228 protein-coding genes and 4 tRNA genes (2 of these 232 running past the window's edge) are annotated in these 218553 nt (G+C 66.9%); 131 read left to right on the top strand and 101 right to left on the bottom strand.

The window, feature by feature from the left end; all coding sequences use genetic code 11:
- Positions 1–1434, bottom strand: the 5' portion of a protein-coding gene (locus ACI2KI_RS04100) for a methyltransferase (RefSeq protein ID WP_404617952.1). The gene continues 117 nt to the left of window position 1, outside the view; the window shows 1434 of its 1551 coding nt (coding positions 1–1434); its start codon is at positions 1432–1434; its stop codon lies beyond the left edge, outside the window.
- Positions 1431–2345, bottom strand: a complete 915-nt coding sequence (locus ACI2KI_RS04095) for an iron-containing redox enzyme family protein (RefSeq protein WP_292083103.1) — start codon at positions 2343–2345, stop codon at positions 1431–1433. The genes ACI2KI_RS04100 and ACI2KI_RS04095 overlap by 4 nt, the downstream gene beginning before the upstream one ends.
- A 157-nt stretch (positions 2346–2502) precedes the next feature.
- Between ACI2KI_RS04095 and ACI2KI_RS04090 the strand changes: the two genes are divergently transcribed.
- The 5 genes from ACI2KI_RS04090 to ACI2KI_RS04070 all read left to right on the top strand — a co-directional run bounded on the left by ACI2KI_RS04090 (position 2503) and on the right by ACI2KI_RS04070 (position 7845).
- On the top strand, positions 2503–2694 hold the full coding sequence (locus ACI2KI_RS04090; protein WP_292083102.1) for a hypothetical protein: 192 nt from the start codon (positions 2503–2505) through the stop codon (positions 2692–2694).
- Positions 2691–5471 (top strand): cyanophycin synthetase, encoded by a 2781-nt coding sequence (gene cphA, locus ACI2KI_RS04085; protein WP_404617949.1) that lies wholly within the window; start codon positions 2691–2693, stop codon positions 5469–5471. Before ACI2KI_RS04090 ends, cphA begins: the two co-directional genes overlap by 4 nt.
- On the top strand, positions 5464–6288 hold the full coding sequence (locus ACI2KI_RS04080) for a cyanophycinase (RefSeq protein ID WP_404617947.1): 825 nt from the start codon (positions 5464–5466) through the stop codon (positions 6286–6288). The genes cphA and ACI2KI_RS04080 overlap by 8 nt, the downstream gene beginning before the upstream one ends.
- Positions 6289–6365: 77 nt before the next feature.
- On the top strand, positions 6366–6884 hold the full coding sequence (locus tag ACI2KI_RS04075; protein ID WP_404617945.1) for a ferritin-like domain-containing protein: 519 nt from the start codon (positions 6366–6368) through the stop codon (positions 6882–6884).
- Between the two features lie 55 nt (positions 6885–6939).
- Positions 6940–7845: a manganese catalase family protein gene (locus tag ACI2KI_RS04070; RefSeq protein ID WP_292083098.1), complete on the top strand. Its 906-nt coding sequence runs from the start codon at positions 6940–6942 to the stop codon at positions 7843–7845.
- Here ACI2KI_RS04070 and ACI2KI_RS04065 read toward each other — a convergent pair.
- Complete coding sequence (locus ACI2KI_RS04065) at positions 7778–8143, bottom strand: histidine phosphatase family protein (protein WP_404618926.1); 366 nt, start codon at positions 8141–8143, stop codon at positions 7778–7780. The genes ACI2KI_RS04070 and ACI2KI_RS04065 overlap by 68 nt on opposite strands.
- Before the next feature lie 133 nt (positions 8144–8276).
- Entirely contained in the window at positions 8277–8480 is a 204-nt protein-coding gene (locus ACI2KI_RS04060; RefSeq protein WP_292083097.1) for a hypothetical protein, read from the bottom strand.
- 505 nt (positions 8481–8985) lie between these two features.
- Here ACI2KI_RS04060 and ACI2KI_RS04055 point away from each other — a divergent pair.
- Positions 8986–9234, top strand: a complete 249-nt coding sequence (locus tag ACI2KI_RS04055) for a hypothetical protein (protein WP_292083095.1) — start codon at positions 8986–8988, stop codon at positions 9232–9234.
- A gap of 36 nt (positions 9235–9270) precedes the next feature.
- On the top strand, positions 9271–9999 hold the full coding sequence (locus ACI2KI_RS04050) for a DUF72 domain-containing protein (protein WP_404617942.1): 729 nt from the start codon (positions 9271–9273) through the stop codon (positions 9997–9999).
- On the opposite strand, the gene ACI2KI_RS04045 is transcribed toward ACI2KI_RS04050, so the two are convergent.
- Positions 9996–10652: a DUF6766 family protein gene (locus tag ACI2KI_RS04045; protein ID WP_404617940.1), complete on the bottom strand. Its 657-nt coding sequence runs from the start codon at positions 10650–10652 to the stop codon at positions 9996–9998. The genes ACI2KI_RS04050 and ACI2KI_RS04045 overlap by 4 nt on opposite strands.
- A gap of 153 nt (positions 10653–10805) precedes the next feature.
- On the opposite strand from ACI2KI_RS04045, the gene ACI2KI_RS04040 reads away from it, so the two are divergent.
- The 5 genes from ACI2KI_RS04040 (at position 10806) to ACI2KI_RS04020 (ending at position 14148) form a co-directional block, all read left to right on the top strand.
- A complete protein-coding gene (locus ACI2KI_RS04040; protein WP_404617938.1) occupies positions 10806–11021 on the top strand; it encodes a hypothetical protein in 216 nt (71 codons plus the stop codon).
- A gap of 293 nt (positions 11022–11314) precedes the next feature.
- Positions 11315–11902, top strand: a complete 588-nt coding sequence (locus ACI2KI_RS04035) for a DUF4142 domain-containing protein (RefSeq protein WP_404617936.1) — start codon at positions 11315–11317, stop codon at positions 11900–11902.
- A 5-nt stretch (positions 11903–11907) separates the two neighbouring features.
- The gene (locus ACI2KI_RS04030; protein WP_404617934.1) at positions 11908–12366 is read left to right on the top strand and encodes a hypothetical protein; all 459 of its coding nucleotides are present in this window, start codon (positions 11908–11910) and stop codon (positions 12364–12366) included.
- A 42-nt stretch (positions 12367–12408) separates the two neighbouring features.
- On the top strand, positions 12409–12957 hold the full coding sequence (locus ACI2KI_RS04025; RefSeq protein WP_404617932.1) for an SRPBCC family protein: 549 nt from the start codon (positions 12409–12411) through the stop codon (positions 12955–12957).
- Positions 12958–12975: 18 nt separating this feature from the next.
- Complete coding sequence (locus ACI2KI_RS04020; RefSeq protein ID WP_404617930.1) at positions 12976–14148, top strand: zinc-dependent alcohol dehydrogenase; 1173 nt, start codon at positions 12976–12978, stop codon at positions 14146–14148.
- Positions 14149–14336: 188 nt separating this feature from the next.
- Here ACI2KI_RS04020 and ACI2KI_RS04015 read toward each other — a convergent pair whose 3' ends face one another.
- Positions 14337–14579, bottom strand: coding sequence for a hypothetical protein (locus ACI2KI_RS04015; protein WP_404617928.1), 243 nt, complete (start codon positions 14577–14579; stop codon positions 14337–14339).
- A gap of 260 nt (positions 14580–14839) precedes the next feature.
- Here ACI2KI_RS04015 and dinB point away from each other — a divergent pair, with 260 nt between their 5' ends.
- Complete coding sequence (dinB, locus tag ACI2KI_RS04010; protein ID WP_404617926.1) at positions 14840–15916, top strand: DNA polymerase IV; 1077 nt, start codon at positions 14840–14842, stop codon at positions 15914–15916.
- Positions 15917–15921: 5 nt separating this feature from the next.
- Positions 15922–16491 (top strand): alpha-ketoglutarate-dependent dioxygenase AlkB, encoded by a 570-nt coding sequence (locus ACI2KI_RS04005; RefSeq protein WP_404617924.1) that lies wholly within the window; start codon positions 15922–15924, stop codon positions 16489–16491.
- A 9-nt stretch (positions 16492–16500) separates the two neighbouring features.
- On the opposite strand, the gene ACI2KI_RS04000 is transcribed toward ACI2KI_RS04005, so the two are convergent.
- Positions 16501–17697, bottom strand: a complete 1197-nt coding sequence (locus ACI2KI_RS04000; RefSeq protein WP_404617922.1) for a DUF6880 family protein — start codon at positions 17695–17697, stop codon at positions 16501–16503.
- 171 nt (positions 17698–17868) lie between these two features.
- Positions 17869–19659 carry a response regulator gene (locus tag ACI2KI_RS03995; RefSeq protein WP_404617920.1) on the bottom strand — a complete coding sequence of 597 codons (1791 nt, stop codon included), beginning with the start codon at positions 19657–19659 and terminating at the stop codon, positions 17869–17871.
- 308 nt (positions 19660–19967) lie between these two features.
- Here ACI2KI_RS03995 and ACI2KI_RS03990 point away from each other — a divergent pair, with 308 nt between their 5' ends.
- The 5 genes from ACI2KI_RS03990 (at position 19968) to ACI2KI_RS03970 (ending at position 22881) form a co-directional block, all read left to right on the top strand.
- Positions 19968–20180 (top strand): hypothetical protein, encoded by a 213-nt coding sequence (locus ACI2KI_RS03990; RefSeq protein WP_300195012.1) that lies wholly within the window; start codon positions 19968–19970, stop codon positions 20178–20180.
- Positions 20181–21256: 1076 nt separating this feature from the next.
- Positions 21257–21853 carry a JAB domain-containing protein gene (locus tag ACI2KI_RS03985; RefSeq protein ID WP_404617917.1) on the top strand — a complete coding sequence of 199 codons (597 nt, stop codon included), beginning with the start codon at positions 21257–21259 and terminating at the stop codon, positions 21851–21853.
- Positions 21850–22125 (top strand): hypothetical protein, encoded by a 276-nt coding sequence (locus tag ACI2KI_RS03980; RefSeq protein WP_404617915.1) that lies wholly within the window; start codon positions 21850–21852, stop codon positions 22123–22125. Before ACI2KI_RS03985 ends, ACI2KI_RS03980 begins: the two co-directional genes overlap by 4 nt.
- Complete coding sequence (locus ACI2KI_RS03975; RefSeq protein WP_404617913.1) at positions 22118–22510, top strand: helix-turn-helix transcriptional regulator; 393 nt, start codon at positions 22118–22120, stop codon at positions 22508–22510. Before ACI2KI_RS03980 ends, ACI2KI_RS03975 begins: the two co-directional genes overlap by 8 nt.
- A gap of 122 nt (positions 22511–22632) precedes the next feature.
- Positions 22633–22881, top strand: a complete 249-nt coding sequence (locus tag ACI2KI_RS03970; RefSeq protein WP_404617911.1) for a hypothetical protein — start codon at positions 22633–22635, stop codon at positions 22879–22881.
- On the opposite strand, the gene ACI2KI_RS03965 is transcribed toward ACI2KI_RS03970, so the two are convergent.
- Positions 22882–23151, bottom strand: a complete 270-nt coding sequence (locus tag ACI2KI_RS03965) for a hypothetical protein (protein WP_404617909.1) — start codon at positions 23149–23151, stop codon at positions 22882–22884.
- Between the two features lie 21 nt (positions 23152–23172).
- Positions 23173–23409: a DUF378 domain-containing protein gene (locus ACI2KI_RS03960; protein WP_404617907.1), complete on the bottom strand. Its 237-nt coding sequence runs from the start codon at positions 23407–23409 to the stop codon at positions 23173–23175.
- Positions 23410–23616: 207 nt separating this feature from the next.
- Here ACI2KI_RS03960 and ACI2KI_RS03955 point away from each other — a divergent pair, with 207 nt between their 5' ends.
- The 4 genes from ACI2KI_RS03955 to ACI2KI_RS03940 all read left to right on the top strand — a co-directional run bounded on the left by ACI2KI_RS03955 (position 23617) and on the right by ACI2KI_RS03940 (position 25140).
- Positions 23617–23868 (top strand): hypothetical protein, encoded by a 252-nt coding sequence (locus ACI2KI_RS03955; protein WP_292083069.1) that lies wholly within the window; start codon positions 23617–23619, stop codon positions 23866–23868.
- 32 nt (positions 23869–23900) lie between these two features.
- Positions 23901–24173 (top strand): hypothetical protein, encoded by a 273-nt coding sequence (locus ACI2KI_RS03950; protein WP_292083068.1) that lies wholly within the window; start codon positions 23901–23903, stop codon positions 24171–24173.
- Between the two features lie 75 nt (positions 24174–24248).
- Positions 24249–24602, top strand: a complete 354-nt coding sequence (locus tag ACI2KI_RS03945) for a hypothetical protein (RefSeq protein ID WP_404617905.1) — start codon at positions 24249–24251, stop codon at positions 24600–24602.
- Between the two features lie 7 nt (positions 24603–24609).
- On the top strand, positions 24610–25140 hold the full coding sequence (locus ACI2KI_RS03940; RefSeq protein WP_404617903.1) for a DUF6894 family protein: 531 nt from the start codon (positions 24610–24612) through the stop codon (positions 25138–25140).
- A 15-nt stretch (positions 25141–25155) separates the two neighbouring features.
- Here the strand turns inward: ACI2KI_RS03940 and xth are convergent, their stop codons facing one another.
- Together xth and ACI2KI_RS03930 are read right to left on the bottom strand one after the other, a co-directional pair.
- A complete protein-coding gene (gene xth, locus ACI2KI_RS03935) occupies positions 25156–25929 on the bottom strand; it encodes an exodeoxyribonuclease III (protein WP_404617901.1) in 774 nt (257 codons plus the stop codon).
- A 131-nt stretch (positions 25930–26060) separates the two neighbouring features.
- Entirely contained in the window at positions 26061–26300 is a 240-nt protein-coding gene (locus tag ACI2KI_RS03930) for a DUF6894 family protein (RefSeq protein ID WP_404617899.1), read from the bottom strand.
- Between ACI2KI_RS03930 and ACI2KI_RS03925 the strand changes: the two genes are divergently transcribed.
- Positions 26299–27072 carry a Crp/Fnr family transcriptional regulator gene (locus ACI2KI_RS03925; protein ID WP_404617897.1) on the top strand — a complete coding sequence of 258 codons (774 nt, stop codon included), beginning with the start codon at positions 26299–26301 and terminating at the stop codon, positions 27070–27072. The genes ACI2KI_RS03930 and ACI2KI_RS03925 overlap by 2 nt on opposite strands.
- 13 nt (positions 27073–27085) lie before the next feature.
- On the opposite strand, the gene ACI2KI_RS03920 is transcribed toward ACI2KI_RS03925, so the two are convergent.
- From ACI2KI_RS03920 to ACI2KI_RS03895, 6 genes are all read right to left on the bottom strand, one after another.
- The gene (locus ACI2KI_RS03920) at positions 27086–27844 is read right to left on the bottom strand and encodes a Crp/Fnr family transcriptional regulator (protein ID WP_404617895.1); all 759 of its coding nucleotides are present in this window, start codon (positions 27842–27844) and stop codon (positions 27086–27088) included.
- Positions 27845–28787: 943 nt separating this feature from the next.
- The gene (locus ACI2KI_RS03915) at positions 28788–28979 is read right to left on the bottom strand and encodes a hypothetical protein (RefSeq protein ID WP_292083058.1); all 192 of its coding nucleotides are present in this window, start codon (positions 28977–28979) and stop codon (positions 28788–28790) included.
- Positions 28980–29054: 75 nt separating this feature from the next.
- Complete coding sequence (locus ACI2KI_RS03910; RefSeq protein WP_404617893.1) at positions 29055–30671, bottom strand: hemerythrin domain-containing protein; 1617 nt, start codon at positions 30669–30671, stop codon at positions 29055–29057.
- A 529-nt stretch (positions 30672–31200) separates the two neighbouring features.
- Positions 31201–31488: a SemiSWEET family sugar transporter gene (locus ACI2KI_RS03905; RefSeq protein WP_404617891.1), complete on the bottom strand. Its 288-nt coding sequence runs from the start codon at positions 31486–31488 to the stop codon at positions 31201–31203.
- 19 nt (positions 31489–31507) lie between these two features.
- Complete coding sequence (locus ACI2KI_RS03900) at positions 31508–32503, bottom strand: NAD(P)/FAD-dependent oxidoreductase (RefSeq protein ID WP_404617889.1); 996 nt, start codon at positions 32501–32503, stop codon at positions 31508–31510.
- Positions 32504–32619: 116 nt separating this feature from the next.
- Positions 32620–34680: an AsmA family protein gene (locus tag ACI2KI_RS03895; RefSeq protein ID WP_404617887.1), complete on the bottom strand. Its 2061-nt coding sequence runs from the start codon at positions 34678–34680 to the stop codon at positions 32620–32622.
- A gap of 148 nt (positions 34681–34828) precedes the next feature.
- On the opposite strand from ACI2KI_RS03895, the gene ACI2KI_RS03890 reads away from it, so the two are divergent.
- The 5 genes from ACI2KI_RS03890 (at position 34829) to ACI2KI_RS03870 (ending at position 38662) form a co-directional block, all read left to right on the top strand.
- Complete coding sequence (locus ACI2KI_RS03890) at positions 34829–35722, top strand: SDR family oxidoreductase (RefSeq protein WP_404617885.1); 894 nt, start codon at positions 34829–34831, stop codon at positions 35720–35722.
- A gap of 132 nt (positions 35723–35854) precedes the next feature.
- Positions 35855–36673, top strand: a complete 819-nt coding sequence (locus tag ACI2KI_RS03885) for a TIGR02587 family membrane protein (RefSeq protein WP_313105927.1) — start codon at positions 35855–35857, stop codon at positions 36671–36673.
- Positions 36674–36738: 65 nt separating this feature from the next.
- Positions 36739–37056 (top strand): hypothetical protein, encoded by a 318-nt coding sequence (locus tag ACI2KI_RS03880; protein WP_404617882.1) that lies wholly within the window; start codon positions 36739–36741, stop codon positions 37054–37056.
- 409 nt (positions 37057–37465) lie between these two features.
- Positions 37466–37702, top strand: a complete 237-nt coding sequence (locus ACI2KI_RS03875) for a DUF5961 family protein (protein WP_404617880.1) — start codon at positions 37466–37468, stop codon at positions 37700–37702.
- A gap of 96 nt (positions 37703–37798) precedes the next feature.
- Entirely contained in the window at positions 37799–38662 is an 864-nt protein-coding gene (locus tag ACI2KI_RS03870; protein ID WP_313105922.1) for a Ku protein, read from the top strand.
- Positions 38663–39346: 684 nt separating this feature from the next.
- Here ACI2KI_RS03870 and ACI2KI_RS03865 read toward each other — a convergent pair.
- The 4 genes from ACI2KI_RS03865 to ACI2KI_RS03850 form a co-directional block, all read right to left on the bottom strand.
- Positions 39347–39421, bottom strand: a tRNA-Val gene (locus tag ACI2KI_RS03865).
- Positions 39422–39507: 86 nt separating this feature from the next.
- A complete protein-coding gene (locus ACI2KI_RS03860) occupies positions 39508–40797 on the bottom strand; it encodes a dicarboxylate/amino acid:cation symporter (protein WP_404617878.1) in 1290 nt (429 codons plus the stop codon).
- Between the two features lie 157 nt (positions 40798–40954).
- Positions 40955–41362, bottom strand: a complete 408-nt coding sequence (locus ACI2KI_RS03855; protein ID WP_404617876.1) for a hypothetical protein — start codon at positions 41360–41362, stop codon at positions 40955–40957.
- Positions 41363–41513: 151 nt separating this feature from the next.
- A complete protein-coding gene (locus ACI2KI_RS03850; protein WP_404617874.1) occupies positions 41514–42200 on the bottom strand; it encodes an HAD-IA family hydrolase in 687 nt (228 codons plus the stop codon).
- A 72-nt stretch (positions 42201–42272) separates the two neighbouring features.
- Here ACI2KI_RS03850 and glmU point away from each other — a divergent pair, with 72 nt between their 5' ends.
- Both glmU and rpiA read left to right on the top strand, forming a co-directional pair.
- Positions 42273–43640: a bifunctional UDP-N-acetylglucosamine diphosphorylase/glucosamine-1-phosphate N-acetyltransferase GlmU gene (gene glmU / locus ACI2KI_RS03845; protein WP_404617872.1), complete on the top strand. Its 1368-nt coding sequence runs from the start codon at positions 42273–42275 to the stop codon at positions 43638–43640.
- A complete protein-coding gene (rpiA, locus tag ACI2KI_RS03840; RefSeq protein WP_404617870.1) occupies positions 43637–44320 on the top strand; it encodes a ribose-5-phosphate isomerase RpiA in 684 nt (227 codons plus the stop codon). Before glmU ends, rpiA begins: the two co-directional genes overlap by 4 nt.
- Here rpiA and ACI2KI_RS03835 read toward each other — a convergent pair.
- A complete protein-coding gene (locus ACI2KI_RS03835; protein ID WP_404617868.1) occupies positions 44310–45260 on the bottom strand; it encodes a hypothetical protein in 951 nt (316 codons plus the stop codon). The genes rpiA and ACI2KI_RS03835 overlap by 11 nt on opposite strands.
- Before the next feature lie 159 nt (positions 45261–45419).
- On the opposite strand from ACI2KI_RS03835, the gene gor reads away from it, so the two are divergent.
- From gor to ACI2KI_RS03800, 7 genes are all read left to right on the top strand, one after another.
- Positions 45420–46802, top strand: a complete 1383-nt coding sequence (gor, locus tag ACI2KI_RS03830; protein WP_404617866.1) for a glutathione-disulfide reductase — start codon at positions 45420–45422, stop codon at positions 46800–46802.
- A 77-nt stretch (positions 46803–46879) separates the two neighbouring features.
- Positions 46880–47635, top strand: a complete 756-nt coding sequence (locus ACI2KI_RS03825; protein ID WP_404617864.1) for a class I SAM-dependent methyltransferase — start codon at positions 46880–46882, stop codon at positions 47633–47635.
- A 28-nt stretch (positions 47636–47663) separates the two neighbouring features.
- Entirely contained in the window at positions 47664–48419 is a 756-nt protein-coding gene (locus ACI2KI_RS03820) for a class I SAM-dependent methyltransferase (protein WP_404617862.1), read from the top strand.
- Complete coding sequence (gene mmsB, locus ACI2KI_RS03815; protein ID WP_404618924.1) at positions 48416–49402, top strand: 3-hydroxyisobutyrate dehydrogenase; 987 nt, start codon at positions 48416–48418, stop codon at positions 49400–49402. Before ACI2KI_RS03820 ends, mmsB begins: the two co-directional genes overlap by 4 nt.
- Before the next feature lie 23 nt (positions 49403–49425).
- Complete coding sequence (locus tag ACI2KI_RS03810) at positions 49426–50595, top strand: sialidase family protein (RefSeq protein ID WP_404617860.1); 1170 nt, start codon at positions 49426–49428, stop codon at positions 50593–50595.
- Between the two features lie 255 nt (positions 50596–50850).
- On the top strand, positions 50851–52077 hold the full coding sequence (gene hemA / locus ACI2KI_RS03805; protein WP_404617857.1) for a 5-aminolevulinate synthase: 1227 nt from the start codon (positions 50851–50853) through the stop codon (positions 52075–52077).
- Complete coding sequence (locus tag ACI2KI_RS03800; RefSeq protein ID WP_404617855.1) at positions 52074–52262, top strand: DUF6898 family protein; 189 nt, start codon at positions 52074–52076, stop codon at positions 52260–52262. Before hemA ends, ACI2KI_RS03800 begins: the two co-directional genes overlap by 4 nt.
- A 10-nt stretch (positions 52263–52272) precedes the next feature.
- On the opposite strand, the gene ACI2KI_RS03795 is transcribed toward ACI2KI_RS03800, so the two are convergent.
- Positions 52273–53004 carry an IPTL-CTERM sorting domain-containing protein gene (locus ACI2KI_RS03795; protein WP_404617853.1) on the bottom strand — a complete coding sequence of 244 codons (732 nt, stop codon included), beginning with the start codon at positions 53002–53004 and terminating at the stop codon, positions 52273–52275.
- A 178-nt stretch (positions 53005–53182) separates the two neighbouring features.
- On the opposite strand from ACI2KI_RS03795, the gene glyA reads away from it, so the two are divergent.
- The 10 genes from glyA (at position 53183) to ACI2KI_RS03745 (ending at position 62139) form a co-directional block, all read left to right on the top strand.
- Positions 53183–54466, top strand: a complete 1284-nt coding sequence (gene glyA, locus ACI2KI_RS03790; RefSeq protein WP_313104090.1) for a serine hydroxymethyltransferase — start codon at positions 53183–53185, stop codon at positions 54464–54466.
- 12 nt (positions 54467–54478) lie between these two features.
- Positions 54479–54955, top strand: coding sequence for a transcriptional regulator NrdR (gene nrdR, locus ACI2KI_RS03785; RefSeq protein WP_292083034.1), 477 nt, complete (start codon positions 54479–54481; stop codon positions 54953–54955).
- Positions 54955–55587, top strand: a complete 633-nt coding sequence (locus tag ACI2KI_RS03780; protein ID WP_404617850.1) for a RibD family protein — start codon at positions 54955–54957, stop codon at positions 55585–55587. The genes nrdR and ACI2KI_RS03780 overlap by 1 nt, the downstream gene beginning before the upstream one ends.
- Positions 55588–55647: 60 nt before the next feature.
- Positions 55648–56238 carry a riboflavin synthase gene (locus ACI2KI_RS03775; RefSeq protein ID WP_404617848.1) on the top strand — a complete coding sequence of 197 codons (591 nt, stop codon included), beginning with the start codon at positions 55648–55650 and terminating at the stop codon, positions 56236–56238.
- Positions 56235–57371 (top strand): 3,4-dihydroxy-2-butanone-4-phosphate synthase, encoded by a 1137-nt coding sequence (ribB, locus tag ACI2KI_RS03770; RefSeq protein ID WP_404617846.1) that lies wholly within the window; start codon positions 56235–56237, stop codon positions 57369–57371. Before ACI2KI_RS03775 ends, ribB begins: the two co-directional genes overlap by 4 nt.
- On the top strand, positions 57365–57829 hold the full coding sequence (gene ribH / locus ACI2KI_RS03765; protein ID WP_404618922.1) for a 6,7-dimethyl-8-ribityllumazine synthase: 465 nt from the start codon (positions 57365–57367) through the stop codon (positions 57827–57829). Before ribB ends, ribH begins: the two co-directional genes overlap by 7 nt.
- A 41-nt stretch (positions 57830–57870) precedes the next feature.
- Complete coding sequence (nusB, locus tag ACI2KI_RS03760) at positions 57871–58365, top strand: transcription antitermination factor NusB (RefSeq protein ID WP_404618920.1); 495 nt, start codon at positions 57871–57873, stop codon at positions 58363–58365.
- Positions 58352–59341: a thiamine-phosphate kinase gene (gene thiL, locus ACI2KI_RS03755; protein WP_404617844.1), complete on the top strand. Its 990-nt coding sequence runs from the start codon at positions 58352–58354 to the stop codon at positions 59339–59341. The genes nusB and thiL overlap by 14 nt, the downstream gene beginning before the upstream one ends.
- Before the next feature lie 42 nt (positions 59342–59383).
- Positions 59384–59809: a hypothetical protein gene (locus ACI2KI_RS03750; protein WP_404617842.1), complete on the top strand. Its 426-nt coding sequence runs from the start codon at positions 59384–59386 to the stop codon at positions 59807–59809.
- 179 nt (positions 59810–59988) lie between these two features.
- A complete protein-coding gene (locus ACI2KI_RS03745) occupies positions 59989–62139 on the top strand; it encodes a sodium-translocating pyrophosphatase (RefSeq protein WP_312062620.1) in 2151 nt (716 codons plus the stop codon).
- A 55-nt stretch (positions 62140–62194) separates the two neighbouring features.
- Here ACI2KI_RS03745 and bamE read toward each other — a convergent pair whose 3' ends face one another.
- Positions 62195–62674, bottom strand: coding sequence for an outer membrane protein assembly factor BamE (gene bamE / locus ACI2KI_RS03740; RefSeq protein ID WP_292083027.1), 480 nt, complete (start codon positions 62672–62674; stop codon positions 62195–62197).
- Between the two features lie 87 nt (positions 62675–62761).
- On the opposite strand from bamE, the gene ACI2KI_RS03735 reads away from it, so the two are divergent.
- From ACI2KI_RS03735 to ACI2KI_RS03705, 7 genes are all read left to right on the top strand, one after another.
- Positions 62762–63289 carry a ubiquinol-cytochrome C chaperone family protein gene (locus ACI2KI_RS03735; protein ID WP_312062617.1) on the top strand — a complete coding sequence of 176 codons (528 nt, stop codon included), beginning with the start codon at positions 62762–62764 and terminating at the stop codon, positions 63287–63289.
- The gene (locus ACI2KI_RS03730; protein WP_404617840.1) at positions 63286–63822 is read left to right on the top strand and encodes a YceD family protein; all 537 of its coding nucleotides are present in this window, start codon (positions 63286–63288) and stop codon (positions 63820–63822) included. Before ACI2KI_RS03735 ends, ACI2KI_RS03730 begins: the two co-directional genes overlap by 4 nt.
- 98 nt (positions 63823–63920) lie before the next feature.
- Positions 63921–64994 (top strand): phosphate acyltransferase PlsX, encoded by a 1074-nt coding sequence (gene plsX / locus ACI2KI_RS03725; protein ID WP_404617838.1) that lies wholly within the window; start codon positions 63921–63923, stop codon positions 64992–64994.
- Entirely contained in the window at positions 64991–65968 is a 978-nt protein-coding gene (locus ACI2KI_RS03720; RefSeq protein WP_404617836.1) for a beta-ketoacyl-ACP synthase III, read from the top strand. Before plsX ends, ACI2KI_RS03720 begins: the two co-directional genes overlap by 4 nt.
- 72 nt (positions 65969–66040) lie before the next feature.
- Complete coding sequence (locus ACI2KI_RS03715; RefSeq protein WP_207821967.1) at positions 66041–66349, top strand: integration host factor subunit alpha; 309 nt, start codon at positions 66041–66043, stop codon at positions 66347–66349.
- Positions 66350–66355: 6 nt separating this feature from the next.
- Positions 66356–66772, top strand: a complete 417-nt coding sequence (locus ACI2KI_RS03710; protein ID WP_312062608.1) for a MerR family transcriptional regulator — start codon at positions 66356–66358, stop codon at positions 66770–66772.
- Positions 66773–66843: 71 nt separating this feature from the next.
- Positions 66844–66920: transfer RNA gene (locus ACI2KI_RS03705), tRNA-Pro, on the top strand.
- 65 nt (positions 66921–66985) lie between these two features.
- On the opposite strand, the gene ACI2KI_RS03700 is transcribed toward ACI2KI_RS03705, so the two are convergent.
- Both ACI2KI_RS03700 and ACI2KI_RS03695 read right to left on the bottom strand, forming a co-directional pair.
- Positions 66986–67192, bottom strand: coding sequence for a DUF2842 domain-containing protein (locus ACI2KI_RS03700; RefSeq protein ID WP_292083021.1), 207 nt, complete (start codon positions 67190–67192; stop codon positions 66986–66988).
- Complete coding sequence (locus ACI2KI_RS03695) at positions 67192–67446, bottom strand: transglycosylase (RefSeq protein ID WP_292083020.1); 255 nt, start codon at positions 67444–67446, stop codon at positions 67192–67194. The genes ACI2KI_RS03700 and ACI2KI_RS03695 overlap by 1 nt, the downstream gene beginning before the upstream one ends.
- Before the next feature lie 131 nt (positions 67447–67577).
- Between ACI2KI_RS03695 and ACI2KI_RS03690 the strand changes: the two genes are divergently transcribed.
- The gene (locus tag ACI2KI_RS03690) at positions 67578–68645 is read left to right on the top strand and encodes a COX15/CtaA family protein (RefSeq protein ID WP_404617834.1); all 1068 of its coding nucleotides are present in this window, start codon (positions 67578–67580) and stop codon (positions 68643–68645) included.
- On the opposite strand, the gene ACI2KI_RS03685 is transcribed toward ACI2KI_RS03690, so the two are convergent.
- The 4 genes from ACI2KI_RS03685 to ACI2KI_RS03670 all read right to left on the bottom strand — a co-directional run bounded on the left by ACI2KI_RS03685 (position 68614) and on the right by ACI2KI_RS03670 (position 72700).
- Complete coding sequence (locus ACI2KI_RS03685; RefSeq protein WP_404617832.1) at positions 68614–70023, bottom strand: alkaline phosphatase PhoX; 1410 nt, start codon at positions 70021–70023, stop codon at positions 68614–68616. The genes ACI2KI_RS03690 and ACI2KI_RS03685 overlap by 32 nt on opposite strands.
- A gap of 113 nt (positions 70024–70136) precedes the next feature.
- Positions 70137–71141: a cobaltochelatase subunit CobS gene (cobS, locus tag ACI2KI_RS03680; protein WP_292083017.1), complete on the bottom strand. Its 1005-nt coding sequence runs from the start codon at positions 71139–71141 to the stop codon at positions 70137–70139.
- 10 nt (positions 71142–71151) lie between these two features.
- Positions 71152–72261, bottom strand: a complete 1110-nt coding sequence (locus tag ACI2KI_RS03675) for an FAD-dependent monooxygenase (RefSeq protein WP_404617830.1) — start codon at positions 72259–72261, stop codon at positions 71152–71154.
- A gap of 10 nt (positions 72262–72271) precedes the next feature.
- Positions 72272–72700, bottom strand: coding sequence for an organic hydroperoxide resistance protein (locus tag ACI2KI_RS03670; RefSeq protein WP_404617828.1), 429 nt, complete (start codon positions 72698–72700; stop codon positions 72272–72274).
- Positions 72701–72837: 137 nt separating this feature from the next.
- On the opposite strand from ACI2KI_RS03670, the gene ACI2KI_RS03665 reads away from it, so the two are divergent.
- Entirely contained in the window at positions 72838–73095 is a 258-nt protein-coding gene (locus ACI2KI_RS03665) for a hypothetical protein (protein ID WP_292083014.1), read from the top strand.
- Here the strand turns inward: ACI2KI_RS03665 and ACI2KI_RS03660 are convergent.
- Positions 73055–73726, bottom strand: a complete 672-nt coding sequence (locus ACI2KI_RS03660; RefSeq protein ID WP_292083013.1) for a J domain-containing protein — start codon at positions 73724–73726, stop codon at positions 73055–73057. The two genes, ACI2KI_RS03665 and ACI2KI_RS03660, sit on opposite strands and share 41 nt — an antisense overlap.
- Positions 73727–73771: 45 nt before the next feature.
- On the opposite strand from ACI2KI_RS03660, the gene ACI2KI_RS03655 reads away from it, so the two are divergent.
- From ACI2KI_RS03655 to ACI2KI_RS03635, 5 genes are all read left to right on the top strand, one after another.
- On the top strand, positions 73772–74068 hold the full coding sequence (locus ACI2KI_RS03655; RefSeq protein ID WP_312062594.1) for a BolA family protein: 297 nt from the start codon (positions 73772–73774) through the stop codon (positions 74066–74068).
- Positions 74069–74175: 107 nt separating this feature from the next.
- A complete protein-coding gene (locus ACI2KI_RS03650; RefSeq protein ID WP_404617825.1) occupies positions 74176–75990 on the top strand; it encodes an ATP-binding protein in 1815 nt (604 codons plus the stop codon).
- A 115-nt stretch (positions 75991–76105) separates the two neighbouring features.
- Complete coding sequence (locus ACI2KI_RS03645) at positions 76106–77032, top strand: mechanosensitive ion channel family protein (RefSeq protein WP_404617823.1); 927 nt, start codon at positions 76106–76108, stop codon at positions 77030–77032.
- Positions 77033–77035: 3 nt separating this feature from the next.
- A complete protein-coding gene (locus tag ACI2KI_RS03640; RefSeq protein WP_404617821.1) occupies positions 77036–78052 on the top strand; it encodes a threonine aldolase family protein in 1017 nt (338 codons plus the stop codon).
- A 49-nt stretch (positions 78053–78101) separates the two neighbouring features.
- Positions 78102–79991, top strand: a complete 1890-nt coding sequence (locus ACI2KI_RS03635) for an ABCB family ABC transporter ATP-binding protein/permease (RefSeq protein WP_404617819.1) — start codon at positions 78102–78104, stop codon at positions 79989–79991.
- Here ACI2KI_RS03635 and ACI2KI_RS03630 read toward each other — a convergent pair.
- From ACI2KI_RS03630 to ACI2KI_RS03615, 4 genes are all read right to left on the bottom strand, one after another.
- Positions 79976–80458, bottom strand: a complete 483-nt coding sequence (locus ACI2KI_RS03630) for a chemotaxis protein CheE (protein WP_404617817.1) — start codon at positions 80456–80458, stop codon at positions 79976–79978. The genes ACI2KI_RS03635 and ACI2KI_RS03630 overlap by 16 nt on opposite strands.
- Complete coding sequence (locus ACI2KI_RS03625) at positions 80455–81030, bottom strand: response regulator (protein WP_312062583.1); 576 nt, start codon at positions 81028–81030, stop codon at positions 80455–80457. Before ACI2KI_RS03625 ends, ACI2KI_RS03630 begins: the two co-directional genes overlap by 4 nt.
- A gap of 86 nt (positions 81031–81116) precedes the next feature.
- A complete protein-coding gene (locus ACI2KI_RS03620; protein WP_404617815.1) occupies positions 81117–82067 on the bottom strand; it encodes an acetyl-CoA carboxylase carboxyltransferase subunit alpha in 951 nt (316 codons plus the stop codon).
- An 83-nt stretch (positions 82068–82150) separates the two neighbouring features.
- A complete protein-coding gene (locus ACI2KI_RS03615) occupies positions 82151–83053 on the bottom strand; it encodes a site-specific tyrosine recombinase XerD (RefSeq protein ID WP_404617813.1) in 903 nt (300 codons plus the stop codon).
- 60 nt (positions 83054–83113) lie between these two features.
- Between ACI2KI_RS03615 and ACI2KI_RS03610 the strand changes: the two genes are divergently transcribed.
- Genes ACI2KI_RS03610 through ACI2KI_RS03595 form a run of 4 tightly spaced genes read left to right on the top strand, consistent with a single transcriptional unit; the run spans position 83114 to position 85341 of the window.
- Complete coding sequence (locus ACI2KI_RS03610) at positions 83114–83695, top strand: shikimate kinase (RefSeq protein ID WP_312062578.1); 582 nt, start codon at positions 83114–83116, stop codon at positions 83693–83695.
- Positions 83692–84801: a 3-dehydroquinate synthase gene (gene aroB, locus ACI2KI_RS03605; RefSeq protein ID WP_404617811.1), complete on the top strand. Its 1110-nt coding sequence runs from the start codon at positions 83692–83694 to the stop codon at positions 84799–84801. The genes ACI2KI_RS03610 and aroB overlap by 4 nt, the downstream gene beginning before the upstream one ends.
- Positions 84798–85010 (top strand): hypothetical protein, encoded by a 213-nt coding sequence (locus tag ACI2KI_RS03600; protein WP_404617809.1) that lies wholly within the window; start codon positions 84798–84800, stop codon positions 85008–85010. The genes aroB and ACI2KI_RS03600 overlap by 4 nt, the downstream gene beginning before the upstream one ends.
- A complete protein-coding gene (locus ACI2KI_RS03595) occupies positions 84931–85341 on the top strand; it encodes a GNAT family N-acetyltransferase (protein ID WP_404617807.1) in 411 nt (136 codons plus the stop codon). Before ACI2KI_RS03600 ends, ACI2KI_RS03595 begins: the two co-directional genes overlap by 80 nt.
- Here ACI2KI_RS03595 and ACI2KI_RS03590 read toward each other — a convergent pair.
- Positions 85338–85754: an MliC family protein gene (locus tag ACI2KI_RS03590; protein ID WP_312062572.1), complete on the bottom strand. Its 417-nt coding sequence runs from the start codon at positions 85752–85754 to the stop codon at positions 85338–85340. The two genes, ACI2KI_RS03595 and ACI2KI_RS03590, sit on opposite strands and share 4 nt — an antisense overlap.
- 30 nt (positions 85755–85784) lie before the next feature.
- Complete coding sequence (gene tadA / locus ACI2KI_RS03585; protein ID WP_312062570.1) at positions 85785–86267, bottom strand: tRNA adenosine(34) deaminase TadA; 483 nt, start codon at positions 86265–86267, stop codon at positions 85785–85787.
- Here tadA and ACI2KI_RS03580 point away from each other — a divergent pair.
- The 3 genes from ACI2KI_RS03580 to rsmD are packed head-to-tail and all read left to right on the top strand — an operon-like array spanning position 86256 to position 88999.
- Positions 86256–87971, top strand: a complete 1716-nt coding sequence (locus tag ACI2KI_RS03580) for a pseudouridine synthase (protein ID WP_404617805.1) — start codon at positions 86256–86258, stop codon at positions 87969–87971. The two genes, tadA and ACI2KI_RS03580, sit on opposite strands and share 12 nt — an antisense overlap.
- Positions 87972–87992: 21 nt before the next feature.
- Complete coding sequence (locus ACI2KI_RS03575) at positions 87993–88421, top strand: GFA family protein (RefSeq protein WP_404617803.1); 429 nt, start codon at positions 87993–87995, stop codon at positions 88419–88421.
- Positions 88422–88423: 2 nt separating this feature from the next.
- Positions 88424–88999 (top strand): 16S rRNA (guanine(966)-N(2))-methyltransferase RsmD, encoded by a 576-nt coding sequence (rsmD, locus tag ACI2KI_RS03570; protein WP_404617801.1) that lies wholly within the window; start codon positions 88424–88426, stop codon positions 88997–88999.
- Here rsmD and ACI2KI_RS03565 read toward each other — a convergent pair.
- From ACI2KI_RS03565 to mutL, 3 genes are all read right to left on the bottom strand, one after another.
- Positions 88982–89257, bottom strand: a complete 276-nt coding sequence (locus ACI2KI_RS03565; RefSeq protein WP_312062563.1) for a YjhX family toxin — start codon at positions 89255–89257, stop codon at positions 88982–88984. The genes rsmD and ACI2KI_RS03565 overlap by 18 nt on opposite strands.
- 176 nt (positions 89258–89433) lie before the next feature.
- Positions 89434–89901, bottom strand: coding sequence for a low molecular weight protein-tyrosine-phosphatase (locus ACI2KI_RS03560; protein ID WP_404617799.1), 468 nt, complete (start codon positions 89899–89901; stop codon positions 89434–89436).
- 152 nt (positions 89902–90053) lie between these two features.
- Positions 90054–91967, bottom strand: coding sequence for a DNA mismatch repair endonuclease MutL (mutL, locus tag ACI2KI_RS03555; RefSeq protein ID WP_404617797.1), 1914 nt, complete (start codon positions 91965–91967; stop codon positions 90054–90056).
- Between the two features lie 181 nt (positions 91968–92148).
- Between mutL and ACI2KI_RS03550 the strand changes: the two genes are divergently transcribed.
- The 11 genes from ACI2KI_RS03550 (at position 92149) to ACI2KI_RS03500 (ending at position 102934) form a co-directional block, all read left to right on the top strand.
- Positions 92149–92853 (top strand): YceI family protein, encoded by a 705-nt coding sequence (locus tag ACI2KI_RS03550; protein ID WP_404617795.1) that lies wholly within the window; start codon positions 92149–92151, stop codon positions 92851–92853.
- Between the two features lie 159 nt (positions 92854–93012).
- On the top strand, positions 93013–94302 hold the full coding sequence (locus ACI2KI_RS03545; protein WP_404617793.1) for a YceI family protein: 1290 nt from the start codon (positions 93013–93015) through the stop codon (positions 94300–94302).
- A 230-nt stretch (positions 94303–94532) separates the two neighbouring features.
- Positions 94533–95828: a serine--tRNA ligase gene (gene serS, locus ACI2KI_RS03540; RefSeq protein WP_404617791.1), complete on the top strand. Its 1296-nt coding sequence runs from the start codon at positions 94533–94535 to the stop codon at positions 95826–95828.
- Complete coding sequence (gene surE / locus ACI2KI_RS03535) at positions 95828–96619, top strand: 5'/3'-nucleotidase SurE (protein WP_404617789.1); 792 nt, start codon at positions 95828–95830, stop codon at positions 96617–96619. The genes serS and surE overlap by 1 nt, the downstream gene beginning before the upstream one ends.
- Complete coding sequence (locus tag ACI2KI_RS03530) at positions 96616–97260, top strand: protein-L-isoaspartate(D-aspartate) O-methyltransferase (protein ID WP_292082984.1); 645 nt, start codon at positions 96616–96618, stop codon at positions 97258–97260. The genes surE and ACI2KI_RS03530 overlap by 4 nt, the downstream gene beginning before the upstream one ends.
- Before the next feature lie 126 nt (positions 97261–97386).
- Positions 97387–98478, top strand: coding sequence for a peptidoglycan DD-metalloendopeptidase family protein (locus ACI2KI_RS03525; protein WP_404617786.1), 1092 nt, complete (start codon positions 97387–97389; stop codon positions 98476–98478).
- Positions 98479–98626: 148 nt separating this feature from the next.
- On the top strand, positions 98627–98941 hold the full coding sequence (gene yajC, locus ACI2KI_RS03520) for a preprotein translocase subunit YajC (protein WP_292082982.1): 315 nt from the start codon (positions 98627–98629) through the stop codon (positions 98939–98941).
- A gap of 43 nt (positions 98942–98984) precedes the next feature.
- Entirely contained in the window at positions 98985–100583 is a 1599-nt protein-coding gene (gene secD, locus ACI2KI_RS03515; RefSeq protein ID WP_404617784.1) for a protein translocase subunit SecD, read from the top strand.
- Positions 100583–101554, top strand: a complete 972-nt coding sequence (gene secF, locus ACI2KI_RS03510) for a protein translocase subunit SecF (protein ID WP_404617782.1) — start codon at positions 100583–100585, stop codon at positions 101552–101554. The genes secD and secF overlap by 1 nt, the downstream gene beginning before the upstream one ends.
- Before the next feature lie 92 nt (positions 101555–101646).
- Positions 101647–102267 (top strand): hypothetical protein, encoded by a 621-nt coding sequence (locus ACI2KI_RS03505; protein ID WP_404617780.1) that lies wholly within the window; start codon positions 101647–101649, stop codon positions 102265–102267.
- A gap of 40 nt (positions 102268–102307) precedes the next feature.
- Positions 102308–102934: a squalene/phytoene synthase family protein gene (locus tag ACI2KI_RS03500; RefSeq protein WP_404617778.1), complete on the top strand. Its 627-nt coding sequence runs from the start codon at positions 102308–102310 to the stop codon at positions 102932–102934.
- On the opposite strand, the gene ACI2KI_RS03495 is transcribed toward ACI2KI_RS03500, so the two are convergent.
- Entirely contained in the window at positions 102931–103422 is a 492-nt protein-coding gene (locus ACI2KI_RS03495; RefSeq protein WP_404617776.1) for a MarR family winged helix-turn-helix transcriptional regulator, read from the bottom strand. The genes ACI2KI_RS03500 and ACI2KI_RS03495 overlap by 4 nt on opposite strands.
- Positions 103423–103490: 68 nt before the next feature.
- On the opposite strand from ACI2KI_RS03495, the gene ACI2KI_RS03490 reads away from it, so the two are divergent.
- Positions 103491–104696 (top strand): MFS transporter, encoded by a 1206-nt coding sequence (locus tag ACI2KI_RS03490; RefSeq protein WP_404617774.1) that lies wholly within the window; start codon positions 103491–103493, stop codon positions 104694–104696.
- Positions 104697–104715: 19 nt separating this feature from the next.
- Here ACI2KI_RS03490 and trmFO read toward each other — a convergent pair whose 3' ends face one another.
- Positions 104716–106110, bottom strand: coding sequence for a methylenetetrahydrofolate--tRNA-(uracil(54)-C(5))-methyltransferase (FADH(2)-oxidizing) TrmFO (gene trmFO, locus ACI2KI_RS03485; RefSeq protein WP_404617772.1), 1395 nt, complete (start codon positions 106108–106110; stop codon positions 104716–104718).
- 104 nt (positions 106111–106214) lie between these two features.
- On the opposite strand from trmFO, the gene ACI2KI_RS03480 reads away from it, so the two are divergent.
- Positions 106215–107141, top strand: a complete 927-nt coding sequence (locus ACI2KI_RS03480; RefSeq protein WP_404617770.1) for a hypothetical protein — start codon at positions 106215–106217, stop codon at positions 107139–107141.
- 21 nt (positions 107142–107162) lie between these two features.
- Complete coding sequence (locus ACI2KI_RS03475) at positions 107163–108050, top strand: hypothetical protein (RefSeq protein ID WP_404617768.1); 888 nt, start codon at positions 107163–107165, stop codon at positions 108048–108050.
- 30 nt (positions 108051–108080) lie between these two features.
- On the opposite strand, the gene uvrA is transcribed toward ACI2KI_RS03475, so the two are convergent.
- Positions 108081–111020, bottom strand: coding sequence for an excinuclease ABC subunit UvrA (gene uvrA, locus ACI2KI_RS03470; protein ID WP_404617766.1), 2940 nt, complete (start codon positions 111018–111020; stop codon positions 108081–108083).
- Between the two features lie 162 nt (positions 111021–111182).
- On the opposite strand from uvrA, the gene ACI2KI_RS03465 reads away from it, so the two are divergent.
- Positions 111183–112079 carry a hypothetical protein gene (locus ACI2KI_RS03465; RefSeq protein WP_404617764.1) on the top strand — a complete coding sequence of 299 codons (897 nt, stop codon included), beginning with the start codon at positions 111183–111185 and terminating at the stop codon, positions 112077–112079.
- Here ACI2KI_RS03465 and ACI2KI_RS03460 read toward each other — a convergent pair.
- Positions 112040–112564 carry a group III truncated hemoglobin gene (locus ACI2KI_RS03460; RefSeq protein WP_404617762.1) on the bottom strand — a complete coding sequence of 175 codons (525 nt, stop codon included), beginning with the start codon at positions 112562–112564 and terminating at the stop codon, positions 112040–112042. The genes ACI2KI_RS03465 and ACI2KI_RS03460 overlap by 40 nt on opposite strands.
- Before the next feature lie 125 nt (positions 112565–112689).
- On the opposite strand from ACI2KI_RS03460, the gene ACI2KI_RS03455 reads away from it, so the two are divergent.
- Both ACI2KI_RS03455 and ACI2KI_RS03450 read left to right on the top strand, forming a co-directional pair.
- Positions 112690–112827, top strand: coding sequence for a hypothetical protein (locus ACI2KI_RS03455; protein WP_313104888.1), 138 nt, complete (start codon positions 112690–112692; stop codon positions 112825–112827).
- The gene (locus tag ACI2KI_RS03450) at positions 112793–114376 is read left to right on the top strand and encodes an ABC-F family ATP-binding cassette domain-containing protein (protein ID WP_404617760.1); all 1584 of its coding nucleotides are present in this window, start codon (positions 112793–112795) and stop codon (positions 114374–114376) included. The genes ACI2KI_RS03455 and ACI2KI_RS03450 overlap by 35 nt, the downstream gene beginning before the upstream one ends.
- A 119-nt stretch (positions 114377–114495) precedes the next feature.
- Here ACI2KI_RS03450 and ACI2KI_RS03445 read toward each other — a convergent pair whose 3' ends face one another.
- The 4 genes from ACI2KI_RS03445 to ACI2KI_RS03430 all read right to left on the bottom strand — a co-directional run bounded on the left by ACI2KI_RS03445 (position 114496) and on the right by ACI2KI_RS03430 (position 117997).
- Entirely contained in the window at positions 114496–116082 is a 1587-nt protein-coding gene (locus tag ACI2KI_RS03445) for an EAL domain-containing protein (RefSeq protein ID WP_404617758.1), read from the bottom strand.
- Between the two features lie 63 nt (positions 116083–116145).
- The gene (locus ACI2KI_RS03440) at positions 116146–116586 is read right to left on the bottom strand and encodes a flagellar basal-body protein FlbY (protein WP_404617756.1); all 441 of its coding nucleotides are present in this window, start codon (positions 116584–116586) and stop codon (positions 116146–116148) included.
- Positions 116583–116879, bottom strand: coding sequence for a rod-binding protein (locus ACI2KI_RS03435; RefSeq protein ID WP_404617754.1), 297 nt, complete (start codon positions 116877–116879; stop codon positions 116583–116585). Before ACI2KI_RS03435 ends, ACI2KI_RS03440 begins: the two co-directional genes overlap by 4 nt.
- Positions 116879–117997 (bottom strand): flagellar basal body P-ring protein FlgI, encoded by a 1119-nt coding sequence (locus ACI2KI_RS03430; RefSeq protein ID WP_404617752.1) that lies wholly within the window; start codon positions 117995–117997, stop codon positions 116879–116881. Before ACI2KI_RS03430 ends, ACI2KI_RS03435 begins: the two co-directional genes overlap by 1 nt.
- A gap of 180 nt (positions 117998–118177) precedes the next feature.
- Here ACI2KI_RS03430 and ACI2KI_RS03425 point away from each other — a divergent pair, with 180 nt between their 5' ends.
- From ACI2KI_RS03425 to gltX, 3 genes are all read left to right on the top strand, one after another.
- A complete protein-coding gene (locus ACI2KI_RS03425) occupies positions 118178–118603 on the top strand; it encodes a flagellar assembly protein FliX (RefSeq protein ID WP_404617750.1) in 426 nt (141 codons plus the stop codon).
- Positions 118604–118788: 185 nt separating this feature from the next.
- Complete coding sequence (gene dksA, locus ACI2KI_RS03420) at positions 118789–119223, top strand: RNA polymerase-binding protein DksA (protein ID WP_292082960.1); 435 nt, start codon at positions 118789–118791, stop codon at positions 119221–119223.
- Positions 119224–119317: 94 nt separating this feature from the next.
- On the top strand, positions 119318–120652 hold the full coding sequence (gene gltX / locus ACI2KI_RS03415) for a glutamate--tRNA ligase (RefSeq protein WP_404617748.1): 1335 nt from the start codon (positions 119318–119320) through the stop codon (positions 120650–120652).
- A gap of 78 nt (positions 120653–120730) precedes the next feature.
- Here gltX and ACI2KI_RS03410 read toward each other — a convergent pair whose 3' ends face one another.
- Both ACI2KI_RS03410 and ACI2KI_RS03405 read right to left on the bottom strand, forming a co-directional pair.
- The gene (locus tag ACI2KI_RS03410) at positions 120731–121027 is read right to left on the bottom strand and encodes a CC_3452 family protein (protein ID WP_292082958.1); all 297 of its coding nucleotides are present in this window, start codon (positions 121025–121027) and stop codon (positions 120731–120733) included.
- Positions 121028–121143: 116 nt separating this feature from the next.
- A complete protein-coding gene (locus tag ACI2KI_RS03405; protein ID WP_404617746.1) occupies positions 121144–121749 on the bottom strand; it encodes a TIGR00730 family Rossman fold protein in 606 nt (201 codons plus the stop codon).
- Between the two features lie 121 nt (positions 121750–121870).
- On the opposite strand from ACI2KI_RS03405, the gene ACI2KI_RS03400 reads away from it, so the two are divergent.
- A complete protein-coding gene (locus ACI2KI_RS03400; protein ID WP_404617744.1) occupies positions 121871–122584 on the top strand; it encodes a hypothetical protein in 714 nt (237 codons plus the stop codon).
- A gap of 290 nt (positions 122585–122874) precedes the next feature.
- On the opposite strand, the gene ACI2KI_RS03395 is transcribed toward ACI2KI_RS03400, so the two are convergent.
- Entirely contained in the window at positions 122875–123564 is a 690-nt protein-coding gene (locus ACI2KI_RS03395; RefSeq protein ID WP_404617742.1) for a VIT family protein, read from the bottom strand.
- 387 nt (positions 123565–123951) lie between these two features.
- On the opposite strand from ACI2KI_RS03395, the gene ACI2KI_RS03390 reads away from it, so the two are divergent.
- The 3 genes from ACI2KI_RS03390 to ACI2KI_RS03380 all read left to right on the top strand — a co-directional run bounded on the left by ACI2KI_RS03390 (position 123952) and on the right by ACI2KI_RS03380 (position 126713).
- Positions 123952–125547: an MBL fold metallo-hydrolase gene (locus ACI2KI_RS03390; protein WP_404617740.1), complete on the top strand. Its 1596-nt coding sequence runs from the start codon at positions 123952–123954 to the stop codon at positions 125545–125547.
- Positions 125548–125595: 48 nt separating this feature from the next.
- Positions 125596–126195, top strand: coding sequence for an NAD(P)H-dependent oxidoreductase (locus tag ACI2KI_RS03385; protein ID WP_404617738.1), 600 nt, complete (start codon positions 125596–125598; stop codon positions 126193–126195).
- 272 nt (positions 126196–126467) lie between these two features.
- A complete protein-coding gene (locus ACI2KI_RS03380) occupies positions 126468–126713 on the top strand; it encodes a hypothetical protein (protein WP_292082952.1) in 246 nt (81 codons plus the stop codon).
- Positions 126714–126748: 35 nt separating this feature from the next.
- Here the strand turns inward: ACI2KI_RS03380 and ACI2KI_RS03375 are convergent, their stop codons facing one another.
- A complete protein-coding gene (locus tag ACI2KI_RS03375) occupies positions 126749–127384 on the bottom strand; it encodes a helix-turn-helix domain-containing protein (RefSeq protein WP_404617735.1) in 636 nt (211 codons plus the stop codon).
- A gap of 572 nt (positions 127385–127956) precedes the next feature.
- Between ACI2KI_RS03375 and ACI2KI_RS03370 the strand changes: the two genes are divergently transcribed.
- The gene (locus ACI2KI_RS03370) at positions 127957–129396 is read left to right on the top strand and encodes an integrase arm-type DNA-binding domain-containing protein (protein ID WP_404617733.1); all 1440 of its coding nucleotides are present in this window, start codon (positions 127957–127959) and stop codon (positions 129394–129396) included.
- A 5-nt stretch (positions 129397–129401) separates the two neighbouring features.
- Here ACI2KI_RS03370 and ACI2KI_RS03365 read toward each other — a convergent pair whose 3' ends face one another.
- Entirely contained in the window at positions 129402–130664 is a 1263-nt protein-coding gene (locus ACI2KI_RS03365) for a hypothetical protein (protein ID WP_404617731.1), read from the bottom strand.
- A 320-nt stretch (positions 130665–130984) separates the two neighbouring features.
- Between ACI2KI_RS03365 and ACI2KI_RS03360 the strand changes: the two genes are divergently transcribed.
- Genes ACI2KI_RS03360 through ACI2KI_RS03350 form a run of 3 tightly spaced genes read left to right on the top strand, consistent with a single transcriptional unit; the run spans position 130985 to position 133462 of the window.
- Complete coding sequence (locus tag ACI2KI_RS03360) at positions 130985–132034, top strand: DNA cytosine methyltransferase (RefSeq protein WP_404617729.1); 1050 nt, start codon at positions 130985–130987, stop codon at positions 132032–132034.
- A 4-nt stretch (positions 132035–132038) separates the two neighbouring features.
- A complete protein-coding gene (locus ACI2KI_RS03355) occupies positions 132039–133025 on the top strand; it encodes an HNH endonuclease (RefSeq protein ID WP_404617727.1) in 987 nt (328 codons plus the stop codon).
- A gap of 5 nt (positions 133026–133030) precedes the next feature.
- The gene (locus ACI2KI_RS03350; RefSeq protein ID WP_404617725.1) at positions 133031–133462 is read left to right on the top strand and encodes a very short patch repair endonuclease; all 432 of its coding nucleotides are present in this window, start codon (positions 133031–133033) and stop codon (positions 133460–133462) included.
- Between the two features lie 83 nt (positions 133463–133545).
- Here ACI2KI_RS03350 and ACI2KI_RS03345 read toward each other — a convergent pair whose 3' ends face one another.
- Positions 133546–133926 carry a hypothetical protein gene (locus ACI2KI_RS03345; protein ID WP_404617723.1) on the bottom strand — a complete coding sequence of 127 codons (381 nt, stop codon included), beginning with the start codon at positions 133924–133926 and terminating at the stop codon, positions 133546–133548.
- A 78-nt stretch (positions 133927–134004) separates the two neighbouring features.
- Between ACI2KI_RS03345 and ACI2KI_RS03340 the strand changes: the two genes are divergently transcribed.
- Genes ACI2KI_RS03340 through ACI2KI_RS03330 form a run of 3 tightly spaced genes read left to right on the top strand, consistent with a single transcriptional unit; the run spans position 134005 to position 137451 of the window.
- Positions 134005–135573, top strand: coding sequence for a recombinase family protein (locus ACI2KI_RS03340; RefSeq protein ID WP_404617721.1), 1569 nt, complete (start codon positions 134005–134007; stop codon positions 135571–135573).
- Positions 135570–136448: a plasmid partitioning protein RepB C-terminal domain-containing protein gene (locus ACI2KI_RS03335; protein WP_404617719.1), complete on the top strand. Its 879-nt coding sequence runs from the start codon at positions 135570–135572 to the stop codon at positions 136446–136448. Before ACI2KI_RS03340 ends, ACI2KI_RS03335 begins: the two co-directional genes overlap by 4 nt.
- A gap of 1 nt (position 136449) precedes the next feature.
- Positions 136450–137451 carry a plasmid partitioning protein RepB C-terminal domain-containing protein gene (locus tag ACI2KI_RS03330; RefSeq protein ID WP_404617717.1) on the top strand — a complete coding sequence of 334 codons (1002 nt, stop codon included), beginning with the start codon at positions 136450–136452 and terminating at the stop codon, positions 137449–137451.
- A gap of 226 nt (positions 137452–137677) precedes the next feature.
- Here the strand turns inward: ACI2KI_RS03330 and ACI2KI_RS03325 are convergent, their stop codons facing one another.
- Complete coding sequence (locus ACI2KI_RS03325) at positions 137678–139906, bottom strand: hypothetical protein (RefSeq protein ID WP_404617715.1); 2229 nt, start codon at positions 139904–139906, stop codon at positions 137678–137680.
- A 225-nt stretch (positions 139907–140131) separates the two neighbouring features.
- Here ACI2KI_RS03325 and ACI2KI_RS03320 point away from each other — a divergent pair, with 225 nt between their 5' ends.
- Positions 140132–140620, top strand: coding sequence for a thermonuclease family protein (locus tag ACI2KI_RS03320; RefSeq protein WP_404617713.1), 489 nt, complete (start codon positions 140132–140134; stop codon positions 140618–140620).
- Between the two features lie 16 nt (positions 140621–140636).
- Here ACI2KI_RS03320 and ACI2KI_RS03315 read toward each other — a convergent pair whose 3' ends face one another.
- Positions 140637–141344, bottom strand: a complete 708-nt coding sequence (locus tag ACI2KI_RS03315) for a hypothetical protein (RefSeq protein WP_404617711.1) — start codon at positions 141342–141344, stop codon at positions 140637–140639.
- A gap of 117 nt (positions 141345–141461) precedes the next feature.
- Entirely contained in the window at positions 141462–142376 is a 915-nt protein-coding gene (locus ACI2KI_RS03310) for a HEPN domain-containing protein (protein WP_404617709.1), read from the bottom strand.
- Positions 142377–142679: 303 nt separating this feature from the next.
- On the opposite strand from ACI2KI_RS03310, the gene ACI2KI_RS03305 reads away from it, so the two are divergent.
- The 6 genes from ACI2KI_RS03305 to ACI2KI_RS03280 all read left to right on the top strand — a co-directional run bounded on the left by ACI2KI_RS03305 (position 142680) and on the right by ACI2KI_RS03280 (position 147382).
- The gene (locus ACI2KI_RS03305; protein ID WP_404617707.1) at positions 142680–143456 is read left to right on the top strand and encodes a hypothetical protein; all 777 of its coding nucleotides are present in this window, start codon (positions 142680–142682) and stop codon (positions 143454–143456) included.
- A gap of 510 nt (positions 143457–143966) precedes the next feature.
- A complete protein-coding gene (locus ACI2KI_RS03300) occupies positions 143967–144260 on the top strand; it encodes a DUF736 domain-containing protein (protein ID WP_404617705.1) in 294 nt (97 codons plus the stop codon).
- A gap of 69 nt (positions 144261–144329) precedes the next feature.
- Positions 144330–145205 (top strand): ArdC family protein, encoded by an 876-nt coding sequence (locus ACI2KI_RS03295; protein WP_404617703.1) that lies wholly within the window; start codon positions 144330–144332, stop codon positions 145203–145205.
- Between the two features lie 266 nt (positions 145206–145471).
- On the top strand, positions 145472–145993 hold the full coding sequence (gene mobC / locus ACI2KI_RS03290) for a plasmid mobilization relaxosome protein MobC (protein ID WP_404617701.1): 522 nt from the start codon (positions 145472–145474) through the stop codon (positions 145991–145993).
- A complete protein-coding gene (locus ACI2KI_RS03285; RefSeq protein WP_404617700.1) occupies positions 145990–146964 on the top strand; it encodes a relaxase/mobilization nuclease domain-containing protein in 975 nt (324 codons plus the stop codon). The genes mobC and ACI2KI_RS03285 overlap by 4 nt, the downstream gene beginning before the upstream one ends.
- 1 nt (position 146965) lies before the next feature.
- Positions 146966–147382, top strand: coding sequence for a hypothetical protein (locus tag ACI2KI_RS03280; protein ID WP_404617699.1), 417 nt, complete (start codon positions 146966–146968; stop codon positions 147380–147382).
- Between the two features lie 2 nt (positions 147383–147384).
- On the opposite strand, the gene ACI2KI_RS03275 is transcribed toward ACI2KI_RS03280, so the two are convergent.
- The 24 genes from ACI2KI_RS03275 to ACI2KI_RS03160 form a co-directional block, all read right to left on the bottom strand.
- Complete coding sequence (locus tag ACI2KI_RS03275) at positions 147385–148362, bottom strand: ComEC/Rec2 family competence protein (RefSeq protein ID WP_404617697.1); 978 nt, start codon at positions 148360–148362, stop codon at positions 147385–147387.
- Positions 148359–149030, bottom strand: coding sequence for a hypothetical protein (locus tag ACI2KI_RS03270; RefSeq protein WP_404617695.1), 672 nt, complete (start codon positions 149028–149030; stop codon positions 148359–148361). Before ACI2KI_RS03270 ends, ACI2KI_RS03275 begins: the two co-directional genes overlap by 4 nt.
- A gap of 4 nt (positions 149031–149034) precedes the next feature.
- Positions 149035–151092 (bottom strand): ATP-binding protein, encoded by a 2058-nt coding sequence (locus ACI2KI_RS03265; protein WP_404617693.1) that lies wholly within the window; start codon positions 151090–151092, stop codon positions 149035–149037.
- The gene (locus tag ACI2KI_RS03260) at positions 151089–152423 is read right to left on the bottom strand and encodes an N-6 DNA methylase (RefSeq protein ID WP_404617691.1); all 1335 of its coding nucleotides are present in this window, start codon (positions 152421–152423) and stop codon (positions 151089–151091) included. The genes ACI2KI_RS03265 and ACI2KI_RS03260 overlap by 4 nt, the downstream gene beginning before the upstream one ends.
- Positions 152420–152872, bottom strand: a complete 453-nt coding sequence (locus tag ACI2KI_RS03255; RefSeq protein ID WP_404617689.1) for a helix-turn-helix domain-containing protein — start codon at positions 152870–152872, stop codon at positions 152420–152422. Before ACI2KI_RS03255 ends, ACI2KI_RS03260 begins: the two co-directional genes overlap by 4 nt.
- A 154-nt stretch (positions 152873–153026) precedes the next feature.
- Complete coding sequence (locus ACI2KI_RS03250) at positions 153027–154082, bottom strand: hypothetical protein (RefSeq protein ID WP_404617687.1); 1056 nt, start codon at positions 154080–154082, stop codon at positions 153027–153029.
- Entirely contained in the window at positions 154079–156340 is a 2262-nt protein-coding gene (locus tag ACI2KI_RS03245) for an AAA family ATPase (RefSeq protein ID WP_404617685.1), read from the bottom strand. The genes ACI2KI_RS03250 and ACI2KI_RS03245 overlap by 4 nt, the downstream gene beginning before the upstream one ends.
- A 195-nt stretch (positions 156341–156535) precedes the next feature.
- Complete coding sequence (locus ACI2KI_RS03240) at positions 156536–158233, bottom strand: site-specific DNA-methyltransferase (protein WP_404617683.1); 1698 nt, start codon at positions 158231–158233, stop codon at positions 156536–156538.
- A 129-nt stretch (positions 158234–158362) separates the two neighbouring features.
- Positions 158363–158971: an LPD7 domain-containing protein gene (locus ACI2KI_RS03235; protein WP_404617681.1), complete on the bottom strand. Its 609-nt coding sequence runs from the start codon at positions 158969–158971 to the stop codon at positions 158363–158365.
- Complete coding sequence (locus ACI2KI_RS03230) at positions 158968–160818, bottom strand: type IV secretory system conjugative DNA transfer family protein (RefSeq protein WP_404617679.1); 1851 nt, start codon at positions 160816–160818, stop codon at positions 158968–158970. The genes ACI2KI_RS03235 and ACI2KI_RS03230 overlap by 4 nt, the downstream gene beginning before the upstream one ends.
- On the bottom strand, positions 160784–161791 hold the full coding sequence (gene virB11, locus ACI2KI_RS03225; RefSeq protein WP_404617677.1) for a P-type DNA transfer ATPase VirB11: 1008 nt from the start codon (positions 161789–161791) through the stop codon (positions 160784–160786). The genes ACI2KI_RS03230 and virB11 overlap by 35 nt, the downstream gene beginning before the upstream one ends.
- The gene (gene virB10 / locus ACI2KI_RS03220) at positions 161791–162924 is read right to left on the bottom strand and encodes a type IV secretion system protein VirB10 (protein WP_404617675.1); all 1134 of its coding nucleotides are present in this window, start codon (positions 162922–162924) and stop codon (positions 161791–161793) included. Before virB10 ends, virB11 begins: the two co-directional genes overlap by 1 nt.
- Complete coding sequence (locus ACI2KI_RS03215) at positions 162921–163727, bottom strand: TrbG/VirB9 family P-type conjugative transfer protein (RefSeq protein WP_404617673.1); 807 nt, start codon at positions 163725–163727, stop codon at positions 162921–162923. The genes virB10 and ACI2KI_RS03215 overlap by 4 nt, the downstream gene beginning before the upstream one ends.
- Positions 163724–164407 (bottom strand): virB8 family protein, encoded by a 684-nt coding sequence (locus ACI2KI_RS03210; RefSeq protein WP_404617671.1) that lies wholly within the window; start codon positions 164405–164407, stop codon positions 163724–163726. The genes ACI2KI_RS03215 and ACI2KI_RS03210 overlap by 4 nt, the downstream gene beginning before the upstream one ends.
- Positions 164404–164613 (bottom strand): hypothetical protein, encoded by a 210-nt coding sequence (locus ACI2KI_RS03205; protein WP_404617669.1) that lies wholly within the window; start codon positions 164611–164613, stop codon positions 164404–164406. The genes ACI2KI_RS03210 and ACI2KI_RS03205 overlap by 4 nt, the downstream gene beginning before the upstream one ends.
- A gap of 3 nt (positions 164614–164616) precedes the next feature.
- Positions 164617–165537, bottom strand: coding sequence for a type IV secretion system protein (locus ACI2KI_RS03200; RefSeq protein ID WP_404617667.1), 921 nt, complete (start codon positions 165535–165537; stop codon positions 164617–164619).
- A gap of 226 nt (positions 165538–165763) precedes the next feature.
- Positions 165764–166492 carry a type IV secretion system protein gene (locus tag ACI2KI_RS03195; RefSeq protein ID WP_404617665.1) on the bottom strand — a complete coding sequence of 243 codons (729 nt, stop codon included), beginning with the start codon at positions 166490–166492 and terminating at the stop codon, positions 165764–165766.
- The gene (locus ACI2KI_RS03190) at positions 166489–168864 is read right to left on the bottom strand and encodes a VirB4 family type IV secretion/conjugal transfer ATPase (RefSeq protein ID WP_404617663.1); all 2376 of its coding nucleotides are present in this window, start codon (positions 168862–168864) and stop codon (positions 166489–166491) included. Before ACI2KI_RS03190 ends, ACI2KI_RS03195 begins: the two co-directional genes overlap by 4 nt.
- Positions 168857–169192 (bottom strand): type IV secretion system protein VirB3, encoded by a 336-nt coding sequence (locus ACI2KI_RS03185; protein WP_404617661.1) that lies wholly within the window; start codon positions 169190–169192, stop codon positions 168857–168859. The genes ACI2KI_RS03190 and ACI2KI_RS03185 overlap by 8 nt, the downstream gene beginning before the upstream one ends.
- Positions 169185–169355: a hypothetical protein gene (locus tag ACI2KI_RS03180; RefSeq protein ID WP_404617659.1), complete on the bottom strand. Its 171-nt coding sequence runs from the start codon at positions 169353–169355 to the stop codon at positions 169185–169187. The genes ACI2KI_RS03185 and ACI2KI_RS03180 overlap by 8 nt, the downstream gene beginning before the upstream one ends.
- The gene (locus ACI2KI_RS03175; RefSeq protein WP_404617657.1) at positions 169355–169657 is read right to left on the bottom strand and encodes a TrbC/VirB2 family protein; all 303 of its coding nucleotides are present in this window, start codon (positions 169655–169657) and stop codon (positions 169355–169357) included. Before ACI2KI_RS03175 ends, ACI2KI_RS03180 begins: the two co-directional genes overlap by 1 nt.
- Positions 169654–170274, bottom strand: coding sequence for a lytic transglycosylase domain-containing protein (locus tag ACI2KI_RS03170; RefSeq protein ID WP_404617655.1), 621 nt, complete (start codon positions 170272–170274; stop codon positions 169654–169656). Before ACI2KI_RS03170 ends, ACI2KI_RS03175 begins: the two co-directional genes overlap by 4 nt.
- A gap of 79 nt (positions 170275–170353) precedes the next feature.
- The gene (locus ACI2KI_RS03165; RefSeq protein WP_404617653.1) at positions 170354–170611 is read right to left on the bottom strand and encodes a helix-turn-helix transcriptional regulator; all 258 of its coding nucleotides are present in this window, start codon (positions 170609–170611) and stop codon (positions 170354–170356) included.
- Between the two features lie 100 nt (positions 170612–170711).
- Positions 170712–171212, bottom strand: a complete 501-nt coding sequence (locus ACI2KI_RS03160) for an XRE family transcriptional regulator (RefSeq protein WP_404617651.1) — start codon at positions 171210–171212, stop codon at positions 170712–170714.
- 271 nt (positions 171213–171483) lie between these two features.
- On the opposite strand from ACI2KI_RS03160, the gene ACI2KI_RS03155 reads away from it, so the two are divergent.
- The 5 genes from ACI2KI_RS03155 (at position 171484) to ACI2KI_RS03135 (ending at position 174965) form a co-directional block, all read left to right on the top strand.
- Positions 171484–172050 (top strand): GntR family transcriptional regulator, encoded by a 567-nt coding sequence (locus ACI2KI_RS03155; RefSeq protein WP_404617649.1) that lies wholly within the window; start codon positions 171484–171486, stop codon positions 172048–172050.
- A gap of 70 nt (positions 172051–172120) precedes the next feature.
- Positions 172121–172249: a hypothetical protein gene (locus ACI2KI_RS03150; RefSeq protein ID WP_404617647.1), complete on the top strand. Its 129-nt coding sequence runs from the start codon at positions 172121–172123 to the stop codon at positions 172247–172249.
- A gap of 97 nt (positions 172250–172346) precedes the next feature.
- Positions 172347–172472 (top strand): hypothetical protein, encoded by a 126-nt coding sequence (locus tag ACI2KI_RS03145; protein ID WP_404617645.1) that lies wholly within the window; start codon positions 172347–172349, stop codon positions 172470–172472.
- A 109-nt stretch (positions 172473–172581) separates the two neighbouring features.
- Positions 172582–173247 (top strand): lasso peptide biosynthesis B2 protein, encoded by a 666-nt coding sequence (locus ACI2KI_RS03140; protein WP_404617643.1) that lies wholly within the window; start codon positions 172582–172584, stop codon positions 173245–173247.
- Positions 173248–173249: 2 nt separating this feature from the next.
- Complete coding sequence (locus ACI2KI_RS03135; protein ID WP_404617641.1) at positions 173250–174965, top strand: asparagine synthase-related protein; 1716 nt, start codon at positions 173250–173252, stop codon at positions 174963–174965.
- Here the strand turns inward: ACI2KI_RS03135 and ACI2KI_RS03130 are convergent.
- The 4 genes from ACI2KI_RS03130 to ACI2KI_RS03115 form a co-directional block, all read right to left on the bottom strand.
- The gene (locus ACI2KI_RS03130; RefSeq protein ID WP_404617639.1) at positions 174910–177285 is read right to left on the bottom strand and encodes a prolyl oligopeptidase family serine peptidase; all 2376 of its coding nucleotides are present in this window, start codon (positions 177283–177285) and stop codon (positions 174910–174912) included. The genes ACI2KI_RS03135 and ACI2KI_RS03130 overlap by 56 nt on opposite strands.
- Before the next feature lie 7 nt (positions 177286–177292).
- Entirely contained in the window at positions 177293–180238 is a 2946-nt protein-coding gene (locus ACI2KI_RS03125) for a TonB-dependent receptor domain-containing protein (RefSeq protein WP_404617637.1), read from the bottom strand.
- A 91-nt stretch (positions 180239–180329) separates the two neighbouring features.
- The gene (locus tag ACI2KI_RS03120; RefSeq protein ID WP_404617635.1) at positions 180330–181304 is read right to left on the bottom strand and encodes a FecR family protein; all 975 of its coding nucleotides are present in this window, start codon (positions 181302–181304) and stop codon (positions 180330–180332) included.
- Positions 181305–181314: 10 nt separating this feature from the next.
- The gene (locus ACI2KI_RS03115; protein WP_404617633.1) at positions 181315–181806 is read right to left on the bottom strand and encodes an RNA polymerase sigma factor; all 492 of its coding nucleotides are present in this window, start codon (positions 181804–181806) and stop codon (positions 181315–181317) included.
- A gap of 484 nt (positions 181807–182290) precedes the next feature.
- On the opposite strand from ACI2KI_RS03115, the gene ACI2KI_RS03110 reads away from it, so the two are divergent.
- The 3 genes from ACI2KI_RS03110 to ACI2KI_RS03100 all read left to right on the top strand — a co-directional run bounded on the left by ACI2KI_RS03110 (position 182291) and on the right by ACI2KI_RS03100 (position 185032).
- Positions 182291–182530, top strand: coding sequence for a helix-turn-helix transcriptional regulator (locus ACI2KI_RS03110; RefSeq protein WP_404617631.1), 240 nt, complete (start codon positions 182291–182293; stop codon positions 182528–182530).
- A gap of 62 nt (positions 182531–182592) precedes the next feature.
- Positions 182593–184191: an AAA family ATPase gene (locus ACI2KI_RS03105; protein WP_404617629.1), complete on the top strand. Its 1599-nt coding sequence runs from the start codon at positions 182593–182595 to the stop codon at positions 184189–184191.
- Positions 184178–185032 (top strand): hypothetical protein, encoded by an 855-nt coding sequence (locus ACI2KI_RS03100; RefSeq protein WP_404617627.1) that lies wholly within the window; start codon positions 184178–184180, stop codon positions 185030–185032. The genes ACI2KI_RS03105 and ACI2KI_RS03100 overlap by 14 nt, the downstream gene beginning before the upstream one ends.
- A 99-nt stretch (positions 185033–185131) precedes the next feature.
- Here the strand turns inward: ACI2KI_RS03100 and ACI2KI_RS03095 are convergent, their stop codons facing one another.
- Genes ACI2KI_RS03095 through ACI2KI_RS03075 form a run of 5 tightly spaced genes read right to left on the bottom strand, consistent with a single transcriptional unit; the run spans position 185132 to position 194640 of the window.
- Positions 185132–189238 carry a hypothetical protein gene (locus ACI2KI_RS03095; RefSeq protein ID WP_404617625.1) on the bottom strand — a complete coding sequence of 1369 codons (4107 nt, stop codon included), beginning with the start codon at positions 189236–189238 and terminating at the stop codon, positions 185132–185134.
- Between the two features lie 28 nt (positions 189239–189266).
- On the bottom strand, positions 189267–190739 hold the full coding sequence (locus tag ACI2KI_RS03090; RefSeq protein WP_404618919.1) for a Z1 domain-containing protein: 1473 nt from the start codon (positions 190737–190739) through the stop codon (positions 189267–189269).
- Complete coding sequence (locus ACI2KI_RS03085; RefSeq protein ID WP_404617623.1) at positions 190708–192156, bottom strand: hypothetical protein; 1449 nt, start codon at positions 192154–192156, stop codon at positions 190708–190710. The genes ACI2KI_RS03090 and ACI2KI_RS03085 overlap by 32 nt, the downstream gene beginning before the upstream one ends.
- A complete protein-coding gene (locus tag ACI2KI_RS03080; RefSeq protein ID WP_404617621.1) occupies positions 192153–193142 on the bottom strand; it encodes a PD-(D/E)XK motif protein in 990 nt (329 codons plus the stop codon). Before ACI2KI_RS03080 ends, ACI2KI_RS03085 begins: the two co-directional genes overlap by 4 nt.
- Positions 193143–193149: 7 nt before the next feature.
- Positions 193150–194640, bottom strand: coding sequence for an ATP-binding protein (locus tag ACI2KI_RS03075; RefSeq protein WP_404617619.1), 1491 nt, complete (start codon positions 194638–194640; stop codon positions 193150–193152).
- A 147-nt stretch (positions 194641–194787) separates the two neighbouring features.
- On the opposite strand from ACI2KI_RS03075, the gene ACI2KI_RS03070 reads away from it, so the two are divergent.
- The 4 genes from ACI2KI_RS03070 (at position 194788) to ACI2KI_RS03055 (ending at position 198467) form a co-directional block, all read left to right on the top strand.
- Positions 194788–195444: a hypothetical protein gene (locus ACI2KI_RS03070; protein WP_404617617.1), complete on the top strand. Its 657-nt coding sequence runs from the start codon at positions 194788–194790 to the stop codon at positions 195442–195444.
- A 288-nt stretch (positions 195445–195732) separates the two neighbouring features.
- Positions 195733–196644 (top strand): hypothetical protein, encoded by a 912-nt coding sequence (locus ACI2KI_RS03065; RefSeq protein ID WP_404617615.1) that lies wholly within the window; start codon positions 195733–195735, stop codon positions 196642–196644.
- Between the two features lie 630 nt (positions 196645–197274).
- On the top strand, positions 197275–197799 hold the full coding sequence (locus tag ACI2KI_RS03060) for an MbcA/ParS/Xre antitoxin family protein (protein WP_404617613.1): 525 nt from the start codon (positions 197275–197277) through the stop codon (positions 197797–197799).
- Positions 197799–198467 (top strand): RES family NAD+ phosphorylase, encoded by a 669-nt coding sequence (locus tag ACI2KI_RS03055; protein WP_404617611.1) that lies wholly within the window; start codon positions 197799–197801, stop codon positions 198465–198467. Before ACI2KI_RS03060 ends, ACI2KI_RS03055 begins: the two co-directional genes overlap by 1 nt.
- An 89-nt stretch (positions 198468–198556) precedes the next feature.
- On the opposite strand, the gene ACI2KI_RS03050 is transcribed toward ACI2KI_RS03055, so the two are convergent.
- From ACI2KI_RS03050 to ACI2KI_RS03030, 5 genes are all read right to left on the bottom strand, one after another.
- Positions 198557–199450, bottom strand: coding sequence for an FRG domain-containing protein (locus ACI2KI_RS03050; RefSeq protein WP_404617609.1), 894 nt, complete (start codon positions 199448–199450; stop codon positions 198557–198559).
- A 153-nt stretch (positions 199451–199603) separates the two neighbouring features.
- A complete protein-coding gene (locus ACI2KI_RS03045) occupies positions 199604–202579 on the bottom strand; it encodes a TrlF family AAA-like ATPase (RefSeq protein ID WP_404617607.1) in 2976 nt (991 codons plus the stop codon).
- 85 nt (positions 202580–202664) lie between these two features.
- Positions 202665–203312, bottom strand: coding sequence for a DUF6880 family protein (locus tag ACI2KI_RS03040; RefSeq protein WP_404617605.1), 648 nt, complete (start codon positions 203310–203312; stop codon positions 202665–202667).
- A 79-nt stretch (positions 203313–203391) separates the two neighbouring features.
- Complete coding sequence (locus tag ACI2KI_RS03035; RefSeq protein ID WP_404617603.1) at positions 203392–203667, bottom strand: helix-turn-helix transcriptional regulator; 276 nt, start codon at positions 203665–203667, stop codon at positions 203392–203394.
- A 234-nt stretch (positions 203668–203901) separates the two neighbouring features.
- Positions 203902–203976: transfer RNA gene (locus tag ACI2KI_RS03030), tRNA-Asn, on the bottom strand.
- Positions 203977–204087: 111 nt separating this feature from the next.
- Between ACI2KI_RS03030 and ACI2KI_RS03025 the strand changes: the two genes are divergently transcribed.
- Entirely contained in the window at positions 204088–204897 is an 810-nt protein-coding gene (locus tag ACI2KI_RS03025; protein ID WP_404617601.1) for a TrmH family RNA methyltransferase, read from the top strand.
- A gap of 63 nt (positions 204898–204960) precedes the next feature.
- On the top strand, positions 204961–205146 hold the full coding sequence (locus ACI2KI_RS03020) for a hypothetical protein (RefSeq protein WP_292082949.1): 186 nt from the start codon (positions 204961–204963) through the stop codon (positions 205144–205146).
- A 50-nt stretch (positions 205147–205196) separates the two neighbouring features.
- Here ACI2KI_RS03020 and ACI2KI_RS03015 read toward each other — a convergent pair.
- A tRNA-Cys gene (locus ACI2KI_RS03015) sits at positions 205197–205270 on the bottom strand.
- A gap of 133 nt (positions 205271–205403) precedes the next feature.
- Here ACI2KI_RS03015 and ACI2KI_RS03010 point away from each other — a divergent pair.
- The 5 genes from ACI2KI_RS03010 (at position 205404) to ACI2KI_RS02990 (ending at position 211931) form a co-directional block, all read left to right on the top strand.
- Positions 205404–206033, top strand: coding sequence for a protein-L-isoaspartate O-methyltransferase (locus tag ACI2KI_RS03010; RefSeq protein ID WP_404617599.1), 630 nt, complete (start codon positions 205404–205406; stop codon positions 206031–206033).
- A gap of 134 nt (positions 206034–206167) precedes the next feature.
- Complete coding sequence (locus tag ACI2KI_RS03005; protein ID WP_404617597.1) at positions 206168–207649, top strand: TolC family outer membrane protein; 1482 nt, start codon at positions 206168–206170, stop codon at positions 207647–207649.
- Between the two features lie 161 nt (positions 207650–207810).
- Positions 207811–208386: a DUF2497 domain-containing protein gene (locus ACI2KI_RS03000; protein ID WP_404617595.1), complete on the top strand. Its 576-nt coding sequence runs from the start codon at positions 207811–207813 to the stop codon at positions 208384–208386.
- An 81-nt stretch (positions 208387–208467) separates the two neighbouring features.
- Positions 208468–211200 (top strand): valine--tRNA ligase, encoded by a 2733-nt coding sequence (locus ACI2KI_RS02995; protein ID WP_404617592.1) that lies wholly within the window; start codon positions 208468–208470, stop codon positions 211198–211200.
- Positions 211197–211931: a TlyA family RNA methyltransferase gene (locus tag ACI2KI_RS02990; RefSeq protein ID WP_404617590.1), complete on the top strand. Its 735-nt coding sequence runs from the start codon at positions 211197–211199 to the stop codon at positions 211929–211931. The genes ACI2KI_RS02995 and ACI2KI_RS02990 overlap by 4 nt, the downstream gene beginning before the upstream one ends.
- A 74-nt stretch (positions 211932–212005) precedes the next feature.
- On the opposite strand, the gene ACI2KI_RS02985 is transcribed toward ACI2KI_RS02990, so the two are convergent.
- Positions 212006–212638, bottom strand: a complete 633-nt coding sequence (locus ACI2KI_RS02985; protein ID WP_312061849.1) for a glycine zipper 2TM domain-containing protein — start codon at positions 212636–212638, stop codon at positions 212006–212008.
- A 156-nt stretch (positions 212639–212794) separates the two neighbouring features.
- Between ACI2KI_RS02985 and ACI2KI_RS02980 the strand changes: the two genes are divergently transcribed.
- The gene (locus tag ACI2KI_RS02980) at positions 212795–214039 is read left to right on the top strand and encodes a class I SAM-dependent RNA methyltransferase (protein ID WP_404617588.1); all 1245 of its coding nucleotides are present in this window, start codon (positions 212795–212797) and stop codon (positions 214037–214039) included.
- A 3-nt stretch (positions 214040–214042) separates the two neighbouring features.
- On the opposite strand, the gene ACI2KI_RS02975 is transcribed toward ACI2KI_RS02980, so the two are convergent.
- Positions 214043–215119, bottom strand: coding sequence for a PA0069 family radical SAM protein (locus ACI2KI_RS02975; RefSeq protein ID WP_404617586.1), 1077 nt, complete (start codon positions 215117–215119; stop codon positions 214043–214045).
- Between the two features lie 53 nt (positions 215120–215172).
- Positions 215173–215553: a hypothetical protein gene (locus ACI2KI_RS02970; RefSeq protein WP_404617584.1), complete on the bottom strand. Its 381-nt coding sequence runs from the start codon at positions 215551–215553 to the stop codon at positions 215173–215175.
- Between the two features lie 319 nt (positions 215554–215872).
- On the opposite strand from ACI2KI_RS02970, the gene rplM reads away from it, so the two are divergent.
- From rplM to msrB, 4 genes are all read left to right on the top strand, one after another.
- Entirely contained in the window at positions 215873–216349 is a 477-nt protein-coding gene (gene rplM / locus ACI2KI_RS02965; protein WP_292082939.1) for a 50S ribosomal protein L13, read from the top strand.
- Between the two features lie 2 nt (positions 216350–216351).
- Entirely contained in the window at positions 216352–216840 is a 489-nt protein-coding gene (gene rpsI / locus ACI2KI_RS02960; RefSeq protein WP_292082938.1) for a 30S ribosomal protein S9, read from the top strand.
- An 86-nt stretch (positions 216841–216926) separates the two neighbouring features.
- A complete protein-coding gene (gene argC, locus ACI2KI_RS02955) occupies positions 216927–217862 on the top strand; it encodes an N-acetyl-gamma-glutamyl-phosphate reductase (RefSeq protein ID WP_404617582.1) in 936 nt (311 codons plus the stop codon).
- A 32-nt stretch (positions 217863–217894) separates the two neighbouring features.
- Positions 217895–218392, top strand: a complete 498-nt coding sequence (gene msrB, locus ACI2KI_RS02950; RefSeq protein ID WP_404617580.1) for a peptide-methionine (R)-S-oxide reductase MsrB — start codon at positions 217895–217897, stop codon at positions 218390–218392.
- 6 nt (positions 218393–218398) lie between these two features.
- On the opposite strand, the gene ACI2KI_RS02945 is transcribed toward msrB, so the two are convergent.
- On the bottom strand, positions 218399–218553 hold the 3' portion of the coding sequence (locus tag ACI2KI_RS02945) for a rhamnogalacturonan acetylesterase (RefSeq protein ID WP_404617578.1). Its footprint extends 655 nt past the window's final position; the window shows 155 of its 810 coding nt (coding positions 656–810); its start codon lies off the right edge, out of view — the gene reads right to left on this strand; its stop codon occupies positions 218399–218401.

Genomic DNA, 218553 nt, shown 5'->3' with positions numbered 1-218553 from the left:
CAGGACGGCGCCTTCGACATGCTCCCACTTGTCGAGCCAAGCTTGGGAGTCCGGCGGGATGGTCTCGAGTTCCGCCATCTGCAACTTGGCGGCGGTCTGCTCGCCATAGGCCAGACCGGCCTGGCCCTTTTGTCCGTGGCGGGCCATGGCCGGATAGAGCACCAGTTCCTCCGCCAGGCTGTGGCCGTTGAGGACGAGGGCGAGGGCGTCCCGCGCCGCCAGACGCTCCTCGCCCGGAGCCGCCTCTCGTCCGGACCGGAACGCCGCCCGGATCGCCTCATGATGATCCAGGGCCGCGGACAGCCAGTCTCCGGGTGCGGCGGCCTCCCGCGCGGCCGCCGTGGCCTCGGCCCGCTTTTCCGCCGAGGGCGCGGGCGTGACGGCGGCGAGCGCCTTGTCGATGACGGACATGCCTTTCTTCTCCCTGTGACGTCGGTCAGGTCCTAACGTTCCGCGGACAGGTCGGCCGGTTGAGACCGGAAGCCGACACAGAGGCCTGGCCGCGGATCCGACCGCGATCACCGCGCCGACGGCGGCGATGCGTTCGACCTCGGCGTAGGAGGGGCGGGCGAGGCTGGCGCCGAAGACGTCAGGATCAATCTCCTCATAAACCAGCCGGGCGCCGCGCCGGCGGGTCAGGTCGGCGAGGGCGGCGCGCACCAGGTCTTCGCCCGCCACGACCGGGGCCCCGGTGTAGAGCACGAAGCGTCCGCCGGGCGCGAGACGGGACAGAGCTTCGCGCGCCCAGTCCAGCGCGACCGCCGCCCCGTGCAGGCCGCCGCCGTCGCGGTACAGCCGCCCGCCGCGGCCTTCCATATAGGGCGGATTGGCCGTGATGAGGTCCCAGGCGCCGTCCGCGGGAAAGCCGCCGAGGCGAAGATCGATCGCGAGACCGGCGTGCCGGGCGTTGAGGCGGCTGAGGCGCAGGGCCCGAGGGTTGATGTCGGTGGCGACGACGGAGGATTGGGGATCGAGGGCGGCGATCGCGAGGGCTCCGGCTCCCGCGCCGACTCCGATCTCGAGCGCTCGTCGCCAGGCGGAGCCGGGCAAGGTCTGGCCAAGGAAGCGGACGTAGCGATAGCTGTCCGGTCCCAGGAAGACGGCCTGTTCCTCCGCCGAGGAGGCGGAATGCAGGTGCAGCCTGCCGTCCAGACGACTGACGCGGAGCCGGGAGCGGAGCCCGTTCCCGTCTTCCTCCAGAGCCCCGGCCTTTGTCAGGACGTCCAGAAGCCATGCCGGGGCGAGCGGCGGATCGAAGGCCCGGCCCCAGCCCAGGATGTCCCGGAGGAGGTCGGGCGCTTCCGCCCGGCGCCGTCGGGCGACCAGGCCATGCGTGGCCGGGGTGGGCGAGACGAAGTCGTATCCGGCGGCTTCCAGGCGGGAGAGCAGATCGAGGAGGGCGGCGTCGGCGGGCGAATGGACCTGCGACCTCACGCGGAGCGACGCAGGGGGGCTGCGCCCCAGAGATGGGCCCGGTAGGCGTCGAAGCAGCGGGCGCCGGCCATGAGCCGCATGATAGCGCCTTCAGCCAGAGCGCGGACGCACTCCGGGCGCTCCGCGACGAGGGGGCGAAGCACCTCCTCGTTCCAGGCCTCGGAATGGGCGATGTCCAGGGTGGCGTGAAGGGCGAAATACTTGCGCTCGACGCCGACCCCGAGCCGCTTCAGGCCCTCGGCCACGTGAGCGGCTCTCCATGGCGCGGTCAGCTCGACCGCCCCCAGGGCGCCGAGGGCGTGATAGGCGTAGCGCCTCTGGGTGGAGAAGGCGACCAGGGTGTTGCCAAGGGCGAGGGACGGCCACGCCGTCTCATCGATACGGGGATGCAGGTTGAGCGCCATGGCGAGACGGTCCAGCATGGGACCGTGCATGCCGGCTTCCGACCCGCGGCCCATTTCGTCCCAGTAGTTGCGCGCCAGTTCGAGCTTGGGACGGGCCGGCATCTTGACCTGGGCCATGGCCACGAGATCCTCGAACCCGGCCTCGCCCGCCACCTCCTGCAGCAGGAACCAGCGCATCTCCTCCATCGTCGCCGTCTCGGCGAGCCAGGGGAAGAGCGGGTCCGCCTCTCCGGGGCCGGAGCCCTTGAGCCCCTCGAACCAGGCGACAAAGGCGTCGGCCGTGGTCGGCAGGTCGGCCAGCCAGGGCGCGGCCTCGGTCCGGGCGCGTTCGACGAAGTCGCCCTCGACCAGCATCATCTCCGCATCATGGCGGAGATCGTCGCGCCAGGACGGTCGCGGCGTGGCCGGGGCGAGGCGGCGGTGGTTCCAGTGCGCCAACCGACGATGAAAGCCCGCCGGGTCCGAAGGTTCGGGGGCGGGGAGCGAGGCTGGACGCTCTGACGACATGAAAGGCTCCTGTGATCGGGACTGCCATACGTCCTGTCGCTACCCCGGGTTCCCGCGAGGTCCGGAGGCGGCGAAATCCCGGGCTCCGTGTCCGGTTTCGGACAGTGGAACTGCCTTCGGGACCGTCGGTTCATCCAGTCCTTCAGGGAGGCGTCGCATGGATGAGACTGGATTTAACTGGACGATCAGCCGGGTCGACGAGGCCTGGACCTGGGCCGTGACGGACCCGGCGGACGGGGCGGCTCTTGTCGCCGGCCAGGCCCCGTCACGCGCCGTCGCCGCCGCCATGGTGGTCCGCGCCCTCGTGCGCGGCATGACCGAGGAAGCGCCTCGCGAGTTGGCCGCATGAACGCGACGACGACGAGCGGAGCGCGGGCGATGCAGGTCCTGGAGCGGAGCCTCTATCGCGGTCCCCATCTTTACAGCGCCCGGCCCATGGCGCGCATCCGCCTCGACCTGGGTCGGATGGAGGACTGGCCGACGGATCGGCTCGGCGATTTCACGGCGCGCCTGCTGGAGGCGCTGCCGGGCCTTGAGCGGCACGGCTGCTGCTATGGCGAGCCGGGAGGGCTGGTGCGTCGCCTGCGTGACGGGACCTGGTTCGGCCACGTCGTGGAGCATGTCGCGCTCGAACTCCAGACCCGCGCCGGAACCCCCGTCACCCGCGGCAAGACGCGTTCGGTGCGCGGCCAGCCGGGCGTCTACGACATCCTCTACACCTATCGCGACGAGACCACGGCCCTGCTGGCGGGACGCCTGGCCCTTCAGGTCTGCAACGCCCTGCTGCCCGAAGCGCTCGCGGGGATCAGCGACTTGGACCGGGTCTGCGCGGACAGCCTTGATGCGCGCCTGCCGGGCGCCGTCAGCGCCGATGAAGCCGGGACCATTCTCCGCGAGGCGGTGCGCCGGACGGCCTTCGGACCCTCCACCCAGGCCCTCGTCGACGCGGCGAGACGCCGGGGGATTCCTGTCGAACGTCTCAATTCCGGCAGCCTCCTGCGTCTGGGCTGGGGTGCGCGGCAAAGACTCCTCCGCGCCAGCGTGACGGATCGCACGGGGCTGATCGCCGCCGAACTGGCGGGGGACAAGGCCCAGGCCAAGACCCTGCTCGAAGCGGTCGGTTGTCCGACGGCGCGGGGCGAGGTGGCGCGCACCGCGGACGAGGCGGTCGCCGCCGCCGCCCGCCTGGGCGGCAGGGTCGTGGTCAAGCCGCTTGACGGCAACCACGGACGGGGCGTGACCACAGGCCTGGACACGTCGGAAGCCGTCAGGAAGGCCTTCGCCCTGGCCGCGCCCCACGGACGGCGGGTCATCGTCGAACAGGAGCTTCCGGGGCGGGATTACCGGGTGCTCGTGGTGGACGGCAGGGTCGTCGCGGTCGCCGAGCGCCGGCCGCCCTGCGTCGAGGGCGACGGACGTCGTTCGGTCGCGGAACTGGTCGAGGAGGTCAACGCCGATCCCCGCCGGGGCGTGGGCCATGAAAACAGCCTGACCCGGATTCGCCTCGACGAGGAGGCGCTGGCGCTTCTGGCCCGCCAGGGCCTGTCGCCCGAAAGCGTTCCGGAGGCCGGCGTCAGGGTCCTGCTCCGGACCGCCGCCAACCTCTCGTCCGGAGGGACGGCGACCGACCGGACCGAAGAGATTCATCCGGCCAACGCCGCCATCGCGCGGCGGGCCGCCCTGGCCCTTGGGCTCGACGTGGCCGGGGTGGATCTTCTGGCCCCGGACATCCGCCGTTCGGTGCGCGACACCGGCGGCGGCGTGGTCGAGGTCAATGCGGCGCCGGGATTGCGCATGCATCTGTCGCCTTCCGAAGGCGAGGCGAGGGATGTCGCCCGGCCGATCGTCGAGATGATGTTCCCGCGGGGCGTCCGGTCCCGCATTCCCGTCATCGCGGTGACCGGCACCAACGGAAAGTCGACCGTGGGCCGGATGATCGCCCATGTGCTGCAGGCGGAAGGACGGACCGTGGGCCTGACCAACACCAGCGGCGTCTATGTCGACGGAGAACGAATCCGCGCCGGCGACGCCAGCGGTCCGCGCAGCGCCCGGATGGTGCTCAGTGATCCCGTCATCGACGTCGCGGTGCTCGAGTGCGCCCGGGGCGGCATCCTGCGCGAGGGCCTCGCCTTCGACCGCTGCGACGTCGGCTGCGTCCTCAATGTCCAGCCCGACCACCTGGGCCTCAAGGGCGTGGACACGCTGGAGGACCTGGCGAAGGTGAAGTCGGTCGTAGCCGAGGCGGTGTCGCGCAGGGGGCTCAGCGTCCTCAACGCCGATGATCCGCTCACCCTGCGCATGGCCCGCCATGCGGGGGGACGGGTCTGCTGGTTCTCCATGCGGGGCGGCGCCGAGACGCCGGGCTTCCTGCTCAAGCACTTGGCCGAAGGCGGCGCCGCAGTCCTCTATGACGCCGCAAGCGGAGCGATCGAGCTTCACGACAGGGGCGAGCGCCGCCGGCTGGCCCATGCGGCCGAACTGCCCTCGACCCTGGGCGGGGCGGCGGCCTTCAATGTGGCCAACAGCCTGGCGGCTGCGGCGGCCTGCTACGGCGTGGGCGTGCCTCCGGAGCGGATCGGCCGGGCTCTCGCCGGCTTCACGTCCAGCTACGAGCAGAATCCCGGTCGCCTCAACATCTGCGACCGGCACGGCTTCCGGGTCATCATGGACTACGCCCATAATCCGGACGGCCTCCGGGCGCTCGGCGGCCTCGTGGCCGCGATCCGTCCCGCCGGGGGACGGACCATCGCCATGATCAGCATCCCCGGCGACCGGCGGACGCAGGAGATCGTCGCCATGGGCGAGATCAGCGCCGGCTTCTTCGACGAGGTCGTCTTCCGGGAGACGCCCGACAACCGCGGCCGTCCCGCGGGAGAAGTGATCCGCCTGCTTGGCGAAGGCGCGCTGCGCAGCGGAGCGGACGCATCGCGTTTCCGCGGTGTGCAAAACGAGGAGGAGGCCGTGGCCGCATGTCTTGAGGCGGCGCGACCCGGGGACCTTGTCGTCCTGACGCCGACCCGCATCGAGGCGGTGTGGGCGCAGATCCAGGCCTTCCGCCCCGCCTTGCCGTCCTCGGCCCTGGGCCTGAATGCGCCAAGCGTCATCCTGGAGCCTCCTCATGGGTGAGGGCCCTCTGATCATCATCGGCGGACATGAGGACAAGACCGGCGAGCGGGTCATCCTCAACGAGGTCGCGCGGCGTCTCGACGGCGGCAAGCTGGTCATCGCGACCATCGCCTCCCATGAGCCCGAAGGCTATTTCGACAGCTACCGGGAAGGCTTCAGGGGCCTCGGCGTCGGGGAACTGATCGAACTCTACGTCGAGGACCGGGCGGAAAGCCACGAACAGGACCTTCTCGCCTTGCTCGACGGCGCCGCAGGCGTCTTCTTCAGCGGCGGCGACCAGCTGAGGCTGGCCAGCCAGATCGGCGACACGCCGATAGAGCGACGAATTCGTGATCTCCATGCGCGTGGCGGCGTGATCGCGGGGACGTCGGCGGGCGCGTCGGTGATGAGCGAGACCATGCTGGTCAAGGGACCCAGCGCGGAATCCTATCGGATCGGCGAGGTGCATATGGCCCCGGGCTTCGGTCTGCTCCCCAATGTCATCATCGACCAGCATTTCGCCGAAAGGGGAAGGTTCGGCCGCCTGCTGGGCGCGGTGGCCCACAACCCGCGGCTCATGGGGTTGGGCGTCGACGAAAACACGGCCGTGGTGGTCGAGCAGGGGCGGTTGAGGGTGATCGGAGACGGCGCCGTCTATGTCGTCGATGGAGAGGACGCGACCCACTCCAACATCTCGGAAGGCGGCGCCGAGGACGCCCTGTCCATGTTCGACGTGCGTCTCCACGTGCTTGCTCGGGACGACGGCTTCGACCTCGCCCGCCGTCGTCCGCAGCGCGCGACCCCCGAAGAGACGGGCGGGAGCGGCGATCCGCAGTGACCTGAACCCGACACGCCGGTCCCGGCGCTCGTCGCGGGGGTTAGCCTCCTGAACCGACTGCAAGGAGGGACGCCGACATGACCAATGCAGACGACGTCTGGCGCGACGTCTTCGTCACGGGCCTCAAGAACGCCCATGCCGTGGAAAACCAGGCCCTGGCCCTGATGGATCGCCAGATCGACCGCGCCCGAAACTTCACCGAGGTCGCCGACCGGTTGAAGGCCCACCGTCATGAGACCGAGGGACAGATCCTCCGTCTGGAGACCCTGCTGGACGGCTTCGACGAGAAGCCGTCCGGGCTAAAGGACGCTGCGCTCTCGCTCGGCGGCAATCTAGCGGCCATGAGCCACAGCTTCGCCGAGGACGAGATCCTGAAGAACGCTTTCGCCAACTACGCCTTCGAGAACTTCGAGGCGGCCTCCTACCGGGCCCTGATCCTTCTGGCTGAGAGCGGGGGCTATTCGGCGGCCTACGACCCCCTCGCCGCCACCCTGGAGGAGGAGGTGCGCATGGCGCGCTGGGTCGACTACAGCCTGCCCATGCTGGTCGAGAAACACCTCGAGCTCAGGCGCGCCGGCGAGAAAGCCAGCCGCTGAGCCATCAGGCGAATTCTGAACCTATTTTCCTTTTTATCAATCGGATGACGACATCATGTTCATGCATAACAAGAAGCTGATGTATACGGTTCGGGTCGCCGAACCCAACCCGGCCCTCGCCACGCTGATGCTCGAACAGTTCGGCGGACCCCAGGGGGAACTGGCGGCCGCCATGCGCTACTTCACTCAGGGGCTGGCCGACGAGGACGTCGGTCGTCGCGACATGCTGATGGACATCGCCACGGAGGAACTGAGCCACCTGGAGATCATCGGCTCGATCGTCGCCATGCTCAACCGCGGGGCTAAGGGAAGGCTCGCCGAGGCCGCCGAGGAGGAAGCGGACCTTTACGCCGGCATGACCTCAGGCGGCGAAAGCCACACCATGTCCATCCTCTATGGGGGCGGCACGGCTCTGATCAACTCCGCCGGCGTGCCCTGGACGGCGGCCTATATCGACTCCATCGGCGATCCGGCCTGCGATCTGCGCTCCAATATCGCGGCCGAGTCCCGGGCCAAGATCGTCTATGAGCGGTTGATCAACGTCACCGACGATCCGGGGATCAAGGACGCCCTGACCTTCCTGATGACGCGCGAAGTGGCCCACCAGAAGTCCTTCGAGAAGGCCCTCTACGCCATCCCCGCCAACTTCCCGCCCGGCAAGCTTCCGGGCCATCCGGACTTCGCCGACAAATACTACAACATGTCCCAGGGGGAGGGCGATGCGAGAGGGGCCTGGAACGAAGGCGAGCAGTGGGAGGTCGTCGATGATCGCGACGCCCAGGCGGCGGTGGACGGCGGCGCGGGGGACGCCTCGGTCAAGCTGTCGGCGGCCGACAAGAAGACGGTGCAGGCCTTTGCGGCCCGCACCCGGTCCGACCCTTCGGCCGATCCGATCACCGGAGCCGATCTCGGCGCCGGCCCGGGAGCCGGGCGAACCACGCCCCTGGAAGCCCAGTCCTGATTGCGGATCCAGGCGTGCTGCGGGGCGCCCTCGCCAGGGGCCTCGCGGAGGCCTCAGACCGGCCGCCCGCCGCGCGCAAGGTCTCGGCGGTCTCAAGGGAGCGACGACAGGGTGAAGCCAGCACGACTTCGGGGCGTTCGTGAGCGGGAAGGTTCGCGAACCAGGTTTCGGGGGCGCGGGCCTGCACAAGGCCTTGGGGACTCAGCGGTACGTCCGCGTCCCGCATTTCAAGCTGGATGCGATCATGGCCGGCGGCCTCAACCGCGACATCGCCGACGCCTTGCCCGTGGCGAACCAGCCAGAGGGCTGCGGATCAGCGGGACCGGTCAGCCCTCGTGGCCGGTGTCGCCTTGGGGGGAGATCGGCGAGCCTGAACCTCGGCCGCCGCATCTCGCCCGCTCGTGGAGGAGCGCCGGTGCGGCTCGACGGTCTCAGGCCGCCTCGGCCAGCGCAGGGACGGCCGGGGCGGACTGGACGACGTCCTGACCGCATTTGTTCGGAAGAGGGTCCGGCGCAACCGGTTCCGGGCGCTTAGCCGGAGCCGCCGCAGGGCAGGGCGGCGACGTGAAGACATAGAAGCCGCGGTCGGCCATGGCGGCGAAGAAGTCCTGATCGTAGACGCGATCCGCAAACATCGAAGCTGACAGTCTCCCTTCTGTTCATCGGGAGGGCGTAACGAGACCCATGCGGCGGCGTTCCATGGGTCCGGCTTCCGACTCTTTGAGCGCGAACCTCAATCGCCTGCAGCTCGCTCAAGGGGCGCCTCGGCGCCCGTCATTCGCGGGTCGGGTCGCTTTTCCTGATTTCTCAGAAACCCGGTCAATGCCGTGGCGAGGTAGACAAGAGCCAGGAGCAGAAGGAGGAGGCCTCCGAACTGCAGGAGCCGCCGGGGGTTACGCAGGACTGGCGGCTTGTCGGCGGATTTCATCGGAGCGCCTTCCTTCTGGCCGGGTGTTCGTGGGTTCAAGCGCCCGGAGCCCTCGCCTGTTCCCGGGGGAGCCGCTGTCTCGCCGATCCGCCGTTTCGAGGACGCCTCCGGAACGCGTGGGCCGCCGAAGCGCTACCCGGGAGCAGCGAGCCGCCGGACGCCCTCGTCCTTCGCGGTCGTACAGACAATCCCGAGCCAGGTGAGGAATGGACATGAAATTCTATGAGATCGTCGTCGCCGACGCCCATGGCGCCGAGCGCAAGCTGAGGGTGCCTTCTCCGACGGACGCCCAGGCGGCGGACGCCGCCGCCCCGCTGTTGAACAGCGGGGACTCCATTCTTTCGATCCGCGAGACGCCCGACGACGGCCTTCAAAGAACCGATGGTCCGCCCCCCAAGACCCAGGCGGAGGAGCTCGCGCCGACCACGCCCGGCATGGCGGCCCGTCGCGATGCTTCGTGATCCATGCAGGCCGTCCCGGCGGAGACCCCCGGTGAGATGAAGCTTCGCGTCGGCACGGCGGGCTGGGCCATACCGGCCGGGGTGAGAGACCGGTTTCCTGTCGAGGGGAGCGGGCTCGAACACTACGCCGGCCGACTCGGCGCCGTGGAGATCAACTCCACCTTCTACCGCCGCCACCGGGTCTCGACCTTTGAGCGCTGGGCCGCCGCCACGCCGCCGGATTTTCGTTTCGCCGTCAAGGCGCCGCGCGAGATGACGCACCGTCGCAAGCTGGAGAACTGCGGAGACCTGCTCGCGGACCTGGCCGCCGATCTCAGGGGGCTCGGCGACCGCCTTGGGCCGGTCCTGATCCAGACGCCGCCCGGCCTGGCCTTTGACGAGACCCGGACAGGTTCCTTCCTGCACGCCTGCCGCGCCCTACTCGAGACGCCTATCGTTCTGGAGCCGCGCCATCCTTCCTGGTTCACGGCCTCGGCGGATGACTGGCTCGCCTCGCGCCAGGTCGCGCGCGTCGCGGCCGATCCGGAGCCGGCGCCGGGCGCGGGCTGGCCTGGCGGCGCCGCAGGCATGGTCTATTTTCGTCTTCACGGCAGTCCGGACATGTGTCGCTCGGCCTACGGGGGCGAGCGGCTCAAGGCCATCCTGCAAAGGGTCATGGCGGCGGGCGCCGCCGGGGCCGAGCGCTGGGTCGTCTTCGACAACACCGCCTCGGGCGAGGCCGCCGCGGACGCGCTGGCGCTCGCTGCTCTGGCGGGCGCCGCCTAGTCGCCGGTGTGGTCGTGGGGGGCGGCGACCGGCTTGGATTCGGGCGACTCGCGCTGCCTCAGGAAGATCGACAGGACCACCAGCACCGCCGTGGACAGGAACTCGCTCTGCCAGTTCTGGAAGGACTCGAACCAGAGCTGCGGGTCGGCGAGATAGGCGAGGGCGCCCTTCGCGGCTTCTCCATGCTGCAGCGCCTCTTCGCCGGCCGCTCGCGCGCTCTGGGTCCAGTGGACGAGGAAGGAGAGGAGGAAAAGCAGGATCAGCGCCAGACCCAGGGAACGTGCGTAGACCGCGCGTGAGAAGGCGCCCCAGCGCAGCGGCGCGGGCGCGCCCGGCCTTCGGGCCTGGGCCGCCAGGTCGGCATCCCGCGGCGGAGCCTCGGGGTCCCGGGATTCGGACGAGCCCTTCTGGATCAGGAAGGCCGTGAGGACCACATAGGCCGCCATCTGCAGGAACTCGCTCTCCCAGTTTTCGAAGACCGTCGACAGGAAGGGGGCGCTTCCCAGGTATGCCATCAGCGTGCCGCCGTCCTGGCCGTGTCGCAGGGCCTCCGTCGTCTCCACGCGCCAGCCCGCCAGGGCGTGGCCCAGGATGCTGAGGGCGAAGAAGAGCGCCAGGACGAGGGTCAGGCTGTTGTCTCGCAAGAAGCGCATGGGGCCTCCGGTTCCTCCGTGAAAGACGTCGCTTGACGGCCAGGGCTCCTCTGACGCGCCAAGCGCCGCAAGGGCTCCCTGTGTCGGGTAGAGGGCGTGTGAAACGGACCTCTGCGACAGGGATTGCCCTGTCTCACCGCAAGGACGCCCCTCATGAACGCCCAGCAGTCCGGAGCGCTTTCGCTCGCCTCCATCGCCCTCAACCTGACCCTGCTCGACACCCTCGTGGAGAAGGGACTTCTCGACCAGGAGGAGGTTCGGCGCCTCTTGCTCCAGGCGGACGACAAGGTCGGGGAGAGCCCGTCCATGGAGGTCACCCGGGGCTTTCTCGCCGGTCTCCGTCGTGATCTGGGGCTAGACGAAGCCTAGGAGCCCCGCCGCCGCTCGAACGGGGCGACGGGGCGAGCGCAGGCTTCGCCTTGGCGCTCTCGGCGGACCGAGACCCCCAGCGCTCGGCCGGCAGGGTTCCAACGGAGACGCCCCTTCGCAGGTTCCGGCGGGGCGCAGGCGGCCCGGATGGGCCTTGTGTCGCCTTTCCGACAGTGTCGGGCAACCCCGCTGCGCGGGGCTCGCAGGGGCCTCGTCGTGACCGGTAGCGGTCGCTGGAAACCCCCCGGCCCGACGCGCGCTTCGTCTGTCACATCCACAAGGAGCTCATGACCATGCGACACGCCCCGACCCTCGCCGCCGCCGCCGCCGCCGCCGCGCTTCTGTCCGCATGCAGCCCGCAGGGCGGAAACGAAGCGGTCGACAAGGCCCAGGACGCGGTCTCCGCACCCGTCGGCCAGACCTCGGCCGCGACCATGGGGAGCAACCTCGTCAGCGCCTATGTGCCCGGCGCGGCCATGGGAGATATGTACGAGATCCAGGCGGCCGACATCGCCCTGGAGCGCGCCAAGCGGGCCGACGTCAAGGCCCTGGCCCAGATGATCAAGACCGATCACGCCGCCGCCGCCGCCGCCCTCAAGACGGCCGCCGCCTCCGCGGCTCCGGATGTCGAGCCGCCCGCCGAGCTGGACCAGCGTCGCAAGGGCCTGCTGGACAATCTGAGATCGGCGGGCGTGGCGGACTTCGACAAGGTCTATATCGACCAGCAGGTGGCGGCCCACCAGGAGGCCGTGACCCTCCATCGCGGATTCGCCGACAATACGGATGCGCCGGCCCTGGCCACCCACGCACGGACCGTCCTGCCGAAGATCGAGGCTCACCTGCAGAAGGCCCAGGAGATCCAGGCCGCGATTTCCGGCTAGGCGACATGGCGCCCAGGCTGAAGGTCTTTGAATGGTCGGACGGGTTTCACCGTTTCACGGTGGCGGCCCCGTCCCGGCCCAAGGCCCTGGCCGCCTGGGGCATTCAGCAGGACATCTTCGCTTCCGGGCTCGCCAGGGAGGCGCCCGAAGCCGAGGACGCCGAAGCGGCGCGGGCGCGCCCTGGTGAGGTCGTCGAGCGGGGGCTGGCGGTTGATGTCGGCCAGGCCGGTCCCCGGGCGGCGCGGCGGAAGGCGCGCAAGCGACCGACCGCGGCGGAGCAGCGTCGGGTTCGGAGCCTTGAGAACGAACTGGAGGCGCTTGATCGGGCTCACGCCGACAGCGCGGAGGCTGTTCGCGTCGAGATGAAAAACCTTGAAGCGCGGGCCGCCGATGAGAAGGCGCAGTTTGACCAGACACGGACCAGGCTTGTTCGCGAGCTGGCCAAGGCGCGCGAGAAACTATGATTGGCGGAGGCGGCCGCGCCTCCCCGGAACCGGAGAGAACCCATGCAGACGCAGCCGACAAGCACTGACGCGGACATGGCGTCGACAGGCTTCCTGAACCACGACGTCCATGACGGGGATCACGCTTCCTCGTCCATCCAGGCCGTCATGATCAACCGGCCCCGATCGGAGCTCTACGCCTTCTGGCGAGAGTTCCGGAACCTTCCTCTTTTCATGGCCAATGTCCGGTCCGTCAGCAGCGACGGACGCGACTGGGTCATAGCCGGGCCCGGCGGCATGGATGTCGAACTGGAAACCGAGATCGTCGAAGACCGGCCGGGCGAGAAGATCGCCTGGCGGTCCACGGAGGCGGCGGACGTCGATCACGAGGGCTGGGTCGAGTTTCGCGACAACGCCTTCGGGCGAGGGACCGAGGTCCGCGTCATGATCAGCTATGACCCGCCCGCCGGCGCCGTGGGGAAGCTGGTGGCCAAGGTGATGCAGCGCGAACCGCGCATCCAGGCCCGACGCGAGCTTCGCCGCTTCAAACAGCTGATGGAGACGGGGGAGGTTGCCACCTCCCAGGCTCCCGCCGCCGCGCCCCGCGGCTGAACCTCAAGGACGAATTCCATGCGCGCACTGACCTGGCACGGCAAACACGATGTCCGGGTGGACACGGTCCCCGATCCCGAGATCGTCAATCCCCGCGACGCCATCATCAGGATCACCGCCACCGCCATCTGCGGCTCGGACCTCCACCTCTATGACAGCGTCATCCCCGGCATGCACCGCGGCGACATCCTCGGCCACGAGTTCATGGGCGAGGTGGTCGAGGTGGGGCGCGGAAACACCAGCCTGCGGGTCGGACAGAAGGTGGTGGTCCCCTTCGTCATCGCCTGCGGCCAGTGCTTCTTCTGCGGAAAGGAGCAGTATTCCGCCTGCGACAACTCCAATCCGGCCGACAAGTCCGACGCCTCCGAGGTCGCCTACGGCTACCCGGCGGCGGGGCTGTTCGGCTATTCGCACCTGACCGGCGGCTATGCGGGCGGGCAGGCGGAGTACGCCCGCATTCCCTATTCGGACGTCGGACCTATCGTCGTGCCTGACGGCATCGAGGACGAGAGGGTGCTCTTCCTGTCTGACATCTTCCCGACCGGCTGGATGGCGGCGGAAAACGCCGGGATCGAGCCGGGCGACACGGTGGTGGTCTGGGGTTGCGGCCCGGTCGGCCTGTTCACCATCAAGAGCGCCATCCACATGGGCGCGGCGCGGGTGATCGCCATCGACCATCATCCGCGTCGCCTCGCCCTGGCGAAGCAGAACGGGGCCGAGGTGCTCAACTATCACGAGGTCAAGGTGCTGGAGGCGCTCAAGGAGATGACGGCGGGCATCGGACCCGACGCCTGCATCGACGCCGTGGGCATGGAGGCGCATGGTTTCGCGCCGGACAACATCATCGACGCCGTCAAGCAGGAGACGAAACTGGGCACGGACCGCCAGCACGTCCTGCGCGAGGCCATCATGGCCTGCCGCAAGGGCGGGCGCATCTCCATGCCGGGGGTCTACGGGGGGATCGGCGACAAGCTGCCGATCGGCGCCTTCATGCAGAAGGGACTGACCCTGAAGACCGGCCAGACCCATGTGCAGAAATACCTGCCGAAACTGCTGGAGCTGGTGATGGACGGCCAGATCGACACCACAGACCTGATCAGCCATCGCCTTCCGCTCGAGGAGGCGGCGACCGCCTACCGGAACTTCCACGACAATCCCAACGAATGGACCAAGGTCGTCCTGAAACCGTGAGCTTGCTTTCGGACACACGTCGCGTCCCCGACCATGCCCAGAGATCAGACGAAGGCCCGTCTCCGGGGAGACGGGCCTCGATGGCGGAACCTCGCGGCTCGACGCGGTGGGTTGAAGACGGACGGTCAGACTAGTCCGGACCCAGGCGACGGGCCCAGCGGGCTTCGTCGCTCGGGGGACCGACCGGTCTAGTGGCGATTGTCGCGTTCATGCCGCTTCTCCTCGCTGGACGCCTGCCGCGTCGATCGCGCCTCGGTCGAATGGCCCTTGTGCACATCGCCTTCGCCTCCGCCGCCCGAGACCTGGCTGCGAGGCGACAGATGATCCGGGTCTTCGGCGTCCTTCACCACGGGGTCGGGCTGCGGCGCCTGCCGGTTCTGGTGGCTTGATCCCGGGCCGCCCCAGCGGTCGGCGTCCTTGTCTCGGTCCATCGAAGCGTCTCCCATTGTTGATCCAGCCTGTCGAACAGCCGGCAGGAGGCTGCGTTCCTACTGTCCGGCAGCGGGCGCAATCAGCCTTTTTGGAACCCGTCCCGGACATGCGTGGGGGCTCCGGCGCGGGGCCGGCGAGGAATGCGGCGGCTGCGAACAGCGGGTGGGACCGTATCCTGGCATGGCGCCTGATGTTGATAACGCCATTGTCAGGCGGGGAGGCGGTTCCTGATTTGTTCTCTTTCTGCTAGGCGTGGCGCATGGACGTCGCCTCGCCTCGCAAGATCATCCATGTGGACATGGACGCCTTCTTCGCCTCGGTGGAGCAGAGGGACGATCCCGCCCTGCGCGGTCGTCCCGTCGCCGTAGGCCACGCCGCTTCGCGCGGCGTGGTCGCCGCAGCCAGCTATGAGGCGCGTCGCTTCGGGGTGCGCTCGGCCATGCCCTCGAGCACCGCCTTGCGGAAGTGCCCGGAACTGATCTTCACGCCGCCGCGGTTCGAGGTCTATCGGGCGGTATCGGCGCGGATCCACGCCATCTTCGCCGACTATACGCGCCTGATTGAACCCCTGTCCCTGGACGAGGCCTATCTCGACGTCACCGCCAATACCCGGGGACTGCCGACGGCGTCGGCGACGGCCGAGGAGATCCGCGCGCGCATCCTTGAGGAGACCGGCCTGACGGCGTCCGCCGGGATTTCCTACAACAAGTTCCTGGCCAAGCTGGCCTCTGACCAGCGCAAGCCCAATGGCCAGTTCGTGGTCCCGCCGGGGAGAGGGGAGGCCTTCGTCGAGGGCCTGCCGGTCAAGCGTTTCCATGGCGTCGGGCCGGTGACGGCGGAGAAGATGAACCGCCTGGGCATCGAGACGGGCGCGGACCTGAAGCGTCAGTCCCTGGCCTTCCTCCAGCATCACTTCGGCAAGTCCGGCGCCTGGTATCATGGCGTGGCGCGGGGAGAGGATCAGCGCCCGGTCAATCCGGATCGCGAGCGCAAGTCGAGCGGATCGGAAACCACCTTCGCCAGCGATCTCGTCGATCCGGCGGCGATCGAGGCCGGGCTGGACGAGATGGCTGACGATGTCTGGGCCTGGTGCGAAAAGGCCGGCTCGCTTGGCCGGACCGTGACGGTGAAGGTCAAGTGGGCGGACTTCCAGCAATCGACCCGGAGCCGCTCCTTCAATGAGCCGGTCGCCTCGAAGGCGCGGTTGCGCGAGATCGCCCGCCTGCTGGTGCGGTCCCTCTATCCTCCGGCCAGGGGCGTGCGCCTTGTCGGGGTGACCCTGTCCAATCTGGAGAAGGCCTCGCCGAAGCCTGCCTTGGGCGAACTGGCGCTGTGACGGCCATGCTTCAGGCCGATCTGTTCGGCCAAGTGTGCGCGCCTGTCGTTCCGCCGGGCTTTGACTACTGGCCGGAGGTCCTGACCGGGGCGGAGCAGGCGGCGGTGGTCGAGCAACTGCAGGGGCTGGACTTCAGCCCCTATGAGCACATGGGCTACCAGGGCTTCCGGCGGATCGCCGCCTTCGGACGTCGCTACGACCTGGAGCGGGGCCGGCTGGAAGCTGCGGATCCCTGGCCGGCGTTTCTGCAAGACCTGCTGCGACGTCTGACGGGACGGCTCGATCTGGACGAGGCGGCTTTCGTCCAGGCTCTGGTCAATGAATACGCCCCCGGCGCCGGCATCGGCTGGCACCGGGATCGGCCGATTTACGGGGAGATCCTCGGCGTTTCCTTTCTCGCGCCCTGCGTCATGCGCCTGCGCCGGAAAGACGGGCCAGGATGGCGTCGGTCAGCCGCGCCCCTGGCGCCTGGATCGGCCTATCGGCTGTCAGGCGAGTCGCGGAGGGACTGGGAGCATTCGATCTCGCCGATGACGGCCCTGCGCTATTCGATCACCTTCAGGACCCTGGCCTGACCGCAGAGCCTAGCTGGCCAGGATGTCGGCGGCTTCGGGATAACGCTGGGCCAGACGGGAGGCCCAGTCCGCAGACATCGGGCGAGCCTGGCGCGCCTCGCGGGGGCGCGCCAGGACGAGGGCGGCCGCCTCCCTGTGAGCGGGCCAGTCCATCAGAAGACGCATGGCGGCCTCGAAGTCAGGGTGGCTGGAGGCATGGGCGAAGGCGCGGTCCAGGGCCTCGACGTCGTCGAAGTCGGGCAGGCGGGCGAGGTAGTCGCGCAGAACCGGGGCCGCCAGGTCGCGCTCGAACAGGGTCCACCGCAGGTCCTGGGCCTCCTGGCGGTTTCCTTCGGCCTCGAGCACGTCGATGGAGGCGGCTTCCCAGGCCGGGGTCAGACGGGGCGCGCCCTCCTTCGGGTTATGGCCGAAGGTCCAGCGCCGGTTGAGCGGGGAGGGGCGCAAGGGGGCTTCCAGGGCGGCGCGGGCTTCGGCGACGCGGCCGGCGTTCAGGAGGCGGCGGGCGATGTCCGCGGCGATGTCGGGCGAACCGGCCTGTTCGGGGGTGACGAGGGACAGCCAGAGATCGAGGTCCCCGGCCCTGTCCGCGAGGCGGCGCAGCAGGTTCCGGCCTGCCGGGGTCTTCCTGGCCGAGGCGTCCAGGCCGTCCAGCAGCCGGCGCGCCGCGACGGGGCCCAGGGCGTCGCCTGCAGCGGAAATCCAGCGTCCATAGTCCTGCGGACGCCGTTCAAGGGCATCGACCAGATCCTGCAGGGCCTTGTCGCCGCCAGCCTCTGCGAGCGCAAAGAGATCAGGCGCGGCCGCTTCGAAGGCGGCGGGGAGTTCGCCCCGTGTGTCCTTCACGCGGGCGGCCAGGCCCGGATAGAGATCGAACCAGCGGACGAGGACGGCGAGCGCCTCGGCCGGCGCCTCCGGCGACAGACGCTCGACAATCATCCGGAAGTGGGCGTTAAGGTCCTCGATCAGCTCGGCGCGCTTGCGCCATGACACGCGGGTGCGGGCGGCGGCGAGAGCGGTGATGCGCTTGTCGATCTCCAGGGCCAGGACATCAGGCCCCGCCTCGGCCGCCAGTTCGAGACGAAGGCGGCGTTTCAGGTTCGGGTTTCCGGCGCCGGCCTCGATCAGCAGGTCGGCCAGGCGCGGCGCGCCGAGGTGGATGAGGCTGGCGGCTGACAGCCGCGTCGAGAGTCTTGATTGACGCGCCATGAGGTCCTTTGCAAGGAGGGCGAACCTGCCCGAACCCTTATAACATGCTCATCCAGACGCCTGCCGAACGGGAGAGGTCGGGTTCGGCGAGAGGTCTTTTAGCGAGATATCCGTTCCGACGGCTTCATGGCGCCGCCGGGCCCACTGAAGGCCCGCTCTGATGGTCGGCGCTCAGGCGTGGAAAGTCGACCGTTCCGCGGCTGAGTCGCCGGAAGCCTGGACCGCCCGCTCGATGGCCGCGTAGAGGGTTTCGGGTTGCACCGGCTTGCCGACGAAGTCATCCATTCCCGCCGCAGCATATTCTTCCTGCTGATGCTGCAGGGCGTTGGCCGTCAGGGCGAGGATCGGCGTGCGCCGTCGTCCAAGGAAGGTCTCTTCGGCGCGGATTGCGCGCGTGGCGGCGATGCCGTCCATGACGGGCATCTGTACGTCCATGAGGATCACGTCCCAGTGGCGCTGCCGCCAGGCCTCGAGGGCCTCCAGGCCGTTTTCGACAAAATGGCATTGCACATCGACTGGTTCGAGAAGAAGCTCGAGGACCTTGCGATTGATCGGGTGATCCTCCGCCGCCAGGATTTGCAGCGGAACGGGCCGGTCGCCCGGCGGGGTTTCGCAGACGGCGGCCGCAGGCGGGGCGGGTTCCGCCTCTTGCCGAGGCCGCGGCGGGTTGCGTTGTTCGGGCAGCGGGAGGACGACTTCAAACCTCATGCCCGCGTCCGGAAGACGTTCGGCGCGGATGTCGCCCTTCATCAGCGCGACGAGATCGGCGCAGAGTGAAAGGCCCAGACCGGCGCCGCCGTGACGGCGCGTCGGGGACTCGTCGAGCTGCACGAACTTCTGGAAAAGCAGCGCCATCTGATCGGCGGCCACCCCGGGACCAGTGTCGGACACCGCTAGCCGCAAGCCCTGCGGGGCGGGGCGAGCCTCGACCAGTATCCGGCCATGGTCAGTGAATTTGACGGCGTTCGAGATGAGATTGGCCATGATCTGGCGCACCCGCGTTTCATCGCCGACATAGACCTCCGCAAGGTCCGGCGAGGCGGCCAGACGCAGCTCCAAACCCTTGGCCGCCGCCGCGGGTTCGAAGAGGCGGACCAGACGGTCGAGCAGGTCGCGCAGGGCGAAGGGGCGGGAATCCAGAACGAAGTGACCGGCCTCGATCTTGGACAGGTCAAGCATGTCGTTGAGCAGGACCCTGAGCGCTTCGCCGGATTCCAGCAGCAGCAGACTCTGCTCGCGCTCGCGCGGCGGCAGGTCGGCGCCCGCGAGCGCTCGCGCCAGACCCAGGACGCCGTTGAGCGGCGTTCTGATTTCATGGCTCATATTGGCGATGAAGGCGCTCTTGGCCCGGCTGGCCGCTTCCGCCTGACGGCGCGCGGCGACCGCCGCCGCCTCGGCGGCGCGCTGGCGCGCCATGGTCCTGGACAATCCCCTGACGGCGGCCACGGTCGCGGCCGCCAGCAGCATGCCGGCCACCAGGAGCTGCACCGCCGCAAGCGGCGAGTCATAGCTGAGGTAGAGGAAGACCGGCAGGCTCAGGAGCAGTCCGATATGGGGCGCCAGCGCCGCCAGGGCGACAGCGCGCGAGCCGCCGGTCGTCATGGCCCCGTTGATGAGGGCTCCCGAAGCCAGGACCGCGGCGCAGACCAGGCCGAGCGTGTCCAGCGTCATGGCCTGACGCAGGGCGAAGCTGGCGAAGACCAGGTTGCCCGCCAGAACCAGAGCCAGCCCCGGAAACGTCAGACGTCGCCGGAGCCGGGGGGAGGCGCTCCACAGGGCGGTCAGGAAGCGCTCGCCCGCCTGGACGAGAAGATAGGTCCCGGTCCACGCCAGGGCGAAAAGGGAACCCGTCATGGGCCAGAAGACCAGGGCGATCAGCAGGCCGAACCCGATCCGCGTGCGCCACTGCTCCGCGCGCCGCCTCAGGGCCTCTCCAATCCACCGTCGCTCCATAGGGGTCATGCCGGTCTCTCCTGACGGCGAGGATGGTGGGACGGTCTTCGTCAACAAAACGTTCGACGTCTGCGTGAAGCGGAACAGAGCATGGCCCTTGATCATTGCCGCTACGGAGCTGTGATGCGCTCCATCCTTCGGCGGGCGGACGTCGTCGTCGCAAGGCGCGCGGCGTCCGCCATCCGCCGTTGGAAAGTCCCCCGGTTCCCGGTCGGGGGCGCCGCCAATATCGGGACTGGCCCTGTGTCGGGCATCCGACACAGGGAGACGGCGGCCGGCGAGAGCGCTTGACGAAGGAGGGGAGCCGGGAGCGATCCATGTCCTATCTGGTCACCTATGAAGCCGGCGAGAAAGACCTCGCCACCTGCGTGTCCGACGACCGCGCCGCCCTGCGCCTGGCGGCGTTGTTCGAGGCGCAGGGGCTGACAGGCGTGATCATTCAGGACGGGGGAACGGGCGAGGTGTTTTCGCCCGTGGCCTTCCGCCTTCGATGCGGCCAGGGATCACAAGCGACCAGGGGCGTCGACTAGAAGGGGTTTGAGTTGCGCTCATCCAGACCCCGTCTATCGCCAGGTCCCCGGACAGGCGATGGGGCGCTGCGGCGGCGGCCTCGATCCCGCACTCCGGGTGGGCGCCGGCCAGGCCGCTGACGAGAACATGCCGGCGAAGAGGGGATTCTCGCGAACCCTGACGCCGATAAGACCTTTGCCGAGATAGGCCGGCAGATCGCCGTTCCGCGGCCCGGAAGCGGTTCAGGGCTCAGGGGCGGCGCGGGACGGTCATCCATTCGGCGGACGCTCCGCCGACTATTTGGGGCCGGTCTCCTTCGACCGCCGTCGATCAGGCGGCCTCTTGAAGATGTCGCCGACCACCGTCGCGTCCGGGCCGTCCGGACCGGCGCGCCTGCGGGACTCGCGGCCAACGCGCTCTACGGCCTCGTCGGATTCGTCGGCCTCAGGCTTGCCGCCCGGCGTCGCGGCGTTGCGCGCCCGTCCTCGGGATTGATCGGATGTCATGGTCGTGCTCCTGCCCGCCTCCCATACAGACGACCTCCCGACAGGAATGGTTCCTTTCCATGCGCGAGACCCGGCTTGTGTCGGGCGCCGGTCTCAGTGGCCTGGCTCCCGGATATCGTCTGCTGCGACACCTGGTCTCGGAGGCGCTCGTCCGTCTTTCGCGCGATGCCCTGTCTCGCGGACGCGCCTTCTATCGACTTCAGGCGGAGCCGGGCGGGTCGGCCGCGGGCGTTTTCGTCGCCTGGATCGAGGCGCAGGTCCACACCTGCATGGCTAACGCGTTTTCTGCGAATGCGCCTTCGGGACGGTAGCGGCGGGGCGCATTCAAGCCGGGTGGTCCGGTCGATCTCCCCAACATCGGCCTGATCGACGCTGAGGGCGACCTGCATCCGAAGGATCGCAAGTCCGCCATGATCCTCTCCGGCGGCTGACGTCTGCTTGCGACGCTTGCGCCCAGCCCAGGGCGAACAGGTGAACGGGGCGTGCGCCGGGTCTGATCCAGCCCTGAGCCAGGTCAGGCGTCTTGGGACCGGAGGGAAGGAAAGGGCGCTCTGGGGCGCTCCGCTCGGGAGCGCAGGGAGGAATACGCCATGACTTCGCTCGTCGCTTTGGACTGCACCATTCCGGCTACGCCCTATGAGGAGGCGGCGGATCTGGACCTGTTGTCGGCCCTCCTGGAGCGGGACCTGCCGGGTGCGGGGCGGGACGCCGCCGCCGCCCTGATCACCGCCTTCGGGGGCCTGGCGGGGGCGGCAGCCGCGGACGCAGCCGCCCTGGCGCGAGCGGGTCTGCCGCCCGGGGCTGTGGCTAGTTTCGGCAACATCAGGGGCCTGGCCGTGGCCATGGGCCGGGCCGAGGCCTGCAGACGACCCGTCCTCTCGTCCTGGAGCGCGCTCCTGACCTACCTGCGCATCGCTTTGGCCCATGCGCCGCGCGAACAGTTTCGCGCCCTCTACCTCAACAAGCGCAACATCCTGATCCGGGAAGAGCTGCGAGCGGACGGTACTGTCGACCACGCCCCTGTCTTCAATGCGGGGCCCGCGCGGGTGGAGCGTCTGGGGCAGGTTCCGGAAATCCCGGAAACCGAGGCCTACGTAGACCTGGTCCTGTCCTGCTATCTGGCCCTGGCCGCAGGTCGGGATGTCCGGTCCGCCCGGGACTGCCGAAGCCGGCAGAGAAGCCCATGATCCCGGAGCTAGGTCGAGCGGCGCCGGTCGACGGGGCGGAGGATCTTCTGACGCGCAAGGAGGCCTCCGCCTTCCTCGCCGCCCTGGGCGTGCGCCTGAAACCGGCCACCCTGGCACGCCTCTGGTCCATGGGCGGGAACGGGCCGCCATGTCTTCACGTGAGATCGCGTCCCTTTTACCCCCGCGGCCTGTTGCGGGCCTGGGCCCTGGACCAGATTTCCGAAGTCCGCACGTCGGCGCCGGCGGCCGCCCGGGCGCGTCGCCATGGCTGAGGAAGGGATTTCGGGCGAGGAGGGCCCTGCGCCCGAGGGGCGTTTGCTGGTCTGGTCCGAGGTTCGGGCCCTGGTCGGCGTCAGCCGGACCACGGCCTGGCGTCTGCAGCAGACAGGCGGTTTTCCGGCCTCTGTCGCCCTTTCGCCCGGCCGGGTCGGCTGGTGGGAGAGCGAGCTGGAGGCGTGGCGGAAGAACCGCGACAGACGGCGTTGGCGCAGTCCTTCCAGCCCCCGTCTCAAGGGAATGGACCGACGCAGCCGAAAACCCTGTCAGGAGAGCCTGGCTTCGGAGTGTGAGGCGATGAAGCCCAGGGCGACTTCTCGACCCTCGCGAAAGACGCCGAGGTCCGCCGTCCATCCTGATCAGATCGACTTCGGCTTCTGATGCGGCCGCGGCAGGCTGGAACGGCCACAGCCTAGCGGTTATGCGCGGCGGGGCGCGCTCGGCTTCCTGACGGCCGGGCGGCGCCGGCTTGCGTCCGCGCCGGTTTCAAGGTCACTGGCGCCATGGGGAAATATGATCCGCTTCGCGACTACCTGAAAAGACAGAAGGTCGACGCTCTCGAGTTGAGCTTCGCCGAGATCGAGCTCAGGCTGCGCGCCATGCTTCCCAAGGGCGCGAGCCTTCCGCAGTGGTGGGCCGACGAGGCCGAACCGACGCCCCGTGATATTCAGAAGGACGCCTGGCGAGCAGCCGGATTCGACGCCTGTCTCATCCCCGGCAAGGAACGGGTGAGGTTTGTGCGCAGACGCTGATCACCAGGAAGGTTCGGCGCCTGCGGCCGGCAAGAGGGCCTTGCCGAAAGCTTCGCGATCGATGCCGCCGAAGAAGGGGTGTTCGGCCTCCGGCTCACGGGACGTCTCTACCGATCCGACCGAGCGATCGCCGTCGAAGACGTAGCCGGTGCGGCCGCCGAAGCGGAGGGCTCCAGCCTCCTGTATCGCCTGGTCGTCCTCGACGGCCTCCAAGACCTTCATTTCGACGTCATGCCGGTCGTCGCCCTCGATGAAACAGAAGTAGATCATGGTTTCTCCTGGGCGAGCGGTTCAGCGAGCGAAGCGACGGCCGGCTTCAGCGCGGGGTTCATCGATCCGCAGGGCTCGGGCGAAGAGGGCGACCTGCCAGAGACCCGAAAGCCCGACGAGGACGTAGACGCCGCGGGTGATCGCCGAACCGTCGCCGAAGAGGGCGGATACGAGGTTGAAATCGAAGGCGCCGACGAGGCCCCAGTTCACGGCTCCGATGATGATCAGGAGAAGGGTGATGAGATTGACGGCTTTCATGGTCTCTACTCCGTGTGACGTCGATTAATCGGGCCGGGCCCCGCCCTTGTTCCGGCAAGACCGGTATCGGTCACAGACGCAGGCGTTCGCGAAACGCCGAGCCGGCCGGCCGGCCGGGCGGCTCATGGTCCGATCCGCACATATCGAACTCCCGGGCGAGGTCAGGGATTGATGTCGTGGGACCGAACTGGATGGAGACGCAGACCCATGATCACGAACCATGAAACCGACGACACCCGGCACGGCGATCAGCGCGGCCCGCACGCTCCAAAGGCCGGTCATCAGGGCCCGGCCGAGGCGGTCGATAGTCTGGCCGACGACCAGGCGGAAGAACTCCTGATGGACGGTCAGGAGGAGGTGTTTTCCCGAACGGAGATCGAGAGCGGCCGTATCGAACATCATGTCGGCGAGGAGGGAGCCGCCCCCGTGTCGTCTTCCCGACCCAAGTCCGCCGCCTAGGAACCTCGGGCCGGGCCATGGTTTCAGATCCCATGCCCCATCCCCTTCAGGAAAAGGACGCCCAGTGGCGTCGACGCGGCCAGGGCGCCAGGCCGATCTTCGATCCCGGCACGGCGCCGGCGGGCGCCGACGAAGAGGCCGGAGGCGCCCGCTCGTTCGCCCCTTCCGAAGAGGGTCCTGAGACCCCCTTGCCCACGGAGCCTGTGTTCCAGCCGGGAGGCCCGCGTCTCACCCCGACCTTCTGGTACGGATGTGCGGCCGCCATCGGCGTGGTCATGGCCGTGCTCGGTCTCTTGAGCCTTTGAACAGGCGGACCTGAACGAAGTTTCGACTATCGGTCGAGCGGTCCGCGCCCCCTTGCCCATATGAAAAGGACCAACATGCTCCCGAATCCCCATGAAGCCTCGGCCAGGGCCGTGCGGAACAAACGGCCGGTCGAGGCCCAGTACGTGCGCCAGGGCCGAAAAGGGTCGCGGATCATGGCGGTTCTCCTGGGAGGCCTGGTGCTGACGGCTGTCGGCTTCGCCGTGGTCTGGGCCTTCTGGGCGGGGCCTTTCGCCTCCGCTCACGTGGATAACGGCTCCCAGGTCGAAGACGCCGCAGTCTTCCAGGATGAGGCCGGCAGGCGGCTGACGACGGATGCGCCTGTGACGGCCGCCGGCGACTCCGCGCCTTCCCGGACGAACGGGGCGTCGCGCGGCGCATCGGGCGCCGCCGCGACGGCGTCACGCTGACGCCGAGATGCAGAGCTTCCTCTTCGAGTCTGACGCAGGGCCTGACGGCAGGACGTTCAGGTGGCGATCGAGCCTCGCCTCGGTGGACGAGGCCCGGGTGGAGGCGGTGCGCACCCTGGGCGAGCTTCTTCGGGACGACGGCGCCGCCTTCTGGAGTTCGCGGGAGGCGCGGATGACGGTCTCATCCCATCGGGGCGAGATCCTGTTCCAGCTGGTGCTGAGCTCCGCCGGGGCGCCGGCCCTCACGGATGACCAGAGACGCGAGGATCCGGACGCCTGTCGAAGAGCGCTGTGGGAAATGCGCGAGATCGCCGCCGCCGCCGCGCTCCAGGACAGTCCCATGACTGATCAGGAAGCACTGCACACCCTCGCCGCCATAGCGGCCTGGGTGCAGACCGAGGCGCCGGCCGACGGCGCGGCCTGCGGGACTGTGATCGATCTCCTGGTCGATCTCACCGCCGGGATCGATATCGACGCCCTGGACGACGCCCAGGCCATGACGCTGTTTCGCCAGATCGAGAAGAGTCTGGTCGTCTGAGAGTCGTGGATACCGTCAGTCGGCGAGTTCGATCCAGGTCGGAGCGTGATCGCTCGATTTTTCCCAACCTCGGACCTCGCGATCGACGTTGGAGGCGCGGAGGCGATCGACGAGGGAGGGGCTGACCAGAAGATGGTCGATGCGCAGTCCCGCGTTGCGGGCGTAGGCGTTCCTGAAATAGTCCCAGAAGGTATAGATGGTCGCCTGCGGGTGGTGCAGGCGCAGGGCGTCGGTCCAGCCCTGGTCGAGCAGGCGGCTGAAGACGCGCCGCGCCTCGGGACGAAATAGGGCGTCGTCCGTCCAGCGCTCCGGCTTGTAGACGTCCGCGGGGGTCGGGATGATGTTGTAGTCGCCCGCCAGGACCACCGGCGCTCCGGTCTCGATCAGCCGGGCGGCATGGGCGATGAAGGCCTCCGCCCAGGCGAGCTTGTAATCAAAGCGGGGGCCGGGCGCCGGATTTCCATTGGGCAGATAGAGGCAGCCCACGAGAACGCCGTTTATCGCAGCTTCGATGTAACGGCTCTGGTTCGGGTCAGGGTCGTCGGGAAGGCCGCGTCGGGTTTCGTGGATGGCCATTCCCTTCGCCAGAACGGCGACCCCGTTCCAGCTTTTCTGACCCAGCCATATCGCCTCATAGCCGAGGTCGCCGAGGGCCTGGGCGGGGAAGTTCGCCTGCTGGGCCTTGAGCTCCTGCAAGCAGACGACGTCCGGGCGGGTCGCCTCCAGCCAGCGGAGCAGCACCGGCGCCCGACCGTTGATCCCGTTGACGTTGAAGGTGGCGATCCTCACCGCGGAAGCGTTCCGCGTCGAGAAGGGCGCCGGCGCCGATCATCTGAGGGGGCCTTGGGACGGAGGACCAGGAAGACCATGGTCTTTAAAGGCGACTGGCGCACAGCTGTTCCGCCATCGGCGGGGACGCCTCAGGAATGGGTGTCGGGCTTGGCGGGGGCCGTGACGGTCACGCGCCAGATCTCGCGGCCGTCGGCATTCTGGACGATAAGGTCGAAGCCGAAAGGCGCCGGGAGAGCCGTAGACTGTTCAGCCAACAGCTCGGCGGCGAAGCGAACCCCTTCGCGGTAGGCGAAGGCGTCCGAGGCGGCCTCGTTCTCGAGCACCAGTTCCTTGTCCGGTTGGGTGACGATATATCTGTAGAGCGCCATGACAGACATCTATACGCGGGAACGTGGACACCGGATGATATCGCGCCAGACGCCGATACAGGGGCTGATCGCCAGACTCGCGCGGCGGGACAGGATCAGTCCCGACGAGCGGATCGCACTGGAACAGGCGCTCGACGCCCCCCTCCTACATCGCGCCGGAGAAATGATCCTCCAGTCAGGCGCCCGTCCTTCGAGCTGCCGCCTGCTCGTTTCCGGGCTCGTCGCCCGCATCAAGGATTTCCAGAGCGGCGCGCGCTCCATCGCCCAGCTTAGCGTAGCTGGAGATTTTCTCGACCTGCACGGCTTGGTCATGAAACAGGTGGACCATGGCGTCCTGGCGCTGACCGACTGCATCACCGCGTCCCTGCCTCACCGCCTTATGGCGGATATGATTGAGACCTGGCCCCATCTCGGTCGGCTGTTCATGCTGGAGCTGGCCGTCGACGGGGCGATCCAGCGCGAGTGGTTTCACCGACTAGGCCGCCAGGATGCGCTCGGGCGGATGGCTCACCTTCTGTGCGAGCTCGACGCCCGGATCGCTATGGCGGGACTGGGGAACGAGGACGGATTCAGCCTGACCATGACCCAGGAAGATTTCGCCGACTGCCTCGGGCTTTCATCGGTGCACGTGAACCGGACGCTCGCCGAGTTGCGCTCTCGCGGCCTGGCGTGCTGGCGGGCCGGACGGGTCGAAATCCATGACCGCGCCGGGCTTGTCGCCCTGGCGGGCTTCGATCCGAACTATCTTCGTCCGGACGCCGCGCCGATCTAGGCGGCGCGGCGGATCAGTCGGTCTGGGCGATCCGCAGTCTGTGGCCAGGAACGACGCCGCGCTGCAGATAGGCCGGCTCGAAATCGGCCAGACCGACCAGTTGTTCCCAGTCCAGGACCTGGGCGGACCGGCTCGCGAGGGTCGCCACGGATCGGAGGGCCTTCAGAGTCCGATTGACGTGGACGGAGGTCATGCCCGTCGCGTCGGCGATCTGGTTCTGGGTCAGGGGAAACTCGAAAGAGTCCGCCCCGGTTTCGCGGACGCCCTGGCGCGTCGCGATTTCGCAGATGAGATGGGCGATACGCCCAACGGCGTCCCGCCGACCTATGTTCACGACCCACTGCGACAGGATGGCTGCGTCGACCATGCAGTCCCGCCAGAACGCCTCGGCCAGGGCGGGGTGCCGGGCGGCCGCCGATCGCAGGGCCTGGTGAGGGATTTTGAGGACCTTCGTCCGGCAAAGGGCCTGCAGGGCGGAGGTCGCGCGGGGGTCCACGACGGACTGCAGATTGGCCATGTCGCCGGGAACGTGAAGCGCGGTGATCTGCCGGTCTCCGCGGGCGTTCTGGCCGAAACGTCCCAGCGCCCCCGTGACGACCAGGCTGGCGAATTCCGTCATCTCGCCGAGGGCGACATGGTCGATGTTCGCCTCCAGCTCGGATGGAAAGGCGGGCAGGTCCAGTACGGCCTGCTGTTCGACGGGCGTGAGCTGGGAGCGAAGGTTGAGACGGTTCAGAAAAACCTGAAGCCCGGCGCGGTTCTGATGAGGCAAACGATCACTCCGCCATGCAGCGGGAGCGTGCGCCCACGGCTGTCGAGGCCTGCGGGCTCTTCTCGACAGTGAGTCACCATGATCTGCGGGAGAAGCGGCCGCACTAACCTATGATATAAAACGCCTGGCGTCGGAAAGCGGTGAGCGGCAAATCGCCCGAACGCAGATCTGTTCGTCAGAGGCAGGCTCAGGGTGAAAATCAGACCGTCCGGTTCGAAGCCCAGAAGGGTCCCGCCGGAGCGCGACGGCGCCTCCTCATTGCGGCCCGACTGCACGCCGGAGCGGGGAAGGATCAAAGGCCCGGCCAAGCTCGGGGTTAAGCAGGCAAGTAGAGGACAAGGCGCGGCGAAGTGTCCGGTACCGGACACCAAGAACCGTCAGCGGAAGAGGACATTTACAGTCGGCAATCACTTCGGGAGGTGAATTGTAATGCGGCTCGGCGACGTGTCAGCCCCTCTTCGGCACGTCCCGGGCCGCATTTTGCGGGCGAACGCGGGAGGTCGGGGGTGTTGAGGAAATCGGCTATCGAGAGGGCCTTCGAACTGGCGGATTCGGGTCGCTTCGCAATCCCCAGCGCAATACGAAGGGCCATGATCTCCGAAGGCTATACCCAGTCAGATGTCTTCACCCTCGAAGGTCGTGCGACCTGGACGCAGCTTCGCCGTCGGTGTCTGGCCGCCGGTAAACCTGTCGCGCGCTCCGGCAGCGCCTCCGCCGAGGATTCCAGCAATCCCGGTCGAGGAGCGGCGGCTTCACGGACGTGACGACGGCGCGCCTGCGGAGGCCGGCTTTTCGAAGTCGCCCGTCTTCTCAAATTCGGGCGTTCCCTCGGTCTTCCCGGAAGCTGCTCTGTAAGACGGCGGGGGCGCAAGATTGTCCGAGGACCTGACCTGGCGTGATCCCGACGACACGGCCGGATGTCGAGGAGGAGCGCCGGCGTGTTTCAGCAGGATCCGATCCGGTTCGTCATCATGGGCGCCGCATCGCCCTCCATCAGAAGTTCGCCCACAATCCTGCCCGTGCTTCTCAGGGCGTCCAGCCTCTCTTCGGCCTGATCCCATTCGCCTGCAGTCAATCGGCAGGAGAGGGTTTTGCCCAGCCATTCGTAGTCGATGAGGAAGGTCTTGTCGGCCATGATGGTTCTCCCCTGGGGGTGACGGCGGTGAAGCGGCGATGCGTCCGGACCGAAGGCCGGACGCATCCCTGCTTGTCAGCGGCGGTTTTCCCAGCCTCGACGGGAAGCCTCGGAATGGCCGCGGGAATCGCCGAACCAGCCGCCATGCCCGCGATCCGAACGTCCCGAGCGATCATCGTCGTCGCGATCTGAACGACCTCTGCTTTCCCAGCCGCGACGCGCCGCTTCGGCATGGCCGCGAGAGTCTCCGTACCAGCCGCGGCCGTCGCCATCATCGTCGTCGCGTCGGCGGTAGGACCGCTCATCGCGGTCGCGGTCCGAAGACGAACTGCGCCCGCGCCCGCCGCCGCCGGAGCGGTCGTCGTCGCTCATGAAGCGGCCCTGGTCGTCACGGTCCCGATCGAAGGAGGCGTTGCGGCCACGTCCGCCGCCGCCGCGACCTGACCGATCGTCGTCGCTCATAAAGCGGCCCTGGTCGTCACGGTCCCGGTCGGAGGAGGCGTTGCGGCCGCGTCCGCCGCCGCCGCGACCTGACCGATCGTCGTCGCTCATGAAGCGGCCCTGGTCGTCACGGTCCCGGTCGGAGGAGGAACTGCGCCCGCGTCCGCCGCCGCCGCGACCGGAGCGGTCGTCGTCGCTCATGAAGCGGCCCTGGTCGTCCCGTTCCCGATCGTAGGAGGAACTGCGCCCGCGTTCGCCGCCGCCGCGACCCGAACGATCGTCGTCGCTCATGAAACGGCCCCGATCGTCCCGGTCGCGGTCGTCATCGCCGCGCATGGACCGGCGTTCGTCCCAGCCGCGCCGAGCGGCCTGGGCATGACCGCGGGAATCCCCGTACCAGCCCCGACCGTCGCCATCGTCGTCGTCGTCCCGGAAGCTGCGACCCTCGCCACGGCTGCGCGCGGCCATGGAGTGGCCCTCGGAGTCTCCGAACCAGCCGCCGCGACCACGGCCTCGATCATTGTCGTCCCTGCGGTCGTCGTCGCGAGACCGCGAATAGGATCCGCCGCGGCGATCATCATCGTCATCGCTGACGAAACGGCCGCGTTCGTCTCGTTCCGGACCTTGATTTCTGGGCATGCCATACTCCTGGGTTGGGCGATTTTCGCCTTGAAGTTGATGAAAAGACACGAGGTGCGACGGGCGCAGCCGGTCGGCCTCCTTCAACAGCCGACGCTTCCGTTCCAGAAGTCGGCGGCCCAGCGCGGCTGTGTCGACGCCGGCTGACTTCGCCTTGGCGAAGACGCCTGTCCGGGGCGCCTCCTCCTCAGCGACATGGTGTTTGATCTGCTCGGCGAGGACCTTGAACCGAGCTGCCTGGAGCGGATCTTCCTGGCTGCTCGCCAGCAGTTCGATGATGAGGAGCTTGGCGCAATCGTGCTCGACCTGGGCTTCGTCCAGGGCGTCCTCGGTCTCCTGGCCGTCCGCTGCGCGACAGGCGGGGTAGAAGATCTCTTCTTCGAGCAGGGTGTGAAGCGTCAGTTCCGTGCAGGCCTCGCGGATGATCGCGGCCTTGCGCCGGTCGGGGGCGGACTCGAACTCCGCGAACAGGGCCTCTACCCGGCGATGATCAGCCTTGAGCAGGTCGACGGCGTCGGCCTCCGGATCGGATGGGAGCTCCGGGGTCTTGCCGGTCTTGGGCGTTTGACCGGGTTTCCCCTGGTTCTCGGCGGCCGACGACCCGGCTTCCACCCTGGTTTCGCCGGGAGGGGCCTTGGCGCCTGCAACGGACTTTCCCGACGTCGGGGAGGATGCAGCCGCGGCTGCGGGCGTCGGCGGTTTTGCGGTTGGAGAAGGGGCGTTTTCTTCCGGCGTCTGCATGACGGCTCCTGTCGAAAGGGGACAGGGGGCAAATCGGCCTTGTGGATGCGAGTTCCGGTCATGCCGTCCTGGTCCGAGCCGGGATCGCGAGCGCAGGTTTCAGTCGATCTGCCGGATTCTCTACTGCCCTGCATGCGCGGCTTTGCCGGTGGAATTCCGGTCTGGCGGGCTCAGGCGCCGCAGCTTGACGTTGTTGTCGGCGTTCGCGCTAAGGGGTTCTCGTCAGGGCCTCGCGCCCCGAGGCGGCTTCGAAATTATTCGTCGGTCGAGGCTCGCCGGAGACCTTAAGTCGCATAGGCGTCTCATCAGAACGGGACGTGAAAGCGGCCGCCGTCCCAGTGCGCCCCAGGTATTGGTCGCGTCCCCTCGAGGCCGGCCGACTCCGGTGCGACTGTGAGCGCTAGGATCGCGCTGCGCGGGGACCGGTGTCCCTGAAGCGCCATTTCATCAACAGCACCCCCGACGCCATGGCCAGGGCGCAGGCGTTTGCGATCGTCACGGGCCAGGCCTCGGTCATGACGCCGTAGACCACCCAGAGGACGAAGCAGGTGACGGTCAGCCCATAGGTCTTGAGGCTGACGGCCGAGGCGTCCCTCTCTTTCCAGATCTTGACGCCTTGGGGCGCGAAGCTGGTGATGGAGCAGACGGCGGCGGCAGAGCCGACGATATTGGCGACGAGTTCACTCATACGGCCGCAACGTCAGGCGTCATCTGCTGTTCCTTGAGGTTCGGGTGCGCATGCGGCGACGACTACGACCGGCTTTGCTCTCGAGCGTGGCTTGCTCCTGCTCGCGCAGCCAGTTGTGCGCCCTGGTGGCCGCCACGGCGCCGTGGCCCATGGCCACGCTGATCTGATCCAGGCCTTCCACAAGATCTCCTGCGGCGAAGACGCCCGCGACGCGGCTGTCGAAGACGGCGTCGGAGGTCCCGCAGCCGGCCTCGGTGAGAGCGAGCCCGAGCTGCTCAGCAAGGGTTGAACGCGGTCTGCATCCCAGGGCCGGGTAGATGACGTCGAACGTCAACGGCGCGCCGGTGTCGAGACGGACGGTGATGTCATCGGCGCCGGGCTCTAGAGCGAGAAGGGCGCCGGCTTCCAGCCGGATTCCCGCATCGGCCAGGGTCCGGGCCTCGGCGGAAGAGAGTTCAGGGCGGTTGAGCGGCATGAGAGTGACGTTCTGGGAATACCCCCGCAGGAAGAGGGCTTCAGCCGCGCCATTGGTGTCGCAGCCGATCACCCCTATCCGTTTGCCGATATGTTCATATCCGTCGCAGACCGGGCAGTAGCGCAGCACCCCCGCCCGGATCGCTGCCTCGTGGACGGCTTCGGGCAGATCGACCTGATTGAGATCCACGCCCGTCGCCAGGATGACGGCGCGGCTTGAGCGCGTGGAACCGTCCGCGAGATGAAGGCTGAATCCGCCGGCTACGGCCTCGACAGCCGCCACCTCGGCCTCCTGGATGGTCGCGCCGTATTGAACGGCGTGGCGGGTCATGCGTGCGATCAGATCCGGTCCCCGAACGCCCTCAGGAAATCCCGGAGCATTGTGCGTGAGGGGAATGCGCAGGGCCCGGCTCTTGCCGTCGTGCAGCACGAGAACACTCCGGCGGTATCGCGCCAGATAGAGGGCTGCGGTCAGGCCCGCGGGCCCGGCGCCGATGACGACGACATCGGGTTCAGAGGTCGGTTCTGTGTCTGCGGCCATGGTTTCGCTTCGAGGAGGTGCCCCGTCCGAACAGATGACAAGGTTCGGCGTTCCATCCCGGCCCTTCCAGGACCGGGGCGACGAAAGCCGTCGGCCGGAGTGCGGCCGCAGAGAGTTCAGCGAGCGGAAGCGATCAGGGAGCCGCAGTCTGCGTCCTCGGCCAGGCCGGGATCGATGAAGCCCAGGAGGGCCGCGACCGGACTGACGAGGGTGGCCAGGGCGCCGACCAGACCGCCCTGCGTCGCCACCGCCGAGGCGTCCACGCCGAGGCGCGGGGAGGCGAGGGGGCCTTTGATGGTGATCGGCGCCCAGACGCGCAGGAGGCGCGGCTTCTTGGTTTCGCCGTCGATCCGGAGGTTCATGGTCTCGGCGCCGAGGTCGATGGTTCCCGAACCTTGGGCCAGGACCACGTCCGTGTCGATCACAAGGGTGCGAGAGGTTGCGACGCCGCCGGCCACCTTGAAATCCGCAACCGCGCAGCGAATGCCGGACGTGGACTGGTCCCCGGAGAGCAGCTTGCCGAGCCCGGCGCCGACATTGATGCCCAGCAGTTCGGCGAAGGCCGATCGCATCTGACCCTGGGGCGCCACCAGGCTGATGGATCCCTTGGAGTTGGCCGCCAGGTCGTGAATGGATGCGCCTGGCCCCTCCAGCCTGGCCCGCCCCAGGGCGCGTCCCGTCACTGTCGGGGCGCCCCCGCGCGCTGGGATGATCGACTCCAGGGGATAGCCGCTCAGGCGGAAATCGACGACGCTGTAGGGAATGGACTTGCGGGCGTCGATGCGGGCCGTACCGTTGAGTTCTCCGCGATTGAAAGCGAAGGCGACGGGGTCGAGCTTCAGGATCCCGTCCTTCAGGTCGGCCCCGAGGCTGACCTGCCGGATGTCGAAGGCGTTGGTCTTGACCGTACCGGCGCGGTAGGAGAGCGACCCGTCCATGGCGCGGAGCCGTTCCGTCCGCAGCGGGGCGTCGGGCAGGAGCTTGCCGGGCGCGCCCGAGGTTGCGACCGTCCCCTCGCTGGTGACCTGTGGTCGGGCGCCCAGGACGGCGGCGAGGTCGTCGATGTCCAGGGTGCGGGAGGTCAGTTTCGCGTCGACGCGGCGGCGCTCGCCGACATTGTTCACCTCCAGGCTTCCGGACAGGTCGGAGGATCCGACCCGCCCGCTGAAATCGGCGAAGCGGAACAGGGCGCCGTCCCGGCTCAGATCGCCCTTCAGTCTGTAGGGCGGCGTGTTGGGCGTGGTGATCCCGGTCAGGAGATAGATGTCGGCCAGGTCCTGGCCCTCAAGCTCCAGCACCGCATTGAACCGCCCGAGGTCGAACGGCCGGGTGACTTCGCCCTCGGCCCTAAGTCTCGAGCCGGCGCCCGCCAGATCGGCGGTGAAGGCGTAGGGTCGGTCGCGGCGAATATTGACGAAGGGGCCGCCGGTTACGCGGAGAGTGAGCGGCGCGCCGTTCATCGTCCCCTTGCCGTCAAGCAGAAAGCCGCTTTCGCCGTCCTCGGGGGAGCGCGCCTCGCGCGCCGTGATCATGGCGTCGAGCTTCATGCCCCGTCGCTGTTCGTCCAGCGTCAGGCGGCCGTCCTTGATGACCAGGCGCTGGATGACCGGCAGTTTCGCTCCGCGACCGTCGTCGGGCCGCTCGGGGTGCAGGTCCCAGCTCCGGCGACCGTTCCCGTCCACGACAAGATGGACCGCCGGACGGGTCATCACCAGGGAGGACACCTCCACCTGACCCAGGAAAAGCCGTCGCAGCCGGACGGAGACGTCCAGTTGTTCGACTTCGGCCGTGTTGCGATCGTGCGCCCAGGCGGGGCCGCCTATGCTGAGGCGGCGCACCGTCGCCGAGGGCGTCCAGCTGAACAGCCTGACATCGAGGTCGCCGTTCAGCACGACCTCGCGACCCGTGGAGGCGGAGGCCGCCCGGCTGATCGGCCCGCGCAGCCAGTTCCAGTCGAACAACATCAGAAACATCAGAGAGCCCGCGATCAGCCCCAGAGTGATCGTGGCCGCGATGATCTCCGCCTTTCCCGGACGCCGGACGGCCGACCAGACAGGATCCTGATCGAGGACATAGGTCTTGAGCCGGGCTGCTCTCGCCCTCATCCCGCGCCGGAGGGAGGCCGCGGCGGAGCGCAGGGTCTGCAGAGCGGATTTGTGGCCTGGTTCGTCGATCAAGGTCGCCTCCGGTGAAGCTGGTCAACGCCTGAGACCGCAAAGGGCGCCATGGGGCTGAGCCTGGGCGGAACGAGCCCTGCGACACGGACATTAGGTCGGCATGCCCGAGCGCGCCTGATGCAGGCCGCGCGCCTTCAAAGGAAGACCCATGTCCGATCGCCTCGCCATGCAGGATCCGCGCAACCAGTATCCTCGACCGCCCTTTCCCCGTCAGCCTCAGCCCGAACCCGGTCTGGCGGGCCGGATGATCCCGCGGCCCGACCATGGTGAGGACAGCTATGTCGGACATGGCCGTCTGAAAGGGCGCCGGGCCCTGATCACGGGCGGAGATTCCGGGATCGGTCGGGCGACGGCGATCGCCTATGCCCGCGAAGGCGCCGATGTGGCCATCGCCTATCTGCCGTCCGAGGAGAAGGACGCGCAGGAGGTGGTCGCCCTGATCGAGAAGGCCGGGGTGAAGGCCCTGGCCCTGCCAGGCGACATTCGCGACGAGTCATGGAATGCGACCATGGTCGCCCGGGTGGCGGAGGCCTTCGACGGTCTGGACATCCTGGTCGTCAACGCCGGTCATCAGCAGTACCGGGAGAATGTGGCCGAGGTCTCGACCGCCGATTTCGACGCCACGATTAAGACCAACCTCTACGCCTTGCACTGGATTTGTCAGGCCGCAGCGCCTCATCTGCCGCCGGGCGCGGCCATCATCACCACCGCCTCGATCCAGGCCTATGAGCCTTCGGACATCCTGCTGGACTATGCGACCACCAAGGCCGGGATCGTCGCCTACACCAAGGCCCTGGCCAAGCAGATGATCGAGAAGGGCGTGCGGGTGAACGCCGTCGCGCCGGGACCCTTCTGGACGGTGTTGCAGCCCAGCGGCGGTCAGCCCCAGGAGAAGGTCGAGCAGTTCGGGGCCCACAGCGCCTTCGGCCGGCCGGGGCAGCCGGTGGAGATCGCGCCGGTCTACGTCCTGCTCGCCTCCCAGGAGGCCAGCTTCGTCACCGGAGAGGTCTGGGGCGTCACCGGCGGGGCCGGCGTCGGCTGAGCCGCGAACGCCGTCCGACCTGGAACGGCAAGGCTTGTTGGATTTTGGAACGAAATGCGCCCTGGCTCTGGGGCGGCGCTCGTTAATGACGTCGTCAGTTCGTGGCGGCGGACGATTAGGAGGATCTGAAGGATGACGTCCGCAGACCGCGGGTTGGGTTCGGAGATCGACTATCTGTCGGATCTGGGGCGCGCATTCGGCGGCGCCCTATTGTTCAGTCTCCCCTTGCTGATGACCATGGAGATGTGGGCCCTCGGCGTGTCGGCTGCGCCCGCGCGGCGCCTCGCCTTCGTGATCGCCGCCTTGCCCGTCCTCTACGGCTTGGCTCACTACGCGGGCTTTTCTGCGCGAAGGGGCTTGGTGAACAACAGCCTGGACACCCTTGTGGCGCTCGCCGTCGGGTTCACGACCTCGACGGCGCTTCTGGCCATGTTCAACGTCCTTGACGACTCCTCCCTGACTTCGGCGGCGGGGCAGGTTTCGCTTCAGGCGGTCCCGGCCGCCCTCGGCGCCCTTGTCGCCCGTCGGCAACTTTCAGGGGATGAGGAGGAGGGCGACGAGGACGAGGCGTCCTACCCTGGCGAGCTCTTCCTCATGTTCGCCGGAGCCTTGTATTTCGCCATGAACCTGGCGCCGACCGAGGAGATGCGGCTGATCGCCTACCTGACGACTCCGTCAGGCGCCTTGGGGCTGCTGGTGCTGTCGCTGGCGCTTCTGCATGTCATCGTCTTCGAGGCCGGTTTCGCGGGGCAGGAAGAAAAGGAAAGCCCTCTTCGCGCCTTCCTGGACTTCACCCTGCCGGGCTACGCCCTTTGTCTGGCTGCGAGCTTCGCCATGCTGTGGGTGTTCGGCGCTGTAGATGGGCATGGCGCGGGCGCCGTCATGGCCAATGTCGTCGTTCTCGCCTTCCCGGCCGCCCTGGGCGCGGCGGCCGCGCGGCTTCTGGTGTGAACATGGAGAACCGGGAGAAGCCCGCTCGCGAAACGCTGTCACGGCTGCAGTGCGTCTGCGCCTTGATGGGTCTCATCGTCACCGCCGCAGCGATCGCTGTGCTCGCGCGATCCGCCTTCGCCGATCACAGGCCGCCCGACCTGACCGTCCTGCCCCAAGCTCTTCGTCCTGTGGGAGCGGGCTGGGCGCTGGAGGTCAAGGTTGTGAACAACGGCGACATGACGGCCGCCGCCGTTGAGATAGAAGGGGAGGCGGACGGGGAGAAATCCGGGGCCACGCTCGACTACGTGCCGGGACACGGCGAAAAGCGGGCGACCCTGGTCTTTTCCTCTGATGGGAAGCCCCAGGCGCAAGTCCGCATCACGGGATGGAACGATCCATGACTCCCTATGAGCGCCTGCGAAGAGAGGGCGACGCCGCCGGGAACCTTCGGAGCTCGCCCGGCGCTGGTTTGATATGCAGATGCTTGGCGCCATACTTATTGTCATTCTAGGAGCTGTTCCGGTCGCCATGGGATTGTCCCTGATCAGCCGCGCTTTCAGACGCATAGGACGGGGATGGAGTCCGGGGAAGGGCGCATGAATTTCCTGCTTTTCGCTCTTGGTCTCGTCTTCGCCGCGGTTGCGGCGGCGGCGATCCGGTGGAGCCGCCGTCATCCGGGAGCGCCTGGGAAGAAGGCCGATGAAACGCCGCCAGACGCCTGACTTGCGAAGCGTTCGACACGGGCGGTCGTGTGGGCGCCAGCCGAGTTAGCAGTCGAATACGATCAGGCCCAAGGCTTAGGAGGTCTCAATGTCCGGAACCGGACACAACCGCTTTTATGTCTACGCCGAAGGCGCAGGCCGAGCCCATGGCCACGTGATCGAGGCCCCGAGCTTTGAGGCGGCGGCGGTCGGGTACGCCGAACTGTTCTTTCCCCCTGTGAACGCCGGGGATGAGGTTCGTCTCTTCGTGGCGGATATGGAGGGAGGTCGGGAGCACTGCTTTGTCATCGACCTGGAAGACGGGCAGGCCGAAACCTGCGGCTGAGCCGTCGGCTCGGGTGAGACGCAGGGCAGGGAGCGAAACCCGTTTCATGGTGTTGATTCGGCGCGACGGGCGCGGCGCCCGTCCCGGAGGCTCGAAATGGCGTATCGCCCCACCTGGCAGGGACACCTGCGTCTGTCCCTCGTGACTTGCCCCGTCGCCCTTTACACGGCGACCAGTTCAGGGGGCGAGGTTCATTTCAATCTCATCAATCCCGAGACCAACAATCGTATCCGGATGATCACCACCGACCCGGACACGGGCCCGGTCGAGCGGTCGTCCCTGGTCAAGGGCTACGCCGTCGCTAAGGACGAATACATCCTCCTCACCGATGAGGAGATAAAATCCGTCAAACTGGAGAGCACGAAAACGATCGATATCGAGCGCTTCGTGCCGGAGGAGGAGATCGACCGCCTCTACTGGGATAATCCCTACTACCTCGCGCCGGCCGGAGCGCTGGCGGAGGAGGCTTTCGGCGTTATCCGTGAGGCCATGCGCTCGGAAGGCAAGATCGCCCTGGGGCGCGTGGTCCTGTCGACGCGGGAGCGTCTGCTGGCGCTGGAGCCGCGGGACCAGGGAATCCTCGCCTATTCTCTCCGTACGCGAGGGGAGGTCCGCGCGATGCGCGATGTGTTCGGAGCCATATCGGACAAGGCGCCTGATCCGGCCATGGTCGATATTGCGCGGCGGATCATCGAGCAGAAGGCCGGGCCCTTCGACCCGGACCAGTTTGTCGATCGATACGAGGAGGCGCTCAAGGCTCTGATCGCCTCCAAACAGAAGGGTCATAAGCCTGTTCGCGCCGCCGAGCCGGAGGACACCAATGTCGTCGATCTGATGGCCGCGCTCCGCGCCAGCCTGAAAGGTTCGGGCGCCGAACCTCGCAGGGGCGCGCGGACGGCCAAGCGGCCGGCCGCTTCGGAGAAGGGGAAGAGGGCTACGCCCCGGAGACGGGCGAGTTGAGGTTCGCCGGGATCCTGTGATGCTCGGCGCTCACGACTGACCGAAAGGCGACAGTCGCAACAATCCTCGGCCTAGCTCTTTCCGTTTTGTCGAAAGGGAGCTCGACATGAAGACCTACATCAAGATCGCGGCCGGCCTGGCTGTCCTTGGTTTGCTGGCCGCCGCCTGCAGCAGGGACGCCGACCGGCGGGCGCGAGAAGCGTCCGGGGCGGAAGGGGAGCCTGTGGGGGAGGTGGGGACCTTGACTGATGTTCCTGCTGGACCGGGGACGTCAGGGTCATCCAGCGAGGCCGTCAACGGGGCGGTTGCGACCGAGGCGCCGGTCTCCCCTTCGCTTCAAGGGGCGGGGACAACCACGCCGTCCCGAAGCACGACCAATCCGAGTCCGCCCGCTGCGGCCAGTTCACCTCCGTCTGCTCCGGACTGAGTGAAGCGGCCTCGCTGGATGCCTGGTGCGTTGCGCCGGCCGGGCCTTCGTCGGTCCTTGCTGAAGCGTTCCGGGCAAGCGACGGCAATGCTGCTATGCTTGTTCGTGGCGTATTCGTGCTTGAAACAGCCTGAAACGCCGTTTTGAGCGAGGTTTCCGGCGCCCCCCTAGCGCCCCCCTAACGAGGCCAAACCTCAGACGCCCCAGGTTCACGGCCAGGCGATGGGTTCTATCTTGTTGTAAGGTAAGGGGGAAAATGGTGGACGCGACAGGGATTGAACCTGTGACCCCCTCGGTGTGAACGAGGTGCTCTCCCGCTGAGCTACGCGTCCAGCGCAGTAACGGCCAAATCAGAAAGGCTTGGGCCGCCGGGAGGCGCGATGTAGCCCGCGATTCCGACGACGGCAAGCCTCTTTGATCAAATACCCGCCGCGCGCACGCCTTCGGGCGTTTCCGTCTCGGGATCGCCGGGCAGCCAGGCGACGTGACCGTTGTAGATGTTCTCGTTCAGGATGCCTTCCTCCTTGGCGACCAGGACGGGGACCAGCATCTGGCCGGTGACGTTGGTGGCGGTGCGCATCATGTCGATGATCCGGTCGATGGCGACGATATAGCCGATGCCTTCCAGCGGCAGGCCCGCCGTCGACAGGGTCAGGGTCAGCATGACGATGGAGGTGCCGGGCACGCCGGCCGTCCCCAGCGATCCCAGAACCGCCGTCAGGCCGATCAGCACGTATTGCGTCAGCGTCAGGTCGATCTGGAAATACTGGGCGATGAAGATCGAGGCGATGGCCGGATAGATGGCCCCGCAGCCGTCCATCTTCACATTGGCCCCCAGAGGCACGGCGAAGGCGGCGTAGGCTTGCGGCACGCCCAGACGCTCGACCGTCTGGCGCAGGGTGATCGGCAGGGTGCCTAGCGACGAGGAGGTGGCGAAGGCCGTCTGCTGGGCGGCAAAGGCACCGCGGAAGAAGCTGCGGATCTTCAGGCCGTGCAGTTTCAGCAGGCCCGAATAGACGATCAGAATGTGGAAGAGGCAGGCCGCGTAGATGGCGAAGATGAACTTGCCCAGCGGCAGCAGCGCCTCCCAGCCATAGCCGCCGACGACCGAGCCGATCAGGCCGAACACCCCGAACGGCGTCAGTTGGATCACCCAGCGGGTGATGCGGAAGATCAGGGCCGCGCCTTCATCCACCAGTCGCCGCGCATTCTGCGCCCGGTCGCCCAACGCCACCAGGGCCGCGCCCAGCAGGGCGGAGAAGAAGATGATCTGCAACACCTTGCCCTCGGCCAGCGAGGCGAAGGGATTGGTCGGAACAACGCCCAGCAGCACCTGCAACGGCGTCGGGATCACGCGTTCCTTGACCTCGCCCAGCGGCAGGTCAGCCAGTCCGACGCCCGGATTGATGATGTGCCCGAAGGCGAAGCCGACCAGCACCGCCAGCAGCGAAGTGATCGCGAACCAGACGATGGTCCGCACCCCCAGCCGCACCGCGCCCACCCCTTCGCCCAGCTTGGCGATCGAACTGGCGATGGTGAACAGCACCAGTGGCGCCACCACCATGCGGATCAGGTTCAGATAGACGTCGCCGATCGGCTGCAGCCAGACCGTCGCCTGCTCGCGCAGGATCAGGCCGGCGATGATGCCCAGGGCAAAACCGGCGGCGGTGCGCTGCCAGAGCGGGATAGCGAAGAAGCGACGGAACATGACGACCTTTGGGGAGGAGCGGTCGTCCTATGTGTTTTGCGCAAGAGGTGACGGCAACCGCGACGGGAGCGATTGACGGTTAGAAGTTCTGATTGGTTGTTTAGCTTTTCTACCTAATCCCAACTCGCTCATCCCAGCGGGCGGGGCGGAGTTGCCGCTAAGACAGCCTGATTACGAAGCTGAGTAATTTCATCTGGAATTGCTGGGGCGTCTTTGGCTCATCGCCATCCGCCAAGAGAAAATCTGGAAAGCGCTGGTTCAGGTCTGGGCAGGTGATCGAAAGAAACTCAGCGAGCTTCATCGTATCTTGTTCGAGAAATTCCAGACGCCAATGGTAGAATGCTTCGCTCGTCTGCTCGAGCAAGATTTCGACAGCTTTGGCGGCGTCGGTATTCGAAGCTTCAGCCTTTGCCAGAAATGCGGCTACGGGCGCACTGCTCTTGTAATCCCCAGTCCAGCCCATCAAGGCACAGTCGTCACCGTAGAGCCTCAACTGGGCAATGCCTTGGGCATCGTTGTGCAACTCGATGATTGCGGGCGGCTCTTGAGGGTCGATCTCAATCATACGCGTAGGATATCGCCCTACGCAGAAAAGTCACTTGGACACGTCCGCTTCCCACCCTTAAGCGAACTTCAGAGCGTCCGCTTCCGGGCCGCGTTCGGTATCTGGATCCCGGCCTTCGCCGAGGTGAGCTATGGGGGACGGGCGAGGGGCCTTAGCCCATCACCTCAGCCAGCGCCGCCTCGAACCCGTCGTAGTGGTCGATCACGACATCTCCGCCCAGCTCCTCGCGCGGCACGTCATTGTAGCCGAAGCCGACGACGATGCAGGCCACGCCCGCGTCCCTGGCGGCCTTGGTGTCGGTGGTGCTGTCGCCGACCATGACGCAGCGCGCCGGATCGCCGCCCGCCTTCTGCACAGCCTCATGAATATGGGCCCCGCTGGGCTTGCGGGCCGAGACCGCGTCCGGTCCGGCGATGAAGGCGAAGTGGCGCCTCAGGTCCAGCGCCTCGATCAGGGCGACCGACAGGTCCGTGCGCTTGTTGGTGGCGACGCACAGGATGGCCCCACGCGCGGCCAGCCGCTCCAATGCCGGAACCACGCCGTCGAACGGGCGGCTCTCGTCGGCGATATGGGCCAGATAGTCCTCGATGAAGCGCTCGAACAGGCCGGGCGCATGGGCCTCGTCCCAGGCGGCGCCCGCCTCCATGAAGCCGTGACGCAGCAGGGCCATGGCGCCGTGGCCGACCAGATGCCGGGCCGAGGACATGGGCACGGGCGGCAACTCGTACTGGACCAGCATCCGGTTCAGCGTCCCGATCAGATCGGGCGCCGAATCCACCAGGGTCCCGTCCAGGTCGAAGGCGATGGTCCAGCCTTCCAGATCGCGTTCAGTGCTCATGTCGTCTCCCGGCTCGCGCAGACCCCGGCAATGGGCTAGATCGCGCAGGACGACAAGCCGCCGGATCGATTCATGACCGCACCTCACCCTCGCGCCGCCATCATCCTCGCCGCAGGCCAGGGCACGCGGATGAAGTCGCCGCTGCCCAAGGTGCTGCACCCGGTGGGCCAGCGCGCCATGCTGGATCACGCCATCGACGCCGCCGAGGCCCTGGGCTGCGAGCGCATCGTGGTCGTGGTCGGTTCGCATTCCCCTGAAGTCCGCGCTCACGTCGAAAAGCGTCTGGGCGAAGACTCCATCGCCGTTCAGGACCCGCCGCTGGGCACCGGCCACGCCGTCCGCGCCGCCGAGGCCGTGCTGGGTGACTTCATCGGCCATGTGGTCGTGACCTACGGCGACGTGCCCCTGCTGAAGGCCGCCGACATCGAGCCGGTCTTCGCTGACGCCGATCAAGGCGTGCACGAAGGCGTCACCGTCATCGGCTTCGAGGCCCGCGATCCCGGCGCCTATGGCCGCCTGATCCTTGAGGGCGACGACCTTCTGGCCATCACAGAGGCCAAGGAGGCCTCGGCTGAGGTTCTGGCGATCACCGCCTGCAACTCCGGCGTCATGGCCGCCCCCGTAGGCCTGCTGTTCGACCTGCTGGCCGAGGTGAAGAACGACAACGCCAAGGGCGAATACTATCTGACCGACGTGGTCGAGCTGGCCCGCAAGCGCGGCGCCCCGACCCGCGCCGTCTTCGCCGCCGAAGACTCGGTCATGGGCGTCAACGCCCAGTCCGAACTGGCCCAGGCCGAGGCCCTGTTCCAGCAAACCCAGCGCGATCACTTCCTGGCGGCGGGCGTGACCATGTCGGCCCCCGACACCGTCCACTTCGCCTGGGATACAGAAGTCGGCGCCGGCACGACCATCGAGCCCTTCGTCGTCTTCGGCCCCGGCGCGGTTGTGGCCGAGGGCGCGCGCATCCGCAGTTTCAGCCACATCGAGGGCGCCAGGGTCGCCAGCAAGGCCGAGGTCGGCCCCTACGCCCGCCTGCGCCCCGGCGCGGATCTGGGCGAAGGGGTCAAGATCGGCAACTTCGTTGAGGTCAAGAACGTCCGCATGGACGCGGGCGCCAAGGCCAACCATCTGGCCTATCTCGGCGACGGCCATGTGGGGGCGAAGGCCAACATCGGCGCGGGCACCATCTTCTGTAACTACGACGGCTTCTTCAAACACCGCACCACGGTGGGCGAGGGGGCCTTCGTCGGCTCCAACTCCTCGCTGGTCGCCCCCGTGACCATCGGCGCGGGCGCCATGGTCGGCTCCGGCTCGGTGGTGACGAAGGACGTCGCCCCCGGCGATCTGGCGCTCGGCCGCGCCGAACAGACAATGAAACCCGGTTGGGCGGCCCGGTTTATGGCTGCCATGCGCGCAAAGAAGGCGGCGAAATCCCAATGAGCGACCTGCAGAAGAAGAACGCCGGCGAAGCCGCCGCCGCCTATGTCGAGGCAGGGATGGTGGTCGGTCTGGGCACCGGCTCCACCGCCGCCTGGTTCGTCAAGGCCCTGGCGGCGCGCAACCTGCCGGACCTGCGCTGCGTGCCCACGTCTGAGCGCACCGCCGATCTGGCGCGCGAACTGGGCCTGACCCTGTCGACGCTGGAGGACACCCCGCGCCTCGACCTGACCGTCGACGGCGCCGACGAGATCGGTCCGGGCCTGGCCCTGATCAAGGGCGGCGGCGCGGCCCTGCTGCGCGAAAAGCTGGTGTGGGAGGCGTCCGCCCGCTGCATCTGCATTGCCGACGCGGCCAAGGTCGTGCCGGTGCTGGGGACCTTCCCCCTGCCGATCGAGGTCGTCGCCTTCGGTCACAAGACCACCGCCAACCGCATAGCCGACGTCCTGGCCGACCACGACATCCCCATGCCCGCCCGCGTCCGTCAGGCCGATCGCGGCCTGATCCGCACCGACGGCGGCAACCTGATCTACGACGCCGCCTGCAAGGTCATCGCCGACCCGGCTCGCCTCGCGGCTGACCTTAAGAGCCTGACCGGCGTGGTCGAACACGGCCTCTTCCTCGACCTGACCGACCTGGCCCTCATCGGCACGGACGCCGGGTTCGAGACGCTCAATCCGTAGAAGGGTCGGCCGCCTGGGTGTCGGCAAGGCGGTTGTGAGCGCGATGAATCGATTGCGCGATTTCGAGGTTTCCCGCCCGGGTGTTCTTGAGCGTCATCTGCGCCTTATACAGACCTTCCAGGTAGGCGTAGTCCCACTCGGTCATGCCTTCGCCCGAGGCTGCGGACTCGTCGAACGTGTTGAGAACCGAGACGTATCGGCTGGTGTCAGCCTGGGGATCGATCTGCGCCAGGGCGACGAAAGCGATGTAGTCCGCGAGTTGGCGGCTTTCGATGCCAGCCAGTTGTGATGAATCGACGACAATGATGACGCGCTGAAGATTGTCCACGATCTGGGTCGTGAGATTTGAAGCGGAGATTTTTACGGCAGGAGCGCAAGAAACGGGCGTGTCGCCGCATGGATCGCCGGGCAGGCGCACAGCTCGCAGGTTGGTGTCCCGATCGACAGGGAAGCTGACGTGCCACCACCGCACCGGGGCGGCGGATTCGCGGAACGCACGCAGAGCGGCGGCGCCCTGATCGGTTGTACTCGACCCTGGGCGGAAGCTCAGCGGCGACCTCTCAGTGATGGCATGGGCGACATTGGTGGCGTCGGCTGATGCGACAACGACGACATTGGGGCTGCAGTTGGGGCCGCCCGAACGCACGTTGACGCGGTCGGCTACCTCCGCCACGCGGTCGATGATGTACTGGGCCCCGTCCTGTTCGATGTTGACGGTGGAAACGCATATGGGGTTGCGCCAGCGAGCCAGGCTCCGGCCCTGATTGGGTGCAGCCACCTCGGTCACAAACGACTCGATCAGGCGCTGCAGCGGGCGACCAATGACCGTCAGGTCTTCCAGGCGTGTCGGCTCCTCGGCCTCATCTTGAGGCTGAGCCATCGCCCCGGAGGCGAACAGGAGGCTGCCGAGCGCCGCAGCGGCCAGGGTAAGTTTCAGCATACGTGCCTCCAAATGGAACTGGTACCGACACTGTCAGCCAAGGAAAGGCCTGTCCAGACTTCGCACAACGCCGAGATCCGGCTGGGGGCGTCGACGCCTAGCGTTTGACGGTTCCAACTCCTAGATTGCAGGTTCCAGTAGATTTTTCAGGAATTTGACGTGGCTTCTTACGACTACGACCTCTTCGTCATCGGCGCCGGTTCGGGCGGGGTGCGCGCCGCGCGCCTGACGGCTCTGGGCGGTAAGAAGGTGGCCGTGGCCGAGGAGTATCGCGTCGGCGGCACCTGCGTCATCCGCGGCTGTGTGCCCAAGAAATTCATGGTCATGGCCTCGGAAGTCAGCCACGCGCTGGAGATCGCCGAGGGCTACGGCTGGTCCTTCGACAATGCGAAATTCGACTGGCCGACCTTCCTTCAGGCCAAGGACGTCGAGATCGCCCGCCTGTCGGGCATCTACGCCGCCAACCTGGGCAAGGCGGGCGTTGATCTGGTCCACGGCCGCGCCGTGATGAAGGACGCCCACACGGTCGAAATCGTCGGCAAGAACCAGACCTTCACCGCCGAGAAGATCCTGATCGCCACCGGCGGGCGCCCGTGGAAGCCCGAGGACCTGCCGGGCGTCGAGCACGCCATCACGTCCGAAGAAGCCTTCCATCTGCCGGAACTGCCCAAGCGGATCCTGATCGCGGGCGGCGGCTATATCGCGGTCGAGTTCGCGGGCATCTTTGCGGGTCTGGGCGTCGAGACGACCCTGATCTATCGCGGCCCGAACATCCTGCGCGGCTTCGACGACGACGTGCGCGCCCATCTGGCGGGCGAGATCGAGAAGCGCGGCATCAAGGTCATCCTGGGCTGCCAGCACACCTCGATCGAGAAGACCGAAAGCGGTCTGGTCAGCCACCTCGGCAACGGCATGACGCTGGAAACCGACGTGATCATGTTCGCCACCGGCCGCGTCCCCTACGTCAAGGGACTGGGCCTCGAGAACGCGGGCGTCGAGCTGAACGACGAGGGGGCTGTCGCCGTCGATCCCTTCTCCAAGACCTCGGTCGACAACATCTGGGCCATCGGCGATGTGACCGACCGGATGAACCTGACCCCGGTCGCGATTCGCGAAGCCGTCGCCTTCCACGAGACGGTCTTCAAGAACAACCCGCAGCACTTCGACTATGAAGCCGTCGCCACCGCCGTCTTCAGCCAGCCGCCGGTCGGCGTCGTCGGTTTGACCGAGCATGAGGCGCGCCGCGCCTGCACGAAAGGCGTCGATGTCTATGTGACCCGCTTCCGCCCGATGAAGTACGCCTTCACCGGTTCGGACGAGCGGGTGCTGATGAAGCTGGTGGTCGACGCCGACAGCCAGCGCGTCGTCGGTTGCCACATCGTCGGCCCGGAAAGCCCGGAGATGATCCAGCTGGCGGCCATCGCCGTGAAGGCCGGCCTGACCAAGGCCCAGTGGGACGCCACCTGCGCCGTCCACCCGACCATGGCCGAGGAACTGGTCACGCTGAAAGAGAAGCAGTCGCCCACCTCGATGGCGGGCTGATCATGTCGGGACAGGGCGGCTTGCCAGTCGCCCTGTCTGAGCGCCTTATGCGGCCCAGCTTTCCCGGAGGTCGCCCCATGAAGTCCCGTCTGCTCGCCGCCGCCCTGTCCGCCCTGTCCGCCCTGCTGGTCGCCGCCGCTTCTCCGGTCCTGGCCCAGAACGCGCCGCCCGCCGCCTATCGGAACGCCGTCGCCGACACCCTGCGCCCCGCCGACGAGGTCGCCCGCGATCCTTTGCGTCATCCCGCCGAGATCCTGGCCTTCGCCCAGGTGCAGCCGGGTCAGAAGGTCGCCGACATCCGGCCCGGCGCCGGCTACTTCACGCGTCTGTTCGCCCGGGTCGTGGGCGAGGGCGGCCACGTCTACGCCTTCGTGCCTAACCGCACGGCCGAGCGCGAGAACCCGCGCGCCGACGCCCTGGTCGCCGCCTATCCCAACGTCAGCCGCGTCAACGGCGACCTGGACGCCATGGCCTTCGATGCCCCTCTGGACGTCGTCTTCATGAGCCAGGAATACCACGATTTCCACATCCCCCGTTTCGGCGTGGACGTGGCCAAGATGAACGCCGACATCTTCAAGGCGCTGAAACCCGGCGGCCTGTTCGTGGTCATTGATCATCAGGCCGCGCCCGGCGCCGGCAACACCGCCGTCGAGACCCTGCACCGCATCGAGGGCGCGCAACTGCGCCGCGAGGTCGAGGCCGCCGGCTTCGTCTTCGATGGTGAGACATCGGCCGTCGCCAACCCCGCCGACGACCATACCTTGAATGTCTTTGACGAGGCCATTCGCGGCAAGACCGACCAGTTCGTCTATCGCTTCAGAAAGCCGGGCTGAACCGGCTGAAATCACAGGAGGAGTAACCATGCGTCCCTTCCTCGCCTTCGTCGTCGCAGCCTCCCTGGCGGCGGCCGCGCCCCTGAGCGTCGCCTCGGCCCAGACGGCGCCCGCAGCCTATGAAGCCGCCCTGGCCAGCCCCATCCGTACGACCGAGGACCGGGCCCGCGACACGGCCCGCCACGCCGCCGACACCCTGGCTTTCGCCGAGGTGAAGCCGGGTCAGAAGATCGGCGACATGATCATCGGCGGGGGCTACTTCACCCGCCTGTTCGCGGCCGCCGTCGGTCCCGACGGCCACGTCACGGCCTGGCAACCGGCCGAGTTCATCGGCTTTCAGGCCAGCTATGGCGAGGCCCTGGCCGCCGCCGCCGCGCTCGACAACGCCGACGCCATCAGCTCGCCCATCGGCGCCCCGGAATGGCCCGAGGGCCTGGATCTGATCTTCACCGCCCAGAACTATCACGACCTGCACCTCAAGCCCTTCGCCACGGACACGGCGGCGAAGGTCAATGCGGCGGCGTATCGGGCGCTGAAGCCCGGCGGCCTCTATGTCGTCATCGACCATGACGCGGCGACGGGCGCAGGGCCGGATGCGCCGGACAGCCTGCATCGCATTGACGTGGATCAGGTCAAGCGCGAGGTCGAGGCGGCGGGCTTCGTGCTGGACGGCTCAAGCGACCTTCTGGCCCGGCCCGACGACCCGCGCACGGCCAACGTCTTCGACCCGTCCATTCGCGGCAAGACCAGCCAGTTCATGCTGCGGTTCAGAAAACCGGTCTGAGCCGAAACTGTCGAACAGGTGACTGGCGAAGCGGGCGGGGAGGGGCTAACCCTGCCCCAAAATCCATAAGGGAAACGCCTCAGATGACTCGCATCGCCTTCATCGGTCTCGGCAACATGGGCGGCGGCATGGCCGCCAATCAGGCCAAGGCCGGGCATGACGTCGCCGCCTTCGACCTGTCGCCCGCCGCGCTGGAACGCGCCGCCGAGGCCGGGTGCCGCACCGTCGCCTCGGTCGCCGAGGCCGTGAAGGACGCCGAGGTGGTCATCACCATGCTGCCCGCCGGGCCGCATGTGCTGAGCGTCTATTCCGAACAGATCATCGGCGTGGCCCCGTCCAACGCTCTGCTGCTGGACTGCTCGACCATCGACGTGGAGACGGCGCGCAAGGTCGCGGGTCTGGCCAGGGAGGCGGGTTACGCCTTCGCCGACGCCCCCGTCTCGGGCGGCACCGCCGCCGCTGACGCCGGCACCTTGGCCTTCATGGTCGGCTGCGACGAGGCCGACTTCGCCCGCGTCGAACCGGCGCTGGACCCTATGAGCCGCATTACCATCCGCGCGGGCGACCACGGCGCGGGTCAGGCGGCCAAGATCTGCAACAACATGCTGCTGGGCATCTCCATGGTCGGCACCTGCGAGGCCATCGCCCTGGCCGAGAAGCTGGGTCTGGAGCCGGAACGCTTCTTCGAGATCGCCTCCAAGTCCTCGGGCCAGTGCTGGAGCGTCAGCAACTACTACCCCTGGGCCGGGCCGGTCCCGACCGCCCCTTCGAACCGCGACTATGAAGGCGGCTTCGCCACCGCCATGATGCTGAAAGACCTGAAGCTGGCCCAGGACGCCGCCGCCAAGGCGGGCGCCACGACCCCGCTGGGCGCTCAGGCCGAGGCCCTCTACGCCCTGTTCAACGGCCTCGGCTACGGCGGCAAGGACTTCTCGGCCATGGTGCAGATGCTGCGCGGGCGGCTGGACACCCTGGCGCAGTGAGGGGCCGCGGGGGGCTGTCCTTATTGGTCGGTCTGGCGGCGCTCGGCCTGATCGCCGCCGCGCCGGCCGATCCGCCTTACAGCGCCGCACCTGGTCTGTTTCAGGCCGGGGCGCCTGATCTGGGACTGAAGCCCGCGCCGGGCACGCAGACCTTCACCGTCTTCGCGCCGGGCGAGGCCACGGACCGGTTCAGCAACGGCGTGGTGCTGATGCCCTTCAAGGGCCGGCTTTACGCCCAGTGGCAGAGTTCGGTCCGGGACGAGGATGCGCCCGACACCTGGGTCGCCTACAGCGTCAGCGACGACGGCGAGACCTGGCGCGCGCCGGTCGCCCTGGCCCATGCGGGCGAGGGCGGGGTGATGCGTTCCAGCGGCGGCTGGTGGACGGACGGTCAGACCCTAGTCGCCTACGTCAACGTCTGGCCGGACGGCTTCCAGTCGGGAGCGGGCGGCTATGCCGAGTACCGCCTCAGCCGCGACGGCGAGACCTGGAGCGAACCGCGCCGCGTCATGGGCGCCGACGGCCGCCCGGTCGAGGGCGTGATCGAGCAGGACCCGCATCTGATCGGCGGGCGGCTGATGACCGGCTTCCATCTGCGACCCGGCATGATCGCCAAGCCCTTCTTCACCGACGATCCTCTGGGCCTGTCGGGCTGGACGGAGGGGCGGATGCAGAACCTGCCGCGCGACGCCAGCGGCGCGGCGGCCGAGCACGAAAAGCGCCTCAGCCGCGAGATTGAACCCAGTCTGTTCCAGCGCGGCGACTGCGCCGTCATGGTCTTCCGCGACGAGGAGTTGAGCTTCCGCCAGATCGCTTCCGAGAGCTGCGATCGGGGCGTCACCTGGACCACGCCGGTCCTGACCGACATGCCCGACGCCCGCGCCAAGCAGAGCGCAGGCAACCTGCCCGACGGAACCGCCTATCTGGTCAATGCCCCCAACACCGACCGTCCCCGGATGCCGCTGGCCGTGACCCTGAGCGACGACGGGCGCGTCTTCGACCGCAGCTTCCTGTTGCGCGGGGCAGGCGACCTTCAGCCGCTTCGCTACGAGGGCCAGTACAAGCGCCCCGGCTATCACTATCCCAAGAGCGTCGTGTGGAATGGCGCGCTCTACGTCGGCTACGCGACAAACAAGGAGGACGTGGAGGTGACGCGGGTTCCTCTGGCGGCGCTGGCGCCGGCAGAGGACTGATCGTTCAAGGCTTGCTCGCAGGCGACCAAACAGCCCGCGTCGGGTCGGGAGGTCCCGTAGGGCCGACGACCGTGGGCGACGAAACGGCCCGCGTCGGGTCGGGAGGTCCCGTAGGGCCGACGACCGTGGGCGACTAAAGTGAGAACCGTTATCAATTAAGGGGTTGAGACGTTTTGTCCGGCTCTGCACATGGACAACACGGGGCGGTGAGCGCAATTAGGCGCACAAAGCTGTATAAGCGAAAGAACTACCGTCTTGTTCGACTATAAAGCCGCCTTTCAGAACTCGGTGGAGCAGGTCCGCAACGAAGGGCGCTACCGCGTCTTCGCCGACCTGAAGCGCGTGCGCGGCCAGTTCCCGCAGGCGGTGCGCCGCCGCGAGGACGGCTCCGAACAGGACGTCGTGGTCTGGTGCTCCAACGACTATCTGGGCATGGGCCAGCATCCGGTGGTGGTCGAGGCCATGACGGCCGAGATCGACCAGACCGGCGCCGGCGCCGGCGGCACGCGAAACATTTCCGGCACCACCCGCTCGGCGGTCGATCTGGAAGTCGAGCTGGCCAGCTGGCACCAGAAGGAAGCGGCCCTGCTGTTCACCTCGGGCTATGTGGCCAATGAGGCGACGCTGTCGACCCTGCAGAAGATCCTGCCGGGCCTGATCATCTTCTCTGACGCCCTGAACCACGCCTCGATGATCGAGGGCATCCGCCACGGCGGCGGTCCGCGCCACATCTTCCGCCACAACGACCTGGAGCACCTCGAGGAACTTCTGGCTGCAGCGCCCGTCGATGCGCCCAAGCTGGTCGCCTTCGAGAGCGTCTATTCGATGGACGGCGACATCGCCGACATCGCCGGCACCATCGCCCTGGCCAGGAAGTACGGCGCCATGACCTATCTGGACGAGGTCCACGCGGTCGGCCTCTACGGCGAAACCGGCGCGGGCGTGGCCGAGCGTGACGGCGTCCTGGACGGCATCGACATCGTCGAATGCACCCTGGGCAAGGCCATCGGCGTCATGGGCGGCTATATCGCCGCCGACGCGGTGATCGTGGACGCGGTCCGCAGCTGGGCCTCGGGCTTCATCTTCACCACCAGCTTGCCGCCCGCCCTGACCGCCGGCGCCCTGGCCTCGGTGCGTCACCTGAAGGCCCATCCGGAGCTGCGCATCGCGCACCAGGAGCGCGCCGAGACCCTGAAGCGGCGCCTGCTGGAAGCCGGCATCCCGGTCCTGCCCAGCGTCAGCCACATCGTCCCGGTCCACGTCGGCAATCCGGTGCACTGCAAGCTGATCTCGGACATGCTGCTGGAAGAGCACGGCATCTACGTCCAGCCGATCAACTATCCGACCGTGCCCAAGGGGACCGAGCGCCTGCGCTTCACCCCGTCGCCGAACCACGACGACGGCATGATCGACAAGCTGGTCGACGCGATGGACAAGCTGTTCTCGCACTGCAACGTGGCGCGTCGTCCGGTCGCTGCATGACGACCGATCCCGAACTCGGTGAAGTCATCGTCGAGTTCGTCCGCAACGGAACCTATGTAAAGTGCTCGGCCGTCCACGCGGCCACGGGCGTCGAGGTGTCTGCCATGGGCCCGGCGCTGGAGCCGCGCGCGGTCGAGCGGGTCGCCATCGCCAAGCTGAAACGCGCTTTGGCGACCCGTCGCTGACCGTTTGACGTCAGGCCGTCTGGCGACGCCGTTGCAGGTGCAGCGCCGCTCCACCCGCCAGTAGAACCCCCAGCAGGATCATCGCCCATTCCGACATGGTCGGCACCGCCGGCGGCGGGGGAGGGGTCAGCGAGATCGTCACCGCTGAGGACGCCGCCTGCGACGCGCCCTGGGGAGCGTTTGACGTCGCGTTAATGCACCCCAGCCCGAACGTGTTGCCGCCCGTATTGTCTCCGCGCGCCGTGCACAGGCTGTTGCTCTGCACGAAGGCATAGCTGCCGCTCGGCGTATTGGCGAGGTAGATGGACGTCACATAGGACTTCGGGTCGCCGGCGTTTCCGACGGCCACGGGCAGCCCGTGCATCTTGTCGAACTTGAACTCGAAGTAGGTCAGGTTGCCGCTGGCGTCGGTCGAGACCTGAGCGGTTTGTGCAACGATGCTCCAGTTCAGGAAGTCGGTCTGGAAGGTGTTCTGCCCGTCGCTGAGGTTCAGATCGCCCAGGCGAACGTCGATGACCTCATCGACCATGTTCGGCGTGAGGGCGCCGAAGATCGTGAAAGAGCCCGAGACGCGTTGCGAAGTGGTGAACGTGGCGGTGCAGCCGCCCAAAGGGCAGGCCGTGTAGTTGCTCACGCTGTCGTATGGCGCGCTCTGGACATAGTAGGTGACCGCCTGCGCGGCGACTTGAGGCGCCGACATCAGGCAGGCTGCCGCGGCCAGGCCGCCAAGCAAGGATTTCATGGGCGCTCCCCCGAAGATTTTACAAAGCTTGGCTTTGCACTAGCATCGTTACGGCAATATTCGAACCTTGTTGTGCGTGTGGGCGGATCGGTCGCGGGGCCACCAGATGTTGTGGTGTCCGGCGGCGCGGCCTAGATAGGGGCGCCGTTTCCGCCCTCAGCCCTCGGGATGCCCGCCAGTGACCGCCTTCACCCACGACTCGTACTTCTCCAAGAGCCTCGCCGACGCCGATCCGGCGATCTTCAAGGGCATCCAGGGCGAACTGGGCCGCCAGAAGGAGCAGATCGAGCTGATCGCTTCGGAAAACATCGTCTCGCAGGCGGTGCTGGACGCCCAGGGCTCGGTCCTGACCAACAAGTACGCCGAGGGCTATCCGGGCCGCCGCTACTACGGCGGCTGCGAGTTCGTGGACGTGACCGAGGACCTGGCCCGCGAGCGCGCCAAGGAGCTGTTCGGCGCCGCCTTCGCCAACGTCCAGCCCCACTCGGGCGCCCAGGCCAACCAGGCCGTCTTCTTCACCCTGCTGCAGCCCGGCGACACCTTCCTGGGCATGGATCTGGCCTGCGGCGGTCACCTGACCCACGGTTCGCCCGCCAACCAGTCGGGCAAGTGGTTCCGCCCCGTGACCTACAAGGTCCGCGAAGACACCCATCTGATCGACTATGACCACGTCGCCGAAATGGCTCAGAAGGAAAAGCCCAAGCTGATCCTGGCCGGCGCCTCGGCCTATAGCCGTCACATCGACTTCAAGCGCTTCCGCGAGATCGCTGACAGCGTCGGCGCCTATCTGATGGTCGACATGGCCCACTATGCGGGCCTGATCGCCGGCGGCGTCTATCCCGACCCGATCCCGCACGCCCACGTCGTCACCACCACGACGCACAAGACCCTGCGCGGCCCGCGCGGCGGCATGATCCTGTCCAACGACGCGGACCTGGGCAAGAAGATCAACTCGGCCGTCTTCCCCGGCCTGCAGGGCGGTCCGCTGGAGCACGTCATCGCCGCCAAGGCCGTGGCCTTCGGCGAGGCCCTGAAGCCCGAGTTCAAGGGCTATGCCCAGCAGGTGGTCAAGAACGCCCAGGCCCTGGCCGGCGTCCTGGTCGAGCGCGGCCTGGCCATCGTCTCGGGCGGCACCGACAGCCACCTGATGCTGGTCGATCTGCGGCCCAAGGGCGTGACCGGCAAGGCCACCGAGCATGAGCTCGAGAAGGCGCTGATGACCTGCAACAAGAACGGCGTGCCGTTCGACACCGCGCCCTTCACCGTCACCTCGGGCGTCCGTCTGGGCACCCCGGCGGGCACCACGCGCGGCTTCGGCGAGGAAGAGTTCAAGCAGATCGGCCACTGGATCGCCGACGTCGTCTCGTCGATGAACGGCGGCGACGAAGCCGATCCGGCCGTCGTCGCGGGCGTCGCCGCCCAGGTGCGCGAACTGACCGCCCGCTTCCCGATCTATCGCTAAGAGGTCGACTGGATGAAGTGCCCCTTCTGCGGAAACGCCGACACCCAGGTCAAGGACAGCCGCCCGTCTGACGACGGCGCGGCGATCCGCCGCCGTCGGTCCTGTCCGCAGTGCAACGGGCGCTTCACCACCTTCGAGCGGGTGCAGCTGCGCGAACTGGTCATCCTGAAACGGAACGGCCGCCGCACCCCCTTCGACCGCGACAAGCTGGAACGCTCGCTGGGCATCGCCCTGCGCAAGCGTCCGGTCCAGCCCGATCAGGTCGAGCTGCTGGTCAGCCGCATCGTGCGCCAGCTGGAAAGCCTGGGCGAGACCGAAATCCCCTCGCACATCGTCGGCGACTTCATCATGAAGGCGCTGAAGTCGGTCGATGAGGTCGCCTACGTCCGCTACGCCTCAGTCTACAAGGACTTCCGCCACACCGGCGACTTCGCCAAATTCCTCGGCGACGAGGGCTTCGACGAGACCAAGCCCGACGACCCGCGCTGATGCGCCCGCGCGTCACCCTTAAGCTGGCGACGTCGCTGGACGGCCGCATCGCCACGGCCTCCGGCGAAAGCCAATGGATCACCGGCCTTGAGGCTCGCCAGCAGGGCCACCGCCTGCGCGCGACCCATGACGCCATCCTGGTCGGCGTCGAGACGGTGCTGGGCGACGACCCGGAACTGACCGTGCGTCTTCCTGACTACGCCGGGACGCATCCGCTGCGCGTCGTCCTCGACAGCCGCCTGCGCACCCCCGCGACGGCCAAGGTGGCCAGCGGAAACACCCTGATCCTGACGACCGCCGCGCCCCACGCCGTCGGCCAGGCCGGGGTGGTCGCCGTCGCCGCCGACGACGCTCGACCCGCCATCGCCGCCGTTCTGGATGCCCTGACCGCGCGCGGCGTCGGCTCTCTGCTGGTCGAGGGCGGAGGCCGCGTCGCCGCCTCCTTCCTGCAGGCGGGCGTGGTGGACGCCATCGAATGGTTCCGCGCCCCGATCCTGCTGGGAGGGGAGGGGCGGCCCTGCGTGGCATCTCTGGCGCTTGCAAAGCTGGCCGACGCCCCCAAGTTCCGTCGTCTGGGCGTCGAGCCCGTCGGAGACGACTTGTGGGAACGCTACGCGCGCTTCGACGGCTGATTTCAGACGATTCAGACTATTCAGACTATGTTTTTGGGGTCCGAAGGGACCGGAGTTTCCATGTTCACCGGCATCGTCACCGAAATCGGCCGCGTCCGCAGCGTCCGCCAAACCGACCGCGACCGTCGCTATGAGATCGAGACCGTGTGGGACACGGCGACCATCGACCTCGGCGCCTCGATCAGCCACGCGGGCTGCTGCCTGACTGTGACGGAAAAGGGCGAGGGCTGGTTCGCGGTCGAGGTGTCGGGCGAGACCCTGTCCAAGACCAGGCTGGGCGACTGGGCCGAGGGCACGCGCGTTAATCTGGAACGCGCCGCCAGGCTGGGCGACGAACTGGGCGGCCATATCGTCTCGGGTCATGTCGACGGTCTGGGCGAGGTGATCTCCATCACGCCCGAGGGCGGGTCGCACCGGATCGTGGTCGAGGCGCCGGCGCCTCTGCACCGATTTATCGCGCCGAAGGGCTCAATCACCGTCGATGGGGTTTCCCTGACCGTGAATGGGGTGCAAGAGCGCCGCTTCGACTTGAACATCATTCCGCATACGTGGGATGCGACCACGCTCGGCGGCCTCAAGGTCGGCGACAAGGTCAACCTGGAGATCGACATGCTGGCGCGCTACCTCGCGCGCTGGCAGGAGACCGCATGATGAAACTGGCCGTCCACAATACCGACAGCCCGATCAGCTCGATCGAGGACATTCTCGAGGACGCCCGCAACGGTCGCCCCTACATCCTGGTGGACGCCGAGGATCGCGAGAATGAGGGCGACATCGTCATTCCGGCCCAGTTCGCCACGCCGGATCAGATCAACTTCATGATCCGTTATGCGCGCGGCCTGGTCTGTCTGGCCGTGACCGGTGATCGGGCTCGGCAGTTGCGGCTGCCGCCGATGGCCGCCGACAATCGCGAAAGCATGAAGACCGCCTTCACCGTCTCGATCGAGGCCAGGGAGGGCGTGACCACGGGCATCTCCGCCGCTGACCGTTCGCACACGATCCAGGTGGCGACCGATCCCACACGCGGCGTGGACGATATCGTCTCGCCCGGCCATATCTTCCCGCTGGTCGCGCGTGACGGCGGCGTTCTGGTCCGTGCGGGCCACACTGAAGCCGCTGTTGATATCAGCCGCATGGCTGGCCTGAACCCGTCGGGGGTGATCTGCGAGATCATCAAGGACGACGGCGAGATGGCGCGGATGCCTGATCTGATCGCCTTCGCCCAACTGCACGGCTTGAAGATCGGCACCATCGCCGACCTGATCGCCTACCGCCGCCGCACCGAGCGCTTCGTCGAGCGCGTGCTGGAGACTCCGTTCGAGAGCGTCCACGGTGGGCCATTCAAACTGATCCTGTACCGCAACACCATCGAGGGCGCCGAACACATCGCCCTGGTGCGCGGCGACATTGACCCGACCAAGCCGACCGTTGTGCGGATGCACCAGATCGACTTCGCCGCCGACCTGCTGGGCCATGTCGAGGCGCGTCAGAACTATATTCCCAAGGCGATGCAAGCCCTGGCCGCCAATGACGGTCCGGGCGTCGTCGTCTTCCTGCGAGACCCGGGCCTGCACGGCCTGGCCGAGCGTCTCGGTGGGGCGGACAAGCCGACCGCGGTGGATCGTTCGCTGAAAGCCTATGGCGTCGGCGCCCAGATTCTGCTCGACCTCGGCGTCAAAGACATGATCGTGATGAGCTCGACGCGACCCAATCCGACAGCGCTTGAAGGCTACGGCCTGCGCATCGTGGGCTGGCGCGATATGGACGGAGAAGACCAATCCTGAACGACCCCACCCGCGTCCTGATCGTCGAGGCGCGTTACTACGACGATCTGGCTGACGCCCTTCTGGAAGGGGCCAAGGACGCCCTGCGCGCGCAAGGCGTTCAGTTCGACGTCGTCACCGTGCCCGGCGCCCTGGAAGTTCCGACCGCCATCGCCATGGCCGAAGAGGCCGGCCGCTTCCCGACCGCACCCCGCTACGATGGTTACGTGGCCCTGGGCTGCGTGATCCGTGGCGAGACCTACCACTTCGAGATCGTCTCGGATCAGTCGGCCGCCGGCATCATGCATCTGGGCCTCAAGGGCCTGGCCATCGGCAACGGCATCCTGACGACCGAGGACGAAGACCAGACCTGGGCGCGCGCCCGGATGAGCGAAGGCGACAAGGGCGGCGGCGCCGCTCGCGCCTGTCTGGACCTGATTGCGCTGCGCAAGCGCCTGCGCGGAGGACTGGCCTCGTGACCGAGCCGACCAACACCACCCCGGCGACCGTCGCCGAAGTCATGGCCCAGCTGGCCGAGGCCGATAAGGCCCGCGCCGAGCCGCAACTGACGTCGCGTCAGCGCCGCGCCCGCACGGTCGCTCGTCTGGCCGCCGTTCAGGCCCTCTACCAGATGGAGCTGGCGGGCGAGGGCGTCGAAGTCGTCGTCAAGGAATTCCGCAATCATCGCTTCGACGCCGACATCGACGGCGCCCCCCTGGCCGAGGCCGACGAGGACTGGTTCTCGGACATCGTCCACGGCGTGGTCGAGGACCAGCGCGGCATCGACGAGGCGGTCAAGGCCCGTCTGGCCTCCAACTGGCGTCTGGAGCGGCTGGACGCCACGCTTCGCGCCCTGCTGCGCTGCGGCGCCTGGGAGCTGAAGTCCAAGCTCGACGTGCCGCGTGAAATCGTCATCGACGAATATGTCGAGCTGGCCAAGGCCTTCTTCGACGACGCCGAAGCCAAGTTCGTGAACGCGGCGCTCGACGGCGTGGCGCGCGATGCCCGCGATTGACGTCGCTGGCGAATTCGAGACCATCCAGCGGTTACTGAAGCCGCTGGCGCACCCGGAATGGGCGAGGGGGCTGGCCGACGACGTCGCCGTGCTGCCCTCGCGTCCGGGGCATGATCTGATCCTGACCAAGGACGCCATTGTCGAGGGCGTCCACTTCCTGCCCGACGACCCTCTGGACACGGTGGCGCAGAAGCTGCTGCGCGTGAACCTGTCTGATTTGGCGGCCAAGGGGGCCGAGCCCTTCGGCTATTTGCTGGCCTGCCACTGGTCCGAGCGCTGCGGCTGGCCCGAGCGCGAGGCCTTCGTCGCCGGGCTGCGGCGCGATCAGGCCATCTTCGACATCGCCCTGTTGGGCGGCGACACGGTCAAGACGCCGGGACCGGCCAGCTTCTCGGCCACCATGATGGGCTGGGCGCCGTCGTCCTCGACCGTCAGCCGGGGCGGGGCGCGACCGGGCGATCTGGTCTTCGTCACCGGCACGATCGGCGACGGTTGGCTGGGGCTGCAGGCGGCGCAAGGCGCCCTGTCGCTGGAGCCCGAGCGCATGGACGCGCTGGAGGCCGCCTACCGCACCCCCATGCCGCGTCTGGAGTTCGCCCCGGTCGTGCGCGGCCTCGCCACCGCCTGCGCCGACGTCTCTGACGGCCTGCTGGCTGACGCCGGCCACATCGCCGAGGTCAGCGAGGTCGGCATTGAGCTGGATCTCGAAGTCCTGCCCCTGTCGGCGGCGGCTCAGGCCTGGCTGGACAGCCGTGTCGATCCGCAGGCCGCGCTGGAACTGCTGGCCACCGGCGGCGACGACTATGAGATCATCCTGACCGTCCCCGCCGGCGCCGAGAACGCCCTGCGACGCGAAGCCGAGCGCCGCCACCTGCGCCTGACCCGCATGGGCCGCGTGGTCGAGGGCAAGGGCGTGGCCGTGCGCCATCTGGGTCAGAAGATCGTCCCGACCCGCACCGGTTGGACGCACGACTAGGGCCGCAACGGAATCCTAACCGGGGCAGGGCAAGGTAGCTTCATGCAACGTCGCGCCCTGATTCAGGCTGGAGCCCTTCTGACCGCCTCTGCGGTCGCCGGAGCCGTGCAGGCCAACGAGAAGGCCGAACCCGCCGCCGCTGTCCTGAATCTGCCGGGCATGGGCTTGCCGGTCATCACCGACGGGCGGGTGCGCAACTACGTCTTCATCGTGCTGAAGCTGCATCTGGGCGCGGGCCATACGGTCGAGGCGGTGCGCGCCAAGGAGGCCTATCTGCGCGACGCCCTGGTCCGCGCCGGGCACCGCACGCCCTTTGTCCTGCCCAACACCTGGGTGGCGCTGGACACGGCGGCCCTGAGCGCCAGCCTGATCCGCTCCGCCTCGACCCTGATCGGGCGCGGCGCCGTGACCCGCGTCGAGGTCGTCAGCCAGACGCCTCGCCGCCGCACGGGCATGCAGGGCGTCTGAAGCTGCCTCGGAAACCGCTGTTGCTTCACAGCGCTGCATTTGACACAGTTGAGCCGCAATTCCCGGGGGACGTGAGGTTGCGTCCGTAGGCGCACGGGGGGACCGGAAGGCGGTGAGAGGCGCAAAGCCCGCCCGCGCCAAGGATCCGTGTGCTCGTTGCACAAGGGCTTGGAAACGCCATGATGAACTATGTTTGGCTGGCCATCGCGGCCGGCGCGCTGGGGGTGCTCTACGGCGCCGTCCAGACCGCCGTCCTGATGAAGGCCGGCACCGGTAACGACAGGATGCGAGAGATCGCCGCGGCGATCCAGGAGGGGGCGTCGGCCTATCTGAAGCGTCAGTACACAACGATTGGTATGGTGGGGGTCGTGATCTTGGTCGCGGCCTTTTTGCTTATCGGGCCCTGGGCTGCGCTCGGGTTCCTGATCGGGGCGGTGCTGTCGGGCGCGGCCGGGTTCGCCGGGATGCTGATCTCCGTGCGGGCCAATGTGCGTACGGCGCAGGCGGCGTCCGAGAGCCTGTCGAAGGGGCTGGATCTGGCTTTCCGTTCGGGCGCCATCACCGGCATGTTCGTGGCGGGAGGCGCCCTTCTGGGCGTGTCGGGCTACTACGCCTTCATGACCCACGGCATGGGCTTTGACAGCACCAGCCGCGCGGTCGTCGACGGCCTGGTGGCCCTGGGCTTCGGCGCCTCGCTGATCTCCATTTTCGCGCGACTGGGCGGCGGCATCTTCACCAAGGGCGCCGACGTGGGCGGCGACATGGTGGGCAAGGTCGAGGCCGGAATCCCCGAGGATGATCCCCGCAACGCCGCCACCATCGCCGACAATGTGGGCGACAACGTCGGCGACTGCGCCGGCATGGCCGCCGACCTGTTCGAGACCTATGCCGTCACGACCGTGGCGACCATGGTCCTGGCGGCCATCTTCTTCCGCAACCAGCCCTATGTCGAAGTGATGATGATGCTGCCGTTGGCGATCTGCGGCATCTGCATCGTGACCTCGATCATCGGCTCCTTCTTCGTCCGCCTGGGCAAGAGCGGCAACATCATGGGGGCCCTGTATCAGGGACTGATCGTGACCGGCATTCTATCGGTCATCGCCGTCTGGTGGGTCATCAACTCTCTGGTGCCCGGCGCGGTCGAGACGTCTGGCGGGCTGCTGATCCAGCCGATGAACCTGTTCTGGTCCGGCGTCGTCGGCTTGCTGGTCACGGCGGCCATCGTGGTCGTCACCGAGTTCTACACCGGCACGGGCTTCCGTCCGGTCAAGTCGGTGGCCAACGCCTCGGTCTCGGGCCACGGCACCAACGTCATCCAGGGCCTGGCCGTCTCGCTGGAGTCCACCGCCCTGCCGGCCCTGACCATCATCGTCGGCATCGTCGCGGCCTTCCAGCTGGCGGGTCTGTTCGGCATCGCCATCGCCACCACGACCATGCTGGGCGTGGCGGGGATGATCGTGGCCCTGGACGCCTTTGGTCCGGTCACCGACAACGCGGGCGGCATCGCCGAGATGGCGGGCCTGCCGTCGGAGGTTCGTGTCTCGACCGACGCCCTGGACGCCGTGGGCAACACCACCAAGGCCGTGACCAAGGGTTACGCCATCGGTTCGGCGGGTCTGGGCGCTCTGGTGCTGTTCGCCGCCTATGTGGAGGACCTGAAGCACTTCTCGGCCGAAGCAGCGCCGGGCAGCTTCTTCCACGGCATGGGGGCGGTCGCTTTTGACCTGTCCAACCCCTACGTCGTCGTGGGTCTGCTGTTCGGCGGGCTGCTGCCCTTCCTGTTCGGCGGCATGTCGATGACGGCGGTGGGCCGCGCCGCTGAGGCGGTCGTGGCCGAGGTGCGTCGTCAGTTCCGGGAAAACCCGGGCATCATGACCTTCCAGACCAAGCCGGAATACGGCCGGGCGGTGGACATCCTGACCAGCGCGGCCATCCGCGAGATGATCGTGCCGAGCTTGCTGCCGGTGTTGTCGCCGATCATCCTGTTCGTCGTGGTGCTGTTCATCCAGCCGGACAAGGCCAACGCCTTCGCCGCCCTGGGGGCCATGCTGATGGGGGTGATCGTGACCGGCCTGTTCGTGGCCATCTCGATGACCTCAGGCGGCGGCGCCTGGGACAACGCCAAGAAGCTGATCGAGGAAGGCTTCACCGACAAGAACGGCGTGGTCCACGGCAAAGGCTCGGAAGCGCACAAGGCCGCCGTTACCGGCGACACCGTGGGTGACCCCTATAAGGACACCTCCGGTCCGGCCGTGAACCCGATGATCAAGATCACCAATATCGTGGCCCTGCTGCTGCTGGCGGTGCTGGCGAGCGGGAAGATCGTCTGATGAAAAAGGCCCCGGGGATCGCTCCTCGGGGCCCGATTTCTTTCGGCCGGAAAGTTCAGTCCGGGCGGCGCTGGCCGGGGACATTGTCCTCGGTGCGCGGCAGCTGGCCGCGGCCGACGTTGCCCAGCAGCTGTTCCAGGATCGTCAGCTGACGACCGCGTGTCGGCGTCTCGCGGCGCTCCATGGCGATCTGGCGACCGTCTTCAAGGCTGAGCGTGCGGACGGAGGCGACCTTGTCGTCGGCCTTGTTGAAGGTGATCTCGGTCACCGTGCGCTGTGACACCTGCGGCTTGTTGTAGGTGTAACGCTCGGTCATCTGGGTCATGTAGTACCAGACGGTGTCGGGCTCGAAGGTCGAGGTGGTCGAGGGCGAGCCGAGGCGCGCCAGGACCGTTTCCTTGGTGTCGGTGCCGGCCACGACATCCTGGGGCTTGGCGTCGATCGCCTGGAAGCCCTGGGTGGCGACGACGGGCGCGCAGGCGCCCGCGGCTGCGGCCAGCGCGACGGCGGCGAAGATCGGAGTAATTCGGGGCATCAGCGTCCGCCTCAGCATAACAAGGTCTTTGACCTAACCGGCGCTGCGTCCTAGTGCAACGGCGCGGCGAAAAAGGGGCTGTTGCTCATGCTTAGAAATCTCTTCCGACAACGGCCAGACGAGCGTCAGGGCGACGCCCTGTACGCCTTGGCGGTCGAACAGGCGCGCCAGCCGGCTTTTTATACGTCGCTGGGCGTCGCTGATCGGATCGACGCCCGATTCGAACTCTACACCCTGCACGTGCTGATTCTGTTCCTGCGCCTCAAGCAGGACGGCGAGCGCGGCGAGGTGGCTGCCCAGAAGCTGTTCGACACCTACATCTCGTCGCTGGACCATACGCTGCGCGAACTGGGGGTAGGCGACGTCTCCGTCGGCAAGAAGATGCGCAAGCTGGGCGAGTCCCTGTACGGTCGCATGGGCGCCTACGAAGGCCCGCTGCGCGCCGAGGATGTCGACGCCCTCGCGGCGTCGCTGGCCAAGAACGTTTATGAAAGCGCCGAGGCCGGGACCGGAAACGCCTTGGCGCGTTACGCCGTGACGTCGCGTCAGAACCTTACGACCCAGTCTTTCGAAGCCGTGTCCAAGGCTCCGGCCTGGGCGGAGATCACCGCATGAACGACCTTCCCCTTCTGCCCTACAGCGAGCCGCTGAGGCTGCACCAGATCGGGGCGGGCGTGCAGCGTCGCCTGACGCCGGACGCCGAGGCCATGAAGCGCATCGCCCGCGCTCTGGATCTTCAGGCGCTGGACGCCTTCGAGGCGGAGATCAACCTGGTCCCGACGGTGTCGGGCTGGCGTCTGGATGGGCGGGTGATCGCTGACGCCGTCCAGACCTGCGGCCTGACGCTGGAACCCTTGCCGGTGCACGTTGATCGCAAGTTCTCGGTGCAGATGGTCGAGGCGACCGAGCGCGATGACGCCGACGACGAGGGCGAAATCGATCTGGAACTGGACGACGATTCGCCTGATCAGATCGAAGGCGGCAGTCTGGATCTGGGGCAATATGTCGTTGAACAGTTGGCGCTGAGCCTTGATCCCTTCCCGCGCAAGCCCGGGGCCGTGTTCGAACAGCCCAGGGAACCCGGTGAAATCTCGCCCTTCGCAGTGCTGAAATCCCTGCAATCCAAGGACGATTCCGGCGAAGGTTGACCTTACGTCGGGCTGGTAGCATCCCAAGGGTGCGACATTTGCGTCCTGCATCCCTATATGAAGCGCCGCGACAAGACGGCGACGGAGTCCATTTCCACTTGGCATCCCCAACACTGATCTCGCTTGACGCCATGGGGGGAGACCACGGTCCCTCGGTCGTGGTCGGCGGCGTGAAGGACTATCTCTCGCGGCATAATGGCGAGGGCGTGCGTTTCCTGCTGCATGGCGACGAGGCGTTGATTCGCGCCGAGATGGCGCGGTGCGGCCTGACCGACTCCGTCTGCGACGTGCGCCATACCGACAAGGTCGTCGCCATGGACGAGAAGCCGGCCCAGGCCATGCGCCGCGGCAAGGGCTCCAGCCTGTGGAACGCCGTCGAGGCGGTGAAGACGGGCGAGGCTGGCGCTGCCGTCTCCGCCGGCAACACCGGCGCCCTGATGGCCATCTCCAAGCTGATTCTCCGCATGGCGGCGCCGGGGCTGGAACGTCCCGCCATCGTCGCCAGTTGGCCGACGACGCGCGGCTATACCGCCGTGCTGGACGTCGGCGCCAATATCGGCAGCGACGCCAAGCAACTGATCGAGTTCGCCATCATGGGAGAGGCCTTCCAGGCGGCGGTGCACGGCGTGGCCAAGCCCAGCGTCGGCCTGCTGAACGTGGGCTCCGAGGACATGAAGGGCCACGACGAGGTGCGCGAGGCCCACGCCATCCTGCGCGAGGGCGGCATTCCGCTGAACTATCACGGCTTCGTCGAGGGCGACGACATCGCCAAGGGCACGGTGGACGTGATCGTCACCGACGGCTTCACCGGCAACATCGCGCTCAAGACCGCCGAAGGCACTGCGCGCTTCATCTCTGGCCTGCTCAAAGAGGCGCTGACCTCGGGTCCGATCGCCAAGCTGGGCGCTTTGATCGCGATGCCGGCCTTGAAGCGCATGGCGGCCAAGATCGACCCCAACGCCATCAACGGCGGGCCTCTTCTGGGGCTGAATGGAATCGTCGTGAAAAGCCACGGCGGCGCCACGCCGCAGGGCTATGGCAACGCCATCCGCATCGCCGTCGATCTGGCGCGCAGCGACTATATGACCAAGGTCGGGGCCAACCTGGGACGGCTCGCCGCCCTGGGACAAGCCGCGTCGACCTCCGAAACCCTCGGGGAGACCCAACAGTGAGCGTCATCCGCAGCGCCGTGACCGGCGTAGGCTCCTTCCTGCCGGAGAAGGTCGTCACCAACGCCGACCTGGCCAAGTTCGTCGACACCTCCGATGATTGGATCGTCGAGCGCACCGGCATCCACCAACGTCATCAGGCCCGCGACGACGAGCCGACCAGCGATCTGGCGGTCGAGGCCGCGCGCCGCGCCCTGGCCGACGCGGGCAAGACGGCGTCTGACGTCGATCTGATCATCGTCGCCACCACGACGCCGGATCAGACCTTCCCCGCCACCGCCGCCATCGTGCAGGCCAAGCTGGGCGCGCCGGTCGGCATCGCCTTCGACGTTCAGGCCGTCTGCTCGGGCTTTGTCTACGCCATGAGCGTCGCTGACGGATTCGTCGCGCGCGGTATGGCCAAGTGCGCCCTGGTCATCGGCGCCGAGGAAATGACCAAGCTGATGGACTGGTCCGATCGGACCACCTGCGTCCTGTTCGGCGACGGCGCCGGCGCCTTCGTGCTGGAACCGCGCGAAGGGCAGGGGACCAAGGCGGATCAGGGCGTGCTGGGCTTTGCCCTGCGCTGCGACGGCTCCAAGTCGGACATGCTCTACGTCGACGGCGGTCCGGCCACGACCGGCACCGTCGGCCATCTGAAGATGCTGGGCAATCAGGTCTTCCGTCATGCCGTCGTCAATATCGCCGAAGCCATCGTCGGCGCGACCGAGGCGGCGGGTGTCGCAATTCCAGAGATCGACTGGTTCGTGCCGCACCAGGCCAACCAGCGCATCATTCGCGGCGTCGGCGAGCGCCTGGGTCTGGATGAGAACAAGGTCGTTTCCACCGTGGCCTTGCATGCCAACACCTCGGCGGCCTCCATCCCGCTGGCCATGGATGCGGCCATCAAGGACGGGCGCATCAAGCGTGGCGATCTGGTGGTGATCGAGGCCATGGGCGGCGGCCTGACCTGGGGGGCCTGCGCCTTCCGTCTCTAGAATTGCATTCAGGGCTTTGATTCGGGGCGACTTTGCCCTTCTATGCGTGCGGATTGACAGCGGAGAGACGCAGTGACGGGACAAGACACCCTGACCCGGGCGGATTTGTGCGAGGCGGTGCATGACGAGGTGGGGCTTTCCCGCCAGGAATGCTCCGGTCTGGTCGAGCGCACGCTCGAACTGGTGGTCGAATCGCTGGAACGCGGCGAGACGGTGAAGCTGTCAGGATTCGGCGTCTTTCAGGTGCGCGAGAAGCGCGCCCGAATGGGCCGCAACCCCAAGACCGGCGAACCGGCTGCGATCAACCCGCGTCGGGTTATCAGCTTCCGCGCCTCTCAGATCATGAAGAGCCGGGTCCACGACGCGGTCGTCGAGGACTAAGCGACTGTGGCCAAAAGCCCGAACGCCTTTCGCACCATTTCCGAGGCCGCTGACGAAGTCGGCGCGCCCCAGCACGTCCTGCGTTTCTGGGAGACGAAGTTCGACTTCATCGCCCCGGTCAAACGCGCGGGCGGACGGCGCTTCTATCGCCCCGAGGACGTCACGGTCCTGAAGGGCGTGCGTCGGCTGCTGCATGACGAGGGGCTGACCATTCGCGGCGTCCAGCGTCTGCACAAGGAGCAGGGTCTGGCGCGCCTGTCGGCCTACGGCGATCCGGCGACGGTGCTGGAGATCGACGCCGACGTGGAGCGTGAACCCGTCGCTTCCGCCGCAGCCGCGCCGTTCGAGGCCGCTCGCCTGGGTGCGGTTCTGGCAGACCTGGAGTCGGCGAAGGCACGTCTGGAGGCGGTTCTGCGCCGCTGAGGCGAACTTGTTGTTCAAAGAGCGTTTTAGCGTTTGCGGACTGCGGAATCGCCGTCTATACGGAGCGCCTTCGGAGCGTGGCGCAGCCTGGTAGCGCACTTGACTGGGGGTCAAGGGGTCGCAGGTTCGAATCCTGTCGCTCCGACCATTTCCTTAGGGAAATCGGTTGGTTAAAGGGGTCGCTCTCGAGCGGCCCCTTTTGCAATTCCGAGCCTATTTTGCGCCCGGTTCACGCTCGGCCCAGCGCAGCATCGGGATCAGGGGCACGCCCCAGCCGATGCCAGCGACCGTGAAGAAGATCAGGTCCAGCCACCAGATGTCGGGCAGCAGGTCGTTGATCGTCACCGCACCCCAGACCCAGAAGGCCAGGAACAGGACGACGCCGATCGTGGCCACGAATCGACGGGCGCGCGGCGGCATCAACGCTTGCTCCGGAACAGGAAGAAGGCGACCAGGCAGATCACGGCGGCGACCATCGACCAGACGACCCAGATCCAGTCGCCCAGCGTCGCCAAGGCAAAGACGCGCATGGCCAGGAAGGCGCCGCTGCCCGCGCCGACGGCGGCGACCAGAATGGTCCCGCCCAGGCCGCGACGACCAGTCAGCAGGTCGGCGATCCAGGCCAGAACCAAAGCGCCGACGACGGCGATGGCGATATCCGCATATGGCGCCACGGGCGCTCCTTCAGGTTGGTGCGACGCCTTGGCGTCGAAAGCGACTCGATCTTGCCGCGCTTGAGGGGCATACCGCCCCGGTCGCCCGGTGGGTTTGGCGACAGTGTATCGGGGCGAACGGCAGGCGTCGAATGAACCGTTTTGTAAATCAGGATCGCAGCCGCGCGGTGGCGCTGTGGCTGTTCTTCAGCGCGGCCATGGTTTTCGCCATGGTGGTTATCGGGGGCGTCACGCGCCTGACGGGCTCGGGCCTGTCGATCACCGAGTGGAAGCCCATCATGGGCGCCATACCGCCGCTGAACGACGCCCAATGGGCCGAGGCCTTCGACAAGTACAAGGCGATCCCGCAGTACGCCCAGGTCAACGCCGGGATGAGCCTGGGCGAGTTCCAGGGCATCTTCTGGTGGGAATGGCTGCACCGTCTGGTCGGCCGTCTGATCGGCGTGGTCTTCGCGGTTCCCTTCCTGATCTTCCTGTTGCTGCGGCGGATGCCGAAGCGGCTGATCGGGCGCTGCCTGGTCCTGCTGGGCCTGGGCGGACTGCAGGGCCTGATCGGCTGGTGGATGGTGTCCAGCGGCCTGTCGGAACGGGTCGATGTGGCCCCTGAACGGCTGGCGACCCACCTGGGTCTGGCCTTCCTGATCTTCGCGGGCCTGATCTGGACGGGACTGGAAGCCTGGAGCGGATCCGACCATTCGCGTTCGCCGCGCGGCTGGACCTGGGGCGCGGGACTGCTGCTGGCCGCCGTCTTCGTTCAGTGCCTGCTCGGCGGTCTGGTGGCCGGGGCCAAGGCCGGTTTCGTCTTCACCGACTGGCCGATGATGAACGGCGCGGTCTTCCCCCCGGTGGAGTGGGGCATGGGCGGTCTCGCCTTCCTGCACGATCACGGTCTGGTGCAGTTCAATCACCGCCTTGGGGCCTATATCCTGCTGGCGGCAGGCACGGCCTATGCCATCCACGCCTGGCGCTGGCGGCTGGCCGAGGGCCTGGGTCTGTCGGCCTTCGTGCTGGCGGGGGCCCTGTGGTTGCAGGCGGGGCTGGGCGTCGTCACCCTGATGCACGCCGTGCCGATCACGCTGGGCGCGCTGCACCAGGCGGTGGCGGCCCTGGTGCTGGGCGCGGCGACGGTCAACCTGTGGCTGGTCCGCCGCTCGCGCCCGCGTCTGTTCATGAGCGGACCGCGTTCCACGGGCCTCTGATCGCGATCGTCAGGCCGGGGTACATGATGTTCACGAACAGGACGCTGCCGTCCGGCGAGAACACGGCCCCGGCGAACTCGGAGTTCCCGGTGAAGACATTGCGGGCGATGGTGTAGAGGCGGCCGTCGGGGGTCACGCCCTTGATGTGGTTGCGCACCTCGTCGGAATAGTTGTCCTCGCACACGATCAGGTGGCCCCACGGGGCGATGCACAGGTTGTCGCCCATGTTCATGGTGCGCAGGTCCGTGCTTTCCACGAACAGCTGGATGCGGCCGGGGGTGCGGGCTTCGTCAGCGCCGCCTTCAGCGGGCGAGGGAATGTAGCGCATGATCTGGCCGCGGCGCAGCGGACCGCCGGAGGTGGCGGTCAGATAGAGCTCGTTCTCGCCCCAGAAGATCCCTTCGCCACGCGCCACCTTTGCGGCGCCCGCCGCATGGCCGCGCTTGCGCAGGTCGCCGGCGGGGTCCTCGACGTCGTCCATGTCGATCCACTCGACCTCGCGCCAGTCGTTGACGGACCAGACGCGGGCGTCGTGGTTGGAGCTGTCGGCGCCGGGGCGACCTTTGAAGGCCATGGCCTGAAGTCGCCCGCCGCGCGCCAGCTGACCCGGAACGGTCGGGATGAAGCGATAGAACAGGCCGTCCCCCTGATCCTCGGTCAGGTAGGCGATGCCGGTGCGGGGGTCGATGCAGACGGCCTCGTGATCGAAGCGACCCATGGCCTTGAGCGGCACGGGATCGACCAGACCGGTCGCATCAGCGGGAACCTCGAAGACCCAGCCGTGGGTCTTGGCCACGTCGGCGTCGGCGGGGGTCTCGACCGTTTCTTCGCAGGTCAGCCAGCTGCCCCATGGCGTATGGCCGCCGCAGCAGTTGGTCGAGGTGCCGGCCAGCGACAGGTGCTGACGCACCGTGCGACGGGTTTCGAGATCGTAGATCAGGGTCGTGGTGCCGCCGGGCAGGGGGCGACCGTCCTTGTAGGTGTCATAGGCCCTGGAAGCGTCCAGCAGGCCGAGGCGCTCGTGGTGGAAGCCGCCGGGCCCCATGTTGCGATGAAGCGCCTTGGACCCCTTCAGCTCGTGGTTGCGGACCAGGGCGACCGTGGTGGGGCTCAGGGGGAAGCAGCCCATGCCGTCGGGCTGGCCGGGGACCAGCAGGCCGTCGTCCATCGTCTCGCCGCTTTGCGAGATGACCTGATAGGAGAAGCCCTCGGGCAGATCGAGCAGGCCGTTGGGATCGGCTTTCAGCGGGCCATAGCCCTCGACCTGATTGAGGTAGGTCTCTTCGCCCGCTGATTGGGCGTGGACGTTGCGCGCGAAGCCGGCGAAGGCGAAGGCCGCAGCCCCGGTCGAGATCAGTTGACGGCGCTGCAGGCGCATAAGACGACTCCGTTAGGTTCGAAGTCGCTTAGAGCGGGCGCAGACGACAGCGCCGTCAAGCTAATGTGACGGTTACGCGGCTGTGGCGTTCCGTCGCCGGAGCAAAGGCCGGATCAGCCGATCTTCACCCGCGTGGCGGCTTCGGGCAGGTCCTCGCCGAAGGCGCGCTGGTAGAACTCGGCGATGGTGGGGCGTTCCAGCTCGTCGCACTTGTTCAGGAAGGTCAGGCGGAAGGACAGGGCCAGGTCGCCGCCGAAGATGATGGCGTTCTGGGCCCAGGTGATGACCGTGCGCGGCGACATGACGGTCGAGATGTCGCCGTTCATGAAGGCGTTGCGGGTCATGTCGGCGACGCGGACCATGGCGGCGATGCGGCGCTTGCCTTCGGCGTCGTTCCACTCGGGGATCTTGGCGGCGACGATCTCGGCTTCGACGTCGTGGTCCAGGTAGTTCAGGGTGGTGACGATGTTCCAGCGGTCCATCTGACCCTGGTTGATCTGCTGGGTGCCGTGATACAGGCCCGAGGTGTCGCCCAGGCCGATGGTGTTGGTGGTCGAGAACAGGCGGAACCAGCGGTTCGGGCGGATGACGCGGTTCTGGTCCAGCAGGGTCAGGCGGCCCTGGGCCTCAAGCACGCGCTGGATCACGAACATGACGTCGGGACGGCCCGCGTCGTATTCGTCGAAGACCAGGGCGACCGGGCGTTGCAGCGACCAGGGCAGGATGCCCTCGCGGAACTCGGTGATCTGCTTGCCGTCCTTCAGGACGATGGCGTCCTTGCCGACCAGATCGATGCGGCTGATGTGGCTGTCCAGGTTCACGCGGACCAGCGGCCAGTTCAGGCGGGCGGCGACCTGTTCGATGTGGGTCGACTTGCCGGTGCCGTGATAGCCCTGAACCATGACGCGGCGATCGAAGGCGAAGCCGGCGCAGATGGCGAGCGTCGTCTGCGGATCGAAGCGATAGGACTCGTCGATTTCGGGCACATGGCTGTCGCGCGTGTCGAAGGCGGGTACGACCATGTCGGAATCGACGCCGAACGCCTCCCTGACCGTCACCTTGCGGTGCGGCTCCAGCGTGACCAGGGGATCGGGCGAGGCGTCGAGGGGGGAGGTCATGACAGGTCGATTAGCGCAGCACGACCGGGTGGTCGAGACCCAGACCGATGCGCGCGACGCGTTCGATCAGGAAGGGCAGGCGGGTGACCAGGGGAATGGCTGCGCAGCGGGCCAGATCGGCCCCGGCGCCGGTGTTGCGCACGAAGCTGGTCAGGGCGCGGACGCGGCGCACGACGGCCTTGTCGACCGGGCGGCGCAGGCGATCATAGTCCTCGATTCGCTCCGGATCGCCGCTGAGGAAGTCGGCGGCGCAATCGGCGAAGACGAAGGCGTCCTCGATCCCCAGGTTCATGCCGCGCGCCCCGATGGGGGAGTGGATGTGACCGGCGTCTCCGCCCAGGGCGACGCGACCCACGCTCATGGCCGAGGCCATGCGGTGCGAGATGTGGAAGTCCGAGCGCCACAGCACGGCGCCCGCGCGCCAGCCCTCCGGCAGGTTGTCCAACAGCGGCGGGCCGAAACCGATCAGGCGGAATCGCGTGCCCGAATAGGGCAGGCAGACGAAGACGGCGTCGTCGCGAAAGTCGATCCAGGCCTCGTCCGGCGGCGGGCCCACCAGATCGACGTCGATCAACTGCCAGGGCTCGGCCCAGGCGGCGCCAGGGAAGCCGAGACCGAGTGCCTTGCGCACGGTGGAATGGGCGCCGTCGGCGGCGAACAGCAGGGGCGCGCGCACAGTCTCGCCCGACGATAGGACAGCGGTGACGGCCTCGACGTCTTGCGACAGACCGGTCAGGGCCAAGCTGCGTTTGACCGTGACGCCGCGCGCCGCCAGGACTTCGGTCAGCAGGGCTTCGGTGCGGGCCTGGGGCAGGATGGCGAGGGGGAAGCGTGCGCCGACGTCGAGTTCGTCCAAATGAACGACGGCTAGGGTCTTCCCATGCCGATGGATGTGTAGCCGCGCGGCGGTCCCGGCTTCGGCCAGGATGCGGGCGGTGACGCCGGTCGGTTCCAGCAGGTCGAGGGTGCGCGGATTGACGCCGAGCGCCTTGGAGGTGGCGGTCGGCGTCTCGGCCGCGTCGATGATCCGAACCGGCACGCCGCGCCGCGACAGGAAGAGGGCCGCCGCCAGTCCCGCGGGACCGGCGCCGACGATCAGGACCTGGGGCGCGGCGCTCATGGCCGCTGGCTCAGCCGGCGCTCAGGGCCACGCCGACGTTGCCGCGCGTGGCGTTAGAATAGGGGCAGACCTGATGCGCCTTGTGGATAAGGTCGTCGATCACCGCCTGATCCAGGCCGTGGTCGGTGACATGCAGGGTCACGTCCAGATTGAAGCCTTCGCCGCGGGTGTTCTTGCCGAAGCCGACGCCGGCGGCGACCTTCGTGTCCGGGCCGACCGGCGTTCCGGCCTTGCCCGCGACCAGACGCAGAGCACCGAGATAGCAGGCGGCGTAGCCGGTGGCGAAAAGCTGCTCGGGGTTAGTGCCGTCGCCGCCCTTGCCGCCCATCTCGGTGGGGACGGACAGGCGCACGTCGATCTTGCCGTCGTCGGTGGCGGAGCGGCCCTCGTCGCGGCCGCCTCCCGATGCAGTGGCGTGAGCGCGATACAAGACTTCCATGAGGCGACTCCTTTGGCGTTCCAAGGACTCGCATATGGGCGTCAGTCGTTCAGAAACAACGGTTCTGTGATTCGTGTAATCCACAAGGGGGTGTTAACAATTTGTCCATCACTTCCGTCGGGGAAGGGGCAAGGCAGATGCACGCGCAGTTCTTTTGCTACGTCTATGACGCGCCTGAAGGCACGCCACATATGTTCGCGCTGGATGCAGACAGTTGGCCGGAGGCGGTCAGCGAAACCCGGCGCATGATGCTGGACGAGGCCGGCGGCGCTTTCGCGGAAATCTGGGACGGGGCCGGGGAGAAGGTCACGCGGATCGACGGGCCGGCCCGGTCGGGCGGGCTGCTGAGAAGCCTCAGGCGTGACCGGCCTTCTTCAAGGTTTTCCAGGCCTTGATGACGTTCTGAAGCTTGGCCTCGGCCCCGCGATCGCCGCCGTTGGTGTCCGGATGGAAGCGTTTCAGCAGTTCATGATAGCGAGCCTTGATGGCCGCCTTGTCCGCGCCGGGCTTCAGGTCGAGAGCGGTCAGGGCCGCGAGCTCGATCTTGCCGATGCGATGGACCTCGGCCGCCGCCGGACCGGCCTGTTCATGGGTGCGGCGCCCGAAGAGGCCGAAGCTGTCGCGCCATGACCCGGCGCCTTCAGTATTGGCGGTGCCCATCTTGGCGGCGAAGGCGGCGGCTTCGCGCGTGTTCTTGCCGGCCTTCATCTCCCAGGTCGGGCGGCCGCCGGTCATGGCCTCGTTTTCCTGGGCGGCGCGAATCTCGCCCTCGCTCATGCCCGCGTAGAAGTTCCAGCCCTTGTTGTACTGGCCCGCATGGGCCTGACAGAAATCATAGAAGTCGGCCAGCTGGTCGCGCGACTTCGGCGCCTTGGCCGTCGCGGGGCGGCTGCAGTCCGGCCACTGGCACGCCTTTTCGCCCGGCTTCAGGTGCAGGACGTCGGCTTCGGCCTGCTCTTCCTCAGGCTTGGGCGGCTTCACGCGGATATCGGTGAAGCGAGGCTTGTATTCAAATGACGCGGACATCGACCCAAGTGTAAGCTGGAATTGGACAGCTTCAAGGAACGACCGATGTCAGACGGCCCCGTGGCGGCACTTATCCGCGAAAAACTGACAGCAGCCTTCGCTCCGCACAGGATCGAGCTGGAGGACGACAGCTGGAAGCACGCCGGCCATCATCATGAAGGCGGCATAGACGCCAGGGACGGCGGCGAGAGCCATTTTCAGCTGACCATTGTGTCTGACGTCTTTGAAGGACAGGGGCGCGTAGCGCGCCAACGTGCGATCAACGCCGTGCTGAAGGAGGAATTGGCGGGGCCGGTTCATGCCCTGGCTGTGCGCGCCCTTACGTTGAGCGAGGCCGGCTGACGGCGCGCCCGTATCAATTTGGTACGTAGGAAAACGTATTCATCTCGTCTTAGAATCTTCACCCTAGCGTCCGCTCCGTACTGATTTGCAAAGGCGGGGGCTAGCGAATGGTAGGTTCTGACGGGATCAAGGGGTTGGACGGGCAGGCACCCGGCGAAGCTGCACAAGCGCTGACCGCGATCCTGCAGACCCATTATCTGCGCTATCTGATCATCGTAAGCTGGGCGGTCGGCGTCATCGCCACCGTCGGCCTGGCCCCCGGACTGACCTGGTTCGCCGCGACGCTGGCCGCCGGCGCCTTGCGCGGCGAAGTGGAGAAGCGCGTCAGCCAAAGGGTCGGCGCGGGCTGGGGCATGGTCTTCCCCGCCGTGGCCACGGCGACGACGGCGGTGTGGGCCGTCGCTCCGCTGATGGCCTGGTTCTCCCAGTCGCCGTTCGGGCGTGAACTGGCGATCGCCCTGCTGGTGTCGGGCTATGTTCTGGTTTTCGCGCAGCTTCGGAGCTCGCCGCGACAGGCCATCATGATTTCCTCGCCTTATGGCGGGGCGGCGGCGATCATCGCCGTGAGCCTGTTTGGCGGGCCGCTGTTCTGGCCGTTCCTGGCCTTGGTCCCGTTCACGGCGGCCAGCCTGTTTGTTCTGGTCACCATGACCATGCTGCGTGAGGACCGTATTCGCGCCTTCCAGGAGCATCAGGCCCATCTGATCGAGGAATTGGAAGCGGCGAGAGACAAGGCGGACGCCGCGAACGAAGCCAAGTCCAGCTTCCTCGGTGTCATTTCGCACGAACTGCGCACCCCGATGAACGGGGTGCTCGGCGCCGCGCAGTTGCTGAGCGCGACCCGGCTGGAAGGCACGCAGCGCGAGTATCTGTCTATCATCCGCAACTCGGGCGACAATCTGCTGAGCCTGCTGAACGACATCCTGGACATGACCAAGATCGAGGCCGGCAAGATGAGCTTCGACGTGGTCGATGTTCAGATGGACGACCTGCATCGTCGCGTCATCGGGCCGTTCGAGGCCCAGGCCGAAGCCAAGGGGCTGGCGCTGGTCTCGGTCTTCGAGGGCGAGATTCCGTCGGTGGTTCGGGGGGACCCTCTGCGGGTCTGTCAGGTCGTGCAGAACCTGTTGTCGAACGCCGTCAAGTTCACAGACCAGGGCGAAATCCGTTACACGATCCGGGGGCGCCGCATCTCGGATCGCCGCGTCGGCTTTGAGTTCTCGGTCACCGACAGCGGATCGGGTATTTCGCGCGAGGACCTGGAGCGGCTGTTCCAGCCCTTCACCCAGGTCGACAACTCCTCCACCCGCAAATTTGGCGGCACCGGTCTGGGCCTGACCATCGCCCGGCGGATGGCTCAGATCATGGGCGGCGACATCACGGTGTCGTCTCGCCTTGGCGAGGGCTCGACCTTCACCCTGTCCATCGAGGGCGAGGTGGTCGAATGGAGCCGCGCCGAAGCGGTCGAGGTCATCGACGCCGACATCGACGGCGGTGATCATCTGGACGTGCTGGTGGTCGAGGATCACCCGGTCAACCGCATGATTCTGGAGGCCTGGATGGGCTCCGCCGGACACCGGACCAGCACCGCCGAGAACGGCCAACTGGCGGTGGATCTGGCCAAGAGCCAGCGCTTCGACCTGATCATCATGGACGTGAACATGCCGGTAATGGACGGGTTGAGCGCGACGCGGCTTATTCGCGAAGGGCGAGGCGTCAATGGCGATACGCCCATTGTCGTCCTGTCGGCTTCCGCTCGGATCGAGGATCACGAGGCGGGTCTGGCCGCGGGCGCGGACGCCTATCTGAACAAGCCGATTGATTTCCGCAGCCTGGCCGGGTTGATGGCCCAGGTGCCGGGCGGGCGGGCGGCGCTGCGTCAGGCCGGCGATGCGGCTGAGGGAACAGCGGTCGCCGCCTGAACCGTCGTCTCACGGGCCGCCATGGATGCGCCTGAGTTTTTTGCATCGCAATCTTTCGCGCAAAGCCTGACGTGCAGGGCTTCCATTCGCCGGGGCAGGCGCTAGACCCAAGGTCATGTCTTTCCTGCACGAAACCCTGACGCAGACGGTAGCCGCCGGCGAAAAGCGGCTGACGGTCGACGCCGCCATCGTGGCCAAGCTGGCCGACATGGCCGGCGATCTGGCGATCAACCTGACGATCGCCGCGCTGATCTTCGCCGTGACCCTGTTCGTCGCCCGTTGGGCGTCCGGGGTGACGCGGAGGGTGCTGGGGCGGATGCGGGCGTTCCGGCACGACCAGACGGTGCTGAGCTTTGCGGCTCAGGTCGTGCGTGTGGTGGTCATCATCATCGGTTTGATCGCCGTGCTGCAGCGTCTGGGCGTGCAGACGACCTCCATCATCGCGGTTCTGGGCGCGGCCTCTCTGGCGGTGGGTCTGGCCCTTCAGGGCACGCTGTCGAACGTCGCGGCGGGGGTCATGCTGCTGGTGCTGCGCCCCTATCGCGTGGGCGAGGTGATCGACGTGGGCGGCGCCTCGGGCACGGTGCAGAAGCTGGACCTGTTCACCACCCAGTTGTCGAACGCCAACAACCACAAGATCGTCATTCCCAACTCCAAGGTGCTGAGCGACGTCATCATCAATCTGACGGGTCAGCGCACGCGCCGGATCGAGATCAAGTTCACGGTCGGCTATGGCGAGAACCTGAAGGACGCCTGCGACGTGATCGCCGGCGTGGCCACAGCGCACGACAAGGTGTTGAAGGATCCGATGCCCTGGACGGGCGTGACGGCCCTGCTGGACAGCTCGGTCGAGGTCACCCTGCACGCCTGGGTCAATGTCGCCGACTGGTGGCAGAGCCAGGCCGACCTGATGCAGGGCGGCAAGGAGGCGCTCGACGCCGCCGGAATCGAGATACCCTTCCCGCATCAGGTGGAAGTGCCGGCCAAGGACGCCCAATTCGCCCGCATCGTCATGGCGCCGGCAGAACAACAGGAAGACTGACGCGTGCGTTACGACTTCGGATCGGACAACACTGCCGGGATGGCGCCCGCCGCGCTGGAAGCCCTGGCGGCGGCCAACGGCGGCTTCGCGCGGGCCTATGGCGCCGACGAGGTCACGGCGCGGGCGGCGGATCAGATTCGCCAGCGGCTGGACGCCGACGCCGAGGTGCGCTTCGTCTTCAGCGGCACGGCGGCCAACGCCATCGCCGTCTCCATGCTGACCCAGCCCTATGAGGCGGTGCTGACGCATCATGCGGCCCATATCTGCACAGACGAGACCGGGGCGCCCGGCTTCTTCGGGCATGGCGTCGGCCTGATCGGATTGCCAGGCTACTCGGGCAAGATCGACGGGCTGGCCCTGCGCGCGGCGCTGGAGGAGCCGGTGGTCGGCCATCGCCAGCCGGCGGCGGCGCTCAGCGTCACCCAGGCGACCGAATACGGCGCGGTCTATTCCGAAGAAGAACTGCGCCACCTGATCGAACCCGCCAAGCTGGCGGGACTGGGCGTCCATATGGACGGAGCGCGGCTGGCCAACGCCGTCGCGGCGGGCTTCGACCTGAAGGACATTCCGCGTCTGGGCGTCGATGTTCTGGTGTTCGGCGGGGCCAAGGCGGGGGCGAATTGCGCCGAGGCCCTGGTCATCTTCAACAAGAGCCTGACACGACGGATCGACAACCGGTTGAAGCAGGCCGGGCAGACGGCCTCCAAGGGACGGTTCCTGTCGGCGCCGATCCTGGGCCTGCTGGAATCGGGCGCCTGGGAGACCGGGGCGGCCCACGCCAATCTGATGGCCCAGCGGTTGGCCGAGGGGATCGAGGAGCGCTCGCCCTTCGTCCTGGCCCATCCGGTCGAATCCAACGCCGTCTTCGTGCGGATGCCCGAGGAGGCGCATCAGAGACTGAACGCCCTGGGTTGGGCCTGTTACCAGTTCGACGACGGGTCGGTGCGGTTCGTCTGTTCCTGGGCGACGACCGAAGGCGCGGTGGACGAACTGCTTGAAGCCATCGCGAGCCTGAACTGAATGTCGCTTTCGCTCCGGCAAGGCGCGGCCCATATGCTGGAGCATGGCAATGCGCGGTGAACGATCCGGCCGACGGGGCGATTCCACGGTCAAGGCGATGGCCGCCGGACAGGCCGAGGTGAAGCAGGAGGCGCCGCCGACCCTGCAGGCCCTCGGCGATCTGCTGCGCGTGGTCGGTCGTTCCGGCGCGCCGCAACTGTATCTGCGCATCACCGGCGCCATTGGCCTGACGCTTGCGGGCAAGGCGCTGGGCGTGGCGGCCCCTCTGATTCTGGGCGCGGCGGTCAACCATCTGGCGGCGGGGCAGGGCGCGGCGGCGGCCGTGGGCTGGGGTTTCGCCGCCTTCGCCGTGGGCTGGGCCCTTGTGCGCTTCCTGTCGGCCGCGACGCCGCAGCTGTCGGACGTGGTGTTCGCGCCGGTGCGGGCGGCGGCGCAGCGCCGGACGGCGGCCGAGACCTTTGCCCACGCTCTCAGCCTGTCGCTGGATTTCCACCAGACCAAGCGGTCGGGCGCCCTGTCGCGGACCATGGATCGAGGCTCGCGGGCCGTGGACTTCCTGCTGCGCATCCTGGTCTTCAACCTGGGCCCGACCGTGGTCGAGCTGGCGCTGGCGGCGGCGGTGCTGAGCGGCAAGTATGACTGGCGCTTCGGCGCGGTGGCGATCGGGGTGGTGGCCGTCTATGCGACCGCGACCTTCGCCATGGCCAACTGGCGGCTGGAGCATCGCCGCGCCATGAACGCCGCCGACAGCGAGGCGGCGGGCCTCAGCGTCGACGCCCTGCTCAACTATGAGACGGTGAAGTCTTTCGGGGCCGAAGGCCGCGCGGCCGAGGCCTATGACCAGTCGCTGTCGACCTATGTGGATGCGGCGCTGAAGGCCAACACCTCGCTGGCGACGCTGAACCTGGTCCAGGGTCTGATCATGAACGTCGGCCTGGGCATCATGGCCGTGATGGCCGGGTTCGAGGCGGCGGCGGGTCGGATGGGGCCAGGCGACGTGACGGCGGCGGTGCTGATCATGATTTCGCTGTATGCGCCGCTGAACATCCTGGGCTTCGCCTATCGGGAAATCCGCCAGTCCTTCATCGACATGGAGGAAATGCTGAAGGTGACCCGCCAGGCGCCGCAGGTGGCCGACGCGCCTGACGCCTTCGCCCTGCCGCGCCCCGCCAGCGGCTGCGGGGCTGAGGTCGTGTTCGACCATGTCGGCTTCCGTCACGATGCACGGGCGGCGGGACTGGACGATGTCAGCTTTGTCGTCCCGGCGGGAACGACCACGGCTCTGGTCGGGCCGTCGGGGGCGGGCAAGTCGACGATCGTCAAGCTGGCCCTGCGCCTGCTGGACCCGCAGGAAGGCCGCGTGCTGATCGACGGCCATGATGCGCGATCGGTGACGCAGGCCTCGCTGCGCGCGGCGGTGGCCCTGGTGCCTCAGGACGTGGCCCTGTTCAACGACAGCATCCGCGCCAACATCGCCTTCGCCCGGCCGAACGCCGACGAGGCGGCCATCTGGGCGGCGGCCGAGGCGGCGGAACTGGCCGACTTCATCCGCGACCTGCCCGAAGGCATGGAGACGCGCGTGGGAGAGCGGGGTCTGAAGCTGTCAGGCGGCGAACGTCAGCGCGTGGGCATCGCCCGCGCCCTGCTGGCCGATCCCTGCATTCTCATTCTGGACGAGGCGACCAGCGCCCTGGACAGCCGCACCGAGGCCGCCATCCAGAAGACGCTGCGAAAGGCGCGGGCGGGTCGGACGACCCTGGTGGTGGCGCACCGCCTGTCGACCGTAGCCGACGCCGAGCAGATTCTGGTGCTCAAGGCCGGGCGGATCGTCGAGCGCGGGGCCCATCACGAGCTGGTGGCGCGTCAGGGCGGGGAATACGCCAGCCTGTGGCGCAAGCAGACGCGCGGCGCGAAGAGCCAGATTCAGTCGGCGGACTGACCGCCCGGGACCTTGGCCTTCAGCACGTCCTTGAGGCTGGCCAGCACCTGGGTGCGGGCCTCTGCGGCCTCGGCCGGCAGGGTCAGCAGCAGGCGCAGGGCCTGGGCGTGGACGGTGACGATGCGCCAGTCGAAGGGCTTGTCCTCGGGCGCGGCGTCGATCAGGTCGCACAGGTTGGCGGCGGCGGCGCACAGGTCCTTGAGCTCGAAAGGACCGGCGGCGTCAATCACGGCGCTGGAATGGTCGTAGGCCTTATCAAGAAGGCGGTTGGACTCCTCGAGCGGGGCGGCGGGCTGAAGCGCGGCCAGCGCCGAGACCTGTTCTTCGATCACCGCGCGGCTGCGGTCCGCCATCTCGGCCAGGTTGGCCTTGGCCTGGGCCAAGGCGACGCCGGCGCTGACTCCGCCCGGCTGGTCGATCAGGGTCGAGAGGCGGGAACGACGGCGATTGTGCGTGATGACGGTCATAGTTCGATCGACGCTCTGCGTTGGGCTTCGAATTCGGCCTTGCGGATTTCCTCGGAACGGCGCTCGGGCCCCTCCCAAGGTACGGAGTGGAAGCGACGATCAGGCCCGAAATAGTCGCCGACTTCAAGGAAGGGGCGGGCGTCGCGGGCGACCCAGACGATGCGCTCCAACAGCACCCCGGCGCTGAACGGCTTGGTGATCAGGAAGTTGGCGCCGCAGTCGCGGGCCTCGCTGACCTTGGAGCGGCGCACGTGGGCGGCGGTCATGATGACCGGGGCGAAGGCGTTGGGCTCCAACCCCGAACGGCGCAGCCAGCGCACGAACTCATAGCCGCTCATGCCCGGCATCTCGCAGTCGACCAGGATCAGATCGACCGGGCGGTCGCGCAGGACGGCGATGGCCTGGGCGGCGCTGCTGCAGGCGTGACGCACCTTGATGCCGAAGCCGAGCAGGGCCTGGGCCGTAAGTTCCAGGGCGAAGGGCGAATCGTCGATGACCATGGTCACCGCGCCCGCGAAGTTGAACACCGCACTTTCGCGCAGGGATTCGCCGACCCCGTTCATGCCGCGCATGACAAGGCCCCGAGGTTCAGGAGGGGCGAGAAACCGATTCGCATGGCGTCAGCTTCGGCGGCGCGAAGCCGCCGTGCAATGAGCGATCAGCCCAGACGGCCGATGGCGTAGAAGCGGTCGGCGCGGGCCTTGCGGATTTGCTCCGCCGACAGCGACGACAGCGACTTCAGCTCGTCTTCCAGCACGTCGCCGACGGACTTGATGGCCTGGTCGCGAGCGGTGTGGGCGCCGCCCATGGGCTCGGGGATCACGCGGTCGACGATCTTCATCGCCATCAGGTCGGGGGCGGTGATCTTCATGGCCATGGCGGCGTCCTTGGCGCGCGAGCCGTCGCGCCACAGGATGCCGGCCGCGCCTTCCGGCGAGATGACCGAATAGATCGAATGCTCCAGCATCAGCACGCGGCTGGCAGCGGCGATGGCGATGGCGCCGCCCGAACCGCCCTCGCCCGTCACCGTGGCGATGGAGGGCACGCCCAGGGTCAGCCCGCGCTCGGTCGAGCGGGCGATGGCCTCGGCCTGACCGCGCTCTTCGGCGCCCAGACCCGGATAGGCGCCGGCGGTGTCGACGAAGGTCAGGACCGGCAGGCCGAACTGCTCGGCCATGTCCATCAGGCGGACGGCCTTGCGATAGCCCTCGGGGCGGGCCATGCCGAAGTTGTGGGTGATGCGCGTCTGGGTGTCGTGACCCTTTTCGTGGCCCATGACCACGACCGGGTGGCCGCGGAAGCGGGCCAGACCGCCGAGGATGGCCTGGTCGTCGCCGAATTGACGGTCGCCGTGCAACTCCACGAAATCGGTGAAGAGGCCGTCGATGTAGTCGATGAAGTGCGGGCGCTGCGGGTGGCGCGCGACCTGGGTGCGCATCCACGGGTCGAGGTTGGCGTAGGTCTTCACCCGCAGGGCGTCGGCCTTCTTGCGCAGGGCGGCGATCTCGGTCTCGAACGAGCCGCTGGTCGGGGCCAGATGCGACAGCTCCGCGATCTTGGCTTCCAGCTCGGCGATGGGCTTTTCGAATTCGAGATAGTGCGTGGCCATAAGGCGTCCGTGAGGAGAAGCGCCGTTGGCGCTACGGAAAGCGGCGGAAACTAGTGCGGGGAACGCCGTGGGGCAAGCCGGGTTCAGTCGTCCTTCGCCAAGGGGTGCCTGGAATGGACGACCTGGGCCAGTCGGTCGGTGGCGACGTGGGTGTAGATCTGGGTGGTCGAGATGTCGGCGTGACCCAGCAGGGTCTGGACCACACGCAGGTCGGCGCCGCCTTCCAGCAGATGGGTGGCGAAGGCGTGGCGCAGGACGTGGGGGCTGACGCGGGCAGGGTCGATATTGGCCGCCAGCGCCGCCTGATCCAGCAACTGGGCGAAGCGGCGGGGCGTCAGGTGGCCGGTCTTGCCGTGAGAGGGAAAGAGCCAGGCGCTGCCGGGCGTGTTCGGCTGGCGCGCGGCGTCGCGGGCGTCGAGCCAGGCCTTGATCGCCTCGCGCGCGGCGGCGTTGAGGGGAGCCAGCCGTTCCTTGCCGCCCTTGCCGCGGACGATCAGATAGGCGGGGTCGCGACGCACGGCCTCGACCTTGAGCGCCAGCAGTTCGGACACGCGCAGCCCTGAGGCATAGGCCATCTCGACGAGGGCCACGAGGCGCAGCCCCGCCGCGCTATCGGCGGCGCCGGAGGCGGCGAGAAGCGCTTCTATCTCATCGCGGCTGAGGGTCTTGGGCAGGCTGCGGCCCTGTTTGGGGGCGTCGATGCGGCGCGACGGGTCATCGCTTCGCCAGCCCTCGCCCAGGGCGAAACGGTAGAACTGACGCACGGAGGAGCGTCTGCGCGCCGCCGTGGCCGCCGACAGGCCGCGCCGCGACAGGTCGGCGAACCAGGCTTCGACCGCTTCCTGAGACGCGCCCATTAATCCGCCCGCGTCGCCCAGCCAGGTTTCGGCGTCGGCCAGGTCACGGCCATAGGCGGACAGGGTGTGGGGCGAGGCGTCGCGCTCGACCGCCATCATTTCCAGAAAGGCCTCGACCTGGGGCGTCATGCGGCGTGCTCAACAGAGGTGTGGAGCGAACGGCCGGGTCGTGTAGAGAATAGCGGAACCATGCCTGCCGACGCCTCGCCCGATTCCTCGCCTCTGTCGCCGTCCTTGACGCCCGACCGCACCATAACCCTGGTGGGGCTGATGGGCGTGGGCAAATCGACGGTGGGTCGCCGACTGGCGCAGCGGCTGGGCCTGCCCTTCCACGACGGCGATCATGAGATCGAGACCGCCGCCGGCATGAGCGTCAGCGAAATCTTCGCCAGCCGGGGCGAGGCCGAGTTCCGGTCTGGAGAGGCGCGAATCATGCGCCGTCTGCTGGAAGGCCCGCCGATCGTCCTGGCGACCGGCGGCGGGGCCATGATGAACCCCGAGACGCGGGCCCTGATGAAGAAGCACTCGGTCAGCGTCTGGATGCGCGCCGACCTGAAGGTGATCGCCGAACGGGTGCAGCGCCGCGACACTCGGCCCCTGCTGCGTGGACGCGATCCGCTGGAGGCCCTGAGCCAGTTGGCCGAGGCCCGCTATCCCATCTATGCGGAGGCCGATCTGACGGTGGACGTCGGCGGCGGCTCGCACGGCCAGGCGGTCGAGGCGATCATTCGAGAACTGCGGCGCCACGCCCGCGAGGAGAGGCAGAAATGACGACGACGATCCCGGTCGGGGGCGAGGGCTTCGCCGCCTATGAGGTCGTGGTCGGGCGGGGGCTGCTGAAAGAGGCGGGCGCGCGGGTTGGAGCCCTGAAGCCCACGCGGGCCTTCATCGTCAGCGACGAGACCGTCGCGGCCATTCACGGCGAGACGGTGCGCGCCTCGCTGGAGGCTGCGGGGCTGGCGACAGGCGTTGTGACGGTTCCGGCGGGCGAGGCGTCCAAGTCGTTCGAACAGCTTCAGGCGGTGCTGGACCGGCTGCTGGCCGAGGGGCTGGATCGCAAGAGTCTGGTCGTGGCTTTGGGCGGCGGCGTCGTGGGCGATCTGGCCGGGCTGACGGCGGCCCTGTTCATGCGCGGCATCGACTTCGTGCAGGTTCCGACGACCTTGCTGGCCCAGGTGGATTCCTCGGTCGGGGGCAAGACGGCCATCGACACGCCGCGCGGCAAGAACCTGATCGGCGCCTTCCATCAGCCGCGACTGGTGCTGGCCGACATCGAGGCCCTGGCCACCCTGCCGGTGAGACAGGTGCGTTCGGGCTGGGCCGAGGTGTTGAAGCACGGGCTGATCTGCGACGCCGCCTTCTTTGACTGGCTGGGCGGAGAAGGGAAGGCGGGCGCCGAGGGCGATCCCGACGCCTTGGAGCGAGCAGTCATCCGATCGGTCGAGATCAAGGCCCAGATCGTCGGCGAGGACGAGAAGGAGACGGGGAGGCGCGCCCTGCTGAATCTGGGTCACACCTTCGGACACGCGCTGGAGGCCGAACTGGGCTTTGGCGACGCCCTGACCCATGGCGAGGCGGTGGCCCTGGGCTGCGCCATGGCCTTCCGGTTCTCGGCCCGTCAGGGGCTATGTTCAGTCGCGGACACCGAAAAGGCCGAGGCGGGGATCAGGGCGGCGGGCCTGCCGACGCGGCTGGCCGACGTCGAACAGATCTTCAACGCCGACGCCCTGATCGGGCGGATGGCGGGGGACAAGAAGGCCGAAGGCGGGCGACTGACGCTGATCCTGGCGCGGGCTATCGGCGACGCCTTTACCGACAAGGACGTGGACGCCGACGCGGTGCGGGCCTTCCTGATCGAGGAAGGTGCGGCGGCGTGAAGCTGAACCCCGTCGTTCTTCAGGATCGCTTTGTCCGGCTGGAGCCGTTCACGGCGGCGCTGGAGGGCGAGGTGAGGGCGGCGCTGGACTGCGATCCCGAGGCCTGGAGCGGCATGGTCAGCGCGGCCTATGGCGAGCGGCTCGCGCATCGCCTTCGCCGTGCGGGGGATCAGCGACGGGGCGGTGGTCGGCACGACCAGCCTCTATGAGATCAAGCCCGAGCATCGGCGCTGCGAGGTCGGCTCCACCTTCTATCGGCCGGATGCGCGCGGCGGGCCGGTCAATCCGGCGTGCAAGCGGCTGTTGCTGTGCCATGCCTTCGACGCGGGGGCGGTGCGGGTCGAGATCATCACAGACGCCCTGAACACGGCCAGCGCGGCCGCCATCCGCAAGCTGGGCGCGCGCGAGGAGGGCGTGCTGAAGAAGCATAAGATCACCTGGACCGGACGCGTGCGCGACACGGCGCAGTTCGCGGTTCTGGACGAAGACTGGCCCGAGGTGCGGCGTCGGCTGGACGAGCGGCTGGCGACCTTCGCCTAGTCCACGGCGCGACATTCGGTCGGTTCGCGCCCATCGGCGGTCCAGGTCGCCTGAACGCCTTTGCCGCGCAGCTCGTAACCGCTGGCGCGATACCAGATGCCGTCGGCGGCGCGTTCCTGGAACAGGTCGACGGCCTCGCCGGACGAGTTGCGCACCGTCGCCATCCGGCGCGGGTTGTCGAAATCCACCGACAGGCGCTCGCTGTTGTTGCACAGATAGACGGTGCGGATGACGCGGTTCAGGGCGCGGTCCTGAAGCTCAGCCCCGGTGCGTTTGCGGGCGGTCTGGGCTTCGACTGCGCGTTCGCGCACGGCGTCGCCGTCGGTGGGGGCTTCGCGAGGCTCGGGCCCGCAGGCGGCGACCAGGGCGGTCAGGATGAAGGCCGGAGCGGCGCGAAGGAGCAGGTGCGACAAGCGGGGGCCTCCAAGGTCAAGCTTATCGCGTCAACGCCCCGCTGCGGCGCGTGTTCCGCGTCGCGCCCGGAAGAAGGAGCGCAGGGCGTTCGCAGCGGGCTCGGCCAGAACCCCGCCCTCGGTCGTCGGTCGCCAGTGACAGGTCGGCTGGTCGAAGAAGCGCCCGCCGTGGATCACCGCGCCGCCCTTGGGATCGTCCGCCCCCCAGACCACGCGACCGATGCGGGCGTGGCTGATAGCGCCGGCGCACATGGCGCAGGGTTCCAGCGTGACATAGAGGGTGAGGTCCGTAAGGCGATAATTCTGCAACTTCGCCGCCGCATCTCGCAGGGCGACGATTTCGGCATGAGCCGTCGGATCATGGGCGGTTATGGGGCCGTTTTGCCCACGGCCAAGCACTTCGCCGGTGATTTCGTCGACAATTATCGCGCCCACGGGCACTTCGCCCGCTTGCGCCGCCGCTTGCGCCAAGTCGAGCGCCATGCTCATGAACCGCTCATCATGGATCGCCATCCCAAAGACAACGACAAGAAGCCCCGCTCCCGTCAAGATGACGGCCCGCGCGGCCCCCGTAAATTCGCCGACGCGCGCCCGGACAAGGGCGGCTTCGGAGACCGCAAAGGCCCGCCGCGCGGCGACCGCAAGGACGATCGCGGCGACAAGCCCTTCGCCAAGGGCGCCGGCAAGGGCGGCCCGAAAACCGCGAAAGAACCGGCTGCTCCGCTGCGCAGCGAGCGAATCGCCAAGGCCATGGCCCGCGCCGGCATCGCCTCGCGCCGTGAGGTCGAGCGCCTGATCGGCCTGGGCAAGGTCGCGGTCAACGGCCGTATTCTGGACACGCCGGCGACCCTGGTGACACGCGACGACGTGATCACCGTCAACGGCAAGCCGATGGGCTCGGCCCAGGCGACGCGCGTCTGGCGCTATCACAAGCCGGCCGGCCTGATCACCAGCCACAACGACCCGGCGGGCCGCCCGACCGTGTTCGACGCCCTGCCCAGCGGCCTGCCGCGCGTGATCTCGGTCGGACGTCTCGACCTGAACACCGAGGGCCTGCTGCTTCTGACCAACGACGGCGAGCTTAGCCGGGCGCTGGAAATGCCGGATACGGCCCTGGTGCGTCATTATCGGGCGCGCGCCCGTGGCCGCATCACCCAGGAGCAATTGGACAAGCTGAAGACTGGCTGCACCATAGACGGCGTCCACTACGGCCCGATGGAAGCGACCATCGACAAGGCCAAGGAGAAGGGCGAGGGCGAGAAGTCGTCGGCCAACCTGTGGATCAGCGTCTCGATCACCGAAGGCAAGAACCGCGAGGTCCGCAAGGTTCTGGAGTCGGTTGGCCTGACCGTGAACCGTCTGATCCGTTTGGCCTATGGCCCGTTCCAGCTCGGTACCCTGCCGGTCGGGGCGGTCGAGGAAGTCGGTCCGCGGGTGATCCGCGAGATGCTGGCCGACCACATCCGACCCGAGAACCTGCCGACGGGCAACACCGTCTCGACCCCCGCGCCGATCCCCGGTCGCCGCACCTCGTCGCCGATCGTGACGGGCAAGTCGGGGTCGGCCATGTCGGATCCTTCGCGCAAGCCCAGCCGCGTCCGCGCCGCCACGGAGGCGCAGGCCGACGCGGTCGACCGCCGCGAACGGCCCGCCAAGAAGGAGGGCTGGGCCAAGGCGACGCCGAAGTTCGAGCACACCAAGACCTTCAAGCCGCGCGCGCGGCCTGAAGCCGCCCATGGCGGCGAGTGGTCGGATCGTCCGCGCCGGCCGTTCAGCCGCGAGCCTCGCAGCGACCAGTTCATCGACGACCGCCGCGCGCCGCGCGACGGCGCCAAGGGCGGGTTCAAGCCGCGTGAAGGTGGCTTTGGCGACCGTCCCAAGCGTGATTTCAAGCCTCGCGACGGCGCCACGCGTGCAGACGGCGACCGCCCGCAGCGTGACTTCAAGTCGCGTGAAGGCGGCTTCGGCGATCGTCCGAAGCGTGACTTCCAGCCCCGCGACGGTGCGCCGCGCTCGGGCGGCGACCGTCCGCAACGCGATTTCAAACCGCGTGAAGGCGGTTTCGGCGATCGGCCCCAGCGGGATTTCAAACCGCGCTCGGGCGGCAAGCCCGGCGGATTCGGCGGCAAGCCGGGCGGCGGCTCGCGTCCCGGCGGCGGCAAACCCTTTGGCGGCAAGCCTTCGGGCGGTCGCGGCGGTCCGCGCGACCGCGGCTAAGGGGTGGACGGAGGGCAGACCATGGTCGAGGCCAAGGAGGGCGCGCGTCTGGCGGGCCGTTGCCTGTGCGGGGCGGTGACCTTCACCGCCGCGCCGCAGGGCGGCATGCACGCCTGCCATTGCGAGAGCTGTCGCCGGATTTCGGGCGGGGTGTCGCTAAGCGTCAACTGCGGCGACAGCCTCGAGGTCGCCGGTCTCGTCGCCACCTACGACTCTTCGGAATGGGCGGAGCGTCAGTTCTGCGCGACCTGCGGGACGGGCCTGTTCTGGCGTCTGAAGGCGGGCGGGATGACCATGGTCTCGGTCCAGGCCTTCGACGATCCCTCGGCCTTCCCCTTCGAGGACGAGATCTACATCGACTCCAAGCCCGCAAACTATGACTTCGCCGGCGACCGCCCGCGTCTGACCGGCGCGGAGGTCGAGGCCATGTACGCGCCGGGAGAAGGCTGAATATGCGGATCGTCGCCGGCAGCCTGAAGGGGCGCGCCATCATCGCGCCCGAGGGCCAGAATACGCGCCCGACATCGGATCGGGCGCGTCAGGCCATCTTCAACGTGCTGGAACATGCGGCATGGGGCGAGAATCTGCACGACCTGCGGGTGATGGACATCTACGCCGGGTCGGGGGCTCTGGGTTTTGAGGCCCTGTCGCGCGGCGCGGCCTTCGCCCTGTTCGTCGAGATCGACGACGGCGCGCGTGGCGTGATCCGCGAGAACATGGACGCCTATGGCCTGTTCGGCCGAGCGCGCGTGCATCGCCGTAGCGCCATCGACCTGGGCGAGCGCCCAGGTTCGGTGGGCGAGGCCTTTGACATCGCCTTCCTCGATCCGCCCTACGCCAAGGGACTGGGCGAACAGACGCTGGAGCGGCTGCGCGAAGGCCAGTGGCTGAAGCCGGGCGCCATCGTGGTGTTCGAGCGCGGCTCCGACGAGCCCGACATCGACACGCCGGGCTATGAGCGTCTGGACGCGCGCGACTATGGCGCCGCACGCGTCCTCTTCCTCAGGGTTCTAGAAACCGCGCCCTGAGACGCGGTTGTCCAACTGGCTGCGCAGGCGGCTCAGCCCGTCGCGATTGACGACATAGGGGCCGCCGTTGCGCGACTTGATGACGCCCTTGCGTTTCAGGCTGCGCCATTGCTCGAGATCGCAGCCGTCCAGCACCCAGCCTTCGCGGGTGAAGCAGCGGGCGGCGATGATGCGGCCCTGATCGTCGCGTTCCAGCAGGATGCGACCGCCCTGGGCCAGGGCGTGGAGCGTGCGTTGTTCCGCACGGGAGATGTTCATTTCAGATTGTCCGGGACAGGCGTCAGCGTGCGCCCGGCGTCGATCATTCAGACGCGGGGCGTTACGAGCGGCCTCGGACGGGTTTCAGCGTCCGGGCCTCAGGCCGTGAACACATTCTCAGACATAAACAGTCCCAACAGGTGTGGGGCGACAGATAGCGAGGCCGTGGCCCGGTTTCAATCGCCCCGGCGCAGCTTCCGGGCCAGACCGCGCGCGCCGGCGGCGACATCCGCCCAGGTGACGTTGAAGCCGTCGTCGTCGCCGAAATAGGGATCGGCCACTGGCTGCCCCTCGCGGCCTTCGACGTGATCCAGCAGCAGGCTGAGGTCGGCAGTGGCGTCGGGCGGGGCGAGGCGGCGCAGGTTGGCGAGGTTGTCCTCGTCCAGCGCCACGATATGGGTGAAGCGGCGGAAGTCGGCGGGTTTCACCTGACGCCCGCGCAGGGCGGCGATGTCGGCGCCGTTCTTGCGAGCCACGGCCTGGGCGCGCGGATCGGGCGGTTCGCCGACGTGCCAGCCGCCGGTGCCGGCGGAATCGATAATGACGTCCAGCTTCAGGCGGCGGGCCTCTTCGCGGAAGGCGGCCTCGGCCAGCGGCGAGCGACAAATGTTGCCGAGGCAGACGAAGAGGACGGAGGGGGACATGGAACCTCTTTTCGCTCATCCCGGCGAAGGCCGGGATCCAGATGCAAACGTCGCGGTTGGTTGAAAGGCCTGCTGCGGCAAGATCTATCAGACCTGAGTCTTACAATCTGGGTCCGGCCTTCGCCGGGATGAGCGGGTTTGTGTGGGCCGGATCACCGCCGCCCGAACAGCTTTTCGAGATCGTTGAGTTTCAGCTCCACATAGGTCGGGCGGCCGTGGTTGCACTGGCCGGAGTGGGGCGTGGCCTCCATCTGGCGCAGCAGGGCGTTCATTTCGGGGGCGGAAAGGACGCGGCCGGCGCGGACGCTGCCGTGGCAGGCCATGGTGCCGCAGACCTCGGCCATGCGCTCTTTCAGCGACAGGGCGGCGCCGTGTTCCGACAGGTCGTCGGCGATGTCGCGGATCAGGCCCTGAACATCGGTGTCGCCGAGCAGGGCGGGGGTTTCGCGGACCAGAACGGCGCCGACGCCGAAGGCCTCGACGATCAGGCCCATCTCGGCCAGTTCCTCGGCCTTGGCGGCGACGCGCTCGGCCTCGGCGGGGTCCAGTTCGACCACCTCGGGCGTCAGCAGGGCCTGGCGGGTGACGGCGCCGTCGGCCATCTGGACCTTCATCCGTTCATATACGAGGCGTTCGTGGGCGGCGTGCTGGTCCACCACGACCAGACCATCGCGGGTCTGGGCGACGATATAGGTGCCGTGCAGCTGGGCGCGGGCGGCGCCGAGGGGATAGTCGATCAGGTCGGCGGGGGCCTGGGCGCCGGGCGCGATCTGGCCGGCGTGTTCCGCCTGGATCTCGCCCAAGGTGCGGAAGCTGGGGGCGGCGGCTTCACCGCTCCAGGTGTGCTCGACGCGGGCGGAGCGTTCGTTGAGGCCCGGCAGGTTCTGGGCGGCGGCGGCCGGCTGCGACCAGCCCTGCCAGCCGCTCCAGCCGGGGGCGGCGGCGCCAAACGACTGGGCCGAGGGGGAGGTGGGGCTGTAGAGGGCCTCGCCCGTATGCGGACGGAAACCGGACAGGGCGTCGGCGGCGACCGTGGTCGAGGCGCGGTGACCGGCCGCGTGTAGGGCGTGACGCAGGGCGCCGACGATCAGGCCGCGCACCAGGGCCGGATCGCGGAAGCGGACCTCGGCCTTGGCGGGGTGGACGTTCACATCGACGTAGAGCGGATCGATGTCGAGGAAGAGGGCCGCCGCCGGGTGGCGATCGCGGGCCAGGAAGTCGGCGTAGGCGCCGCGCAATGCGCCTTGCAGCAGGCGGTCGCGCACCGGGCGGCCGTTGACGAACAGGAACTGGTGCGCCGCATTGCCGCGCGAATAGGTCGGCAGGCCCGCATAGCCTGACAGGCGCACGCCGTCGCGCTCCTGATCGATCAGCAGGGCGTTGGCTTCGAAGTCGCGACCCAGCAGGGCGCCGAGGCGTTTCAGGCGGCCCTCGAAACCCGGATGCTCGGCGGGCAGGCGCAGCGTCACCTTGCCGTCCAGCGACAGGGTGAAGGCGACGGCCTCATGCGCCATGGCCTGACGCTTGATTTCTTCCGAGATGGCCATGGCCTCGGACCGCTCGGACTTCATGAACTTGAGGCGGGCGGGGGTGGCGTAGAAGAGGTCGCGGACTTCGACCCGGGCGCCGTGCGGGCCAGGGAAGCCGGCGGGGGCCACCGGGCGCTGATCGCCGCCATCGACGGTGACGGCCCAGGCGTCGGCCTCGTCGCGGGCGCGGGTGGTGATGGTCAGCCGCGCGACTGAGCCGATGGAGGGCAAGGCCTCGCCGCGGAAGCCGAGGGTGTGGATGCGCAAAAGGTCCACGTCGCCCGCGTCGTCGGGCTCCAGCTTGGAGGTGGCGTGACGTTCGACTGCCAGAGGCAGCTCGTCTTTCGGAATGCCCTTGCCGTCATCGGCGATCAGGATGCGGGCCAGGCCGCCGCCGTCCGCCTGGATTTCGACGCGCGAGGCCCCCGCGTCCAGCGCGTTCTCGACCAGTTCCTTGATGGCGCTGGCGGGGCGTTCGACCACCTCGCCGGCGGCGATGCGGTTGACGGTTTCGGGGGGGAGACGACGAATGGGCATGTGAGTCGCAAGATAGGCGGGCGACACGCAAGGCGCACCTCAATCCGCATTTTTGCACGAACGGGGCTTGAAGCTCCGTAATCGCAACTTATACTGTTGCAGTCCGAACGGCGCGCCGACGGACAGAGCAACCGTTTCTGGGCCTCGTGTCCAGTCCTGAACAATCAACGAGGTCCTCCCAATGAAGATTAAAGTCGCCATCCTGGCTGTCTCGGCCGCCGCCCTGCTGGCCGCCTGCAGCCCCGCCGCCGACAAGACGGGTGCGCCCGCCGCTGACGCCGCCTCGACCGCCCCGGTCGAACTGAAGGCCCCGGCCGGCGTCTATATCATGGACCCGACCCACGCCTCGCTGCAGTGGTCGCTGCCGCACAACACGATTTCGAACTACACCGCGCGCTTCAACAAGTTTGACGCCAAGATCACGCTGGACCCGGCCAACCTGGCCAACAGCTCGGTCGAGGTCAGCATCGATCCGGCCTCGGTCGACGCCAACTATCCGGGCGACTACACCGGCACCCACGCGGGTTCGGGCTTCAAGACCTGGAGCGAGGACATCGCCAAGAACAAGAACTTCCTGAATGCCGGCGCCTTCCCGCAGATCACCTTCAAGTCGACCAAGGTCGAGCTGACCGGTCCGCGCACGGCCAAGGTGACGGGCGACCTGACCTTCCTGGGCGTGACCAAGCCGGTGACCCTGGACGCCACCTTCAACGGCGAGATCGAGAAGCACCCCTTCATGCAGGTGCCGACCCTCGGCTTCGCGGCTGAAGGCAAGTTCAAGCGCACCGACTTCGGCATGGCGCTGGGCCCGGTGGGCGACGAGGTCACCATCCGCTTTGACGCCGAGTTCCTGCAGCAGGTGGCTCCGGCCGCACCGGCCGCCTGATTTCTGGCCCCTCTGCCGTCATCCCGGACAGCCGACAGGCTGATCCGGGACCCAGGCGTCGGATAGGAGCTCAGGGCTACAGCGCCTGGCTCTGGCGTCTGGGTCCCGGATCGCCTCTGCGGGGCGTCCGGGATGACGGGTGTATTTTGTGAGTTTGTGATGCCCGCCAGCCGCTACACCCCCGTCGCCATCGCCCTGCACTGGGCCATCGCGATCGCCATCATCGCCATGATCCCGATGGGCTGGTGGATGAGCGAGGCGATCAATGAGCCGGGCCGTCAGGCGCTGGCCTATCGTGTGTTTCAGATTCACAAGTCGGTGGGCTTCCTGATTTTGGCGCTGACGGCCCTGCGGCTGGTCTGGCGACTGACGCACCGGACGCCGGGGATGCCGGCCGAGATGAAGACCTGGGAGACGTTCGCGGCGCGGGCGACCCATGCGGCCTTCTATGGCCTGATGCTGGCCCTGCCGCTGACCGGCTGGCTCTATGTTTCGGCGGGCTGGGCCGTGGCGACGGATACGCCGCTGGCCGTGGCGACCAGCTGGTTCGGCCTCTTCACCGTGCCGCACCTGCCCTTTATCGGCGAGGCGGCGGCGGGTTTACGCCGGGCCGTGGCCTACCAAGCTATGGGGGCGCACAGCCTGATGGCCTGGGGCGCGGTCGTGCTGATCGTCCTGCACGTCGGGGCGGCGCTGAAGCATCAGTTCATCAATCGCGACGGGGTTCTGGCCCACATGATCCCGGTGCTGAAGCACGGCGAGGGGCGGACTGCGCCTGAGCCCAAGCCCCTGCTGCGCCGGACCGAGCGTCTGGCCGGCTTGGGCTTCATCGCGGCCCTGGCCGTCGCGGGCGGCATAGCGGCCAAGCCCGCGCCTCTGGCCGAAGGGGCAGGGGCCGAGGTCCACGCCGCGACGGCGCCCGCTCAGGTCGAGGCGGCGGTCACGCCGGGGTCTGCGACGGCCTGGACCATCGACCCGGCGGCCTCGAGCATCGAATTCACCGGAACCCACGCGGGCAAGGCCTTCAAGGGGCGATTCGAGCAATGGGAGGGTCAGGTCTGGTTCGATCCGGCCGATCTGGCGGGCTCCAGGGCCGTGGTTCTGGTCATGACCGGCACGGCGAAGACCGGCGACGCAACGCAGGAAGGCAGCCTCACAGGCTCCGAATGGTTCGACCCGAGCGCCTATCCGACCGCGCGTTTCGAGGCGACGACGTTCAAGGCGTTGGGCGGAAACCGCTTTGAGGCGACGGGGACGCTGCGGATCAAGACCGTCACCGTGTCGGTGGTCCTGCCCTTCACTTTCGACGAAGCGGACGGCGTGGCGACGGTGGCCGGTAAGCTGGAGCTGGACCGCACAGCGCTGGACCTCGGCATGATGTCAGACGCGGGCGGCGATTGGGTGTCCAAGGCGATTGGCGTCGAGATCAGGGTGACCGCGAAGCGCTGACGCCCACCTGCCGTCATCCCGGAAGCGGCGCAGCCGCTATCCGGGACCCAGGCGTCAAAGATATACGGGGCCTGTCGCGTTTGAAATCCGCCGCCTGGGTCCCGGATCGCCTCTGCGAGGCGTCCGGGATGACGGCATCAGGCGAAGGTGGGCGCGCTTAGGGGTTTGCCCGACTCCGCTCGGGGCGTTACAGCCTTCGGCTTCTTCTCGAACGTCCGAAGATTGACGCCATGCACGACATCAGAGCCATCCGCGACAACCCCGAAGCCTTCGTCGCCGGCTGGTCGTCGCGCGGGGTGGAGGACGCCGCAGACGTGGTGGCCCGCATTCTGGCGCTGGACGTCGACCTGCGCGCCGCCCAGACCACGGGTCAGGAAGCCCTGGCCAGGCGCAACGCCGCCTCCAAGGCCATCGGAGCCGCCATGGGCAAGAAGGACATGGCCGAGGCCGACCGGCTGAAGGCCGAGGTCGAAACCTTGAAGGCCGAGATCACCGAAGCGGGCGAGGCCGAAGCCGCCAAGGGCGCCGAACTGCGCGATCTTCTGGCGGGTCTGAAGAACCTGGCCGCCGCTGACGTGCCGGACGGCGCTGACGAGAACGACAACGTCGAGGTCCTGAAATGGGGCGAACCCCGCACGACCGGTCCGGCCAAGGATCACGCCGACCTGGGTGAGGCCTTGGGCCTGCTGGACTTTGAAGCCGCCGCCAAGATGTCCGGCTCGCGCTTCGCCGTGCTGAAGGGCCAGCTGGCGCGTCTGGAACGCGCCATCGGTCAGTTCATGCTGGACCTGCAGACCGGCACGCACGGCTATCTGGAAGTCGCGCCGCCCTACTTGGTCAAGGACGACGCCATGTTTGGCACGGGCCAGCTTCCGAAGTTCGAGGAAGACCTGTTCCGTTCGGGCGAGCATCTGTTGATCCCCACCGCCGAAGTCTCCCTGACCAACCTTGTGCGCGAGCAGATCCTGGGCGAAGACGAGGTGGCGGAGCCCATGCGTCTGACGGCCCTGACGCCCTGCTTCCGGGCCGAGGCCGGGTCGGCGGGGCGCGATACGCGTGGCCTGATCCGCCAGCACCAGTTTTCCAAGGTCGAGATGGTCTCCATCTGCCGTCCCGAGGACTCCGAAGCCGAGCATGAGCGCATGACTGCTTGCGCCGAGGCGGTGTTGCAGGCGCTGGAGCTGCCCTATCGCAAGGTGCTGCTGTGCAAGGGCGACATGGGCTTCTCCGCGCAGAAGACCTATGATCTCGAGGTTTGGCTGCCGTCGCAGAACACCTATCGCGAGATCAGCTCCTGCTCGAACTGCGGCGACTTCCAGGCCCGGCGCATGGACGCCCGGTTCAAGCGCGCGGGCGAGAAGAAGACCGAGTTCATGCACACCCTGAACGGCTCGGGCCTGGCGGTCGGCCGCACCCTGGTCGCGGTGATGGAGAACTATCAGCAGGAGGACGGCTCTATCGCCGTGCCGAGCGCGCTGCTGCCCTATATGGGCGGCCTGACCACGGTGGGTTCGGTTTCCAAGTAATGCGTATCCTTCTTACCAATGACGACGGCATCGAGGCGGAAGGCCTTGAATGCCTTGAAAAGATTGCTCGCACCTTGTCGGACGACGTCTGGATCGTCGCGCCCCAGACCGAGCAGTCGGCCAAGGGGCGGGGGATCACCCTGACCGAGCCGCTGCGCGTCAACCAGTTAGGCGACAAGCGCTTCGCCGTGACCGGCACGCCGACCGACTGCGTCATCCTGGCGGTCAACGACCTGATGCCCGAGCGGCCCGATCTGGTGCTGTCGGGCGTCAATCGCGGCCACAACGTCGGCGAGGACGTCAGCTATTCCGGCACGGTGGCCGGCGCGCTTCAGGGCATGGCCTTCGGCATCCGCTCCATCGCCCTGTCGCAGTCGCTGGAACGCTTCCACGACGACGTGACCGCGCACTGGGAGACGGCCGAGGCCTTCGCCCCCGGCATTATCGCCAGGCTGCTGGAGCAGAAGTGGGAGGACGGCGTGGTCATGAACGTCAACTTCCCCAAGCTGCCCCCGGAACTGGTCAAGGCGGTCGAGGTGACGAAGCAGGGCTTCCGCGATATCGGCGAGATGCACGCCATTCGCCGAACCGACCTACGCGGTCGCGACTACTACTGGATGGCCTTCCGCGGAGCCCCGCAGGAGCACGCCGAGGGCACGGACCTGCGGGCCATGGACGAGGGGCGCATCTCGGTCACGCCGCTGCATATCGACCTGACGCACATGCGCAGCGTCAACGACCTGAAGAAGGTGCTGGGCGGCGCGCCCCCCAAGGGACCGCTGGAAAAATGAGCCTGTCGGACGACCGCGCGGGCCGGTTGATCCTGTCGCTGCGGCGGCAGGGGGTGACCGACGCGCGGGTGCTGAAGGCGATGGAATCCATCGACCGGTCGCTGTTCGTCCACGAGAAGTTCCTCGATCAGGCCTGGGAAGACCAGGCCTTGCCGATCGACTGCGCCCAGACGATCAGCCAGCCCTATATCGTCGGGCTGATGACCCAGGCGCTGGACGTCCAGCCGCGTCACCGCGTGCTCGAGATCGGCACCGGCAGCGGCTATCAGTGCGCGGTGCTCAGCCGCCTGGCGCGCTTCGTCTATTCGGTGGAACGCTACAAGAGCCTGCTGACCGAGGCGGAGCACAAGCTGAAGCTGCTGGGCGTCGACAACGTCTTCACCCGCCACGGCGACGGCGGGCAGGGGTGGCTGGAACAGGCGCCTTTTGACCGGATCATGGTCACGGCGGCCTCGCCGCATGAACCAACGGAACTGCTGAAACAGCTGAAGCCGGGCGGGATTCTGGTGGCGCCGGTAGGCCGCAGTTCGGTGCAGATGCTGAACCGATATACCGGTCAGGAAGACGGCAGCTTCCGCCGCGAAAGCCTGTGCGAAGTGCGCTTCGTGCCCTTGGTCGAAGGTACGGCCAAGGAGGGGTAGGGGCGCGCGTTTCGGCGCGCGGTTAACCTTTCCGCCCCACTTTGGCGCTGTTTGGCGGGTTGGCTTGGCCGCGCATCCGGGGCACACCGGGGGCGAAGGCAATTCAAGGTTAAGAAGGAGGGGCGCATGGGCGGCTTCACGGGCTGGATCAGGGCGGCGGTCGTCGTCGGCGGGGCGCTGACGGTCACGGCGTGTTCGACCTATCCGAACGAGCCGCGCTATTCGACGCGTCCCATGCCGGTCGGCGGGCAGGGCGGCTATCCGGCCCAGCCGCAGCAGCCGGGGGCCTATCCGAACAACAATCCCTACTACGCCCAGCCGTCGCAGCCGCAGACCCCGCCGGCCACGCGTCCCTATGAGGAGCAGGGACCGCGGGCCCCGTCGGGCAGCATCGAGGGCGGCGGTCTGCCGCCCGCCGGCGGTCCGGCCTATCCCTCGACCGGGGCCCCCATCACTGTGACGCCGCCGGCTGCAGGCGCGACCAGCATGCCGGGGGCGACCTATGTCATCCAGCCGGGCGACACCATTTCGGGCGTGGGGCGTCGCTTCCAGACTCCGGTCCAGACCCTGATCGACCTGAACGGTCTGGGGCCGCGCGGCGCCATTACTTCGGGCCAGCGCATCGTCCTGCCGGACAGCGCCGTGGACACTGGCTCCGACCCCTATGCGACAGGCGCATCGCCCGTGGGCGTGCGGACCCCCAACAACGGCGTCGCGCCGCCGCCCCCGCCGCCGCCCAGCGGCAACGCGGCCCTGCCGCCGTCGCGGGCGCGGGCGGTTACGTCCTCGACGCCGGCATCGCCGGTGCAGGGCGCGGCCGTGGGGCAGGCCCTGGTGATGCAGTGGCCGGTGCGTGGCGACATCCTGCGTCGCTTCGGCCCGGTCGGCATGGGCGAGCGGAACAACGGCATCAATATCGGCGCCTCGGCCGGGACCGAGGTCAAGGCCGTCGCGGCGGGACGGGTGGCCTATGTGGGCGACGATCTGCCGGGGCAGGGGCTGACGATTCTGATCATTCACCGCGACGGGTGGCGCACGGTCTATGGCCATCTGGGCTCGGCGACGGTGCGTGACGGCGCCGAGGTTCGCGCGGGCCAGGCTATCGGCACGGTGGGCCTGACGGCGGGCGACGGACGGCCCTCGATCCACTTCGAGACGCGCCAGATGCGCGGCGATGATCCGGTCGCTGTCGATCCCTTGAGCGTTCTGCCGCGCTGAACATGATCCGCCCGGCGTGTCCGGGCGGCATCGCCTGTGACGCCTCGGCATTAGGCCGCGTTGCAAATCGGCACGGCTCACCCTAGGTTCCGCGCCTCAATTTCTTATGGGGCCCCCGTTCAAGGTCGGCCCGGTTCGGGGAGTTTCCATGCCTACTGGTTCCGAAGGCGGCCTGATGGCCATCGTGGTGCAGATCGCGCCGATCGTCGCGATCTTCATCCTGTTCTACTTCCTGATGATCCGCCCGCAGCAAAAGCGGATGAAGGCTCACCAGGCCCTGATCGCCGGCGTCAAGCGCGGCGACGAGGTCGTCCTGTCGAACGGCATGGTCGGCAAGGTGACCCGCGTCGAAGACGCCGAGGCCATGGTCGAGATCTCGCAGGGCGTGAACGTCCGCGTGGTCAAGGCGATGATCGCCGAAGTGCGCAACCGCACCGCCATCGCCGCCAACGACAAGGGCTGAGCGGCTTCTCGCCGCTGACGCCCGCCCGAAATAGAGCCCTGACATGATTCAGCTAGCGCGCTGGAAAGTCACCCTGGTCGTGCTGTCGCTCGTTGTCGGGCTGCTGCTGGCCTTCCCGAGCGTGCTCAGCCAGGCGCAGCGCGACGCGCTGCCCGGCTGGCTGCCCAAGAACGGCCTGAACCTGGGCCTTGATCTGCAAGGGGGCTCCTACCTCCTGCTGGAGGTCGACGTTCCGGAGATGCGCAACAAGCGCGTCACCAATCTGATGGAAGACGTGCGGGTCGCCCTGCGCGAACAGCAGATCAACGTCGGCGCCATGCAGCGCGAAGCGGGTGGCGTCGTGGTCACGATCACCGACCCCGGCCAGTTCGACACGGCTCTGACCGAACTGCGCAACCTGGCGCAGACGGGCGCGGCCGCAACCGGCCAGCCGGACCGCACGGCCACGCGTCTGAGCGGCAACCGCATTCGCTTCGCCTTCACCGACGCCACGCTGAACGGCATGGGCGCGACGGCGGTGGACCAGTCCATCGAGGTCGTGCGTCGTCGTCTGGACAGCTCGGGCACCAAGGAAATCTCCATCACCCGTCAGGGCGCCGACCGCATCGTGGTCCAGGCGCCGGGCCAGAGCGATCCGGCCGAGCTGGAGCGTCTGGTCGGCCGGACGGCCCAGCTGACCTTTCAGATGGTCGATACCTCGACCAATGGCCTGCAGGACGCCATGGCCGGCCGCGTGCCGCCGGACGCAGAACTGCTGACCGACGATCAGGGCACGCCCTATCTGGTCAAGAAACGCATCCTGGTTTCGGGTGAAAACCTGACCCGTGCCGGCGTCGGTTCGGATCAGAACGGACGCCCCGCCATCGATTTCCGCTTTGACGGGCAGGGCGCGCGTCGCTTCGGCGAAGCCACCGCGCAGAACATCGGCAAACCCTTCGCCATCATCCTGGACGGCAAGGTGATTTCGGCCCCGACGATTCAGGGCGCCATCACCGGCGGCACGGGCCAGATCACCGGAAGCTTCACGATCCAGTCGGCCGCCGAACTGGTGAACCTGCTGAATGGGGGCGCCCTGCCGGCGCCGCTGAAGGTCGAGGAACGTCGCGTCGTCACCGCCGAGCTGGGTGCTGACGCCGTGCAGGCCGGCATGGTCTCGACCATCATCGGCTTCGCCCTGATCTGCGTCTTCATGATCGGCGCCTACGGCTTCCTGTTCGGCGGCGTGTCGGTGCTGGGCCTGATCCTCAACGGCATCCTGATCATTGCCGCCATGTCGCTGTTCGGCGCGACCCTGACCCTGCCGGGCATCGCCGGTCTGGTGCTGACCTTCGCCGTGGCCGTCGACGCCAACGTGCTGATCTACGAACGGATGCGTGACGAAGCGCGGGCCGGCCGATCGGCCATCGCCTCGATGGACGCCGGCTTCAACAAGGCCATGGGCACGATCGTCGACGCCAACCTGACCACCCTGGTGGCGGCGCTGATCATGTTCATGTTCGGCGCGGGGCCCGTGCGCGGCTTCGCCTGGACGCTGACCATCGGCGTCTTCACCTCCATGTTCTCCTCGGTGATGGTCGCCCAGGTGCTGCTCGGGTATTGGCTCAAGATCGCCAAGCCCAAGAAACTGCCGATCGCGGAGTGATGGCGATGCGTGGATGGCCCCTCATCAAACTGCTTCCGCAGAAGACGAACTTCCGGTTCGTCAAATATGCGCCCATCGCGGGCGTGATCTCGGTGATCCTGTGCGTGGCCGCGATCGTCGGCTGCTTCTATCCGGGTCTGAACCTGGGCATCGACTTCCGGGGCGGCGCCTCGATGGAAGTGTCCAAGCCCGCCGGTCAGACGCTTGAACTGGACAAGGTTCGCGGCGCCGTCAGTGAACTTGGCCTTGGCGACGTCCAGGTCCAGGGCATCGACAGCGCCGCCAGCGCCATCGTCCGCTTCCAGATCCCCGAGGAAGAAGGCCAGAGCGCCGTCGTCGCCCGGGTCGAGAAGGCGATTGACGAGGCGGTAGGCGAGGTGAAGTACTCGGGCGTCAGCGTCGTGGGCTCCAAGGTCTCGGGCGAGTTGTTCACCAGCGGCCTGCTGGCGCTGGGCGCGGCCATCGTGCTGATGTTCATCTACATCTGGTTCCGGTTCGAGCCGCAGTTCGGCTTCGGCGCCGTGGCCGGTCTGGTGCACGACCTGATCCTGACCTTCGGCCTGATCGTCCTGTTCCGCTTCGAGTTCAGCCTGAACACCGTGGCGGCCATTCTGACCGTCATCGGCTATTCGATGAACGACACCGTCGTGGTGTTCGACCGTCTTCGCGAGAACCTGCGCAAGTACAAGACCATGCCTCTGCGCGAGGTGATCGACCTGTCGCTGAACGAGACCCTGTCGCGGACCATCATCACCGGCGTCACCGCCGTCGGCGTTCTGGCGGTCCTGGCTCTGTATGGCGGCGAGGCCCTGTTCGGCTTCTCCATCGTGCTGATGGTCGGCATCGTCATCGGCACCTATTCGTCGATCTATGTCGGCGCGCCGATCATCCTGCTGTGGGGCGTCAAGCGCGGCGGCTCCATCGACGAGGACGCCAAGCCGGTCAAGTTCGGCATGGCCAGCCGCCCCTAAGGGCTCGGCTCACCTGAAAAGGCTCCTCCTTCCCCCGAGCGGGGAGGGAGGAGTAAGGTCACGCTTCCTGATTCCGACCCGGGGAGGGGCGCATGGCCAAACTGCTTTCCAACTTCAGAACGACTTTCCTGCTCAGCATCCTGCTGGCGGGGGTCATGATCTTCGCCTTTGGCCGCATCGCGCCGGGCGGTTTCGCTCTCGGCTTCGCCCAGGCGGTCTTCCGCTGGGTTCACGTCGTGGCCGGCATCCTGTGGATCGGCCTGCTCTACTACTTCAACTTCGTGCAGATCCGGGTCATGCCCGCCATCCCGGCCGAGCTGAAGCCCGCCGTCAGCAAGCACATCGCGCCTGAGGCCCTGTTCTGGTTCCGCTGGTCGGCGCTGGTGACGGTGCTGGCGGGGATCGCCGTCCTGTTCACGCGTGGCCATGTCTATGCCCATGAAGTCCTGACCTTCGGCCTGGCCGGCGGCCTGAACGCGGGCGACCAGCAGTTCACCCTGATGGGGATCGGCGTCTGGCTGGCTATCGTCATGTTCCTGAACGTCTGGGGCGTGATCTGGCCGAACCAGAAGCGCGCGCTGGGCATCATCGCCGTCGACGACGACAGGAAGGCCAAGGCGGCGCGCATCGCCATGCTGGGCAGCCGCACCAACCTGTTGCTGTCGCTGCCGATGCTGACCTCGATGGCGATGTATCAGACCCTGTTCGGCTGAGGCTTGCACCGTCCGCCGCAATGGCCGATGGCCTTGCGGAATGACTGTTGATCTCGACTCCCAGGTCCGCGCCGCCGACCCCGACCGCTGGCTGTCCAGCCGGTTCGTGGCCGACGAACAGGCGCGCGCGGACCTGATCGCCCTCTACGCCTTTGAGGCGGAACTGCTGTCCATTCCCACCCGCGTCACCCAGCCCATGCTGGCAGAGATGCGCTACACATGGTGGGCCGAACAGATGGATGGCGTCTTCGCCAATACCCCGCGCGTCGGCCATCCGGTGCTGGAGGCCCTGACCGCCGCCGCCGTCCGTCACGGGCTGGAGCGCGCGCCCTTCGACGCCTTGATCGAGGCTCACATCGGCCGGGTGCATGGCGAGCCGCACGATCTGGACGCCTTCTACGTCGGCCCCATGCAGGTGGCGGCCCGGATGCTGGCGGGCGAGGGGCATGACGCCGTCGTCGTCGAGGCCGGGCGTCTGTGGGCGTTGTCGCAGACGGGACGAGCCGACGAGGCGAGGGCGCTGCGCTCCGCCGCCAACAGGGCGCTGAGACATCTGCCCGCGGCCGCCTTTCCCGCGACCGCCCACGCCACGCTGGCGGGATTCGATCACCCGGAACCGATGAAGCGGCTGCGCCTGTTGTGGGCGGTGCTGCGCGGCCGGGTCTAGTCGCAGAGGCCGCGGATCAGGCGCGCCAGCAAGCCGTTCAGGGTTTTCTGCTCATCGAGCGACAGCGGCGCGAGAATGTTTCGCGCCGCTTCTTCGTGTTCGGGCATGATGGTTTCGATCAGGTCGAAGCCCTTGTCGGTCAGGCGCACCAGGGTGGCGCGACGGTCGGTGGGGTGGGGGCGGCGCTCGACCAGTCCGGCCTTCTCCAGTCGGTCGATGCGGGCCGTCATGCCGCCGGACGACATCATCGCCGCCTCGAAAAGGGCGGTCGGGGTCAGGCCCTCGGGCGCGCCCGAGCGGCGCAGGGTGGCCAGGGCGTCGAACTCGCCCTGTTGCAAGCCGTAACGGGCGTAGAGCGGCGCCTGGCGTTCCCGTGCCACCAGGATGGACGCCTCATGCAGGCGACCCAGCGCCTCCATCGGCAGCATGTCCATATCGGGGCGCTGGACGGCCCATTGGGCGGCGGCGCGAGAGGCTCTGTCGGGCATGGGTTATCTTGACATCGAGATACTTGAGGTCGAGAGACTAGCGCGATTTTCAAGTGGAGTCCTGTCTGATGACCGCACGGTCCGAAGCCGAACCGGCGCGCGGCGCGTCCCTGCTGCTGTTGGCGGCCATCTTCGCCCTGGCGCTGAACCTGCGACCGGCGATGGCGGCCGTGGGGCCTCTGCTGGACCTGATCGAGGGCGCGACGGGGATGGATTCCACCGCCGCCAGTCTGCTGACGACCCTGCCGGTGGCGATGATTGGTCTCGGGGCCCTGTCGATCCGGCCGCTGCGTCGGCGGCTGGGCGAGCGGCGCGGCATCCTGCTGGGCGCGCTGCTGATCGGCGGGGCCTGTCTGGCGCGGGCGGCGCTGAGCGACACGGCGGGTCTGATCGCCAGCGCGGCGGTCGTCGGCGTCGGCGTGGCCCTGATCCAGGCCCTGGCGCCGGTCGTGATCAAGCGGGCCTTCCCGACACGGTTCGGCACGGTGATGGCCCTCTACACAACGGGCATCATGGGCGGGGCGGCCATTGCGGCGGCCACGGCGGCGGGTCTGGCCGAGGCGGTCGGCTGGGCCTGGACGCTGGCCCTGTGGTCCATTCCCTCCTTTGTCGCGGCGGTCGTCTGGCTGATCGCCGCGCGTGATCCGGCGGCGGAGGAACCCGACCGGGGGGCCGTGGCTGAGACCACGCACCCCGAAATCCCCTTCTGGAAGCAGGGCCGGGCATGGAGCCTTATCCTGATCATGGGGCTGGGGACATCGGCCTACACGCTCGTGCTGGCCTGGCTGCCGCCCTTCTATGTTGATCTGGGCCAGGCGAGGGCGACGGCGGGCTACCTGCTCAGCGGCATGACCGGGGCCGAGGTGGCGGCGGGGATCATCGTGTCTATGGTCATCGCGCGCTTTCCAGACCGTCGCGGGCCGATCCTGACGGCGCTGGTGCTGGCCCTGATCGGTCTGGCCGGCCTGGTCGTCGCGCCGGTCGCTCTGGCGGTTCCGGTCGTGGTGGTCATGGGGTTGGGCATCGGGGCCATCTTCCCCCTGACCTTGATCCTGGCCATGGATCAGATCGACGATCCGAGCCGGTCCGGCGACCTGCTCGCCTTCGTCCAGGGCGGAGGTTACATCATAGCCAGCCTGTCGCCGTTGGCCGCCGGCCTGCTGCGCGACCACATGGCCGACCTGACGGGGGCCTGGGTCCTGATGGGCGTCGGCGTGGTGGGGCTGGGTCTGATGACGTTGCAGTTCCGGCCGGGTCTGCCCAAGCTGCGCTGAGGCGACCCGGCCTGATCGCTTAGGCGTCCCGCCAGGCCTTCAGGGCCTCCATGGCGCGGATGCTCTGCAGGCGCTTCTTGGCGCGGCCGCGTTCCTTGGGATGGATGCGCTTGCCGTCTTGGTCGACCTTGGGGGCTTCCAGCGGCGGCAGCAGGCCGTAGTTGATGTTCATCGGCTGGAACTTGGAGCCTTCCAGATGGCCGCCGGTGATGTGCTCGACCAAGGCGCCCATGGCGGTTTCAGGCGGCGGGGCCGACAGGTCGCGGCCGAGAGCTTGCGCGGCGGCCAGACGGCCGGTCAACAGGCCCATGGCGGCGCTTTCGACATAGCCCTCGACCCCCGTCACCTGACCGGCGAAGCGCAGGCGCGGCATGGCCTTCATGCGCAGCTGCTTGTCCAGCAGTTGCGGGCTGTTGAGGTAGGTGTTGCGGTGCAGGCCGCCAAGACGCGCGAACTGGGCGTTCTGCAGACCCGGAATCATGCGGAAGGTCTCGGCCTGCGCCCCGTGCTTCAGCTTGGTCTGGAAGCCGACCATGTTGAAAAGGGTGCCCAGGGCGTTGTCCTGACGCAGCTGGACGATGGCGTGGGCCTTGACCGTCGGGTTGCGCGGATTGGTCAGGCCGACGGGCTTCATCGGGCCGTGACGCAGGGTTTCGCGGCCACGCTCAGCCATGACCTCGATCGGCAGGCAGCCGTCGAAGTAGGGGACGTTTTCCCAGTCCTTGAACTCGGCCTTGGGGCCGCCCAGCAGGGCGTCGATGAAGGCGTCGTACTGTGCCTTGTCCATCGGGCAGTTGACGTAGGCGGCGGCGTCGCCGCCGGGGCCTTCCTTGTCATAGCGCGACTGACGCCAGGCGATGTCGAAGTCGATGCTGTCGGCGTGGATGATCGGGGCGATGGCGTCGAAGAAGCTGAGGCTCTCTTCGCCGGTCATCTTCAGGATGGCGTCGGCCAGGGCGGGCGAGGTCAGCGGGCCGGTGGCGACGATGACATTGTCCCATTCCTCCGGCGGCAGACCGGCGATTTCCTCGCGCACGATGGTCACCAGCGGGTGGGCTTCCAGCTTGGCCGTCACAGCTTGCGAGAAACCGTCGCGGTCGACGGCCAGGGCGCCGCCCGCCGGGACCTGATGGGCGTCGCCGCATTCCATGATGATCGAGCCCAGCGCCCGCATCTCGGCGTGGAGCAGGCCCACGGCGTTGAACTCCCAGTCGTCCGAGCGGAAGGAGTTGGAGCAGACCAGCTCGGCCAGACCGTCCGTCTGGTGCGCATCGGTCTTGACGCCCGGCACGCCGCGCATTTCGTGCAGGATGACGGGCACGCCCGCCTGGGCGATCTGCCAGGCGGCTTCGGAGCCGGCGAGGCCGCCGCCGATAACGTGGACGAGTTTGGGGGTGGAAGCTGCGTTCGACATGGCGGCCTTCTAGCGGTCCCGGAGCCTTCCGTCAGCCTGTCATTGCGGCGGGGTGGCGAAGCGGCCGCTGTCTGGCGTATGACGAAGCTTAAGAGGAGCCCACCATGACCACGGCGTTTTCCATTGGCGAGGCCCTGGCCTCCGGTTTCAGGCTGACGCGACGCCGACCTTTGCGGGTCTGGATGTGGGGCGTGGCGTCGGTGGCGCCGTCGCTGCTGGTGGGCGCGCTGATGCTGCGCCTGTTCGGCGCCATGGCCCTGACGGACATGGGGTCGGAAGAGCCCTCCGCCGCTTTTGTCGAGCAGATGGTGCAGTTCCAGGCCCTGTCGGGGCTGGCGAATATTCTGCAGATGTTGATCTGGGTGGTGGTGACCGCCGCCATCTTCCGGACAGTGCTGTTCCCCGAGCGTGCAGATCGTTTCGCCGGGCTCAAGGTCGGCATGGACGAGGTGCGCGTCGCCGTGGTCGGCCTGGCCATGGTCATCGGCTTCTACGCCGCCGCCATCGTGATCGCCCTGATCGCCTTCGCCGTCGGGGCCGGGCTGTGGTTCGTGTCGGAGGCGGCGGCGGTCGCCGTGGGGCTGCTGGTTGCGGTTGTCGCCGGGCTGGCGGTCTGGGGCGTCATCCTGCGGGCCTGTCTGATCATGCCGGCCAGCGTGGCTCTGGGCGACTTCGCCTTTGTTCAGGGCTGGAAGCTGTCGAAGGGGCAGGTGCTGCGGTTGCTGGGGCTGAGCCTGGCTATCGTTGTCGTCGTGCTCGCCATCGAATTGGCCCTGCTTGTGATCGTCGCCGTGGTCCTGTTCCTGCTGGCCGGGCTTAATGTCTTCAGCCTGGCGGCCATGCTGGAACAGGGGGCTCCGCCGACGGTGGATTGGGGCGTGCTGATCCCCTGGGCCCTGGCGGCCTTCGTGCCGCTGTCGTGGCTGCATGGCTTCCTGAATACGGTGATCATGGCGCCCTACGCCGAGGCCTGCCGATCGCTGCTGGCGCAAGCGCCGCAGGACGAAGCGCGTCCGGTTGCGCTAGGCTGATCGGGAATCGAGGACGACCGCATGATCTTTTCCGCCACCGACTGCGCCTTTGAGGGCTTCCGCCTGACGCGGCGCGCGCCCGTCGCCGTCCTGCTGTGGGCCGTGGCCTACGCCGTGTTCTTCGGCCTGCTCTTCCTGCTGGTGGGGTCGCATTTCGTCACCATCATGTCTCTGATCTCCCAGTTGGAGGGACAGACCGAGCCGTCGATCGAGGACATGCAGCCGCTGATGCAGGCCTATGGCGTCATCGTCGCCTGGGCCGTGCCTCTGGGCCTGTTCTTCAGCGCCGTGATCAGCACGGCCATCGCCCGATCGGTCATCCGGCCCGAGGATCGCAAGTTCGGCTACATGCGCCTTGGCAAGGACGAGCTGCGGGTGCTGGGCGCCAGCCTGATCGTCACCCTGATCATGTTCGGCGCGACCTTCGTCGGCTTCATGATCATCAGCCTGGTCGCCGCCCTGGCGGTGGCCGCGCCGGCGCTGTGGCTGGCTGTGGTCCTGTTGTCGCTGGCTGTGCTGGCGGTCGTGATCTGGCTGTCGGTGCGGCTCAGCCTGGTCGTACCGGCGACCTTCGCTGAGGGGCGGATTGCTGTGAAGTCGGCCTTCGCCATGACGGACAAGAAAATTTTCTGGCCCCTGTTGGGCATGGCGGTCATCGCGTGGGTCATGGCCATGCTGGTCGGCCTGCTGGGATCGGCCGTGGCCGCGCCGCTCAGCCTGATGGTCGGCGGGGCCGAGCGCATGGTCGGCATGGAGGGCGCCAGCGTCCCCAGCCTGCTCAGCGCCCTGGGGCCGATGCTGGCCGTGTCGCTGGTGGTCAACGCCGTCATGACGGCGGCCCAGGTCGTCATCATGTATGCGCCGTTCTCGGCCGCCTATCTGCAGCTCAAGGGCGCGGCGTGCCCCTGAGCTGACGGCGAGGACGCCTGACCGGGCCTGTCAGGCGCTCTTGCGGGCGCGAGGTTTCTTTTCGGCCTTCTGAACCTCAGGCAGGGCCGCCACGCGCGCCTTGCGGCGCTCCTCGTGGCGGTCCAACACCTCCTTGAGGTACTTGCCGGTCCAGCTGGCGGGGTTGCTCGCGACCTGTTCGGGGGTGCCGAAGGCCACGATCTCGCCGCCGCCGTCGCCGCCCTCGGGACCGAAGTCCAGCAGGTAGTCGGCGACCTTGATGACATCCAGATTGTGCTCGATGACGACGATGGTGTTGCCGTTGTCGACCAGTTCCTGAAGCACCTCCAGCAGCTTGCGCGTGTCCTCGAAGTGCAGGCCGGTCGTCGGCTCGTCGAGGATGTAGAGGGTCTTGCCGGTGGCGCGGCGGGCCAATTCCTTGGACAGCTTGACCCGTTGGGCCTCGCCGCCCGACAGGGTGGTGGCGGGCTGACCGACCTTGACGTAACCCAGACCCACGCGCTCCAGCGTCAGCATCTTGTCGCGGATCGAAGGCACGGCGTTGAAGAAGCGCGCGGCCTCTTCAACCGTCATGTCCAGAACGTCGGATATGCTCTTGCCCTTGAAGACAATTTCAAGGGTTTCGCGGTTGTAGCGCTTGCCCTTGCAGACGTCGCAGGTGACGTAGACGTCGGGCAGGAAGTGCATCTCGATCTTGATGACGCCGTCGCCCTGACAGGCCTCGCAGCGGCCGCCCTTGACGTTGAAGCTGAAGCGGCCGGGGCCGTAGCCGCGCGCCTTGGACTCGGGCAGGCCCGCATACCAGTCGCGGATCGGATTGAAGGCGCCGGTATAGGTGGCCGGGTTCGAGCGCGGGGTGCGGCCGATGGGCGACTGGTCGATGTCGATGACCTTGTCGAACTGCTCCAGCCCCTCGATCCTGTCGAAGTTGGCCGGGGCGTCCGAGGCGTTGTGCAGGCGGCGGGCGGCGGCCTTGTACAGGGTCTCGATGGTGAAGGTGGACTTGCCGCCGCCGGACACGCCGGTGACGCAGGTGAACAGGCCGACGGGGATATCGCCGGTGACGTTCTTCAGATTGTTGCCGGTGGCGCCGCTGATCTTCAGCATCCGCTTGCGGTCGACCGGGCGGCGGCCCTCGGGCGGCAGTTCGATCTCGCGCGCGCCGGTCAGGTACTGGCCGGTCAGCGACTTGGGATTGGCCATGACCTCGGCGGGCGTGCCCTGGGCGCAGATCTCGCCGCCGTGGACGCCGGCGGCCGGGCCCATGTCGATGACGTAATCGGCGGTCAGGATCGCCTCCTCGTCATGCTCGACCACCAGAACCGAGTTGCCGAGGTCGCGCAGGCCCATCAGGCTTTCCAGCAGACGGGTGTTGTCGCGCTGGTGCAGGCCGATGGAGGGTTCGTCCAGCACATAGAGGACGCCGGTCAGGCCCGAGCCGATCTGCGAGGCCAGGCGGATGCGCTGGCTCTCGCCGCCCGACAGGGTGCCGGAACTGCGCGACAGGCTGAGGTAATCCAGGCCGACGTTATTCAGGAAGCGCAGCCGGTCGGTGATCTCCTTGAGGATGCGGCGGCCGATCTCGCGCTGCTTGTCCGTCAGGTGATCGTCCAGGGTGGTGAACCACAGATAGGCCTTGGAGATCGACAGCCAGCTGATCTCGGCGATGTCGGCGCCGCCCACCTTGACCGCCAGGGCCTCAGGCTTCAGGCGCTTGCCGCCGCAGACCTCGCACGGCGTCTCCGACTGATAGCGGCCCAGTTCCTCGCGGACCCAGGCGCTGTCCGTTTCGCGCCAGCGGCGCTCCAGATTGGGCAGGACGCCTTCGAAGGCCTTGGCGACCTCGTATTTGCGGGCGTTGTCGTCATAGACGAACTTGATCTTCTCGCCGCTCGAACCGTGCAGGATGACCTTCTGGGCCTGTTCCGGCAGGTCGCGCCAGGCCTTGTCCATCGAGAAGCCGTAGTGCTGGGCCAGCGACTGCAGGGTTTGGGTGTAGAGCGGCGAGGGGCCGCGCGCCCAGGGAGCCACGGCGCCCTTGTGCAGGGTCTTGTCGCGGTCCGGGATCACAAGATCGGCGTCAAAGGCCAGCTTGACCCCGAGACCGTCGCAGGTCGGGCAGGCGCCGAAGGGATTGTTGAACGAGAACAGCCGCGGCTCGATCTCGCTGATGGTGAAGCCCGAGACAGGGCAGGCGAACTTCTCGGAAAAGACGATGCGGCGCGGTTCTTCGCCCTCTGCGGCGTTGGCCCATTCGGCCGTGGCGATGCCGTCGGCCAGGTTCAATGCGGTCTGGATGCTGTCGGCGTAGCGCGGCTCGAGACCTGCTTTGGTTACAATGCGATCGACGACAATATCGATGTCGTGCTTGAACTTCTTGTCGAGCGCGGGGGCGTCCTCGATGGCGTAGAATTCGCCGTCAATCTTGAGCCGCTGGAAGCCCTGACGCTGCCACTCGGCCATTTCCTTCTTGTACTCGCCCTTGCGGCCGCGAACGACGGGGGCCAGCAGCAGGAGGCGCTCGCCGTCGGGCAGGGCGGTCAGCTTGTCGACCATCTGGCTGACGGTCTGGCTCTCGATCGGCAGGCCGGTGGCGGGCGAATAGGGGACGCCGACGCGCGCCCACAGCAGGCGCATGTAGTCGTGGATCTCGGTGACCGTGCCCACCGTCGAGCGCGGGTTCTTGGAGGTCGTCTTCTGTTCGATGGAGATGGCCGGCGACAGGCCCTCGATCAGGTCGACGTCCGGCTTGCCCATCAGTTCCAGGAACTGACGCGCATAGGCCGACAGGCTCTCGACGTAGCGGCGCTGGCCCTCGGCGTAGATGGTGTCGAAGGCCAGGGATGACTTGCCCGACCCCGACAGCCCGGTCATCACGACCAGCTTCTCACGCGGGATATCGACGTCCACGCCCTTGAGGTTGTGCTCGCGGGCGCCGCGAACGCGGATGAAGTTGTGCTTTTCGGTCATGGAATCCGGGAACGCGGAAGACCCCGGAACGGTCCAGGGCGACGACGCTATATGGGGATCAATTCGTGCTTTTCAGCAAGAACAATATGCGAACACCATCATGAAGAAGTCTGAGCTGTCACGGGATGTCGACCTGCGGCTAGGCTAGGTGCCGGAGGCTCCATGTTTTACGTTATTCTGATGCTGGCTGGTCTTGCCGGGGGCGATCCTGGGTTGGGTTCGTCAGAGGCCACGTATGAAGAACTCAAGGTTGGCGGCGCGGCGCGGCGGCTGGAAAGGTTGGACGCCGAGGCTGCTCTCTGGCTCGACGCGGCGCTGGACCGTAGAGGGCATAGCGGCGACCGGACCGTTCTGATGGGGTGTGATCTGACCGATCCAAAGGCCGATCAGGAGCGGCGGGCCTTGAAGCGCCTCATGCGATCCGGCGATGAAACGGATTTCGAGCAAGCCGAGGCGCAGGTAGAGCGGCTTCAGAGGGCTGTGTCGCCCTCGGGTGCGGATCCGGAACCGCAGGGCGATGAAGACTGGCTAGTATGGGCGGCGGCGCGCGATCAGCAAGCCCGTCGGGCTCTTGGCGATGCGGCGCCGGAAGGCTTCGAGGCGCTGGCGGACGAAGCGACGACGCTTAGGCTGGAGGCGATGTGCGCGGAGGATTTCGCGCGAAGCCCTCGCCTGGGTAGGATACTTGATCGCTGGGCCGAACTGACGCCTGTCGCGCGTCGAGCAGCGTTTGTTCTGCTGATGCATCAGGACCACGATCCGGGGCTTCAGGCCAAGGGAGCCGCCGCGTTTCGCAGCCTGGGCCTGGACACGGATGTCAACCGCCAAGCATTCTCGCGACTGGCGGATCGAGCCGCGCTGAATCGTGGCGAGCCGCAGCTGTATGGCCGGCTCTATCAGTGCGCCACCGAGCCCCCAGCTCCGGACGGCGCCGTCTTGTCCCTCGAACAACTGGAGCGAAACCGCAAGATAATCGGACTGGAGCCTTTTGAACTTGAGTTCAGTCGAGTGTGCGGTCGTCAGCCCTCGGGCGTCCAGGCGGGTTCGGGGCGGCGGTAGCGTTCGCCGGGGCCGACCAGGACGCCGTTGGCGTTGGCGACGCCGAGTTCCAGGCTTTCGGCGATGCGGCGGGCGCGGACGATGAAGTGGTCGGCGGCGACCGGCGGACAGAGGTCGCGGGCGGCGGCCTCGAAGATCTGCAGCCAGCGGTCGAAGTGGCGGGCGTCGATAGGCAGGGGCAGGTGCTTCGGCATGGGGCGGCCCTGATAGACGCCGGTGGACAGGGCGACCGAGGACCAGAACAACTTCATCTGTTCCAGGTGCGGGCCCCAGTCCTCGATCCGTTCGGCGAAGATCGGGCCGATGAAGTCGTCGTCGCGGACGCGGGCGTAGAAGCCTTCGACCAGGGCGTCGATGAGGGCCTCGTCGATGCCGGTCTCGTCTCGAATCCGCTGAACGGCTTGGGCGCGGCGGGCCGCGGCCTCGGCACGGTCAGGCAGGGGCTTGTCGATGCGGAAGGCGACGGTTCGGTCAGGCGCGGTCATGGGCTGAAGATAGGGGCTCGGCGCCGCATCGCAAAAGCGTCGCAGGAGAATTGGGGTTGCGCTGCGAAAGATCAGCACCCATCCTTCTATTCAGCCAACGTATTTGACGAGGAGGCACGACGATCATGATCAGCGCTCTGGAAATCGGTTTCGCCCTTTCCGCTCCGCTCTTCGTGCTCGCCTATGTCCTCGCTCAACCCAAGCCCAAGCCCGTCCGCATCCGCACTCGTGACGCTCAACAGCGTCGCGGCCCGCACGCCTGACGGTCACACCCTATTCGATAATCTGAGCCTCGCCTTCGGGCGCGAGCGCACGGCCGTCGTGGGCCGCAACGGCGTGGGCAAGACCACGCTGCTGCGCCTTGTCGCCGGTCTGGCCGAACCCGCTGAGGGAACGGTAACGCGCGCCGGGACGGTGGGCTGGCTGGCGCAGGCCTATGAGCCAGCGTCCGGCGAGACCGTGGCCGATACCCTGGGCGCGGCGGAATCTCTGGCCCTGCTGGCGCGGGTGCTGGCGGGCGAGGGTTCGGTCGAGGACATGGCTGAGGCCGACTGGACGCTGGAGGCTCGGCTGGACGAGGCGCTGGCCCAGGTGGGGTTGACCGGCCTAGCGCTGGATCGGGCCACGCGCAGCCTGAGCGGCGGCGAGCAGACTCGACTGCGGTTGGCCGGGCTGATGCTGGCGGCGCCGGATCTGATCGTGCTGGATGAGCCGACCAACCATCTGGACGCCGAGGCGCGGGCTCTGGTGGCCGAGGTCGTGGGACGTTGGCCGGGCGGGGTGCTGACGGTCAGTCACGACCGGGGTCTGCTGCGGCGGATGGATCGGATCGTCGAGCTGTCGAGCCTGGGCGCGCGCGTCTATGGCGGCGGTTGGGACCTCTATGTCGAGCGGCGTGAGGCTGAGCGGGCGGCGGCGGAGCGCGATCTGGAAAGCGCTGAACGCGAGGTCGGACGTGCGGCCCGCGAGGCGCAGACGGCGCTGGAGAAGAAGGCCAAACGCGATAAGGCCGGCCGGGCGCATCGGGCGGGGACGTCCGATCCCAAGATTCTGCTCGACGCCAGAGCACAGCGGGCCGAGGAATCCGGGGCGCGGGAAGGGCGGTTGGCGGAGCGTCGGCGCGCGGAGGTCGAGGCGCGCTTGACGGAGGCCCGCGAGCGGGTTGAGCGGGCGCGGCTGCTGTCCGTGCCCATGCCTTCAACGGGGCTGGCGGCGGGGAAGACCGTCCTGGCGCTGGACGGGGCGGAGTGGCGCAGTACCGAGGGGCGGCGGATTGTCGGGCCGGTATCGTTGCGGCTGATCGGGCCGGAGCGGGTGGCGATCACCGGGCCGAACGGGGCAGGCAAGACGACGCTGCTGAAGCTGATCGCGGGCGAACTGGAGCCGACGGCGGGGCGGATCGAACGGCCTGTGACGGCGGCGCTACTGGATCAGACGGCGGCGATCCTGAAGCCGGAGGAGACCCTGATCGAGGCCTGGCGGCGGCTGAACCCCGAGGGGACGCCGAACGACGCCCATGCGGCCCTGGCGCGCTTCCTGTTTCGCAACACGGCGGCGCACCGGACGGTGGGGACGTTGTCAGGCGGCGAGCGGCTGAGGGCGGCGCTGGCCTGCGTGATGACGGGGGCGACGCCGCCGCAGTTGTTGATTCTGGACGAGCCGACCAACCATCTGGACCTGGATTCGATCGCGGCGATCGAGGCGGCGCTGACAGCTTATGACGGGGCGCTGGTGATCGTCACTCATGATCGAGACTTTATGGACAATGTGGGCGTCGATCGGGAGGTGCGGCTGGAGCGGGCGACGGGCTGAGTTTTCAAAGACCGTCCCGCATTCTGGTCCGGTTCGCCGGCCGAGCGAGCAAGATCGCTTCAAGAGCTCTCAAGCCCTGAAAATTTCAGGGATTGCGGCTGCGACTTGTGATCTCCGGGTCAGCCCCAGGCTTCGATCACGCCCTGACGGCGGACGCGGGGAGAGACGGGGCCGGTCGTGACGGGCTCGGCCTCGGCGCGGCCGAAAAGCCAGCCCTGGCCATAGTTGACCCCGAGGTCCTGAAGCGCCTGGGCGACGTCCTCGGTCTCGATCATTTCGGCGATGGTCGTCATGCCCAGCGAGCCGCACAGTTCGACCAGATGGCCGATGAGGGTGCGGGTGCGGGCGTCGCCGTCGATGTCGCGCACGAAGGCGCCGTCGATCTTGACCGCATCGACCGACAGGCCGCGCAGATAGTCGAAGGCGGCCGAACCGGCGCCGAAGTCGTCGATGCAGACCTTGACCCCGGCGTCGCGCAGGGCGCCGAGGCGGCGGTTGGCGGCAGCGATGTCGGCCAGGGCGGCGGTTTCCGTCACCTCGACGATCAGGCGCTTGCGATTGTCGGGTTCGGAGGCCGTCATCTTCAGCACGGCCGCGACATAGGCGTCGTTGGCCAGCGAGGCGCCCGAGACATTGATGGCGATCTTCAGCAGGCCCGAGCCCGGCTGGCGCAGGCGGTGGACGATCTTTTCGGCGACGGCCAGGTCGAAGCTTTCGATCAGGGCCAGTTCCTCGGCCATGCGGATGGCAGGGGCAGGGCCGCCCGCCTGGCCGAAGCGGGCCAAGGCTTCGAAGTGATGCACGGCCCGCGTCTTCAGGTCGACGATGGGCTGATAGAAGAGGGCGAATTCCCGGTCGCGGACGATGCTGCGGAAGCGATCGGCGTCCTTCAGGGTGCGGGACAGGGAGTCGGCGAAGCTGAGCTCGGGCTGGGCGGCGTTGTCCTTGAGGCAGCCCTCGATGGCGAAACGCATGGCGCGCAGGGCGCACAGGGCGTCGGAGCCGACGGGGGTTTCGCTGGCGCGCGAGCTCAGGGTCAGACCCTCGGCGAGGCCGGCCTCGCGGACCTCGGCCTCCAGATCGCGGCCGTCATCGACCTCCTTGATCAGGGCGTACCGGTTGGGCGTGAGCCGGCCGGCGCTGACGCCGTCGTGCGAGGCCGCTTGCAGCCGGGCGCCGATGCGAGCGGCGACGCGTTCGTGGGCGGCGTCATTGTCGGCGCTGAGTCCCTGAACCTCGATGAAGGCCATGGCCAGACGCTGCAATGCTGCGCCGGACTTGCCGTTCAGTCCCTCGCGGGCGAGCGCCATGAAGCCTTCGGCATCCGTCAGGGGGCGAGCTTCGAGGTCTTCGAGCACGAATGGCTCGCCCTGCCAGGTCAAGGCGCAGGATACCGCAGGCGCCAGATCGGGCAGGATGAAGGCGCGGAACAGCGCGCGACGCACACGCCCGTCGCCGCAGTCGGCAAGAATTTCCAGCGGCTGGCTGCGCGCCCCGCCTGTCATGCCGCCGAGAGTCTCCTGAACCGCCTCACGGCTGGAGAACGACAACAGATCGGCGAAGGGGCGACCGATCCAGGCGGCCGTCGATTGTCCCGCCGTCGGCCCGGCCCCGAGGGCGAAGCTGACCACGCCCTTGTCGTTCACCTCGACGAGGGCGTCGGCGGCGGCGAAAGCGAGACCAAGCAGGCGGGATTTCAGGTTCATGAACCGACCTTGCGGTTCAGCCCGTTAAGAAAACGCGGATCGACACCGGTTTCTTTGGTTGAATCAGGCCTTGCGGTTGAGGGCCACGGCGCGGCCGTCGCCCTCAGTGGCGCGACCCGAAGCGCCGTAGCCGGCGCCCTGGGCGCGAGCGCCGGCGACCTCGGCCGCGATGGTACGGACCAGACCTTCGGAAACCTGACGGGCGGCGTCGACGGTCGAGGCGTGCTCCGCCAGAACGGCCTCAAAGTCCTGGGTGGCGACGATCAGGGCGTCGCGAAGCTCAGCCGGGATGACGGTCAGGAAGGCGGGGGCGGCCTTGGCCTGGGCCGACTCGCGGCGATAGAGGTTGGCCAGTTCCTGGGTCTCGGCCATGCCAGCGGCCACGTCCTGGGCGCGATGGGCGCGGAAGGCGTCGCGCTCGACGGCGAGGCGCTCGGTCAGGGCCTGGGTCAGGTTGATCAGCTGCCGGGCGCGCAGGGTGGAGGTTTCGACGTCGGCGGTCACGCGGTCTGTTCCTGCATCTTGAGCATTTCGGACATGACGGTGTCGGCCAGGCCGACGCCGCCCGCCTTGACCGTCTGCCTTGCCATGGCGTCCAGGAGGAAGCTGCGCCAGGTCTCCTCGGCGCTGCCGCCGCCGAAGGGGCCGTCGGTCTCCAGGCCCTCGAACATCGGCTTGAACATCTGCGACAGGAAGCTGGCCTCGAAGTCCTGGGCAGTCTTGCGCATCTGGTCGGCGGACTGGTCGCGGCGACCGAGGGCGTCGGCGGAGGGCAGAGAGGAGGCGGGGGAGATCATTACATCACCTCGATATCGGCTTGCAGGGCGCCGGCGGCCTTGATGGCCTGCAGGATGCTGATCATGTCGCGCGGGCTGACGCCGAGGGCGTTCAGGCCGTTGACCAGGGTCGACAGCGAGGCGCCGCCGTTGACGATCCGCATCTGGCGGCCGGTTTCTTCCTCGATCGAGACGTTGGACTGCGGCACGACGACGGTCTGGCCGCCGCGGCTGAAGGGCTCGGGCTGGCTGACCATGGGGTTTTCCTGAACCGAGACGGTCAGGTTGCCCTGGGCGATGGCGACGGTGGAGATACGCACTGCATCGCCCATGACGATGACGCCGTTCACCTCGTCGATGATGACCTTGGCCGGGGCGTCGACACGGACCGGCAGGTTCTCGACCTGGCTGATGAAGCCGGCCATGCCCATGGTCTGGGGCGAGCGGACGGCGACGACCGTGCCGTTCTCGGCGAAGGCGCTGTTGGGATAGGTCTGGTTGATCACGGCGGCGACGCGCTGGGCCGTGGTGAAGTCGGGGTTGCGCAAGGTCAGACGCACGATGGGCATGGCCGACAGGTCAAATCCGGTCTCGCGCTCGACCACGCCGCCCGAGGCGATGCGGCCGGCGGTCGGGACGCCGCGCGTGACCGAGGAGCCCGACCCGCCAGAGGCCGAGACGGCGCCGGTCTGAACCGAGCCTTGGGCCACGGCGTAGATCTCGCCGTCGGCGCCCTGCAGGGCCGTGACCAGAAGCGTGCCGCCCAGCAGGCTCTTGGCGTCGCCCATGGCCGAGACAGCGACGTCCAGACGCGAGCCCGGAGTGGCGAAGGGCGGCAGGTCGGCGGTGATCATGACCGCCGCGACGTTCTTGGTGTTCAGGTTGGCGCCGCGAATGTTGACGCCCTGGCGTTCCATCATCCCTTCCAGCGACTGGCGGGTGAAGGGCGAGTTTCGCAGGCTGTCGCCGGTGCCGTTGAGGCCGACCACCAGGCCGTAGCCGACCAGCTGGTTGGTGCGGACGCCCTCAACCGAGACGATGTCCTTGATCCGCGACTGGGCCTCGGCCGCGTTCGGCGCCGCAGCCAGAATCAGGGCGGCGGAAGCGGAGGCGATGAGGGCGGTGAGCAACTTCTGCATACGACAGACGTCCTGTTGAGGCGTTCGCGGTTAACCATGCGAAGTTCGTGCCGAGCGAAAAGTGCAGTAAAATCAGTAGTTGTCGTGCGAGGTGCCTGCGCCTTGCGGCAGAATCTGCCGGGGCGTTAACCAAGCGGTGACCCTCGTGGCCGATGGTGCAGGCTGATCGGGAGCATGATCATGAAGGTCACCGGACCCTCGGGCGCGACATCGACGCAAGGTTCACGGCCCGCCCGCGCTGCGGGTGGCTTCAGCTTGCCGGCCAGCGGGGCGGCGTCCGGCCCGGCCTCGGCCGCCGCGACCTCATCGGCGTCCAGCGTGGCGGGCGTTTCGGCCCTGATGGCGCTGCAAGGCGTCGAGGACGCCACCGAGCGGCGGCGGCGGGCGATCCGTCGCGGCGGGGGGCTTCTGGACCGGCTGGATGAGCTGAAGCTGGCGATGCTGAACGGTCAGGACGGGGCGCCTGCCCTGGAGCGGCTGGCTCGCTCGCTGCGCGAGGAGCGGCCTGAGGACGCCGACCCGGGTCTGAACAGCGTGCTGGACCAGATCGATTTGCGCGCCGCCGTGGAAATGGCGAAGGCGGAAGCCGCGCGGGCGCGGGCCTAGAAGTCCCCGTAAACACGGCGGAAACCTCGTGTCAGAGGCTGGGGTGAGGATATTTTGCCACAGTCTCGCCGTATTAATGAACCTGCGCCATATCACGGACACGCGAACGCCATTGCCGCGACTCTCTGCCTTGCCTATACGGCCAGTGCGCCGCAGGGGGGCGCAGATAAATGAGCGTGAGTGCGATGAACGCATTAGCGTCTGTGATCGAGGGGGACCCGGTCGTGTACCGTCCCACCGACGACGAGCCGTTTATGAACGAGCGGCAGCTGGCCTATTTCAAGGCCAAGCTTCTGGCGTGGAAGGATGATATCCTCCGCGAATCCAAGGGCACTGTCGTTAATCTGAAAGCCGAAACCGAGAATCACCCGGATCTGGTGGACCGGGCCTCGTCGGAATCCGACCGGGCGCTGGAGCTTCGGACCCGCGACCGCCAGCGCAAGCTGATCTCCAAGATCGAGGATGCGCTGCGCCGGATCGAGGACGGTTCCTACGGCTATTGCGAGGATACCGGCGAACCGATCGGCCTGGGCCGACTGGAAGCCCGCCCGACGGCGACCCTGTCGGTCGAGGCCCAGGAGCGACACGAACGTCGCGAACGGGTCCATCGCGACGACTGATCGCCAAGTTTGGCGACTGATTGGGCGGATCGACTTGACTTGACGGGGCGGTGGCGCGACCAAGCCGCCTTCCTATCGAGGTCGTTGATCCCCCATGTCCGTCAAGGTTCGTTTCGCTCCGTCTCCCACGGGTAAGCTGCACGTCGGCAATGTCCGCACCGCTCTGGTGAACTGGCTGTTCGCCAAGGGGCAGGGCGGCTCGTTCGTTCTGCGCATCGACGACACCGACCTGGCGCGCTCGACGCAGGAGTACGAGGACGGCATCGAGACCGACCTGACCTGGCTGGGTCTGGTCTGGGACGAGCGTTACAACCAGTCCAAGCGGTTCGACCGCTATGAGGAGGCCGCGGCGCGGCTGAAGGCCTCGGGCCGCCTCTACGCCTGCTACGAAACCTCGGAAGAACTGGATCGCCGCCGCAAGGTGCAGCTGTCGCGCGGCCTGCCGCCCATCTATGACCGCGCCGCACTGGAGCTGACCGAGGCTGAGAAGGCCGCCTATGAGGCCGAGGGCCGTCGTCCGCACTGGCGCTTCAAGCTGGAAGGCAAGCGCGTCGCCTGGGAAGATCTGGCGCGCGGTCACGCCGAGGTGGACACCGCCTCGATGTCGGACCCGGTCCTGATCCGCGAGGACGGCCTGTTCCTCTATACGCTGCCGTCGGTCGTCGACGACATCGACATGGACATCACCCACATCATCCGGGGCGAGGACCACGTCACCAACACCGGGGCGCAGATCGAGATCTTCGAAGCGCTGGACGCCAATGTTCCCGGTTTCGCTCACATGCCGCTGCTGGTCGGCGCCGACGGCGCGGCCCTTTCGAAGCGTCTGGGTTCGCTGTCGATCAGCGACATGCGCGACCAAGGCTATGAGCCGATCGCCATCACCAGCCACCTGGGCAAGATCGGCACCTCGGACAATCTGGAGATCGCCGCCTCGGTCGAGGCCCTGGGCCAGTCCTTCGCCTTCTCCAAGATGGGCCGTTCGCCCGCGCGCTACGACACCGCCGATCTGGACCGACTGAACGCCCAGGCCCTGCATGGCCTGACCTATGCCGAGGCGCAGCCGCGTCTGGCCGCTCTGGGCGTTGATCTGGGCGAAGGCTTCTGGGAAGCCGTGAAGCCGAACCTGAACAAGTTCGCCGATGTGGCGGACATGGCGAAGATCGTCACCGGCCCGGTCACGCCGGTGATCGAGGATGCCGCCTTCGCCGCCGCTGCTCTGGAAGTTCTGCCGGAAGTGATCGACGCGGGCGCCTGGTCGGCGTGGACGACGGCGGTGAAGGAGAAGACCGGCGCCAAGGGCAAGGGCCTGTTCATGCCCCTGCGTCTGGCCCTGACCGGACAGGCGCACGGCCCGGACATGGCGGCCATGGCGCCGCTGATCGGTCGAGAAGCCATCGTGCGTCGCCTGAAAGGCGAGGCGGGCTGAGCCTTCAGCCCCTGCTGGATACAAGAAAGGCCGCCTTCACGCGAAGGCGGCCTTTTTCGTTTGGTCGATACGGCTGGATCAGCCGGCGTTGCAAGCCGCCAGGGCCTGTGCGTCGAGGGCTTCGCCCTTGTAGCTGAAGGCCGTAACCGGGCCGAGCTTGGCGACCACGCGGCGGCAGGCGCGAGCGGCGGGCTGGCTGGCGCCGCCCGAAGCGGTGCAGGACGCGCCTTCGCAGCGCCAGGCGGCGCCGTCAACGATGACGCGGCCGGCCGGGGCCTTGGCGGCGTCGGCGAGCGTCAGGCTGGTGGCCGGAGCGTCGGCGGCGAAGGCAGGGGCAGCCGCGAACAGCGCGACGGCGGCGAGAAGAGCACGCATAGGCAAGTCTCCGAGATGGGCAGGGCGCACGCCCTTATGACGCCATAGTCCGTTTTCTTTCGAAACTGTCAATGAGTCTCGATGCGACGGATCGACGCTTTATGACCCACGTTTACTTACCGACGATCATGTTTCAAGTGCGGCGTCTCCTCGGCCTTTTTCATGGCGACGACGGCCTCTTCGACCGTATCGACGCTGATGTAGGCGTCCAGGAAGCTGGCGGGAGTCATGCCTTCGCGCACGCTGTGGCGGATCAAGGCGAAGTAGTTTTCCCAGAAACCGTTCAGGTTCAGGAAGATGACCGGCTTAGCGTGCAGGTCGAGGCGCTTCCACGACAGCAGCTCGATAGCTTCTTCCAGGGTGCCGATGCCGCCCGGCGCCACGACGAAGACGTCGGATTGATCGTACATGAGCTGTTTGCGCTCATGCATCGAGGTGACGACCACGGTCTCGACGTCGTCGAACAGGCGTTCGCGACTGCGCAGGAAGGCCGGCATGATGCCGACGACGCGACCGCCGGCCTCGTGCGCCGCGCGGGCCGAGGCCCCCATCAGGCCCACGCCGCCGCCGCCATAGACCAGGCGCCATCCGGCCTCGGCCGTCGCCTTGCCGAAGGCGCTGGCGGCCTGAACGTACTGCGGATCAGCCCCGTCGGACGAGCCGCAGAACAGGCAGACCGAGCGGCCGTCAAAGGGGGCGATGGTGGCGGGCGGCAAAGACATGAGGCCTCGATACAGGAAGGGAGACAGGGCGGCGTCGGCCGCGCTATCTGAGCAGCATAGGCATATCGCTACGCGGGTCAGGATGAAACGTCGGATTGTCGTCGCAGGGCTCTGCACCGCATTGGCGCTGGCGGGCTGCACCGCTCCGGTGGAGCGTTCGCAGCACGAGGAAGAGCGTGAGGAAGGCGGGTGGACGGCCTCGCCGCGCATCAGCGCTGTCGAACGACAAGGGGCCGGTCTGGTGGTCCGCGGCGAAGCGTCGCCGGGCGCGCGCGTGGTGCTGCGCGGGGATCAGGACATCGCCTTTGCGGCTGGGGCGGATCAGGCCGGGCGGTTCGAGCTTCATGTCGGCGCCCTGCCCAAGGCGGTCGTGCTGACGCCCGAGGTTCGGATCGGGCAGTTTCTGACGCCGGGGCCGGAGCGGCTGCTTCTGGCGGGTGACGGCGCGCCCGGCGGTGCGTTCCTTGCGGCCTTGCTGATCGAAGGGGGCGCCAGCCGACGCCTGTCCCCCGGTCCGACCCTTGATTCGGTTGACGGCGACGGGCAGGGGCTGGTCGTTTCCGGAAGGGCCGGTGCGGGAGCGCGCGTGACGGTTTCGGCCGATGGCGAAGCGCCGCTTGAGGTCGTCGCTGACGATGGGGGGCGCTGGACGGCCGCCTTGCCCAGCGTCGGCGATCGCGTTGTGAAAATCGTCGTGAACGGCGCCGCGTTCGCCTATCCCGGTCCGGCTGGGGGAGCGGGCGTCGGCAGCATCGAGCGAGCCGGAGACGGTTGGCGCCTGACTCGAGTGCTGTCGCCTTCGGCGCGGCAGACAAGCTGGTTCCCGGACGCGTGATGTGTCGGGCGAGTGAGATTTACGTTTGATTAACCAAACCGGTCGATCAACGAGATGTCTTCTTTTCGAGGACACCCACCATCACCGAACGACTTTTCAGCCCGGCGCGGAATGCGTCGGGCTTTCTTTTGTGAGCGCGAGCCCAGCGACGCAGGAGGCCGTCGCGTTCGCGCCATTCGTCGAGGCCGCAGCGCTTCGCCCTGGTCATCCCGCGGCGGCGGCCATGAAGCACCCGTGGCGTTGATGCGCTTCCAGTCGCGCGCGGGCGTTCTCGTGGGGAGGCGATTTGATCAGGCGGCGACGCCGAACAGGCGACCGACGCCCGCAGTTATGGCCATGGCCAGCGCGCCCCAGAAGACCACGCGCCCCGCGGATCGGCCGATCGGCGCGCCTCCGGCCCGGGCCCCCAGGGCGCCCAGGAGAGCCAGCCCGAGCAAGGCCGATCCGGCGACCCAAAGGGCCAGGCTGGAGACAGGCGCGAAAACCGCGACGATCAATGGGAGCGCGGCCCCGGCCGAAAAGGTTGCGGCGGAGGTGATCGCAGCCTGGATCGGCCGGGCGGCGGTGGTTTCGGAAATGCCGAGTTCGTCGCGGGCGTGGGCTCCGAGAGCGTCGTGCGCCATCATCTGCTTCGCCACTTCTGTCGCCAGGTCGGGAGCGACCCCGCGAGCGGCGTAGATCCCCGCCAATTCTCGCACCTCGGCCTCGTGGTCCCCGGCTAGCTCCGAGATCTCGCGCGCGAGATCGGCTTTTTCGGTGTCGGATTGAGAACTGACGGAGACATATTCGCCGGCGGCCATGGACATAGCGCCGGCGGCGAGGCCCGCGATCCCGGCGACCAGCACCGCGCCCTGGTCGGATGCGGCGGCGGCGACGCCTACCATGAGGCTCGCGGTCGAGACGAGGCCGTCATTGGCGCCGAGCACCGCCGCTCTGAGCCAGCCGATGCGCTCCACCCGATGGGATTCACTATGAGGCATGGTCTCGTCTCCCGATGGCCGTTTGGAGCAGACGCTGTATGCGGCCTTGAGGCAAGACCGCGAGCCACAGAACGCGGGCTGCGGAGAGCGATCACTCCGCTGGGCGCTGAGGCGGGCCGCAAGTTCGCTCCTGCGGAGGCGCAGATAGCGTGTTCGACGCCGGCCGGAATTGACGATGGTCAAGGTCCGGCCGGACGAAGCCGTTCAACATCAGGCTGCGCCCGGTTCCAGGACGCGTGTTTTCAGCTGCGAGGTCGGTAGCAAGGCCATGCCCATGCCGCGTCAAGCCTTACCGCTTCATGTTCGGGCTGACGGGGCCGATGTCAGATTGGTGCGCTGGGTTCAGGGCCCCCATGAGGCGCAGGCGTCTTCTTTCCGGAACCCTCGATGAGTCTGTCCCTTGCTTTCCACGGCGCGGCGGAATGCGTCACCGGATCCTGTGCGCTGGTCGAGACGGACGGCGCGCGGTTCCTGGTGGATTGCGGGCTGTTTCAGGGCTCGAAGTCGCTCAAGGGGTTGAACCATGGCGCCTTCCCGTTTGACGTCTCGTCCATCGACGCCGTCTTTCTGACCCACGCTCATATCGATCACTCCGGCCTTCTGCCCAAGCTGGTGCGCACCGGCTATCGCGGTCCGATCTACGCTACGCGAGCCACGCGCGATCTTTGCGAGGTCATGCTTACGGACGCCGCCGAGATTCAGGAGGGCGATGTCGCCCACCTGAACCGGCGCAACCAGAGGCGCGGGATCGACGTGGTGGAGCCCATCTATACGGTGGCGGACGTGGAGCCGACCCTGCGGCGCTTCCAGACGGTGAAGTTCGGCGAAATGATCGAACCCTTGCCAGGGGTCCAGGCCTGCTGGTGGCCGGCCGGGCATCTGCTGGGCGCCGCCTCGATCGAGGTGGTCGTCACGGAGGGCGGTGCGCCGGTGCGGCTCCTGTTCTCGGGCGATCTGGGGTCCGGCCGCCAGCCGCTGCTGCCGACGCCGGACGGACCGGTCGGGGTCGATCACGTCATTCTGGAATCCACCTATGGCGACCGGATCCGCCAGGACCTGACGCCGGAAGCCCGTCGAGAAGTGCTGGCGGAGGAGATGCGGCAGGCCATGGCGGCCGGCGGTCCCTTGCTGATGCCGACCTTCGCCGTGGGACGCGCCCAGGAACTGATCCTCGACCTGCTGGCGGTGATGCGCGAGGCGCCGGAACTGGCGACCGAGATCTTCCTGGACTCGCCTCTGGCGATCGAAGCGACTGACGTCTTCCTGAGGCGGGGATGGAACGCCGAGGCGGAAGAAAACCCCTACCTTGAACTCCGCCATGCGCCGCGCCTTCACTATCTGATGCGGCCGCAGGAGAGCGACGGGCTGGAGCGGCTGCGCGACTGGCATGTCATTCTGGCGGGCAGCGGCATGTGCGACGCCGGCCGCATCCGGCGACATCTGAAACGGCTGCTCTGGCGGCGCGAAACCACCGTCCTGATCACCGGCTTCCAGGCCGCGGGGACGCTGGGGCGGGTGCTTCTGGAGGGGCGGCGGTCGGTGCGCATCCAGGGCGACGACGTGCGGGTCAACGCGCGCATCCGCGAGATCGACGCCTATTCCGCCCACGCCGACGCGGTCTGTCTGGTCGCCTGGCTGAAGGCGCGGCAGCCGGTAGGCGGCAAGGTCTTTCTCGTCCACGGGGAGCCCGACGCACGCACCGGCCTGATGGCCCGGCTGGTCTCTGCAGGGATCGATCACGCAACGATCCTGGCGCCGCTTCTGGATGAAACCTTCGTCCTCACGGCGAGGGACGCGCTGACTTCCGAAGCCCCTCAACGACTCATGCCCGGGGCGGCCGCCAGACCCGACTGGCGCAATGGCCGCGCGGAATTCCTGAGCGATCTCAACGAGACCCTGCTGGCCGCTCCGGACGACGCGACGCGCGAGGCGCTGATCGCGCGGTTGCTCGCGGCGCTCAAACCGTCAGGTCCCGGCGGGTGAGGGCCATGTCCGTTCTTCAGGAAGGTTGATCTGACCGAGGAGGTTCGAATGAAACAGGCTCTGATCGTGGCTCACCCGAGAGTTCGAAGCTTCACCATGACCATGGCCGAGGCCTATGCCGAGGCGGCGCGCCACGAGGGCGTCGAGGTGGTCCTGCGCGATCTCTATCGTCTGGGCTTCGATCCTCTGCTGCATATGGAGGAATTGCCCGATCACGAGGCCTTCCAGCCGCGCGCGGATGTGCTGAGCGAGCGGTCCGCCATCGGCGACGCCGACGTCTTCGCCTTCTTCTATCCCCTCTGGTTCAACGCCCCACCGGCCATGCTGAAGGGCTATGTCGACAGGGTCTTCGGCATGGGGTTCGGCTATTCTCGGTACGGACTGGAGGGCAATCAGCCGCTATTGGCGGGTCGGAAGCTGGTCAGCTTCACCAGTTCGGGGGCGCCCCAGACCTGGGTGGAGAGCAGCGGCGCCTGGGACGCCATGCGCCGGCATTTCGACGACCATCTGGCGAACGTGACAGGCTTGGAGTTGATCGGCCACCACAACATCGGGGACGTGGTTCCCGGCCTGCGGGAGGATGTGGTGCAAGGGCACGCCCGCGACATCGCTGGGATCGCGAAGCGCATAGCCCATGGCGGACGCTGAACTCAGAGAGCCGGCGCCCGGTTCGGCCAGAAGGCCGCTGGGCCGCTTTTTTCGGCTCATGGATGGGCGAGCGCCTCTGACGGGGGGGGCAGGTCGGAGCTCCCCTCCGATCAGCTCCGGGAGAACATGAGAGCGAAGCGGCGTCCATAGGGAGTAGTCGAGGCGGGGCCGATGGCGCGCCGCCGACATTCTGATCGGCGCCCAAGTCATTGCCGGACACAATTCGCCCGAGAGATATGACAAGAAGGCGAGAACGGGAGCCATGCGGCGGCTTGGCCGTTCACTTCGGCGGTTTCATCCGCGAGGCGCCCATGACCCTGAACTTGAGACAGGTCGGCCTGACCCTGGACCCGGTGCGGTGGCGCGTCCAGGCGGTCATGACGGACGAGGACGTCGTCGTGACGGTCGAGTTCCCCTTCCATCCCGAGTACGACATGACCTTCGACCGGGTCAGGACGCTTGCGGAGCAACGTGCCTGGCAGCTTCTGAGCGAGGCGCGGCCGCCGTCATCCGGCTAGACCCCTAGGGCTAGGACGCGGAGCTTCGACTGGCCTCAGGTCGAGGCGAGAGACCTCAGCCGAGAGCGCTGGATGATCCGAAAATCCCGACAAGAGGAGAAGACGACGAGGTTTTCATCCTGGAAACGGCTCAGGACGCGCGAAACGGTTTCCAGCGCCAGACCGAGATAATCGGCCATGTCCTGACGGCTCATCTGCAGGGCGGCGTGATCGCGGGGACCTTGATGCGCCAGTTCGAGCAGGAAGCTGGCGACCTTCTCCTCAGCGGAACGTCGCCCGAGCATAGCCAGATGGTCGTGGGCGCGCGCCAGTTCGCGACGGGCTGCCTGGGCGATCGCGCGATCCTCTGCCGAGCCCAGCCGCACAGATCTGACCTGAGCGGGACACATGGCTTCGGCCGTGAAGGCGTGTCGCTCATCGACCTCCAGGCCGAAGAGATCACCGGGGTAGTAGAAGGCGCCGACCTGGCGCCGGCCGTCGCTGGAGTGTCGCACGGTCCGAACGGCTCCCGCGACGACGGCATAGAGGAAATGCGCCCGATCTCCCTCGGCATAGATCTGTTCGCTCTGGGCGTAGGACAGGACGACGCCCGGCAGGCTGCAGCAGTCTCCGACCGGGAGGAGGGGCGCATGGCCGACGTTCTGAACGGGCGCGTGGCGCAAAGGCGTCATGTCGAAGCTCGCGGGGACGGCTCGACTATAGTTAACGTCTGATCGTGATGTGTACACGTTTCAGCGAGCCCCTGGCCCGGCAGGCAGGTCTATCGCCAAGGAACGGAGCGGGTGACCCGCACAGCACCCATGCAAGGTCCGCTGCGCCGTCGCGGCGGCCCCGTGTTCTGGTGTTTGAACTTGCGTCAATCTGCTACCCGATCATGCCTGCAACGGCTTGAAACCGGGAAATGAGCCATGCAGCCCTGGCGGGGCATTCGGCGAGTAGCAAAGTGAGGGACTAAAAAAGCGCCCGAAAGCGGCGCTTTAATCCCCCGAGTGGCTCCGCGGGTAGGATTCGAACCTACGACCAGCCGATTAACAGCTGCCGTTCTCAGACCCTCCGATCACCGCCCTTTGTACGCTGGCGTTCGACACAAGCAATTGACTGTATTGACTAATTTCGAACCGTATCGCACCGTCGCGTAGGACGGAGCGGTCATCCCGAGTTGACGTTCAGGGAGGAGTCCACCGTTCTAAAACCGTTCTAAACGGGTCTGAAAACGCCGTTCTAACGCCCCTGGAGTCAGCAGATGAGCGACCCCAAACTCAACCTGACGGACCGGAATCTGCTCGGCCTAGCCTACGCCCGCGAAGGCCAGTACCGCGTCCGCGACACCGAAACGCCCGGGTTCTTCGTCCTCATCGGCAGCCGCACGAAGAGCTTCATGATCCAGTCGGATCTGAGGGTCGAAAAGCGGCGCGTCACCATCCGAATGAAGGTCGCCGAGGTCGGCGAGATCTCCGCTCGGGAGGCGCGATCTCGCGCCAAGGGACTGCTGGCCCGGATCGCCGCTGGAGAGGACCCGCGGCCTCCGCGCGTCGAGCCGGTCCCCGCCCTTCAGGACGCCGGCGTGCCGACGCTGCGGGAGGCTTGGTCGCGCTTCAAGGCGTCCCACCTTGAGCGCAAGGGCCGCGCCTACGGCACCTTCCGCAACTATACGGACCACATGGAGCGGCTCTTCGCCGACTGGCTCGATCAGCCCCTGTCGGTCATCGGAGAGATGCCCCGGCTGCTGGCCGACCGCCACGATCACATCACCAGACACCACGGTCCCGCCATCGCCAACGGCGCCGTGCGCAGCTTCCGGGCCGTCTACAATCACGCCCGCAAGACCTGCCGCCAACTCCCGGCTGAAAATCCGGCGATCGGCGTCGATTGGAATCCGGATCGACGCAAAAACACCGCCATGGGCGCGGCCGACCTCCCGACCTGGTTTGAACAGGCCGCCCTGATCCCCAATCCCATACGGCGGGAGTTTCAGCTGCTGACGCTGTTGTCCGGCTCACGACCGGAGGCGTTGAAGAACGTGAGGGTGGAGGATCTCGATCTACGCCGTCGCATCATGCACATCCGTCTTCCTAAGGGCGGGCCGGACAAGGCGTTCGATGTGCCGCTGTCCCGGGCAATGCTGGAATCCGTCTTCCGTCTGCGGCGGATCGGTCCGGTCATCTATCCGCAGAGCGGTCGGGAGTGGTTGTTCCCAAGCGACGCAGCGTGCGGGCACATGACCGAGCACAAGGAAAAGCGCGAGGCGCTCAGCCACTATGGGAACGACCTGCGCCAGACCTATCGGACGCTCGGGCAGGCGGCGGAAGTATCCGAAGTCGATATGCACCTGCTGATGAACCACTCGCTGCCGGGCGTGAACGCCGGCTACATCACGCGATCCAAGCTGATGCGGGATCACCTGCGGGCCCAGCAGGAGAGGCTGTCGCAGTTCATCGTCGGATCCGCCGTCGGGCGGGGGAGGCGGCCCAGCGCCGAGCTCAGCCGTTGGTTGAACAGCACGAGCCGGATGATGCTGCAGGAGTTGTTGGATGAGCATCCGGATACCGCGCGACTGAGGGCGGGTCCGAGATCCGCGCTCCGCAGGCTCGAAGTGCAGGCTGCGCGCATGGCGTTTCACGAACTGCCTGGAGCGTTGCTTGACGCTCCGTCACGAAGAAGCCGACGCTACGTCTCGAACTGATCCGCTCAGGTTGCGCGTTCCACATCCACAACGCGGAGGTCGAAGAGGGACAGTTCTCCTGCTTGCGCAATGCCTGCATCGTCCAGCCAAGGACGATCTGTCGCGGGCGCCTGTGGTTCAAGTGCGAGAGGGATTCCGACCACCATTCCCGGCTCTTCCAGGCTTTGCGCGCGCTCCTGTTCTCGTTTGAGGGTTTCGAATTCCCCGGCTGACCGGATAGGCCGCACGCCGAACCGTGTAATCACCGCTGCGATGTATGCACCCTCGTGTGCCTTCGCCTCACGCTCCTTAGGCGCGAGCACCGAGCTGTCCCGATAAACTTCGGATTCGTCCAAGTTACCGCTCAGCCTTTGCGACATAAGAGCGACGGTCCGCCGCGATGAGATTACTTTGTTGTCGGTTTCCCTCTCCTTGCCGGCTGTTGGAACGGAAAGCCGATCGTCATCGACGGGCCAACTCATACCTTCTGGGATAGGGCCCGGTTTTGCCGTTATAATTACGGCCTCCCGCCCTCGATCAGGAGACAGAAGCGCAGCTGCGTCCCGGTACCCCAGCGAGGGCGCTAAGCTCTCAAGCCAGGCGCGGGTCATGGCTTCCCGCCTCCTTGTGGCGAACTCCAGGCGGTTGGGGTCCGGTTCAACCGGCGGGTCCCACAAAACGGTCGCCGGATTGCCGCGCCGGTCATCAGTGGCCCAACGCGTTGCAGCGACCCATTGACCGGGTGTTACGATGACGCCGGATTCTGTGGCGGTCACCCTGGCGAACTGGTCCTTTCCCTCCCGAACGCACTTCGGCCCATTGGTGCTCAAGAAATCGGTGGCTGTGAGGCTCCCCTTCGCTTCACCGAGCACATAGGCGGAGTTACGGTCGTCCCAAGCCAGCCAGTCCGGAATATCTCCCTTCCCGTTCCTGACCACATCAATGGCTCCAGGAACGGATATCCCGTTGCGTTTCAATGACAAGAAGCGCGAGAGGCCTAAGTGTTCCTTCAGGAGCGCACGGGCAACGAAGCGGCCGTACAGACCTGAGTAGGCTCGACGCAGCTCAGCGCTCTCGGCGAGATCGCCGCGCCAACGAAGCCAGTAGGAATCTTCTTGGCTGAGCTGCGTCCGAAAGAGCTTCAACCAAGCAGCAGCAAGTGGCGATCCCTGCATGGTTTCTTCAGCCGCAGCTCGAGCAAGCCACCACATGCTGATTGCGGCTAGGCCGCTTTTGTCGTTGTGGGAGGCGTCATAAACGCGGTGTGTAGTCCATCGGTAGCTTGTCACTCAGACTTTCCTGAAACATCGGTATTCTTATAGAGGCGGCAGTGCCGTATGCCACGGCTGGGCCGATGTGGTGAGTGCCAACCGTCCTTCTGATCCGACCGCAGCATTGCCTGGCGGTTCCGAGTGTATGCCGCGACCGAAACTGACGTATCACTCAGGCAGATGACCCGGAGCGATTGAAGCGCGGCAGGGATCGTGCCTTCGTTAAATTGGATCGGAGGTGCTAGGAGACACCGGCCCGCTGATCATCATCCCGATGTCCGATTGCCGTTCGGGCGGCGGCCGTGCGTCGAATCGATTTCCCAGGCAGGATAGGGTTTATGTCTTACCGTTTGATCGATCTGTTTTCCGGTGCGGGCGGCATGTCGCTCGGTTTCGCTCGAGAAGGCATCGAGTCGATCCTGGCGCTCGATAACGATGCAGCGGCCATCGGCACACACAAGGCGAATTTCCCCGGAGAGGCCTATTGCGCCAACATCGAGGATTGGCTGGAGACCGCTGAGGTTCCTGAAGCCGATGTCGTCATCGGCGGTCCGCCGTGTCAGGGGTTCAGCCTCCTGAACAAGAAGCGGGACGGGGATAGCCGTCGCGCGCTTTGGGAGCCCTATCTCGAGATCGCAAATCGCTCGAATGCGCGTGTCTTCATCATGGAGAACGTCGCTGAACTGTTCCGGTCGCCGGAGCTGGACGCCATTCGAGCAAAAGCCCTGGAGTTCGGCTTTGAAACCAAGGCATCCATCGTCAACGCGGCGGACTACGGCGCACCGCAGACGCGCCGCCGGACCATTGTCGTCGGTTGGCGCCGGATCGCCGAGCCGGATTTCCCCCCGCGCCCGACCCATGCGGAGCCGAACAAGGGGCTCAATCTTCCTCCCTGGCGCAACGTCCGCCAGGCGATCGGCGACCTGCCCAAGCCGATCGGCACAGAGATCGGTGTCGGCGCGCCTATGGATCTTCATTTCGGGCGCAACCCGACCGCCCGCAGCATCGCCCGCTACAAGGTCGTGCCTCCCGGCGGGAACCGCTTCGACCTCCAGCGCAATGCGCCGGAACTGACGCCTGCCTGTTGGATCCGCAAAACATCGGGGGGAACGGATCTGTTCGGCCGTCTCTGGTGGGATCGCCCGTCCGTCACCATCCGCACTGAGTTCTTCAAGCCCGAGAAGGGGCGCTACCTTCATCCGGATCAGGACCGGCCGATCACGCATCGCGAAGCGGCGCGGCTGATGGGCTTCCCCGACGATTTCCGGTTTGTCGGCAACAAAACGCAGATCGCGCGCCAGATCGGCAATGCGGTGCCGCCCGACCTGGCAGCCGCACTCGGCCGGATGGTGATGCGCATGCTCAATCCCCTGGCGATGAGCGCCTGACCTCTTGAGCGATCCGCTTTCTCTCCTGCCGATCGACCGCTCGAACGAAGTCGCGCGGCTCAAGGACATGCTGGACGCCTTCGCGGCGCGTCTGGAGGGCGCAGACCTGCGCGATCAGGTGCGCAGCCTGGTCCCGGTCTTTCATGAACTGCGCGCTCTGGGCGTCAGCCTGCTGCCTGAGGCGAAGACCTCTGCGCGGGAGCGGATCATCGGCTATCTGCGGCGCTATCCGATGACGCTGATCGAAGGTGACGAACTTCTTGTCGTGTCAGGCATCGGGGAATGGGCCCGCCGTGTACGCGAGCTTCGTGTCCAATTCGGTTGGTGGATCTACACCGGCGTGACGCTGAGAGAGTTGGCCGAAGAGAACCCCGAGGCGGCTGAAGAACTGACGGCCGCGTTGGGGGTCGACCTGGATGCGATCCGGCCCGACCATTACTTCCTCGCGCGCGCCGAAGAGGATCGTGACGCCGCGCACCGCTGGAATCTACTCAACACCATCCGCAAGCAGAAGCTCGGTGTGAAGGCGAAGCTCCTGGCCTATCTGCGGGCCAACGTCGGCACGCCGGTGACGCTCGAGGAGCTTCGCTACCTAGCCGGCGATAAGAGCGAATGGGCCCGCCGCGTCCGTGAACTCCGCACCGAAGAAGGATGGCCGATCTTCACCCGGATGCAGGGACGTCCGGATCTGCCGGTGGGGAGCTATGTCCTGGACGAGGACAAGCAGGCCCCGGAGCATGATCGGCGCATTCCGGACGACGTGCGGGTCGCGGTTCTTGAACGCGACGGCTTCGCCTGCCGTCACTGCGGTTGGACGCGGGACCAGCTGCGGCCGGAGGACCCGCGCAAGTTCCTCGAATTGCACCATGTGACGCATCACAAGGACGGCGGAGCCAATACGGTCGAGAACCTGGTGACGCTCTGCAACGTCCACCACGATCAGGTGCACGCCGGAAAGCTCGTCGCGCCGGATCCTTCACGGACCGACTGACTGTGGTGGACAAACTCGACCCTGAGCGCCGCAGCGCCAACATGTCGAGGATACGCGGCAAGGATACCGGTCCTGAAATCCGTGTCCGGCGCATCGCACACCGCATGGGGCTGCGCTTCCGGCTTCATCGCAAGGACCTGCCCGGACGGCCGGATCTCGTCTTTCCGAAGCATCAGCTTGTGGTCTTCGTCCACGGCTGCTTCTGGCATCGACATCCCGGCTGTCCTCGGGCCAGCACGCCGTCCACGAGGGACGATTTCTGGCAGGCCAAGTTCGCGGCGAATGTGGAACGGGACGCAAGGCAGATCGCCGCTCTTGAGGCGGAGGGCTGGAGGGTGCTGGTGCTTTGGGAATGCGGGCTCAAGGACGAGGCGCTCATCGAAGCGGCTCTGAATGAAGCCGTCTCCGCGGTGCAGCGGGATTCCGGTAGGGCGTGATCGGCAGCAGGCAGGCCTGCAACGCGAGGTCGGACCCGCGGTACGCCGTCGCTGCGTCGGACCGGGTGCGGCGACAGCGGTCCTCATGACTGAAGATCCTCGATAAGCTCGAGCATCTCGCGCAGCTTGTCGCGCGCGCCGGACAGCCTGCGGGCCGTCACCAGCTCCTGACGACCGGCGAGTTGCAGGATGGTCTCCAGAACCTCATCCGACCGTCCCATCAGGATGACAAGGTTTTCGCCGCTGGGCGCGTTGCGCGCCTCGAACCAATTGCGGACGGCGCGCTCGTTCGCGCCGGTGATCCTGACCACCTGTTTGACTGCCCCGGGAATGGCTCCGAACTCCCGCCGCAGCGCGCCGGCGACGGCCTCGGCGAAACGGTCGACACGACCGGAGGCGGGGGTCGGAAGAAAACTTCTTCCGTTATCCGACCGAAGTTTTCGGTCGTTCTGCGTAGACGACATTCAGGGCTCCTCATCGCTAGCTTGACTGCGAAGCCAACTGACGAGGACCGAGACGCCCGAGAAGGCGTGTGACCCTGAATGACCAAAGCAACAATCAGTACCGCCGGGCCTGAACCCGCGCGCTCGATCCGCGCCGCCCAGTATGTGCGGATGTCCACCGAGCATCAGAAATACTCGACCGAGAATCAGGCGGAGATCATCGCCCGCTACGCCACCCAGCGCGGGTTCGAAATCGTCGAGACCTATGCCGACAACGGTAAGAGCGGCCTGCGTTTGGATGGCCGCGACGCGCTGAAACGTCTGATCGCCGACGTTCAGGCGGGACGGACCGACTTCAAGGTCGTGCTGGTCTACGACGTCAGCCGCTGGGGGCGGTTCCAGGACGCCGACGAGAGCGCCTATTACGAATTTCTCTGCCGTGAGGCGGGCATCAGCATCCACTACTGCGCCGAGCAGTTCGAGAACGACGGCAGCCTCAGCGCCACCATCATCAAGAGCATGAAGCGGGCGATGGCCGGCGAGTACAGCCGCGAGCTCTCGGTCAAGGTCTTCACCGGCCAGTGCCGTCTGATCGGCCTGGGATACCGCCAGGGCGGACCCGCGGGATATGGCCTGCGGCGACAGCTGGTGGATGAGCAACGGCGGCCCAAGGCGACGCTTACGCGGGGGGAGCATAAGAGCCTGCAGACCGACCGCGTGGTCCTGACGCCGGGACCTGCCGACGAAATCGACGTCGTCCAGCGCATCTATCGGATGTTCGTGCTGAATCGGCGCTCCGAACGCGAGATCGCGGCGTTGCTGAACGGCGAAGGCTTGGTGACGGACCTGGGACGCTCGTGGACGCGCGGCGTGGTCCACCAGATTCTGACCAATGAAAAATACATCGGCAACAACGTCTACAACCGCGTCTCCTTCAAGCTGAAGAACAAGCGGGTGGTGAATGCGCCGGACATGTGGGTGCGGGCGGACGGTGCGTTCGAGGGGGTTGTGGATCCCGATTTCTTCGCTGCGGCGCAGCGTATCATCGCCGAACGGTGCCGCCGTTATACCGACACGGAGATGCTGGAGCGGCTTACCGAACTGCTCGAGCGTCGGGGGTGTCTGTCGGGCCTCATCATCGACGAGCTGGAGGACATGCCGTCCAGCTCGACCTACCGACAGAGGTTCGGAAGCCTGATGCGGGCCTATGAACTGGTCGGCTGGTCGCCGTCGCGCGACTACCGATATCTGGAGACCAACCGCTTCCTGCGCACCCTCCATCCGGAGGTGGTCTCCGGAACGGTTGCGGAGATCGAGCGCCTGGGCGGCGCCGTCAGGGTCGATCCCGTCACCGACCTGCTCACCATCAACGAGGAGTTCACCGCCTCCCTGGCGATTGTGCGCTCCACCCGCACGGCCGCGGGCGACCTGCGCTGGAAGATCAGGCTCGACGCCGGCCTCAAGCCGGACATCACCATCGCGGCCCGGATGGACGGCGCCAACGCCGCCGTCAGGGACTACTACCTGCTGCCCTGGATCGATCTGGGAGCGCTCGACCGGGTGCGGTTGGCGGAGGCGAACGCGGTGTCGCTGGACGCCTATCGGTTCGACAATCTCGACCGCTTCTTCGAACTCACCGGCCGTACCGCCCTGAGGAGCGCCGCATGAATCCGGTGCTTCCCGAAATTCGTTCCGTGCCGGTCGCGGCCATCACCATCCTCAATCCGCGCGTGCGCAATCGGCGTATCTTCGAGGAGCTCGTCGACAGCATCGCCAACCTGGGGCTCAAGAAGCCGATCACGGTGAGCCCGCGCGAGGACGGCGGCTATGACCTCATCTGCGGCCAGGGGCGGCTGGAGGCCTTCATCGCCCTGGGCCAGGCCGAAATCCCGGCGGTGATCGCCGAGGCTTCGCCGGAGGACTGCTATGTGATGAGCCTGGTCGAGAACCTCGCCCGACGCCAGCATCGGCCCCTGGAGCTCGTGCGCGAGATCGGCGCCTTGAAGACCCGTGGCTATTCCACTCAGGAGATCGCCGCCAAGACCGACTCCAGTCCCGAATGGGTCTGGGCCATCTGCTTCCTCCTGGACAACGGCGAGGAGCGGCTGGTCGCCGCCGTCGAGCGTGGACTTATTCCGCCTTCGGTAGCCGTGGAGATCGCCAAGGCCGGAGACGGGGAGGTGCAGGCGGCTCTGGCCGACGCCTATGAGCAGAAGGCCCTGCCCGGAAACCAGGTGCTCGCCATCCGCCGGATCATCGAGCAGCGCCGCACCAGCGGCAAGGCAGGTCTGAGCGGAACACGAGGGCCGCGCCCCAGCCGGCCGGTGACGGCCGACGCATTGGTCCGGGCCTACCGTCGCGAAACCGACCGCCAGAAGCTTCTGGTGAAGAAGGCCGCCCTGGCCCAGAGCCGCCTGCTGTTCGTCGTCAACGGCCTGAGGCAGCTGCTGGACGACGAGCACTTCGTGACGCTGCTGCGCGCCGAAGCCATGCACACCCTCCCCAGACCGCTCGCCCAGCGGCTCGGACGTGCGGAGAACTGAGATGGAAAGACAAGTCAAAGCGGCCTTCGAGCAGAACCTCAAGGTCCTGCCGATGGAGGAGATCCTGCCCATGCGGCGGCTGGAGGAGAGCATCCTGCGCTCGGTCAAATACCGACGCATCGCCCGATCCGTCGCCGAGGTGGGGGTGATCGAGCCGCTGGTGGTCGCCCGGCCGCGCGGGCAGGGGCCCTGGATGCTGCTGGACGGCCATGTTCGTCTGTCGATCCTGAAGGAACTCGGGGAGAGGGACGTCCGCTGCCTCGTCTCCGACGACGACGAGGCCTTCACCTACAACCGCCGGGTCAACCGGCTGGCGACCATTCAGGAGCACTACATGATCGTGCGGGCGCTGGAGCGGGGCGTGCCGGAGGAGAAACTGGCCCGGGCGTTGGATGTGGACGTGAAGGCGATCCAGAGAAAGCGCGACATGCTGTGCGGCATCTGCCCGGAGGTGGTCGAAATGCTGAAGGACCGCTCGGTCAACCCGTCGACCTTCACCATGTTGCGCAAGATGCGGGCGGTCCGCCAGATCGAGGCGGCGGAGCTGATGATTTCCGCCGGCAACTTCACCGGCTCATACGCACGGGCGCTGCTCGCGGCGACTCGGCAGCCGGACCTTGTCCAATCCGATAGGCCCAAGAAGATCGGCGGCATGACGCCGGAGCAGATGGCGCGGATGGAGCGGGAGATGGCCTCGTTCACGGCGGACTTCAAAGCCCTGGAATCCTCCTACGGCGATGATGTCCTCCATCTGGTCATCGCCTCCGGCTATCTGTCACGGCTGACCGCCAATCCGGCGGTCGAGCAGTGGCTTGCCGCACGTCATCCGGAAATCCTGTCGGGCTTCCGGTCGATCATCAGCGTGGCCTCGCTGGATGAGGTGGTCGAAGACGGGGGCGACGTAGACGTGACGACGTCCGACGACAGTGAGGCCGCCGATAAGACGTCTCTATGGTCGCTCCCCTCTCCTAAGACGGGGTTCTCCGATCAGGCTCAAAGCTAAGGATAAGAGCTAGGGGACGCCGGTTGCGCGGGACAAGGTGAAGCGGCCAGTTGCCCGACCTTCCCCGCTGCGATCGGAAACATGAGCACCATGGCTGTCAGGCTTGTGCAGGTAGGACGATAGGCGGGGGACGCCGGATTGGATGGCGGCGTATCGGGCGTGGATGCGCCGCGCATTTCCGAACTTCGACGACCAATGGAGCGGGGTGATCGCCAACTCGCGATCGTTAGATTGGGGAGCCCGCAATGCTCGCGCGCGTAAGGTATCTGTAAAAGCTGCCAGCAATGAATGTTCTCACCCCTGGCTTGCGCACAAACAGGAACGTGGCGCACTCGACACCGCCGTCCTCCTCCAAAAGCTCCAAGGTAAGGTTGCGACCGAAGGATTGAAACTCTTCGGGGTCAGTCAGGCGGGGCTCAAGGTGTACCGCGACGGTGAACGTTTTTCGTCCCACCGGATATTTCACGACGAAGGTGTCTTCGCCCTTATGAGGCATCCCGCGCCGATAGCGTCGAACACGCTTCTCGATTTCGCGCAGCGCCGATGGGTTCTGGTTCAGGATTGTGTTGATGATGTCGAAGCGGTGCCGCTGACCGTGGTCACGATACACTTCTTCCACGATTTCCTGCCAAAGTGGCGAGAGCGGAACACCGTGGAGTTCAACAAAAGTCCGGTCGGCGCGAGAGTTTTTTTGTTTTCTGACTGCTGCGTCGGATTTGAAGAAGACGACCTTCTGACCTTCGAGCGCGTCCCCATCGATCCACAGCCCATTGGCGAGGTAGGCCGAGAGCAAGTCTTGTTCGTCGCCGTGGAAGTCGATCACCTGTTCCAGGGTCGATCTGCGCGTGAGGTAGTGGACAAGCGACACCTCGCTGTCGAGGAATTTCACGATCATGTAGAGCTCGCCCAGCGAGAGCACGGGCGACCACATCAGATCGTCGGTCACGAGGTCGAGATTTTTCAGGTAGGTCTTTGCGCTTGTCAGCGCGGCGAAATGTTCGATGCAGACGCTGAAGCTGAAGACGACCTTCGGCTTGTCCATGTTCAGATCGATCGGTTGTCCGGTCGATTTCAGTCTTAGGCGGCCCTCACTGCCTTTGGTGTTCAGGTAGCGCTGGAGACGTCCTGCCTGCCGACCCGGCTCAATGAAGAGCTCTTCAAAATTCGTGGTGAGGCTCTTGATGCCACCGCGACGGGCGACCGGATTGATGCGGCCCGACTTGGCCTCGAACACGAAGATAAAATTGCCCACGAGCGCTACAACGTCGTTCTCCCACTCTTTGCCATCCTCAGGGTCATTCCAGACCACGCTACGATGGACGGTGGCGGAGGGAAGGCCAGTGCGCACAAGCGCTTCAGTCGTGTCTTCGAGATAGCCTGCGCGCGCATCCTCGTAAGCGATCTTCAGCGCTGCATTTTCGCCGATCAGCCCTTCGACGATTGCAAACGGAAACGAGTAGATCAGTTGCGGCAGCGGGATGAAAAGGTCGTCGTCCGGGAGCCGAACATACGGTTTCCGCCAGATCGGGTTATCGAGATAGACGTGGTCAATCAGACGTCCGGCCAGCTCGCCTGGTCGGATGGAAAGCTTGTAAAAAACATCGACCATCTCAGACGGAAACTCCGCCTCGATTGTTTTCTTCGGTAGCGTGAAAGCCCATGGAAAACCAAGCTCCATGACCTGAAGTCCGGCGCTGCGAAGATCTTCCAGATCCGGAAAAAGATCGGCGCGATCACGCCAAGCTCTGGCGACAACGGGGCTGCGCTCACAAGCAAAACGGATGCAGGCGAGGATCTCATCCCGAGAATTCGTCGTCAGAAGCGCTCTGATTTGGCTGTGATAAGCATCAAAGCGCTCGATCGTCAGATCGGACAAACGCACCGCGGCCCGATAGAAATCCGAAAGCATGTAACCGAGCGCAGCATTCGACTGCTTATCGATGCGCGCCAACAGTTCGGCCATCGTACGTTCGCAATCATCCCTGTTGAAGAGGTTGCGGTAGTGGAGTGTCTGGAGCTGGGCTTGCCGGATGGCTGCACGCTGCGCGGCGCTCTCATCTGATCGGTCAATGCGGCGCTTGGTGAAACCACCGTAGTTGCGCGCGATGAGACGCCAGAGCCTTTCGAAGTTTCCGGGGGAGGTAGGTACTGCCCGCGTCGGCTGATCGTTAATCAACAGCAGCGCCTGAAGAAACTCGACAAATGGCTGTTCGAGAGGCGCAAGCTTTGGATGTAACTCTTCGGGCTTGCCCATCTCCGACAGCAAGCGCACGGCGCTACGCGCGATCATGATGTATGGATCGCGGATGACCATCATCCGGACCAGCTGATCTTGGGTACGTATGAATTCGGCCTGCCATTGCTCTGCGGTCCATCCTTCCGTTCCTTCATGCCCTTCGGCCTGCGGAAGTTCGATGGACTCGTATCCAGGCAACCCTCGTTCAAATTCATTCATGTGGTTGAGCTTATCCAGTCGCCATTCTCGCGCCTAGCGTGCTGTGCTGGCGGCATATCGATTGATGGGTGAGCCAGGATCAGAGCAATCATTGCCTGACGGTGTCGGACGTACGGTCGATCTTTCTAACGTTCGACCCACGAACGGTCCGAGGACGCTCGAGCGGCGGCCAGCGCCTTCGTGCGCCGGTGGCGGGTGAGCAGATCTCCTAGGATATAAAACAGCATGCTACGCTTGATTCCATTCCTCTTTCTGCTGGGCGCCTGCGCGCCAGTCGAGCCGGACCTAGTGGGGCGCGCCTCGGTGATCGACGGCGATACCCTGGAGATTGGGGGTCAGCGCGTTCGGCTTTGGGGCGTGGACGCGCCCGAGGGGCGGCAGACCTGCGGGACGCCGAGCGGTGGAACTTGGCGGTGCGGGGCGGCGGCGGCGAATGCGCTGGACGCGTGGTTGCGGGATCGTATGGTGCGCTGTTTTGAGCGCGATCAGGATCGCTATGGCCGCATGGTCGCTGACTGTCGCGTGGGGGACGAGGATGTCGGCGCGTGGCTGGTGCGGGAAGGCTGGGCGCTGCGTTACGCCGATTACGCCGGAACGGCCTATCTGATCGAAGAGACTGCCGCCCGTCGGGCGCGCCGCGGCGTCTGGTCAGGAACTGTGGATGCGCCTTGGGAATGGCGCCGTCAGAGACGGGCGACGGATGGTCGGCCTTAGTCTGCCGATAATCGGTCTAGGCGGACGCTGCCACGCAGGCATTCACCCCTGTCGTGGCCGCCGCCAATGCTGCGAGCATCGCGTCCCGCTGGGCAGCTGGAAAGTTGCCTCCGTTCCCCGTGAATGGAGCCTCGGCGCCCGTCGCCTCCTGCACGGTCAGGGTCTGTTGGCCGCTCGCCGCACGGTAGCGGAGATAGGCCGCTAGGAAGCCTGTGGCCGACGCGCGCATCAGCCCATCGTGAGCTGCCAGAAGTTCTCGATCACCCTCCCATGAATCCTTGTCAAAGGCCTCAAGGCGGTAGGCGGGCGCGAGGTGCTGCGTGACGCAGTTGGTTTTCAGTAGGGCGTCAAGCCAGGCCTGCTCGCCGCCGGAGTTGTTCACCCTATCCGCGCCGGACACGAAGTTGCCCAGTAGGGAGGAGACCAAGGCGTTGTCCGGATGGGCGTCGAGCCCCAGCGCGCCGAGAGTGTAGGTGTTGATGACGAGTAACGCCAGGTTGGTGTTGCGGCGGTAGCGCCGGGACCGATCGGCGCCCTCGAGATAGTGACGCGTCAATTCCTGGCCCACCGAAGTCGCCTCGTCGGCGTTGGTGACCCGCCGCGTCAGCGTCTGATACAGCTGCGTGACTTCTTCGGCGTTCTGTTGACTCGATTTCGGGATCGTCCCGCAAGCGCCCAGACCAGCGACAGTGAACGCTGCCAAAGCTGCGAACAGCAGTTTCATCTCGGTTCCTCCAGTCGATATTGGAGGATCAGTGTTTTTTAAAGTCTGTCAACCAGGGGGCAGCGTCGGCATCTCGATCGTGTCATGGCACCGTTGATAAGGCTGACGAGGAAGATGTCAGATTGGTTCAGCGGCTGCCTGAAGCGCTTTGAGCCGATCTTCCGTGGCGGCCCGCACGATTTCGCGCAGGACTTTAATCCGCTCCGTCAGATAGGCCAGTTCCTCATCGGTGATGCGGTAGTGGCGTGAGTAGCGGGCTTTGACGTAGGCGGCGCGGAGGAGTTCGAAGCAGCGCTTCTGGAACTTGGTGTCGTGGGGCCAGACGTCGCGGAGACGGGGCTCCAAGGGCTCCGTCATATTGCGGAGGCGGATGAGGTTGTGGCTCTTAGGCGAGTAGAAAGTCAGGACCTGTAGGAGGCCTTGGTAAATCGTTTCAGCAACCCGATGCAGTTCGAACGCGGCCTCGTTGTTGAAGCCTTTGGCGATCGCAAACTCCGCAAGCTCTTGCCGGCGCGAGGCGTCCTCCTGCCATTCTTCGAAATACTCCGTCGCTTCCTCCAGCGCCGTCGAAGGGGGCAGGGGCTGCGGCTCGGAGAAGGCGACGCCGGACGTGTCCTTCAGGACTACGCCGTCGCGAGCGATGTCGATGAAGAAGCCCCGCCCATGCTCCAGCTTCCAGTTCACGTCGTCCAGGCTGTGGACGATCAGACTGACGGGCGTGCGCATGGCCCCCGCCGACAGTTCGGCCAGCAGGCGCTTTTCCACGTCCTCCCAGAACTCGAAGTCGGTCAGGTCCTCGTGGTCCACGACGACCAGCAGGTCGAAGTCCGAGAAGTAGCGCCCGACCGGGTCGTGGACCCAGTCGCCGCGGGCGTAGCTGCCGAACAGGATGATCTTGAGGATGCTGCCGTTCTTAAGACGGTCGGCCCGGCGTGTGGAGATGGCCTTGGCGAAGCCGTCCTGAATGATCTCGACGGCGGCGTCGAGTTCACGCTGTTTCGCGAGCGGCAATTTCCTCAGCGGACGTTTCATGCCGGGAGTCTCCGAAATCCGAGGCTGACGCGCAAGAGTCGAAAGGCCTCGAACAGCGCGTACCTAGGCTATAGCCCACATTATCGCTACGCTAGCCGCTGCGGGCGCCGGTTCTATAGGGCGTCGTCTGTTCGCCGTAGGGCCGGTTCGCCGGAAAATCGTCGCGGCGCCACCTGAAAGTCCCGGGCCTCCACACAGAGGTTCCAACGCCCGCACCTTTTGCTCTCGACCTATTTAGTGAACGCTGACATCGGAGATCTAACGTCTCCCGATACAGACAACTCTTTTACCAACGAGCTACCCATGGCCCGAGACAACTTCCCCGAACCGGTCAAGCGCGAGCTTGCTATGCGTGCGGCGTACTTCTGCTCCAATCCGTTCTGTCTACGTTTGACGGCGGGGCCGCGCTCCGTCTCCAGCCGCGGCTTGAAGACCGGTCACGCCGCCCACATCTGCGCAGCCTCTCCGGGGTTCGCGCGCTATGATTCAAACCAGACCGAGGCTGAGCGGCGCTCCGCCGACAACGGCTTGTGGCTCTGCCGAGAGTGCGGCGACATAGTCGACAAGGACGAGGCTGGTTATCCGGTCCAAACCCTGAAGACCTGGAAACATACCCACGACACGATGATCGCCGAGATTCGCCAGAAGGGCTGGGCGGAGAGTTTGGAACTGCTGCGCGCTGGTCGTTTGGAGCCTGACGTCGCCGAGCAGGTCGTGGCATTGGTCGAAGACCGACGGGTCTTCTGGGCGAGGTTCGATGCGGAGTTTCCCGATCGCGTGCGCCAGTCGTTGGACAACTTGCGACATGACCTAACGGACCTGCGTCGCCAATGCCGGGCGGGCGGTCCGTTGGACGTGATGATTGTCGCCCTGGGTCAGACCATTCGCCACTTCTTTGACAGCGTGGAGCGGCTGGACTTGGTGATGCTGCGCTGCGATTCCGGGAATCCTGATTGGGTCGACTTCGAACAAGCGCTGAAGGCGCTGCGCAAGTCGATCGGAATTCAGGTTGTCGCTTTGGCGGATGCCTTCGCAATCCCGTTGCAGGGCGAGTTCGCCCAGTACGTCGCGCCGGATTGAGATTGCTCCTTGACGCAAGATTGATCAGCGGGCGCCCGAAGATTTCGGGTGTCGCCCGCGCACGAAGACGGCCTGGTGGCGCAAAGGCTCCATCAGGCTGAGCACCAGCGCCCGCTAAACTGGCTATGACTGTACGCGAACCATGCGCGCCGCCTTCAATCCGGCGATGCAGATCGATTGTGCGCGGCTCCCACGCAGGTTCACCCGGAACGCCAGTCGCTCTTCGTCGGGGATGTGCCGGGGCAGGCGTTGCGTTTCCGTCGCTTCGCGCCCGCGGTGCGGCCTCTCGAAAGGGATCTGACCGGAAGCCGGTCGGCTGGGCGCAACCGCGCGCTCGACTTTCTTCCCCGGCCTGACGGCCTCCTCGCGGGACAAGAAACTCTCGCTTCCGGTCCTCCGCTGCGCTGTGGGGGCTCGACTGCGCTCGCTCTGCGCGCCGACCGGCCCCCGGTCTCCCGATCGCCATCGAGGCCGCGACAGGCGTGGCCCGACAGCAAAGGAGAGACTGACATGGCCGCCATCGGAACCTTCACCGCCCAGGGCGACGGCTACACCGGGTCGATCAAGACACTGACCCTCAACGTCAAGAGCGCGACCCTGCACCCGAACGAGAAGTCGGACGGCAAGGCGCCGGACTACCGCATCTTCGCGGGCCAGACCGAGTTCGGCGCCGCCTGGAGGAAGATCTCCCGCGAGAACCGGGAATACCTCGCAGTCAAGCTGGACGACCCCAGCTTCCCGGCGCCGATCTACGCCTCGTTGGTCGAGGTCGAGGGCGGGCACAGCCTGATCTGGTCCCGCTGATCCGGAGCGGCGGCGCGTTGGTCGCGTCGCCGCCCCTTCATCCGAACAATCCAATCCGAGGAGGCCGCCATGACGCGCCCCGCCGATCCCGCTCGTCCGGACATCTACGCCCGGATCACGCATCAGATCATCGACCAACTGGAGGCAGGCGTCCGGCCGTGGATGCAGCCCTGGACCGGAGGCCATCCGGTCACCCGTCCGCTCCGCCATGACGGCACGCCCTATAGCGGCATCAACATCCTGCTGCTGTGGTCGGAGGCCTTCAGTCGGGGTTTCACCTCGCCGACCTGGATCACCTTCCGTCAGGCGCTGGCGCTGGGCGCCCATGTCCGCAAGGGTGAGAAGGGCTCCACGGTCGTCTACGCCAACCAGATCGTCCGCACCGAAACCGACGATGCCGGCGAGGAGGTCGAACAGCGTATTCCGTTCCTGAAGGCTTACACTGTCTTCAACGTCGAACAGATCGACGACATGCCGGACGCCTGGCGCCTGATATCGCCGGAGCCGGCCAATCCCGATGCACGGCTGGAAGCGGTCGAGCGCTTCTTCGCCGGAGTGGGCGCCGACATCCGCCACGGCGGATCGGCCGCTTACTACGTGCCGGCTTCAGACCATGTGCAGATGCCGGCCTTCGAGACCTTCCGCGACGCGGGCGCCTATTACGCCACGCTGGGTCATGAGTGCGTCCATTGGACCGGTCACGAATCCCGCTTGTTTCGCGACTTCAGCCGGTCGACCCGGGCCTACGCCCGCGAGGAGCTCGTCGCTGAACTGGGCGCCGCCTTCCTCTGCGCCGACCTCGGGCTCGAGTTGGAGCCGCGAGAGGACCACGCCGCCTATCTCGGCCACTGGCTCGAGGTGCTGAAAGCCGACAAGCGGTTTCTGTTCTCGGCGGCGGCGCAAGCGCAGAGGGCGGTCGCCTGGCTGCATGAGGCGCATCCCTAATGGGCTGACGACATCGCCGCCAAGTCTGAGCCGCGTCCTGATCGGGCGCGGCTTTTTCTTTGCTCGGGTGTCAGACGATGGGGAGAGGGATGAGGGTAGTCGTGCTGCCGCCCTCGGTTGGGGCGCCCTTCAGGGCGGCGGGCGAGCGGCCGGATCCGGCCGCCGAGGGGAGGGGGGGAACCTCCGTAGGCCTGCGGGGCGAGGCTGTTCGCGGTCTAGGGCAGGATAGGCTTTGCGCCGGCAATGTCTGACAGACCCGCTACCCGATGGACCGTATCACTCTTCGTCTTCCGTCCGACCTAGCCCGCCGCTTCGACGCGGCAGCGGCCGCGCGTGGCGGACGGTCACGTTACCTGCGGGCGGTCATGGAGGCGGCCGCGCAGGCGCCCCTGCCAGCGGATGGACCAGCCCCACCTGGAGCGAAATCGGCCAAACTGACCATTCGCCTGACGGACGCGGACATGGCCCTGCTGGAGGCCGAGGCGGGCCGAGCGGGGCTATTGCGAACCCAGTGGGTGGTCATGCTCATCCGGCGACGGCTGCAGGGGCGGTTGCAATTGACGCCTCCGGAAGCGATGGCCCTGATCAGCGTGCGGCGGGAGCTCCACCGCATCGGCGTCAACATCAATCAGATCGCCCGTGCGTTGAACGCGGCCGTTATGGAAGGCACCGTTCTGGACCTGGAGGTGGCCCAGTTGGCCGCCTTCGCCGCCGAAATCCGCGGCCATCTGGGCGGGCTGAATGAGATCTTCGTCGGCAACCTGGCGTACTGGTCGGTGGAGTCATGACTGACTTCCGTCGACCGCTCGGGTTCGAAGAGGCTTTGCGGCCGCCCGTCGACGTCCGCAGAGCGCGCATCACTCGGCCAGTGCTACGTCCGCCCGGGCGCGCGGGTGACGCGGCGGCATATGCGCAGCTCGCACGGATCATCCGGCGCGCGCCGGAAGTGATGGTCAAAGTCACCGGCAGTACCCGCGATGGCGGTCACCTGATGCGGCACCTCGATTACATCAGCCGCAACGGCAAGCTGACCCTGGAGGGGCCGGATGGGGAGCAACTTGAGGGGCGGGCGGCTGTGAAGGTGCTGGCGTCGGATTGGGCGACGGAGGCGTCGCTGGAGCCGGGCGGACGACGGGATCGTCCTCTGTCCCGCTCCATCGTGCTGAGCATGCCGAAAGGCACGGATGCGTTGCGGCTGCATGATGCAGCTCGAGCCTTCGCGGCGGAGGCGTTCGGTGATCGTTTCCCCTACGTGTTCGCCCTTCATGATGAAGGCGGTCATCCGCACGTGCATCTGACGGTGAGGGCGTTGGGGGCGGATGGCTGTCGGTTCAATCCGCGAAAGGCGGACCTGGAGGTTTGGCGCCAGCGTTTCGCTCAGGCTCTGCGCGACCGCGGTGTGGAGGCGGAGTCCAGTCCGCGCCGGGCGCGCGGCGTTTTCCACAAGGCCGAGCGCACGCCAGTGCGGAAGATGCGGGAGCGGGATTGGGAGAAGGGGGCGCCTGCGCCGCACGCCCTGATGGGCGCCGATCAGGTTGATGCTGCAAGAAGTGGAGAGGCGGCACCATGGGAGCACAGGCAGCGGAAGAGGCAGGGTTTGATTCGCCGAGCGCTCGCCGCCGAGGCCGTCGCCCTGTCGGGCTCTGACCGGCCGGAGGACCGGGGTCTGGGTTTCGCCTTGATGAAACACGTCCGAGGTCCAGCAAGAGATCGTCGGAACGAAGAGAGGTCGCGAGCAACTCGTGAACGGCGGCCCTAGAATGGCTGGCACGCCCTTCATCTTGGCAATCCAGGGCTTTCAAATACCAGCGGCCATGACCCGGATCGTGCCAGCCGCCACCGAACTGACCTTCGGCGTGCGCCATTATATTTGCGACGGACGCAGGCGCATCGAATGGATCGAGCGCCACGCCTATGGCGAAGTGGCGGAGCAGAGCGGATTCATCTTTCGCTGCTCCGGCGCAGAGAATGTCAGTGCCCTGTTGACCAACCTGCAGGGCACTCTCACGAAGTTCAATCCCTTCGTGCTGCCCGGCGCCAACCACGAGATTCTGCACCGGCCGGTCGGATCATGTCCCTGCTGCCGCCGAGGCCCCGCCGACATAATCGGCACGCACTTGGGTCAATCTGGAAGGCGACAGCGAACGGCGAGGCCAGGGAAGGCTGAGCTAGCCTGACCCTAGTGGCGTGAGCGTCGGCACATGGGCGAGCTAACTTTCGCCCCGACAAAGATCCGGAACTCGCCTTCGCGCTCGGCATCTCGGACCGCGCCGGTTGGCTCCAGCCTGAGGGAAATGGTGCCGGCGCAACTGTGTAGGTGCTCCCGGCCTGCGGCGGGCCACTTTTCGAGATGATCCGCCGAAGCGGGGTCGCCGCAGGACTTGGCGAGCTGAGTACAAGCCAGACCGCAGCCGTGATCCAGAATGGTGGAGACTACCTCCGGACGCGGGTTGCTGTGCTTGTTTCGTCCGTTGGAGACATAGACTTGGGCCGGACCAACCAATCGCAGAAGCGCCTGGCCGAAGGTGCTGGCCTTGGCGGATCCGGACAGGCCGCCGTGGTGAGGATAGACCAGCGCCGAGGCCCTAACGTTGGCGCCCGAGGCCTGCACGTCGACCAGGCCGACGCCGTCGAGGTCCCCCGCCAGGAGAACTCCCATGTCTGGAGTGCGCTCGACCTTGATGACCGCTGACAGGGTGTTGGAGGTGTTGACCCCGCCTTGCGGGGCGACTCCTTTGACCGCGGACAAGGCGAGCGCGGCCGAAGGCGAAGCGACAGTCAAGGTTATATCGCCGACCTGCAGGACACCGGGCGTGGCGGTGTTCAGAGCGGTGTAGGGTTTGAACGCGCCCGTGCGCTCGGCCACCGAGACGGCGTGAACGAGGTCCCGCCAGGCCGTGGTCGTCCGGTCCCTGTCGGGATTGAGATACAGCGCGCCCACGCTGAAGCGCCGGCTGGTCAGAAGCGCGAGAATGCCTTGGATGTGGTCGGCGTCGGCGTGGGAGATCAGGGCGTGCTCGACGTGGGTGACCCCGAGTTCGTCCAGGGTGTCGAGAAGGGCCGAGCCGATCGGCGCGTCGATCACCGCGACCGACCCGCTGCCCTGCACGATGGTGCAGTTCCCGTGCCCCACATCGAGCAGAAGGACGTCGCTCATTCCAACCCCTCGGCCGGGGGAACGATCTCGTTCAGGTTGGCGAAGTACAGCTCGTCCTCGTGGGCGGCGCCGATGTTGACGTCGCCGAGCAGATAATCGCCCTTCTTCACGACGTTTCGCACGGCCGGGCCCAACAGGGTCCGGGGCACCACAAGGGCGTGGTCCCGTCGCCAGGAGGGCACCACCACATCGACCTCTTGGGTGCGGACCGCCTCGACGCGCAACAGAACCTGATGCGGCCTGCGGCTGGCCACCGGCTTCTGGTCGATCTCCATCTGGACTAGGTCGCGCAGGCGCGCGATCTCCTCAATCCGGAACCCGTCGCGTCCGCGGATGACCGGCACGCGTGACCGCGCGGCCCTAAGGGTGATCCGCTCCGGGTCCTGGAAGGTCGTCAACAGCATAGCGGGGCGCTTGCGGGCGATCAGCGCCTCGACGACCTGCAGACCGTTGAACGAGGCGAACTGCTGGGCGGTCAGACGATGATCACAGATGACGAAGCCGGGGTCCTGGGCCTCGATCTCGCTCAACAGACGCTGGATGTCGCTGCCGTATCGACCGGTGATCGCGACGCCCTTGTAGTTGTGATCACCGAGTTCATCGATGATGGTGTCGCGACCATCCTCGTCGTCATCGATTACAGCTACTCGATCGTTGAAAGCCAGCACGGCGTCACCTGAACAGGTCGCGTGTCGAGGGCAGCTTGACGGTGAACAAGGCCCCGCCGAACGCGGTCAATGGATCGACGTCGATGCGTCCGCCCAAGTCAGAGACTGAGTCCTGAACAATGGTCAAGCCGAACCCGGTGCCGTCCGACGTCGAGGTGACCCCGGGCAGGAAGATCTCCTTAACATCGAGATCCTGAATTCCCCCGGCATTGTCCTCGACCATCAACAGGACGTCCCCGTCATAGGCTGTGGCGATCCGCAGGAGCCGCTCGCTATCATCATTGCGACGCCGCTGGAAAGCGTTCAGCGAGTTGGTGATCAGATTAAGCAGAATGCCCTCGAGCAGGGCTTCGCTGCCGTTGATGGCGATCCGGGTGTTCGTCGGCTCATAGCGCGCCGTGACATTGAAATGCTCCAGGATAGGGGCGAGCAGCTCGATGAGGTTGGCGACGCAATTGTTGACGTCGATGCGGCCTGACCGGCGTTTGCCCTTGGACAGAAGCTTGAGGGGGATGGAGACGAAGGAGTTTAGACGGGCGCGCGCGCGATCGATCCGCCCGACGCGCCTCTGGGCGTCCTCGCGTCGGTCTTCCGGGATCATATTGATCAGGGAGGTAAGATTGGTGTCGAGCAGCTCGAGCGGGCGGCCGATTTCATGGGCGAAGACGGCAGAGGTCATGCCAGCGGTGGCCAGGGAGCGATAGAGCTGCAGCTCTTCGCGCAGGACTTTGGTCTCGCGTTCCGACGCCTTCAACACCCGCGAAATCGCGACATCGACCTGCTTGCGCTGGGTGACCGGAACTGCCTTGGCAAGTACGGCGTCCAATGAGGCTGTCGCTCGCTCAGACGTCCGGCTGACATCGTCCCGCTCGGCGCGCCGCTTGTTCTCTCGATCGCTGACACGCATACGCGCAGCCCAGCTCAGACAGTCCTGACAAAACTGTCGGAGCTGCTGAAAGGCGGCGTTCTCAACGAAGCCGACGCGGTCAGTCTTTTGGATCAGGGCGCCGTCGAGGTTCGTGACGGTGACGCGCCCGATCGAGGTGTTGGTGCCGGGACGCAACTCCGGACTGCGCACGCGCGCCAGGTTCAGGTCGAGCCAGTCGTTCCCGGGTCCCCCGTAGGGCGGGACTCGAATGCCGTCCTGATAGATATGAACCCCGCCGATATGTTTGAGCCAGGCTCGCACCTCCGGAAGGGTCGATGTCTTGTTCGAGAAGCGAGCCTTTTCGAGAACGAACGACCACAGGTCGAACCGCAACGGCGGCACCGCATAGGTTTGTTTCTGTATGGCCTCATGGAGAATGTCTCCCTTCCAGTCGAGAAGGGCGAACCGCGCCTGTCCCTTGGCGTCCAGGTCTCCGACGATGCGGAAGTCCGCGTCACGGAAATAGGCGGTTTCGACCTTTGACTGGAGATCTTCGTACTCTGGTGCCAGCAGTTCGGCAGTGAAGCCCGGATCGCCCGAACCGCTATTGTCGTCCGCGTCCTTGAACGGGTCCGAAAGCAGCAGAAGATTGCGCGCCAGCTTGTCGGCTGTTCCCCGGGTGAACGGTGCTCGTAGGTCTTCGATCAGGATCTCGGTGCCCGGCGATCGATCCGTACGGTTGCGGGCCACGACGATCGGAACGTCCTCGACTGCTTCCGCAGCATCGAAGGCGTCCCAGTTGAGGTCAAGGATGAACTCCACGCCGGGCTCGGCGATCGGTCGGGTCGTCACGCGAACTCGACGTCCAAGCCTCAAGGCCGAAAGCCGGCCGAGGCCCTTGTCACCGACCGGCACTCTCTTGAAAACCTTCGTCAGGTCCCCCGAGACTTTTCGCGATCGCCCGAGGATCAGGAAGCCCTGCTTCAGGTCATGAGCCGTCATTCCGCCGCCGTCATCAGACACCTCGATCGCCCCCCCCGGGGCGCTCGTCGCGGTCAGGTGGACACGGCACCGCGTGGCGTCCGCATCATAGGCGTTCTTTACCAGCTCCATGACACCTTGGTCAGCGTCAGGCACCAACTCCTCTCCAAGCCGTGCGAGGATCGACGGGGAAAAGCGAAGGCGTTCGGTCATACGGCGTCGATCCACGGCAGCGTCTTAATTGCGCCGGTCGTCAGATGGCGACATCGCATCAGATCGTTCAGCCGCGCATTGGTTCGCTCGGCCCGCAGCGCGCGCATCAGGGCCTTGCAGGCTTTGAGCGTTCCGTCCCGGGGGAGAGCCACAAGCAGATGGTTCTCGACCGCGACCGGGTCCTTCCCAGTCACGACCGTTGCAACGGCCCTGAACCTGTCGCTCGGGCTCGACGTCCGCCGGATTGCAACGAACGGCGGCGCGAATACTCGCCCCGCGTAAGGACGACGGGTCTCGGGCTTAAAGTCAGCGTCCCAGGCGGGCGTCGTTTTGGCGCAGATATAGGCTCGTGATGGACCGGTTACTGGATCGCGATGCGGTACGACGGAGCCGACCCGGACCTCGTAGAAGTCATCGACCGTGCATCCGCTGTCGGCGATATCTGTGCGCCAGAGAGCTGCTGGGCTGTTTGTGCGGATCAGAAGAGTCGTGAAGACATCGACATCGGTCCAGGCGTCGAAGCGGCCCTCGACCTTGAAGGAGCCATCATAGCCGCGCGCTGTGAGGGTGGTGCGAAAGCGCTCGTATCGCGATCCGCAACGCAGGACCTCCGGAAGGACGGCGGCGATAGGCGTCTCGGGGCGGATCGCCGCCGTCAGGCGGTCCAGGAAGATCGCGGCCGCGTTGATCTCGCCAGCGGCCCAGCCGAGCTTCCGTGCCCAGGTCGTCTTGCCGAAAGGTGGATTGAACAGGATGGCGTCGGCACGGGCGAGAAGACTATCACTCTCCTGAGCCATCATGTCGCTCTCGATGATCAGAGGAAAGGCGGCAAGTGGGTCGATTTCGTCTGTGAAGCCGCCACGTGCTCGCGCCATAAGGCACAGGCGAGCCTTGCAGAGACGGATCAAGTCAGACCGCGTGTCGAAGCCCGCGAGCTGTTTTCCCCAAGCGGCGACCGTGCTCTCCAGCGTGTCCGCCACAGGCAGGTCGGCGGCGCGCGCTAACAGCAGATCGCCGATGCCGCATGTCGGGTCAAGCACCAGGCCGTCGTCCTTGATGCGGCCGGATATCATTTTCGCTAGGGCGGCAGCCATATCGCCGCTGGAGAAGAACGCGCCGATCTCCCGGCGGGTGTCGATGTCGATCTCTCGACGGAAGACGGAGTAGGGGACCCCGTTCAAAAGGGGATGGGACGGTGTGACAGCTGGTTGATCCGCCAGTCGGCCGCGCGCCGTCTGCAGCGCGCCTTCGACGAAGGCATCGAAAGCGATGATCAGGCCCTTGCCGGGGAGGGCTTCGGAGGTCTGCGGCGCGGTCGTCAAGCCGGTCATGGCTTCGCCGCCGCCCAGTCTCGCTTCACCTGCGAAAGGTCGCTCATGACTTGACCCCAAGCGCCGTCGCGGGGATCGGTGACATTGATCAGGCCGATCACACCCTGGGCGCGATGGATCAGCTGTCGGCCGGCGTCATCGCCGCCCACCGCGGTCCAATCCTCGAAGGCCTGTTTGAGCTTTTCGGTTCGCTCGATGGAGGGCGTCGCGCGGATCGCGGCGTCATCCAGAACGCGGGCAACCTCGTCGTGCACTGTGTTCAGCGAGCGTTCGCTCGGGAGGCCCTTTAGCGCGATGTAGCGCAGTGCGAGCTCAGTGCGGCGCTCGACCGCGTTATTGCTACGCTCCATCCGCCCGATGCTTTCTCTCGACATTCCGATCGCGGAAGCCAGAACGGCCTGAGATAGCCCTGTCCGCTGGCGCAGTGCCTTCATTTCTTCGCCGGTCATGGAATCCCCTTCGGTCACGAATATGGGGCGCCATGTCACATCTGGCAACCAAGGACAGTGGTGAAGGTGACGGAACGACGCCTCCTAAAACCCGCAACTGATAAGTCGTAAGGGCCATTGTCTCAGACGGCGGACGTTGAACTTGATCTGTGCGTTAGCGGTCGGAAGTTGCGGCGCTGGTCGGGTGCAGCACGTCGAGCATGTCCGCATGAACGGCGGGCCAGGGCTGTGAGAGATCGATGGTCGCCACCGTCACGTCATGGTCGTCGATTTGGTATCTCTGGATCGAACGTCCGCGAGGCGAGGCGTAGACGAGGGCGCCGGCGACGGGCTTGTCTGTCGCTCCCCGTCCGGCGTGCCGCAGGTAGGCGTACAACTGATACAGATGCCCCGAATTGATCTTCGGCCCGCCCAGCGAACGCACGAACGGTTCCGCATAGAACTTCGCGTCCATCACCAGAATCCGCTTTTCCGACCGCAGGGTCAGATCGGTGCGCATGATCGGGATGAGAGAACGATCGCCCGAACCGTCCTCACCCACGTTCCAACGCATGTTCTCGCGCCCGGCCGCGTATCCGACGGCGTGGAGACGGAAGAAGTTCAGGACGAACAGTTCGAAGATCGCGGACATCCTGGTCTCGTCACGGATGATGTCCCCGAAGCGGGATCCGGCGCCGCCCTCCTTCGGCATCGCCGAACGCCATACGAACTCGCAGAGGCGGAGGAGTTCTCCGTATTGGCCGGTGTGTCTCGAAAGCTGAACCCGGCTGAACAGGTCCGTGGTGACCCGGATGTCGCTGACCCAGTCCATACGCTTCTCGACGGCGCCCAGAGCGACGGAAAGGTCCGGTCGGACCAGGGCGTCGCGTCGCAGGAGACGGATCGTGGCCTTGAGCAGCTGGTTGTGCAGCACATCGACGCTGAGCTCGTCGAAACGGCAGACGACGGCGCCCCTGTCCAGGCTGCCGGATTTGAGGGTCTCGTCCAGCAGCAGTCGGCCGCGGGGGGCGCGCAACTCGTCTTCGGCCGAGAGATACTGGCGGTCGAGGCCTCGACGCAGGAGCCGGTTCAGGCCGTTCACGAGCACGCGCGCGAACAGATTGGGCAGATCGGGGCAGTCCTCGATGCCGACCTCGACCGCGCCGTTCTCGGGATAGCGCTCCCAGGCGTAGCAGAAGAGGTAATAGAGGTTCCGGATCGGAATGGTCACGGCGCCGGCGCGAGCAGTCTATGGCGGGCCTCGGCTTCCTTGTCGCTGTCGTCGAACCAGTACTCGCCCAGCAGAGGCGCGATCTCGGTCTTCACGATCCGCTCGTACCAGGCCTCCCCGAACACGTCCCCGCGGGCCGGCACGAAAAAGCTGTGGCCGATTTCGAAGCCCGGCCCCAGATTCCGGACGTCGGCGGCGATCTCGTCGTTCAGCGCGCACATCCGGGCGATGATGCGGTCTATGATCTCGTCCGGAACACCCTTGCCGCGCAGGTGCGCCGCGAAGCGGTCGGATCGGTACTGCGGTCTGAGGGGCACGAAGGCGAAGCGACGCCGCAGCGCGTAGTCGACCATCGAGAGCGACCGGTCGGCTGTGTTCATCATGCCGATGATGAAGAGGTTGTCGGGGATGTGGAAACGCTCAGCGGCCGTGTCCGCGTAGGCAAGCCGCGCGGCCCATTCGGCACCCCGCTTGTCGGGCTCTATCAGCAGCATGAGTTCGCCGAAGATCTTCGACAGATTGCCGCGGTTGATCTCGTCGATGATCAGGACGTGACGGCGGCTCCGATCTTTGCGGGCGGCGTCGCACACGCGCAGAAACACGCCGTCGCGCAGCGCGAAGCCTCGGTCCGGCGTCGGACGATAGCCCTGGACGAAATCCTCATAGGCATAGGACTGGTGGAACTGGACGGTCTCGACCCGATCCGGATCCGCTTCGCCGATGAGGGCGTAGGCCAGCCGCTTCGCCATGAACGACTTGCCGACACCCGGCGCGCCCTGAAGGATGATGTTGAGCTTCGCTTCCCAAAGCTCGAGAATCTCATCGATTTCCGACTTGGGGATGAAGGCTTCTTCAGCGGCGTCGGCGCTGGTGTAGGGTCGACGATCACCCGCATCGGCAGGCGCTGCATCGGCTTCAGGATCGTCGAACGGCGACGCCAGGGCGGATGCCAGGCGATGGGAGAGCTTCGAGAGGTAGATCCCCTGGCTGCCGCGGAAGTCTGCGCCGTACCTGGCGTAGGGATAGTGTTTCGGGCGCTCGTTTAGATCTTCCAGGATATCGTCCCGGTGGCGGGTTTCGATCTCGTCCATCGGGATCGGCGTGCTCAGGGGTTCACAGCCCTCCAGGGCGATCTTGTAGTACGCCTCAGCGTCGCCCCATGAGCCCGGCGCGCTCGGGCGCTCGCTGAAGGTTTCAACCGGCTTGGCGACGACCGAGCGGCCCCAGAGCCAGCGTTGTCGCGGCGGGCGGCCGGGAAGACCGGCGACCAGGTGATAGACGGTGTCGCCCGGAGCGGGCCCACGCATGACGGAATAACGGTCCGCGCCGTCCGTCGACGTCGTGGGACTCCACAGCCATGACCCCAGCTCCCAACCGGGGCCGCCGTGGCCATGTTCAAGCGACGTGACCTCCGCCCATACCGCTGCATTCCCGGGAGCGGGCGCTTGGGGCCCGGCCTTGCCAGCATCACGCCACCTGCTGCTGAACTCTTCATCGTAGAAATCGAAGTCGGGTCCGCGCTCCTCCGCGATCCGCCGACGCAGCGCCGACAGACTCCGATCCCGGTCCGCCCGGTCCATAGCCTTGATCTTCGCAGGCGGCTCGTCGGTCAGGCCGATCAGCACCCGCCCCTTGTCCGTACCGCTCGAGATGCGTTCGAACGTATCAGGAAACAGGAGGTGCTCGAGGATGTGGGCCAGCTGCTTTCCGGGAGCGTTCACCCGGGTAAGAAAACGGGAAAAGGCCCAGGGCTCCCTGAGGATCTCGCGACGTTCGTCCGGCGTTGTCGATTTGAGAGCCATCATCAAATCGAGGAAGTAGCCGAACTCGAAGGGCCGGTTCTGATTATAGCCCATCCCGGCCGAGCCGACGCCGCCGAGCACGCCGTCTTCGAGCAGGGCCGTGTTCAGGGCCGCGGGGCTCGACCGCCAGCTCAGGATGACGTCCAGATTCTCGCGCTTCTTCCTGGCTCCGATGTTCGAAGGGAACAGAAGCATGACATAGAGCATGTCGGCGGCGAGCTGCTTGGCCGCGTCGTCCAGAGCGGCGAGTTGTCTTTCCAGCTTCACTAGGAAGGTGTCGGAACCTGCGTCGGGATTGCCTTTGAAGGCTGCGGACACGCGTATGATGTTTGGTGATGACCAGACCTCCGTCTCATCCGTCAGAAGCGCTTGGTCGCCGATCAGCGAGCGGTCCCGCCAGGTCTCGACGATCGCGTAGATCGGCTCGACGTCGTGATGAGCATTGTATCGGGCCATGAGTGCGAAAGGTCCGTCTGATCTGAGAAGAGCCCGAAACGAATCGAACCCGGGGCAGGGTGGCGATCATAGGACGTTCCGGCCCGAACCTCACGGTTGAGCTACCGCCGGTTCGCCGCGATTTGACGCCTGACCTAGCATCGGAAGGCGCGGCTGATCAGGACGGTCTCCGTGTGACGCTCGAGACGCGGTCCTCTAACCGCCGGCCGCCGCGCGCCAAGGGTTAAGGACGACGACGTCGCCGTCCGAGGTCTTGGCCGCGCCGCCGCCTTCCAGAGCGAATGTAAAGGCCAATTGGCGGTCGTCCTTGGTTTTACGGCGGGGCGCCGCCGCCTTCAGTTGTTCGAAGGGCGCCCGTACGGGAAGACGCGGTCGCTTGCCCTCGAACAGGTCCTGGACGGCGACCAGCTGGAGGCGGGGGAATTCGCCGTGGGCGGTCTGAATGAAGCCGGCGCTTGAGGCTTCGGTCGTCATCGGGCGGGTGTGTCCGGTCAGGGTGACCAGAACGCCCAGTTCGGCCTTCTCACGCTCGACCACGGCGCGGAGGTCCCGGACGGCGTCGACTCCGACATGTTCGCCGCCCTTCACGGAGATGATGATCCGGCCCACGCCGCGGGGGCCGTTGAGGAAGAAGATTTCTCCATCGATCCCCCGATCGGCGCCCTTCTTCCGCTCACGATACTGATCGACCCCGAACAACCAGTTGGCCCACCATTGGAACTGATACTTGTTCCGGCGGGCCAGATCCCGCGCCGACGCCAAGTCGCGGGGACGCCCTTCGACCGACAGCTTCAGTTGCGGAAAGGCCGCCGCCATACGGTCTTCGATTACCGTGATCGCATGATGGGTGACATCCATGCCGATCCAGTTCCGGCCCAACTTTTCAGCGGCGTGCACAGTCGTGCCGCACCCGCAGAAGGGGTCGAGCACGGTCTGGCCTTCGTTCGAGGCGGCCAGGATGACACGCTCCAGAAGCGCCAGGGGTTTCTGTGTCGGATAGCCCAGTCGCTCTCCGGAGCCGTTGAGACCGCGGAGCATCGGGATGTCGTCCCAGAAGTCCTGAAGCGGCACGCCCTTGCTCTCATCAAGATACCGCTTCTGGTAGGCCATTCCCGAACCGCTGTAGACGAGCCGACCCTCGTCGTGCAGCCGCTGCATGTTCTCACGGCTGTATCGCCAGTGCCGCGAGATGCCGTTCCATTCGTAGAAGGGGTTGCCTTTCGCGGCGCCGCCGGGTCCCGTCACATCCCCCTTGTTGTACCGCCGACCCGTTTCCGGCTCGATGTGACGGTACCATTTTTCGACGGTGGTGGCGGGCAGGGGGCGATAGCCGACGTTGAAAGGCGCCCCCTCCGATTTCCGATAGAAGAGCAGGACGTCGTGGATGCGTCCGAAGTGCTTCGAGCCCTGCTTGGCGTCGTTGTGAGCGTCGCTGCGTTTCCAGACGATCTCGTTGGTGTAGCGGACCGGCCCGAAAACGGCGTCCAGGATGATCTTGAGATAGTGGCTGGCGGTCGGGTCGCAGTGCAGGAAGAGCGAGCCGGTCGGGCTGAGGACGCGGTGCAATTCGATAAGGCGGACCGTCATCATGGCGAGGTAGGCCATCATGTCGTTCTCGCCGAGGGAAACGCGCAGAGCGGAAAGAATTCGGGCGGCGGCGCCGCCGGATCGGACCACGTCCGCAAACGCTGCTTCCGCCGTCTCACCCCAGTGCCAGGAATCCTGAAACGCCTCGAGCTGAGCGTCGGCTGCAGCGCCGGCCGGGGTCTTGAAGAGGACGTTGTACTGCGCCTTCGAGTTGAAGGGCGGGTCGAGGTAGATCAGGTCCACGCTCTCATCGGCCGAATGGCTGCGGAGCATGTCCAGATTGTCGCCGAAGTATAACTGGCCCATCGCCGCCTCCTCAGGTTGAGGCACTTATCCACAGGCCGTCCGGACTGGGGGTTAATGGCGGAGTATTTATCTAGCAGTGTTGTACGAACGCTGCACTTCGGGTTTCCTGCGGGGTGAAGGTATGACGGCTCATTTCCTTGCGTGTCCGCGGTCTCGCTTCTCGAGCGTATGGTCGCGGTCGGAGGACAAGCCCGCCCGCATCACGGCATGGGCTATGAGGCGCCGTTGAGCCTCAACATCAGGGATCAGGGAGCGGACGACGGCAGCCGCCTTGCGAAGGCGCTCTCCCTGATGGTGCGGTGCATAGGGCAGGCCCGCAGCCTGACGGTCGCGATCCCGAGGGCGGTAGCCGTTGACGTCCAGGCCCTGAGCGCGCGCCTGGATCCAGACCTCGCGGCGGAATGTTTCGTCGCCCTCGACCTTCAGCCGCGTCCAGCCGCGATGTCGGGCGACCTTGAGCATGTCGGCGATCGTGTCGGGATAGGCCAGGTCGGTGGTCAGCCGTCGACCGGCATCGCGGAAGGCCGCGTCGGACGTGCGGTGATCGCGGTAGAAGCGCTCGGCGCGTCCGCGCAGGTCCCGTTCGACCAGATAGCGGTCCAGGATCGGCTGAGGCACGTCGCCTTTTAAGGTCGAACGGGCCGGGGCTTCCCCGGCGCGTGCGCGCTCAGGACCGATCCGGTTGGCGGACGCGTCGTCTTCGCGCCGACCGAACGGAGCCTGCTGCCGCTCGGTCATGGTTCATGCTCCATCCGTGGAGACTGGGGCGCGGCCATGACGCGGTCGAGCCAGTCTCGGACCTCCCGTTCCGAAGAGCCGTGAGCCGGCGGCGGCAGCCCCTCTTCGGCGAAGGCCCGGACGATCGCGTCCAGATCCGCGTCTGCATCTTCTTCGGACGTCGTGAGCGGCGGTATGGGTGAACCGGAAGGACATTGCGGGAGCTGAGGGATGTCCGGCGGCGGACGCAGGCGGCGACGGAAGACCGCCTCGCGGTAGTAGGCGATCTTCCGTCCCCGAACGGCGGGGAGACCCGCCTTGAGGACGAGGAGGGTCGAGGCGGGCAGGCGCATGAGCTCCTGAGGCAGCATCAGCGGTCGCCGCTGGTCCGAGACGGTGATCGTCCGGCGGCCGGCGCCGAGCCCCCGGGGGCGGCTGCGGCTGAGGGCGGCGTAGGTGTAGGCGCCCAGGCGTTCGCTGAGGTCCTGAGCCGTCTTCAGATCCTTGGGCGCGAAGACCACTTCAACGCCGCAGTTGGCGAAAATGTCTTCGGCCAGGTCGGCGCCGTAGATCGCTCTCAGCTGGGCCGGGCTCTGAATCACCGGCAGCATCCGAATGCCGTAACCCGCGACCCAGGAGAAGGCATGGGCCAGAACAGGGGCCGGACCGAGCCGGGCGAATTCATCGAGCAGCACGAGAACGGGCCTGTCGTCGGGACCCGGCAGAGCGCGGCTGTTGAGGTCGACCAGCTGCTGAAACAGCAGGCTGTAGAGGGGAGCGACGCGAAGCAGGTTGTCGGGCGTCGCGCCGAGATAGAGCGACATGCGTCCCTGTCCCAGGTCCCGGAGGTCGAAATCGCTTTCGGCCGTCGCCGCATCCACCCTCGGGTTCAGCCATAGCCCCATGCGGGTCGTGATGGTCTGGCGGATCGAGGCGAAGGTGTTCTCGCTCGATGCGCAGAAATCGTTGAGAGCGGAGGCGCAGGCGGGGGGCAGAGGCGCGCCGGAGCGGCGTCGCGCTTCCACGGCCTTGGGAAAGCGGGTGCGCGGATCGTCGGCGATCAGCTGACGGAAAATCCCGCCCAGGGTGAAGGGCAGGGGCGGGCTCGCCGCCACATAGGCGCCGACGCCGATGAAGCCTGTGCGGGCGGCCTCCGACCAGAAGGGATCGGCGTGATCATGGCCCGGAAACAGCATGACCGCCATCCGCTGGAGCTCGTCGAGTACGGCGGCGTCGTCCGAGCGGTCGATGTGTCCGAGGGGGTTGAACCGGACGGTGCGGCCGTCCGACGCCAGGGGGTCGAACATCAGGATGCGCTGACCGTGTCCGGCGCGGTAGCCGGCCGTGGCCGTGAAGTTCTCGCGCTTGATGTCCAGCACCACGACCGAATGGGGCCAGGCCAGGAGATTGGGGATCACGATCCCAACGCCCTTTCCCGTCCGGGTCGGTGCATGGAGCATCACGTGCTCCGGGCCGTCGGTGATCAGAAAACCGCCGCCGGGGGCGCGGCCGAGGATGATCCCCTCGCGGGCGCGCAGGCCCGCCGTGCGCTGTTCGGCCGCCGTGGCCCACCGGGCCGCGCCGTGCAGAGGACGCCGGCGGGAGAGGGCCGCCCCTGCGCCCGCCAGCAGGACCGACAGGCCGGTGGAGGCGGCCCCGATCATCAGCCAGCGGCGGACATCGGGGTCATGGCGGTAGTACAGGAACCAGGAGGGCGCCTTAAGGGGATCCAGGTCCGGCGTGAACCGGCCCAGACCGATCAGGGCGATGGTTCCGCCGCCGATGATGATGAGCAGGGAGGCGGCCAGGAGACCGACGACCCATCGTGCGGCGTCAGGACCCAACACGGCGCTTGCGGAGCGGGTCATGCCAGACCTCAGTCATGCGGAAACGGCCCCCCGACTTCTCCATCTGCACCACCACGTCGACCAGCAGATGGAGCAGAGCGCGGATGTCGTCGCGGGGCAGATCGCGTCCGCCTTCGGATTCCCGCACCAGCAGGGTCAGCTGCTCGAAGGCCAGAGCGGCGGAATCGGCATGGACCGTGGTGATCGAGCCCGGATGGCCGGAGTTGACGTTGCGCAGATAGAAAAAGGCCGTGCCGTCGCGGAGCTCCTGCAGCAGGATGCGGTCCGGCCGCATCCGCAGCGCGCTCTCCAGCAGCGCCTTCGGCCCGACATGAGCCGAGCCCGGTACGTCCTTGGAATAGGTCATGTGGACGATGTTGCGGTGGGGCGCGACGAGTTCGCGCGCATCCTCGATGGTCAGAAGCCGCTCTTCGGGCGGGATCAGCTCGATCAGCCCTTTGGCGAAGGTGGTCTTCCCGGAGCCGGTGGCGCCGGACACCAGGATGTTGCGGCGGGCTTCGACGGCTAGGCGGAAGAAGTCGGGCCAGTCGCCTCGGTCGCGCAGGCGGATCAGTTCGGCGTCCGTCTCATCGATCTCGCTTCCGCGCGCCGCAGCCGTCCGGTCGAACAGCCCTCCGGCCCGGAAATCCTCGAGCGTCAACCGACGCCGCGAGGGCTTACGGATGGTGAGCGACACCGTACCCTGCGGCGCCACCGGCGGTAGGACGATCTGGCAGCGTTCCTCGCCCGGCAGGACGGTGGAGCAGATCGGACGGTCGTCGCCGACGTCCTGACGGGTATAGGCGGCGGCCGCCACGGCCAGGGTCCGCAGCCAGGGCTCGGAAAGCGCCGGGGCCTCATGCCAGACCCAACGCCCCGCGCGCTCCACCCCGACCTCTCCGGGGCGGTTGACGACCAGCTCGGTGACGTCGTCCGGCGCGAGCAGCGGCCGGAGCGGCGCGAGGTAGTGGTCGAGGACGGCCGTGTCGCCCATCACCGCGCCTTCAGGCGGTAGACCGAGGCGAAGTCGAGATCCCGGGCCACAAAGATGGAGACCTCGCCGCCCTGATCCTTCCTCAGGGTGGGCGGAATGCCGACGGAGTCCTCAAGGGCTGTCGAGGCGGCGTCGGAGGGGACGCGGATGCCGGACCGATCGGCACCGAGGTCCAGGGCGGCGGACGTCGCGCCGTCGACGATGCTGAGCAGCAGGGCGCCGCCGAAACGCTCCCAAAAATGGGAGTCGATGCGGCCGTCGAAACCGGCGCGACCAAGCCCATCGGCGGCCGGCGAGGCCAGAGTCACGGTCACGCCGTCCGGGGTGACGGCGCGGGTCCAGAGCACGAACAGCCGGCCGCGTCCGCGCTGAAGCCCCGAGCGGTATTCCCCCAAAATGCGCGTGCCGCGCTCCATCAGCACCACGGACCCGTCGTCTGACCAGACGTCGCGCGGCACGATGCAGGCGGCGAATCCGGGCGTCGCGCTGTCCATCGCCGTCTGCAGCACGCAGGGAATGGTCGACCCGGCGGTGATGAGGAAGCGACGGTCTGACAGACGGTCTGCCCGGGCCCGCTCGATGGAACCGGCCTGACGCAACCGGTCCAGGGCGGTCGCTTCGCCGGGAACGGCATGCTCGATCGCAGGCGTGCGGCCGGTGGTCGGCCGCGGGCCGGAGCGGCTGTAGGCGAGCACCGGCGCCCGCTGGGCGCTTTCCGCCAGAACACGTCGCTGTTCTTCGGGCGACGGACCGTGAGCCTCAGGGGATGCCGAGGCGGCGCCGTCGATCGCAGGGACGACGGGTTCGCCCGTCAATGAGGGGGCGGAAGGGTCCGAGGTGCTCAGCAGCGGCGGCTCAGGCCGGCGCCGGGCGGGTTCGAACGGCACGAACCGACGGGCCGGCTCGTCGGCGCTTTCGGAGGGCGGGCGGTCGCCCCGGTCCCAGGTGGCGAAGAGGAGGGCGCCGCAACCCGCCGTCAGCGCGGCCAGGGTGATCCAGCGGCTTTTCGGACCGCTCAATCGACCCGCGACCGGCGAGATGACCCGGTCGCCAGCGGGCGGATTCCTGACGGGCGTCGGGGCCTCGGAGGCGTTTGCGTCGCCGAGGGGGCCGATCGGATCATCGGCGTTCATGACCCGCCTCCCGTCCGGACGCGCTCGACCCGTGACGAAGCCGTGCCCGTGCCCGTCGCGCCCGCCCGGTCGTCGAACGCCTCGTTATAGAGGCAGAGGACCGCCCGGCCCCGCCTCAGGCGCAGACCGCGCACGACGCCGTGGATGACCACGAACTCGCCGCGCACGTCATAGGGCACGAGCCGCTCGGTCCCGCCGTCCGTTTCGAAGATGGCCGGGACGGCCTGGCCGCCGGGAAAGCGCAGGACGGTGAAGCGGCCGTTGTCGCTGACTTCGCTGGGCTGGAGGGCGGCGTCGCCCTGGGCGGACCAGGCGAGGTTGCGGGGACCTTCGATCGCGCCTTGGGCCAGTTCCAGCCCTATCAGGCGGGTCTCGGCCACCTCGGCCGCCTCGGCCAGGGCGGCTTCGGCGGCGGCGTGTTCATCGGCCGGATAGCGGAAGCGGACCTGATGGACGGCCGCGGCCGTCGCCCGCGCGTCGAGTGCGAAGACGTAGTGGCGCAGATCGCCGCCCGTACGCTCAGTGACTACCAGCAGGTTCGTCGGGGCGTGACGTTCGCGAGGCTTCAGGAACAGCACCGAGCCCTCCGCCGCCACCTCCCAGGCGACGCTGTCGCCGACAGCGGCATGGCGGATGGTTTCGTCCGGCGCAAAGATGATCTGGGTCGCGGTGCGGAAGGCGCCGTCGATGCGGTGGACCACGTCGGGCGCATAGGTCAATTCGCGGATGCGGCCGTCCTGGGCGAGGGCGGGCGCGGCCAGGGCGAGAAGGAATGCGCCGAACAGCGCGGCGGGCGGTCTCATCGGATCACCTCCGGATCGGAACGATAGGAGCGCACCTGGAAGCCCAGGGGATTGCGCAGCCGGTCGGCCTCGGTCATCGGCGCACGCGTGTAGGAAAAGCCGATGGTGGCGATCCAGTCGCTCTCCTCGACCTGCTGGGCGCGGCGGACCGTCCGACGGTAGCGGACGTTGGCCACCTCGGGATTGATGAAGCCGACGGCCCGGATCGACACCGAGGCCTCAGCCTGGAGGCCGTACAGGTTCTGCGGGCTCGCAGGGTTGGTTCCTCGGAACAGATCGGCCCAGCGCCGCTGTTCGGTCGGCCCGGACAGGATGGAGACCAGGCGGAAATTCTCCTCCGCGGCGGCGTCGAGATAGCCTTCGCGGGCGCGGACGTACTGCGCCAGAAAGTATTTGCTGACCGCTTCCTCATAGCGCACCGGGCCGCTCTCCTCCGACAGACTCCGGGCCAGATCGACCGCGCCGGTCGCCTGATCGACGCGGATGACGAAGGGCTCGACCGTCTTCAGGGGCGTCAGACCCGCCACGGCGAGGACGGCGGCGCCGGCGAGGGCGGCGGATGCGGCGGCTGCGGCCCAGGCCAGGCGTCGTGAACGGACGGCCGAGGCCAGCCGATCCTGGTCCCAGCGTTTCGCCTCGGCGAAATAGCGCTTCAGCTCATCGGAGGGGACGCCGGTCATGCGCAGCCTCCCGGCGCGCCGCCGGCGGGCGTCGAAATATCCGTTGCCGTTTCGGGCGCCGTAGGAGAGGGCGGCGCGAGCACCGAGCCGTACGGGTTGGCCGGTCGGCGGGTCCGGCCGTCGCAGACCGGCAGGGGATCTGCCGTGATCGCGGCGCAGCCGCCGGCGGCAAGGAGCGAGGCGATGAGAAGAAGCGGGATGCGCATGGGTCAGCGTCCTTGAGGTCGGATGGAGCCGCCGCCACGCGGCGGCGCCCGGCCCGCCTCGACGGGACCGGAGGCGCGGCCGGAGCGGCTGGAGCCGAGGGCTGCGGCGTTGGCGAAGTCGGCGAGGCCGGCGCTGGCGCCGCCCGCCACGCCTGCGGCGATGGCCGGGGTCTGGAGAAAGAAGATCGCCCCGAGCAGGCACAGGGCGATGAAGATCAGCCCGCCCACCATCGGATCATGGCCTTCGATGGCGGCCCACTGATCGCGCACCAGGGCCAGCACCAACTGAAAGATGGTGATCATGAGGGCGAACAGGACAAGGTAGTTCACCGCCTGGCTGAGCCAGCCGAAGAAGTAGCGGCGGGTGGCGTCGAACAGGGCCGCGGCGATGAAGATCGGTCCGAGCGCCACGAGCAGCGCCAAGGCCAGCTTGGCGACCATGACGACGCCGAAACCCAGGGCGCAGGCGAGGGCTCCGATGACCAGCACGGCCGCCGCGACGATGTAGGGCGCGGGGTCGAAGGCCGAGCCTTCCCGGGCGATGGTCTCGCTGAGATACCCTGCATAGGCAAGGAACTGATCGAAGGCCGCCCCCACATTGGGCGCGCCCGAGCCGCTGATCGCCTGAGTCAGGGCGTTCGGCAGGTCCACGAACAGGGGCTGGGTGACAAAGCCGGAATAAGCCGCCGTGGTCGCCAGCGCATGGAGCAGCGCCAACTTGATGGAGCGGATCGCGAAATCCATGACCGGTTCGCTGATCGCCCCGCGCAGTATGGCGTAGCCGTAGAGCAGCACATAGAGAACCAGCGCGACGCGCAGCGGGCCTTCGACCACGGCGATCACGGACGACAGCCGATCGCCGAGGAAGGCGTTCAGCCGTTCGTCGATGAAGATATAGCTGGGCTCGAAGAGGCGAATGCTCATGGCGGGGCTCCTCAGCGGGTCTGCCGGTAGAGGGCTTGGCGGTCGCGGCGCTTGGCTTCGGACAGACCTTTGCGAGCGGCGTCGCAATTCCGTGTCCGGCGCTCCGTGTCGCATGCGGCCACCGCGGCCTCGGCCGCCGGTCGGTCGGCGGCGAAACGCCCGGCAGGACCACCCGTGCCCGAATATGCACCGAGCCCCAGGGCCGCGGTAAGGATCAGCACGGCCTTCACCGCATCGTCTCTCTGTAGGCGGCCAGCCGGGCGTCCCGGGCCACGGCGGCGCGTTCGCGGGCGCGCTGCTCCTCCAGCCGCGCCTCGGCGGCCTGGGTCAGAGCCAGCCCCTGAAGCCGGACCTGCTCGTTCTGGATCAGAGCCTGTTCGGCGGCGAGACGCGCCTCCAGATCCATCACCGCCCGGGCGTTGGGCGCCGTGTCGAGCGCCCGGCGCAGGGCTTCCAGCCCTTCAAGCCGTCGGTCGGCCGCCTGACCGACGGCCTCGCCGACGGCGAGATCGCGGGCGGTGCGCGCTCCGGCCCGCTCCAGGGCCTCATGATAATAGCGCTCGGTCTCGGGGACCTCCCCGGGCGGGGGTGCGTAGACCCGGGTTCCGGCGCGGATGGCGTCGGCCCGTTCGGCCAGGGCGCCGAGGGCCGACAGATCGCCTTCGGCCGCGCTCCGCAACGCTCGCAGGTCGGGAAGCGGATTGCGCACCTCGGGAAGCCCGAGCTCCGATGCCAACCGGTTGACGTCGGACAGGTCGTTCAGGCTCTCGAACAGCGCCCGGCCCTGACGGACCTGTTCGCGCAGCTGCTCGAGCTGGTCCAGGGCGGTCCGCGCCTCGCGCACCAGCTGGGCGTAGGACGTCGGATCGTGGACGATCTGCTGGGCCCGGACCCCGTCCGCGGCGGTCAGGAGGGCGGCGGCGGCCGAAGCCGCGCCGAGGATGCGGCGGATCATGGAAGTCTCCTCTGCTCGTGAAAGACATCGCGCCATTGCGCATAGGCGTCGCCGTGCTCGGCCCGGAGACGGTCGAGAAGGGCGACGGTCTCGGCCCGGCCGGACAGGACCGCCAGGGCGTCATCCATGCCGGTGAGGTCGAGTTCGACCACGACGCCGGCGTGCCCCTGCTTGACCAGAAAGCGATGGGATTCCGGCGTCAGTTCATCCCGGATCAGGCGGAACTCGGTCTCGCTTAGGCCGAAGCCGTCGACATAGTCGCGGGCCCGCCCGTGGGCGTTGGGCAGGAAGATCCGGGTCGCGCACTGCTCGAGGATGGCCGGGGCGATCGACGAGGCGAGCGCATCCGACGGCGACTGGGTGCCGAACATCATCAACGCGTTCTGCTTGCGCCAGGTCTTCAGGCCGTCCCGGATCATATCTGTGAAGGTCGGATCGCCCAGCGCCTTCCAGAACTCGTCGATGTCCAGCACCAGGCGGCGGCCGTCCGCCCGTGCGCCGATCCGGTGCAGCAGATAGAGCATCACCGGGGCGCGGACCTCAACGTCATCGAGAATGGTGGTGATGTCGAACCCGATCAGGCGGGCGTCCAGGGAGATGGCGTCCTCAGGATTGTCGAGTACCCACCCGAGCGGTCCGCCTCTCATCCAGCGTTCGAGCCGGGCCCCGATCCCGCCCGCATCGCCCTGGCCCAGCAGGCTCCTCAAGGCCGAGAGCGACCGCTGAGCTTCGGGCAGGGCTTCGAGCGCCCGGACGCCGTCGTCGATGGCGCGCGCCTGTGTCACGGTCAGCGGGTCGTCGGGACGCTCCACCAGGGCGCGAACCAGACGCGCGAGGAAGGCGCGGTTTGCGGGAGAGGGCTCCAACGCCTTGAACGGAGCGAAGCCGGTCGGCTCGCCGGCCTGCAGGGCAAGGTAGACGCCGCCGGAGGCACGCACGAATATCTCGGCGCCGCGATCCTTGTCGATGAAGATCTGCTGGGCGCCGAACCGTTCGAACTGAGCCAGAATGAAGTTCTGAACTACGGTCTTGCCCGAGCCGGAGGGACCGCAGATGAAGGTGTGCCCCAGGTCGCCGACGTGCAGGTTCAGGTGATAGGGCGAAGCAGCCGTGGTCTTCAGCACCGCCAGGGCGTCGCCCCAGTGATGGCCCGAGCGCCGTCCGACCGGATGGGCGTGGAAGGGCGCGAGCGCCGAGAAATTGCGCGAGGTCACGACGGCGGGGCGTGTGCGTCTGCTGAAATTACCCGGAAACTGGGCCCAGAAGGCGGCTTCCAGCCCGAGGTCCTCGCGGGCGACCACGAGGCCGCTGTCGGCCAGGACGCTGCGCGCCTTCGCCAGATGATCGGCCAGGGCGGTCTGATCCTCGCCGTGGACCAGCACCGAGGCGTGATGTTCGCCCATGACGAAGCGGTTGCTGATCAGATCGTCCAGGGCCGCGGTCAGTCCGTCGATCTGGGAGGCTGCCCGGTCCCGTGACGAGACCATCTGGTTCTGTTTCCGCTCCATGACGGCGCGGGCTGCGGGCTTGGACAGGAAGGCGAAGGACTGGGTGGCGACGAAGGGGAAGCGCGCGTCGAGCAGACCGTCCCACAGGCCGGGCCGGGTGACGGACGGATACTCTTTGACAGCCAGGACGCCGGCGAAGCGCGTATCGGCTGCATCGCGCAGCTCCAGCGTCTCTCGTCCGAAGATGATCCGCGACGTATAGGCGGCGTCGCCGAGCCGGCCGCAGGTTAGCGGGACCCGCTCGGTGCGGCCCGTCAGGATCAGCCGGATCATCTCAAGCGGTTCGGAGAACCACAACCCGCCATGCTCATAGAGGCCGAGGCGCCGCGGCCCGTAGGGGGCGAGGAACTGCATCAGGTCGCGGCCCGCGTCCTCCAGGCGTTTCAGCAGACCCGCATCGACTTCGGTTCCGCCGCGCCGTGCGGCGCGGAGGCGCCGCATCAGGACGCCCGCGCGTTCCCCCGCCTCACGTCCCGGATGAAGCACAAGGGTGACGTAGAGCTCGTTGACGAACAGAGGCTGCGTGGCGAGCCGGGCGTCATAGGCGGCCGACAGTTCGCGTGCGAAGTCCGAGACGTGCCCCGTCGCTGGTACGGTTCGGATCGGCCGACGGACGACGTGGTGCCAGACGGACAGCCGATCGTCGGCCAGGTTGCGCCAGGTCTGATTGAGCTTGATGTGCCGGTCGTTGAGGTCGCGGGCGTCGACCGTCTCGAAGGGCGCGCCGTCCAGCTTCAGGCAGAGCATCAGGGCGCCGCTGTCCAGGGCCACGATCCCGTCGGCGGCATGGCGGGCGTACGGCAGGGCCGCACGGACCTCCGGTTCGCGCCTCATCCGCTGCAGGGAGCCAGAGTCTTCAGCCATGACGCAGATCTCGGGCCGAGGCGCGGCGCACCAGCGGCAGAGGCGTCGGCGAAGAGCCGCCCCAGGTCGCTCCGTTGCGGGCCCGGCCCTTGGTGTCGACATAGGCGAAGAGCAGACGGAAGGCGTTGTGATCCGTCCTGCAGACGGCGCGGAACACCAGGTGCAGAGCCGGTGCGATGAGGAGGTGGAGAAGGCTGCCGCCGACCAGAAAGACGACGCCCGAAAGGATGACGTTGACGCCCATAGCCTCCATCGGCACGCCCATGACCATGGCCGGCCGCGTGCAGGCCAGGAAGAGCGGGTCTTCGATCAGTCGTTCTTCAGCCATGACCGCCTCCGAACGCGCCGTTCGCCGCGGCGATGAGGAGCGTGCCGAACCCGAGCCCGCCCGCGTACTGAGCGAAGCGACCCGGAGTGATCAACCGCCGCCACATCATGACGACCAGGCCGACGCATACGGTTGCGGGCAGGGCGATCCAGGCGGCCGACATCAGCCGCCCCCGGTGATGAGGTTGACGATCTCGGCCGCGCCGAAGACCACCACGATGCCCAGGACGACGATGGCGGCCCGGCGCAGATCGAACAGGCCGAACATCCACAGCACGCCCACGATCACCACCGCCAGTACAGCGAGGAGGCGGGCGGTGTTGCCGGTCAGCATGTCCACCACGTTCTGGAGGAGCCCTTCGACGTTGGCGGAGGCGAAAGCCGGTCCGGCGCCCGCAAGGCTCGCGGCGCCGGCGACCGTCGCGGCCGCCGCCCGGCGGCGCAGTCGTGAGAGAGGTCGGGTCATGACAGGGAACTCCGGAAGGGAGGGGCTTTGAAAGTGGCGACGCGCGCGCCGCGCGCGCGGGCGAAGATGTCCCAGGGCGGGGGCGGGCCTTCGGCGGTGATCGGAACGGGCTGCGTCCGGACCGTCGCGTCAGGCGCGGGGAGGGTGAGGGAGAGGCGGACGGCGGCGGCCTCCACGCGGCCGACGTAGCCGTTGCGGAAACCCCGCTCGGGATGGCCGGTGTTGTATCGGGACAGAGCGGCCCGCAGCGCCGCCTGCCTTTGATCCGGGCGGTGGCCTGAAGGGCGGTAGCCTGTCCGGAGGACCTTCGCCGAGGCGGCCAGGTTGCGGCACGGGTCGAAGACGTCCTCGACGCTGAGGCCCAACCAGGCGAGATTGCCGCTGTTGATCTGGCCGACGCCGAGATCAAGGTCGGCGCCGCGAGCCAGAAGTCCGCGGGCGATCCGCACGGCGTCGGGGCGGTCCCGCGGCCGCCGCGACGGACGCGGGCCGCGGTTCACCCCGATGGCCAAGGGATCGAAACGGCTTTCGACATAGGCGATCGCCGCAAGCGTCTCCGGGGCTGTGGTCGGGGCGCAGGTCTGAGCCAGACTGAGAATGATCGCGAGATCGAGCATGGAGATCGCTCCGCTGAAGACCCCACGAGCTCACCTCATCCGGGGTGTCCCCGCGACCCGCGGGCTCACCGGGGGAGATCTACGGTAGGAAGCTGCGCCTCTCCCGCGCCCGGCGCTCTCCGAGCGCAAGCAGAGCGACGGCCTGGATCCGTGTGCGCACGCCGAGCGCCCGGCAGGCGCCCGTGAGATGTTCGTCGATGGTGCGGGAGGACAGGCCCAGACGAGCGGCAATCGCCGTCGACGTCAGCCCCGTTGCGGCCAGGTCGAGGCATTCGGCCTGACGCGACGAGAGACGATCCAGGCCGCTCGGACTGTTTGTATACAGGGTCGATGTCATGCGCGGAATCGGGCCGGCCGGGATCTGAAGAGGCAATGCCGTATGGAGCCGACCGGAGGTCGACGACCGCAGACCTACGGCGGGGAGGGCTGAGCGGCGATCAGCGGCTCTCGTCGTCGGCGGACGGATCATCCGATCTGGGGGTCACGAGGCGGCGCCGCCGCTCTTCAAGCCAGGCTTCGGCGTGGGCGTCCCGGGCGACGGCAAGACCTGCCAGGTCCTTCAAAGCCCGGGTGAAGGTGTTGATGATCGTCCGCCCATCGAGCTCGGCCATGGCGTCGCCGATCTCCTCGTCGAACTCCTGCAGCACGACCATGAGGATGGTCGCCAGCTTGTTGTCGGCGGACCGCAGGGCGAAGGCGGGAGAACCGAGCGAGAGCGCGGAGATGATGGCGTGAGGGTCGCTGTCGGTGACGTCGGCGAAGCGGTGGATGCGCTCGAGATTGATGCGGCCCGCTCCGGCCTCGAAATGTTCGTACGACCGGAGCGCCATGTTCATGCCCTGAGCCACGTCGGCGGCGCGCAGGCGCCGGTGTGAGCGGATCAGTCGCAGGCTCGCGGAGAGGACCGCATTCGGCGACGGATGCTGCTCTGTCTCCATCTCCCGGTCATCCCCTCGATGATGGGCCTAAGAGTCGTCCGGCCCCTGACGCCCCTGCCGGTTGAAAAATGCCCCAGGCTTGCGCCAAATGAAAGTCCATAAAGAACAACGTCATAAAATCTGCGGTCATGGCGCAAATAACTTGCGGACGACAGTATAGCTCTCACGGCCCGAAACGGACCTGCCGTAAATCTGCAACCGCAGACCTGCGGGAGGCGCGCGGAATGTTGTCGCATGTCCGTTGGAGACCCCCTGATGGACGCGACGGGCCATGAGAACGCGCGACCCGTTCGGAACGGCTCTGGGAAGCCTTCGTGCGGCGCTCGACCAGGGGCTGGCGCCCGGTCGGCACCTGCCGGTCGCGGACATCGCGACCGCGCTCAAGCTGAGCGCTTCGCCGGTGCGCGAGGCGTTGTCGCGTCTGTGTGGAGAGGGTCTGATCGAGGATCGCCGCGGCTTCGGCTATTTCACGCGCAGCGCCCCCCAGGAGGACATCCTCGGTCTTCTCGACCTCGAGGAGGTCCATGTCCGCCTGGCGGCGAAAGCCTCTGCGGACCCCGTCCCCGCTCCCGGATCCGACATGGTGATCGAGGCTTGGATGCTCAGCCTCATGGAAGGCTGCGCCAACCTGCCGCTTGCGGAAAGCTACCAACGCGTCCGCCGGCAGCTCGATCCGATGAGGCGTCTGCATGGTCCGACGGACCTCTGTTCAGCGACTTCGGGAGACGACGGCGTTAAGGCCTATTACGATCGATGGCGTCTCGCATCCGTCGGTCTGGCCGCGCGCCTCAGGCGCATGGACCCGGCGCCGCCCGAATATACGACGAATAGAGTTTGAATCGATTTCGGTTCGGGCGCTGATGGTCCGTCGTCGATGTTCCTGTCGACCTTCGGAAATGGAGACGACCATGACTGCCCGACACACCCCCCGCCTTGTCCGCCTGGGCGCCGCACGCCGGCTCACCCGCGCCGTGAACGACGCCACCTACCTGGAGCTGAACTCCCCCCGGGAATACGACATCCCTCCGGGCGAATGACGCCGCGGCCGCCTTCCAGGCGGCGGGACGCCCGGTCAACGGCCTCGCCCGGGTGTTCATGATCAGAGGCCTTCGCCGACAGAACGGGAGACGGATCATGACGATCCCGACCGGAACCCGCCTGCTGCGCCTGGGCCGGGCGCGTCGACTGACGCGCGCGGCTACCGACGGGGAGTTCTTCGAGCTGAACTCCCACCGCAAGTGGGACATGCCGCCCGAATAAGGACGGAAGGGCCGCCGGCGACGGCGGCCCGATCCCCCGACGAAGTGTCGATGCGGTCCGGCCCCCGGCCGCCTCCTCGACGCCGCCGGAAGACCCTGGAGAACGGACGATGCGCACACGCTTACAGGATGACGGCGCGGCCGACCGGCAGGCGCAGCTCGCTCCGGGCATTCATGCGGTCCGGGCCGGACGGGACCTCATCCTTCTGGATCTGGCCGCCGACGACTACCTCTGCCTTCCCGAATGCGGTCCGTTGAAGATCTCCGGCGCTGTGGTCCGCGGTCCGATGGAGACGCTTCTTCGGCTTGCGGCGGAGGAACTCCTTCACTCCGAGAGGACGCCGGCCCCGCACCGTGAGGTTCCGCCCGCGCTTCCCCGGACGGCGTTGACCCTTCCCGATACAGTGCGTCCGACCTTCCGCGATCTGGCGACCTTCTCCGTGATTTGGCTCGACGCCGCGCGGGTGTGCCCGACGCTCTACGATCTCGCACGGCGGGTGCAGGGCCGCTGCGGGCGTCAGGACGACCTAGCGGCCATCGCGGCCAGGGTTGAGGTCTTCAACCGGCTTCTTCCGCTGGTGCCCTGGACGGGCGCCTGTCTCCTGCAGGCGGAGCTCCTTTTGCGGTTTCTGAACGCTGCCGGCCTCGACGCCGACTGGGTGTTCGGCGTCCGGACCTGGCCCTTTCTGGCGCATTGCTGGCTTCAGGTGGGAGACGTCTGCGTCAGTCAGGTCCCGGAGACCCTGACCATCTACCGTCCCATCATGGTGATCTGACCATGAGCGCGGACTCGGCCGTCATCCTTGTCGGCGACCATCCCGCAGCGCTTTCGGCCCTGACGGCGCCGGTGCGGGGGCACCTGTCGCGGGCGGGCTGGTCCTGCCGGGTCGATCATCCCTTCATCCGGGTCTACGCCCCCACACAGGGGCGGCTGGAGATCACCCCGGCTTTCGACGGCCACGGGGTCCTGATCGGAGAGGTGTTCGATGGGGACGGGCGGCCCCTGCCCACGGAGGACCGGCGCGCGCTGGGCTGCCGCTGCCTGGACGCCCCCAGGGCGCACACGCTCGTCCGCTCGGTGTGGGGACGGTATGTGCTGGTCCGCAGAACGGGCGACGGCGTCGCCGTCCTGCGCGATCCGTCCGGCGCCTTGGAGGTGATGACCTGGCGCAGGTCCGGCGTCACTCTGATCGCCGGCGGTGCAGACGCCGTCCTCGATTCCCTGTTTCCTGAAACTATGGACATTGACCCGGAGGGCGTCGCCGCCCTGGTCGAACGCCCAGGGGAGTTCCGCCATAGACCGGCGCTGCGCGGCCTGACCCCGATCGCCGCAGGTGAACTCCGCACGTGGACCGCGAACGGGACATGCTCGAAGCAGATCTGGACACCCGCCGCGGTCTATCGGGCGGGACGCAGAAGCGCGCCGCCGCCGCTGCGACAGACGGTGGAGCGGGCGGTGCGGGCGGCAGCCGGCGACCGCCTGTGGGTCGCGGAGCTCTCCGGCGGTCTGGATTCGGCCATCGTGGCTGCGGCTCTGCACGCCGATCAACGCCGTCGCGTCACCGCATGGGTCAATCATTACGTGGATCAGCCCGAGGGCGACGAGCGGGGCTACGCCCGAGCCGTCGGCGACCGGCTCGGCTTCAGCCTCACCGAAGTCCGGCGCGACGACCTTCTAATCGATGAGGCAAGGCTGGCCCGGACGGCGGAGGGGTTCCGGCCCGCCATCAACGACCTGGATCTCACCTACAACGACGACATCGCGGCGCGGATCGAGGCGACCGGCGCCTGGGGCTCCCTGACCGGCCAGGGCGGTGACGCCGTCTTCTTCCAGATGCCCACCCCGCTGATCGCCCTGGACGAGATGCGGGAACGCGGGCTGCGCGCCCGTGTGTCCGTCATCCACCGGACAGCGCGGTGGACGCGACGCTCGGTCTGGCCGCACGCCTGGTGGAGCGCCTGGCGTGATCACCGCAGAAACCGCGCGACCTGGGACCATCCCTGGCTGACCGATCTGCACGGCGTTCCGCCCGCCAAAGCGCTGCAGATATCGGCCCTGGCCTTTTGCCAGACCTTTCAGGGACCCGCCGGACGGAGCCGGCGCGGGCCCTGCCTCAATCCGCTGCTGAGCCAGCCGGTGATGGAGGCGGGACTGGCGTGGTCTGCCGCCGAGCTCACCCGCGGCGGCCGCGACAGGGCCGCCGTCCGCGCGGCCTTCGCCGATGTTCTGCCGGCGTCTCTGATCGCCCGCCGGTCGAAGGGCGAGCTGGGCGTCTTCTACGGCGAGGCCGTCTCGGCCCGTTTGGACTTCCTGCGCGACTACCTGCTCGGCGGCGCGCTCGCCGAAGCCGGACTGATAAGGCCCGGCCTCGACGAACTTCTCGTCCGAGAAACCCTTCTTTGGCGCGGCGGCTTCCAGAAGGTGCTCGGTCTGGCCCTCACGGAAGCCTGGCTGCGCCGTTGGAAGGAACGTCTGCGTCGCTGTCGGACCTGAGATGACGGTCGAACCAGTTCAACACCTGCTCATAGTAGACGCGGGCGTTTCCAGGGCCATGGATGCCGTGCGCTTCGCCGAACAGGAGGGTGAGGGCGGCGGGGCGATTGAGACGGCGAAGCGCCGCGTACATCGGTTCGGCCTGACCCGGGGCTATATCCTGCTCTCCGTGGACGAACAGAATGGGCGCGGTAACCCGGTCGGCCGCTTCGAACGGACTGTTGCGTCTGTAGCGTTCGGGATCGCTCCAATAGGCGCGCAGCATTCCCGCCTGGCCTGTCTCCAACCAGCGGGCGTTGCTCATATTGATGTCGTCGTTGGCGCCCGCCATCCGATCCGCCAACGGGGTCTCGCCGATGACGGAAGACAGCTGGTAGGCGCCGTTGTGAGCGACGACAGCGCCGAAGCGGGAGGACTGGGTCGCGCTCATCACGACGGTCCAGGCCCCGAAGCTGTGTCCCCACAAGCCGATGCGGCGCGGATCGACCTGGCCTTCGTCGGCTGCTGTATCGACGACTGCGAGGATCCGGTCCGCCAACCCGTCCGCCGGCTCCGGCGTCGCCGGAAGATCGGGATAGAGGACGGCGTAGCCGTCCGCGACGAGCAGCGCGCCGTTCTGAACCAGATTGGCGGTCTCAGGAGCCATGGCGGCCGGCGGCGAGGGAAAGGTCTTTCCGGGGTAGGGAATGACCACCACGGGTGGCGGGATCGCGGCGGGCCTTTGCGGCAGATAGAGCCAACCTCTTGCGCCCGAGGCCCCGCGGACCTCGCGGGGTTCGATCCGTTCGACGGCCTCAAGCTCAGGATTGAGGTGGCTCACGATCCGCGATCCGTTGGCAGTGCGCAGGGTCAGGGTGTCGAGGCCCCGCCCTTCAGTGCCCCGTTCCAGAACGGCGCCGCCCGCCCATCCAACGGCGGCCCCCGGGACGGCGTGCACGCAGGCCTCCGCCTGCGGATCATCCGCCCGGATCCGGCACAGCCGGTCTCCGTCGGGTGCGACGACCGCCTCTCCGCTCTTCATCGGATCAAACCGGCTGCGCTGGCCGAAAGGCCCGTCCGGGCGGACTGCGGTCGCCGCGGCGCCGGCGTCGCGGGCGAGGCGGTCGGGCCCGACACGGAGGATGCGGCCGCCGTCGGCGAACAGCAGCGATGAGCGGCCCTGCGCCGTGAAGCGCGCCTCGCGGCTCACGCCTTCGAGCGGAACGGCGCCGTCCGGGCCCTGCAGGAACCATCCTCGGGTTCCCTTGAGGCTGCCGAGGACGACCGGCGCGCCGCCAGACCAGCCGCCCTGAACCGTGGGGCTGCCGTAAACGTCCACCGACGTGTCGAGTGACACGCCTTCGGGCGTCACATCCTGCGTGGTCCCGTCGGGCGCGACCGCAAGCAGGGTAGGGCGGTCGCCCAGGGCAGCGACGAGCAGGGCTTCGGAGGCGGGCGCCCACGACAACAGGCTCGTCGAGATGTCGACAGCCTCGAGGGGATCGATCGTCGCGCCGGTCTCCAGGTTCACCAATCGCAACGTCCGTGCCCGGCGCAATTCGGTCGCCGTGTCGGCGTCCGGAGGCGGCAGGATCGGACCGTCCTGGATGAGCGCTGCATGTTTCCGGTCCGGCGAGACCTCGAAATCGAGGAACGGCCCCTCTGAAAGCGACTCGGCTGCGCCGGTATGGGCGTCGATCCGCCAGAGACGACGCGCGGGCGGCGGCGGAGGCGGAACATCGGAGCCGGACGTGATGTACGCCGCTTCTCCGGAGGCGGCCCGCGCCCAGAGAGCCGGAGCCTGCTGTTGCAGGGCGTTCATCTGTTCCAGACGCGGCGGAAGTCCGCCGTCGGGCATGCCGAGGACGAGGAGCGTATCCTCCGACAGCCATTCGACGGCGCGCCCCCAGACCCCGCTTTCCGGCGAGACGTCGGTCCAGATCACCGCGCCGGTATCAAGCTCAACCAGTCCGAGGCGCAGCGAAAGCCCCTGCAGCCGGTAGACGACGATACGGCTTCCTCCCGGAGAGAAGGGGCCCATCCGATACCCCGCGTCGTCCGCCTGCGGCAGGAGGGGGCGGCTCTCCCCGGACCACCCCAAGTCGATGCGGTGGAGCCTGGCGTACCAGAGCGTGCCTTCCGCCTGGAGGTCGAAGCGCGGAAGGTCGTTCCGAGCGCGCCGTTCTTCGAACACGCCGACGCTGCCGGTCGGATCCACGGCGATCCGACCGAAGGTCTCGAGGCCCAGAAGGGTGTCGAGGGTGAGGGGATCGGCCCACACGGGACCGGCTCCGGCCATGACGGAGAGGGCGCAGACTGCGCCGAGCAGCATCGATCGCATGTCGGCCCTACCAGCGCTTGATGAGCTGAAGGGAGATCCGGCGGCCGAAGATATCGGTATTGGCGGCGTCGTAACCGTAGCCCGAAGGGGAATCGTAGAAGGGCGGCTCGCTGTTCGCCAGATTGATGACGTCCAGGGTGACCGAGACCCCTTCGCCCCAGCCCTCGGCGAAGTCGTAGCGGGCCTGTCCGTCGAAAGTGGTCCAGTCGTCTATGACGCGCCCGCCGACAGGATCGCGACCGCCGCTCACATGGTTGGCGGTGAGGCCCAAGGTGACCGGACCACTTGTCCACCTGCCGCCGATCCGGCCCCGCCATCGCGCCGGGAAGTTCGGCGTTCCGACCAGAGCTTCCGTCGGCGAGGTTTCAGTCAGCTCCCGATCATATCGCAGCAGCCGTGTGATCGAGCCGTCGACGGAGGCCTCGCCCGGCCCCAGATCAAAGGCGTAGCGCGCTGAGATGTCGATGCCCTCGACCTCAAGGCGTGAGGCGTTGACGAAGCGATTGTCGATAACGGCGCCGTAGGACGTTGCAGGGAAGACGTTGGGGTTGAAGTTTCCGGGATGATCCAGAAGCGACTGGATCAGGGCCCTGTCCTCGGCGTTTGAAACCGGGTTCACGAACCGCACGAACGGCGCAAGGGTGGCGTCATTGAGGGCGTCGGCGACGTTCTCCGACACCGGGTTGCCGATGCGGTCGTCGAAGCGCGTCCGGAACCACCCGGCCTCCAACCTGAAGCCGTCGGCTGCGGCCGGCGTCCAGACGAAGCCCGCCGTCATCGATTCCGCCGTTTCCGGATCCAGATCGGGATTCCCGCCGTACCGGATCACCGTGAGCACATTGGCGCCGTCTCGGTTCAGAAACGCCGGACCGAGCTGATAGGTGGTGTAGAGTTCCCGCAGCGACGGCGCGCGGAAGGACGTGCCGTAGCTGGCGCGCAGCAGAAGGTCCGAGGACGGGCTGTAGAGAAGGCCGACCTTCGGGTTGGTGGTCCGGCCGACGCCTTGGTGATCTTCGATGCGGGCGGCCAGGGACAGTTCCAGCCGCTCGATGCCCGGACGGGCGTTGTCCGCGCCGACGATCGGCGCACGGAGCTCGACGAAGGCGGCCGAGACATCCCGCTCGTATTCGGTCGGCGCCGTCAGTCGAGGCGTCTGACCGGACGTGAAGTTTTCGCCTTCGGTCTCGAAGCGTTCGCGCCGGACGTCGACGCCAGCAGCCATCCGCAGCGGTCCGCCGGGCAGAACCAGGATCGTGCCGTCGATCTTGATGTTGAAGGATCCGACCGTGCTGACGTTCTCGACCCGGGTGTAGCCTGAACCGATGAAGGCCAGGACGGCAGCGCTGTTTGCGGCAGGATCGCCGTAAGGGTTGAAGAAGCCGTCCACGGCGGTGCTGAAGGGCGTCGTCGGATTGTCCGGCGTTCTTCCCAAGGCCTCGGCCAGATAGGTGGTTTGGACACGGTTGGACAGGGTCCGGCCGCCGACCTCGCGCGCCCCGCTCACATAGGCGGCGAGGTTCCACCCGAGAACCCGGCCCTCCAGGCCTGCGGCGCCGCCCAGGCTGCGGGTCCGGCCGTCCGACCGACCGGGGCCGAGATCCCTGATGTAGGAATAGGCGATCTCCTGCATCGTCTCTCCGGTCGGGGAGGCGAAATAGGGGTTGGCCGGCGTCACGACAATCGTGCCGATGTCGGCCGGGGTCGCCAGAACGTAGTCCCGCTCGGTGTAGCGCAGATCACCGTCCAGGCTGAACCCGCGGGGCAGGTTCTGGCGCGCCGCCGCGAACACGCTCTGACGACGCTGGTGCGGCAGCATCCACTGGCCTTCGTTCTGATTGGTGAGATTGACCTCTCCGGCGATGAAATCGCCCGGCGCCAGACCTACGCCGTTCTGGCCTCTAGGGATGGCGTAGACCGGGTCGAAGGACCCGGTGACGGGATCGAAGTACATGATGTTGCCGGGCGCGGCGTGGAACAAGCGTCGATCCGATCCGCCCAGGGGACGAAGGTCGGCGCTCCGGGTGGCGCGACGGTCCTCCGCCCGCAGTTCGCCGCGGTCGTGGACCTCGTAGGACGCCACCAGACTGCCGCTCGACCAGTTGAAACCGCCGGTATGGGAGAAGATTACCTCCTCGGCGCCGCCGTCGCTCGTGCCGCCCACCCGCAGTCGGCTCTCCGCGCCGTCGAAACGGGATTTCAGGATGATGTTGACCACGCCGCCTACGGCGTCGGCTCCGTAGAGGGCCGAGGCCCCGTCGAGCAGGACGTCCGCCCGCTGGACGACGCTGGACGGCAGGTTGGACACATCGGCGAAATCGCCCGCGCTGCCTGTCCCGGCGATCCGACGGCCGTTGACCAGGACCAGGGTGGCGTCGGCGCCCAGACCCCGCAGATTGACGCCGGTCGCATAGCCGAGATTGCGCCCCGAGCGGTCCGCACCGGTTCCGGCCGAACCCTCGAAGGCGCTTCCGGTGAAGTTCTGGGGCAGGGCGGCCAGGGCGTCCGCCACCGTGGCCCGGCCGCTCCGCGCGACGTCGTCCTGCGTCAGCATGATCACCGGCGACGGGCTGTCGGCGCCGCGCAGATAGCTGCCGGTGACGACGATCTCGTCCAGCACCGTCGCCTCTGCCTCGGCGTCCGCACGGGCGCTCGGATCGACGAGGACGTAGACGTTCGGTCGACTCCGCCTGTAGGTCAGGCCCGTGTCCCGCAGGAGCAGACCCAGCGCGGCTTCCGGCGTGAACTCGCCCGCCACGGCCGTGGAGCTCCGCCCGGCAACAAGGGCGCTGGGGTAGAGGATCTGCTGCCCGCTCAGCCTGGCGAACGCCGGAAGCGTCCGTTCGAGCGGACCCGACGCGATGTCGAAACGGCGCGTCGCTTCGACCTGAGCCGTTGCAGGCGTCGCCGCCATCATGAGCGCCGCCAGGGCGGCTGAAGTGAATTCCGGTCTCATCGAACTCCCCCGATGTCTTATCCGCCTGACTGCGGAGCGGGGAAGAGACGGTGCGTTGCGGAGGACACCCTAACCGGCGCGGAGATTTTTCCTACGGAGCGCCGGCGAGGACGATCCGGCCGTCCGGGCCGCGCCGGATTTCGAGGGGATAGAGATCCGTCAGCGCCGCGACGAAGCCGTCGACGTCTCCGGCGTCGAACGCGCCGCTGACGCGGTTGGCGGCGACGCCGCCGTCGCGGATCTCGATAGGGTTGCGCGTATAACGGTTGACCTCGGCCACGGCGACCGCGACGGGCGTGTCCTCGAAGATCAGCCGACCGGTCGTCCAACTGGTCGCTACGGGTATGCTGACGGTCGCCACGACCGGCTGCGGGGCCGAGGTGACCACCTGCTGGCCCGGGTTCAGCGACCACGTCCTTTCAGGCGTTGCGGCGTCCCGCACCGCCACACGGCCCTCGACAAGGACTACACGCGCGCCATCCGTCAGGCGGCGTACGTCGAAACGGGTGCCCAGGGCCGTGACCTCTGCGTCGCCGGCCGTCACGACGAACGGCCGCGCCGGATCGCCTTCAACGTCGAACAGAGCCTGGCCTTCGGTCAGAGAAACGGACCGGCGCTCTCCGGTGTAGCGGACGCGGATGCTCGACGCCGTGTCCAGGGTGACCCGGGAGCCATCGTCGAGAACCACGACCCGTTGCTCCCCGACCTCGGTGGCGTAGGTGAGGGGCTGCTGGAGAAACCAGACCCAGCCGAGCCCCGCCGCCACGACCAGGGCGGCGCAGGCCGCACCCAGTGGTTTGAGAACCCCAACGAGACGCTCGCGGCTCGGACGGCCGGCGGCGCGTGTCCGGGCGTCTTCGACCAGCGCGGCCATGGTCGGCGTGCCGGTCAGGTTTCCGGCGGTGTCCCACAGGGCTTCGATACCGGCATAGGCGGCCGCATTCTCGGGATCCCGACGCCAGGCGCTGAACGCCTTGACGTCGTCGGCTGTGACTCGGCGCTGATTGAGCCGCGCGAACCAGTCCGCGGCTTGCTTGCGCCTGCTTTCGGCAGCTTCGATCGTCATCAATCTTCGCCTAGAGGTCCAACCGGGAAGCGCAGTACTCGAGCGCCCTGGACATCCGCCATTCCACCGTCTTGACGCTGATGCCGAGGGTCCGGGCGATCTCCTGATAAGTCATACCGCTAAAGCGGCTCAAGACGAAGACATCGCGATGGAGTTGCGGCATGGCGGTAATGATTTCGCCGAGCATGATCTGGTCGATCTGCGGCGCGCTCTCGGTCTCGGCAGGGTGATGCAGTTCCAGCGCGCGGTTTCGTCGGACCTCCCGGCGATGCTCGTCGCGCACCAGATTCATGGCCACTGTGAGAAGGAAGGCCTTGGGGTGTCGGATGTCGTTCGCGGCGTGCGGCGCGATCCGAAGATAGGTCTCCTGCACCACGTCTTCGGCCGCATCGGAGCCGATGCGAGCCCGTAGGCGTCGATTGAGCCAAGCCGCATAACGCCGATAAAGACGGTTCAATCCGTCATCGGCCGCCTCTGCTCCCATATGCTCCGCTTCGGTCACGTGCCTCTCCGGCCTCAGAACGAGAGCCTTGGAATCCGGAACGTGGACGAGCAGCGTCGAGCACGCTCGCGCGCTCGACGCTGCAAAGGGCCGCAGAGCCCGCACGCAGGGCGGCGGGACGAAGTCGGATGTCGCACAGGGGATTCCAAGCCCCTACCGACGCAGGCGTCGGCGGCGGCAGCATGAATCAATCCGAATCCGGGCGCAAGCGGGAGGGGTCGGGCGTTGGAATCCTCGTGTTCGAGAGGCCCGCTGCTTTAGCCTGCGGCGCCGCCTCCGCCTTGAAGGCGGACCCCGGCTCCCGCTGCACGCCTATCTCACGGCGCCCGACATCAATGCGTCTACGATCGGCGTGAAGGCGCTGCAAGTCCTGCATGTGGGCAGTCTGATTACCGCAAAAACCTGGCGGACGGCCCGCAATTCACTGTCGTTGCTGTTCGTATGAGTCGCACGTTACGGGAATGACGTACTCGGGGAGGTGAAGATGAGCGTCCGTCCGAATGATGATTGTCTTGATGCACCGGGCCTGAGCCCGCGTGAATCCGAATGCCTGATATGGGTCAGCCGCGGGAAGAGCTCTTCCGACGTCGGCGCCATTGTCGGCCTCTCCCCGCGAACGGTAGACAGCTACCTTGAAAAGGTCTGCGCAAAGCTTAGAGTCAGGACGCGGATTGAAGCGGTTGCTGTCGCCGTCAGGACCGGGCTGATCGATCCGGATTCATAATGATATTGAGGTTTTTCGCTGCAGCGCTACCGCGCTCGCGATGCCGGAGTTTGTGAGCCGACATGCGTCTATTCGTGCAATCGGGGCGGAGCCCTCGCCGGGAGCCCTACGACGATGTCTGGGTCCTGCTCGAGAACACTTGGAACGACTACTCCTACCGAACTGTATACGGCCTCTATCGTCAGACGGCGGGGTCTCACATCCACATGGGATCTGTCAAAAGTCTTCGAATTGGTCAGCGCGAGGTCGAGACCACCTTGCCGCTCGGAGAATTGCCGGAGGGCCGACTGCCTGACGACTGCATCTCCCGCGGAAACAGTCTGGATCTTTATGTAGCTCTTGTGGAACTCGGGCAGCAGAACGCGCGCGAAGTCCTCCGGAACCTGCGCGACATCGCTCTGCATCCGGATCTGATGGCCCCCTTCATCGACGAGCCGGGACTTCGGGTTTCCCTGCATCGCGATGAAGCTGAACCCAATGCGTTCTACGAAGATGCGCGAGGCGTCATCGAAGCGGGCGGTCCGCCTCCGGATGCGAATGGTTTCACGTTCAGCTTCGCACCGGGACCTGATGCGGAGATGATCGAGTTCGCATTCCGGCCGGCTACCCGCGTGCCTCTGCACGGCGAAGTCGGGCCGTCTCGACGGATGATGGTCCTCGTCGGCGCCAATGGAGTAGGCAAGACCCAATTGCTCGCGGGCCTCGCTCGGGTTGCCTACACGCCGCCTAAGGAGCGGGACGCGGTCGCCGACAGCGGACACTTCGAAGGGCAGCCCGCATTTCCGAGCATTGTGGCGGTCTCCTACAGCGCCTTCGACACATTCGAACCCCCGGCCCTCCAGGGTGACAGTCCGAAGGCGGTCGCCGATCAACTACGGGATGGCTCCGGACGCTATGCCTACTGCGGGACCCGCGATCTGGCGTCGGTCTTTCTGGATCCTGACGAGCCCGCCAAACTTCTCAGCCCCGGCGCTCAGGCGCAGCTGTTTGCAGCGCGTATCGATCAGGTCAGGTCGTCGGACCGGCTGGAGCTGCTGGCGCAGGCGCTTGCGCCGGTGTTTCGGGAAGACTCTTTCGCCCGGTTGGCACCGCCGATCCCGAATGGGATCCTCCCGACACCACTCGCCCGTCTGAATGCCTTTCTCGGACAGGATCCTGTCGCCGCATTCATCAGCCTCTCGAGCGGGCATATGATTGTGCTGCATGTCCTCGTCAGCCTCGTCGCAACCCTGAAGCGCCGGGGCCTGGCGTTGATCGACGAACCGGAAACGCATCTGCATCCTCCTCTTCTCGCTGCGCTCATGACCGGGGTCCGTCGTATCGTCGACAGGCTCGGCGCCTACGGCGTCATCGCCACCCACTCGCCCGTGGTGGCTCAGGAGGTGCTCGCGAGCCAGGTGAGGGTTGTGGAGTACGGCGTCGTCGGCCCGTTGGTCCGACCGGTGGGCGTACAGACCTTCGGTGAGAACACGGGAACCCTAACGCGCGAGATTTTCGGCCTTCACACCGGCGCGACCGACTACCGCCAGATGCTGGACGACATGGCCAATGCACTCAACAGCGTCGAAGCGGTCGAGAACGCCTTGGGTGAACGTCTGTCGACCCAGGCGGTGGCGCATATCGTCTCATTCCTCGGGAGGCGCGACAATGCGGTCGGTTGATTTTCGCGAAGAGGATTTTCCAGACGGACTGTCGGCCACCAACAGCGGCCTGTCCGCCGACGCCGAGTTGACTGCCGACGAGATCGCGCGCCTCCAGACCCGTTTCGGCGCCTATACGGATGCGGGCGGCCGCGGAGATCTCGTCGCGCCTGATCCTCACTGGCGGTCTGAACGGGGTTCGGCCATCGCAGCTGGATACAAGCAGACATATAAGGGCGGGCGCCTTTTCGACCTCCGGGGGCAGCTCAAGCGGCTCATGGCGAACCGCTGTCCCAGCTGCGGCGGGGCGCGGCCCGGGGAGCTCGATCATCATCTGCCGAAGACGGCGTATAGGGAGTTCGCCGTGCTCCCGGCCAATCTTGTGGCCTGCTGCGGCGCCTGCAACAGAACCAAGGGTGCCGGAGTCGGAGGCACGGCGGAGGAGGCGCTTCTGCATCCCTACTTCGATCGCCTGCCCGAAACGCCGTTTATTCAGGTCGCGGTGGATGTTGGAGAGCGCTACGTACGGGCTGCATTGGCGTTCGACGAGGGTGCGGCTATCGGAGACGACCTGCTTAAGGCGCGCATGTTGAATCATTTCGCCCGGGTCGATGTGAACCTCCAGTTGGAGTCCGAGGTCGAAGAACTGATCGGAGAGACCAGCGCGGGCTTCTACAACGCCAATCCTCCACCTTCAGCCGAGACGGTCGCAACCGCGTTGCACAGCGCCGCTGATGCCAAGGCGAGCTATTTCGGGCAGGGATGTTGGCAGGCTGCCGTCCTCCGCGCGCTGGCTCAAAGCGAGGCATACTGCGCCGGCGGGTACTCGGCTACACGGCGGACGGTCGTGGCCGGCGCGTGAGATGGAGCTGTCCCTCGCGGTAGACAGCGCCTATTCGCCGGCGTGGCCGGCTGCAGTCGTGTGGAGACTACCCGCCATGACGACCAGGCGTGGTGCGCCTCAGTCTGCGCCGGCGGGTTTCCGGCATCGATCCCAGAGGGCCTGAAGGTCCGATCGCCCTCGGACGAAGCCTTCAAGGGACGTCTCTGTGACCCGGACGACGTGGTTGAACCGTGTTGGGGGTTTCTGGGGCATGCCGTAACCAGGCGCAGGTGACCACTTCATAGGAGGAAGCGGTGGCCCTTCATCCGTATCGGACCATACCCAATCCAGGCGACGCTCCAGTCCTCCCAACTGCACCAGCGGATCCCAGACCCAGTAGACGTGGTACCCGATCTCGTGAGTACCCACGAGGAGCGCCATAAAGTAGCGACCCGGCAATGACTCCGCTTTCGATCGCTCGAGCTCGGACCAGTACAGTCGCTCGGTGGTGAGGTTCTTCACCTCTACATGCCACTCAATCGTACCGTCGGAGACGATCAGATCGCTCTCCCGGGCGTCGGCGTCCCGCTCGTTGAAACGGGCGTCCCAACCGTCAGGAAGACTGCGTTCGACAGCGAGCGCGAACCAGGCTTCCGCGGTGAGCCCACGAACGGAGGCCCGTTCGGCAGCTTCTGCGGCCGCAGCCTTCGTCTTGCCTCGGCCGGAAGTCCCTTTGCCGGCCCCGCTTCCATAGAGTGAGCGTTTGGCGAGCTTCGCCGGGGTTTCCGGCTCTGGGGTGTTGCGGATCTCGTCGAGCGTAGGAGCGATGACTGGGCCTGTCGTCTCCGGCGTTATATCGGGCGGCGCATCGGGCTCGTCTTCAACAGGCGCCGTTGCGGACGTTTCCGGATCCTCAACGTCGTCCTCGTCGAGGATGAGGTCCGTGAGGCGATAGGCGGGGATGCCGTCTTCAATCAGAACCATCGCCACCGCGTCACGCGGAGCGGCCAGGATAGCCGCGACCCGCCGTCGTAGGTCAGCCGCCGTAACGGGGGGCAGGCCTGCAACGCAGGCTCTGGCGAGGGCGTCCCATCGTCCGAAATCGATGTTGACGCGCCAGATGTCGCCGTCCTGGTAGGCTGCGACCGACCGGGTGCTGATGGTGGTTTCCCCCAAGGCTATGCTTAGAGTCAGGCCGTGGACCGCTTCGACGTTGGGGGATTTCCATTTTTTGATCTTGCTCTCGAACGTCACAGCAAGCGCTCTGCGGCGCGCTCTTAGTCTCCGCCGCAGAGCCTCGGTGCCGCCCTTGCTGACCTCCAGGTATTTCGGGCGCAGCTTCAGAACCGCCGATGCCCTGCAGACCCCGAACACGGCCTCGCTGCGCTCGCCCCGAGAAAGCTGGGCGGGGAAGATAGCTTGGCCGGCGGAGCGGAGCGCCTCCTGAACGTCAGGAGCCGCTAGGTCCGGCTCATCGATCCAGATCGCCGACTTGCCAGGAACCACGACGAGTCCTGACGCAGACTCGCAGACGACCTGTGCCGCTTTCAGAGCGCCGGGCTCGAGCCGGCGATCCAGGGCCGTTTCGTAGAAGGCCCGGATATCGCGAAGAGAAAGCCGATCCGGGGCAGCCGACACTTCGCGGGCGATCGCCTGTGACCAGCTCAACCAAATCTCGTCGTCGGCGGGGAGTTCGTCCTTCAGCCTGAGCTTGCCGACCAGTAGAGCTTTCAGACTTTTCCGACGCGCGCCGTCGATCTGATGAAGTTCAACGATTGGAGTGACGCCTCGAAGGCCGTCGTCGGGCCAGTAGGCGGCCTCCGGCGCCACGCGGTCCGCGCCTGATTCAATCCCCGGTCTGCACCGGAGGTAGGGCTCGCAGCAGAGTTGCCAATGCGCATAGGAGCCGTAGCCGGGAACCCTGTGCACTTTGTCGACGCCTCCGATCTTGCCCCATCGGGCGGGAAGGCTCTCCGTAATGGGGGCGAGCGTCTCGAGCATTTTCAGGACCGTCACCGATCCCACGTCTTTCAGACAGTCGGGGAAATCCTCAAAGCACCAGTCGGGCAGGGGATAGCGAAAGCTCTGGTCGGTGGCGCGCTGGAATTGCGCCATGCCGGGCATCCAAGAGGTCATCCGACGTAGTTTCGGCTCCCAAGAGACGCCGAGGTAGCGCAGCAGACCCTTCCATGAGCCGACGGCGTTCGCCTGCTTCGGCTTGCCGATGATATAGCCGTCTGAACGGTTCCGAACATACTTCGCCATGCCCTCCGGCCCCTGTATTTCCTCAGAGGCATAGGCGTTCACCGTCGGCACCCAGCTGTTCTTGTAGGGGGCCCGCATTGCGTGGGCGAGTTTCTCGCGCACGCTTTCCGCTTGATCGGGCAGACCGGGCACGAACGGCTTGATCGTACGAAAGTCGAGCTCCCCCAACCATCCGCGCACAGTTCTTAAGGCTTCCCATCCGTGTTGAGACCATGTCTCATCACTCCATTGCGCTACCTGCGGGGCGAGCGCGTGCGCCAACCAATCCTCACGCGTGCGGAGCAGTCGCCCCTTCAGCAGTTTCGCCCAATTCGCGCGGCCGGTCGGGTTCAGGTCGGCGTCTCCCGCCGCGTCTCCGAAGTCGGGGTGCAGGACGTCGCTGCTGAGCCAGGACGGCCAGTCGTCGGCCGCAGCGTCAGCGAGAGGCAGGTCATCCGCGAGAGATCGGAAACGACCATCGACGGTCGGCCACATCTGGATCAGGGCGAGCTTCTCCAGCGTGCCCGCGGCAATACCGCCTGCGCCCACGCAGGCTGTCTTGGCGACGGCCACCGCCGATCGACAGTCCGCAACACTGGAGCAGGATACGTGCGCCAGAACCCCGGCATATTCATAACTGTGGAGCGACCTGGCCTTGAAAACACTGTGAAGGATAGGGAAGCCGGCCGCGATCGTCGGATCGACGAGGCGTTCCTTTGCGACGGTCCGGCTTTTAAGGGGGAGGAGGTCGCCCAGCCCATGTTGCCAAGTCCGTGTCTCACCGGGCGCCACGCGATCCCGAGTTCCGATGATCGGGACGAACCGCGACGCCGAAACGGCGTCCGCGATTGCCTTCTGCAGGCGTCTCGCCGGGAGCTTGGACGAAGAAGGCGCTCCGCGCACGACGTCGCCGAACAGTCGAAGCGCCTGAAGCGGAGGAATCGCCATAGCCACGTCGGCCGCGAGCGTCGCCGTGGCCTTGATCAGCGAGGTGTCGTTTTCGCCTCTGACGAGGCTGTTCCGGTTCTCAGTGAGCTTAAAGGCGGCATGGATCAGAAAGCGCGCGCCGATGGTCTCTCGGGTCGGGAAGAAGACGTGCAGAGGGAGCTCGGGCAGTTCGGCTTCAAAGGCGGGAACGGCGACGGCTGTACTCAGGCGTTTGCCTTCGGCATCGGAGGATCGCCACATACGCGACCACACCCGCCAATCCTGCGGGGCTGCGAGATCGCCCTCCCTCACGGTGAGGCGGATGCGGGCGTCGGTCAGATCACCGCTCGGCCGCTCCGAACGCGTCAGCGTTCGGCGGCGTCCGTCAGCAAACCGGATCTCCACCCCGGCCAGGTGCTGGCTGAGGAGGAGAAAGTACGGCGTGAGTTCCTGAAGACGATCCGTCGCCTCGGATCTCGCCTCGGCGTTGCGGAAGGGTAGGCGAACGATGGTGCCGAACCCCTCTTTGCGAAGCGCCGAGACGTACCGGTCGGGCTCGGCCGTATGTGGTAGATGAAAGATCAGCGGCGGCGGTTTGGGATCGCATCGCTCCAGGAGCGGCCGTGATCGCGCCGCGTCGAATTCAAAGCTGAACGGGCCGGAGAAAACCGCGGGACGGTCGGTGAACTCCAGGACCGATTTGAAACCGAGACCCTTGGCTCCGATCAGGTCTGCGGACGAGGCGTTCGGCGGAGCCATAGCGTCATCGGCGTTCTGGAGCAGTTCCCAGATACATCGGCCCTCATAACTGCGTTCGGTTTCGTGCTGCTGATTGTAATCCGCTCGGATCTGGTTTGGATCGGCGCGATAAACCTCGAGCCGACGTGCGCGCATCGCGTCGACGAGCGCGCCGTCGGCGCATGGGTAGGTCTCAACAGGCGGCCAGCGACCTTTCGTGCTGAGATGTGCACGAGTGACCGAAAGGAGACCCAGACGATCAAACGGCCTACCCGCGTTGGCGGCGTATAGGGCCTCGTCCGTGACCAGAAAGCGGATCCGCTTTGCAGCGGCCATCAGCTATGCGGCCCCGAGCCCGACCCGCTCACGAAGCTTCCTGCTCGACGACCTTCTTCACGTCTTCGACGTCGACCACGGCGTCGAGCTCGGGACCCTTGATGTAGGTGGTGAAGCCGACGGCGCTGCGGATGCCGTTCTTCGGGTAGAGCAGTGTGAACCCGACAGTCACGCCGGCGCGTTCGCCCTTACCCTTCTCCTCGACGATCGGGTACAGGATCATCACCCCGGTTCGGGGCTTGCGGAAAGCTTCCAGATCTTCGGACGGGTCGACCAGCAGATCAGGCCCTGCAAGATGGCGGGCGAAGGCGCGGTGCGTCGGATCGTTGTAGGTATTGAAGCGTGTCGGCGACTGACGCGTCCGCACCACGACGTTCAGATCGGCGCCGCCGAGTTTGAAGGCGCCCTGCGGTTTGGAGATCTCAGGGCTGATCACCAGCCACCGTTCGATCCCGGGATCTCCGGCCGAGCCTTTCAGGAACTCCAACTGAAGACGAAGCGGATTACCGTAGCGGGCATCCGGCGATTTGGCGTCATACCAGGTGTAGCGCTCCAGGAACTCGATCATCCGCTCCGGCGACGTTTCGAACGTTGTGCCATCGAACGACTTGACGACGCCTTTGTGCCTTCCGGTCGCGCTCAGGGGCTTGGCTTCGGCGCCTTCGACGAGAGCCTTAAGCGCCTCGATATTCTCCTTCTTGGCCTTCGCGTCCTTGGGGGCGAAGGTCGATTCCGACAGCTCTCCGCCGTAGTTGCGGAAGGTGATGCGTGCGTTGCGCATTTTGTTGGCCGCAGTGGGCCTGAGCATGTGCGCTGGCACAAGCGGCGGAACCGTCGCAGGGACCACATTCGGATCCTCCGCGTAGCGAACCAGATCGCCCCGGAACATCTCCTCATCCCGGCAGATGGCGCCGAACGCCTCATACAGGTTGATGCGCTTTTTGGAGCTTGGGCCGCCGTCGATCTCGTCCGTTCCGATAAAGAGCCGGACAAGGTCCTTGTATCCGCGCCGGAAGCCGAACCAGCGGCCCATCTGCATGAGGGTGTCGGACGCCCCGGCGCGACGCCGATAATAGGTGACCGTCAGCCCCTCCACAGTATAGCCGCGCGAAAGCTTGGCTCCGCCCACGAGGATTTTCCAGACCCGCTCGCGGTCGAAATCCGGGGTTTCCAGCTTATGTTCAGTGTTGACGATCCGCACCGCCTGGGAGGGCTCGCCTAGGCGCTGCAGGCACTCGGCGACGAAGGGCGTCAACGCCTCGAAATCGTCCGGGAAAGGAAAATCCTCGCCGCGATGGCCGTGGACGACCCTGAAGTCATCTTCGAACAGCTTTTCAAGGCGCGTCAGTCCCTTGCCCGCCTCGTAGCCCGCCTTGGCGTAGATCGCCTGAATCTCCTTGGCGAGGACCTTGTGATCCGCCTGCAGCTGCGTGACGTGGGCCAGCATGGTGTGATGTTTGAACTTAAGCTTAGGATCGACGTCGCTCCGGTAGAGCTTCAGCGCCCGCCAACACGTAGCTGTCGATCGCCTTGAGCAGGTTCTGCGGTTTGTCGTCCTCTCCGGTCACGGGCCGCACGAAGTCGCGCTGGTTCGGACCGATTTGGCCGTCAACGGGCAGGTCAAGGTCGTAGAAGTCGGCGACGCCCATGTAGCCGGTCGGTCGTGGAAGCGAGATCAGGAAGTCCTTGGGGAAGATGTCATCCGCTGCGGCGGGGTCGACCAGCGCATTGGCGGAGGGCGTGGCGGTGAATCCGACGTACTGAGCGCGCGGGAGCTGCTTCAACAGGCCCACGATGGCTTTGTTGGTTTCGGTGCGCTCGATCACTTCGCCGGACGCGGAAGGGGCGGCGGTGTTGACCGAGGCCTGGTCGCTCTCATCGTCGATGATCAGCACCGGCACCTGATCCAGCCGCGCTCCGATCTTGTCGCGTTCCAACGAGCGCAGATCGGCCGCAAGCTTCTGCAGGATGGCGGGGTTCTTTTTGACCACGGCGATGCGCGCCGTCGCCGGGTGCAGGTTCTCCGGATCGAAGAACTGCTTTGAGGTGTCCCTCCGCTCGAACTTCAGCGCCTCCTTGCCGTAGTCCAGGCTCTTGTAGTCGCGCTTGTCCGGACCGGTCAGGCGGTAGATGTCGAAGGCCGACAGTTCTGACGGGCGCCCGCCGTGCGACAGGAACTCGTCGTAGTCCGGGTCGGTCTTGTATTCGTCCTGCAGCAGCTCGCGACCGATCAGCTCCTTGTCGATCCGCCGTTGGGTTTGCGACCGCAGGACGTCCAACACCCCCGCCATGACGATGATGAGTCGGTAGCCGGCGTCGGCGGCCTTCGCGATCAGGCCGGTGAAGTTGGCGGTCTTGCCGCTCTGCACATAGCCGACGACGAGCCCCTTGGATTGGTACGCCGCCGACGCCAGCGGATCTGCCAGCTTCTCGACGATGCGGTTAGTGTTCTGATCCAGTTGCTTGATGCCGTCTTCATCCCAACCGTTAGCCTCCAGTTGGCCGACGTAGGCGTCCCAGTAAAAGGAGCGTACGGCGCGGATCTCTGGAGTGTACCAAGGCTCCCGTTTGACGGCGATGACGGTCGCCTCTTCCAACGGGTGGAAGGCAAGTCGGTCGTTGCAGAGGTCGATCCAGTCGGCGTCCAGCGCGAGCTTCGTATAGATCACGGCGCGGCGGGCCTCGGAGTTGCGCGCCGTGGTGTCGGTCCAATCCGCATCGACGTTGTCCCATTGCGCCAGCCGTTTGCGGAACAGACAGAGCGTCACATCCGTCGGCGCGCATGTCCGTAGATGCTCGAGCATCTGCTTCGCCTGGAAATCGGGCGCCTCGTCGGCTGCGAACTCCAGCGCCCGCTCCAGGGGTTTGGGCCGAGCCGCCATACTGCCCAAAGCGCCGTTGAGAATGTCGAACATCATGAAGAGGCGTCCTGGACGGGAGGAACGACCGCCAGAAATTCAGGCGATCCGTCAATGTGGCCGAGACCGGTGACGTCGATGTCGTAAACGACCTTGCCGATCCGCTCGGGCGCAAATCGTGCGGGTAGGGCGGCGAGGGCGCCGGGCACGAGCCGCGGCACGCCGTCTACGACCGGGATGAGGGTGATCTCGCTTCGCAGTCGGCGGCGGCGCCCGTAATGAGCGCGGTGGCGCTCTACGAACCCCGATGCATGGAGCCGAGCCTCAAAGCTCTGGCGATGCTCGCATCCGATCGCGGCGCGGAGGTCGTCGACCACGTCGGGCAGGGTGCGGCCCCCGCTGCCGGCGTCGCCGGTCTGCATGGAGACGAGGAACAGGCGGCAGCCGACGCTTGGGTTGAGCTGACCTTGACCGTTGATCCGATGAATCCGGAGCTGACCGCCGGTCGTTTTGACCTCGAACTCATCATCGCCACGGCGGAAGTCGTGCGCTTGGCGGTCCGGTCCTACCCAGGTTGCGACGGCGTCTGGGACGCTCGCGCCGATCAGCCGCTCCAGAAACAGCAACTCGCCGAACAGCCCGGCCTGACGTTCTTCGGACAGGACGGCCGTTCGTTCGAGCAGGCTTTCCCACAGAGCTACCGATTCGCTCAACGCGGCTTGGGGCGACCCGCCCTTCAAGACCGCCTCGGACACCTGTCCGATCAAACGGTAGAAACTTTCGAACAGAGCAGGCGAAGTCGTCGCCACTTCCAGATGGCGACGGCCATCGACCGAGACGTCGCTGAGCGTGATCTGTTCAAGTGCGGAGGGCAGGGCCTGCGCGGCTGAAGCCGGGATCTCGAAACGCGCGCCAAGTCGGGCGGCGCCGAGGTCGGTGAATGCGTGCACGCCCGGGACCGAGCGCAGCACCAATCGATGCGGCAGACCGGTGTCGATATAGTCGCGCTGGATGTCCTCCCAGGGCGGGAGTGTCGTCGTGTCCATGGGGCCGTCAGCGTCCGATCGCGTCCAGAAGCAGCGCGTTGCACGTCTGCAGATAGGCCGTCCGCTTCCCGGAAAAGCGCAGCCGTTCGAAATCATCTTTGAACAACAGGAAGAGAAGCATCTTCACGAGCGGCGCATCTGCTCCGGACGCCGGGGCTTCGCCCAGAATATCGCGGCGATAGTCCTTGTTCAGGATCAGCCGCGTCTCGGACAGGTCCAGGCGGAAGACCTCGTCCTCCTCCAGCGACTCCCAGGAGAAATCGAGGACCTCGTGCGGGCCTTCGCCGGCCAGCAGTTTGGTCGCATATTTGCGGACCGGCATGGGCATGCCCTGGCCCGGGACCAGAGTTGCGGATTTGGAGGAGCGGGCGACGCGCCGCGCCGCCGCGCAGGCTTCGCGCGCGGCGTCGAGGAAGGCTTCAAAATCGGTGTCCTCTCCTTCCGCACGCAACAGCGCCTGCGACTGGGCGGCTGTGACCTGGAGACCCGACTTCTGCACGTTGACGCCAAACCCGGCAGTCGGCAGCTCCACGGCGACGCGGGCCAGAACCAGATCCGGATCCTGGTCGTTGCGGACCACGCCGTTCCACCCGCCGGCCTGGATGATCCGGTTGTTCCGATAGAAGAAGAAACCCTGATACGGCGCTGCGGTGCGGCCGCCGAGAAGGAAGCCGTCGGCCAGCGACCCCGACGGCCAGATGTGCGCCTGCATGGACAGCGTGCCCACCCCCGGCAACTCGGAGCTGAGATCCTTGGGCCAGCCCTCGGCGCCCGTTAGGGGATAATCAAACGGATCGCGGGGTTTGATCGTGCGGGGAAGCGCCAGGCTGCGGCGCTCGTGCTTGACGGTGATGGCAATGGTCAGCGCGCCTTCAGCCAGAAAACGGTGGAAGACCAGACCCAGGTGTCCTTCGATCCGCGACACCGCGGTCGCCAGGAAGGTGTCGAGATCTTCATCGCCCCCGCCCACCGCCAGGCGGGTCAGCCGATCCCAGACCACCAGCGTCCCCGTCGCAGGCCGCTTGGCGGGAATGCAGAGCTTTCTGAATTCCTCTGCGCTGGCCTCGCCGTCGAGGAACTCACAGGACCAGTCCTTGTCGATCTGCTCCACCGACCAGCGCGCCGCCGAAGTGGCGCCGCCTTGGCGTGAGATCACTGTCAGCGTCTCGCACTGGCTGAAGGACGCGGATTTCAGGCCCATGCCGAACACGCCGAGATCGTCCGGATCATGGTTCGTCCGTCCGGCGAACTGCATTCCGACTCTCAACGTCGCCGCGTCCATGCCGCGTCCGTCGTCGGCGATGGTGACCGAAGTTACCTCCTCGTCGTTGCGGTAGACGGTGATCTCGACCCGGCCGGCGCCTGCGTCGATCGAGTTGTCGATCAGATCGGCCAGAGCGTCCGGCAGTTCATAGCCGATGCGTGACCAAGCCTTGATCGTGCCGCCGCCCTGCGGCGGCAGCTTTGCGCTGTCGACAGCCCTCAGTCCTTCCAGCATCCGCACGATCCTCCCCCAGTCGGGGGTAATGATCCGAACGATTCCGTGCAACCGACAAGCGAGGTGGCCAATCCAGTCTACGTCCGCTATCGGCGTGTCATGGCACGTCGTTCTCAGACCGCAGACCCCGAATACCTTCGCGCCCGGTTGATCGAGATCCTGCAGGATCTGCCGGAACGTCTGGCGCACGGCACGGTCGGTGAACAGGTGGGCGAGCTCGTTCAGGTTCATCACCATCTGCGCGATCTCGGCGCCTCCATCGGGGCGGCCCTCGCGCCGGAAGACTCGGGTTCAGGTCGCGCCCGACTGATTGCCTATCTGCGCGCCCAGGTCGGAAGGATCGTGCATACAGACGAGCTGATGATCGTCGCCGGAATCGGCGACTATCCCCGGCGGATCCGCGAGCTGCGTACGCAGCACGGTTGGCCGATCATCTCCGGTCTGGCTGTACGCGATCTGCGCTCCCTGCATGCCTCCCGCGAGGCGCTGCGGGCTGTGCCGACGGGGATTGCGCCGGACGAGTATCTGCTCCTGGAGGACCGTCAGGACCGTGATGCCCCGGAACGTTGGATGATCGCTGGTCGTATGCGCACCGTCGATCGGCCGCCGGCGGCCCTTGTGCAGGAATATCTTGAGCAGTTCCCAGGCAAGCGGGTCACGGCCGAAGAATTGCGGTATCTCGTCGGCAACCGCACCGACTGGACCGTAGGCGTTATCGAAATGGCCGCTGCAGGCTGCAGGATCGAGGGCGCGGATCTCAAGGCGGACGATGCGCCTGCAGGCATATTCATTTTGCGGAGTTGAAGTGAGATTCTTGCCCGCCCTTTTTCGGGTGGGTTAGTCGGCTTTTTGGGTTCGTTGTGGCCAAGGCCTGTCGCAGCCTCCCATCATCGACGCTGCGCAGGAGATCCAGGGGGCACCGATTGAAGGGACTGTATCGCGACCACAAGTTGTGCCCTGATCTCGCAGCGGTGAGATTTGAATGCGGGGATGCGCGTGCCGATACCAGACAAATTGTATCAAAGCTTGGCCGCGGAGGCGCGATGGGTCGTGCTCCGCTCTTGGCTGAACGCGCCACGCCGTCCAGCACACGTGCCCGACGAAATCGATTTTCTGTTCGCCTTGGTCCGCTACGGCGTCGCCGACTTGGGAACCGCTTGGGGCCCTGTGCTGGCGTCGGAGGGTGTTTCCGTGCGTGTGACCGGGGTTGTCGTCCATCAGACGCCCCAAGCCTGCTACGACCATCCGACTGCTGGCGCCGTGCGGCCTGAGCTCGCCGATCTGCTCCTGGTGCATGAGCATACCGAGACGACCTCGACCGGGCCGACGACGCGACGGCGCGCGGTGATCGTCCAAGCCAAGATGGCGACCTCCGGCGTCGCGAGCGGCTCCGGCCACCAGGAGTATCTCTACGAAAACTGGCCTGACTTTAAGCTCAGAGGGGTCGGGGCCAATGGCGACCGTTTCCTCCCCGGCCTGCGACGCTTCGATCTGGGCGACGCCCTGTGCCGTAACGGCCTGGTCGAAGATTGGAGGGGTTTCGCGAGGAGTTCGGTTCCCTGGGAGTACCCTATGCCCTGGACCTTCGCTGCGCCGGTGCGGCCGATGCGCGCCGCCGGCGGTGAGGATCTCGGCGGCTACTTGGCCCAGATGCTTTACGTCACCCAACCGATGCGGGGCCAGGACACCGGAATACCCGCCCGACCCTTCTGGCTTTCACAGGGGACGCCGAACAATCATTTCGAAGTGACCGTCGAGGAACTGCTCACCCTCACCGCCGCCAAGACTCTCAAGGCCCGAAACAAGTCGTATCTGACCGGCCTGCGCGGCGAGCCGGTCGTTTGCTTCCAGACGACGGGAGGATCGACGCAGGGTCTGGGTGACACCGGCGCGATGTTCCGTCCCTCCGACGGTGGTGACGACATCGAGCCGCCTGACGGGGAGGGGGCTGAAGGCCGCGGCGGGGCGATCATCGTTGTGGAAACCGCGTCCGGCCCCCGCTGACCTCGGCGCGTTCGGGCCCGGATTCTATCGACACCCGGCGCTGAGAATTAGGGGCTGGGCCCTGCGCGCTCGTCTCTCCACCGTCGCCTGAAAGGCGATGTTTCCAGTGGAGTTTTTGTGCGCAGTCCGAAGCTTGTAGTCTCTTCTACAAAGTTGCTGAGGCGTAGGAGGGCAGCCGCGCTCCAGGGGGCGAGCCTTCGGGCGCGATCGAGAGGAGGGGGACCTCGCCGGACGGCAGCATGCCAACTCGAGCTCGCACGGCAAGGTCGTGCCCGCGCCCGCGCCCTGAGGACATGGCCGAGCGCCACTTCAAGTTCGGAGCGGCGTTGCGCCAGGCTGGATCGATCCCGAGCGATCGCGGCGAGTGCTTCCGCCACGCTTGCAGGAATGGCGGCCATCTGACCCTGAAGATCAGCCGCGGCGCGCGATGTCGGCCACGGCCAAGCGGTCCGCCAGAACTGTGCGGCGGCGGGCGTCGACCTGGGCGCGGGGCGCAGAGCGGCGCTGTCCCCCTGCGTGACGAGCGCGTCGGCCTTGGCGGCTCGTTGTCGTGAACCGCGCGTGAGCCGAGGCTCGGCGGTTGATATTCGACCGAATATGGACTATGTCCAGATTTGTTAGGAGATGGTCATGGCAATAGGCATCGTTTCCGGTCGCGATCCGCAAGTGGAACTGCCGCGCCTCGATGTGGCGCGCTTCGCCCCGGCGAACCGGCGCCGTCTGAGCGCGCCCGCGCTTCGCACATTCACCGCCATCGCCGATCTCTGGGGTCTGAACGAGGAGCAGCGCCGCCTGATCCTCGGTTACCCGTCGCGCTCGACCTATCAGAGCTGGTGCAAGCAGGCCCGCGAGCATGGCGAGATCACGCTCGACGTCGATGTGCTGACGCGCATTTCGGTGCTGCTGGGTATCCATCAGGCCCTAGGCGTCCTGTTCGCCGATGAGCATGAAGGCGTCCACTGGCTGCTCCGACCGCACGATGCGGCGGTGTTCGGCGGGCATCCGCCCATCAACCTCGTGACCAACGGGACCCAGGATGGATTGATGACGGTGCGTCGCTTCCTCGACGCCGCGCGGGGCGGGGCCTACATGGCCCCCAACGCCCTCGATGCGGCGTTCGATGCCTATGACGACAGCGAGATCGTCTTCAGCTGATGGAGAAGCTCGTCGCTGCGCCCCGTCCGGCCCACCGGCTGGTGCCGTCGCGCTTTCCGCCGATCGGCCTGTTCGACACCGTCGCCACGGCGGCCGATGCCGCGGCGGTGATGGAGCTGGCCGGATGGACGAACGACCGTCTGGTCGCCGAACGGATCGACCGCCTGCCGCGCGATCAGTGGGTCTATGGCCGTGCCAACGCCAGCATCGTCATGGCGTCCTTCCTCCATGTCGCGCCGGGCGGCATGCGGTTCAATGGTCCGGATCTCGGCGCCTGGTATGCGGCGGCGTCGGTCGTCACCGCAGCCGCCGAAGTCGGCCATCATCTGCGCCGCGAAGCCGTGGCGCGATCAGTGAAGGGAATGCGGCGGACCTATCGCAACTATACCGCCGCCTTGATCGGCGACTATCGCGACATCCGCGGCCGACAGGCCGCCTTGCCCGACGCCTACGCCTCCGACAGTTACGGGGCCGCGCAGGCGTTCGGCGAAGGCGTACGGGCGTCCCAGGCGTCTGGGCTTCTTTACGACAGCCTGCGCCATCGCGGCGGATGCAACATCGTCGCATATCGGCCTGTCGGCGTCGCCGAGGTCGTGCAGGCGGAGCATTTCGAAATCAGCGTCGAGGCGGCATCTCGCCGAATCGAGGTTCGCAAGCTGAGCGCATAAGAATCGGTAACGCCGCCTTCGGCCGGAGCCGAACGCCGTCGCGCATGGCGGCGCTGCGAATGCTCGGTGAGGGCGACTGGCCAAGCGACCTAGGATGCCTTCGCCGAGCGCTTGGCGACCAGCCGAGGGCGCGGCGCCGACTCCTCGCCGTCGCCGTTCTCGAGAGGAACCAGCTTGCTCATGATGTACTTGGCTGCCGACTCGACTTCGGGAAACAAAGCAGCCCGGTTGATGTTCACCCGATCAAGATCGCGCAGTATCCCGGCTTTTGCGTCTTTCGGGACGGGAATCTCCGAAACTCGGATGTCGAGATCGTTGTCGCGTTTGAGCTCCGACGTCAGCCCGAACAAGAGGAACGCGCCCTGCTGCGCGATGATGCGAGGGTTGGCCTGCTTCGGGCGCACGACTTGGATGCTCTTCAGATCGTCGATGCGAATCTCCGGCAGAAAATACGGTTTCTCCGCGCGAATGAATTGAAGCAGCCGCTTCCCGGCCTGGACCCGCTTCAGCGTCGTGTCTGTTTCGGCCTTTCGCAGCGCATCGCGTTCACGCCCCGTGAGAAAGGAGAGGTTCGAAAGGCAACTGACGGTGTCGCTGTCGAAATAGCGCACCGCGGTCGCGGGCGCGGACAGCGTGACCAGCGCACCGTCGGCATCCGGATCGGTTTCGCACGCGAAAAAGAGCGCGACGAGCGGATTATAGGTGAGATCCAGCAAGCGGGTCGGCAGCGAGAAGTGCTGCATCCGGACCAACTGCTCAAAGACGTTTCGATCCGCCTGGAAGGCGGCGGGATGCACCGAGATCAACTCGCGGAAGATGTTCTTCTCGTCCTTGCGCTGCGCCCGAACCCGGAACAGCGATGGTTGCAGCTTGTAGGTCTTCCTCGGATGGCCCCGGAACAGTTCGACTCGCCCTTTTGGCGGCGCGCCCTCGCTCAGTATTTCGAAGAACCCGGCCAGGCTCGTGATCATTTTGGTCGTCATTCGTTTTCCCCCACCGGTGCCCTTTGCAGGCGCCCCGTCGATTACAGGCCGATAGTCGAGTGAGACTTCCTTGTCCGTCCCAGCGCTCGGACCGGCGTGCGGCTGGCTGCGCCCTCACAGGTAGTCCAACCGGTCACGCGTGAAGCTCCGCCGTCAGCGCCTGAGGCGAACCCGCATGCGGCGGGCCCGCTCGCGGAAGGCTTCCTCGCCGCCCTCCAGGATATCGCAGACCGCCTTTCGGATCGGCTCGTCCTCAAGTCCGCCGCTGATGTAGCGGATCGTCGGGAGGCCGCCGCTCTTATCGGGACGGCTCTCGGCGATGATGGTCTGGTCGGCGTCCGTGTTGATGACGAGGTTGGCGTTGTGCGTCACCATGATGACCTGGCGTTTCGCCTTCGCCTCGATGAACAAGGACACAAGTTCGTCGAAGACAGACTTCGGGTCGAGATTCTCCTCTGGCTGGTCGATGATCAGCGGACGATCGTCGCCGTCGTCGAGTGCGAGATAAAGCAGCAGCAGCACGATGCCCCGGGTGCCCGGCGAGAGCTTCCGGATGTCGACGCCGTCATAGGCGATCTCGTAGCGCACGGAGATATGGTCGGTCCCGAACAGCCATTGCGCGAACTGTCTCGACCAGGCCCGGAACTCCACCTGCTGCGTCGGCGCATAGGGGGCATGGGCCAGTATATCGCGCGTGTAGGTGCCGATGAACGCCGTCATCGCCGCCTGCACGTCCGAAGACGCGCCCGTCTGCCAGGCCGGCTTCAGATCGGCTTCGGCCACCTTGATCAGCGAGCCGCGTCCATAAAACGGCCCGGCCTTGCGGCAATCAATCAGATGTTCCTCGGCGATATGACCCCAGCTGGCGGTGTCCACCACGCGCGTCACGGAGAAACCCAGCTTCTTGAGGGTTCCGGTCTCCTCAGACAGGCGTTTCATCAGCGGGGCGTAGAGTTCGGCCAGCGTCGCCTGCTCGCTGACGACGGCGTCGAAGACGCGACCATAGGCGGCGTCTCTTTCCGCCTGCAGCAGTCTGCGGCGCTCGATCGCCCCCTGGGCGTCGATCAGCTGCGTCCCGATTGCCAGTAGTTGGCTGTTTTCCTGGGCGATGCGCGCCGAAAGGGCCGTATACTGATTGCGGACGAGCGTGTCGGCGCTGATGAGCTGCTCGAGCCTCGCCATCTCCGCCTTGATTAGCGCGAGCGGGAGCGCGGCGAGATCGGCGCCGTCGGCGATCAGCGGAACCTTCGGATCGCCGGGGGGAAGGGGAGTTCCAGTGAGGGCGGCTATCCGCTCGTCGGCCCATTGGATATATCCGGTCAGGGCGGCGTCGACGTCGCCCTTGTAGACCAGCAGGAAATCCTCCCATTGCAGGCCATCGAGTCCGCTCCCCGGATAGCGGGTCTGCGCCTCGCGCAACATCTCCGGCGCCTTTGTCGCGCGCATGCTGCGGACCTCGTCCTGCATCGCCACAAATGTGCGGCGCTGGTTCGCGAAATTCTGGATGGTCGCGTTGATCGCCTGGGCGGCCTGGTTCAACGCCGTATGCCTTGCCGCCTGCTCTTCGGTTCCCTTAATGACGAGCTTGGAGAGGTCCAGCGTATAGCCCTCGATCATGGCGCGCTTCTGCGCGGCCTGATTCTCCAGCACCGGAACGAGCGCCTCCTTTTCGAACTCGTCGGCGATGCGCTCTGAAATGTCGGCGATCGCTTCGGCTTCCCGCCGCCGCGCTTGCTGGTAGCGGAAAGTCCGTTGTTCGCGGAGTTGCGCGAAATTCACCGCACCCTCGCGCTCGTCCTGCGGATGGGCCTCGAAGATGACGCGTTCGATTTCGCGGATCAGGCCTTCGGAAGCGCCTTTCGACGAGCAAAGCTCCTCGACGAACTGCTGCGACAGATAGCGTGCCCGTTTGAAGGAAAGCGGTCCGTTTGCATCCCGTCCATCGAGAAAGCGGCTCGTTTGGCTTCCGCCGCCCCAGCTCAGTGTCGCCTTCGCCTCGCCGATCAGCGGTCGGGCACGGACGAGGAATGAAGGGCTGATCGATTCATCGGCGTTCCAGGTTGCGGACGGAATCGCGTCGCACGCGGCCGCAACGATGTCGGCCAGCGCCGTCTTGCCCGACCCGCGGGCGCCGATGATCGCCACCAATCCCGGGTTGAGCGGGATCACCGGGGTCGCGGCCCACGCCGCGCCGGCAATTGCGACCTCGGCGATGACCTGCGACGGCATGGCCGTGCGCGGCGGTTCAGCGCCGACGAAGGCGCGCCCGCCCGGATCGATGCAGGCCTGTCGAAGCGCGTCGAACGTCAGCGCCCCCTTGATCCAGGAGTAGCGGTCGTTGGCGGGTTGCCCGACGGCCGAATGATCATGCGCGTCGCTGCCGTGCAGGCAGGGCTTGCGCCCGGCGTAGTTCTCGCGGAGCTGCTCTGCCGATACGACGCCCTCGCCGAGCCAGAACGACCGATCCTTCGGGCTGCTCGAGAAGATGACATGGGCGAATTTCTCGATCTCCTGGCGAACTGTCGCATCGGCGGCCTGGCGCACGCCGGACGTGCCGTCGTTCGAACCACCCGCCACCGCGACGAGAATGTTCCGCCGGGCCCAGTCATTGCCGCCGAGCACTTCGCGGAGCTGCGCAAAGCTCACCTTGAATTGCGTGGCGCCGTGCGCAAGCGCTGCGCGGTCATCGACCAGCGCGCTGTTGGCGCGTCGGCCCAACCTGATCAGTTCCGAGCGGGTGCAGCCGAAATGATCCTCGAAGGCCTGGAAATGCAATCGCGCGAGGAGGCGCTGAACTTCGGCCAGATGTTCGGGATCTTCCGGACTGATCAGAAGATGAAGATTGACGAAGCCGTTCTTCGCCGCGACGTCGAGGCGAACCTCTATGTTGGGGAAGATGAGTTGGACATCGCCGAGGCGTCCGCCTGCCTTATAGTTGAGCAGTTCCTCGTAAGTGTCTGTGACATAATAGTCCGTCGCCGCGATCGCTTCGATTTTCGGGGTCTGGCTTTCGAGAGCCGAGATGTAGTCGCCCCACGGGTCGGGCCCGCCGAACTGGTTGTTCAACACGGTGCCGGGCGCATGAATATGCGGCTCCCAGCGACGCCATTCCGAACCCCTCGCGATCATTCTCACCCGTCCCCGCGCGTCCTCGTTCCACCTCCATAGACCAGGGTTCCGGGAAGGGGAATTTCATCTCGATCCAAACCCGGGGTCATTCGAGCGATCGAAAAGCTGTGGAGGGGAAGGCCTTTCCCTGAGCGGGAGCCCGCGCGCGGTCTCCCGCTACTTCTTCGAGCAAGGGGGGCGCCCCCCGCAACGCCCCCTTTGACGGTGGCCGCGCGTTCGCGCGGCGGCTTTGTTTTGGCCTCTCCCTGAAGCGGGAGGCGGCCGATGCGCCCTTCTGGACGCGCCCCTGCGCGCGCCAAGCGGCCCCTGGCCGCTCCTCCGCTTCGCTCCTGCCCTTCGGATGACGCCCGACTTGTAGGGCGCGTCCGGCAGGACGCCTTCGCCGTCCACCCCCGCTTAGGGGAGAGGCTGTGGGGTTGGGGCAGGGAAGGAGGACCTCGGACGCCAGTCGCTCCACAATCATTTCGCGGTGCGTCCTCAGGTCTTCAATCAGTTCGCCGCGCTTGCGCCAGGATACACGTGTGCGGGCGACGGAGACGGCGGTGATGCGCTGGTTGATCTCAAGGGCGAGGAGGTCTGGGCTGGCTTCAGCCGCCAGTTCAAGACGAATCTGGCGCTTGAGATTGGCGATCCCGGCGCCGGCCTCGATCAGCAGGTCCGCTAGGCGAGGCGCGCCAACATGGACGAGGCCGGCTGCTGAAAACCTGGTCGAGATCCTGGGTTGTCGCGCCATGAGGTCCTTTTGGGAGGAGAGGGTTCGTCCCGAGGGCGGTCTATTGCACGGGTGCGGAAGGCGATTTCGCCACCCCCCGCTATCCCTGAGTCGCTCGGTGTCGGACAGGAGGCGCGCCTTCTGCTCTCGGAGCTGCGGGGTGAGGTCCGAGGTGAGATTCACCGGTCGATCGATGAAGGCCGCGATCGGCCCACTCGGCGAGGTCTTCCATATCGTAGACGACCCTGCCGCCAAGCTTCCGATAGATGGGGCCGGTGCCATAGGTTCGATGCTTTTCGAGCGTGCGGCCGGACAGTCCGAGATACCGACCTGCCTCAGGCGTGCGCAGAAATCGCTTCACCGGAAACTGCCCCATGATGCCTCCCTGAAAGGAGGACGATCATGCCTTGGAAGCGCCGGGTGGTCCGCCCCGCTACTTCATCACCGTAACGATGCGGTCGGGATTCGCGCTCAAGACAATGTGAAGCGAACGAGAAAGTAGGGCGATTTCGTCCAAAAATACCGTTCTAAACGCCGTTCTAAACGGCCAAGCTAGAACGGAGTGCTCCGGTCTCGTCGTCAGATTGTTTAGGGATTTCAATCCCCCGAGTGGCTCCGCGGGTAGGATTCGAACCTACGACCAGCCGATTAACAGTCGGCTGCTCTACCACTGAGCTACCGCGGAACGTCCCCTCGGGGGAGGCCGCTGTATAGCAAGGCCTTTTTGATTCACGCAACGGGCAAAGTGCAGAAAAACGCCGAAATATTTCAGGAGGGGTGCGATAGAAGCTGCAGCATGAATTTGATCCCTGTTTTCGATGTCGATGATCCTCGCATTTCCGCCTTTCGCGACGTCAAGGAGCGCGACCTGACGGGGCGTCAGGGTCTGTTCGTGGCCGAGGGGGAGGTGGTGCTGCGTGTGCTGACGTCGCCGTCGTCACGTTGCGTGCCGGTGGCGGTGCTGATCGCCGAGAAGCGGCTGGAGGCGCTGCGCGAGATTCTGGAGCGGCTGCCCGGCGACGTGCCCGTCCATACGGCGCCGCAGGAAGTGCTGGACGGTATCGCCGGCTTCCATCTGCATCGCGGAATCCTGGCGTTGGGGCGCAAGCCCGAGCCGTTTGCTCTGGAGGCCTTTCTGAACAGCTTGCCTGAGCGCGCCGTGGTGGTGGGCGCCTGCGGCATCGGCAATCACGACAACATGGGCGGCCTGTTCCGCAATGCGGCGGCGTTCGGCGCGGCGGGCCTGCTTCTGGACGCGACCTGCTGCGACCCCTTCTACAGGAAGGCGATCCGGGTCTCGGTCGGGGCAGTGCTGCGGACGCCCTTCGTCGAGGGCGTGACGGCGGCGGCCATGGTCGAGGCGCTGGAGGCGCGGGGATTCGAGGTTCTGGCCCTGACGCCGTCGGCGGTTGAAACCCTGTCGGAGCTCAAGCCCGCGCGTCGGACGGCGATTCTGCTGGGCTCGGAAGGGCCGGGCCTGCCTGCGGAGGTCATAGCGCGGTGCCGGCCCCTGGGCATTCGCATGTCGGGCGGCTTTGATTCCCTGAACGTGGCGGCGACCAGCGCGGTGGCGCTGCATCATCTGACGACCGCAGGCGCGGTCTGAGGTCGTCGGCGCGGAGCGGAAGTCGGTCGAAGGCGTTGGATCCAAGAAGCCAAGGAGGGCGACATGGACCAGTTGTCGACTTTGATTCTGATCGGCGCGCTGGCCTTCGTGGTCGCGGGCGCGGGTTTCGCCTTCGTGCAGCCTCGTCGATTTACGGATCGGGACGCGGACGGCGAGCCGGACGCCACCTCTGTTGAGCGCGATAGGGCGAACAAGGACGACGGCTGGAATCGCAGGGCAGGAAAGTAGGCCCAGAAACAAGAAAGCCGCCCCGAAGGGCGGCTGACTGTTTGTCGCGATGGAGGCCTGACCGGGAATCGAACCCGGGTGCAAGGATTTGCAGTCCTCTGCGTCACCACTCCGCCATCAGGCCATTTGGGTCTCGAAACCGAGCCCCGAACCATCGCGAGGGGCGTCAGCTATCAGATCGGATTGTCGGCTGCAACGCGCGGACCTATAAGCGCCGCAGATTTTTCGCTTACGCCGACCTGAAGGACCTCGGAACCATGGATTTCGCCGCTGCACGCAAGGTCATGCTGGACTCGCAGGTCCGTGTGAACGACGTCACGGACCGCGACCTGCAGGCCGCCCTCGGCGCCGTTGAGCGTGAGCGCTTCTGCGCCGCCGACCGCGCCTTCTCCGCCTATGCCGACATCGAGCCGGAAATCGCGGGCGATCGGCGCCTGATGCTGCCGCGCGATCTGGGCAAGCTGATGCAGGCCCTGGATGCTCGCGCGGGTGAAAAGGCTCTGGTTCTGGCCGGCCCTTACGCCGCCGCCGTTCTGGCGCGCATGGGTCTGACGGTCACGGCCCAGGAATCGGACGCCGCCGTGTTCGAGGTGACGGGCGCCGCCTTGGCTGATGAAGGCGTCTCGACCGTGGTTGCGCCTCTGGGCCAGCCGCAAGGCGAAGGCTATGACCTGATCGTCAGCGAGGCCGCCGTGCCGGCTCGCCCCGAATCGTGGATCGCGGCCCTGCGTCCCGGCGGCCGTCTGGCCGTGGTCGAGCGGGCCGGTCCGATCGGCAAGGCCGTCCTCTATGTCCGCGGTCGCGAAGGCGTGTCGCGTCGTGAACTGTTCGACTGTGCGCCGCCGGTTCTGTCGGAACTGATTCCGACGCCGGCCTTCGCGCTCTAGGCCAAAGGGCGCGACGGAGACGCGCGTCGGCTGCGTGAAAAAAACTTAACTGGCGCAGGACGGGCATAATCTCCAACTACGCCATTCAGGCATTACGGGGCGCGCCGTCGGGGGCGTCAGGCAGGAACAGGTTCATGTTGAAACGCTCGCGCGCGCTGGCTTCGGTCGCTCTCATCACTCTGGCCATGGGAGCCGGTGCGGCTCCGGCCGGGGCCGAGACGCTGAAGGACGCGATTGGTCTGGCCTATCGCACCAATCCGACGCTTTTGGCGCAACGCGCCAACCAGCGGGCGCTGGACGAGACCATCGTCCAGGCGCGTTCGGGCCTGCGCCCGACCATCAGCGCCTCGGCCGGCGTCGATTACAGCCGCGTGGACACCGACGGCGTCGGCGTGGTCGAGAGCGACGGCGCAACCGCCAGCGTCAGCCTGGCGCAGAACATCTGGACCGCCGGTCGCACCGCGCGCGGCATTGACGCCGCCGAGGCCAATGTCCGCGCTGGCCGTGAAAATCTGCGCGAAGTCGAGCAACAGGTGATGACCTCGGTCATTCAGGCCTATGCCGATGTCGTTCGCGACATGGAGATCCTGCGCATCCGTCAGGAAAACCTCACGGTCCTGCGCCGTCAGCTGGACGAATCCAACGCCCGCTTCGAAGTCGGCGAAATCACCCGCACCGACGTGGCGCAGTCGGAAGCCCGCCTGGCCCAGTCGGACGCTGATCTGGCCAACGCCCAGGCCCAGCTGTCGGTGTCGCGCGCCGCCTACGCCGCTGTGGTCGGCCAGGCGCCGACCAATATGGAAACCCTGCCGGTTCTGCCGGGCCTGCCCGCCGACTTCGACGCCGCCTTGGACGTGGCCTTGATCGAGAACCCCGGGGTTCGCGCCGCGACCTATGCCTTGCAAGCCGCCGAGGCCAATGTGGCGGCGGCCCGCGCCGAGTATCGTCCGTCGGCGCGCCTGAACGCCTCCTACGGCGGAACGGCGAATGATCTGTCTGGCTTTGACCTGACGGATCGCACGAGCTTCACCGCCGGCGCGACGGTGTCGGTGCCGCTGTTCACCGGCGGTCTGAACCGTTCGCGCGTGGCCCAGGCGCTGGAACGCGCCAACGCGGCCCAGATCGGCGTCGAGGGCGAGCGTCGCGGCGTGCTGCAGAGCGTCAGCTCGGCCTACGCCCAGACCGTCGCCGCCAAGTCGACCCTGCAGGCCGGCGAGCAGGCTGTCCGCGCCGCCTCGGTCGCCGCCGAGGGCGTGCGTCAGGAGGCCCAGGTCGGCCTGCGCACCACGCTTGACGTGCTGAACCAGGAGCTGGAGCTGCGCTCGGCTCAGGTCACCCTGGCCAGCGCCCATCGCAATCAGTACGTGGCCCAGGCTCAACTGCTGGCCGCCATGGGCCGTCTGGGCGGACCGAACCTCGACCCGGCGATCGAAGTCTATGACGCCGAGGCCAATTACGATGCTGTGCGCAACCGTGGCGGCCTGCCGTGGGACGGCGCTGTCGAGGCCCTGGATCGCGTCGCTTCGCCGGTGATCACCCCGGCGGCCGACGCCGAGGACGCGCCGATCGACACCCAGCTGAAGAGCGAAATCGTCCGCACCGCTCCCGGCAATTGACGCGGGGATTAGCCTGACAGGCGAAAACGTCCGTTGATTCCGGCGGGCGTTGGTGCGACGACAGAGGCAAGGGGAGGGCGAGTCTGTTTGTCCGGCCCTGATCGTCGCGCCGCTTTGCGCCCGTCGGCGGTCCCTCCAGGTTCAGCCTTCAAGGTTCTGACATGACCGACCAGACCGCCCAGGAACCGACGATGGAAGAGATTCTGGCGTCGATTCGCCGGATCATCTCTGAAGACGACGCTCCGGCTGAAACCGCTGCCGCGGCGCCGGAACCGGTCGTGGAGGTCGTGCCCGAGCCCGTGCTGGAGGCTGCGCCTCTGGCCGAAGAACCTGCGGTCGTTGAAGACGAGGTTCTGGAACTGACCGAGCGCTATGAAGCCCCGGCGGCCCAGTCGATCGGCGATCTGGACGTGGCCGACGTAGCGCCGTTCCCCGCCGTCGAACCTGAGCCCACCCCCGCGCCGGCTGCGGCGCCTGATTATGATTCCCTGGTCGGTGAAAGCGCCGCCGCCAGCGCCGCCTCGGCTTTCGCCGGTCTGGCCGCCACCTTCCAGAAGCCCGAACCCGTCGCCGCAGCCCCGCAGGACCTGCCCTTCGTCAGCGGCAATACGGTCGAGGCCATGGTCCAGGCCATGCTGCGCCCGATGCTGAAGGACTGGCTGGACGCCAACCTGCCGGGCATCGTCGAGGCCCAGGTACGCAAGGAAGTAGAACGCATCGCCCGCAACGCCGGCTAGCCCTTCGCTTCACCAGACACTAAGTCACTGAGGGCGGCTCCGGCGGGGCCGCCCTTTCGCATTTCAAGAAACGACATTCCTATGCTCGAGAAGACTTTCGAACCCCAGGCCGCCGAGCCGCGTCTCTATGCCCAGTGGGAAGAGAGCGGGCTGTTCGCGCCGCGCGCCGCCAAGCCCACTGACGGCGCCGCCGACGCCTATTCGATCGTCATCCCGCCGCCGAACGTGACGGGCTCGCTGCACATCGGCCACGCGCTGAACAATACGCTGCAGGACATTCTGACCCGCTATCACCGGATGAAGGGCAAGGCCGTGCTGTGGCTGCCCGGCACCGACCACGCGGGCATCGCCACCCAGATGGTGGTCGAGCGTCAGCTGGCCGCCGCGGGTGCGCCGGGACGCCGCGACATGGGCCGCGACGCCTTTATCGAGAAGGTCTGGGAGTGGAAGGCGGAATCGGGCGGCACCATCGTGCGCCAGCTGCGCCGTCTGGGCGCGTCGTGTGACTGGTCGCGCGAACGCTTCACTCTGGACGAGGGGCTGAACGCCGCTGTCCGCAAGGTCTTCGTCAAGCTGCATCAGGACGGCCTGATCTATCGCGACAAGCGTCTGGTGAACTGGGACCCGCATTTCCAGACCGCCATTTCCGATCTGGAAGTCGAACAGCGCGAGCAGGACGGCCACTACTGGCACTTCGCCTATCCGCTGGCCGACGGCGTGACCTATGAGCACCCGGTCGCCTTCGACGAGGACGGCAAGGCCACCGAGTTCGAGACGCGCGGCTTCATCGTCGTGGCCACGACGCGCCCCGAAACCATGCTGGGCGACACTGGCGTGGCGGTTCACCCTGAGGACGAGCGCTACAAGGGTCTGGTCGGCAAGGAAGTCATCCTGCCGATCACCGGCCGTCGCATCCCCATCGTCGCCGACGACTACGCCGATCCGACCAAGGGCTCGGGCGCGGTGAAAATCACCCCGGCGCACGATTTCAACGACTTCGGCGTCGGCAAGCGGGCCGGTCTGGCCGCGCTGAACGTGATGGACGCCTTCGCGCGCATCACCAATGAGGACGTGCCGGAAATCCCGGCTGAACTGGTCGGTCAGGACCGCTTCGCCGCGCGCAAGGCCATCGTCGCCCGCGCCGAGGAAGAAAACTGGCTGCGCGAGATCGAAAAGACCAAGCACGTCGTCCCGCACGGCGACCGCTCGGGCGTGGTCATCGAGCCGTGGCTGACGGACCAGTGGTACGTTGACGCCCACACCCTGGCCCAGCCGGCGCTGAAGGCGGTTGAGGATGGTGAGACCGTCTTCGAGCCCAAGAGCTATGAGAAGATTTACTTCGAGTGGCTGCGCAACATCGAGCCCTGGTGCATTTCGCGCCAGCTCTGGTGGGGTCATCGCATCCCGGCCTGGTACGACGCCGACGGCAAGATCTACGTCGCCGAAACTGAGGAAGAGGCGATCGCCCAGGCGGGCGGCAAGGCCCTGACGCAGGACGAGGACGTTCTGGACACCTGGTTCAGTTCGGCCCTGTGGCCCTTCTCGACCATGGGCTGGCCCGAGAAGACCGAGGATCTGGAGCGCTTCTATCCGACCAGCGATCTTGTCACGGCGGCGGACATCATCTTCTTCTGGGTCGCCCGGATGATGATGATGGGCCAGCACTTCATGGGCGAGGTCCCGTTCAAGCGCGTCATCATCAATGGCCTGGTCCGCGACGAGAAGGGCCAGAAGATGTCGAAATCCAAGGGCAACGTCATCGACCCCCTGGGCATCATCGACGAACTGGGCGCCGACCCGCTGCGCTTCACCATGGCCATCCTGTCGGGCACGCGCGACATCAAGTTGTCGAAGCAGCGCATTGAAGGTTATCGCAATTTCGGCACCAAGCTGTGGAATGCCGCACGCTTCAGCCAGATGAACGAGGCCAAGCGCGTCGAGGGCTTTGATCCCGCGACGGTCGAACAGACCATCAACCGCTGGATCCGCGGCGAGCTGACCAAGGCCGAGCGCGCCGTGTCGGACGCCATCGAAGGCGGCCGTTTCGACGACGCGGCGGGGGCTCTGTACCGCTTCGTCTGGAACGTTTTCTGCGACTGGTATCTGGAACTGGCCAAGCCGGTGTTCAACGGCGCCGATGAGGCCGCCAAGGCCGAGACGCGGGCCATGACCGCCTGGACCATCGACCAGACGCTGAAGCTGCTGCATCCGGTCATGCCCTACATCACCGAGGAACTGTGGGCCGAGCTGGGCAAGGAAGGCCCGGCCCGCGACGGCCTGCTGATCGGCGCCGAATGGCCGGTGCTGCCGGACGCCTTCATCGACGCCTCGGCTGAGGCCGAGATCGGCTGGCTGGTCGACATCGTCGGTGAAATCCGCGCCCTGCGCGCCGAGATGAACGTGCCGCCGTCGGCCAAGCCGCCGCTGGCCTTCGTCACGCCGGACGCCGTGACCGCCGAGCGCATCGCGCGCCACCGCGATCTGCTGCTGACCCTGGCGCGCGTGTCCGAGATCACTGTGGCCGAGGCCGCGCCTGCCGGGGCCGTGACCTTTGTCTCAAGCGGAACCACGGCGGCATTGTCGCTGGCCGGGATCATCGACCTGACCGCCGAACGCGCGCGTCTGGAGAAGGAGATCGCCGTCTTCGAGAGCGACATCGGCCACGTGAACAAGAAGCTGGGCAACCCCAACTTCGTGTCGCGCGCCGCGCCTGAAGTCGTCGACGAGCAGCGCGCCAAGCTGGCCGAGGCCGAAGAGGGCAAGGTCAAGCTGCAGGCCGCACTGGCGCGTCTGGACGCGATGGCCGGCGCGTGAGGACGGTCCGTCTGGACCAACTTCTGGTCATGCGAGGCTTGGCTGAGAGCCGGGCCAAGGCCAAGGCGGCCATCGAGGCGGGCGGCGTCACAGTGAACGGGGCCCCCGCCAAGGCGGCCTCGCAGGCGGTCAATGAGGACGCCGAGATCGGCTATGCCGCCGCCCACCGATGGGTCGGGCGCGGGGCGTTGAAGCTGGAACGGGCGCTGGACCTGTGGCCGGTGGCGGTCGAGGGCAGGGTGGTTCTGGACGTGGGGGCTTCCACGGGCGGCTTCACCGAGGTCTGTCTGGATCGTGGCGCGGCCCAGGTATTCGCCGTGGATGTCGGCTTCGGCCAGATGCACCCGAAAGTCGCCGCCGATCCGCGCGTGATCAATCTGGAGCGGACGGACGCGCGCGAGCTGGCGCCCGAGACCATCCCCGAGGCGCCGTCGCTGGTCGTCTGCGACGCCAGCTTCATCGGCCTGTCGAAGGTGTTGCCGGCGGCGCTGGGATTGGCGGCGCCGGACGCGGACCTGATCACCCTGGTCAAGCCTCAGTTCGAAGGGGCCGGACCCAAGGACGCGGGCAAGAAGGGCGTGGTCAAGGACCCCGAGGCCCATGCGGCGGCGGTCGAGGGCGTGCGAGCCTGGCTGGAAAGCGTCGGCTGGTCCGTGCGTGAAGTCGCCGAAAGCCCGATCACGGGCGGCGACGGCAACGTCGAGTTCCTGATGTGGGCGCGTCGGGCATAGCGCCAAAAGTAATAGAGGGCCGCCGGTGATCCGGCGGCCCTCTTCACGTCGTCGATCGACAGGGGGGCTGAAACTTAATCGACGACGCGATAGCGGCCGTTCTGGTCGGGGCAGGTGCGCACGTAGCGCGTCTCGCTGCGACCGTCGGGCAGACGAATGACGCTCTCGGCGAGGCGGCATTCGTCGGTGTTCTGATAGCGATAGTCCGGCGCGGGCTGGGTGTAGCCGCGGTCGTAGCCGTCGCTGTACTCGCGATAGTCCCGGCCGTAGCCGTCGTCGTAGCGACGGTCGTAGCCGCGATTGTCGTAGCCATAGGCCGGCGGGACATAGGTTCCACCATAGGGCTGGTTGTAGCCCGACGAGCGGTAGCGGCTGTCGCAGTTGGCAGAACTGTTGCCGACGCCGGCGCCGATGGCGGCGCCGAGCACGCCGCCCAGGACGCTGCCTTCGGTACGACGACCGCGCGCCGCCAGCTGAGAGCCGGCCACGGCGCCGATGGTGGCGCCGAGCACGCCGCCGGTCGTGGCGCGGTTCCGCTGATCGCCGACGCAGGGATCATAGTAACGGCCCTGCGCGCCGTAGCTGTTGTAGGCCGGGGGATAGCCGTAGCCATAGGTCTGGGCGCTGACGACGCCCGGGACCATCAACGAGCCGGCGACCGCGAGGGCGGCGACAGCGGAAACCTTCTTGGAAAGATGATCAAACATCGTTCTTGTCCCTGTGACAGATGCCCAAGCTGAACGGCTCCGGTCCCCTGTCTGTTGCATCCAGAAATAGGGCGGCGAAGCTGAACGGCTTTTGATCGGCCCGTTCATCTTCGTTCAGGTTTCAGATTCGGCGCGGGAGCGGGTAGAAGCCGCGCCATGACGCAAACGCTGACCATCGCCCGCATGGGCCACCAGGGCGACGGGATCGCCGAAACGCCGAACGGCTTCGTCTTCGTGCCGGGAGCCCTGCCGGGCGAAGTGATTTCCGCCGAGGTGAAGGACGGGCGGGTCGAAGCCTTCGACCTGATCGAGGCCAGCCTGGATCGCCGCCCGATCCATTCCGAGACCTATGCCGAATGCGGCGTGGCGCCGCTGCAGCACTGGGCGGACGAGCCCTATCTGGCGTGGAAGCGCGAGGTGGTGATCCAGACCCTGGCGCGCGAGGGCATCGAGACCGAGGTCGAGGCGACGGTCGCCGTGCCGCAGGCCAGTCGTCGTCGGCTGGCGCTGCACGCGCGTAGCGGGCCCGGCGGGCGCGTCCTGCTGGGCTTCAAGGCGCGGCGCTCGTGGCGGCTGGTCGAGTTGACCGACTGTCCGGTGTCCGATCCGGCCCTGATCGCGGCCCTGCCGGGGCTGGCCAAGGTGGCGGCGCCCTTCCTGGGGCACCCCAAGTCGGCGCCGACGCTGCACGTCACCCTGACCGACACCGGGCTGGATGTGGACGTCACCGGCGTCGAGAAGAAGTCGGGCGGGCTGACGGCGGACGTGACGGCGCGGGCCATCGCGGCGGCGGCCGAGGCCGGTCTGGCGCGGCTGAGCCTGGACGGCGACACCCTGGTCATGGCGCGCCAGCCGCGCATCACCTTTGGCCGGGCGACCGTGCCTCTGCCGCCTGCCGCCTTCCTGCAGGCGGCCCCCGCGGCCGAGGCCGCCATGGTCAGCCGCGCGGTGGAAGCGATGAGGGGGGCCAAGAAGGTCGCCGACCTGTTCTGCGGCGCCGGCACCTTCACCTTCCCCCTGGCCGAGGTGGCCAGCGTCATCGCGGCGGATTCGTCGGCGGCGTCGATCGCGGCGCTGAAGGCGGGCGTGTCCACGGCCCAGGGCCTGAAGACCATCGAGGCCCAGGCGCGCGACCTGTTCCGCCGCCCGCTGTCGCCCTACGACCTGAAGGGCTGTGAGGCGATCGTCATCGACCCGCCGCGCGCCGGAGCGCTGGAACAGACCCAGCAACTGCCGGGCACCAAGGCCGGCGTCATCGTCGGGGTGTCCTGCAATCCTCAGACCTTCGCCCGCGACGCCCGCATCCTGATTGAGGGCGGTTTCCGGCTGGAGAAGGTCACGCCCATCGACCAGTTCCTGTGGTCGACCCATGTCGAACTGGTCGGGATCTTCCGGCGCTAGGCGTCAGGAGGCCAGGTCGAACAGGTCCATCTGGGGTCGCATGTCGGACGGGACGCGGAACTGGGTCACGTCCAGCGGGCTGCGGGACGCGTCCAGTCCGTAGCGCTTGATCGCCGCCTTGAATCGGGCGGCGATCAGGTCGGCGACGGGGCCGGTTCCCTTCATGCGCTGGGCCCAGTCGGGGTCGTAATCCTTGCCCCCGCGCGTCTGGCGGATCAGGGACATGACGCGAGCCGCGCGTTCGGGGCGGGCGTCGGCCAGCCATTCGCGAAACAGGTCCTTGATCTCCAGCGGCAGGCGCAGGGTCACATACATGGCCGAGGTGGCGCCCGCCTTCTGCGCCGCCTCAAGGATGGCTTCCATTTCGTGGTCGTTCAGGCCGGGTATGACAGGAGCGAAGCCGACGCCGACCGGGCAGCCAGCGTCGGCCAGACGACTGATGGCCTCCAGCCGCTTGGCGGGGGTCGAGGCGCGCGGCTCCATCGCCCGCGCCAGACCGCGATCCAGGGTGGTGATGGAGACGAAGGCCGAAGCCAGGCCGTCGCGCCCCATCGGCCCAAGGATGTCGGTATCGCGGGCGATCAGCACCGACTTGGTGATGATGCTGAACGGCTGGCGGAAGCGCTGCATGACCTGCAGGATCGAGCGCGTGGATTGGGTCTCGCGCTCGACCGGCTGATAGGGGTCGGTGTTGCCCCCTATGTGGATGCGCTTGCAGACGTATCGGGGCCTGGCGAGTTCCTGTTCCAGCAGACTCGCCGCGTGGGGCTTGAAGAAGATCCGGCTCTCGAAATCCAGACCCGGGGATAGGCCCATCCAGGCATGGGACGGACGGGCGTAGCAGTAGATGCAGCCATGTTCGCAGCCCTTGTAAGGGTTGATGGAGCGATCGAAGCCGACGTCGGGACTCGTATTCTTTGCGATGATGGTGCGGGCGCGTTCCGGCGAGAGGGTGGTGCGCAGCGGCGCGGCCGCTTCGTCCTGATCCGTCCAGCCGTCGTCGAATTCCTCGCGCCGGTCGGCTTCATACCGGCCCGAGTCGTTGGAGCGTGCGCCGCGTCCTTTCATCGCCGTCTTCATAGCGAGAGCATGGCACAGGGGCGGAACAAAGCAAGAACAAAATGTGCGTACGGCTAGCGGTCAGGGTCGGCGAGGACTTCCAGCATCGGACGCGCCTGGTCGTCGGTCTCGCCCAGTTCGAAGACCGGCTGCGGAATACCGAAGGCGCGCAGGGCCAGCACAACAGACTCTGCGCGTCGACCTTGCAGGCTGGCGGCGGACGGCTCGGGCAGACCGACCACCTTGAAGGCGGCGCCGGGACATTCTTCCATCGCGCGCGCCGGCCACTCCATGGAAACCGGCGGCCGCAAGGCAGCCGCGCCTTCTTTGAAGTAGAGGGCGAGAATGCCGTTCGTGCAGGGGTTCCTTTGCGCAGTTGCGGTCGCCGCGACGGGCGGTTTCGTCGCGCACCCGAAGAGAGTCAGGGTCGACAGGAGCAGGGCGAGGTGGCGCATTCCGTGATCCTTGCGCGGCGGCGGGAAGGCGGCGAGCTTGGCATGGTTTGGGATCCAGGTGGAACCGCGTTCGGTGACAGCATCATCCGCCCCGTTTGCGGGCCGCCTTCTCACGCAAGGGAAGAAGGGGGTGGGGGTTGCGGTGTCGAAGATCAGGTATTTTAATACCGCTTATGATAAATTCTTTTAATTCAATATGTTAACCTAATGCTGCGTCGTGAACCGGTGTTGACCTGCTGTGGATGACCCTCTATCAGCACGCCTTCCGCTCGTCCCTGTCTGGGGGTGGGCCGCACCGTTCGTCTTTAGGACCCTCAATATGCTGAAGAGCACTACGGCTTCGATGAAGCCGGCAGAGGTCGAAAAGAAGTGGATCCACATCGACGCCGAAGGCGTCGTGGTGGGCCGCCTCGCGACCTTCATCGCCAACCGTCTGCGCGGCAAGCACCTGCCGACCTACACCCCGCACGTTGACATGGGCGACTACGTCGTCGTCACCAACGTCGACAAGGTGGTGTTCACCGGCAAGAAGTCGACCGACAAGGTCTACTATCGCCACACCGGTCACCCGGGCGGCATCAAGCAGACGACCCCGGAGAAGGTTCTGGGCGGTCGCTTCCCCGAGCGCGTGCTCGAGAAGGCCGTCGAGCGCATGCTGCCGAAGGAAAGCCCGCTGGCCCGCAAGCAGATGACGCACCTGCGCCTGTTCGCCGGCGCCGCGCACGACCACGAAGCCCAACAGCCGCAGACCATCGACTTCAAGTCGGCCTCGGCCAAGAACACCCGGAGCGTCTGAGCATGACCGACGTGACTGCTGAAGCCACCGGCTTCGACGCCCTGAAGGGCCTGACCGCCTCGGCCGAGTCCGAAGCCCCGGTCTACACGCAAAAGCTGGACGCCCAGGGCCGCGCCTACTCGACCGGCAAGCGCAAGAACGCGATCGCTCGCGTCTGGGTCAAGCCGGGCACCGGCAAGATCACCATCAACGGCAAGGACCAGGAAGTTTACTTCGCCCGTCCCGTGCTGCGCATGATGATCGCTCAGCCGCTGACCGTTTCGGACCGCGCCACGCAATACGACGTCGTCTGCACCGTCGAAGGTTCGGGCCTGTCGGGCCAGGCCGGCGCCATCCGCCACGGCCTGTCGCACGCGCTGACGCACTACGAGCCGGAACTGCGCAAGGTCCTGAAGCCGCACGGCTTCCTGACCCGCGACAGCCGCGTCGTCGAGCGTAAGAAGTACGGCCGCGCCAAGGCACGCCGCAGCTTCCAGTTCTCGAAGCGCTAATCGCCTTCAAGCGATTTGGATTTGGGGCGCTTCGGGGAAACCCGGAGCGCCCTTTTTCTGTCCGAAAACAGGACCAGACCGACAACATGACCCACACCATCTTCATCGACGGCGAGGCCGGGACTACGGGGCTGGAGATCCGCGAGCGTCTGGAGGCGCGTAAGGATCTGGAGCTGATCCTGCTGGGCGAGCGTCGGCGCGAGGTGGGGGCGCGGCGCGAGGCGCTGAACAGCGCCGATGCGGTGATCCTGTGCCTGCCCGACGATGCGGCGAAAGAGGCCGTGTCTATGATCGAGAACCCGAGCGTGCGGGTCATCGACGCCTCGACGGCGTTCCGGGTCGATCCGGCCTGGACCTATGGTTTTGCTGAAATGGATGCGGGTCAGCGCGCGGCCATCGCCGCCTCGACGCGGGTGTCGAACCCCGGCTGTTATCCGACCGGCTTCATCGGCCTGATGCGGCCGCTGGTGCGGGCAGGGCTGGTGCCGGTCGGGCATCCGGTCACGGTCAATGCGGTGTCGGGCTATTCCGGCGGCGGCAAGGCCATGATCGCCGAGTTCGAGGCTGAGGGCGCCGCGACGGCCTTCCGCGCCTATGGCCTGACGCTGAAGCACAAGCATGTGCCGGAAATGACCCTGCACACGGGCCTGTCGCGCGACGTTCTGTTCGCGCCCGCCGTGGGGAACTATCGCCAGGGCATGCTGGTCGAGGTTCCGCTGCACCTGTCGGCCCTGCCGGAGACGCCCTCGGTCGAGCGGCTGCACGGCGCTCTGCTGGAGGCCTATGACGGTCAGCGGTTTGTCGAGGTCGCTGATCTGGACGAGACCGAGGCCATGGGCGGCATCGAGCCGGAGGCCCTGAACGGCACCAACCGGATGCGTCTGCACGTCTTTGGCGATCGCGGCGGCGAGCAGGCGCGTCTGGTCGCCATGCTCGACAACCTGGGCAAGGGCGCCTCGGGCGCGGCGGTGCAGAACCTCAACATCATGCTGGGTCTGGACGAGGCGACCGGCCTGACCTGAAACCAAAGGCGCCCGGCCGCCGTATAGGGGGCATGGACGCCGTATTTGATCGAAGGTCCGTGCTGCTGGGCGGCGTCGCCGTCGCCCTGTCCGGCTGTGCGCCCGACGCGGCCGACGCGTCGGAAGGGCAGTGGGCGAACTCGCCCTTTCGGCGGATCAGCGATGCGGAATGGAAGCGGCGGCTGGGCGAGGCCTCATGGCGCGTGCTGCGGCATGAGGGGACCGAGCGGCCGTTCACGAGCCCCCTGAACGACGAGCATCGGCGCGGGGTCTTTGTCTGCAAGGGTTGCGCCCTGCCGCTGTTCCAGTCGGGGTGGAAGTACGACAGCGGCACCGGCTGGCCCAGTTTCACGCGGGTCATGCAGGACAATATCGGCACGAAGACCGACCGCCGGATCGGCATCGCCCGCACCGAGTACCACTGCGCCCGGTGTCTGGGGCATCAGGGACATCTGTTCATGGACGGGCCGCCGCCGACCGGGCGGCGCTATTGCAACAACGGCGTGGCGCTGAGCTTTCAGCCCGCCTGAGGCGGCTCAGGGGACGAGGCGCGGGGCCAGGTCCGGCGCGACGGCGATCAGGTCGCGCGCGACCAGGGCGGCGATGACGGCGGCGCCTTCGGGGCCCAGGTGAGTGTAGTCGAAGTCATCGACATGACGGCCGTGCGCGGTCGAAGGCGGCGTCGCCGCCG

Origin of the sequence: Brevundimonas sp. NPDC046655 (genome assembly GCF_044901625.1) — a bacterium.
In the GTDB taxonomy this organism is placed as follows: Bacteria; Pseudomonadota; Alphaproteobacteria; order Caulobacterales; family Caulobacteraceae; genus Brevundimonas.
The sequence above is the reverse complement of the archived record's forward strand: the minus strand, read 5'-3'. Positions and strand labels throughout refer to the sequence as shown.

Bases quoted from the DNA above. Each gene is read 5' to 3' on its own strand.
- ACI2KI_RS04095 (WP_292083103.1), bottom strand. From the start codon at position 2,345: ATGTCGTCAGAGCGTCCAGCCTCGCTCCCCGCCCCCGAACCTTCGGAC.
- ACI2KI_RS04090 (WP_292083102.1), top strand. From the start codon at position 2,503: ATGGATGAGACTGGATTTAACTGGACGATCAGCCGGGTCGACGAGGCC.
- cphA (WP_404617949.1), top strand. From the start codon at position 2,691: ATGAACGCGACGACGACGAGCGGAGCGCGGGCGATGCAGGTCCTGGAG.
- ACI2KI_RS04080 (WP_404617947.1), top strand. From the start codon at position 5,464: ATGGGTGAGGGCCCTCTGATCATCATCGGCGGACATGAGGACAAGACC.
- ACI2KI_RS04075 (WP_404617945.1), top strand. From the start codon at position 6,366: ATGACCAATGCAGACGACGTCTGGCGCGACGTCTTCGTCACGGGCCTC.
- ACI2KI_RS04070 (WP_292083098.1), top strand. From the start codon at position 6,940: ATGTTCATGCATAACAAGAAGCTGATGTATACGGTTCGGGTCGCCGAA.
- ACI2KI_RS04060 (WP_292083097.1), bottom strand. From the start codon at position 8,480: ATGTTTGCGGATCGCGTCTACGATCAGGACTTCTTCGCCGCCATGGCC.
- ACI2KI_RS04055 (WP_292083095.1), top strand. From the start codon at position 8,986: ATGAAATTCTATGAGATCGTCGTCGCCGACGCCCATGGCGCCGAGCGC.
- ACI2KI_RS04050 (WP_404617942.1), top strand. From the start codon at position 9,271: ATGAAGCTTCGCGTCGGCACGGCGGGCTGGGCCATACCGGCCGGGGTG.
- ACI2KI_RS04045 (WP_404617940.1), bottom strand. From the start codon at position 10,652: ATGCGCTTCTTGCGAGACAACAGCCTGACCCTCGTCCTGGCGCTCTTC.
- ACI2KI_RS04040 (WP_404617938.1), top strand. From the start codon at position 10,806: ATGAACGCCCAGCAGTCCGGAGCGCTTTCGCTCGCCTCCATCGCCCTC.
- ACI2KI_RS04035 (WP_404617936.1), top strand. From the start codon at position 11,315: ATGCGACACGCCCCGACCCTCGCCGCCGCCGCCGCCGCCGCCGCGCTT.
- ACI2KI_RS04030 (WP_404617934.1), top strand. From the start codon at position 11,908: ATGGCGCCCAGGCTGAAGGTCTTTGAATGGTCGGACGGGTTTCACCGT.
- ACI2KI_RS04025 (WP_404617932.1), top strand. From the start codon at position 12,409: ATGCAGACGCAGCCGACAAGCACTGACGCGGACATGGCGTCGACAGGC.
- ACI2KI_RS04020 (WP_404617930.1), top strand. From the start codon at position 12,976: ATGCGCGCACTGACCTGGCACGGCAAACACGATGTCCGGGTGGACACG.
- ACI2KI_RS04015 (WP_404617928.1), bottom strand. From the start codon at position 14,579: ATGGACCGAGACAAGGACGCCGACCGCTGGGGCGGCCCGGGATCAAGC.
- dinB (WP_404617926.1), top strand. From the start codon at position 14,840: ATGGACGTCGCCTCGCCTCGCAAGATCATCCATGTGGACATGGACGCC.
- ACI2KI_RS04005 (WP_404617924.1), top strand. From the start codon at position 15,922: ATGCTTCAGGCCGATCTGTTCGGCCAAGTGTGCGCGCCTGTCGTTCCG.
- ACI2KI_RS04000 (WP_404617922.1), bottom strand. From the start codon at position 17,697: ATGGCGCGTCAATCAAGACTCTCGACGCGGCTGTCAGCCGCCAGCCTC.
- ACI2KI_RS03995 (WP_404617920.1), bottom strand. From the start codon at position 19,659: ATGACCCCTATGGAGCGACGGTGGATTGGAGAGGCCCTGAGGCGGCGC.
- ACI2KI_RS03990 (WP_300195012.1), top strand. From the start codon at position 19,968: ATGTCCTATCTGGTCACCTATGAAGCCGGCGAGAAAGACCTCGCCACC.
- ACI2KI_RS03985 (WP_404617917.1), top strand. From the start codon at position 21,257: ATGACTTCGCTCGTCGCTTTGGACTGCACCATTCCGGCTACGCCCTAT.
- ACI2KI_RS03980 (WP_404617915.1), top strand. From the start codon at position 21,850: ATGATCCCGGAGCTAGGTCGAGCGGCGCCGGTCGACGGGGCGGAGGAT.
- ACI2KI_RS03975 (WP_404617913.1), top strand. From the start codon at position 22,118: ATGGCTGAGGAAGGGATTTCGGGCGAGGAGGGCCCTGCGCCCGAGGGG.
- ACI2KI_RS03970 (WP_404617911.1), top strand. From the start codon at position 22,633: ATGGGGAAATATGATCCGCTTCGCGACTACCTGAAAAGACAGAAGGTC.
- ACI2KI_RS03965 (WP_404617909.1), bottom strand. From the start codon at position 23,151: ATGATCTACTTCTGTTTCATCGAGGGCGACGACCGGCATGACGTCGAA.
- ACI2KI_RS03960 (WP_404617907.1), bottom strand. From the start codon at position 23,409: ATGAAAGCCGTCAATCTCATCACCCTTCTCCTGATCATCATCGGAGCC.
- ACI2KI_RS03955 (WP_292083069.1), top strand. From the start codon at position 23,617: ATGATCACGAACCATGAAACCGACGACACCCGGCACGGCGATCAGCGC.
- ACI2KI_RS03950 (WP_292083068.1), top strand. From the start codon at position 23,901: ATGCCCCATCCCCTTCAGGAAAAGGACGCCCAGTGGCGTCGACGCGGC.
- ACI2KI_RS03945 (WP_404617905.1), top strand. From the start codon at position 24,249: ATGCTCCCGAATCCCCATGAAGCCTCGGCCAGGGCCGTGCGGAACAAA.
- ACI2KI_RS03940 (WP_404617903.1), top strand. From the start codon at position 24,610: ATGCAGAGCTTCCTCTTCGAGTCTGACGCAGGGCCTGACGGCAGGACG.
- ACI2KI_RS03925 (WP_404617897.1), top strand. From the start codon at position 26,299: ATGACAGACATCTATACGCGGGAACGTGGACACCGGATGATATCGCGC.
- ACI2KI_RS03930 (WP_404617899.1), bottom strand. From the start codon at position 26,300: ATGGCGCTCTACAGATATATCGTCACCCAACCGGACAAGGAACTGGTG.
- ACI2KI_RS03915 (WP_292083058.1), bottom strand. From the start codon at position 28,979: ATGGCCGACAAGACCTTCCTCATCGACTACGAATGGCTGGGCAAAACC.
- ACI2KI_RS03905 (WP_404617891.1), bottom strand. From the start codon at position 31,488: ATGAGTGAACTCGTCGCCAATATCGTCGGCTCTGCCGCCGCCGTCTGC.
- ACI2KI_RS03900 (WP_404617889.1), bottom strand. From the start codon at position 32,503: ATGGCCGCAGACACAGAACCGACCTCTGAACCCGATGTCGTCGTCATC.
- ACI2KI_RS03890 (WP_404617885.1), top strand. From the start codon at position 34,829: ATGTCCGATCGCCTCGCCATGCAGGATCCGCGCAACCAGTATCCTCGA.
- ACI2KI_RS03885 (WP_313105927.1), top strand. From the start codon at position 35,855: ATGACGTCCGCAGACCGCGGGTTGGGTTCGGAGATCGACTATCTGTCG.
- ACI2KI_RS03880 (WP_404617882.1), top strand. From the start codon at position 36,739: ATGGGTCTCATCGTCACCGCCGCAGCGATCGCTGTGCTCGCGCGATCC.
- ACI2KI_RS03875 (WP_404617880.1), top strand. From the start codon at position 37,466: ATGTCCGGAACCGGACACAACCGCTTTTATGTCTACGCCGAAGGCGCA.
- ACI2KI_RS03870 (WP_313105922.1), top strand. From the start codon at position 37,799: ATGGCGTATCGCCCCACCTGGCAGGGACACCTGCGTCTGTCCCTCGTG.
- ACI2KI_RS03860 (WP_404617878.1), bottom strand. From the start codon at position 40,797: ATGTTCCGTCGCTTCTTCGCTATCCCGCTCTGGCAGCGCACCGCCGCC.
- ACI2KI_RS03855 (WP_404617876.1), bottom strand. From the start codon at position 41,362: ATGATTGAGATCGACCCTCAAGAGCCGCCCGCAATCATCGAGTTGCAC.
- ACI2KI_RS03850 (WP_404617874.1), bottom strand. From the start codon at position 42,200: ATGAGCACTGAACGCGATCTGGAAGGCTGGACCATCGCCTTCGACCTG.
- glmU (WP_404617872.1), top strand. From the start codon at position 42,273: ATGACCGCACCTCACCCTCGCGCCGCCATCATCCTCGCCGCAGGCCAG.
- rpiA (WP_404617870.1), top strand. From the start codon at position 43,637: ATGAGCGACCTGCAGAAGAAGAACGCCGGCGAAGCCGCCGCCGCCTAT.
- ACI2KI_RS03835 (WP_404617868.1), bottom strand. From the start codon at position 45,260: ATGCTGAAACTTACCCTGGCCGCTGCGGCGCTCGGCAGCCTCCTGTTC.
- ACI2KI_RS03825 (WP_404617864.1), top strand. From the start codon at position 46,880: ATGAAGTCCCGTCTGCTCGCCGCCGCCCTGTCCGCCCTGTCCGCCCTG.
- ACI2KI_RS03820 (WP_404617862.1), top strand. From the start codon at position 47,664: ATGCGTCCCTTCCTCGCCTTCGTCGTCGCAGCCTCCCTGGCGGCGGCC.
- ACI2KI_RS03800 (WP_404617855.1), top strand. From the start codon at position 52,074: ATGACGACCGATCCCGAACTCGGTGAAGTCATCGTCGAGTTCGTCCGC.
- ACI2KI_RS03795 (WP_404617853.1), bottom strand. From the start codon at position 53,004: ATGAAATCCTTGCTTGGCGGCCTGGCCGCGGCAGCCTGCCTGATGTCG.
- nrdR (WP_292083034.1), top strand. From the start codon at position 54,479: ATGAAGTGCCCCTTCTGCGGAAACGCCGACACCCAGGTCAAGGACAGC.
- ACI2KI_RS03780 (WP_404617850.1), top strand. From the start codon at position 54,955: ATGCGCCCGCGCGTCACCCTTAAGCTGGCGACGTCGCTGGACGGCCGC.
- ACI2KI_RS03775 (WP_404617848.1), top strand. From the start codon at position 55,648: ATGTTCACCGGCATCGTCACCGAAATCGGCCGCGTCCGCAGCGTCCGC.
- ribB (WP_404617846.1), top strand. From the start codon at position 56,235: ATGATGAAACTGGCCGTCCACAATACCGACAGCCCGATCAGCTCGATC.
- nusB (WP_404618920.1), top strand. From the start codon at position 57,871: ATGGCCCAGCTGGCCGAGGCCGATAAGGCCCGCGCCGAGCCGCAACTG.
- thiL (WP_404617844.1), top strand. From the start codon at position 58,352: ATGCCCGCGATTGACGTCGCTGGCGAATTCGAGACCATCCAGCGGTTA.
- ACI2KI_RS03750 (WP_404617842.1), top strand. From the start codon at position 59,384: ATGCAACGTCGCGCCCTGATTCAGGCTGGAGCCCTTCTGACCGCCTCT.
- ACI2KI_RS03745 (WP_312062620.1), top strand. From the start codon at position 59,989: ATGATGAACTATGTTTGGCTGGCCATCGCGGCCGGCGCGCTGGGGGTG.
- bamE (WP_292083027.1), bottom strand. From the start codon at position 62,674: ATGCCCCGAATTACTCCGATCTTCGCCGCCGTCGCGCTGGCCGCAGCC.
- ACI2KI_RS03735 (WP_312062617.1), top strand. From the start codon at position 62,762: ATGCTTAGAAATCTCTTCCGACAACGGCCAGACGAGCGTCAGGGCGAC.
- ACI2KI_RS03730 (WP_404617840.1), top strand. From the start codon at position 63,286: ATGAACGACCTTCCCCTTCTGCCCTACAGCGAGCCGCTGAGGCTGCAC.
- ACI2KI_RS03700 (WP_292083021.1), bottom strand. From the start codon at position 67,192: ATGCCGCCGCGCGCCCGTCGATTCGTGGCCACGATCGGCGTCGTCCTG.
- ACI2KI_RS03690 (WP_404617834.1), top strand. From the start codon at position 67,578: ATGAACCGTTTTGTAAATCAGGATCGCAGCCGCGCGGTGGCGCTGTGG.
- ACI2KI_RS03685 (WP_404617832.1), bottom strand. From the start codon at position 70,023: ATGCGCCTGCAGCGCCGTCAACTGATCTCGACCGGGGCTGCGGCCTTC.
- cobS (WP_292083017.1), bottom strand. From the start codon at position 71,141: ATGACCTCCCCCCTCGACGCCTCGCCCGATCCCCTGGTCACGCTGGAG.
- ACI2KI_RS03675 (WP_404617830.1), bottom strand. From the start codon at position 72,261: ATGAGCGCCGCGCCCCAGGTCCTGATCGTCGGCGCCGGTCCCGCGGGA.
- ACI2KI_RS03670 (WP_404617828.1), bottom strand. From the start codon at position 72,700: ATGGAAGTCTTGTATCGCGCTCACGCCACTGCATCGGGAGGCGGCCGC.
- ACI2KI_RS03665 (WP_292083014.1), top strand. From the start codon at position 72,838: ATGCACGCGCAGTTCTTTTGCTACGTCTATGACGCGCCTGAAGGCACG.
- ACI2KI_RS03660 (WP_292083013.1), bottom strand. From the start codon at position 73,726: ATGTCCGCGTCATTTGAATACAAGCCTCGCTTCACCGATATCCGCGTG.
- ACI2KI_RS03655 (WP_312062594.1), top strand. From the start codon at position 73,772: ATGTCAGACGGCCCCGTGGCGGCACTTATCCGCGAAAAACTGACAGCA.
- ACI2KI_RS03650 (WP_404617825.1), top strand. From the start codon at position 74,176: ATGGTAGGTTCTGACGGGATCAAGGGGTTGGACGGGCAGGCACCCGGC.
- ACI2KI_RS03645 (WP_404617823.1), top strand. From the start codon at position 76,106: ATGTCTTTCCTGCACGAAACCCTGACGCAGACGGTAGCCGCCGGCGAA.
- ACI2KI_RS03635 (WP_404617819.1), top strand. From the start codon at position 78,102: ATGCGCGGTGAACGATCCGGCCGACGGGGCGATTCCACGGTCAAGGCG.
- ACI2KI_RS03630 (WP_404617817.1), bottom strand. From the start codon at position 80,458: ATGACCGTCATCACGCACAATCGCCGTCGTTCCCGCCTCTCGACCCTG.
- ACI2KI_RS03625 (WP_312062583.1), bottom strand. From the start codon at position 81,030: ATGCGCGGCATGAACGGGGTCGGCGAATCCCTGCGCGAAAGTGCGGTG.
- ACI2KI_RS03620 (WP_404617815.1), bottom strand. From the start codon at position 82,067: ATGGCCACGCACTATCTCGAATTCGAAAAGCCCATCGCCGAGCTGGAA.
- ACI2KI_RS03615 (WP_404617813.1), bottom strand. From the start codon at position 83,053: ATGACGCCCCAGGTCGAGGCCTTTCTGGAAATGATGGCGGTCGAGCGC.
- ACI2KI_RS03610 (WP_312062578.1), top strand. From the start codon at position 83,114: ATGCCTGCCGACGCCTCGCCCGATTCCTCGCCTCTGTCGCCGTCCTTG.
- aroB (WP_404617811.1), top strand. From the start codon at position 83,692: ATGACGACGACGATCCCGGTCGGGGGCGAGGGCTTCGCCGCCTATGAG.
- ACI2KI_RS03595 (WP_404617807.1), top strand. From the start codon at position 84,931: ATGGCGAGCGGCTCGCGCATCGCCTTCGCCGTGCGGGGGATCAGCGAC.
- ACI2KI_RS03580 (WP_404617805.1), top strand. From the start codon at position 86,256: ATGGATCGCCATCCCAAAGACAACGACAAGAAGCCCCGCTCCCGTCAA.
- tadA (WP_312062570.1), bottom strand. From the start codon at position 86,267: ATGGCGATCCATGATGAGCGGTTCATGAGCATGGCGCTCGACTTGGCG.
- ACI2KI_RS03575 (WP_404617803.1), top strand. From the start codon at position 87,993: ATGGTCGAGGCCAAGGAGGGCGCGCGTCTGGCGGGCCGTTGCCTGTGC.
- rsmD (WP_404617801.1), top strand. From the start codon at position 88,424: ATGCGGATCGTCGCCGGCAGCCTGAAGGGGCGCGCCATCATCGCGCCC.
- ACI2KI_RS03565 (WP_312062563.1), bottom strand. From the start codon at position 89,257: ATGAACATCTCCCGTGCGGAACAACGCACGCTCCACGCCCTGGCCCAG.
- ACI2KI_RS03560 (WP_404617799.1), bottom strand. From the start codon at position 89,901: ATGTCCCCCTCCGTCCTCTTCGTCTGCCTCGGCAACATTTGTCGCTCG.
- mutL (WP_404617797.1), bottom strand. From the start codon at position 91,967: ATGCCCATTCGTCGTCTCCCCCCCGAAACCGTCAACCGCATCGCCGCC.
- ACI2KI_RS03550 (WP_404617795.1), top strand. From the start codon at position 92,149: ATGAAGATTAAAGTCGCCATCCTGGCTGTCTCGGCCGCCGCCCTGCTG.
- ACI2KI_RS03545 (WP_404617793.1), top strand. From the start codon at position 93,013: ATGCCCGCCAGCCGCTACACCCCCGTCGCCATCGCCCTGCACTGGGCC.
- serS (WP_404617791.1), top strand. From the start codon at position 94,533: ATGCACGACATCAGAGCCATCCGCGACAACCCCGAAGCCTTCGTCGCC.
- surE (WP_404617789.1), top strand. From the start codon at position 95,828: ATGCGTATCCTTCTTACCAATGACGACGGCATCGAGGCGGAAGGCCTT.
- ACI2KI_RS03530 (WP_292082984.1), top strand. From the start codon at position 96,616: ATGAGCCTGTCGGACGACCGCGCGGGCCGGTTGATCCTGTCGCTGCGG.
- ACI2KI_RS03525 (WP_404617786.1), top strand. From the start codon at position 97,387: ATGGGCGGCTTCACGGGCTGGATCAGGGCGGCGGTCGTCGTCGGCGGG.
- yajC (WP_292082982.1), top strand. From the start codon at position 98,627: ATGCCTACTGGTTCCGAAGGCGGCCTGATGGCCATCGTGGTGCAGATC.
- secD (WP_404617784.1), top strand. From the start codon at position 98,985: ATGATTCAGCTAGCGCGCTGGAAAGTCACCCTGGTCGTGCTGTCGCTC.
- secF (WP_404617782.1), top strand. From the start codon at position 100,583: ATGGCGATGCGTGGATGGCCCCTCATCAAACTGCTTCCGCAGAAGACG.
- ACI2KI_RS03505 (WP_404617780.1), top strand. From the start codon at position 101,647: ATGGCCAAACTGCTTTCCAACTTCAGAACGACTTTCCTGCTCAGCATC.
- ACI2KI_RS03500 (WP_404617778.1), top strand. From the start codon at position 102,308: ATGACTGTTGATCTCGACTCCCAGGTCCGCGCCGCCGACCCCGACCGC.
- ACI2KI_RS03495 (WP_404617776.1), bottom strand. From the start codon at position 103,422: ATGCCCGACAGAGCCTCTCGCGCCGCCGCCCAATGGGCCGTCCAGCGC.
- ACI2KI_RS03490 (WP_404617774.1), top strand. From the start codon at position 103,491: ATGACCGCACGGTCCGAAGCCGAACCGGCGCGCGGCGCGTCCCTGCTG.
- trmFO (WP_404617772.1), bottom strand. From the start codon at position 106,110: ATGTCGAACGCAGCTTCCACCCCCAAACTCGTCCACGTTATCGGCGGC.
- ACI2KI_RS03480 (WP_404617770.1), top strand. From the start codon at position 106,215: ATGACCACGGCGTTTTCCATTGGCGAGGCCCTGGCCTCCGGTTTCAGG.
- ACI2KI_RS03475 (WP_404617768.1), top strand. From the start codon at position 107,163: ATGATCTTTTCCGCCACCGACTGCGCCTTTGAGGGCTTCCGCCTGACG.
- uvrA (WP_404617766.1), bottom strand. From the start codon at position 111,020: ATGACCGAAAAGCACAACTTCATCCGCGTTCGCGGCGCCCGCGAGCAC.
- ACI2KI_RS03465 (WP_404617764.1), top strand. From the start codon at position 111,183: ATGTTTTACGTTATTCTGATGCTGGCTGGTCTTGCCGGGGGCGATCCT.
- ACI2KI_RS03460 (WP_404617762.1), bottom strand. From the start codon at position 112,564: ATGACCGCGCCTGACCGAACCGTCGCCTTCCGCATCGACAAGCCCCTG.
- ACI2KI_RS03455 (WP_313104888.1), top strand. From the start codon at position 112,690: ATGATCAGCGCTCTGGAAATCGGTTTCGCCCTTTCCGCTCCGCTCTTC.
- ACI2KI_RS03445 (WP_404617758.1), bottom strand. From the start codon at position 116,082: ATGAACCTGAAATCCCGCCTGCTTGGTCTCGCTTTCGCCGCCGCCGAC.
- ACI2KI_RS03435 (WP_404617754.1), bottom strand. From the start codon at position 116,879: ATGATCTCCCCCGCCTCCTCTCTGCCCTCCGCCGACGCCCTCGGTCGC.
- ACI2KI_RS03430 (WP_404617752.1), bottom strand. From the start codon at position 117,997: ATGCAGAAGTTGCTCACCGCCCTCATCGCCTCCGCTTCCGCCGCCCTG.
- ACI2KI_RS03425 (WP_404617750.1), top strand. From the start codon at position 118,178: ATGAAGGTCACCGGACCCTCGGGCGCGACATCGACGCAAGGTTCACGG.
- dksA (WP_292082960.1), top strand. From the start codon at position 118,789: ATGAACGCATTAGCGTCTGTGATCGAGGGGGACCCGGTCGTGTACCGT.
- gltX (WP_404617748.1), top strand. From the start codon at position 119,318: ATGTCCGTCAAGGTTCGTTTCGCTCCGTCTCCCACGGGTAAGCTGCAC.
- ACI2KI_RS03410 (WP_292082958.1), bottom strand. From the start codon at position 121,027: ATGCGTGCTCTTCTCGCCGCCGTCGCGCTGTTCGCGGCTGCCCCTGCC.
- ACI2KI_RS03405 (WP_404617746.1), bottom strand. From the start codon at position 121,749: ATGTCTTTGCCGCCCGCCACCATCGCCCCCTTTGACGGCCGCTCGGTC.
- ACI2KI_RS03395 (WP_404617742.1), bottom strand. From the start codon at position 123,564: ATGCCTCATAGTGAATCCCATCGGGTGGAGCGCATCGGCTGGCTCAGA.
- ACI2KI_RS03390 (WP_404617740.1), top strand. From the start codon at position 123,952: ATGAGTCTGTCCCTTGCTTTCCACGGCGCGGCGGAATGCGTCACCGGA.
- ACI2KI_RS03385 (WP_404617738.1), top strand. From the start codon at position 125,596: ATGAAACAGGCTCTGATCGTGGCTCACCCGAGAGTTCGAAGCTTCACC.
- ACI2KI_RS03375 (WP_404617735.1), bottom strand. From the start codon at position 127,384: ATGACGCCTTTGCGCCACGCGCCCGTTCAGAACGTCGGCCATGCGCCC.
- ACI2KI_RS03370 (WP_404617733.1), top strand. From the start codon at position 127,957: ATGAGCGACCCCAAACTCAACCTGACGGACCGGAATCTGCTCGGCCTA.
- ACI2KI_RS03360 (WP_404617729.1), top strand. From the start codon at position 130,985: ATGTCTTACCGTTTGATCGATCTGTTTTCCGGTGCGGGCGGCATGTCG.
- ACI2KI_RS03345 (WP_404617723.1), bottom strand. From the start codon at position 133,926: ATGTCGTCTACGCAGAACGACCGAAAACTTCGGTCGGATAACGGAAGA.
- ACI2KI_RS03340 (WP_404617721.1), top strand. From the start codon at position 134,005: ATGACCAAAGCAACAATCAGTACCGCCGGGCCTGAACCCGCGCGCTCG.
- ACI2KI_RS03335 (WP_404617719.1), top strand. From the start codon at position 135,570: ATGAATCCGGTGCTTCCCGAAATTCGTTCCGTGCCGGTCGCGGCCATC.
- ACI2KI_RS03330 (WP_404617717.1), top strand. From the start codon at position 136,450: ATGGAAAGACAAGTCAAAGCGGCCTTCGAGCAGAACCTCAAGGTCCTG.
- ACI2KI_RS03325 (WP_404617715.1), bottom strand. From the start codon at position 139,906: ATGAATGAATTTGAACGAGGGTTGCCTGGATACGAGTCCATCGAACTT.
- ACI2KI_RS03320 (WP_404617713.1), top strand. From the start codon at position 140,132: ATGCTACGCTTGATTCCATTCCTCTTTCTGCTGGGCGCCTGCGCGCCA.
- ACI2KI_RS03315 (WP_404617711.1), bottom strand. From the start codon at position 141,344: ATGAAACTGCTGTTCGCAGCTTTGGCAGCGTTCACTGTCGCTGGTCTG.
- ACI2KI_RS03310 (WP_404617709.1), bottom strand. From the start codon at position 142,376: ATGAAACGTCCGCTGAGGAAATTGCCGCTCGCGAAACAGCGTGAACTC.
- ACI2KI_RS03305 (WP_404617707.1), top strand. From the start codon at position 142,680: ATGGCCCGAGACAACTTCCCCGAACCGGTCAAGCGCGAGCTTGCTATG.
- ACI2KI_RS03300 (WP_404617705.1), top strand. From the start codon at position 143,967: ATGGCCGCCATCGGAACCTTCACCGCCCAGGGCGACGGCTACACCGGG.
- ACI2KI_RS03295 (WP_404617703.1), top strand. From the start codon at position 144,330: ATGACGCGCCCCGCCGATCCCGCTCGTCCGGACATCTACGCCCGGATC.
- mobC (WP_404617701.1), top strand. From the start codon at position 145,472: ATGGACCGTATCACTCTTCGTCTTCCGTCCGACCTAGCCCGCCGCTTC.
- ACI2KI_RS03285 (WP_404617700.1), top strand. From the start codon at position 145,990: ATGACTGACTTCCGTCGACCGCTCGGGTTCGAAGAGGCTTTGCGGCCG.
- ACI2KI_RS03280 (WP_404617699.1), top strand. From the start codon at position 146,966: ATGGCTGGCACGCCCTTCATCTTGGCAATCCAGGGCTTTCAAATACCA.
- ACI2KI_RS03275 (WP_404617697.1), bottom strand. From the start codon at position 148,362: ATGAGCGACGTCCTTCTGCTCGATGTGGGGCACGGGAACTGCACCATC.
- ACI2KI_RS03265 (WP_404617693.1), bottom strand. From the start codon at position 151,092: ATGACCGAACGCCTTCGCTTTTCCCCGTCGATCCTCGCACGGCTTGGA.
- ACI2KI_RS03260 (WP_404617691.1), bottom strand. From the start codon at position 152,423: ATGACCGGCTTGACGACCGCGCCGCAGACCTCCGAAGCCCTCCCCGGC.
- ACI2KI_RS03255 (WP_404617689.1), bottom strand. From the start codon at position 152,872: ATGACCGGCGAAGAAATGAAGGCACTGCGCCAGCGGACAGGGCTATCT.
- ACI2KI_RS03245 (WP_404617685.1), bottom strand. From the start codon at position 156,340: ATGGCCCGATACAATGCTCATCACGACGTCGAGCCGATCTACGCGATC.
- ACI2KI_RS03240 (WP_404617683.1), bottom strand. From the start codon at position 158,233: ATGGGCCAGTTATACTTCGGCGACAATCTGGACATGCTCCGCAGCCAT.
- ACI2KI_RS03235 (WP_404617681.1), bottom strand. From the start codon at position 158,971: ATGACCGAGCGGCAGCAGGCTCCGTTCGGTCGGCGCGAAGACGACGCG.
- ACI2KI_RS03230 (WP_404617679.1), bottom strand. From the start codon at position 160,818: ATGACCCGCTCCGCAAGCGCCGTGTTGGGTCCTGACGCCGCACGATGG.
- virB11 (WP_404617677.1), bottom strand. From the start codon at position 161,791: ATGGGCGACACGGCCGTCCTCGACCACTACCTCGCGCCGCTCCGGCCG.
- virB10 (WP_404617675.1), bottom strand. From the start codon at position 162,924: ATGAACGCCGATGATCCGATCGGCCCCCTCGGCGACGCAAACGCCTCC.
- ACI2KI_RS03215 (WP_404617673.1), bottom strand. From the start codon at position 163,727: ATGAGACCGCCCGCCGCGCTGTTCGGCGCATTCCTTCTCGCCCTGGCC.
- ACI2KI_RS03210 (WP_404617671.1), bottom strand. From the start codon at position 164,407: ATGACCGGCGTCCCCTCCGATGAGCTGAAGCGCTATTTCGCCGAGGCG.
- ACI2KI_RS03205 (WP_404617669.1), bottom strand. From the start codon at position 164,613: ATGCGCATCCCGCTTCTTCTCATCGCCTCGCTCCTTGCCGCCGGCGGC.
- ACI2KI_RS03200 (WP_404617667.1), bottom strand. From the start codon at position 165,537: ATGAGCATTCGCCTCTTCGAGCCCAGCTATATCTTCATCGACGAACGG.
- ACI2KI_RS03195 (WP_404617665.1), bottom strand. From the start codon at position 166,492: ATGATCCGCCGCATCCTCGGCGCGGCTTCGGCCGCCGCCGCCCTCCTG.
- ACI2KI_RS03190 (WP_404617663.1), bottom strand. From the start codon at position 168,864: ATGGCTGAAGACTCTGGCTCCCTGCAGCGGATGAGGCGCGAACCGGAG.
- ACI2KI_RS03185 (WP_404617661.1), bottom strand. From the start codon at position 169,192: ATGGCTGAAGAACGACTGATCGAAGACCCGCTCTTCCTGGCCTGCACG.
- ACI2KI_RS03180 (WP_404617659.1), bottom strand. From the start codon at position 169,355: ATGTCGGCCGCCTGGATCGCCCTGCCCGCAACCGTATGCGTCGGCCTG.
- ACI2KI_RS03175 (WP_404617657.1), bottom strand. From the start codon at position 169,657: ATGACCCGACCTCTCTCACGACTGCGCCGCCGGGCGGCGGCCGCGACG.
- ACI2KI_RS03170 (WP_404617655.1), bottom strand. From the start codon at position 170,274: ATGCTCGATCTCGCGATCATTCTCAGTCTGGCTCAGACCTGCGCCCCG.
- ACI2KI_RS03165 (WP_404617653.1), bottom strand. From the start codon at position 170,611: ATGACATCGACCCTGTATACAAACAGTCCGAGCGGCCTGGATCGTCTC.
- ACI2KI_RS03160 (WP_404617651.1), bottom strand. From the start codon at position 171,212: ATGGAGACAGAGCAGCATCCGTCGCCGAATGCGGTCCTCTCCGCGAGC.
- ACI2KI_RS03155 (WP_404617649.1), top strand. From the start codon at position 171,484: ATGAGAACGCGCGACCCGTTCGGAACGGCTCTGGGAAGCCTTCGTGCG.
- ACI2KI_RS03150 (WP_404617647.1), top strand. From the start codon at position 172,121: ATGACTGCCCGACACACCCCCCGCCTTGTCCGCCTGGGCGCCGCACGC.
- ACI2KI_RS03145 (WP_404617645.1), top strand. From the start codon at position 172,347: ATGACGATCCCGACCGGAACCCGCCTGCTGCGCCTGGGCCGGGCGCGT.
- ACI2KI_RS03140 (WP_404617643.1), top strand. From the start codon at position 172,582: ATGCGCACACGCTTACAGGATGACGGCGCGGCCGACCGGCAGGCGCAG.
- ACI2KI_RS03135 (WP_404617641.1), top strand. From the start codon at position 173,250: ATGAGCGCGGACTCGGCCGTCATCCTTGTCGGCGACCATCCCGCAGCG.
- ACI2KI_RS03130 (WP_404617639.1), bottom strand. From the start codon at position 177,285: ATGCGATCGATGCTGCTCGGCGCAGTCTGCGCCCTCTCCGTCATGGCC.
- ACI2KI_RS03125 (WP_404617637.1), bottom strand. From the start codon at position 180,238: ATGAGACCGGAATTCACTTCAGCCGCCCTGGCGGCGCTCATGATGGCG.
- ACI2KI_RS03120 (WP_404617635.1), bottom strand. From the start codon at position 181,304: ATGACGATCGAAGCTGCCGAAAGCAGGCGCAAGCAAGCCGCGGACTGG.
- ACI2KI_RS03110 (WP_404617631.1), top strand. From the start codon at position 182,291: ATGAGCGTCCGTCCGAATGATGATTGTCTTGATGCACCGGGCCTGAGC.
- ACI2KI_RS03105 (WP_404617629.1), top strand. From the start codon at position 182,593: ATGCGTCTATTCGTGCAATCGGGGCGGAGCCCTCGCCGGGAGCCCTAC.
- ACI2KI_RS03100 (WP_404617627.1), top strand. From the start codon at position 184,178: ATGCGGTCGGTTGATTTTCGCGAAGAGGATTTTCCAGACGGACTGTCG.
- ACI2KI_RS03095 (WP_404617625.1), bottom strand. From the start codon at position 189,238: ATGGCCGCTGCAAAGCGGATCCGCTTTCTGGTCACGGACGAGGCCCTA.
- ACI2KI_RS03085 (WP_404617623.1), bottom strand. From the start codon at position 192,156: ATGATGTTCGACATTCTCAACGGCGCTTTGGGCAGTATGGCGGCTCGG.
- ACI2KI_RS03080 (WP_404617621.1), bottom strand. From the start codon at position 193,142: ATGGACACGACGACACTCCCGCCCTGGGAGGACATCCAGCGCGACTAT.
- ACI2KI_RS03075 (WP_404617619.1), bottom strand. From the start codon at position 194,640: ATGCTGGAAGGACTGAGGGCTGTCGACAGCGCAAAGCTGCCGCCGCAG.
- ACI2KI_RS03060 (WP_404617613.1), top strand. From the start codon at position 197,275: ATGGCAATAGGCATCGTTTCCGGTCGCGATCCGCAAGTGGAACTGCCG.
- ACI2KI_RS03055 (WP_404617611.1), top strand. From the start codon at position 197,799: ATGGAGAAGCTCGTCGCTGCGCCCCGTCCGGCCCACCGGCTGGTGCCG.
- ACI2KI_RS03050 (WP_404617609.1), bottom strand. From the start codon at position 199,450: ATGACGACCAAAATGATCACGAGCCTGGCCGGGTTCTTCGAAATACTG.
- ACI2KI_RS03045 (WP_404617607.1), bottom strand. From the start codon at position 202,579: ATGATCGCGAGGGGTTCGGAATGGCGTCGCTGGGAGCCGCATATTCAT.
- ACI2KI_RS03040 (WP_404617605.1), bottom strand. From the start codon at position 203,312: ATGGCGCGACAACCCAGGATCTCGACCAGGTTTTCAGCAGCCGGCCTC.
- ACI2KI_RS03035 (WP_404617603.1), bottom strand. From the start codon at position 203,667: ATGGGGCAGTTTCCGGTGAAGCGATTTCTGCGCACGCCTGAGGCAGGT.
- ACI2KI_RS03025 (WP_404617601.1), top strand. From the start codon at position 204,088: ATGAATTTGATCCCTGTTTTCGATGTCGATGATCCTCGCATTTCCGCC.
- ACI2KI_RS03020 (WP_292082949.1), top strand. From the start codon at position 204,961: ATGGACCAGTTGTCGACTTTGATTCTGATCGGCGCGCTGGCCTTCGTG.
- ACI2KI_RS03010 (WP_404617599.1), top strand. From the start codon at position 205,404: ATGGATTTCGCCGCTGCACGCAAGGTCATGCTGGACTCGCAGGTCCGT.
- ACI2KI_RS03005 (WP_404617597.1), top strand. From the start codon at position 206,168: ATGTTGAAACGCTCGCGCGCGCTGGCTTCGGTCGCTCTCATCACTCTG.
- ACI2KI_RS03000 (WP_404617595.1), top strand. From the start codon at position 207,811: ATGACCGACCAGACCGCCCAGGAACCGACGATGGAAGAGATTCTGGCG.
- ACI2KI_RS02995 (WP_404617592.1), top strand. From the start codon at position 208,468: ATGCTCGAGAAGACTTTCGAACCCCAGGCCGCCGAGCCGCGTCTCTAT.
- ACI2KI_RS02985 (WP_312061849.1), bottom strand. From the start codon at position 212,638: ATGTTTGATCATCTTTCCAAGAAGGTTTCCGCTGTCGCCGCCCTCGCG.
- ACI2KI_RS02980 (WP_404617588.1), top strand. From the start codon at position 212,795: ATGACGCAAACGCTGACCATCGCCCGCATGGGCCACCAGGGCGACGGG.
- ACI2KI_RS02975 (WP_404617586.1), bottom strand. From the start codon at position 215,119: ATGAAGACGGCGATGAAAGGACGCGGCGCACGCTCCAACGACTCGGGC.
- ACI2KI_RS02970 (WP_404617584.1), bottom strand. From the start codon at position 215,553: ATGCGCCACCTCGCCCTGCTCCTGTCGACCCTGACTCTCTTCGGGTGC.
- rplM (WP_292082939.1), top strand. From the start codon at position 215,873: ATGCTGAAGAGCACTACGGCTTCGATGAAGCCGGCAGAGGTCGAAAAG.
- rpsI (WP_292082938.1), top strand. From the start codon at position 216,352: ATGACCGACGTGACTGCTGAAGCCACCGGCTTCGACGCCCTGAAGGGC.
- argC (WP_404617582.1), top strand. From the start codon at position 216,927: ATGACCCACACCATCTTCATCGACGGCGAGGCCGGGACTACGGGGCTG.
- msrB (WP_404617580.1), top strand. From the start codon at position 217,895: ATGGACGCCGTATTTGATCGAAGGTCCGTGCTGCTGGGCGGCGTCGCC.